This is a genomic window from Micromonospora sp. WMMD961, from assembly GCF_029626145.1.
Lineage (GTDB): Bacteria > Actinomycetota > Actinomycetes > Mycobacteriales > Micromonosporaceae > Micromonospora.
Genome location: NZ_JARUBJ010000002.1, coordinates 92501 through 323186 on the forward strand (window position 1 = coordinate 92501; position 230686 = coordinate 323186).

At 70.5% G+C, this 230686-nt stretch carries 213 protein-coding genes, 5 tRNA genes and 1 pseudogene (2 of these 219 cut by a window edge); 126 read left to right on the forward strand and 93 right to left on the reverse strand.

From position 1 onward, the window contains the following. The 6 genes from O7614_RS00515 to O7614_RS00540 form a co-directional block, all read left to right on the forward strand. Positions 1–169, forward strand: partial view of a PRC-barrel domain containing protein gene (locus O7614_RS00515; protein WP_278136538.1) — the 3' end only. Its footprint begins 302 nt before the window's first position; only the last 169 of its 471 coding nucleotides appear in the window; the start codon falls outside the window, past its left edge; its stop codon occupies positions 167–169. A 270-nt stretch (positions 170–439) separates the two neighbouring features. Then, positions 440–1501 carry a tryptophan--tRNA ligase gene (gene trpS, locus O7614_RS00520; RefSeq protein WP_278136539.1) on the forward strand — a complete coding sequence of 354 codons (1062 nt, stop codon included), beginning with the start codon at positions 440–442 and terminating at the stop codon, positions 1499–1501. A gap of 532 nt (positions 1502–2033) precedes the next feature. Beyond that, positions 2034–3245: a low temperature requirement protein A gene (locus O7614_RS00525; RefSeq protein WP_278136540.1), complete on the forward strand. Its 1212-nt coding sequence runs from the start codon at positions 2034–2036 to the stop codon at positions 3243–3245. Between the two features lie 103 nt (positions 3246–3348). Next, positions 3349–3696 carry a YciI family protein gene (locus O7614_RS00530; RefSeq protein ID WP_278142094.1) on the forward strand — a complete coding sequence of 116 codons (348 nt, stop codon included), beginning with the start codon at positions 3349–3351 and terminating at the stop codon, positions 3694–3696. A gap of 2 nt (positions 3697–3698) precedes the next feature. Next, entirely contained in the window at positions 3699–4955 is a 1257-nt protein-coding gene (locus O7614_RS00535) for a DUF6596 domain-containing protein (RefSeq protein ID WP_278136541.1), read from the forward strand. Positions 4956–4972: 17 nt separating this feature from the next. Then, on the forward strand, positions 4973–5563 hold the full coding sequence (locus O7614_RS00540; protein WP_278136542.1) for an HAD family phosphatase: 591 nt from the start codon (positions 4973–4975) through the stop codon (positions 5561–5563). 3 nt (positions 5564–5566) lie between these two features. On the opposite strand, the gene O7614_RS00545 is transcribed toward O7614_RS00540, so the two are convergent. Further along, entirely contained in the window at positions 5567–6538 is a 972-nt protein-coding gene (locus O7614_RS00545) for an NADP-dependent oxidoreductase (protein ID WP_278136543.1), read from the reverse strand. Between the two features lie 185 nt (positions 6539–6723). Between O7614_RS00545 and O7614_RS00550 the strand changes: the two genes are divergently transcribed. Further along, positions 6724–7425, forward strand: a complete 702-nt coding sequence (locus O7614_RS00550) for a YoaK family protein (protein ID WP_278136544.1) — start codon at positions 6724–6726, stop codon at positions 7423–7425. Between the two features lie 16 nt (positions 7426–7441). Here O7614_RS00550 and O7614_RS00555 read toward each other — a convergent pair whose 3' ends face one another. The 3 genes from O7614_RS00555 to O7614_RS00565 form a co-directional block, all read right to left on the reverse strand. Beyond that, on the reverse strand, positions 7442–8509 hold the full coding sequence (locus tag O7614_RS00555) for a DUF916 domain-containing protein (RefSeq protein ID WP_278136545.1): 1068 nt from the start codon (positions 8507–8509) through the stop codon (positions 7442–7444). 91 nt (positions 8510–8600) lie between these two features. Beyond that, a complete protein-coding gene (locus tag O7614_RS00560; protein ID WP_278136546.1) occupies positions 8601–10574 on the reverse strand; it encodes a metallophosphoesterase family protein in 1974 nt (657 codons plus the stop codon). Between the two features lie 143 nt (positions 10575–10717). Further along, positions 10718–11935 (reverse strand): HupE/UreJ family protein, encoded by a 1218-nt coding sequence (locus tag O7614_RS00565; RefSeq protein WP_278136547.1) that lies wholly within the window; start codon positions 11933–11935, stop codon positions 10718–10720. 182 nt (positions 11936–12117) lie between these two features. Between O7614_RS00565 and O7614_RS00570 the strand changes: the two genes are divergently transcribed. Further along, the gene (locus tag O7614_RS00570; RefSeq protein ID WP_278136548.1) at positions 12118–12780 is read left to right on the forward strand and encodes a hypothetical protein; all 663 of its coding nucleotides are present in this window, start codon (positions 12118–12120) and stop codon (positions 12778–12780) included. Positions 12781–12850: 70 nt separating this feature from the next. Here O7614_RS00570 and O7614_RS00575 read toward each other — a convergent pair whose 3' ends face one another. Beyond that, positions 12851–14509 carry a cellulose binding domain-containing protein gene (locus O7614_RS00575; RefSeq protein WP_278136549.1) on the reverse strand — a complete coding sequence of 553 codons (1659 nt, stop codon included), beginning with the start codon at positions 14507–14509 and terminating at the stop codon, positions 12851–12853. A 446-nt stretch (positions 14510–14955) separates the two neighbouring features. Further along, entirely contained in the window at positions 14956–15687 is a 732-nt protein-coding gene (locus tag O7614_RS00580; protein WP_278136550.1) for an SDR family NAD(P)-dependent oxidoreductase, read from the reverse strand. 303 nt (positions 15688–15990) lie between these two features. Between O7614_RS00580 and O7614_RS00585 the strand changes: the two genes are divergently transcribed. The 7 genes from O7614_RS00585 (at position 15991) to O7614_RS00615 (ending at position 21213) form a co-directional block, all read left to right on the forward strand. Then, positions 15991–16617, forward strand: coding sequence for a class I SAM-dependent methyltransferase (locus O7614_RS00585; RefSeq protein WP_278136551.1), 627 nt, complete (start codon positions 15991–15993; stop codon positions 16615–16617). A 160-nt stretch (positions 16618–16777) separates the two neighbouring features. Then, positions 16778–17113 (forward strand): hypothetical protein, encoded by a 336-nt coding sequence (locus O7614_RS00590; RefSeq protein ID WP_278136552.1) that lies wholly within the window; start codon positions 16778–16780, stop codon positions 17111–17113. Positions 17114–17133: 20 nt separating this feature from the next. Then, positions 17134–17439: a pore-forming ESAT-6 family protein gene (locus O7614_RS00595; RefSeq protein WP_278136553.1), complete on the forward strand. Its 306-nt coding sequence runs from the start codon at positions 17134–17136 to the stop codon at positions 17437–17439. A gap of 37 nt (positions 17440–17476) precedes the next feature. Further along, positions 17477–17836 (forward strand): DUF6507 family protein, encoded by a 360-nt coding sequence (locus O7614_RS00600; protein WP_278136554.1) that lies wholly within the window; start codon positions 17477–17479, stop codon positions 17834–17836. After that, positions 17833–20064, forward strand: a complete 2232-nt coding sequence (locus O7614_RS00605) for a YwqJ-related putative deaminase (protein WP_278136555.1) — start codon at positions 17833–17835, stop codon at positions 20062–20064. Before O7614_RS00600 ends, O7614_RS00605 begins: the two co-directional genes overlap by 4 nt. A gap of 5 nt (positions 20065–20069) precedes the next feature. Beyond that, entirely contained in the window at positions 20070–20420 is a 351-nt protein-coding gene (locus tag O7614_RS00610) for a hypothetical protein (RefSeq protein WP_278136556.1), read from the forward strand. A 97-nt stretch (positions 20421–20517) separates the two neighbouring features. After that, on the forward strand, positions 20518–21213 hold the full coding sequence (locus O7614_RS00615; RefSeq protein ID WP_278136557.1) for a hypothetical protein: 696 nt from the start codon (positions 20518–20520) through the stop codon (positions 21211–21213). A gap of 6 nt (positions 21214–21219) precedes the next feature. Here the strand turns inward: O7614_RS00615 and O7614_RS00620 are convergent, their stop codons facing one another. From O7614_RS00620 to O7614_RS00660, 9 genes are all read right to left on the reverse strand, one after another. Beyond that, positions 21220–22197 carry a DUF6177 family protein gene (locus O7614_RS00620; RefSeq protein WP_278136558.1) on the reverse strand — a complete coding sequence of 326 codons (978 nt, stop codon included), beginning with the start codon at positions 22195–22197 and terminating at the stop codon, positions 21220–21222. After that, positions 22182–22541: a hypothetical protein gene (locus tag O7614_RS00625; protein ID WP_278136559.1), complete on the reverse strand. Its 360-nt coding sequence runs from the start codon at positions 22539–22541 to the stop codon at positions 22182–22184. Before O7614_RS00625 ends, O7614_RS00620 begins: the two co-directional genes overlap by 16 nt. Then, on the reverse strand, positions 22541–26500 hold the full coding sequence (gene eccCa, locus O7614_RS00630; RefSeq protein ID WP_278136560.1) for a type VII secretion protein EccCa: 3960 nt from the start codon (positions 26498–26500) through the stop codon (positions 22541–22543). The genes O7614_RS00625 and eccCa overlap by 1 nt, the downstream gene beginning before the upstream one ends. A gap of 15 nt (positions 26501–26515) precedes the next feature. Further along, positions 26516–27379 (reverse strand): hypothetical protein, encoded by an 864-nt coding sequence (locus tag O7614_RS00635; RefSeq protein ID WP_278136561.1) that lies wholly within the window; start codon positions 27377–27379, stop codon positions 26516–26518. Between the two features lie 208 nt (positions 27380–27587). Continuing rightward, positions 27588–28916 (reverse strand): type VII secretion integral membrane protein EccD, encoded by a 1329-nt coding sequence (gene eccD, locus O7614_RS00640; RefSeq protein WP_278136562.1) that lies wholly within the window; start codon positions 28914–28916, stop codon positions 27588–27590. Further along, complete coding sequence (locus O7614_RS00645; RefSeq protein ID WP_278136563.1) at positions 28913–29167, reverse strand: hypothetical protein; 255 nt, start codon at positions 29165–29167, stop codon at positions 28913–28915. The genes eccD and O7614_RS00645 overlap by 4 nt, the downstream gene beginning before the upstream one ends. Positions 29168–29323: 156 nt before the next feature. Next, complete coding sequence (locus O7614_RS00650; RefSeq protein ID WP_278136564.1) at positions 29324–30853, reverse strand: non-reducing end alpha-L-arabinofuranosidase family hydrolase; 1530 nt, start codon at positions 30851–30853, stop codon at positions 29324–29326. 368 nt (positions 30854–31221) lie between these two features. Then, a complete protein-coding gene (locus O7614_RS00655; RefSeq protein WP_278136565.1) occupies positions 31222–31761 on the reverse strand; it encodes a GNAT family protein in 540 nt (179 codons plus the stop codon). 55 nt (positions 31762–31816) lie between these two features. Further along, positions 31817–33067, reverse strand: a complete 1251-nt coding sequence (locus tag O7614_RS00660) for an MFS transporter (RefSeq protein ID WP_278136566.1) — start codon at positions 33065–33067, stop codon at positions 31817–31819. A gap of 68 nt (positions 33068–33135) precedes the next feature. On the opposite strand from O7614_RS00660, the gene O7614_RS00665 reads away from it, so the two are divergent. From O7614_RS00665 to O7614_RS00680, 4 genes are all read left to right on the forward strand, one after another. Further along, positions 33136–34173: a DUF5937 family protein gene (locus O7614_RS00665; protein ID WP_278136568.1), complete on the forward strand. Its 1038-nt coding sequence runs from the start codon at positions 33136–33138 to the stop codon at positions 34171–34173. A 1024-nt stretch (positions 34174–35197) separates the two neighbouring features. After that, complete coding sequence (locus O7614_RS00670; RefSeq protein WP_278136569.1) at positions 35198–36649, forward strand: tyrosine-type recombinase/integrase; 1452 nt, start codon at positions 35198–35200, stop codon at positions 36647–36649. Between the two features lie 501 nt (positions 36650–37150). Then, entirely contained in the window at positions 37151–37699 is a 549-nt protein-coding gene (locus tag O7614_RS00675; protein ID WP_278136570.1) for a sigma-70 family RNA polymerase sigma factor, read from the forward strand. Between the two features lies 1 nt (position 37700). Next, positions 37701–38738 (forward strand): CU044_5270 family protein, encoded by a 1038-nt coding sequence (locus O7614_RS00680; RefSeq protein ID WP_278136571.1) that lies wholly within the window; start codon positions 37701–37703, stop codon positions 38736–38738. A gap of 67 nt (positions 38739–38805) precedes the next feature. Here O7614_RS00680 and O7614_RS00685 read toward each other — a convergent pair whose 3' ends face one another. The 4 genes from O7614_RS00685 to O7614_RS00700 form a co-directional block, all read right to left on the reverse strand. Further along, a complete protein-coding gene (locus O7614_RS00685) occupies positions 38806–39369 on the reverse strand; it encodes a peptidase inhibitor family I36 protein (RefSeq protein ID WP_278136572.1) in 564 nt (187 codons plus the stop codon). A gap of 876 nt (positions 39370–40245) precedes the next feature. Then, positions 40246–41352 (reverse strand): site-specific integrase, encoded by a 1107-nt coding sequence (locus O7614_RS00690; RefSeq protein WP_278136573.1) that lies wholly within the window; start codon positions 41350–41352, stop codon positions 40246–40248. A gap of 508 nt (positions 41353–41860) precedes the next feature. Then, positions 41861–41936, reverse strand: a tRNA-Arg gene (locus O7614_RS00695). A gap of 35 nt (positions 41937–41971) precedes the next feature. Continuing rightward, a tRNA-Ser gene (locus tag O7614_RS00700) sits at positions 41972–42062 on the reverse strand. A 341-nt stretch (positions 42063–42403) separates the two neighbouring features. Between O7614_RS00700 and O7614_RS00705 the strand changes: the two genes are divergently transcribed. Next, positions 42404–43684 carry a hypothetical protein gene (locus O7614_RS00705; RefSeq protein WP_278136574.1) on the forward strand — a complete coding sequence of 427 codons (1281 nt, stop codon included), beginning with the start codon at positions 42404–42406 and terminating at the stop codon, positions 43682–43684. 22 nt (positions 43685–43706) lie between these two features. On the opposite strand, the gene O7614_RS00710 is transcribed toward O7614_RS00705, so the two are convergent. Next, complete coding sequence (locus O7614_RS00710; protein WP_278136575.1) at positions 43707–44477, reverse strand: CPBP family intramembrane glutamic endopeptidase; 771 nt, start codon at positions 44475–44477, stop codon at positions 43707–43709. A gap of 145 nt (positions 44478–44622) precedes the next feature. Between O7614_RS00710 and O7614_RS00715 the strand changes: the two genes are divergently transcribed. Then, complete coding sequence (locus O7614_RS00715; RefSeq protein WP_278136576.1) at positions 44623–45738, forward strand: globin domain-containing protein; 1116 nt, start codon at positions 44623–44625, stop codon at positions 45736–45738. Between the two features lie 65 nt (positions 45739–45803). Here the strand turns inward: O7614_RS00715 and O7614_RS00720 are convergent, their stop codons facing one another. Then, a complete protein-coding gene (locus tag O7614_RS00720; protein WP_278136577.1) occupies positions 45804–47333 on the reverse strand; it encodes a peptide deformylase in 1530 nt (509 codons plus the stop codon). Positions 47334–47663: 330 nt separating this feature from the next. On the opposite strand from O7614_RS00720, the gene O7614_RS00725 reads away from it, so the two are divergent. Beyond that, on the forward strand, positions 47664–48440 hold the full coding sequence (locus tag O7614_RS00725) for a hypothetical protein (protein WP_278142095.1): 777 nt from the start codon (positions 47664–47666) through the stop codon (positions 48438–48440). 9 nt (positions 48441–48449) lie between these two features. Here the strand turns inward: O7614_RS00725 and O7614_RS00730 are convergent, their stop codons facing one another. After that, the gene (locus tag O7614_RS00730) at positions 48450–50282 is read right to left on the reverse strand and encodes a hypothetical protein (RefSeq protein WP_278136578.1); all 1833 of its coding nucleotides are present in this window, start codon (positions 50280–50282) and stop codon (positions 48450–48452) included. 213 nt (positions 50283–50495) lie between these two features. Here O7614_RS00730 and O7614_RS00735 point away from each other — a divergent pair, with 213 nt between their 5' ends. Further along, positions 50496–51206, forward strand: coding sequence for a class I SAM-dependent methyltransferase (locus O7614_RS00735; protein ID WP_278136579.1), 711 nt, complete (start codon positions 50496–50498; stop codon positions 51204–51206). Positions 51207–51313: 107 nt separating this feature from the next. Here O7614_RS00735 and O7614_RS00740 read toward each other — a convergent pair whose 3' ends face one another. After that, on the reverse strand, positions 51314–51856 hold the full coding sequence (locus O7614_RS00740) for a YbhB/YbcL family Raf kinase inhibitor-like protein (RefSeq protein WP_278136580.1): 543 nt from the start codon (positions 51854–51856) through the stop codon (positions 51314–51316). Between the two features lie 128 nt (positions 51857–51984). Here O7614_RS00740 and O7614_RS00745 point away from each other — a divergent pair, with 128 nt between their 5' ends. The 4 genes from O7614_RS00745 to O7614_RS00760 all read left to right on the forward strand — a co-directional run bounded on the left by O7614_RS00745 (position 51985) and on the right by O7614_RS00760 (position 54090). Further along, positions 51985–52140, forward strand: a complete 156-nt coding sequence (locus O7614_RS00745) for a hypothetical protein (protein ID WP_278136581.1) — start codon at positions 51985–51987, stop codon at positions 52138–52140. Between the two features lie 51 nt (positions 52141–52191). Continuing rightward, positions 52192–53040: a low temperature requirement protein A gene (locus O7614_RS00750; RefSeq protein WP_278136582.1), complete on the forward strand. Its 849-nt coding sequence runs from the start codon at positions 52192–52194 to the stop codon at positions 53038–53040. A gap of 224 nt (positions 53041–53264) precedes the next feature. Continuing rightward, positions 53265–53708, forward strand: coding sequence for a hypothetical protein (locus tag O7614_RS00755; protein WP_278136583.1), 444 nt, complete (start codon positions 53265–53267; stop codon positions 53706–53708). 118 nt (positions 53709–53826) lie between these two features. Next, positions 53827–54090 (forward strand): hypothetical protein, encoded by a 264-nt coding sequence (locus O7614_RS00760; protein ID WP_278136584.1) that lies wholly within the window; start codon positions 53827–53829, stop codon positions 54088–54090. 121 nt (positions 54091–54211) lie between these two features. Here O7614_RS00760 and O7614_RS00765 read toward each other — a convergent pair. Then, positions 54212–54298: transfer RNA gene (locus tag O7614_RS00765), tRNA-Ser, on the reverse strand. A gap of 163 nt (positions 54299–54461) precedes the next feature. Between O7614_RS00765 and O7614_RS00770 the strand changes: the two genes are divergently transcribed. Further along, positions 54462–55436, forward strand: coding sequence for an NAD(P)H-quinone oxidoreductase (locus O7614_RS00770; RefSeq protein ID WP_278136585.1), 975 nt, complete (start codon positions 54462–54464; stop codon positions 55434–55436). Here the strand turns inward: O7614_RS00770 and soxR are convergent. Together soxR and O7614_RS00780 are read right to left on the reverse strand one after the other, a co-directional pair. After that, the gene (gene soxR / locus O7614_RS00775) at positions 55423–55893 is read right to left on the reverse strand and encodes a redox-sensitive transcriptional activator SoxR (RefSeq protein WP_278136586.1); all 471 of its coding nucleotides are present in this window, start codon (positions 55891–55893) and stop codon (positions 55423–55425) included. The genes O7614_RS00770 and soxR overlap by 14 nt on opposite strands. Positions 55894–55944: 51 nt before the next feature. Next, positions 55945–56649, reverse strand: coding sequence for a glycosyltransferase family 2 protein (locus tag O7614_RS00780; protein ID WP_278136587.1), 705 nt, complete (start codon positions 56647–56649; stop codon positions 55945–55947). A 124-nt stretch (positions 56650–56773) separates the two neighbouring features. On the opposite strand from O7614_RS00780, the gene O7614_RS00785 reads away from it, so the two are divergent. Both O7614_RS00785 and O7614_RS00790 read left to right on the forward strand, forming a co-directional pair. Then, complete coding sequence (locus O7614_RS00785; RefSeq protein ID WP_278136588.1) at positions 56774–58990, forward strand: hypothetical protein; 2217 nt, start codon at positions 56774–56776, stop codon at positions 58988–58990. A 142-nt stretch (positions 58991–59132) separates the two neighbouring features. Continuing rightward, positions 59133–60734, forward strand: coding sequence for a ricin-type beta-trefoil lectin domain protein (locus O7614_RS00790; protein ID WP_278136589.1), 1602 nt, complete (start codon positions 59133–59135; stop codon positions 60732–60734). Positions 60735–60786: 52 nt separating this feature from the next. Here the strand turns inward: O7614_RS00790 and O7614_RS00795 are convergent, their stop codons facing one another. The 6 genes from O7614_RS00795 to O7614_RS00820 all read right to left on the reverse strand — a co-directional run bounded on the left by O7614_RS00795 (position 60787) and on the right by O7614_RS00820 (position 66542). Further along, on the reverse strand, positions 60787–61386 hold the full coding sequence (locus O7614_RS00795; RefSeq protein WP_278136590.1) for a hypothetical protein: 600 nt from the start codon (positions 61384–61386) through the stop codon (positions 60787–60789). A 57-nt stretch (positions 61387–61443) separates the two neighbouring features. Continuing rightward, positions 61444–62910: a HAMP domain-containing sensor histidine kinase gene (locus O7614_RS00800; RefSeq protein WP_278136591.1), complete on the reverse strand. Its 1467-nt coding sequence runs from the start codon at positions 62908–62910 to the stop codon at positions 61444–61446. Continuing rightward, positions 62903–63595, reverse strand: coding sequence for a response regulator transcription factor (locus O7614_RS00805; protein WP_278136592.1), 693 nt, complete (start codon positions 63593–63595; stop codon positions 62903–62905). The genes O7614_RS00800 and O7614_RS00805 overlap by 8 nt, the downstream gene beginning before the upstream one ends. An 89-nt stretch (positions 63596–63684) precedes the next feature. Beyond that, positions 63685–64191 (reverse strand): hypothetical protein, encoded by a 507-nt coding sequence (locus tag O7614_RS00810; protein WP_278136594.1) that lies wholly within the window; start codon positions 64189–64191, stop codon positions 63685–63687. A gap of 111 nt (positions 64192–64302) precedes the next feature. Further along, a complete protein-coding gene (locus O7614_RS00815; RefSeq protein ID WP_278136595.1) occupies positions 64303–65316 on the reverse strand; it encodes a phosphotransferase in 1014 nt (337 codons plus the stop codon). A gap of 53 nt (positions 65317–65369) precedes the next feature. Then, positions 65370–66542, reverse strand: coding sequence for an acetyl-CoA C-acyltransferase (locus O7614_RS00820; RefSeq protein WP_278136596.1), 1173 nt, complete (start codon positions 66540–66542; stop codon positions 65370–65372). A 197-nt stretch (positions 66543–66739) separates the two neighbouring features. Between O7614_RS00820 and O7614_RS00825 the strand changes: the two genes are divergently transcribed. After that, on the forward strand, positions 66740–67165 hold the full coding sequence (locus O7614_RS00825) for a PH domain-containing protein (protein WP_278136597.1): 426 nt from the start codon (positions 66740–66742) through the stop codon (positions 67163–67165). A 69-nt stretch (positions 67166–67234) separates the two neighbouring features. Here the strand turns inward: O7614_RS00825 and O7614_RS00830 are convergent, their stop codons facing one another. Next, positions 67235–68146, reverse strand: coding sequence for a rhomboid family intramembrane serine protease (locus O7614_RS00830; RefSeq protein ID WP_278136598.1), 912 nt, complete (start codon positions 68144–68146; stop codon positions 67235–67237). Positions 68147–68246: 100 nt separating this feature from the next. After that, the gene (locus O7614_RS00835; protein WP_278136599.1) at positions 68247–68777 is read right to left on the reverse strand and encodes a peptidylprolyl isomerase; all 531 of its coding nucleotides are present in this window, start codon (positions 68775–68777) and stop codon (positions 68247–68249) included. A gap of 84 nt (positions 68778–68861) precedes the next feature. On the opposite strand from O7614_RS00835, the gene O7614_RS00840 reads away from it, so the two are divergent. Then, positions 68862–69629 (forward strand): hypothetical protein, encoded by a 768-nt coding sequence (locus tag O7614_RS00840; protein WP_278136600.1) that lies wholly within the window; start codon positions 68862–68864, stop codon positions 69627–69629. A 91-nt stretch (positions 69630–69720) separates the two neighbouring features. Here O7614_RS00840 and corA read toward each other — a convergent pair whose 3' ends face one another. The 4 genes from corA to O7614_RS00860 form a co-directional block, all read right to left on the reverse strand. Next, on the reverse strand, positions 69721–70869 hold the full coding sequence (gene corA / locus O7614_RS00845) for a magnesium/cobalt transporter CorA (protein WP_278136601.1): 1149 nt from the start codon (positions 70867–70869) through the stop codon (positions 69721–69723). 444 nt (positions 70870–71313) lie between these two features. Beyond that, complete coding sequence (locus O7614_RS00850; RefSeq protein WP_278136602.1) at positions 71314–72408, reverse strand: PLP-dependent aminotransferase family protein; 1095 nt, start codon at positions 72406–72408, stop codon at positions 71314–71316. 106 nt (positions 72409–72514) lie between these two features. Further along, positions 72515–72973 carry an ester cyclase gene (locus O7614_RS00855; protein WP_278136603.1) on the reverse strand — a complete coding sequence of 153 codons (459 nt, stop codon included), beginning with the start codon at positions 72971–72973 and terminating at the stop codon, positions 72515–72517. 103 nt (positions 72974–73076) lie between these two features. Then, entirely contained in the window at positions 73077–73469 is a 393-nt protein-coding gene (locus O7614_RS00860) for a CBS domain-containing protein (protein ID WP_278142096.1), read from the reverse strand. 109 nt (positions 73470–73578) lie between these two features. Here O7614_RS00860 and O7614_RS00865 point away from each other — a divergent pair, with 109 nt between their 5' ends. The 5 genes from O7614_RS00865 (at position 73579) to O7614_RS00885 (ending at position 77439) form a co-directional block, all read left to right on the forward strand. Continuing rightward, the gene (locus O7614_RS00865; RefSeq protein ID WP_278136604.1) at positions 73579–74031 is read left to right on the forward strand and encodes an NUDIX domain-containing protein; all 453 of its coding nucleotides are present in this window, start codon (positions 73579–73581) and stop codon (positions 74029–74031) included. Beyond that, complete coding sequence (locus O7614_RS00870) at positions 74028–74795, forward strand: hypothetical protein (protein WP_278136605.1); 768 nt, start codon at positions 74028–74030, stop codon at positions 74793–74795. The genes O7614_RS00865 and O7614_RS00870 overlap by 4 nt, the downstream gene beginning before the upstream one ends. Before the next feature lie 160 nt (positions 74796–74955). Then, complete coding sequence (locus tag O7614_RS00875) at positions 74956–75687, forward strand: phosphocholine cytidylyltransferase family protein (RefSeq protein WP_278142097.1); 732 nt, start codon at positions 74956–74958, stop codon at positions 75685–75687. Continuing rightward, the gene (locus O7614_RS00880) at positions 75675–76742 is read left to right on the forward strand and encodes an iron-containing alcohol dehydrogenase family protein (RefSeq protein ID WP_278136606.1); all 1068 of its coding nucleotides are present in this window, start codon (positions 75675–75677) and stop codon (positions 76740–76742) included. Before O7614_RS00875 ends, O7614_RS00880 begins: the two co-directional genes overlap by 13 nt. Further along, positions 76717–77439, forward strand: coding sequence for a CDP-alcohol phosphatidyltransferase family protein (locus O7614_RS00885; RefSeq protein WP_278136607.1), 723 nt, complete (start codon positions 76717–76719; stop codon positions 77437–77439). Before O7614_RS00880 ends, O7614_RS00885 begins: the two co-directional genes overlap by 26 nt. Positions 77440–77928: 489 nt before the next feature. On the opposite strand, the gene O7614_RS00890 is transcribed toward O7614_RS00885, so the two are convergent. Further along, complete coding sequence (locus O7614_RS00890; RefSeq protein WP_278136608.1) at positions 77929–79197, reverse strand: glycosyltransferase; 1269 nt, start codon at positions 79195–79197, stop codon at positions 77929–77931. Between the two features lie 24 nt (positions 79198–79221). Here O7614_RS00890 and O7614_RS00895 point away from each other — a divergent pair, with 24 nt between their 5' ends. The 8 genes from O7614_RS00895 (at position 79222) to O7614_RS00930 (ending at position 88848) form a co-directional block, all read left to right on the forward strand. After that, entirely contained in the window at positions 79222–80082 is an 861-nt protein-coding gene (locus tag O7614_RS00895) for a DNA-formamidopyrimidine glycosylase family protein (protein ID WP_278136609.1), read from the forward strand. A 264-nt stretch (positions 80083–80346) separates the two neighbouring features. Continuing rightward, complete coding sequence (locus O7614_RS00900) at positions 80347–81918, forward strand: sugar transferase (protein ID WP_278142098.1); 1572 nt, start codon at positions 80347–80349, stop codon at positions 81916–81918. A gap of 39 nt (positions 81919–81957) precedes the next feature. Further along, on the forward strand, positions 81958–83184 hold the full coding sequence (locus tag O7614_RS00905; protein WP_278136610.1) for a histidine kinase: 1227 nt from the start codon (positions 81958–81960) through the stop codon (positions 83182–83184). A gap of 23 nt (positions 83185–83207) precedes the next feature. Further along, positions 83208–83969, forward strand: coding sequence for a LytTR family DNA-binding domain-containing protein (locus tag O7614_RS00910; protein WP_278142099.1), 762 nt, complete (start codon positions 83208–83210; stop codon positions 83967–83969). 65 nt (positions 83970–84034) lie between these two features. Next, entirely contained in the window at positions 84035–84697 is a 663-nt protein-coding gene (locus tag O7614_RS00915) for a DUF5701 family protein (protein WP_278136611.1), read from the forward strand. Positions 84698–84860: 163 nt separating this feature from the next. Then, positions 84861–86933 carry a carboxypeptidase-like regulatory domain-containing protein gene (locus O7614_RS00920; protein ID WP_278136612.1) on the forward strand — a complete coding sequence of 691 codons (2073 nt, stop codon included), beginning with the start codon at positions 84861–84863 and terminating at the stop codon, positions 86931–86933. Between the two features lie 167 nt (positions 86934–87100). Continuing rightward, positions 87101–87778, forward strand: coding sequence for a response regulator transcription factor (locus O7614_RS00925; protein WP_278136613.1), 678 nt, complete (start codon positions 87101–87103; stop codon positions 87776–87778). Positions 87779–87846: 68 nt separating this feature from the next. Beyond that, positions 87847–88848: a HAMP domain-containing sensor histidine kinase gene (locus O7614_RS00930; protein ID WP_278142100.1), complete on the forward strand. Its 1002-nt coding sequence runs from the start codon at positions 87847–87849 to the stop codon at positions 88846–88848. Between the two features lie 103 nt (positions 88849–88951). On the opposite strand, the gene O7614_RS00935 is transcribed toward O7614_RS00930, so the two are convergent. Continuing rightward, the gene (locus O7614_RS00935; protein ID WP_278136614.1) at positions 88952–89380 is read right to left on the reverse strand and encodes a hypothetical protein; all 429 of its coding nucleotides are present in this window, start codon (positions 89378–89380) and stop codon (positions 88952–88954) included. 16 nt (positions 89381–89396) lie between these two features. Here O7614_RS00935 and O7614_RS00940 point away from each other — a divergent pair, with 16 nt between their 5' ends. From O7614_RS00940 to O7614_RS00985, 10 genes are all read left to right on the forward strand, one after another. Beyond that, positions 89397–90662 carry a DUF4173 domain-containing protein gene (locus O7614_RS00940; RefSeq protein WP_278136615.1) on the forward strand — a complete coding sequence of 422 codons (1266 nt, stop codon included), beginning with the start codon at positions 89397–89399 and terminating at the stop codon, positions 90660–90662. 44 nt (positions 90663–90706) lie between these two features. Beyond that, positions 90707–91120 (forward strand): hypothetical protein, encoded by a 414-nt coding sequence (locus tag O7614_RS00945; protein WP_278136616.1) that lies wholly within the window; start codon positions 90707–90709, stop codon positions 91118–91120. 1 nt (position 91121) lies between these two features. Continuing rightward, positions 91122–92765: a cation acetate symporter gene (locus O7614_RS00950; RefSeq protein ID WP_278136617.1), complete on the forward strand. Its 1644-nt coding sequence runs from the start codon at positions 91122–91124 to the stop codon at positions 92763–92765. A gap of 61 nt (positions 92766–92826) precedes the next feature. Next, a complete protein-coding gene (locus tag O7614_RS00955) occupies positions 92827–93240 on the forward strand; it encodes a YbaB/EbfC family nucleoid-associated protein (protein ID WP_278136618.1) in 414 nt (137 codons plus the stop codon). Between the two features lies 1 nt (position 93241). Continuing rightward, positions 93242–93562 (forward strand): hypothetical protein, encoded by a 321-nt coding sequence (locus tag O7614_RS00960; RefSeq protein ID WP_278136619.1) that lies wholly within the window; start codon positions 93242–93244, stop codon positions 93560–93562. Positions 93563–93568: 6 nt separating this feature from the next. Next, positions 93569–94063 (forward strand): hypothetical protein, encoded by a 495-nt coding sequence (locus O7614_RS00965; RefSeq protein ID WP_278136620.1) that lies wholly within the window; start codon positions 93569–93571, stop codon positions 94061–94063. 88 nt (positions 94064–94151) lie between these two features. Further along, positions 94152–94565: an EndoU domain-containing protein gene (locus O7614_RS00970; protein WP_278136621.1), complete on the forward strand. Its 414-nt coding sequence runs from the start codon at positions 94152–94154 to the stop codon at positions 94563–94565. 101 nt (positions 94566–94666) lie between these two features. Further along, positions 94667–94957: a hypothetical protein gene (locus tag O7614_RS00975; RefSeq protein ID WP_278136622.1), complete on the forward strand. Its 291-nt coding sequence runs from the start codon at positions 94667–94669 to the stop codon at positions 94955–94957. Positions 94958–95077: 120 nt separating this feature from the next. Next, positions 95078–95842, forward strand: coding sequence for an ABC transporter ATP-binding protein (locus O7614_RS00980; protein WP_278136623.1), 765 nt, complete (start codon positions 95078–95080; stop codon positions 95840–95842). Beyond that, a complete protein-coding gene (locus O7614_RS00985) occupies positions 95827–97530 on the forward strand; it encodes an ABC transporter permease (protein ID WP_278136624.1) in 1704 nt (567 codons plus the stop codon). Before O7614_RS00980 ends, O7614_RS00985 begins: the two co-directional genes overlap by 16 nt. On the opposite strand, the gene O7614_RS00990 is transcribed toward O7614_RS00985, so the two are convergent. The 3 genes from O7614_RS00990 to O7614_RS01000 form a co-directional block, all read right to left on the reverse strand. Beyond that, positions 97527–97730, reverse strand: a complete 204-nt coding sequence (locus O7614_RS00990; RefSeq protein WP_278136625.1) for a DUF397 domain-containing protein — start codon at positions 97728–97730, stop codon at positions 97527–97529. The two genes, O7614_RS00985 and O7614_RS00990, sit on opposite strands and share 4 nt — an antisense overlap. A gap of 175 nt (positions 97731–97905) precedes the next feature. Further along, a complete protein-coding gene (locus O7614_RS00995) occupies positions 97906–98112 on the reverse strand; it encodes a DUF397 domain-containing protein (RefSeq protein ID WP_278136626.1) in 207 nt (68 codons plus the stop codon). Further along, entirely contained in the window at positions 98109–98894 is a 786-nt protein-coding gene (locus O7614_RS01000; RefSeq protein ID WP_278136627.1) for a helix-turn-helix transcriptional regulator, read from the reverse strand. Before O7614_RS01000 ends, O7614_RS00995 begins: the two co-directional genes overlap by 4 nt. A gap of 586 nt (positions 98895–99480) precedes the next feature. On the opposite strand from O7614_RS01000, the gene O7614_RS01005 reads away from it, so the two are divergent. The 12 genes from O7614_RS01005 (at position 99481) to O7614_RS01060 (ending at position 111549) form a co-directional block, all read left to right on the forward strand. Beyond that, the gene (locus O7614_RS01005; RefSeq protein ID WP_278142101.1) at positions 99481–100233 is read left to right on the forward strand and encodes a flavin reductase family protein; all 753 of its coding nucleotides are present in this window, start codon (positions 99481–99483) and stop codon (positions 100231–100233) included. A 174-nt stretch (positions 100234–100407) separates the two neighbouring features. After that, complete coding sequence (locus tag O7614_RS01010; RefSeq protein ID WP_278136628.1) at positions 100408–100773, forward strand: DUF485 domain-containing protein; 366 nt, start codon at positions 100408–100410, stop codon at positions 100771–100773. Beyond that, complete coding sequence (locus O7614_RS01015) at positions 100751–102442, forward strand: cation acetate symporter (protein WP_278136629.1); 1692 nt, start codon at positions 100751–100753, stop codon at positions 102440–102442. Before O7614_RS01010 ends, O7614_RS01015 begins: the two co-directional genes overlap by 23 nt. 80 nt (positions 102443–102522) lie before the next feature. Next, positions 102523–103500, forward strand: coding sequence for an NAD-dependent epimerase/dehydratase family protein (locus tag O7614_RS01020; protein ID WP_278136630.1), 978 nt, complete (start codon positions 102523–102525; stop codon positions 103498–103500). Between the two features lie 76 nt (positions 103501–103576). Further along, the gene (locus O7614_RS01025; protein ID WP_278136631.1) at positions 103577–104803 is read left to right on the forward strand and encodes an LCP family protein; all 1227 of its coding nucleotides are present in this window, start codon (positions 103577–103579) and stop codon (positions 104801–104803) included. A gap of 172 nt (positions 104804–104975) precedes the next feature. Continuing rightward, positions 104976–106238 (forward strand): LCP family protein, encoded by a 1263-nt coding sequence (locus tag O7614_RS01030; RefSeq protein ID WP_278136632.1) that lies wholly within the window; start codon positions 104976–104978, stop codon positions 106236–106238. Between the two features lie 175 nt (positions 106239–106413). Continuing rightward, positions 106414–107376, forward strand: a complete 963-nt coding sequence (locus tag O7614_RS01035; RefSeq protein ID WP_278136633.1) for an LCP family protein — start codon at positions 106414–106416, stop codon at positions 107374–107376. Between the two features lie 58 nt (positions 107377–107434). Further along, a complete protein-coding gene (locus O7614_RS01040) occupies positions 107435–107770 on the forward strand; it encodes a rhodanese-like domain-containing protein (protein WP_278136634.1) in 336 nt (111 codons plus the stop codon). A 9-nt stretch (positions 107771–107779) separates the two neighbouring features. Continuing rightward, on the forward strand, positions 107780–108568 hold the full coding sequence (locus O7614_RS01045; RefSeq protein WP_278136635.1) for a glycerophosphodiester phosphodiesterase family protein: 789 nt from the start codon (positions 107780–107782) through the stop codon (positions 108566–108568). Positions 108569–108614: 46 nt separating this feature from the next. Continuing rightward, a complete protein-coding gene (locus O7614_RS01050; protein ID WP_278136636.1) occupies positions 108615–110069 on the forward strand; it encodes a PAS domain-containing sensor histidine kinase in 1455 nt (484 codons plus the stop codon). Positions 110070–110129: 60 nt separating this feature from the next. Further along, on the forward strand, positions 110130–110657 hold the full coding sequence (locus O7614_RS01055; RefSeq protein ID WP_278142102.1) for an ATP-binding protein: 528 nt from the start codon (positions 110130–110132) through the stop codon (positions 110655–110657). Positions 110658–110661: 4 nt separating this feature from the next. Next, a complete protein-coding gene (locus O7614_RS01060) occupies positions 110662–111549 on the forward strand; it encodes a DUF5926 family protein (RefSeq protein WP_278136637.1) in 888 nt (295 codons plus the stop codon). A gap of 18 nt (positions 111550–111567) precedes the next feature. On the opposite strand, the gene O7614_RS01065 is transcribed toward O7614_RS01060, so the two are convergent. After that, a complete protein-coding gene (locus O7614_RS01065; protein ID WP_278136638.1) occupies positions 111568–112794 on the reverse strand; it encodes an arginine deiminase in 1227 nt (408 codons plus the stop codon). A gap of 164 nt (positions 112795–112958) precedes the next feature. Here O7614_RS01065 and O7614_RS01070 point away from each other — a divergent pair, with 164 nt between their 5' ends. The 5 genes from O7614_RS01070 to pheA all read left to right on the forward strand — a co-directional run bounded on the left by O7614_RS01070 (position 112959) and on the right by pheA (position 116455). Then, positions 112959–113696 carry a hypothetical protein gene (locus O7614_RS01070; protein WP_088987108.1) on the forward strand — a complete coding sequence of 246 codons (738 nt, stop codon included), beginning with the start codon at positions 112959–112961 and terminating at the stop codon, positions 113694–113696. 169 nt (positions 113697–113865) lie between these two features. Then, the gene (locus O7614_RS01075; protein WP_278136639.1) at positions 113866–114324 is read left to right on the forward strand and encodes a hypothetical protein; all 459 of its coding nucleotides are present in this window, start codon (positions 113866–113868) and stop codon (positions 114322–114324) included. A 75-nt stretch (positions 114325–114399) separates the two neighbouring features. After that, complete coding sequence (locus O7614_RS01080; protein ID WP_278136640.1) at positions 114400–114789, forward strand: ACT domain-containing protein; 390 nt, start codon at positions 114400–114402, stop codon at positions 114787–114789. 189 nt (positions 114790–114978) lie between these two features. Further along, entirely contained in the window at positions 114979–115488 is a 510-nt protein-coding gene (locus O7614_RS01085) for a hypothetical protein (RefSeq protein ID WP_278142104.1), read from the forward strand. 10 nt (positions 115489–115498) lie between these two features. Continuing rightward, entirely contained in the window at positions 115499–116455 is a 957-nt protein-coding gene (gene pheA / locus O7614_RS01090) for a prephenate dehydratase (protein ID WP_278136641.1), read from the forward strand. Positions 116456–116500: 45 nt separating this feature from the next. Here pheA and O7614_RS01095 read toward each other — a convergent pair whose 3' ends face one another. The 3 genes from O7614_RS01095 to O7614_RS01105 form a co-directional block, all read right to left on the reverse strand. Next, positions 116501–117223: an AIM24 family protein gene (locus O7614_RS01095; protein WP_269681844.1), complete on the reverse strand. Its 723-nt coding sequence runs from the start codon at positions 117221–117223 to the stop codon at positions 116501–116503. Between the two features lie 165 nt (positions 117224–117388). Further along, positions 117389–117736, reverse strand: a complete 348-nt coding sequence (locus tag O7614_RS01100; protein WP_278142105.1) for a metallopeptidase family protein — start codon at positions 117734–117736, stop codon at positions 117389–117391. A gap of 146 nt (positions 117737–117882) precedes the next feature. Next, positions 117883–118314, reverse strand: coding sequence for an OsmC family protein (locus O7614_RS01105; RefSeq protein WP_278136642.1), 432 nt, complete (start codon positions 118312–118314; stop codon positions 117883–117885). Between the two features lie 131 nt (positions 118315–118445). On the opposite strand from O7614_RS01105, the gene O7614_RS01110 reads away from it, so the two are divergent. The 3 genes from O7614_RS01110 (at position 118446) to O7614_RS01120 (ending at position 121019) form a co-directional block, all read left to right on the forward strand. Next, positions 118446–119192, forward strand: coding sequence for a hypothetical protein (locus tag O7614_RS01110; protein ID WP_278136643.1), 747 nt, complete (start codon positions 118446–118448; stop codon positions 119190–119192). A 193-nt stretch (positions 119193–119385) separates the two neighbouring features. Further along, a complete protein-coding gene (locus O7614_RS01115) occupies positions 119386–120207 on the forward strand; it encodes an HAD family hydrolase (RefSeq protein WP_278136644.1) in 822 nt (273 codons plus the stop codon). Continuing rightward, complete coding sequence (locus O7614_RS01120; RefSeq protein ID WP_278136645.1) at positions 120207–121019, forward strand: HAD family hydrolase; 813 nt, start codon at positions 120207–120209, stop codon at positions 121017–121019. The genes O7614_RS01115 and O7614_RS01120 overlap by 1 nt, the downstream gene beginning before the upstream one ends. A 6-nt stretch (positions 121020–121025) precedes the next feature. On the opposite strand, the gene O7614_RS01125 is transcribed toward O7614_RS01120, so the two are convergent. Next, on the reverse strand, positions 121026–121628 hold the full coding sequence (locus O7614_RS01125; RefSeq protein ID WP_278136646.1) for a bacterial proteasome activator family protein: 603 nt from the start codon (positions 121626–121628) through the stop codon (positions 121026–121028). 84 nt (positions 121629–121712) lie between these two features. Here O7614_RS01125 and O7614_RS01130 point away from each other — a divergent pair, with 84 nt between their 5' ends. Next, complete coding sequence (locus tag O7614_RS01130) at positions 121713–122510, forward strand: alpha/beta hydrolase (RefSeq protein ID WP_278136647.1); 798 nt, start codon at positions 121713–121715, stop codon at positions 122508–122510. 80 nt (positions 122511–122590) lie between these two features. Continuing rightward, a complete protein-coding gene (locus O7614_RS01135) occupies positions 122591–123778 on the forward strand; it encodes an ABC transporter substrate-binding protein (protein WP_278136648.1) in 1188 nt (395 codons plus the stop codon). Between the two features lie 77 nt (positions 123779–123855). Here the strand turns inward: O7614_RS01135 and ddaH are convergent, their stop codons facing one another. Beyond that, complete coding sequence (gene ddaH / locus O7614_RS01140; RefSeq protein ID WP_347404327.1) at positions 123856–124689, reverse strand: dimethylargininase; 834 nt, start codon at positions 124687–124689, stop codon at positions 123856–123858. A gap of 59 nt (positions 124690–124748) precedes the next feature. On the opposite strand from ddaH, the gene O7614_RS01145 reads away from it, so the two are divergent. Next, positions 124749–125204 carry an Lrp/AsnC family transcriptional regulator gene (locus O7614_RS01145; protein ID WP_278136650.1) on the forward strand — a complete coding sequence of 152 codons (456 nt, stop codon included), beginning with the start codon at positions 124749–124751 and terminating at the stop codon, positions 125202–125204. A gap of 82 nt (positions 125205–125286) precedes the next feature. Here O7614_RS01145 and O7614_RS01150 read toward each other — a convergent pair whose 3' ends face one another. From O7614_RS01150 to O7614_RS01160, 3 genes are all read right to left on the reverse strand, one after another. Then, positions 125287–126384, reverse strand: coding sequence for a hypothetical protein (locus O7614_RS01150; RefSeq protein WP_278136651.1), 1098 nt, complete (start codon positions 126382–126384; stop codon positions 125287–125289). A gap of 81 nt (positions 126385–126465) precedes the next feature. Further along, positions 126466–126732, reverse strand: coding sequence for a DUF6457 domain-containing protein (locus O7614_RS01155; protein WP_145778383.1), 267 nt, complete (start codon positions 126730–126732; stop codon positions 126466–126468). Continuing rightward, complete coding sequence (locus O7614_RS01160) at positions 126729–127334, reverse strand: NTP transferase domain-containing protein (RefSeq protein WP_278136652.1); 606 nt, start codon at positions 127332–127334, stop codon at positions 126729–126731. Before O7614_RS01160 ends, O7614_RS01155 begins: the two co-directional genes overlap by 4 nt. A 73-nt stretch (positions 127335–127407) precedes the next feature. Here O7614_RS01160 and fdhD point away from each other — a divergent pair, with 73 nt between their 5' ends. Continuing rightward, the gene (fdhD, locus tag O7614_RS01165) at positions 127408–128274 is read left to right on the forward strand and encodes a formate dehydrogenase accessory sulfurtransferase FdhD (RefSeq protein ID WP_278136653.1); all 867 of its coding nucleotides are present in this window, start codon (positions 127408–127410) and stop codon (positions 128272–128274) included. Positions 128275–128277: 3 nt separating this feature from the next. Here the strand turns inward: fdhD and O7614_RS01170 are convergent, their stop codons facing one another. The 4 genes from O7614_RS01170 to O7614_RS01185 form a co-directional block, all read right to left on the reverse strand. Beyond that, a complete protein-coding gene (locus tag O7614_RS01170; protein ID WP_278136654.1) occupies positions 128278–128985 on the reverse strand; it encodes a GAP family protein in 708 nt (235 codons plus the stop codon). A 307-nt stretch (positions 128986–129292) separates the two neighbouring features. After that, positions 129293–129610 carry a helix-turn-helix transcriptional regulator gene (locus tag O7614_RS01175; protein WP_278136655.1) on the reverse strand — a complete coding sequence of 106 codons (318 nt, stop codon included), beginning with the start codon at positions 129608–129610 and terminating at the stop codon, positions 129293–129295. Then, entirely contained in the window at positions 129610–130026 is a 417-nt protein-coding gene (locus O7614_RS01180) for a type II toxin-antitoxin system RelE/ParE family toxin (RefSeq protein WP_278136656.1), read from the reverse strand. The genes O7614_RS01175 and O7614_RS01180 overlap by 1 nt, the downstream gene beginning before the upstream one ends. After that, entirely contained in the window at positions 130013–131059 is a 1047-nt protein-coding gene (locus tag O7614_RS01185; RefSeq protein ID WP_278136657.1) for a DUF4192 domain-containing protein, read from the reverse strand. Before O7614_RS01185 ends, O7614_RS01180 begins: the two co-directional genes overlap by 14 nt. A 174-nt stretch (positions 131060–131233) precedes the next feature. Here O7614_RS01185 and O7614_RS01190 point away from each other — a divergent pair, with 174 nt between their 5' ends. The 5 genes from O7614_RS01190 (at position 131234) to O7614_RS01210 (ending at position 137933) form a co-directional block, all read left to right on the forward strand. After that, positions 131234–132148, forward strand: coding sequence for a fructosamine kinase family protein (locus O7614_RS01190; RefSeq protein WP_278136658.1), 915 nt, complete (start codon positions 131234–131236; stop codon positions 132146–132148). Further along, positions 132145–133158: a GTP 3',8-cyclase MoaA gene (gene moaA / locus O7614_RS01195; RefSeq protein ID WP_278136659.1), complete on the forward strand. Its 1014-nt coding sequence runs from the start codon at positions 132145–132147 to the stop codon at positions 133156–133158. Before O7614_RS01190 ends, moaA begins: the two co-directional genes overlap by 4 nt. 3 nt (positions 133159–133161) lie before the next feature. Beyond that, positions 133162–133416 (forward strand): MoaD/ThiS family protein, encoded by a 255-nt coding sequence (locus O7614_RS01200; protein WP_278136660.1) that lies wholly within the window; start codon positions 133162–133164, stop codon positions 133414–133416. Positions 133417–133429: 13 nt separating this feature from the next. Then, positions 133430–134677 (forward strand): metallophosphoesterase, encoded by a 1248-nt coding sequence (locus O7614_RS01205; RefSeq protein ID WP_278136661.1) that lies wholly within the window; start codon positions 133430–133432, stop codon positions 134675–134677. Between the two features lie 61 nt (positions 134678–134738). Next, positions 134739–137933 carry a UvrD-helicase domain-containing protein gene (locus tag O7614_RS01210; protein WP_278136662.1) on the forward strand — a complete coding sequence of 1065 codons (3195 nt, stop codon included), beginning with the start codon at positions 134739–134741 and terminating at the stop codon, positions 137931–137933. A gap of 50 nt (positions 137934–137983) precedes the next feature. On the opposite strand, the gene O7614_RS01215 is transcribed toward O7614_RS01210, so the two are convergent. Together O7614_RS01215 and O7614_RS01220 are read right to left on the reverse strand one after the other, a co-directional pair. Continuing rightward, the gene (locus tag O7614_RS01215) at positions 137984–138658 is read right to left on the reverse strand and encodes a prepilin peptidase (protein ID WP_278136663.1); all 675 of its coding nucleotides are present in this window, start codon (positions 138656–138658) and stop codon (positions 137984–137986) included. 10 nt (positions 138659–138668) lie between these two features. Continuing rightward, positions 138669–139673, reverse strand: a complete 1005-nt coding sequence (locus O7614_RS01220) for an EamA family transporter (RefSeq protein WP_278136664.1) — start codon at positions 139671–139673, stop codon at positions 138669–138671. Between the two features lie 465 nt (positions 139674–140138). On the opposite strand from O7614_RS01220, the gene O7614_RS01225 reads away from it, so the two are divergent. From O7614_RS01225 to O7614_RS01235, 3 genes are all read left to right on the forward strand, one after another. Then, positions 140139–140561 (forward strand): hypothetical protein, encoded by a 423-nt coding sequence (locus O7614_RS01225; RefSeq protein WP_278136665.1) that lies wholly within the window; start codon positions 140139–140141, stop codon positions 140559–140561. Positions 140562–140990: 429 nt separating this feature from the next. Further along, positions 140991–141446 carry a hypothetical protein gene (locus O7614_RS32210; RefSeq protein ID WP_347404391.1) on the forward strand — a complete coding sequence of 152 codons (456 nt, stop codon included), beginning with the start codon at positions 140991–140993 and terminating at the stop codon, positions 141444–141446. A 137-nt stretch (positions 141447–141583) separates the two neighbouring features. After that, complete coding sequence (locus O7614_RS01235; protein WP_278136667.1) at positions 141584–142825, forward strand: ATP-binding protein; 1242 nt, start codon at positions 141584–141586, stop codon at positions 142823–142825. A gap of 24 nt (positions 142826–142849) precedes the next feature. Here O7614_RS01235 and O7614_RS01240 read toward each other — a convergent pair whose 3' ends face one another. Then, on the reverse strand, positions 142850–143398 hold the full coding sequence (locus O7614_RS01240) for an N-acetyltransferase (RefSeq protein ID WP_278136668.1): 549 nt from the start codon (positions 143396–143398) through the stop codon (positions 142850–142852). Positions 143399–143531: 133 nt separating this feature from the next. Between O7614_RS01240 and O7614_RS01245 the strand changes: the two genes are divergently transcribed. Together O7614_RS01245 and O7614_RS01250 are read left to right on the forward strand one after the other, a co-directional pair. Further along, the gene (locus O7614_RS01245; protein ID WP_278136669.1) at positions 143532–144077 is read left to right on the forward strand and encodes a DoxX family protein; all 546 of its coding nucleotides are present in this window, start codon (positions 143532–143534) and stop codon (positions 144075–144077) included. Between the two features lie 215 nt (positions 144078–144292). Next, the gene (locus O7614_RS01250; protein WP_278136670.1) at positions 144293–145738 is read left to right on the forward strand and encodes a glycosyltransferase 87 family protein; all 1446 of its coding nucleotides are present in this window, start codon (positions 144293–144295) and stop codon (positions 145736–145738) included. 6 nt (positions 145739–145744) lie between these two features. Here O7614_RS01250 and O7614_RS01255 read toward each other — a convergent pair whose 3' ends face one another. From O7614_RS01255 to O7614_RS01275, 5 genes are all read right to left on the reverse strand, one after another. Next, entirely contained in the window at positions 145745–146173 is a 429-nt protein-coding gene (locus tag O7614_RS01255) for a molybdenum cofactor biosynthesis protein MoaE (RefSeq protein ID WP_278136671.1), read from the reverse strand. Then, positions 146170–147426, reverse strand: coding sequence for a molybdopterin molybdotransferase MoeA (locus O7614_RS01260; RefSeq protein ID WP_278136672.1), 1257 nt, complete (start codon positions 147424–147426; stop codon positions 146170–146172). The genes O7614_RS01255 and O7614_RS01260 overlap by 4 nt, the downstream gene beginning before the upstream one ends. Before the next feature lie 96 nt (positions 147427–147522). Continuing rightward, a complete protein-coding gene (locus O7614_RS01265; RefSeq protein WP_278136673.1) occupies positions 147523–148014 on the reverse strand; it encodes a MogA/MoaB family molybdenum cofactor biosynthesis protein in 492 nt (163 codons plus the stop codon). Continuing rightward, positions 148011–148502, reverse strand: coding sequence for a cyclic pyranopterin monophosphate synthase MoaC (gene moaC / locus O7614_RS01270; RefSeq protein WP_269681813.1), 492 nt, complete (start codon positions 148500–148502; stop codon positions 148011–148013). Before moaC ends, O7614_RS01265 begins: the two co-directional genes overlap by 4 nt. A gap of 261 nt (positions 148503–148763) precedes the next feature. After that, complete coding sequence (locus O7614_RS01275) at positions 148764–151883, reverse strand: BTAD domain-containing putative transcriptional regulator (RefSeq protein WP_278136674.1); 3120 nt, start codon at positions 151881–151883, stop codon at positions 148764–148766. Between the two features lie 600 nt (positions 151884–152483). Between O7614_RS01275 and O7614_RS01280 the strand changes: the two genes are divergently transcribed. From O7614_RS01280 to O7614_RS01300, 5 genes are all read left to right on the forward strand, one after another. Further along, the gene (locus O7614_RS01280; protein ID WP_278136675.1) at positions 152484–155012 is read left to right on the forward strand and encodes a bifunctional diguanylate cyclase/phosphodiesterase; all 2529 of its coding nucleotides are present in this window, start codon (positions 152484–152486) and stop codon (positions 155010–155012) included. 49 nt (positions 155013–155061) lie between these two features. After that, positions 155062–156405 carry a glycosyltransferase 87 family protein gene (locus O7614_RS01285; RefSeq protein ID WP_278136676.1) on the forward strand — a complete coding sequence of 448 codons (1344 nt, stop codon included), beginning with the start codon at positions 155062–155064 and terminating at the stop codon, positions 156403–156405. 41 nt (positions 156406–156446) lie between these two features. Further along, entirely contained in the window at positions 156447–157079 is a 633-nt protein-coding gene (locus O7614_RS01290) for a phosphoribosyltransferase (protein WP_278136677.1), read from the forward strand. Between the two features lie 22 nt (positions 157080–157101). Next, positions 157102–157482, forward strand: a complete 381-nt coding sequence (locus tag O7614_RS01295; RefSeq protein ID WP_278136678.1) for a zf-TFIIB domain-containing protein — start codon at positions 157102–157104, stop codon at positions 157480–157482. A gap of 106 nt (positions 157483–157588) precedes the next feature. Then, positions 157589–158266, forward strand: coding sequence for a maleylpyruvate isomerase N-terminal domain-containing protein (locus O7614_RS01300; protein ID WP_278136679.1), 678 nt, complete (start codon positions 157589–157591; stop codon positions 158264–158266). Between the two features lie 3 nt (positions 158267–158269). Here the strand turns inward: O7614_RS01300 and O7614_RS01305 are convergent, their stop codons facing one another. The 4 genes from O7614_RS01305 to dnaB form a co-directional block, all read right to left on the reverse strand. After that, a complete protein-coding gene (locus O7614_RS01305) occupies positions 158270–158914 on the reverse strand; it encodes a response regulator transcription factor (RefSeq protein WP_278136680.1) in 645 nt (214 codons plus the stop codon). A 47-nt stretch (positions 158915–158961) separates the two neighbouring features. Beyond that, complete coding sequence (locus O7614_RS01310) at positions 158962–160302, reverse strand: histidine kinase (protein WP_278136681.1); 1341 nt, start codon at positions 160300–160302, stop codon at positions 158962–158964. A 59-nt stretch (positions 160303–160361) separates the two neighbouring features. Then, positions 160362–162434: a serine hydrolase domain-containing protein gene (locus O7614_RS01315; RefSeq protein ID WP_278136682.1), complete on the reverse strand. Its 2073-nt coding sequence runs from the start codon at positions 162432–162434 to the stop codon at positions 160362–160364. Between the two features lie 246 nt (positions 162435–162680). Further along, positions 162681–165518 carry a replicative DNA helicase gene (gene dnaB, locus O7614_RS01320; protein ID WP_347404328.1) on the reverse strand — a complete coding sequence of 946 codons (2838 nt, stop codon included), beginning with the start codon at positions 165516–165518 and terminating at the stop codon, positions 162681–162683. Positions 165519–165900: 382 nt separating this feature from the next. On the opposite strand from dnaB, the gene O7614_RS01325 reads away from it, so the two are divergent. Then, on the forward strand, positions 165901–167433 hold the full coding sequence (locus O7614_RS01325) for a hypothetical protein (protein WP_278136684.1): 1533 nt from the start codon (positions 165901–165903) through the stop codon (positions 167431–167433). 128 nt (positions 167434–167561) lie between these two features. Here O7614_RS01325 and rplI read toward each other — a convergent pair whose 3' ends face one another. From rplI to rpsF, 4 genes are all read right to left on the reverse strand, one after another. Then, positions 167562–168008, reverse strand: coding sequence for a 50S ribosomal protein L9 (gene rplI / locus O7614_RS01330; RefSeq protein ID WP_030331806.1), 447 nt, complete (start codon positions 168006–168008; stop codon positions 167562–167564). Between the two features lie 14 nt (positions 168009–168022). Further along, positions 168023–168262 carry a 30S ribosomal protein S18 gene (gene rpsR, locus O7614_RS01335; RefSeq protein ID WP_013289355.1) on the reverse strand — a complete coding sequence of 80 codons (240 nt, stop codon included), beginning with the start codon at positions 168260–168262 and terminating at the stop codon, positions 168023–168025. Between the two features lie 41 nt (positions 168263–168303). Next, positions 168304–168837, reverse strand: a complete 534-nt coding sequence (locus O7614_RS01340) for a single-stranded DNA-binding protein (RefSeq protein ID WP_278136685.1) — start codon at positions 168835–168837, stop codon at positions 168304–168306. A 78-nt stretch (positions 168838–168915) separates the two neighbouring features. Further along, positions 168916–169206 (reverse strand): 30S ribosomal protein S6, encoded by a 291-nt coding sequence (rpsF, locus tag O7614_RS01345; RefSeq protein WP_007073791.1) that lies wholly within the window; start codon positions 169204–169206, stop codon positions 168916–168918. Positions 169207–169844: 638 nt separating this feature from the next. Here rpsF and O7614_RS01350 point away from each other — a divergent pair. Together O7614_RS01350 and O7614_RS01355 are read left to right on the forward strand one after the other, a co-directional pair. Further along, positions 169845–170636: a deoxyribonuclease IV gene (locus O7614_RS01350; protein ID WP_278136686.1), complete on the forward strand. Its 792-nt coding sequence runs from the start codon at positions 169845–169847 to the stop codon at positions 170634–170636. 365 nt (positions 170637–171001) lie between these two features. Then, positions 171002–173110 (forward strand): hypothetical protein, encoded by a 2109-nt coding sequence (locus tag O7614_RS01355; protein WP_278142107.1) that lies wholly within the window; start codon positions 171002–171004, stop codon positions 173108–173110. 118 nt (positions 173111–173228) lie between these two features. Here the strand turns inward: O7614_RS01355 and O7614_RS01360 are convergent, their stop codons facing one another. The 3 genes from O7614_RS01360 to O7614_RS01370 all read right to left on the reverse strand — a co-directional run bounded on the left by O7614_RS01360 (position 173229) and on the right by O7614_RS01370 (position 178338). Continuing rightward, the gene (locus tag O7614_RS01360; protein ID WP_278136687.1) at positions 173229–174731 is read right to left on the reverse strand and encodes a glycosyltransferase 87 family protein; all 1503 of its coding nucleotides are present in this window, start codon (positions 174729–174731) and stop codon (positions 173229–173231) included. Between the two features lie 128 nt (positions 174732–174859). Further along, entirely contained in the window at positions 174860–177694 is a 2835-nt protein-coding gene (locus O7614_RS01365) for a transglycosylase domain-containing protein (RefSeq protein WP_278136688.1), read from the reverse strand. Between the two features lie 197 nt (positions 177695–177891). Beyond that, on the reverse strand, positions 177892–178338 hold the full coding sequence (locus O7614_RS01370) for a DUF5318 domain-containing protein (RefSeq protein ID WP_278136689.1): 447 nt from the start codon (positions 178336–178338) through the stop codon (positions 177892–177894). A gap of 175 nt (positions 178339–178513) precedes the next feature. Between O7614_RS01370 and O7614_RS01375 the strand changes: the two genes are divergently transcribed. Further along, positions 178514–179152 (forward strand): PadR family transcriptional regulator, encoded by a 639-nt coding sequence (locus O7614_RS01375; protein WP_030331823.1) that lies wholly within the window; start codon positions 178514–178516, stop codon positions 179150–179152. Positions 179153–179175: 23 nt separating this feature from the next. Then, a complete protein-coding gene (locus O7614_RS01380; protein WP_278136690.1) occupies positions 179176–180255 on the forward strand; it encodes an inositol-3-phosphate synthase in 1080 nt (359 codons plus the stop codon). A gap of 231 nt (positions 180256–180486) precedes the next feature. Here the strand turns inward: O7614_RS01380 and O7614_RS01385 are convergent, their stop codons facing one another. Next, complete coding sequence (locus tag O7614_RS01385; protein ID WP_278136691.1) at positions 180487–180966, reverse strand: methylated-DNA--[protein]-cysteine S-methyltransferase; 480 nt, start codon at positions 180964–180966, stop codon at positions 180487–180489. A gap of 74 nt (positions 180967–181040) precedes the next feature. On the opposite strand from O7614_RS01385, the gene O7614_RS01390 reads away from it, so the two are divergent. Together O7614_RS01390 and O7614_RS01395 are read left to right on the forward strand one after the other, a co-directional pair. Further along, positions 181041–181583, forward strand: a complete 543-nt coding sequence (locus O7614_RS01390; RefSeq protein ID WP_278136692.1) for an NfeD family protein — start codon at positions 181041–181043, stop codon at positions 181581–181583. A gap of 28 nt (positions 181584–181611) precedes the next feature. After that, positions 181612–183129, forward strand: a complete 1518-nt coding sequence (locus O7614_RS01395; RefSeq protein WP_278136693.1) for a flotillin family protein — start codon at positions 181612–181614, stop codon at positions 183127–183129. Between the two features lie 160 nt (positions 183130–183289). On the opposite strand, the gene O7614_RS01400 is transcribed toward O7614_RS01395, so the two are convergent. After that, entirely contained in the window at positions 183290–184750 is a 1461-nt protein-coding gene (locus tag O7614_RS01400; RefSeq protein WP_278136694.1) for a CCA tRNA nucleotidyltransferase, read from the reverse strand. Between the two features lie 126 nt (positions 184751–184876). Between O7614_RS01400 and murJ the strand changes: the two genes are divergently transcribed. The 7 genes from murJ to O7614_RS01435 all read left to right on the forward strand — a co-directional run bounded on the left by murJ (position 184877) and on the right by O7614_RS01435 (position 193252). Then, entirely contained in the window at positions 184877–186628 is a 1752-nt protein-coding gene (gene murJ / locus O7614_RS01405; protein WP_278136695.1) for a murein biosynthesis integral membrane protein MurJ, read from the forward strand. A gap of 445 nt (positions 186629–187073) precedes the next feature. After that, positions 187074–188684, forward strand: coding sequence for a protein kinase family protein (locus O7614_RS01410; RefSeq protein ID WP_278136696.1), 1611 nt, complete (start codon positions 187074–187076; stop codon positions 188682–188684). A 43-nt stretch (positions 188685–188727) separates the two neighbouring features. Continuing rightward, complete coding sequence (gene sigM, locus O7614_RS01415) at positions 188728–189444, forward strand: RNA polymerase sigma factor SigM (protein ID WP_278136697.1); 717 nt, start codon at positions 188728–188730, stop codon at positions 189442–189444. Next, positions 189441–190442 (forward strand): hypothetical protein, encoded by a 1002-nt coding sequence (locus O7614_RS01420; protein WP_278136698.1) that lies wholly within the window; start codon positions 189441–189443, stop codon positions 190440–190442. The genes sigM and O7614_RS01420 overlap by 4 nt, the downstream gene beginning before the upstream one ends. 183 nt (positions 190443–190625) lie before the next feature. Beyond that, positions 190626–191576, forward strand: a complete 951-nt coding sequence (gene trxB / locus O7614_RS01425; protein ID WP_278136699.1) for a thioredoxin-disulfide reductase — start codon at positions 190626–190628, stop codon at positions 191574–191576. 32 nt (positions 191577–191608) lie between these two features. After that, positions 191609–191932, forward strand: coding sequence for a thioredoxin (gene trxA / locus O7614_RS01430; RefSeq protein WP_088987049.1), 324 nt, complete (start codon positions 191609–191611; stop codon positions 191930–191932). Positions 191933–192088: 156 nt separating this feature from the next. Further along, entirely contained in the window at positions 192089–193252 is a 1164-nt protein-coding gene (locus O7614_RS01435; protein ID WP_278136700.1) for an N-acetylmuramoyl-L-alanine amidase, read from the forward strand. A gap of 25 nt (positions 193253–193277) precedes the next feature. Here O7614_RS01435 and O7614_RS01440 read toward each other — a convergent pair whose 3' ends face one another. Continuing rightward, complete coding sequence (locus O7614_RS01440) at positions 193278–193943, reverse strand: GNAT family N-acetyltransferase (RefSeq protein ID WP_088987047.1); 666 nt, start codon at positions 193941–193943, stop codon at positions 193278–193280. A gap of 294 nt (positions 193944–194237) precedes the next feature. Between O7614_RS01440 and O7614_RS01445 the strand changes: the two genes are divergently transcribed. Then, positions 194238–195551, forward strand: a complete 1314-nt coding sequence (locus tag O7614_RS01445) for a PLP-dependent aminotransferase family protein (RefSeq protein ID WP_278136701.1) — start codon at positions 194238–194240, stop codon at positions 195549–195551. Between the two features lie 7 nt (positions 195552–195558). After that, the gene (locus O7614_RS01450; protein WP_278136702.1) at positions 195559–196563 is read left to right on the forward strand and encodes a D-alanine--D-alanine ligase; all 1005 of its coding nucleotides are present in this window, start codon (positions 195559–195561) and stop codon (positions 196561–196563) included. 352 nt (positions 196564–196915) lie between these two features. On the opposite strand, the gene O7614_RS01455 is transcribed toward O7614_RS01450, so the two are convergent. From O7614_RS01455 to rpmH, 9 genes are all read right to left on the reverse strand, one after another. Then, positions 196916–198028, reverse strand: a complete 1113-nt coding sequence (locus tag O7614_RS01455; RefSeq protein WP_347404329.1) for a hypothetical protein — start codon at positions 198026–198028, stop codon at positions 196916–196918. 1304 nt (positions 198029–199332) lie between these two features. Further along, the gene (locus O7614_RS01460; protein WP_278136703.1) at positions 199333–200346 is read right to left on the reverse strand and encodes a ParB/RepB/Spo0J family partition protein; all 1014 of its coding nucleotides are present in this window, start codon (positions 200344–200346) and stop codon (positions 199333–199335) included. Positions 200347–200373: 27 nt separating this feature from the next. Continuing rightward, on the reverse strand, positions 200374–201687 hold the full coding sequence (locus tag O7614_RS01465) for an AAA family ATPase (RefSeq protein WP_278136704.1): 1314 nt from the start codon (positions 201685–201687) through the stop codon (positions 200374–200376). 255 nt (positions 201688–201942) lie between these two features. After that, on the reverse strand, positions 201943–202650 hold the full coding sequence (gene rsmG / locus O7614_RS01470; RefSeq protein WP_278142109.1) for a 16S rRNA (guanine(527)-N(7))-methyltransferase RsmG: 708 nt from the start codon (positions 202648–202650) through the stop codon (positions 201943–201945). A 151-nt stretch (positions 202651–202801) separates the two neighbouring features. Further along, positions 202802–203422, reverse strand: coding sequence for a R3H domain-containing nucleic acid-binding protein (locus O7614_RS01475; protein ID WP_278136705.1), 621 nt, complete (start codon positions 203420–203422; stop codon positions 202802–202804). A gap of 213 nt (positions 203423–203635) precedes the next feature. Further along, the gene (gene yidC, locus O7614_RS01480) at positions 203636–204625 is read right to left on the reverse strand and encodes a membrane protein insertase YidC (protein ID WP_278136706.1); all 990 of its coding nucleotides are present in this window, start codon (positions 204623–204625) and stop codon (positions 203636–203638) included. Then, the gene (yidD, locus tag O7614_RS01485; RefSeq protein ID WP_278136707.1) at positions 204622–204918 is read right to left on the reverse strand and encodes a membrane protein insertion efficiency factor YidD; all 297 of its coding nucleotides are present in this window, start codon (positions 204916–204918) and stop codon (positions 204622–204624) included. Before yidD ends, yidC begins: the two co-directional genes overlap by 4 nt. Continuing rightward, a complete protein-coding gene (gene rnpA / locus O7614_RS01490) occupies positions 204915–205331 on the reverse strand; it encodes a ribonuclease P protein component (protein WP_278136708.1) in 417 nt (138 codons plus the stop codon). Before rnpA ends, yidD begins: the two co-directional genes overlap by 4 nt. A gap of 34 nt (positions 205332–205365) precedes the next feature. Beyond that, a complete protein-coding gene (gene rpmH, locus O7614_RS01495; protein ID WP_007453904.1) occupies positions 205366–205503 on the reverse strand; it encodes a 50S ribosomal protein L34 in 138 nt (45 codons plus the stop codon). A gap of 625 nt (positions 205504–206128) precedes the next feature. Between rpmH and dnaA the strand changes: the two genes are divergently transcribed. From dnaA to O7614_RS01520, 5 genes are all read left to right on the forward strand, one after another. Then, positions 206129–207958 carry a chromosomal replication initiator protein DnaA gene (dnaA, locus tag O7614_RS01500; RefSeq protein ID WP_278136709.1) on the forward strand — a complete coding sequence of 610 codons (1830 nt, stop codon included), beginning with the start codon at positions 206129–206131 and terminating at the stop codon, positions 207956–207958. Between the two features lie 775 nt (positions 207959–208733). After that, entirely contained in the window at positions 208734–209867 is a 1134-nt protein-coding gene (gene dnaN, locus O7614_RS01505) for a DNA polymerase III subunit beta (protein ID WP_278136710.1), read from the forward strand. A gap of 39 nt (positions 209868–209906) precedes the next feature. Then, positions 209907–210779, forward strand: coding sequence for a phosphogluconate dehydrogenase (NAD(+)-dependent, decarboxylating) (gene gnd / locus O7614_RS01510; RefSeq protein WP_278136711.1), 873 nt, complete (start codon positions 209907–209909; stop codon positions 210777–210779). A gap of 16 nt (positions 210780–210795) precedes the next feature. Further along, complete coding sequence (gene recF, locus O7614_RS01515) at positions 210796–211929, forward strand: DNA replication/repair protein RecF (protein ID WP_278136712.1); 1134 nt, start codon at positions 210796–210798, stop codon at positions 211927–211929. Continuing rightward, positions 211919–212533, forward strand: a complete 615-nt coding sequence (locus tag O7614_RS01520) for a DciA family protein (protein ID WP_278136713.1) — start codon at positions 211919–211921, stop codon at positions 212531–212533. The genes recF and O7614_RS01520 overlap by 11 nt, the downstream gene beginning before the upstream one ends. A gap of 6 nt (positions 212534–212539) precedes the next feature. On the opposite strand, the gene O7614_RS01525 is transcribed toward O7614_RS01520, so the two are convergent. Further along, positions 212540–212767, reverse strand: a complete 228-nt coding sequence (locus tag O7614_RS01525) for a hypothetical protein (RefSeq protein WP_278136714.1) — start codon at positions 212765–212767, stop codon at positions 212540–212542. Between the two features lie 108 nt (positions 212768–212875). On the opposite strand from O7614_RS01525, the gene O7614_RS01530 reads away from it, so the two are divergent. After that, positions 212876–213376 (forward strand): MarR family transcriptional regulator, encoded by a 501-nt coding sequence (locus O7614_RS01530; protein ID WP_278136715.1) that lies wholly within the window; start codon positions 212876–212878, stop codon positions 213374–213376. Here O7614_RS01530 and O7614_RS01535 read toward each other — a convergent pair. Then, positions 213361–213915: a hypothetical protein gene (locus O7614_RS01535; RefSeq protein WP_278136716.1), complete on the reverse strand. Its 555-nt coding sequence runs from the start codon at positions 213913–213915 to the stop codon at positions 213361–213363. The two genes, O7614_RS01530 and O7614_RS01535, sit on opposite strands and share 16 nt — an antisense overlap. A 519-nt stretch (positions 213916–214434) precedes the next feature. On the opposite strand from O7614_RS01535, the gene gyrB reads away from it, so the two are divergent. The 6 genes from gyrB (at position 214435) to O7614_RS01565 (ending at position 221725) form a co-directional block, all read left to right on the forward strand. Next, the gene (gyrB, locus tag O7614_RS01540) at positions 214435–216381 is read left to right on the forward strand and encodes a DNA topoisomerase (ATP-hydrolyzing) subunit B (protein WP_278136717.1); all 1947 of its coding nucleotides are present in this window, start codon (positions 214435–214437) and stop codon (positions 216379–216381) included. A 130-nt stretch (positions 216382–216511) separates the two neighbouring features. Beyond that, entirely contained in the window at positions 216512–220291 is a 3780-nt protein-coding gene (gyrA, locus tag O7614_RS01545) for an intein-containing DNA gyrase subunit A (RefSeq protein ID WP_278136718.1), read from the forward strand. Between the two features lie 4 nt (positions 220292–220295). Continuing rightward, positions 220296–221213, forward strand: a complete 918-nt coding sequence (locus O7614_RS01550) for a DUF3566 domain-containing protein (protein ID WP_278136719.1) — start codon at positions 220296–220298, stop codon at positions 221211–221213. Between the two features lie 152 nt (positions 221214–221365). Beyond that, a tRNA-Ile gene (locus O7614_RS01555) sits at positions 221366–221439 on the forward strand. A 44-nt stretch (positions 221440–221483) separates the two neighbouring features. After that, entirely contained in the window at positions 221484–221612 is a 129-nt protein-coding gene (locus tag O7614_RS01560) for a DLW-39 family protein (protein WP_209444550.1), read from the forward strand. A gap of 37 nt (positions 221613–221649) precedes the next feature. Further along, a tRNA-Ala gene (locus O7614_RS01565) sits at positions 221650–221725 on the forward strand. Here O7614_RS01565 and O7614_RS01570 read toward each other — a convergent pair. Further along, a complete protein-coding gene (locus O7614_RS01570) occupies positions 221696–222031 on the reverse strand; it encodes a hypothetical protein (protein ID WP_278136720.1) in 336 nt (111 codons plus the stop codon). The genes O7614_RS01565 and O7614_RS01570 overlap by 30 nt on opposite strands. 204 nt (positions 222032–222235) lie before the next feature. Here O7614_RS01570 and O7614_RS01575 point away from each other — a divergent pair, with 204 nt between their 5' ends. Both O7614_RS01575 and O7614_RS01580 read left to right on the forward strand, forming a co-directional pair. Continuing rightward, positions 222236–222544, forward strand: coding sequence for a hypothetical protein (locus tag O7614_RS01575; protein ID WP_278136721.1), 309 nt, complete (start codon positions 222236–222238; stop codon positions 222542–222544). Positions 222545–222650: 106 nt separating this feature from the next. Next, positions 222651–223241: a dihydrofolate reductase family protein gene (locus O7614_RS01580; RefSeq protein ID WP_278136722.1), complete on the forward strand. Its 591-nt coding sequence runs from the start codon at positions 222651–222653 to the stop codon at positions 223239–223241. A 52-nt stretch (positions 223242–223293) separates the two neighbouring features. Here the strand turns inward: O7614_RS01580 and O7614_RS01585 are convergent, their stop codons facing one another. From O7614_RS01585 to O7614_RS01595, 3 genes are all read right to left on the reverse strand, one after another. Continuing rightward, complete coding sequence (locus O7614_RS01585; RefSeq protein ID WP_278142110.1) at positions 223294–224010, reverse strand: LPXTG cell wall anchor domain-containing protein; 717 nt, start codon at positions 224008–224010, stop codon at positions 223294–223296. A 106-nt stretch (positions 224011–224116) separates the two neighbouring features. Continuing rightward, positions 224117–224854, reverse strand: coding sequence for a VOC family protein (locus O7614_RS01590; protein WP_278136723.1), 738 nt, complete (start codon positions 224852–224854; stop codon positions 224117–224119). Between the two features lie 275 nt (positions 224855–225129). Continuing rightward, positions 225130–229590, reverse strand: coding sequence for a cation-translocating P-type ATPase (locus O7614_RS01595; protein WP_278136724.1), 4461 nt, complete (start codon positions 229588–229590; stop codon positions 225130–225132). A gap of 160 nt (positions 229591–229750) precedes the next feature. On the opposite strand from O7614_RS01595, the pseudogene O7614_RS01600 reads away from it, so the two are divergent. Continuing rightward, positions 229751–230067: pseudogene (locus O7614_RS01600) on the forward strand (hypothetical protein). A gap of 58 nt (positions 230068–230125) precedes the next feature. Continuing rightward, positions 230126–230686 carry the beginning of an MFS transporter gene (locus O7614_RS01605; RefSeq protein ID WP_278136726.1) on the forward strand. The gene runs 828 nt beyond the window's last position, so the window shows 561 of its 1389 coding nt (coding positions 1–561); the start codon lies at positions 230126–230128; its stop codon lies beyond the right edge, outside the window.

Sequence of the window (230686 nt, forward strand, 5' to 3'; positions counted from 1 at the left end):
GGTGGATCACCAGGAACGCGTCGTGCACGTCGATCGGACCCGACAGCAGATCAAGGACGCGCCACCGTTCGACCCGGATTCGGCCGACCCGGACTACCGGGAACGCGTCGGCACCTACTACGCCGACAGCTACCTGCCCCCGCCCGGGGCCATACCGCGGATATTCTGACTGGGTGGTCCGGCTGGGCAACCGCGCGTCGGAGGCGGTCGACACTGTCGACGGCCTCCCACTCGGTGCGCAGCCCGCGATCGCGATCAGCCCCGGCGATGGCCGGGAGCAACTTCTGAACGTCCTCCGTGCCGGTGGTCTGCGGTTCCGCGCCGGCGCGCGATGGCGGTCGACTCGCTGAGTCGATCCCGCTGACCGAGCAGAGCTGAGCCAGCTCTGCTCGCGCGCGCCCACGCGTCACCCATCCTCCGGACAACGAGAGGCACCACCATGTCCGTCGCACGAATGCTCACCGGCGACCGGCCCACCGGCCGCCTTCACCTCGGCCACTACGTCGGCAGCATCGCCAACCGGGTGCGGCTGCACCGACGCTACGAAAGCTTCTTCATCATCGCCGACCTGCACATGCTGACCACTCGCAACCGCCGCGAGGACATCGAACAGGTCTCCGGCAACGCCCGGGAGATGGTGACCGACGTCCTCGCCGCCGGCGTCGACCCGGAGCGGGCCACCTTCTACCTCCAGTCCGCGATCCCGGAGGTAGGTGACCTCAACACACTTCTCCAGAACCTGGTGACCGTGCCCCGGCTGGAACGGGTCCCGTCGCTCAAGGACATGGCTCGCGACGCGGGCAAGGAGGAGATGCCGTACGGGCTGCTGGGTTACCCGGTGCTCCAGGCCGCGGACATCCTCTGCGTCAGGGGCGAGGTGGTCCCGGTCGGCCGGGACAACGCCGCGCACGTCGAGGTGACCCGGGAGATCGCGCGGCGATTCAACCACCTGTACGGCCCGGTCTTCCCGGTGCCCGAGCTGATCCAGGCGGACACGCCGAGCCTGGTGGGCACCGACGGCGCGGCCAAGATGAGCAAGAGCCGCGGCAACACGATCGCCCTCTCCGACGACGCTCCCACCGTGCGTCGGAAGGTGCTCGGCATGTACACAGACCCGAATCGGGTACGGGCCGACGTGCCGGGCACGGTGGAGGGCAACCCGGTGTTCGCGTACCACGAGGTTTTCAACCCGGACCGGGACGAGGTGGCGGACCTGGCGGCCCGCTACCGGGCCGGGCAGGTCGGTGACGTGGAGGTCAAGGAACGGCTGGTCGTCGCGCTGGAGACGTTCCTGGCACCGATCCGCCAGCGTCGGGCCGAGATCGAGGCCGACCGGGGGTTGGTCGACCGGTTGATCGTCGAGGGCACCGAACGGACCCGTCAGGAAGTCCGGGAAACCCTGGTCGAGGTACGCCGGGCGATGGGGTTGACCGGCGCGTACCAGAAGTTGCGGCGGCGGGCGGAGCGGAGCCGCCGGCGGCCGACGGACGCCCCGGCCTGACGCCCGGAACGTCCGTTCGCCGACGCGCGCCGGGTCCACCGCCACAGCGCCGCGGGACTCTCACCGGATGTGGACGTCCGCCAGATCGAGCGTGATCGGCGTCCAGGTGAGGTCGGGGGTTCGGTCCTCGTGCCGGAGGTGGATCCGGCGTCGCGTGGGTACGACCAGACCCTCGACCTCGGTGGCCCCGCCGATGTAGTGGGCGGTCGGCGAAAAGCCGTTGGCCCGGGCTGATAGTCGATGCGTCGCAGCAGCCCGCTGTCGTCGAAGTAGTACAGCTGGGTGTCGTTGTGGGTGTCCAGCCCGTGCGGGAACGTGACGCGCAGCCCACGCCACTTCTCGCCGCTCTCCGTCCACGGCTCGACCTCGTGCGCCTCCTTTCCGGGGTGTAGCCGGCGAAGGTCGATCGGGGGTCCGTCAGTTCCTCGAGCAGGCTCGCGTCAGCGGCGGTTAGGGTGACCTGGCCGGTTTCCCGGTCGTACTCTGAGCCGTCGGCCTGCGTTCTCCTGGATCAGGCACGCAGAATGCGAGGATGAGGGGGATTTTCGATGTTCGTCCGGTACCCGCCGGTGACCGGCACCGGACGACGATGTTCGAGATCTTCTTCGACCTCGTCTTCGTGTTCGCGCTCACCCGGGTCATCACCTTCATGGCGCAGCCGCCGACCGCGCTCACCCTGGCCCAGGGGCTCATCCTCCTCCTGTTGCTGATCTACTCCTGGGGTCCGTACCTCTGGTTGGGCAACCTGGTCCGCGCGGACGTCGGCCCGGCCCGCGCGGGCACCCTGCTGGCCATGGCCTCGATATTCGTGGCCGCGCTGGTGCTGCCGGACGCCTGGCGGCAGGGCCCAGAACTCTTCGACGCGCCCCTCACGCTCGCCCTGGCCTACGTTGTCACCCGGGCGGTGCAGCTCGTCGTGCTGCTCTGGGCGAGCACCGAGGACGCGCCGCTGCGCTCGACCCTGCGGTTCTTCACCGTGCCGGTGGTGGCGGCCTGGCTCCCGCTCATAGTTGGCGCGTTGCTCGGTGGCGTCGCCCAGACCGTGCTCTGGACGGTCGCGTTCCTGGTGGACATCGGCGGTTCCCGCGTCGCCTCCGTCTACCGCCCGTGGCCGCTGCGCAGCCTGGACCATTTCACCGAACGGTTCGGACTGGTGCTCATCATCGCGCTCGGCGAGGCGCTGATCGCCGCCGGCACCGGGCCGCGGACGATGGCGCCGAACGGGGCCGGCCTGCTCGCGGCGTTACTCGGTCTGGTCACCACGATCTGCCTGTGGTGGCTCTACTTCGACCGGTTGGCACCCGCCGCCCGGCGTTCGGTCATGTTGGTGCCGGACGAGCGGCGCTCTCTCGTGGCCAGCGACGCGTACGGGCTCGCCCACGCCCCCCTGATCATCGGCGCGATCTTCATCGCGCTCGGTATCGAGCAGGTGCTCGGCCAGCTCGCCGAGGAGCCGTCGCATTCCGCACGGTTGAGCTGGCCGGCGGCCAGCGCCCTCTACGGCGGCGCCACCCTCTACCTGCTCGCGCGGTTGGTTTTTCGCCGGCTGACCCTGCGCACCGTGCGTCCGGGGCAGATCGTCGTCGCGCTGCTGCCGCTGGTCCTGCTGCCGATCGCGCGGTCCCTGCCCGCGCTGGCCGAGCTGGCCCTGCTGACCCTCCTCCTGATCGCGGTCACCTGGCACGAGCGGCGGATCGACCGGCGCGACCCGCAGATTTCACCGGCGCGACCGGTCCGCCCCTGAGGCCACGGAGGAATCCGGACGTCGTGTCGATATCCCGGGCCGTCGTTCGTCGTCATGCTGTACGGCGACCCGCCGCACCGAGAGGAGCCGAAACGTGAAGTACATGCTGCTGTTCATGAGCCCCGTGATCAACGGGGAGGCCGTCGACAACGGGTGCAGCTTCGAGGACTGGATCCGCTACGACCGGGAGATGAAGGACGCCGGGGTCTGGGTCTCCGGGCATCCGCTACAGGACCTGACCACCTGCACGACAGTGCAGGTCGGGCCCGGCGGCGAGCGCACGATCACCGACGGGCCGTTCGCCGAGACCCGGGAGTTGCTCGGCGGGTACGACGTCATCGACGTGCCGGACCTCGACGCCGCGCTGGACTGGGCGGCCCGCAGTCCCGGGGCCATCGGCACCGGATCGGTCCAGGTCCGCCCGATCTTCGAGTTCGACATGCAGGCCTGACCGTGCCGGACGACGAGGCGGCAGTCGGGTCGTCGGTGGAGGCGGTGTTCCGGGAGGAACGCGGTCGCCTGCTCGCCTCGCTCGTGCACCGGTTCGGGGATCTCGACCTGGCCGAGGAGGTCGCCTCCGAGGCCATCGAGGCGGCGCTGGTGCACTGGCCGACCGACGGTGTCCCGAGCCGACCTGGCGCCTGGCTGCTCACCACCGCCCGGCGTCGAGCGGTGGACCGGCTGCGACGGGACAAGGCGCTGGCGACGCGACTCGCCGTACTCCGGGCCGAGGCCGAGCGGGCCGACCCCGCCCCGCCCGCCGACGCGGACCGCGACCTGCCCGACGACCGGTTGGCGCTCTTCTTCACCTGCGCGCACCCGGCCCTGGCCGCGCCGGATCGTGCAGCACTCACCCTGCGCTTCCTCGCCGGTCTCAGCACGGTAGAGGTGGCGCGGGCCTTCCTGGTGCCACCGGCGACCATGGCCCAGCGGCTGGTCCGGGCCAAGCGGAAGATCCGCGACGCCCGCATCCCGTTCCGGGTGCCCGGCCCCGACGAGCTGCCCGGTCGGCTGCCCACGGTGCTCCAGGCCGTCTACTCCGTCTTCACCGAGGGGTACGCAGCCAGCTCCGGCCCGGATCTCCAACGGGTCGACCTGGCCGAGGAGGCCATCCGGCTGGGCCGGATCCTGCGTCGGCTGCTACCCGCCGAGCGGGAGGTCGCCGGGCTGCTCGGCCTGATGCTGCTGGTCCATGCGCGACGTGACGCGCGTACCGGTCCGGACGGCGCGATGATCCTTCTGGACGACCAGGATCGCGGACGCTGGGACCGCCCGATGATCGAGGAGGGGCGCGGGCTGGTCGTGGTCGCGTTGACCGGCCCCGCCCCGGGCCCGTACGGGGTGCAGGCTGCCGTCGCCGCCCTGCACGACGAGGCCGCGGACGTGGCCAGCACCGACTGGCCGCAGGTGGTGGCGCTCTACGACGTGCTGCTCAACCTGGTGCCGTCGCCGATCGTCGCGCTGAACAGGGCTGCCGCGGTGGCCATGCGGGACGGGCCGGAGGCAGGTCTTGCCCTGCTCGACGAGTTGGCCGACGATCCGCGGCTGCGTGGCCACCATCCCTACCCGGCGGCGCGGGCCGACCTGCTGCGCCGGCTCGGCCGGTACGACGAGGCGGCCGAGGCGTACCGCAGCGCGTTGGCGCTGGTCGGCACCGAGCCGGAGCGGGCGTACCTGCTCGGCCGGCTCAGAGCCGTCACGACCGAGTGAGCGGTAACCTTGCCCGGGTGAGTCTGCCTCTGCCTCCCGGTGAGTTCGCCGCGTACCTGTTCGACTGCGACGGCACGATTGTCGACTCGATGCCGCTGCACTACGTGGCCTGGCAGCGGGCCCTGGACGAGTGGGGCTGCGAGTTCCCGGAGGAACTGTTCTACGCCTGGGGTGGGCGGCCGACCGCCGACATCATCGTGACCCTGAACGAGCAGCAGGGTCTGGCGATGCCGGTGGCGACCGTCGTCGAGAACCGTGAGCGCATCTACCAGGAGCTGTTGCCGCAGCTCGCCGCCGTGCCCGACGTGCTGGCGCACATCCACGACGCACACCGGCGGGTCCCGTTCGCGGTCGTCTCCGGCAGCACCCGCGCCTCGGTCACCGCCTCCCTCGACGCGCTCGGCCTGCTGGACCGGTTCGACGTGCTGGTCTGCGCCGACGACTACACGCGGGCCAAGCCCGACCCGGAGGCGTTCCTGCTCGCGGCGGAGCACCTCGGCGTACCCCCGGAGTCCTGCCTGGTCTTCGAGGACACCGACCTGGGCATCCAGGCCGCGACGGCAGCCGGCATGGCATCGGTACGCGTGCCGCTGCAGCGCACCCGCTGAGGTTCAGGCCACCGTCAGCAGGAGCTTCCCCGCGTAGGAGGTCTCTAGGCGCTGGTGTGCCTCCCGCACCTTGCCCAGCGGGAACGTCTCCGCGACGTGCACCACGAACGGTCCCGCCTCGATGAGTTCGTTGAGGCGCTGCAACTGCCGGGGGTTCGACTCGCCGTCGTACGCCCGGACCACGACACCGGGACGTTCGGTCGGCTCCGGCCGCACCCCGTGGGCGTACGCGACCACGCCGCCGTCGACAAGCGCCTCGGTGAGACGGTCCACCGCCGCACCGCCGGCCATCGCGAGGATGGCGTCCACTCCCGCCGGTGCCGCGTCCCGGATCCGAGCGAGCACGTCGTCCAGGTCGCCGTGGCCGTCGAGGGAGATGTCGGCACCGAGCCGGGTCACCAGTGCGACGCCGTCCGACCCGGAGGCCACGGCGATGACGTTCAACCCCTGGCGCTTGGCCAACTGCACCGCCAGGTGACCCTGACCGCCGCTCGCCCCGAAGATCAGCAACCACGAGCCGGCCGACAGGCTGAGCGTGTCGAGCCCGGCCAACGCGGTCAGCGCGTCGGTGGGCATGGCGCCGGCGTGCTCGGCCGGCACTCCGTCGGGCACCTTCGCCGCGTACTCCGCCTTGACGGCCGCGTACTCGGCGTAGCAACCGCCCTTCGGCCGGGTCGCGGCGGAGACGTAGACCAGCTCTCCGACCACGACGTTGGACACCTTCCTGCCGGCCGCGATCACGGTTCCGGCGCCGTCGGAGCCGGGCACGATCGGGAGGGAGGAGCCCTCCGGCACGAGGAGGCCCTGCCGCTCGTACGCGTCCCACACCCCCACGCCGGCGCTCAAGACCTTGATCAGTACCTCGTCGTCGGCGATCTCGGGGATCGGCAGCTTCCGCAGCGTGATCACCTCCGGCCCACCGAACTCGTCCAAGGCCGCGGCCTGCATCCGCTCTGGCACATCCCCGTCAACCATGTGGATTCCCTCTCCGTGCCGGCGCTCCCGTCGCAGCATGCCGCCTCGGGGACAGCCGTGACCGGGTGCCGAACGCCGTTCACCCACAAGGACGACCGGGCCGGACTGACACCGCGATGGGGCGTAGCCGGGGCGGACACGGGAAAGGCGGGTGGGCGGACCGCGACGACGGAGGGAGCACAGCCGTGCAGGCTCCGTCGGCACGGGCGACGGCCTGGCTGCTGGTGGCGTTGGCCGCGGCCTCCGGCTGCGTCGACGTGATCTGCCTGATCAGGCTCGGCGGGTACTTCGCCAGCGTGATCACCGGCAACCTGGTGCACTTCGGCCACGCGCTCGCCACGGCGGACACCCGTGCGCTCGCCGGTGCCGTGGTGGCGGTGGGTGGTTACGCAGCGGGTGTCGCCGCCGCCACGCTGCCGTTGCGCCACACACCGCCCGGTTGGAATCGCCGTACCGCCGTGGTGACGGCGGCCGAGGCGGTGCTGCTGCTCGGCTTCACCGTCGGCTGGATGGCCTGCTCGGCGCGTCCCGGGTACGGCTTCGGGCTCGTACTGCTGGGGACGGCGGCCGTGGCGAGCGGCATCCAGAGCGTGATCAGCGTCGGCGCCGGCGTACGCGGGGCGTCGACCACCTACCTGACCGGCTCGCTCACCGAGCTGGTCCGGCGTCGCGTCGTCGATCCGCACCGCTTCGCCGATCTGGGTGGTGTGGGGCGGCTGGCGGGGTTGGTGGCCGGCGCCGTACTCGGCACCGTGGTGCTTCGCACGGCTCCCGCTTGGGCGTCGGTGCCGGCGGCGGTGCTGGTGCTCGCCGTGATCGCCGTCGCCGTCGGCCTGACCCGCCGTCGGGCGGTCGCCGCCGCCGACCACGGCCGGCGGCGGCGGTGACGGTGACGAGCCAAGATCAGGACGTCTGCGGCTTGGGGCCGCGCAGCGCCTGCTCGACGGCGTCGCGGACGCGGGCGTCCTCGCGTGCCTTGCGCTGCGCCCGGTTGCGGCGCCGGTAGAGGTGCGCGCCGACGAGCAGTGCGATCAGGACGACGAACACCAGCACCGCAATCCACGGCAGCGCCCAGCCGTGCGCGGTGACCTGTACCGGCTTGAGCGAGGTGGTGGAGCCCGACGCGTCGGTGAGCAGCGGGGTGAGGGTCGTGGTCGCGGCCAACGAGATGGTGGGAGCCACCCCGTGCACCGGCACCGTCACCTTCCAGCTCTCGCCGGGCAGCAGCTCCGGCGGCGCGGCGATGTCGCCGGCGCGTACCCGCAGCAGGCCAAACGGGCCCGAGACCGTCACCTTCTGCTGCCCGGACAGGGCGGCGTTGCCCACGTTGTGGACCGTGTAGGTGATGGTGGCGTCGCCCTTGGCGAACGGGTTCGACGGGCCGGCGTACGCGACGTGGAGGTCCTCGATCGCGAGGTTCGGCTTCAGCTCGCCCCCGACGCGCAACTTGATCCGGATGCCGAGGCGTCGGTCGACGTTGATGCCCTCGGCCTGGTCGGCCTGGGTCAGCGCGGTGAGGATGCCGCCGACGTAGTCACCGGGGGTGGCGTTCTCCGGGACGCTGATCTTGAAGGGAACCTGCGCGGTCTTCCCGGGCTGGATCACGACGCTGTCGGCGGTCGCCTTCGCCCAGGCACCGATCGCGACGGACTTCTTGTCCCTGGTGAGCAGGTCGAGCTGGCCCGCGTCGGTGGTGAAGCCGTCGGCCGCGTAAACGGACAGGGTCAGCGGCGCCGGGCCGCGGTTGGCCACGACCATGGCGTCCTCAACGGCACCACCGGGATTGACGTTGTAGCTGTAGCTGGACCGAGCCTCGCCATAGCCGTTGGAGGCCGTCCGGACCGTCCAGGCGACGTTGCCCTCCGCCGCCAAGGCGGGGACGGCACCGACACCGACGGCCGCGGCGGCCGCGAGCAGGGACAGTGCGGTCGTACGGAGGAGTGTCTTCCAGCGGGGTGCGGACGGGTACATGTCGGTTCCTTGAGGTGATCTTGGGAGGAGTGCACATGGGTGGCGGGGTAGGCCCCCGAAGGTGCCTACCCCGCCGCATGGAGCAGTCCGGTCAGCTGCTCAGCGCAGTGATCGTGAGGGTGGTGCGGTAGCTACCCTTCGCGATGCTGTCCGGGATCTTCAGGTCCAGGTCGGCGCCGAGCTTGGCACCGCCCCGGGGGTGGCCCTGCACGGCCGCCGCGAGGCCGCTGGAGACCGAGAGGCCCTTGCCCTGGTCGTCGAAGGACGACAGGACCGGAGCGCCGGCCTCGGCACCCGCGCCGCCGTCGAGCACGTACGGGTTCCAGCCCAGGTAGGAGCCGGAGAACGTCTTGTCGGCGTCCTGGAAGTCGCCGACGTTGGCCGAGATCGACCACGGGGCGAGCGAGCGGCGGCTGTCCGACACGAGGATCGGGTTGATCTTGCCGTTCGCCTGGAAGTAGGTGCCGTCGCGCTCCTGAGCGGTGCCCAGGTCGACCAGCCCGTTGTAGCCGTCGATCGTCCAGCCGAACTCACCCGGAGCCGGGTTCGGCACGTTCACCTGGATGGCCTGGCCGTCGCCGTTGTACGGGTGGATCGTGGTGTTGTCGACGATCGAGCCGACCGGCTGGCCCTCCGGGGTGTTGACGCAGGAGACGCCCTTCTCGACCGCCGCGTTCGGTGCCGCGCAGGTGCCGCTACGGATGTTCTGCAGGACCAGCTTGTCAGCCTTGACCTGCACCTTGACGTAGCTGCGCACGTGCTCCTGGTTCTGCGCCGAGTTGAACCAGTAGTTGCTCGGGTTCAACGGGTCCGGGCCCAGGCCCTCGACACCGGTGCCGGAGCCGTCCGGCTTCTTGATGTCGTAGTACTTCGAGCCGGAGGCCGAGTTCGCGGTCACGTAGATGACGCCGCCCGGACCGGGGAACACGTCGGCAGCACCCGGCTGCTCGGCCGGGTTCTCCTTCTGACCGTTCTTGATCGAGTAGCTGCGGGTGTAGACGTGGTCGTGCCCCTGCAGCACCATGTCGATGCCGAGGTCGGAGAACGCGGTCGTGAAGTCCTTCCGGCGGTTCTTGTTGTCCGTGTCGGTGGAGTGGCTCGCCGCCGAGTAGATGGCGTGGTGATAGACCAGCACCTTCCACTTCGCCTCGGATCCGTGCTTCTTGACCACGTCGGAGACGTACGCGACGTGCGCCGCGTCGCCGCCGAGCGACCCGTCGGCCGGGTTGACGTAGCTGTTGCTGTTGATGTCGATGAACAGCACGTCCTTGTAGATGTACCAGTAGTCGCCGCCGGAGCGGGTCGACTGGTCCCCGTTGTAGTACTGGGCCGAGCGGTCCGTGTTCGGGGTGAAGTGGTGCTGCTCCCAGGACTTACCGCCGACATCGTGGTTGCCGATGGTGGCGGCCGTCGGGTACTGCCGCAGCTGGTCCGGGGCGAGGTACGCGTCCCACTGAGCCTCGTTGTTCGCGGACTCGACGTGGTCGCCGCCGGAGACGAGCAGTTCGGCGTTCGGGTTCGCCGCGGTGGAGACCTTCAAGGTCTCCGCCCACCCGGCCTGGTCCTTCGCGACATCACCGGAGGCGCCGATCTGCGGGTCGCCGAAGAACAGGAAGTCGAAGTCACCCTCGAAGTCCCGCGTCTTGAAGCTGTAGGTCGGGGACCAGCTGCCCTCGGCACCGACTCGGTACGAGTACGCCGTGTTCTCGCGCAGGTTGCTGATCGTGGCGTGCCGGTTGAACCCGGTGGTGGAGGTGTTTGCCGCGCCGACGGCGTCGAAGCCCACGGCACCGGCCGGGAACTCGCCGTTGACGATCTCGGCGGTCGGGGCGAGCTGGATCTTCTGCGCGGTGTCGGCAGAGGAGTACCAGGTCACGATGCGCTGGGTCTCGTCGGCGCCGACGCCGAGGACCACACCGGTGATCATGGTGGACTCGGCCGCGCTGGCGGTGGCCGTCAGGCCACTGCCGAGGGCCGCTCCCATTCCCAGGAAGCCGGCGACGACCCCGGCGACCAGGCGCCGCCGCACGAGCCCGGAGGCCCGTGTCGAGGTGCTCAATGTCATCGACATTGTTCCCTTTTCAAATAGAGAAATGGATGTGTCTTCACCCGACACTGGGGAAGCAAATCCACGCTTTCGTTGCCCGATGAACCGACCGTGAACATGATCTTGCGAAAGACTGCACTTCGCGAACTACTTAGCCTTACTCAGGACCCGGAAATGCGCTGCACAAACCAGACGAGCCCCATGATGGACACCACCCCCGAAACAGCACCGGTCGCCCACAGACCGGCTTTCGGCGCACGGCGACGCAACACGAGCAACAGCGGGAAGACGATCGCGATAATGGTCAACTGCACGACTTCGATACCGACGTTGAACACCAGCAACGACCACAGCAGGGTCCACGACCACGCCTCGTCGATGCCCAGCGCGCCAGCGAAGCCCAGACCGTGCACGAGCCCGAAGCAGAACACCACGCCGAGGCGGATCCAGCCGGCCCGGTCCAGACTGAAGTGCCCGTGCCCGGGCGTCTCCAGATCGGCCGCGTGGGTGCCCCGCCGCCAGATCCCCCACAGGTGCCAGCCCGCGACGACGGCGATCGACAACGCGATCACCGGCTCCACGACCGTCGCCGGCACCTCCACCAGGCCGAGGGCGGCGAGCATGAACGTCACCGAGTGCGCCAGGGTGAAGCTGGTGGCCGCGAGCACGATCTCGCGAAGCCTCCGCGACCCGGCGATGAGCGCCAGCAGGAACAGGATGTGGTCGATCCCGGACAGCAGATGCTCGGCGCCCAGCAGGAAGAACTCCCCGAACCGGTCGTACCACGCCTGCCCGGTCGAAAAGGAGGGATGGGCCGCGTCGAGTGCCGCGCTGCCCGTACGGCCGTCGATCTCATAGGTGACGATCGTCTTGGTGCCCTTGACGTAGCCCTCGCCGTCCGGGAAGAGGTCGCTGCGTACCTCGTGCTCATCGCCCCGCTGGGCGCAGGTCCAGTCCAGCAGCAGATCCGCGTACGGCACACCCTCGCGCTGGCCGGTCGTCGCGTCGCCCACCTGGGTCGGCCGGCAGGCAGCACCCCCGGCCGAGACCGAGAAACGATCGGACACGTACCCGAGCACCGTCGACGCATGGCTCTTCAGGGCTGCGGCCTGGGCGCCGGAGTCACCCGCCTCGAATGCCGCGGTTCCCGCCTGGAAGAGCGGATCGTCGCCGCCGAAATCGGCGGCGGACACGACGAGAAGGTCGTATTCGAGTTCGAGCGTCGTGCGAATGTGACCCTCGTCTCCCGACGTGATTTTCGTGTACACAGTCGACGAGAATCCGTGCGCGGACGCCGCTTGAGCGCCCAGAAGCGGGATCACCGCTGCGGCAATCCCGACAGCGGTGACGATAACGGTACGGCGGACGCGGCCCAACATTCGACTCCCTCGGTTGGCCAGTGCACGTTGCATGCCGTGGGTGAACACCAACCCGCACGCCGACGAACCGCCGGAAAACAAAATCCCGAACGGCCACCCGTAGATTGCCGGCGACCGGAATTGCGATAGGAATACGAGAAAGCACGCGCACTTCCCCGCCCACCACCCGGAGGACGATCACCTTGCGCCCCCCGCTTCGGGCCGTTGCCATGCTGGCCGCGATCGCCGCGTTGGTCACCGCCTGCAGTTCCAGCGACGACTGGTCCCAGCCGCGTCCGACACCCAGCGCCGTCGGCACTCTCGGCCCGGGGTTCGTCACCCCCTCCACGAAGCCCGCTCCGGAAGCGACCATCACTCCGCAGCCGGGCTCCTGGGCCGGCATCCATCCACCGAAGGACTACCGGGTGGTGCTCCTGACCGCCGGCGACGACACCCCGACCAAGTCCCTCGTGACGGCCGTCAAGGCGTGGGCGGACGACGAGCACGTCGACCTCCGGACGATCGCCGTCGGTAACGCGCACGACGCCGTTCCCAGCATCGCCAAGGCCATGGAGATGGGCCCGGACCTCATCGTCAGCGCGGGCAACGATCTCGTCGACCCCCTCGCACTTGTCACCCCGAGCCACCTGGACGAAAAGTTCCTGGTGGTGGGCGCGGAACTGGCCGAACCCACGCACAATGTCACCGCCGTCGACTGGGACGGCGCGTCCTTCCGTGGCGAAGGGCTCGGGGCGTCCTCGACGTACGACCCGGCCTCGTTCACCGGCGAACGGTGCGCCGCCGCCATCCGGGCGGGCGTGGCCGCCGTCCTCAGCGACCTGACCGGGATCGTGGTCTGGCTCTGACGATCGGGGCCGCCCCTTGGCCGACAGGGACCGGTACGGAGGCTGGTGACCTCCGTACCGGGCCTGAGCGTTACGCCGCCGAGCAGGTGGGCGTCATACCCGTACCGGTGCCGGTGCCCTGGTAACCGAACTCGGTCGACTGCCCCGGCGCGATAGCGCCGTTGTAGCCGACGTTCGTGAACGAGACCGTGCCGGTGTTGCCGCTCCGGTTCGCGCTCCAGACGTTGGTGATGCTGGCACCCGAGGGCAGGGTCATGGTGACCGTCCAGCCGTTGACGGGTGTGGCGGCGGCGGTCACCCGCACCGTGGCGACGAAACCGCCCGTCCACTGGTTGACCGACATCGTCGCCGCACAGCCACCAGCGGTCGGAGGCGGCGTCGTCGGAGGCGGCGTCGTCGTCGGAGGCGGCGTCGTCGGAGGCGGCGTCGTCGGAGGCGGGGTCGTCGGAGGCGGCGTCGTCGGGCCGTCAGCCAGGACTGGCGTCTGCCAGTCCCGCCAGTCGGCCAACCGACCGAGCGCCCTGCTGGAAATCCGGATCACGCCCGGCTCGTTCCCCGTCCTCAGCAGGAACTTCCGGATGTTGTTCTGCAGCGGGGTACGCCACTCGGGGCGGTTGGCACAGTGGCTGCCGTCCTGGACGTCGGACCAGTAGGTGATGTTGTCGCCCGCTCCGAGCGCCCGGTAGACCTCCGCGCCACCCAGGGCAGCGACACTCGCCGACCGGGGACCGAGGTTGGCAATGTGCGGGTTGTCCATGATGAACAGGCCGCGCGGCGCCACCATCGCGACCATCTCGTGCGTGTCCACCGGTAACCGGTTCGGGCTGCCGGTGAAGGAGCCGAACGCGTCACCAAGCCACGGCTGCTCCCCGTACGCGCTGCTCAGACTCTGCGCACCCTCACCGGGGATGCCCCGGAAGATGGGAACACCCGCGCTGCCCGATTCGATCGGCATGGTCAGCGCGATGCGTTGGTCGAACGCGCCGATCGCGAAGGCCCCCTTGCCGTAGCGGGAACAGCCCGTGACACCCATCGCGTCGGCCTTGAGGATGCCGGTGCCGGACTGCTCGATGACGTCGATGATCCGGCTCACGCCCCAACCCCAGGCCGCGAGCAGACCAGTGCTGCTCGACGAGCCATAGATGCTGTAGAACGCGCCCTGCTTGTTGTTCCGGGGCGTGCCCTCACGGCCGACGGCCAGCGGGTCGTAGCTGATGACGGCTGCGCCGGTGGCCTTGATGGTGGCCGTGTCCGCACCGAATCCACCGACTACCACGACGGCGGGGAACGGGCCGGTGCCGCTCGGCAGTTCGACCCGTGCCGAGAAGCTGGAGCTCCTGCCGTTGTGCGAAACGTTCACGGCGATACCGGTGTTCGAGACCGTCCCCGTGACGGTCGCCGGCTTGGCTGGCTTCTCGCCGAAGACGAACTTCTCCGCCAACTCCTTTATCTCCGCCCGGCGGCAGCGCCAGTCGGAGCGTGCGGTGATGGTCTGGCCGTTGAGCTTCTTGAACGGGTCGGGAAGCTTGGCGTTGGTGGGCAGCGAACCGAGGTCCGGCAGAGCGGGCACCGCGCAGTCCGCGCCCTCGTCCTCCACCGCTGCGGCGGCCATGACGCTGGCGGCGGCCTGCACGGTCGTCCGTGCGACCACTGTTACCGATCCCGCGACCGTGAGGGCTGCTGTCGCCAGCACGACGACCGCCGAACGAAGCTCCGAACGAATGATCACCAGGCTCTCCTTCCAAGCATGGTGGGTGAAGGGAAGGAACGAGACGTGATCGATGATCACGAATGCCAGCCGCACTAAGCCTGGGCCCGTTCATCGCAGCCTGTCAATCTATTTCCGAAAGTTTCGACGCCCTGACCTGCGTCGCGCCCGTCATCGAGGGCCACGACCCCCCGCAACCAAGCCAGACGACGCGGCAATCCCGGGTTCAGCCCGAGCAGAGATCCGTCGGAAACATTTCGACAACCGGCGACCGAACGCCGGCCGGGATCGCCCGGCTCGGTCACGGTGAACCCGGCACTCGCGGGCGGCAGGTACCGAGGTCTGGCGCCGGGGGCGAGGGCAAGCCGAAGCCGGCCCACGCCGACGACGCCCTCGCCGTCGCCGCTGTCGACGCCGACGACCAGCGGGCCTACTCGGGCCGCCGCCCCGGACCGGCCTCCGGGACCTCAGGCGGTGAGGGCACCGTCGATCGCGATGGACGCGCCGCTGATGAAGGTGGCCTCATCGCTGAGCAGGAACGTGGTCAACGCGGCGACTTCGTCGGAGGTGCCGGCGCGCCCGGTCGGCTGTTCCGACAGGTAGCGCTCCGCGGTCTCCGGCGCCTGGCTGACCACGCCCTGCCAGAGCGGAGTGTCGATCAGGCCGGTGATCAGGGCGTTGACCCGCACACCGGAGCGCGCCACATCCAGCGCCGCCGAGCGGGTCAGACCGACGACGCCGTGCTTCGACGCGTTGTAGGCGGCCTGCGTCGCGTCACCCTGCACGCCGGAGACGGAGGCGTTGTTGACGATCGCGCCACCGCCGGAGGCGATGATCGCCGGAAGTTCGTACTTGAGGCCGTAGAACACGCTCGTCAGGTTGAGGGCGAGCGACCGGTGCCAGTTGTCGCTGCTGGTCTCGCGGACGCTGGCCATCGGGCCGCCACCGGCGTTGTTGAACGCGCCGTCCAATCGCCCGAACTCCGACACCGCGCTGTCGACGAGCCGCGCCATCTCTTCCTCGACCGTCACATCGGTTGGCACGAACAGGACGCTGCCACCTGCGCTCCTGATCCGGGCGGCCGCCTCCTCGCCCCGGTCCTTGTCGCGGGCGCCAATCACGACGTGTGCCCCCTCGGTGGCCGCCCGCTGCGCGAACGCCAGGCCCATGCCCTGCGTACCGCCGGTCACGACCAGCACTTTCGAATCCAACCGTCCGGACATCTCGTCTCGCCTCCACTCGACTGGTTGAGCCCTGCAGTCCGCAGGGCTACGCGGGGAAACGCTAACCGTTTCTGGAACGTTCGACAAAGTAATGCCACTCACATTACCGGCTGGTGAATCGCATAAGGTAGTCGATATCGCCAGGAAATATCGCCTGCGGACCCCTCCCCCCACGGCAACTGCGGGGAAATACTTTGCCGTACGTTACATAACGCCGATGCATCAGCGGTGACCGAGGACACGGTGCGCGGAGCCCTCCGGCAGGGTGGAATCAGATGCGTGAGCAGAGCACACACCACGAGTGACGGTGAGATGCGTGCTCTGCCGGATCGTCGCCCGGCCGCCACCGGCGATGACGACGCTCCCCCGTCGGACGAGCCGGTGCGGGCGACAGCGCACCGGCAGCACTGGGCGGTGCAGACGATGGCCATCGCGCCCGACGACCAGGTCTTGGAGATCGGCTGCGGACGAGGGGCAGCGGTCTCCCTGGTCGCCGACCAGCTCAGGACCGGCCGGATCATCGCCGTCGACCGCTCGGCGACGATGGTGCGACTCGCCATCGAACGGAACGCCAGCCACATCGCCGCCGGCAGGGCCGAGATCCGATGCGCCGGATTCGAGTCGGCCGACCTCGCCGCTCACCGCTTCAGCAAGATTTTCGCGGTGAACGTCAGCCTGTTCTGGTTGGGCGACGCGACGCAGCAGATCGACCGGGTACGAAGCCTGCTGGCACCTGGCGGGCAGCTCTACGTCTTCGGTGAGCGGCCCACCGCCGCACACGCCACGGCGAATCTCACCGCGACCGAACTGCTGCTGCAAACTCACGCCTTCACGACAACCAGGACGAGCGCCGTCCGCGGTAAGGGCCAGGTGCTCACCTGCGTCATCGGCACACCGACCGAGTAGGGCAGGGCCCCTCGGGCCTTGTCGTTCTCTGGGACCTGCCGGGGCCAGGACTGGCAACCGGCAATTGATCTATCGGTCCCGGTGCATGTCCATCCGGGTTGCGGAGATGTCGTAGCATTGACCGCGAACGTTGTTCATCCCGGTGTGGGGAGGGATCGGCATGAAGTTCGACATGGGGGCGCAGACTCTCGGGAGCCTCACGAAGCAGACCCAGGGGTCGTCTGATGACCTCGGGAGTTTGATCAAGCAGTTGATCGTTGCGGCCGAGCCGCTGCAGGGCAATTTCAACGGTGCGGGTCGGGCGGCTTTCGACTCGTTCAAGGCGAATGCTGATTCGATCACTGCTGCGCTAAATTCGGCGTTGGGTGCGATTCTCGGCGGCCAGGGCGGGATGGATTCGGCGTTCGGTCAGGGTGACACGGAGATGGCCGACAACGCGTCGTCGGCTGCGGGTACGGCCAATTTCGACGCGGCCAGGTTCTCGAGTAGCCGCTGATCCGGGGGAGTGGGCAGGTCATGAGCACAGACCGACGCAGCTTTGACGTGGGAACTTCGCAGCAGGTCCAGGGTGACCTCGCCGGGATCATCGCCCGGCTGGAGGCGGTGATCTCCCAACGCAGCGCGGATGTTTCGGCGGCGATGGCGGACTTCCAGGCCGACGGTGTTTCCGAGGAATACCGGACGGTCGAGGATCGGTGGAACCGCGCCGCGGGTGAGGTACGCACGATCATCGATCTGGTGAAGACCACGATGGTGAAGAACGACGAGACGGCGACGACCACACTGGCCAAGGCGCGCACGGCGGTCCAGTCGATCGGCTGATCGGGTGTTCTTCGAGTGTTGACGAGGGAGCACAAGCGTGAGCGCCTGGGATATCTCCCCCGGTGGAGTGCGTGATGTCCTGAATCGCACGCATGCCGCAGCCGCCCCGTTCGAGGGGCAGATGAAGAATTTCAACTCGGCGTTGGAGGGTTCTGCCGTCCAGTCGAGTTCGGAGATCGTCGGGCAGGCACTTCAGGGCTTCGTTGAGTCGATCCGCGCGGATCTTGAGTTCGTGTTCACTCGCACGGGGGCGTGCATGAATGCGGCGGCACAGGCGACGAACGCATATGTCCAGGGTGATCTGGACATGGCCGCGAACGCGCAGCGCAGCGCCTCGGCGGCACCCGACCCGTCGGCCACCATGCCGGGTCCGGGCCGTCAGGCGGTGCCACAATGATCAATCCGGGGGAGATCCCGCAGATCCCGGGAAACATGGAACTGCTGGCCACCCACGCACAGACGATCAAGACCACCGGTGTCGACTTCGCCAATACCGGTCAGGCGGTCGACACCACCTGGCAGGGGTTGGCCGCGGTATACGAGGCACCGGAGGCGGCGCAGTTGTTCGCCGCGTCCGGCCCGATCCGCACCGTGTCAGCGTCGGTCGGCGAGGACGTCCAGGCCGTCGGCACCGCCCTGGCCACCTATGCCACAGAGGTCAAGGAGATCAAGGCCCAACTCGTGGCGCTCAAGGGCCAAGCCGAACAGTTCGTCGCGTCCACCAGGGACGACGACGACTGGCGTGAGGACGAAGGCAAGGTCAACCAGCACAACGGGTTGATCTCCGCGGTGAACACGCAGGTCGCCGCGTTCTTCGAAGCGCAACGCAAGTGCGCCAACACGATCAACGCCCTCTACGGTGGCCGCCAGTACCGGGCCGACAACGCCGACGGCCAGGCCGACGACGGCGAGTACGGGTTTGACGCCAACACCCTCAACGCGGCAGCCGGTGAGGACGGGGCTCTGCCCTGGGGCAGCACCGAGGAACACGACCGCGGCTTCCTCGGTGACGTCGGGGCGTTCTTCGGCGGCGTCGGTGAAGGCTTCGTCACCATGCTCGGAGACCTCGGTGCGCTGATCGGACGCGACCCCACCACCGGCGAATGGAGTTGGGACACCGCCGGGCAGTCCTGGCTGGGTCTGGGCAAGTTCGTCTGGGCGGTCTCGATCTACATCAACCCGGTCACCATCGTGATCGACCAGACCGTCGGCATGCCGTTCATGGAGAAGGGCGAAGCCGGCAACCTTCTCCTCAACGCGGGCAAGAGCATCATCGCCTACGACATGTGGAGCGAGGACAAGTCGAGGGCTGGGGGCCTCGCCGCGTTCAACATCGTCTCCGCCGTCGTCGGCACCAAGGGCGCCGCCTCCGGTCTACGCGGCGCCGGCGCAGCCGTCAACAGCATCCGGGGCAGCGCGACCGCCGCCCGCATCAGCGCCGGACTGGTCCGCGCCGGCAACTGGCTCGACAACCTGCCCACCGTGGGCGAGGTCGCCATCAACTTCGCCAAGAAGTTCGACATCCAGATTCCGCAGCTCGGGCTGGTGCCCGCGATCGCGGACGACGTGCCGACCACACGCGGCTTCGACGTCGAGATGCCGAGCGACCGCAGTCCCAACACCATGAACATGGACGGCGGCAACAATCCCGGCGGCAACACACCCGGCGGGCGCACCCCGGGCGAGTCCACGACAGGCAATCTCCCCGATGACAACCCGCCGGTGAGAAACCTGCCCGAAGACACCCCGCCCGTCCGGAACCCTCCGGACGACACCCCGCCCGTCAGAGAGGTGCCGGACGACAACACGCCCTCCGGCAACGTCCCCGACGACAACACCCCCGGCAACGTCCCCGACGACAACACCCCCGGCAACCTGCCCGACGACAACACCCCCGGCAACCTGCCCGACGACAACACCCCCGGCAACCTGCCCGACGACAACACGAGGCTGCCCGACGGGACGCAACGCATACCGGAGGACCGCACCGCTCCCCAGGAACTCGGGCGGGTGGAAGGTGACGTCACCCGCGACGCCGACGGTCTCATCACTCACGTCGACGGCAAGCCGCTGGACGAATACTTGCGCGACACGGCCACCCAACGCACCGACGAAATCCGGAACATGCGCGACACGGGCGTGATCTCGGCGAAGGAGACCGGCCCGGTCAACTCGGTCGCTGTCGACCTGCGTACCGGCGAGGTCTTCGAGGGTGTCAACGGGCGCCCGAGGGACGTCATCCCCGACGAGAACCTGCACCCGGTACTGCGGGAACGCCTCGAACAGATGCGCGCCGACGGTCCGTACCCGCAGTACAACCGCGACGGCACCCCGATGATGCGCGACGGCGAGCAGGTCACGACCCCGTACCCGCACGGCGACAACCCGCTGCGACACGCCGAGGTCAAGGCCGTCAACGAGATGTTGTGGCGGCGCGGCCCGGACGTCGACGCGAGTGTCATGTCCGAGTTCCGCGTCGACAACCGTTTCCCGTTCCGATCCGATGGGCAAGTGGCCGCCCCGTGCTGCGCGAACTGCCATAGGCTGCTGGCGGGCACGCCCAGCAACGCCGGGCGTCTCACCTATGACAGCGGCCATCCCGATAGCCAGTTCATCCCGGAGTAAGGGCTATGCGAGTCGATTACGACGACGTCGAGACCGAAGACGACCTGCGGGTGACTTACCAGGGCGAACCGTTCACCGGCGAGGTGGTCGAACGTTCGCCGCAGGGTCAGGTCATCGCTCTCACCACGTACTTCCAGGGCATGGAGGACGGCCCTTCCGCCGAGTGGTACCCGACCGGCGAGCGTAAGGCTGAGGGCAACGTGCGTTACGGCACGGCTGTCGGCGTACACGAGGAGTGGCACCGCAACGGCAACCCCGCCGCCCGTGTCGAGTTCGACGACCAGGGCAAAGTGCTCAGCCGGCAGCGCTGGGCCGAGGACGGCACGCCGATCGAAAGCTACGTCGCGCAGGGCTGAGCACGTGCTGCCGGGCGAGGGGGTAGGTGAAGCGCCTACTCCCCCGCAGCGGCCGACCTGACGATGCCTCCCTCCCGGCCCATGGAGTTGATCGCCTGTGACAGGCCGCTGGGTTGCCCCCGAATTGCTGGCCGCCCTGCCCGTTCCGTGGCGGCTGGCGGATCCCGTCGAGCGTGGCAAGGCGACGCGAGAGCTGCCGCCCGACCCGAAGCAGCAGGCTGAGGCCGTACGGGCGTTGGAGATGTGTCTCGCCTACCTGGTGGGCGTCAGGGACACCTACGGCGACGAGACCGACTGGGGGCTCCCCCGAGCGTTCTTTGACGACTACTGGTTCATCCTGTACGCGAGGCTCAAGCAGTCGATGCCAACCCTCGCCGATGTCACCCCCGAAAGGGTGCGTGACTGGGCCGAGACGTACCTGGACGCGGAGGACGTTTTCGGCGCGACCTGGACGACGCCACCGGACGACGTCGTCGACCGCATCGGCCGGTCCTGGGTCTTCTTCATCGTGCAAGGGGCGACGGAGAGCCTGATCCGGTGGTTCCGCCAGGTCGGGCCCGATCACCTGGACGATGCGGAACGAGCCCGAGTGGTGGACCTCCTCAAGGAGGCCACCCCTCGCTTGCAGTGGCGGCTGACGATCATCACCATCCCGACGATTCCTCAACTCGGCGGACCAGCCGAGAAGAGCTACTTCGATCGTCTGGCCAACGAACCGGACCTGCCCGAGAAGACACGCGCCGAGGCGGAGAGCGTCAGTTCGTTCATCGACCGCGCCCACGAACCGATCTAGTCGATCTCAGCCGTTGCCCTGGCCGGCGGTGCTCAGGCCGTACCTGCGCAACACCGCGGTGAGGTTCTCGTACGGGGCGCCCGGCCCCCTGTCCACCCTGTACCACCACGCGCGGCGCGCGCCCCGGCCGAGCGCCCGACCCGGGACCGTCTCCGGCTCGGAGTCGAGCGCCTGTTCCTGACGGCCGACCAGGATGCCCAGCGGCAGCGCGGGGAGGCTCGGCGTGCTGGACCGTAGCCCGCGCGATCGGCCCGGGTGCACGGTCACGATCATGCTGCGCACTGTCGTCGCCAACTTCTCCGCGAGCGCCTCGACCGTCTCCTCGTCGACCTCCGACAGCGGAGGGCCGGCGATTCGGAGCTGTTCGCGGACGCCGACGTCGACCCGCTCGACCGTCAGGACCCCGAGCAGCGCCGAACGTTGCTCTCCGCCGACGATCGCCACGCTGGATGGTGCCGGTGCCCGCGTACGGCAGAACGACGTGAGCTCGCGGCGCGACCACCGCTCGGTCACCGGCTCGGCGACGCCCCAACCGACCGGGTCGTTGCCGGTGAGGGCGCGCACGGCGGCCTCGGTGCTGCCGCCGAGTTCCAGGGCCTCGGTGGCCGGGTGCAGCGTGACGATCTGGATCTCCAAGCCGCCGGACCAGGGTACGGCGGTCGGCAGCGGACCACCGGTAGGCGACCCGTTGGACGCCGAGAAGCATCGGCCGTCCCAGTGCAGAGGCAACCCGGTGAGCCCGTCGCGGTACTGGTCGCCGGCGCGCACCACCCACTGACCCTGGGCCTGCGCCAGCATCACTTCGAGCGGGTACGTGATGGAGCCGTCGGCCGGTGTGACGAGTTGGAGCAGCAACCCGTTGCGGACCGCGTCGACCGCCGCTTCGGCGAGCCAGGGTGAGAGGCCCACGACGACGCGGTGCTGGTGCAGGACGACGGCCCGGTCGGTGATCGTGTCGGTCGCGCCGGTCATCGGTTCGCCCATGTCAGTCCTCCCGTTATCGCTACCAGCGCGTCGGCGAAGCGGCGGGTGACCTCGGCGGCCCGCGGGTCGCCGTCGGGTGCCCGGCTCTCCACCCACCAGACCTGGCCTCCGAAGGAGTCGTCCAGCGTGACGCCGAGCAACCGTTCCGCCTCGCCCGGCACCTGTACCAGCCGCGCGGTCTCGACGGTCAGCAACAATCGACCGTCCGCCGGGTCGAACAACTGCACCAACCCGGCCGAATCCACAGTGTCCATCTTCAAGTCGGAACCGACCGCGACCAGGGCACCGAGCATCGTGGCAGCGTCGGGCTCCGAGCGGCACAGGGCCACCGCGTCGTACGTCATCAGTGCTCCTTGGTTTCGCCGAGGTACGCGGTCTGCGTCATGCGCGGGGCGTTACCTGGGCGGATGAGCTGCCCGCGCCCCACCGGTAGGACCGTTGGCCGCACCCCTGTGAACAGTTGGCCCTCGGTGCGGTCACCGGACATGAGCAGACTCAGACAACCGGCCTCGCGCACGGCCAGCGGGAACGGCTCGAACAGGCCGCGCGACGCACCGGCCACCCGGCGCGTCATCACCACGTGCAGCCCGGTATCACGCGCGGCCGCCACATACGGGACGAACGCGCCCAGCGGTTGGCTGGCCGACGCGGCGAGGATGTCGTAGTCGTCGATGAGCAGCACGATCCGTGGCCGTGCCAGGTCGGACGGCTGCCTCGTGGCCAGTTCCTTGCACACCGCCGCCGACAACTGCTGGGCGAGCGTCGCGTTGGTGGCGTAACCACCGAGGTAGGACTCCGGCACCACGTCGGCGAGCCCTCGGCGCGGGTCGAACACGGCGAACACCAACTCGTCGGACGTGTACTGCCCCATCAACTCCTCGGCTACGAGCCGCAACAGGTTCGTCTTACCGGTCCGGGGGTCACCGAGGACGAGGAAGTGTTGGTCTCGACCGAAGAGGTCGAGCACAGCGGGGGTGAAGTCACTCTCGAACCGGCCGAAGGGCACCACCCCGTGCCCGGCCGGGGCGGTGGCGAGATCGGTCAGCGGCAGCACCGCGGGGAGCACCCGCACGGGTGGCGGCAGCGGGCCCGACCACGATCCGCGTACCGACTCGGCCGCCGCGACCAGCCCGGCGGTCGCCGGATCCGGTTGGCCGTCGAGGCGCGGCAGGGCGACCTGGGCGAACAGCTTCCCGCTGGTCAGCGCCCGGCCGGCCTGGTCCGACGAGATGCCCCGGGCCAGCCTGCCGTCGATGCTGGACTCGGCGGGCTCGGTGAGCCGCAGCTCGATGCGGTTGGCGAAGGCGACCTGCTGCGCGGCGCGAACCTCGTTCCACCGCCGGGCGGTGCCGATCACGTGGATGCCGTACCGGCCGCCCCTGGCAAGCAGGTCGTGCACCTTGGGTTCGAGGCTCTCGAACTCGGCGTTGAGCTGGCCGTACCCGTCGATCAGCAGCACCACGTCGACACAGCCCACCTCCGCGCGTACGTGTTCGCCAGCGGCGCGCAGGTCGTCGATGGTGTCGAACTGGTGCTGGGTGTAGATCCGCTGGCGCTGCGCGAGCATGGCGTGCACCTCGTCGACGGTGCGGCGGATGCGCTCCCGGTCCTCGCGACTGGCGACGCCGCCGACGTGGGGCAACCCGACCAGGCCCGACAGCCCGTTGCCGAGCAGGTCGATGCCGTAGATGCCGACGTCGGTAGGGCGGTAGGTGGTGGCCAGTCCCAGCGCCAGGGTGCGCAGCGCGGTCGTCTTGCCGGTGCCGGGCCCACCGAGCACGAGTGCGTTGCCGCCACTGCTGGCCAGGTCGACCAGCCAGGGGCCCTGCCACTGACGGGCCGGATCGTCGAGGCGGCCGAGCGGCACCGGGAGCCCGTTGCCGGCCGACCCGGCGATCTCCAAGCGGAGCCCCTCCGGGGTGCTGCGGATCCCACCGGCCGCCTGGTCGAGGGTGAGGGCGGGCGGCAACGGCGGCAGCCAGATCGCCTGAACGCGCTGGTCACTCGTGGCCATCTGCTCGACCACTGTCGAGAGCAGCGTCGGGCCCGTGGTGCGCCTGGTCGCCTTCGGCTCCTCGGGTACGCCGTCGTCGGTGTCCCGGCGGACGGTGCCGATCACCGGCATCGGCTTCGCCATCGGGCCGACGATCGGGGCGAGTTCGGCGTCGGCTCCGTCGGTGAGCGGGCCGGAGACGTAGGCGGCCTTGAACCGCTGGTAGATCGAGACGTCGACCTTCAGATACCCGTTGCCGGGCAACGGAGGCAGTTGGAACGCGTCGACCGTGTCGAGGACGGTGCGCGACTCCATCTCGGTGAGCGTGCGCAGCCCGAGGCGGTAGGCCAGGTAGTTCTCCAGGCCGCGCATCTTGCCCTGCTCGACCCGTTGGCTGGACAGCAGCAGGTGCACACCGATCGACCGGCCGATCCGGCCGATCCGGAGGAACAGGTCGATGAACTCCGACTTGGCCGCGAGCAGCTCGCCGAACTCGTCGATGAGCACGAGCAGGTGCGGCAGCGGAGGCAGGGTGCTGCGCTCGCCCTGCACCGCGCGCAGCAGGTGGTACTCGACGATGTCGGTGACCTTTCCCGCGTCGGCGAGCAACTGCTGGCGCCGCTGCACCTCACCGTCGAGGCTGGTGTACATCCGTTCCACCAGCGCGGCGTCGGCGACCAGGTTGGTGATCAGCCCGGAGACGTGCGGCATCTCGGCGAACGGTGCGAACGTCGCACCACCCTTGTAGTCGACGAGCACCATCGCCAGCCGTTCGGGCGGGTGGCTCGCCGCCAGGGCGAGGACGAGCGTCCTCAGCAGCTCGCTCTTGCCCGACCCGGTGGCGCCGACACACAGCCCGTGCGGGCCCATGCCGAGCTGCGCGGATTCCTTCAGGTCGAGTAGCACCGGGCGGCCCACCGGGTCCACACCGATCGGTACGCGCAGGAAGTCCCGCTCGCCCCGGGGCCGCCACAGCGTGGCCAGGTCCAGGTTCGTGGGATCGGACAACCCCAGCAGGTCCTGGAAGTCGGCCGGCGGGGTGCCCGTGCCGTCGTCGTACGAGTCGGCCGACAGCCGCAGCGGTGCGATGGCACGGGCGAGGCCCTCCACCAATGGCACCGGCACCTCGTCGACAGTGCCGACCACGGTCATCGGCGGCGACGCGGTGAGATCCTCCAGCGCGAGCGCACCCCGGTCGATGGTGATCCGCCGGGAGATGTCGCCAGGCTCCTGCAGCCGGTCGGCGAGCAGGTGGACCACTGTGACACCGAGGCTCCCGAGACCGACGAACTGGTCGGGGCTCGCCAACGCGCGGGCAACCTCGCCGTGGGCGTCGTCGATGACCAGCAGCCGCGACCGGGTGCGGGCCTCGGCACGTCCGGCGTTGTGGCGGAACGACTTGAGCGCGTTCGTGGCCCGCTCCTCCAGGTCCGCGGCGAGGAGTTCGGCGAGCGTCTCGGGGGTGGTGACCAGCAGCGGGGTGGGGCCGGTCGGGCCGATCGAGGTCCGGTCCAGCAGGTGCGGCAGCCAACGCGCCCACCGCCAGGTCGTCGCCCGCTCCGGCGTGGTGACGATCGCGAGCGTCACGTCGTCAGGGGCATGGAACGCGGCGACCTGGACGAGGATCGCGCTGGCAAGGGCGACCACCTCGTCGTAGTCCGGCGAGATCACGCTGACGTCGCCGGCGCAGTCCAGGTCGACCCGGACCGGCAGCCCCGGCGTCAGTTCGAAGCGGCGCATCAGCGACTGCGCCTCGTGGCGCATGAAGGGGTCGAGCGGGTTGGTCGGTGTGCTCTGCTCACGCAGTTGCATCGGCCGGACGGGTAGCGCACCCATGCCTACCCGTACCCGCAGGAAGTCGATGTCCGCGCGGCGGCGTTCCCAGAGTCGCGCCGGGCTGCGGATCACGTCGAGCAGCCGGCTGACCGGCGGGTCGAGCACTGTCGCCTGTTCCTGGAGGCGTTGCTCGTCCTCGCGTAGCTGCTCGCGTAGCTCTTCCAGGTAGTCCTGGTACCGCTCGCGCTGGACCCGGCGCTGCCGACCGGCCTTACCGAGCTGGGTGAGGTACATCGCCCCGGCCGCCGCCAGCGCGACGACCATGACCACCGCGCCCAGCGCCGCGAAGCCGGAGCCCCGCAGGAACATCATCATGCTCATCGCCACGCCCGCGCCAGCCATCGGCAGCAGCGCCTGGAGCCCCACCGCGGATCGCCCGTCGGGCAGCTGCGGTGGGGCGTCCAGCACAAGCGGTTCCATGGTGGACGCCGGGCGGGCGACCCGGGTGGGGCGGTGCACCATACGCGTCGACATCAGGGCGTCCTCCGGTCACATCCGCCGGGCCGTGGCCAGCGCCAGGCCGGCCGCACGGGTCGCCTCGACAAGCGTCGCCTCGCCGATCTGCGACGGCGTGATGAGCGCCCCGGCCGCCAGGTGACGGTCGTAGGGCAGCACCACCACCGGCACGCCGGTGTGTTCGATCAGCTCGCGGGCGGCGTCACCGAGGAGCGCGTCGCGGCCGTCGGGGTTGCTGGTGCTCAGGACGACCACCACCCGCGCCAGCCACGACCCGTACCCGCCGTCGATGATCCGGCGCAACGCCTGGTAGGTGGCCCGGACCCCGTCCGGCGTTCCCGCGGCGACGAGCACCACCGAATGCGCGTCGGCCATGGCCGCCGCGGCGGTGCGGGACTCCAGGCCGGGCGGGCAGTCGACGACGGCGACCGCGAAGAGCCGCGACAGCGCCCGGGTCACCTCGCTGCACAGCGTCGGGTTCGCGGTGCCACTCGGCAACACCCACAGGCCCGTTCCGGTACGCGGAAGCAGCGGCTCAAGCGCGCGGAGGTCGCCACCCCGGGCGGCGATCAGGTCGGGCGCCAGCCGTTCCAGGGGCGGTTCGCCCGGCGCGCCGAGTCGCCAGGTCAGTGAGCCCTCGTACGGGTCGGCGTCGGCGGCGAGCACCGGATCGGCCCGTCGCGCAGCGAAGACCGACGCCAGCACCGCTGCCACAGTGGTCTTTCCCGCCCCGCCGTGCACGGATGCCACCGCGATACGCCGACCGGTGTGGACCGGCACCTGCACCTCGGCCGCGAGGTCGGCGAGCTCCCTGGTCGCCCGGCCACTGCTGAACATTCGGCTGGCGCTGCGCCACAGTCGCCGCAGTGCCGGGTCGCCGGGGCGGATGCGCCGCACGAGCGCGAGGTCGTCCGGCTCCGACCTCGCAGGTTCGCCGGGCGCCCGTGGTGTCGGAGCCGGACGGGGTGGCGTCGACGCCGGCTGCCGGGGGGCCGCAGCCGGGGTGGCCGAGCCTCCCGGCACCCGCCGCTGCGGGGGGTGCGGTCCGTGCCCCCCGGAATGGGTCGGCCCGGGAACCGGTGGAGCACTCATGCCACCGCCTCAATCAGAACGTGTTGAGAAGTCGCGAGTAGAGCCCGAACACCCCGACCGCGACGGGGACCAGTGCCATCACGGTCAGCGCCTCGACGCGGTCGGCGTACTGCCGGGCTCGCGCCAGGGCGTGCGGCGGCGGCCGGTAGGCCAGGATCACGAGGGTCACCGCGCAGAACGCCAGCGCCACCAGCGCCGGGCCCCACCACACACCGGGAGCGTCCCGTGCCCAGCGCGCCAGCAGTCCGCCCGCGATCACCAACGCCCCAGCCACCAGCCCCGCCACCTCGACGGTCAGCGGGAACGCCCGCATCCGCAGCAGCAGGGCGGTGGCCACCAGGGCCGCCAGCACCAGCGCCCAGGGGCCTGCCGCAGCGGCCAGCACGAGGCCACCGAGCGACGCCGACGCCGTCGTCGCCAGCGTCGCCACCGCCAGTCCGCGGTGCGCGGAGTCGACCGCGGCCAACACCGCGACCCGGCTCACCGCCTCGTCGTTGCTCCGCCGGTCGTCGAGGCGGGTGAGCCCGGACGCGATCATCGCGAGCCGGGGTAGCAGCCCCAGCAGCCCCACCGACACGATCGACAGCACCGCCGCGACGCGCTCGGCGGGCACGGCGAATGCCAGGGGTACGCCCCAGCCGGCGACCAGGATCAGCAGCGTTCCGCCACCGAGGACGCCAGCCCGGCGGTTGCCCGTCACCGCACCCACGGCGAGCACGATGCAGCCGGCGCCGATGGCCCAGAGCGCCCAGCGCAGGGTGCTGCCGCTCGCCAACCCGGGCACCATGCTCATCGTCGTGGCGGCACCGCTGAGCAGGACGGCGATGCCGACAGCCCGCCTGCCCACCAGCCCGACGAGGAGGCCGGCGAGCGCGACCACACCCCCGATGACGCTGACCGCGACGGGACCCAGTCGCGGGGCGGCGAGGACCGCCGCCATCCCGGCGGCGACCAGGCACACAGCCGTGGCGGTCCACATCCGCGGAGTCGTGCCCCATCGCCCCTGCCTGCGGGCGAGATCGTCGCCGAGTTCGTCGGCGACGTCGTGCACGATCGCCGCCGGCGGCGCCTCGGAGATCGGGTCGACCCGCAGCATCGCGCCGTCACTGACGGCCGCCTGCCGCAGGCTCCCGGCCGGATCGAGCACCGTGCCGTCGAGGGTGCTGATCTGGTAGCCCCGGGAATCGTCCATCGGCTGGTGCCCGACCATGGCGACGATTTCGGGCAACATCAGACCGAGCGGCTCGTCGGCTGGCAGCACGAGGTCGATCTGACGGCCCGCCCCAGCCAGCGTCACCCGGCTGAGCTGACCTGCGGCGGTGGAAGGCTGCGTCTGGGTCATCTGAGCCCCTCCGACTGGGCCGGTGGCGGGTTGCGTGCCTTCTGCTGGTCGGCGATGACGCCCTGAAGGAAGGACCAGCCGACACAACCCGCGCAGGCCACGGCCGCCAACACGAGCCCGATCCGCAACCAGCGGAACCCGTCGCCGGTGGCACGGACGCGACGCTGCCTGCCCCACAGCAGCAGCTCACGCATTCGGGCGCGGCGGACCGCGACCGACTCGATGAGCTGGGTGTCGTATTCACGGGCCACGGCCCGATTCTATCCACGATCGCTAATCCAACGGGGGTGACGATCGGGTGGCGGCGCCGCGCCCAACTGGTCGTTTCTCGTGAACGGGCCCGCGACGGAGTCTCCGTCGCGGGCCCGTTTTCCACGGATCAGCGTCGCACTGTCACCAGGCCCGGCTCAGCGCTGCAGGGTCAACAGACCCGGCCGGTACGGCAGCAGACCGTAGTCACCGCCGGAACTGGGGGAACGACCCTGGTAGAGCAGTTGCAGATTGCAGGCGTTCACGGTCATCGTCTGGTCCGCGCTGGTGCGCAGCAGCTCACCGTGGCTGATGTCGTTGGTCCAGGTCGCACCACTGTTGGCCTTGCCCGCGAACGGGTTGCTCTCACTGGTCGCCTGCGGCGTCCACGACCCACCCAGGCTGCTCGCCGTGAACGACCGGAAGTACCGGCCCTGCGACCCGATCGCCTCCACGATCATCAGGTACTTGTTCAACCCCTGCAGCTTGTACACCTGCACCGCCTCGAACAGGTTGTTCGTGGTGTCGGTCATGATCGTCGTGTAGTTCGACCCGAAGCTGCCCGGGAAGTTCCCGATCGGCATGCTCGCCCGGTAGATCCGACCGTTGTCCCCGGCGAAGAACAGATACATGTTCTGGTCGTCACCGATCACCGCCTGATCGATCGGACCGGTACCCGAGTTGGAGATACTGCCACTGAACAACGTCTGCGGCGACGACCAACCATTCGGGTTCGTCGGATCAGTCGAGGTCCGGTACGAGAACGCCGGCCCACCCCACTGATACGCCAACACCCAGATGTTACGCGGCGCGAAATAGAACAACGACGGCGCGACAGTCCCCGAATTCATCGCGTTCTGACTCGCCGAAGCCATCTGCGAGTAGTTCGTGAACAGGCCGAAGTTCATCGAACCCCAGCTCGACCCGAAGTCGTGCGTGGTGGCGTACACGAGCTGCTGACCGTTGTACGGGGCGACGGTGAAGTCCTTCAACGACACCCAACCCGACCTCGGCTGCGCCAACGCACCAGTCGACGACCACCGGTACGACGAGGGAAGGTCACAGGTGCCGGTGGGCGGTGGCGTGGTGGTGGGGGGCGGGTTGCTCCCACCGTCGACGCGGACGAGCTGCCACTGCTGGTTGGCGCCGTTCCAGTCGTCGTACTGCACGATGTTGCCGCCGTCGGCGGTCGAGGCGCCCTGCACCTCCATCACCTTGTTGCTGTTCCGGCTGATCAACCGGACATAGCCGCTGTCCGAATCAGCCAACCGGAACTGCTGGTTGGTGCCGTTGTTGTCGGACCACTGCACGATCGCCGCACCGTTGGCGGTCGAGCGCTGGTAGACGTCCAGCACCTTGCCCGACAGCCGCGACTTCAACCGGTAATAGCCACCGCCGGAGTCCACGAACTGCCACTGCTGCTGGTTACCGTTGTTGCGCGCCCACTGGGTGATCCGCGCGCCGTCGTTCGTCGCCAGGTTGTACACGTCCAGGGCCTTGCCGCTGTTGCGGTTCACCAACACGTACCACGCGCTGGTGTCGACAGTCGCTGCGGCGGCGGGTGACGACACCACCGTCACGGCGACACCGCCGACCAGAACCGCAGCCGCACCGGCGGCGAGGATGCGGGGCAACCACCATCGCCGCCGCGGTGGCGCGATCGATGGAGACCTATCAAGGGCAGACATGATCCTCCTTCAGTGACCACAAGCCGAACGGTCTGCCCGAGATGGGCGTACCGCGACACGTGCCCGGGCGCATGCGTCGGAGGAGTTAGCGCTAACAAGCCGCCTACATGCCCTGGTGCACGCCTGATTCGAGGTCGACGAAGCAGGCTCGCCCGGTAAGCCGTGGTGTCGTCGCCCTTAGGCATCGACTGTGAGCGATAACATGCCGTTCGTCAAGACGTAACGTGCTGGGAACATCGACCGATGCCACGCCGCCGTCGGTAAACCGGCCCGTCGTCCACTACCAACGGCAGACCACCGCCCGACAGCACCCCTCGGGACCGCCTTCGTTGGCGCTAACATCGATGCTCGGCCATGGATCTGAGAGCTTACGCGGATGGTGCGACCGGCAACCGCATGCCGAGCCACTGCTCGGCGCCCCATGCCTCGAACCGCTCCACCTCGGAGAACCCCAACTTCGCCGCGAGCCGCATCGAGCCGGCGTTGGCGGTCTGGGTGGTGAGCACCACCGGCTCACCGGGCAGGACGCCGTCGAACCAGCCAAGTGCCGCCGCGCACGCCTCGGCGGCGTACCCGAAGCCCCACGCTTGCGGCACGAACAGGTAACCCAGATCGGCCTTCCCGACGGCGGCCGGCCGACGGTGCTCCATTGCTCTACGGAGCAGGATCTGACCGATCATCGCCCCGTCGAGATCAACGACGAAGCTCCCGGACCACCGCTCGGGCACCCCGGGTAGCTCGCGCTCAAGCTCGGCACGCGGCCGAGGACCGCCGAGGTAGGTATGCACCTCGGGCGACGCCAACAGGTCGATGAACGCCGTCCGGTCCCGGGCCTCGGACTCACGGAGCACAAGCCTCTCGGTCCGGATCGGCTTCGGCGGCCAAGCGACGGTTCCGAGGTCGATCATGTCGGCCAGCTAATCATCAGACTCCACCAGCGACCAAGACTCTGCGCGGGCTGCTTCACCGTGGCGCGGCAGCAACCGGTTGCGGTTCTGCTGGGCCGGTCGGCAGTACCACCATCGTGCGCAGCGGCGAGAGGAAAATCGGTATCCAGGCGACGGCCATGCCGACGGTGCCGCACCAGAGCGCAGCGCGCAGCGACACGTACTCCCCGACGAAACCGGCCAGCACCGAGCCGATCGGCAGCGCCCCGGAGAGCACGAAACGCATGGTGGCGTTCATCCGGCCCAGCATCCGGTCCGGGGTGATGGTCTGCCGGAAGCTGACCAGCAGGACGTTGTCGATCGACGCCTTCGCCATCATCAAAAGGTAGGCCACGGCGGCGACCCACAGCCAGACGCCCCGGTCGGCGAAGGGCAGCAGCAGGTAGACGGGTGCCACTGTCGTCGCGGCGACGATGAGGGTCCGCCCGTAGCCGAAACGCAGCGAGAGTCGCCGGGCGGCCATCGTGCCCAGGACCGCGCCCACGCCGCCCACGGCGAAGAAGACGCCGACCAGCCCTTCCGGCAACCGCAACTCCCGGACGATCAGCAGCGGAACGATGACGACGATGACAGTGGAGGCCAGGTTCACCAGCGCCCCCGATGCGGCGACGGCACGCAGGGCGGGCTGTCCGGCGACGTACCGCAGACCCTCACCGATCTCCCGCCGCAGATGCCGGGACCCGTCGGGTACGACAGGTGCCGGCTCCGGGCGGCGGATCAGGCACAGGCAGAGAAACGACCACAGGTACGTGACCGCGTCGACGGCGATGGCCACCGGCGCGGTCAGTGCCTGGACGAGCGCGCCGCCGGCCCCTCGGCCGACGATCCGGGAGACCGCCTCGGTGCCGGCGAGGCGGGCGTTACCGATCACCAGGTGCTCGCGTCCCACGACCGCCGGCAGATAGCTCTGCGCCGCCACGTCCGAGAAGACCCTGCCCGCGCCCACCAGGAAGGCGACGACGAAGAGTTGGGTCATCGTGAGGATCCCCCACCACCACGCCAGCGGCACCCAGGCCAGCAGCAGGAACCGGACGAGATCGGCGGCGAGCAGGACGGGACGCCGACGCATCCGGTCGACCCAGACACCGGCGGGCAGGCCGATCAACAGGAACGCCGCAGTGGTGGCGGCGTTCAGCAAGCCCACCTGCTCCGGGCCGGCCTGCAGCGCCACGACCGCCGCCAGAGGGAAGGCGATGTAGCTGATCTCGCTGCCGAGCCGACTCACCGCCGTACTCGCGAAGAGCAGCTCGAAGTCCCTATTCGCCATGCCGAGAGGATGCTGCGACACGACCTTCAGCTCGATAGATTTAGACCAGGCTAAATCCCAGGAGGGCGATGCTCACCATCGGGTTCTCGGCGTACGACCTCGCGGTGATGCGGTTCGCGTTCTCACCGATGCAGGAGATCGTCGCCAGCGTCCGCGTGCTCAAGGATCCAGCGGCGCACGCCCTGCACGTGCCGTGGGTCAAACAGGTGGCACCCCGGGTGGCCGCGGCAGCGGGTGCCTTCGACCTGCTGTTCGCCCTGGTTCCGGTGCCGAGCTGGTACATCCCCGACTTCGTCACTCCACCCCCGACGACGCCGGTGCCCGACCTGCAGACCGAGCTGGCGGATCTCCGCCGCATCGCACCGCAGCGGGTGCGCACGGACCTGGATCGGTTGGCGACAATGCGGGACCCGGCGCCGCGGAGCCGACCCGCCGCGCGGGACAACGCCCAGGCGCACAGGGAGGATGCCGAGCTGCACGCCCTGTGGACCGACCCCGCCGAAGGGCTGGATCGCCTCGCCCGGCAGATGAACGACTACTGGCAACTGGCTGTCAGCAAGTACTGGCCGCGGTTGCGTAGCCTGCTGGAGGCCGACGTCGTGCACCGCGCCCGCCGCCTGGCCGACGGCGGCCCCACGAGCCTCTTCGCCGACCTGGCGTCATCCGTGAGCTGGCAGGACGACCAGCTCACGATCGTCCATCCACGCTTCGTCGGTCACCGCCAACTGGACGGCGAGGGACTGCTGCTCGTCCCGTCGGCATTCGTCTGGCCGACCGTCTTCACCAGCACGATGCCACAGTGGCAACCGACCCTGACCTACCCCGCCCGCGGCGTGGCGACACTGTGGGAGAAGCAGACCACCGCGGCCACCCCAGCGCTGGAACGGGTGATCGGACGGTCTCGCGCCCGACTGCTGCTGGAGCTGGACGCACCGGCCTCCACCACGGAACTGGCCTACCGCACCGGACTGACGCCCGGAGCCGTCTCGCAACACCTGAGCCTGCTGAGGTCGGCCGGCCTGGTGGGCGCGTCGCGCAGCGGACGGCTGGTGCTGTATTTCAGAACCGACGTGAGCGACAAGCTACTGACCGAGATTCGCGACTGACACCACCAACAACAAATCACTCTCAGTGATCGACTGTGTCCAGCACGACCCGTCCAACGATCCTCGTACGACGGGAACTGCCGATTCGGGATCGCAAGTACCGCATCGTGGCGGACGTCGGTGCGGCCGCCGGATCCCTGGTCGCCTACCGGAAACGGACACCCGATTCGGGACGAGAACAGGGGCCAGCGCGCCGCCGGCCGTAGGTCGAAGCGGTGGAGGCGCCATCACGTCAACCTCGATCACCCGGGGTTGGACGATACGGGCCTGAACAGGCGAGCAGCACCGAACAACCGGGCGCCCTCCACCAGACGGGAAAGTGGGCGCGAAAATGGCAAAGAAAAGGCCGCGACCTGTCCTTGCAGGTCACGGCCTTTCCGTCTGTGCGCCCGAAGGGACTCGAACCCCTAACCTTCTGATCCGTAGTCAGAATGTCGAAGCGCAGTCTTCTACAACTAGCACTCTACACAAAAGTCGTCCGACCGCAAGCCTTTCAGTCCGTTCGCATCCGGTTACGTCCGCCCAGGTCCACGCCCTGCACGGGAGACTCATCCGCAGCCGTCGATAGTCAGGTGGGCACCGCGCTTCCTGGCGGGTCCGGCTCCGCAGCGGTGCGTCCGCGTCAGTTCCCCGACGTCCGAGCAGCCACCGAGCAGCCACGATCGCACGCGTACGCAACCGTCGCCGGCACGCACCTCGTCCTGCGCAGGCAGGAGATGAACACTGCGGCCGGCATCGTCACATCGAGAGCTTGCACTCACGCCTCGAACGCATCCCCGCCCAGCTGCCAATGCCGCCGATAGCCATTGCTCCCATCAGCTTGCGTCCCGCGTCGCGCCGCACTCGCTCCGACTCGACTGCCTCGACCTGTATGGACCTATGATCCCGGACCCTCACTGCGCTCCGGCCCGGATTTACCCCATTCCATCCACACTCGGCGAATGCCGAGCATTTCGCAGGGAAACGGCCCTTCACCGCCTGCTGCTTCCCGACGATGAGCCCACACCACACCAAGGGAGAGACCATGAATAGTCAGGGCGTCATCGGGAAGCGGTGCGGGTGCGTCGACACGGCGACGGGCCGCCGCCGGGGTAGTTCCTGCCCGCGGTTGCCGGAGCGTGAGCACGGCAGTTGGTACTTCCACTGCTCCACACGTAACCTGATCGGCCAGGCCGAACGGATACGCCGAGGCGGATTTTCGTCGCAGGCGGCGGCCCGCCGGGCGCGGGATGAGTTGCTGGCGCTCTCACGGGAGGGGCAGGCAGGCCGGTCGTGGACGGTCACCCGCTGGTTGCGGTACTGGTTGTCGACCAGGACCCGGATCCGGCCGACCACACGGATGCACTACACCCGCGACATCGAGCAGTTCCTCATCCCGCACCTCGGGCAGCTGATCCTCGGGGACGTGACCTCGCGGCAGCTCAACGCCGCCTTCGCCGCGATCGCGGCCACCCGCACCCGTGCCGGGCAGCTGCGGTCCGCCTGCACTCTGCAGCACCTGCACACCACGCTACGGGCGGCGCTGACCGGCGCGGTCCGCGAAGGGCTGATCCGAGACAACCCGGCCCGGCGCGTCGAGTTACCCGCGCGCCCTCGCCCGCAGGCGCAGGTGTGGACCGAGGCTCGCGTCGCCCAGTGGCAGGCCAGCGGCGAGCGTCCCACGATCGCCGTGTGGACGCCGACGCAGCTGGCCAGCTTCCTCGACTACGTCCGCGACGACAGCCTGTTCGCTTTCTGGTGGCTGGTCGCCCTGCGGGGGCTGCGCCGCGGTGAGGCCGCCGGGCTGCGCTGGACCGAGGTCGACCTGCGCACCGGCCAACTGTCGGTGGTACGGCAGCGCACGACCGCCGGCTACGACGTCCACGAAGGGCCACCCAAGTCACAGGCCAGCCGCCGCACCGTGGCGCTGGACCAGCACACCGTGCGGGTGCTGCGCCAGCACCGCGAGCGGCAGCGCCAGCGACGCGCCGCGCGAATCGACGTTGGGAAGATGGGCCACGACAGTGGCTACGTGTTCACGGGTCCCGACGGGCTACCGATTCGTCCCGGCTACCTCACCCAACGCCTGCGGCTGCTGGTCGGCCGGGCCGGGCTGCCTCCGATCAGGCTGCACGACCTGCGGCACGGAGCCGCGACCCTCGCCCACGCCGCCGGCGCCGACCTCAAGACGGTTCAGGACCAGCTCGGGCACGCCACCATCCACCTGACCGCCGACACCTACACCAGCGTCCTACCCGACACCCAACGCCAAGCGGCCGAGGCCACCGTTCGCCTCGTCCTCGACGCCGCCACACCCGGCGACGAGATCCGCCGCCAAATCGAGCACAACAGGACACCACCGCAGGACCCGACCGCGGAAGAGCAGGCACCCTCAGCGCGTGGGTGCTGGCCGCGGTGGAAGCCGTCACGACCTACCGGGGAATCCGGGAGACGGACCTCGAAGCGGCGCCTCGGTCGCGTCCGCAAGCCACTCTGACGGTTCGGGGCGTGAGGGCCAAGCGCAAGAAGGCCACGATGTTGGCGGCCGGTTCCTCGAACAAGGCTGAGGGCCAGGGCAAGAGCGCCCAGGGAGCCAGTGATCGTCTTCTCCAGTGGAGACGCTGGTCGCTCGACTCACGCCTGAGAGGCACCCTCCAGCGACATACGGGTCTTCGCGTGCGACAGCAGCAACGCGGCGCTGGCTCGCACCGCCTCTTGTCCATCTTCCTGAACACGTAGATGTACGTCTCGGCATTGGTGACCGGGCTAGCGTGGCCGAGGTCGCGCTGGATCATCTTCAGGTCGACCCCGCCGCCGGCGCCACCCCCTCGGCCGGGTGCCGCAGGTCGTGCGACCGCACCGGCGGCAGCCCCAACCTGCATGGATCGGGCTCTGCCAGAAGCACGGATGACTGGCGAGGCGGCGCTATCGGGTGATTCGTTCATCGCTGAGTGTGACGCTGTGGCTGGTGCCGGACATAAACACGGTAGGAGGTGCCATGGACGTCGCGGAGAAGCAGTTCACCGAGTTGTACGAGCGTCATCACGGGGATGTGTGGCGGTACGTCGCTCGGCGGGTCGGCAGGTCGGACGTCGGTGATGTTGTTGCCGAGGTCTTTCTGGTGGCGTGGCGACGTCTGAGTGATGTTCCGGCGGGGTCGGCGTTGCCGTGGTTGTACGGGGTGGCTCGTCTGGTGCTGTCGAACGAGGCCAGGGGCCAGCGGCGGTGGCAGGAACTGGCGCTGCGTGTTGCGGCGGAGCCGGACCGGTCGATAAGTGTGGATCATGCGGACGAGGTGGTCAGCCAACGTGACGTCGCGGTGGCGTTCGGCCGGCTGTCCGCCGCGGATCAAGAGGTCTTGCGGCTGGTGGCTTGGGAGCGGCTGAGTGTCGCTGAGGCCGCAGTCGCTCTCGGCCAGTCCCGAGCGACGTGTGCGATGCGGCTGATGCGGGCTCGCCGCCGGCTTCGCATGCAACTGGGCGTGATGGGTGACGGGGCGCAGCGGGCAACGCGGGCGACGCCGTCGATGTCGAATTGGGGTGCATGAGATGAATGCCGTCAATGAGGTCCGCCAGTTGCTGGGCGGCCTGGATCCGGCACGAGACGTCCATCCGGCCGACGAGAATCGGCGCGTGCGGGACCTGGAGCGCATCCTTGCCTCTGACCGCGCTGTGGGCAGCGTCAGGTCACGTCTTCCGCGGCGCCGTCTCGTGGTGGCGGCAGCTGGCGCGGCGGTCCTGGCAGTGGCTGCTGGCGGGGTGGCGCTGGAGACGTTTCGGCAGCCGCAGCCAGCGTTCGCGGCGACACCCGCGATCCTCAACTACGGTCCACCCGCAACCGCGGAGCCGGCCAGCGCCAGGTTGCAGAGGCTGGCTGCGCTCGCGGCGGCGCAGCCGGTGCCGCAGCGCCCGGCGGGGACGGTGGAGTACCTGGAATCGGCGAACTGGTTCCTGAACTCGTCGATCTCCGGTGGCCGGACGACGTCCGCTGTGGTGCCGCAGCAGTGGCAGTCCTGGCGAACCGACGAAGACGCCGGGCGGATGGTCAAGAAGGACCTGCCGCCGACGTTCCGGACAGACGCCGACCGGCGAGAGTGGCAGCGGCAAGGTGGCCGCATCGGCTCCTCCGAGGAGGTGCGCGACTCCGCCACCGGCGGCTTCTACAGCCGCTTCCAAGGCCCGGTGCCAACGGACGCCGGGGTACTGCGGCAGTGGCTGACGGCCGGTGCCTCGGCGCATGAAGCGCCGGTGCAGTATCTGGAGGACGTCGCCGAGCTTGCCGGTGTGCGGTTGTTGAACCCGGCGCAGCGGGCTGCGGTGCTCCAGCTACTCGCCGACCTTCCGGGCGTCACGGTGACCGGGACCGTCACGGACCGGGCTGGGCGTCCCGGGGAGGCGTTCTCGATCGTGTCAGACGCTCATGGCCTGCCTGCCCAGTACACAGTGATTGTCGATCCCGGTACCGGCGCGCTGCTGGGGTATGAGGAGATGTTGACCACGACGGCGGGGAAGCTGAACGTGACGGTTCCTGCCGTGATCAGTTACCGGTCCTATCTAGTCGCCGAGTACGCCGCAATGCCGCGTTGACAGCGCTCGGGTGGGTGGCGTCTTCGACGCCACCCACCCGACGGTCGCTGCCGTTCAGCTCAGGGCGTCAGCCGTAGATGTCCTCGGCCCTGTCGTTGTAGCTGCCCAGGTTTCCCGAGGCGGAGCAGGCACCCATGTTGCGGTTGTCGCCGGCCCCATCGCCGAGGGTGCCGCTGTCGCTGCCCGAGCAACCGGTCCAGCCGCCGTCCTGGTTGTTGACCCACGAGGAGGTCTTGTCCTTGAACCCCCACTCGTCCAGGTCGTGCCAATACTCGTCGCTGAACTGGAGCTTGCGGCCGGCGAAGTTTGCGTGCTCGAAGATGCACAGCCAGTCGTTGTCGCAGCCGTAGTAGGCGAAAGTGCCGATGGGGCCGTCGGCGCCGAGCGACGCGCGAGGAGCCAGATCGGCGCTCGCCTCCGCGTCGGTGGCGTAGCAGCGCACCTCGGTGCGGGACAGGACGGCGCAGACCTGGGCGCCTTGCCAGCTCTTGGACAGGTCGATGGTGCGCCCCTGGAACGAGGCGGGCGATGGATCGCGCAGCGACGGGTTCGCGGTCGCCGGGCTCGCCAGTGCGGTCACGCCGAGAACGGCGACCGCCGTGCTGGCGAGTAGTCTGGTTCGTGTCCTCATGGAACCTCCTCTGGATAGGAATGAGGGCGATTGCGGCCGGGGTGTTGGCGCACCGCGGCTGCGAACTGTCCGTCTCTCCGACGGCTGGTTCCGTCGGAGAGGCGGACAACCTGCTGCCGAAGCTAGACCTCGCCAGTTGCTGGCGCGACCCCGTAACGCGGGTAGGCGAGGTTTGCTCCGAAGGTCGCAAATCGCACGTTGTGTGTTCGCTTCATCACCTTAATGTGATGGTGATTCGTGTCCAGCCCGGTGCAATCGCTCGCTGCTGAGCACTGCGGTCCCGTTGCCGTGACGCCGCCTAACCGCTCCCGAACCAGGTCCTAGCGATGCCGTGGAGCCCGCTCTGTCCGATGCGACAGAGCGGGCTCCATCCACACACACGGCTTATGTGGTCGCGACCCGCCGCAGCGACGACATGATCACCCTGATGATGGGCATCGCCCGCGCGGACGACCTGATCGCCGGTCTGCCGGCTGGGGCGTGGTGCCGGCTGTCGGCCGGCGCTGGCGCCCACGGTCCCGGGAGTACTGGGGGCGCGGGTGTCGGTGGGTATCGGCGGGCACGCTAGCCGAGGGCGCTGCCTGCTCGCGCGGCATACCACGGGAAAAATCGTCCGCCACGTCTGCTTTGGACCCCACCGCCCTTGCCTAGGCTAGGGGTGCTGGCCGAGGGCGTGCAGGCCATGTCCACCGCTTAACTCGATCTTGAGCTTGCGATCAACCATGCCTTGCCCACTCACACGGTCATGCACGAGTTCCGCTTCCTGAGGCTCCGGCGAGCCGGCTCCCGACATACGAGCGTCGAGCGGACGCCCGCGACAGCGGCAAGTCATTGCGGCCGCGGTCGGCGTTTGACAGCTAGTACTACCCGCTCGATTCACGCCTGGGAGGCACCCTGCAGGGACATCCGGATCTTCGCGTGCGACAGCAGCAGCGCGGCGCTGGCTCGCACCGCCTCCTTGGCCATCTTCTTGAACACGTAGATGTAGGTCTCCGCGGTGGTGACCGGGCTGGCGTGACCCATGTCGTGCTGGATCATCTTCAGGTCCACCCCGGCCGCCGAGGCCAGCCCGGCGGCTGCGTGCCGCAGATCGTGCAACCGCACCGGCGGCAGGCCCAACTGCTTGACCAGCTTCGCGAACCGGCGGGTCAGCCAGTCGGGCTGCACCGGCCGCCCATTGGCGTGGACGAACACCCGACCCGTCGGGCCAGCGCCGCCGTGACGGCGCCGCTGCTCGCGCCACAGCTCCCATAGCAACGCGACAGTGGCCTCGTCGAGGGCCAAGGTCCGCACCCCGGCTGCTGACTTGGGCGGGCCTATGTGCTCCCGCCCGCCGATGACGATGACCTGCTCCCGGATCGTCAACTCGCCCGCGGCGAGGTTGATGTCCTCCCAGCGCAGCCCCGCCATTTCTCCTCGGCGCGGGCCGCGCAGCGCCACCAGCCACCACAGCACGAACAGCGGATCGTCGCGCACCGCCTCCAGGAACCGCGCCAAGTTGTCCAAATCCCACACCGCGACCCGGGGACGCACGCCGGTCTCACGCCACACCGTCGCATGCTCGTCATCCCAGACGACAGCATGGGGACGCGCCCCGTTCGGCAGCCGTAGATCCCGGGCGGGATTGTGGCCGACGATGCCCTGCCGCCGCGCCTCCGACAGCGCGCTGCGCAGCACCGCGCGGACCCGGCTGACGCTTCCCGCCGAGATCAGCCGCCCGCCCCGCACGACCTGACGGCAGATCGCGTCCATGGCCCGCTGAACGGTCTTCACCCGCAGCTTGCTCAACCGATACATGCCCAGCTGCGGGATCAGGTACTTCTCCACGATGCTGCGGTAGTTGAGCACCGTCGTGGGCCTCAACCGGCCCTCCATCTCGGACAGCCAGAAGCGCAGCCAGCGTCGCACCGTCCACGTCCGCGCCACCGCCTCCGGGCCCGGCAACCGGGCCAACTCCCAGCAGGCCCGCTCCGCCTCAGCCAAGGTCGCGAAGCCACCCCTTCGCACCCGATCACGGCCACCGTCTGCTCCGGTCACCTGCAAGGAGAAGTACCACCGACCATGGCTGAGATCTGCCAGCCGAAAGCAGCCGGCACCGAACTGCTTACCCGTCACCTCGTCACGGCAGCCGCACCGTCGATACACCCGACCAGGCCCCTCCGAGCAGCGCATCAGCACCAGCCCCAAGCGGTCTGGACCAGCAGGGTCACCAGCCGCGCCGAGCATGCCCCCGCAGCAAACCCCGAACACACGAATTTCTCGAACCACAAGCTCACCGTCGATCAACTTTCTAAGAGATCGACTACGAACCAGGCGGGTTAGGGACTCGAACCCCTTCGCACGCGCACCTTCTCGATCCGCTGCGCGCTGGCACCATCGACCAGTTCAGCGACGCCATGCGGAGTCCTGAGCGTGTGTCACAGACGTGACTCACACCTGACTCACATCGACGCAGGGGAGATAGCCAGTTGGCTATCTCCCCTGATCAAGATGGTGCGCCCGAAGGGACTCGAACCCCTAACCTTCTGATCCGTAGTCAGATGCTCTATCCATTGAGCTACGGGCGCTCGTGCTCAGCCAGTGTACACACCCGGCTTTCGCGCGGAGACTCCGGGATTCGAACCCGGGAGGGGCTTTAAGACCCCAACCGCATTAGCAGTGCGGCGCCATAGACCAGACTAGGCGAAGTCTCCCTGGTGGCCCTGCAGACCACCGCGCCCGAGGATACAGGTCGCCACCCACCGGGAGCAAAACGACTTCCGGGGTACGCCCGCCGGTGCCACCCGCCCCCGTGTTTCCCCGCTGTGCGACGGGGTGATCAGGACTACGCTCCATCGATATGCAGGAGCAGCCGCCCAGCGAGCCGACCCGTCGAGAGCCTGCTGAGAGAGCGCGTCGACGCTCCCCACGGGCCACCTTCACGCCGCCGGTCGCCGCCGAGCAGCCGGCGACTCCCGGCGAGGATCCTGCGGCGGCGACACCACCTGCAGCGGCGGCGGGCCAGCGTCCCCGACGGGCCAAGGCTGCCCCACCGGTGCTCTTTCAGCCCCCGGAGCCGGACCGCGCCCTGCCCCCGAGGCCGAGGCGTGCACCGGGCGCCCCGACCAACGAGGCGGGCGCCACGACGAGCGACCCGAACGCGGAGCAGCCGACACCGCCGGCCGCCGGAGCGAACGCGGAGCGGGCAACACGGTCGAGCGCCGCCGCGAACGGCAACGAACCAGCGCCACCGACCGCCGAGGCGGTTCCCGCAAGGCCAAGCCCGGCGTCCGTCGAGCAGCCGCAGCCGACAACCACGACGCCCAAGAACGCGACAGCCGAGGCCACGACGCCCGACACCACGACGCCCGCGACCGCGACAGCCAAGGCCGCGAGGCGCAAGGCCGGTCCACCGAAAGTCCGGACGCCGCAGACCCAGGCGCCGCAGACCCAGGCACCGCAGGCCCAGGCGCCGGAGGACCGCACTCCGCCGGCCCGGACCACTCCTGCCGGTAAGACCACCGCCAGGAAGGCGACGGACACGGCTACCGAGGTGACGCCGAGCACACCGGCAGCGGCCAAGAGCCACGCCAAACGAGAGGCGACCCCCCGGAAGAGCACCACGCCGAAGAAGGCCATCCCGGCACCCGTGGTCGAGCAGCAACCGCCGGCTTCGGGGCGTACTCCGGAATCGGAGCTGCGGGCGGTGGCCGCGCGTGTGGTCGACCACCCGGGGTTCGCGCCGGAGCTGTTGGCTCTTGCCGCAGTGCGGGCGCTCGGGCCCGGCGCGGCCGAGTGGGCGGCACAGCTGCGGAACCGGTATCCGGACGCGTCGGCGGACGGCCTGGCCCGGTTGGCCAGCCGGCGGTTCGTCCGCTCGGCGGGCGCGGGTGGGGCGACGGCCGCGCTGGCCGGGTTCTTCGCGCCGCTGGCCGAGCTGACGTCGGTGCTGTGGACGCACGCGAACCTGGTGCTGCACCTGGCCGCCGCGTACGGCAAGGATCCGGCGCACCCCGATCGGGCCGTCGAGCTGCTGGTGCTCACCCAGGTCCACCCGGACGCCGCGAGCGCCGAGGCGGCACTGGCCGCGGCGCAGGCGGCGGGCGAGCCGGTCGAGGAGGGCTGGCCTCGGGCGGCGGAGGCCGCCTGGCGGCTGGCCGCTCCGCTCACCGCACAGGCCGGCGGCTGGGTCGCGTTGCGGCTGGCGGCCCGGCTGCTGCCGGGTGCGGCGATGCTCGCGGCGGCGCTGGGCGACGCGGCGGCAGCCGACCGGCTCGCGGCCCGGACGGTGGCCGCCTACCGGCCCGCGCGGCGCGGACCGGTCGCACCCGGCTGACAGGTCAGAGCCGGCTGACGGGTCAGAGCCAGTCGAACCACTCCCGGGGCAGCAGCGCGTAGCCGACGAAGGCGGCCACGTCGAGCAGCGTGTGCGCGATGACCAGCGGCATCACCCGTCGGGTGCGCAGGTAGAAGAGGCTGAACACGACGCCCATCACCGCGTTGCCGACGAAGGCGCCGAAGCCCTGGTAGAGGTGGTACGAGCCGCGCAGCAGCGCGCTGGCCGCGATGATCGCCGCCAGCCGCCAGTGGAGCTGGCGTAGCCGGGTGACCAGGTAACCGACCACGATCACCTCCTCCAGCACGGCGTTCTGCACGGCGGCGAGGATCAGCACCGGCACCGTCCACCAGAGGTCCGGTAGCGCGGCCGGCACCAGCGTGGCGTTGAGCCCCAGCTGGGCGGCCACCCAGAACAGGGCCAGCCCGGGCAGGCCGATCAGCGCCGCCAGGCCGGCCCCACGGGCGAAGTCCTGGCCGGGCCGCCGGGCGTCCAGGCCGAGGGTCCGCGCCGGGTCGCCGGGGTCCCGGCTGAGCAGGTGTACGGCGAGCAGCACCGGCAGCAGCGCGAACACGATGCCGAGCAGTTGGTACGTGAGGTCCAGCCACGGTCGGGGCGACGCCGAGGTGTTCAGCGAGGCGGTCTGCCTGGAGAGCGGACCGTCGGCGGTCAACTTCGCGATGATCGAGACCAGCGCGTAGATCGCGGACTGGCCCAGGGAGAGGCCGAGGACCAGCAACGTCTCGGTGCCGAGCAGTCGGCGGGACACCGGGCGGGTCAGCTCAACGGTCACCGCACCACTCTGCCCGACGGGTGGCACCGGTGACATGGCCGACCGGCCAGCATGAGCCGATCGCACATTCTGTGCGACCGGTCGACACTCTCCGTGGAGATTCTATGGGCGCCCGATCCGCTGCCGTCTGGAGAAGGAGCGCCCTGTGGACAACCTCGCGCGGTTGCTGAAGGAGAGCTGGACCCTGGTCGAGGACGACCGGGCGCGGTTGAGCGGGCACTTCTACGCCCGACTGTTCCTGCTCGACCCCGCCCTGCGGCAGCTCTTCCCGGTGCAGATGACCGGCCAGGGCGACCGCCTACTGGAAGCGATCATCACGGCGATCCACACGGTCGACGACCCGGAGAGTTTCGACGAGTTCCTCCGGGCGCTGGGCCGCGACCACCGCAAGTACCACGTCGACGACTCGCACTACGCGACGATGGGAGTCGCCTTGCTGGACGCGCTTCGTAGCACCGCCGGCGACGGCTGGAACCTGGAGTACGACCAGGCGTGGCGGGAGGCGTACGCGGCGATCACCGACCGGATGGTGGCCGGTGCGGAGGCCGACGACGGCCCGCCGTTCTGGCACGCCGAGGTGCTGACCCACCAGCGGTACGGCCCGGACACCGCCGTGCTGACCTGTCGGGCGCTCCAGCATCCGTTGCGTTGGCAGGCCGGGCAGTACGTGAGCCTGGAGGTACCGCGCCACCACCCCCGGGTGTGGCGGAACTACTCGATCGCGAACGCACCGAACGACGACAACCTGCTGGAGTTCCACGTGCGGTCGCCGGAGGCGGGCTGGGTCTCCGGCGCGCTGGTGCGTCGGGTGCGGCCAGGTGAGCTGCTCCGCTTGGCGGCACCGATGGGGTCGATGACCCTGGACCGCAGCTCGGAACGGGACGTCCTGTGCGTGGCCGGCGGGGTCGGCCTGGCGCCGATCAAGGCACTTGTCGAGGAGTTGGCCACGTTCAACCGGACCCGGTGGGTGCACGTCTTCTACGGTGCCCGGCAGGCGGCGGACCTGTACGGCCTGGCCGGGTTGCAGGAGTTGGTGGCGGTACACCCGTGGTTGTCGGTCACCGCCGCGTGCAGCGAGGAGCCGGACTTCGACGGGGAGCAGGGCGACATCCCGGACGTCGTGGCCCGGTACGGCCCGTGGACCACGCACGACTGCTACGTCTCCGGCTCGGCCCGGATGGTCCGGTCCACGTTGCGGGTGCTCGCCGCTGACGAGGTGCCGCCGCCGCACATCCGCTACGACACCTTCGGTGACCTCTAGACGTTCCTCCCCCCACACCGGGGCGCGTGCCCCTGCCCCCTGGGGCACGCGCCCCGGCCCCACGGTCAGTAGCGCCAGGGGTGCCCGGTCTCGCGGTATTCCTCGACCGGCACCAGCGGCACACCGGGCGCCATCCGGTCGACGTAGAGCCGGCCCTCAAGGTGGTCGATCTCGTGGGCGACCAGCCGGGCCATCCCGAACTCGAACGACGTGATGATCCGGCTGCCGTCCCACTGGGCGTGCTCCACGTCCAGCCGGAGGGGTCGGGGCACCAGACCACGGTGGTCGAAGAAGGAGAGGCAGCCCTCGTACTGCTCGTCGGTGTCCGGGCCGGCATCGACCACCCGGGGGTTGAGCAGCACGACCGGCTCCGCCGAGCGGTCCGGGGGCCGGACCACCGCCACCGCCCGGCCGACGCCGAGCTGCGGAGCGGCGACCCCCACGCCCTTGCTGAACGGGTGCAGTTCGTCGAGCCGGGCCAGGGCCGTGGTGAGCCGGTCGACCAGTTCCCGGGCGACGGGCTCCTCGACGGGCAGGTCGAACGGCCGGACGTGTTGGCGGAGCAGATCGTCCCCGCGTTGCACGATGCCGAGACCGCGCATCCGGTCGCTGGGCCGTACCCGGACACCGCCGGGGCCGCTGTCGGGTTCCCCATCCGGTCGGGCCCGGAAGCGCCACTGCATCCGGTAGCGGGCGTTCAGCGGCGGGTCGTCGGTCTGCCAGTCGTAGATGGCCCGGTCGCCCTCGTCGTGCCGTTGCGGAGCTGTCCGCAGCGGGCCCTCCTCCGCGGAGAGGGAGGTCTCCACGCCCCAGACCTGCGGGTCGAGTGGCGCGGGCAGGTCGAGGCGTACGGCGAGTTGCCGGGTGGGCAGCCGGACCGCCCGCTGGAACCAGGGGCCCCACTTGTCGTGGCCGACGCTGTACGCGTACTCGATGGTGGCCCGGTCACCCGGGTAGAGCGGGAACCGCCGTTCCCCGTTCTCGAAGAGCAGCCAGATCTCCTTGAACGCGTCCCGGTCGTGTTTGGCACGCCAGTGCATCGGCTCCGGATCGCCGCCACCGTCGTCGCGGCGGGCCTGTAGTTGCAGCTCGGCGAAGGTGAGCGGGTGCTCCCGGTGGTGCCGGTTGGAGCGGCCGGGGTCGTTCGGGTAGCGGTCCACGGCGACCCGGACCAGGTAGCGGGTGACCGGCTCGGTGCCGGCGTTGTACAGCTCGCGGTGGATCACACACCGGTAGCCGTCGTCGGTGTGGGTGAGGGTGGCGAGTTCCCGTTCCACGACGAGGCCAGTGCCCGGTGGCAGCCACTGCCCGGGCGGGTACTGCTCGCGGGGCGGGTGACCCGTGCGGGTGTGACGGAGGTCGTCGTACTCCCGGAAACGCTGCCAGATCGCGCCGCTGGCCTCCAGGACGGCCTCGGCGCGGCGGGCGAAGTCCTCGGTCGGCCGGTGCCGGCGGCCCTCGACGTGACTCACGTAGGAGGGGTCGAACCCCATCAGAACAGCTAGTTGTTTCTTGGACAGCCCTCGCCCGGTCCGCTGTCGGGCGAGTTCGGCCGCGAAGGAGTCGGCAGCCCGTTCGAGGGGTGAGGTCGTCATCGGCTTCCTCGTGGCCGGGGCTACAAGTTTCACGTTCCGTGGCCGAGCACACACGTATTTGGCATCTTGTCGACACTCTGATTGACAATTTACCGATAGACATCGATCCTGCGGCGGCGTTTTTCTGCAGAACCGCCGGGTATTGGCCGAGGCAGGAGGCGCTTCTCCCGCCGGCAACCGGCGTGACCTGGGCCTCCCGATCCAACCAAGGCGAGGCTTCCCTTACACCCGAGGCCGTGGTTAGGCTAGCCTTAGCTCAGGACGGCAGTGGTCGTCCGCCGGGGCACACTCCTCGGTCACGCGGACGGGGGATCTCAGGTGACAGCGGTGCTGCCGGGGCGGGACGTCGCCGCCACGCCACTCGCCCCCGTCACCGCGGCGCTCCGCGCCATGTTCGGCACCGACGATCTTCCGGGGCTCGCCCCGGGTCTCCTCGTGGACGACGAGTTCGGCTGGTCAGCCGCCACCACCCTGATCGACGGCAGCCGGATGCCGGAGCTGCTGAACGGCGCCGCCGCCCGTTGGGGTGGCACCCCGCACGCCTGCGCCGCCTTGGCCTGGAAGTCGTACAGCTACTGGACCGCGCTGCCGGTCGTGCTCGGTTGGGCCTCGGCCCGCCGGGTGCCGCTGTTCGATCCGGCCGACGTGTTGATCCACTTCGAGGACCATCGGCAGCTGCTCACCATGGGCCTGCGCCGTGGGATCACCGTGGCGGTGCTACCGAACGATCCGCTGGCGCTCGCCGGCCTGCCGGAGGTGCGGGTCGTCGCCGACGAGGCGGAGCTGCTGACCGCACTGCGGGTCTCCCTGCTCGACTCCCACCTGGCACCGCTCATCACGGCGATCCAGTCGGAGGTCCGGGTGGGCACCCGGACGCTGCTCGGCTCGGTCGCATCCGGCATCGCACACGGCATCCTGCGGGCTGCGGACGCCCTGCCCGGGTCCACCGTGCAGAGCATCGACACCCTGCTCGGCGCCCTCGGCCTGACCGACCTGATCGAGCTGGTGCCCGGCCCGACCGGTGAACCGACCGTGCAGCGGCGCACCTGCTGCCTCGCCTTCACCCTGCCCCGGCCGAAGGTCTGCCAAGGCTGCTGCGTCCGCTGAGAGTCCGCCTCAGTCGGTCAACGGACGGACGTCCCACACCCATACACCGCCGGTGAAGACCGGCTGGATGCCGGTCAGCTCGGTCATGCCCCGACGCAACGCGTCCTCGTGCTCGTGTGGGCCGAGGATGACCACCCCGGCCCGCCAGAACCGCAGGTCGTCGACCGCCCGGACCCGGCTCTGCGGAGTGATCGGCGGCACCGCCCCGGTGCGTCGGATGGTGGCGAAGAAGCTGCTGGTGGGGCGCGGTGTGGCTCCGAACAGCGCGACCTTGGGAGGCTCGGCGCTGGGCCGGGTGTCCGGGCCGAGGAAGTAGCCGCGGGCCAGCGGCATGTCCAGCCGGGTCGCCGCGGACCAGCGCAACGGCTCCGCGTAGGTGGTGTCCGGCAACGGCAGGGCGACCACACTGCGCCCACCGGCCACGTACGGACGCCACGCCCCACTGGTCACGAAGGTGGGGATCGGGTCGAGATGGGCCACGGGCAGGGGGGTCGGCACGATCGGGAGCAGGGCCATCACGACCACCGTGGCCGTGACGAAGTGGATCTGCCCCCGGGCCGACGGGTGCGAGTTGGCCAGTTCGCGGGCGCGTTCGGCGCCGTAGGCGAGCAGCAGCCCGATGATCGGGGTGATCGCCAGCGCCCACCGCGTCGGCACCACGGAGTGCAGGATGGGCAGGTTCTCCAGCGCCGCCCAGGGGCCGGGCACACCCGTCCCTTTGTTGTCGAAGCGGACCTCACGGCCCAGCGAGAGCACCGCGAAGAGCAGCCCGAGCCCGGCCAGCGCGAGCACGACGACCGAGCGGCGCAACCACCAGACCAGGGCGATCACCAAGACCACCAGCGCCCAGCCGAAGAAGCTGTTCTCCTCGGTCGGGTTCTTGGCCAGGCCCGCGGCGGTGCGCGCGTTGCCGGCGAGTGACTCCCGGGAGTACGCGACGAACGAGGCGAGGTCGCTGGAGTAGCCACGGATCAGGCGGGACAGCCCGGAGTACGCGTCCGGGCCGAAGAACTGCACGTACAGGGGGTACGCCAGCAGCAGCCCGGCGACCCCGGCCGCGACGGCAAGACCGGCGAGGAACGGCCGGGTCCGTGCTCGGATGTCGGGGCGGCCGAGGGCGAGCACGCCGATGACCACGCCGAGCCCGATCGCGGTCATCAGCAGGATCTCCAGGTTGAGGAAGGCCTGCCAGACGATCACGAGCGCGAGGAGGACGCCGTTGCGCAGCCAGCGGCCCGGGTCGCCGAGTCGCAGCGTGCGCCAGATGATCAGGGGGACGACGAACTGCGACACGATGTTCGGGTGTCCGTTGGCGTGCGACACCATCGCGGGCGCGAACGCGCAGAAGCCCGCACCCACCCATGCCGGCCCGCGACTGCCGATCAGGACCCGGGAGAGCAGGAAGTACCAGGCGGCGGCGGTGGCGATCATGCCGGCGGTGAGAAAGACCAGGAATGCCGCCCGCGGCCCGAACAGCAGGGTGATGGGAGTAAATGGCAACGAAATGGATAACACGGACGTATTCGCCATCAGATTGACGCCGTCCGGGACGTTCATCTGATTCGAATGGAACGGGTACGCGAAATGCGTGACGACCCGCGCACCGTGCGCCATCATCCATTCGAACTGCGACTGATCGGACTTGTTGTCCCGCACCGCACTGCCGGGGTCGAGCCAGAGCCGACCGGTGACCCAGAAGCCGAGCAGCACGAAGCTCAGCACGGCGGCCAGGTCGACCAACTTCCCCCGACGGCGCCGCCGAGCATCGGCGGAGACCCCCTCCACCGACGCGGCGGCCGGGCCGCCGACGCCACTGGGCGGGTCCGATTCGGGAGTAGTCATGACAATTCGTAGGGTAGTCACGGGCTGACGCTGCCGTGACATGTTTCGGGGTATTGCCGTACTATGTGCCTGGTTCGCCGACCGCCGATCACGAACCCACCCCCCGACCACAATTCGGCCACCCCCGATGCCCCGATTCTTCTGCCCTCCCAGCGGATGATTCACTCTGTCGGTCCAGGCACGGGTCGAGTTCATATCGTGAGGAATCGACGCATGGCAGAAATCACTGGGGATCAGCGCGTGCAGTCCGAGGTGCTGGAGGGCCTGGCGACCGCTGTCAACCACCGTCGCTGGTTCATCGAGCTCGCGGTGCCGTACCTCGGCGACGACCCGATCGAGATCGGCAGCGGCCTCGGTGACTACGCCCTCGAGTGGTCGGAGCTGCTGCCCCGGTTCACCGCCACCGAGGCCGACCCGGACCGGCTGGTGCAGCTCAAGGAGCGCCTCGCCGCGCGGCCGAACATCGACGTCCGGCAGATGTTGCTGCCGCACAACGACCGGGGCGATTACAGCGCTGCGGTCTCGTACAACGTCCTGGAACACATCGAGGATCATGTGGGCGCGCTCAGCAGCATGCGCGACCTGGTCCGACCCGGCGGGGCCGTGATCATCATCGTGCCGGCGTTCCAGTTCGCGATGAGCCCGGCCGACATCGCCACCGGGCACGTCCGCCGCTACACGAAGAAGACCCTCCAGGCGGCGATGACGGAGGCCGGCCTGACCGTCGAGAAGATCCACTACGCCAACGCGCTGGGGTTGATCGGCTACTTCATGGCGACGAAGGTCTTCCGGCTGATGCCGAAGGAGGGCCCGATGGTCAAGGTGTACGACACCGTCGTCCTGCCCGCCACCAAGGCCGCCGAGCAGCTCGTCCGCCCCCCGTTCGGCCAGTCCGTCTTCGCGGTGGCCCGCGTCCCCTCCTGACCCACCCGGGCCGCCCAGCCCGGTCGATCATGGAGTTGTGGTGCCAGGTTTATTACCTGCCGGGTGTTTTGCACCCACCACAACTCCATGATCGACGAGACGGGGCGTTACTCCTTGATCTGGTACGTGGGGCGGATCACCGCTCTCGCCAGGGTGTGGAACGTGAGGTTGAAGCCGACGTAGGCCGGGCTGGCGTCCGGGGTCAGGTCCAGGCGCTCGACGTCCACCGCGTGCACCGCGAAGACGTACCGGTGCGGGCGGTCACCGGGCGGCGGAGCCGCACCGCCGTACCCCTGCTCGCCGTAGTCGTTGCGGACCGAGAACGCGCCACCGAGGTCGGTGCCCGCCGCGCCACCGGCCCCGGTGGGCAACTGGGTGACGGTGACCGGCACGTTCACCAGCACCCAGTGCCAGAAGCCGCTGCCGGTCGGTGCGTCCGGGTCGTAGCAGGTCACCGCGAAGCTCTTCGTCTCGGCGGGGAAATCCGACCAGGTCAGCTGCGGCGAGACGTTCTCGCCCCCGGTGCTGCCGTGCGCGTGCCGGGCGTCCATCGGCTCACCGTTATGCACGTCGTCGCTCGTCAGCGTGAACGAGGGCAGCGTCGGCAGCAACTCGTACGGGTCCGGGGCAATCGGTCGTTCCAGGGTCATCGGGACGAATCCTTCCGGTGTGCGGAGATACCAGCCCCTTCTTACCCCGCTGCGTCCCGTCCGACGACCGGCACTGTGGTTTTCCGGAGCTACGGTGGAGTCCGGGCAACGTTCCTCAGGGGGACATCGTGGCCGGGATCTGGCGGGACTTCGCGGTAGCTGTCCTCACCGCGTTCCGCCGCCGGGACGAACGGGCCGCCGCGGACGAGCGCCGACGGGCAGTCGAGCGACTGGCCGAGGAGACGATCCGCCGGGAGCGGCGGAGCGCGGACCCGCCGGAGTGACCGGAACACGGGACGCCGCAACCCTCCGGGACGACCAGTCAAGATGATCTGATGTGGCGGATCGTCCGATCCCGGCCGGTGGCCACCGCAGAGACGCACCGACCGACGCTGTTCGAGGTCTTCTTCGACCTCGTGCTCGTCTTCGGGCTCATCCGGGTCACCACGTTCATGAGCGAGCGACCCACGTCGGTGACGCTGGTACAGGGCCTGCTCGTCCTCATGCTGCTGTGGAACTCCTGGCTGGTCTATGCCTGGCTGGGCAACTACGTCCGGCTCGACGTCGGGTTGATCCGGGCGGGCGTCCCCGTGGCGATGGCAGCCGTCTTCCTCATCGCGTTGGTCCTCCGCGAAGCCTGGGAAACCGGCAGGGGTACGAGGACACCCCGGCTGATCCTGGTGCTGGCGTACGTCGTGGTGCGGTCGACCCAGTTCGCTCTCTTCTACTGGGCGTCGGTGGACGATCCCCGGCGACTCAGAACCGTTCGGCTCTACGCCCTCACCACAGCGCTGTCCTCGATCCCACTCGTCCTCGGAGCCGTCGCCCACCTCCCGCTGCTCGCCGGAACGATCTACGTGGCGCTGGGAGTCGAGGAGGTGATCGCCGACCTGGCGCACGGCAAGAGCCAGCACACCCTGCACTGGATCCCGGCTGTCGCGCTGTTCGGCGGGACCACCCTGTACCTCGCCGGCCGGGCGACGTTCTTGGCCCTCAGCGTCAGGTGCGTACGACCCGAGCAGTTTCTCGCGCCCGCCGTGGCGCTGCTCCTACTCCCCGTCGGGCGTTACCTGCCTGGCCTGGCCGCCCTCAGCCTGCTCACCGCGTTCCTGGCCGTGCTGCTCAGCTACGAGGCGTGGACCAGAGGCCGGTCCGGTGCGTCAGTCGACCCGGCCGAATCGTGATCCACTCGCCTTCCGGGAAGTCGCGGAACCCAAGACGTCTCGATACACCAACGTCGGCGAAACCGAGTCGATCACGGTTGCGGAGGGTGTGGGATTCGAAGCCACGAAGACATCGCCCTTAACATTGACCACGATCGGCGGCTCACTCCACGCGTGGCAACAGCCAGATTGGTGGGCGTGGCGGGCCAGGTGCTCTCCATACGAGCCGTCAGGGAGGTCGAGCCATGACGAGGAGCGTTGCCCTCTCCGCTGCCGTCGTCGGAGCTGTGGGAAGCCTGCTCTCCGCCATCACACTTCCGTGGGCCCATTACGGCGACATCACCGTGCCACTCACCAGATTCCCCGGCTGGGGTGGGTATGTGGGCAGTGTTCTGGCGCTGCATGCCTGCGTCGCCTGGGCCGTACTCAGTCGGGCCGCCCGACCGACGCTCACCCTGGCAGCCACCGCCGCGCTGAGTCTGGTCGCCGTCGGATCGACGCTCCTCCTCGCGCTCACCTACGACGAAGCGTCAGCCCTGTTCGATGGAGCGGTACCTGCGGTCATGCCTCGTCCAGGGCTCGGTGGCATCGTCGCCGTCGTGGCGATCCTCATCAGCACCGGTGCGGCAGCGGTCAGCGGCGCAGACCACCGCGCGATGGCGGCGGCACCGGCCAACGCTGTCCCGTAGCGCAGCCGTTCAGCCGAAGCCTCGGTTCAGGTGGCGTGTTCGGCCTATGGTGACGACGAGTGGGGGCCTTCTGACCACCGGTCAGGTTGCCAAGCTGCTCGGTTCGTCGCGTCAGCAGGTGGTCAACCTGCGCGAGCGCGAGTTTCTGGTGGAGTCTCAGAGCACCCGACCGGGGCGTGGCTACACGCTCGAACCGCACGACTGCGTCGTGTCCAAGCTGACAGCTGGCAGGGAGAAGCACCACGCATTCGCCGACGCGCTGATCCGGGCCGGGCTCACCGAACCAGCAGTGGTCGCCGAGCGGATCGAGATGGTCGACGTCCATCCTCTGGTGCTGAAACGGCTGAGGGACTGGATCGCCATCTACCTGCCGGCAACCTGACGGCTGCAGATCGGCGGTCGCACCACTCTGCAGACTTGCCTAGCCCCCCACCAGCCCTCCAGCAGCAAACAGCCCCGACCGGAGTCGGGGGTGAGCTGCGTAAACACCCCACCAGGGGAAGCGGAGGGTGTGGGATTCGAACCCACGAAGACATCGCTGCCTTACCGGTTTTCAAGACCAGCGCCATCGGCCACTAGGCGAACCCTCCTGGGCCGCCACCCGCAGGCGTACGGCCACGCACAGTCTGCCACGGCTCCCGTCGGACGGCCCGGCGTCCCTCCCCGAATGCGCCGGCCAGGCGGTCCACCGCGTCCACAATGGGCTGGAGGGTGCGCCTGCGGCATCGGGTGCGATCGGGTAAGACTGACTCCATGAAAGCGATCACCATCCCGCAACCCGGTGGACCCGAAGCGCTGGTCTGGGCCGAGGTGCCCGACCCGGAGCCGGGCCCGGACGAGGTGATCGTGGATGTGCGGGCCAGCGGGGTCAACCGCGCTGACCTGCTACAACGGCAGGGGCACTACCCGCCGCCGCCGGGCGCGCCCGCGTACCCCGGGTTGGAATGCTCTGGGGTGATCACCGTGGTCGGCGCGGAGGTTGCCGGATGGGCGGTCGGGCAGCAGGTCTGCGCGCTGCTGGCCGGCGGCGGGTACGCCGAGCGGGTGGCGGTGCCCGCCGGGCAGTTGCTGCCGGTGCCGGCCTGCGACCCGGTCGACGCCGGAGGGTTGCCCGAGGTGGCCTGCACGGTCTGGTCGAACCTGGTCCAGGTGGGGCGGCTCGGCGCGGGTGACACTCTGCTCGTGCACGGTGGCGGCAGTGGGATCGGCACCTTCGCGATCCAGCTCGGGGCCGCACTGGGCGCCACCGTGCTGACCACCGCCCGCGCGGAGAAGCACTCTCGGCTGCGTGAGCTGGGGGCGTCGCACACGATCGACTACCGGGAGCAGGACTTCGTGGAGGAGGTCCGGCAGGCCACCGACGGTCGCGGCGTCGACGTCGTCCTGGACATCATGGGCGCGTCCTACCTGGGGCGGAACGTCTCGGCGCTGGCCACCGGCGGACGGCTGGTGGTGATCGGCATGCAGGGTGGGCGCAGGGCCGAGTTGGATCTCGGTGCGTTGCTGACCAAGCGGGCGAGCGTCGCCGCGACGTCGCTGCGCTCCCGGCCCCTCGCCGAGAAGGCGGAGATCGTCCAGGGCGTACGGGACGAGGTGTGGCCGTTGATCGAGGCGGGCACGGTCCGACCGATCGTCGACCGGCGGCTGCCGATGACCGAGGCGGCGGAGGCGCACCGGCTCGTCGAGTCGAACGATCACTTCGGCAAGGTGCTGCTCACCCTGGGGTGACGTCGGGAGGGGCGTCCGCTGGTCGTGGCAGCATCAGGCGTGCGCCGGGCCCTTCGCCGGCCAGTGCGTCCCCCGGGTTGTAGAGCACGCAGCGTTGCAGGGAGAGGCACCCACAGCCGATGCAGCCGTCCAGGTTGTCGCGGAGCTCGGCCAGCAGCCTGATCTTCTCGTCCAACCGGCTCCGCCAGCTCGCGGAGAGCTGCGCCCAGTCCTGTGGGCTGGGGGTGCGGCCTTCGGGGAGCGAGTCGAGTGCCGCCCGGATCTCGTCGAGCGAGACGCCGACCTGCTGGGAGATCCGGATGAAGGCCACCCGCCGCAACTCGGCGCGGGCGTAGCGGCGCTGGTTGCCGCCGGTCCGGTCGGCGCGAATCAGCCCGAGTCGTTCGTAGTAGCGCAATGCCGAAGGAGCCACGCCGGAGCGAACGGACAACTCGCCAATCGTCAACGAATCCGGCATCACAGGTCCTCTAGTTGAAGTGCACTTCAACTAGAGATTAACGGGTGCCTGTCAGCGGGGCGCGGGGGCGGGGCGGCGGCGGGCGCGCTCGCGGCCGAGGATCCAGATCGCCTCGACCCCGTCCTTCCAGGTGATCTTCTTGCCCTCTTCCCGGCCACGCGCCCGGTAGCTGATCGGCACCTCGTACGGGCGGATCCGGCGGCGCAGCAGCTTGCCGGTCACCTCGGCCTCCATGCCGAAGCCGCGCGAGCGCACCTCCAGCGACCGGTAGAGCGCGACCGGCATCAGCTTGAAGCAGGTCTCCAGGTCACCGATGTACGAGTTGAACAGCACGTTGGCGGCCATCGTGACGCCCTTGTTGCCCATCACATACCAGAAGCTGTAGGCACTGTGGCTGCCGAACGTGCGATTGCCGTAGACCACCGTGGCCCGCCCGTCGAGCACCGGGTCGAGCAGCTTGGGGATGTCCTGCGGGTCGTACTCAAGGTCGGCGTCGAGGATGACCATGTAGTCACCCTCCGCGCTGTCGACCGCCGTCTTGATGGCGGCACCCTTGCCGGCGTTGCGCTGGTGGGTGATGACCCGCAGGCGTGCGTCGTCGGCGCGGCCGAGGACCTCGCCGGTGCCGTCCCGGCTGCCGTCGTCGACCACGACCAGCTCGATCTCGCAGGGATAGTCAACCGCCAACGCCTGCTTGAGGGCATCCGCGATGCGTTCTTCCTCGTTGTAGACCGGCATGAGGATCGAGAGCTTCACGGGAATCTCCACGGTGGCGACAACACGTCGGGCATAGCCTAGCCTGGCTGGTTAACCCGGCGCCCGCCGCCACCGTCGGGCAGTCGGCGTGGCGAGCGCAGGCGGATGGTGTTTACTTCCGGCCATGTCGGCTGCCGGCTCCCTGCTCGCGGCGGTTCCCGCCGCCTCGGTGCTCCTACTCACCGTCGCGCTGAGGTCGCGCGCGGTCGATGCGGTCGCACCACTGCGACTCGCCGTGGTGCGCTCCGCACTGCTGACCGGGGTGTACGCGGTACTCGTCGTCGAGCTTCTCGGCGCGGTGCACGCACTGACCCGGCCGGCCTTCCTCGGCGCCTGGCTGCTCTTCCTGGTCGCTGCTGCGACAGCCGTCGTCCTGCGGCGACGCTCGAACCGTCCCGTACCGCCTCCCGCCGCCACACCACGACCGGTGCCGGTCGGCGCGGTGGTGTCCGGCGGCAGCCCCGACCCGTCCGTCGAGCCCCCCGCGACCAGGACCGACGCCGCGCCGACACAGACCCCACGGGCGCCCTCCGGCCGACTCGCCGTGGCGGTCGACGCCTGGCGTACGGCTGGGCGGGGCGAGCGGCTGCTCGTCGGCACGATCGCCGGGCTGGTCCTGGTGGAGCTGCTGGTCGCGCTGCTGGCCGAGCCGAACAACTTCGACTCGCAGACGTACCACCTGCCGAAGGTGGAGCACTGGGTGGCCCAGGGCGACCTGGACTTCTGGCCCACCGCCATCCACCGGCAGGTGACCATCCCGCCCGGAGCCGAGTACCTGCTGCTGCACCTTCGCCTCCTCACCGGCGGGGACCAACTGCACAACCTGGTGCAGTGGGCGGCCGGAGTGGTCTGCCTGCTGGTGGCCGCACGGGTCACCGCGCAGCTCGGCGGCGGCCGGAGGGCTCAACTATTCACGGCGTTCGTGCTGGCGACCACGCCGATGGTGGTGCTCCAGGCGACCAGTACGCAGACCGACCTGGTCTGCGCGGCGTGGGTGACCTGTGCGGCGACCCTGGTGCTGGACGGGCTGCGGCGGCGTACCGGCTGGGGCACGCTGCTCGGGCTGGGGGCGGCCACCGGCCTGACCGCGGTGACCAAGACCAGCGGCCTGATCGCGGTCGGCCCGCTGCTGGTGCTCTGGGGATTGGCGCAGCTCCGACTCGCCCTGGCCGGGAACGCGGCGACCTCCAGCCTCGCCGCGGGCACGGCGACGCCCGGCCCGGCCGCGAGCACGGCGAGCAGCGCGGTTCGGCGACCCCGGCCGGTCGGTGGGGTGGCCCGCACGGTCACCGGTTCGGTACTGATCCTGCTCGTCGCGGCCGTGGTGGTCGGCCCGTTCCTGGCCCGGGTGACGGCCGAGTTCGGGCACCCGCTGGGGCCACCCCGGCTGCGCGAGTCGATCCCGATGGAACGGCACGACCCGCAGTCGATCCTGATCAACGCCCTACGGATCGGGCACACCGCGTTCGACACGCCGTTGGCGCCACTGCGCCGAGCCGGGGCCGAGGTGATCATCGAGGGCGCGGACGTGATCGGCGTCGACCCGCAGGATCGCGCGATCACCTTCGGGCGGGAGATCTTCCCGGAGCCGGCCTGGTACCCCGACGAGGACCGGGTGGCCTTCCCGCTGACCGGGGCGCTGGCGCTGATCGGTGCTGTCGTCGCGGTCGCCCGTCCACGCCGGATCGACAGCGAACAGGCCGGGCCGCTGCGCGCGTACGCGGTGGTGGTGCTGGCCGCCGTCCTGCTGCACACCTCGATGATCAAGTGGCAGCCGTGGGGCAACCGGCTGATCCTCTACGCGGTGGTGCTGGCGGTGCCGCTGGCCGGACTCTGGGTCGACGCGCTCCTGCGCCGCCGCCGCGCGAACCCGGTACGCCGGTCGGTGGCCACCCTCGCGGCGGTCGCCGTGCTGGCCACCTCAGCGCTGGCCGGAGTGCTCGCGCTGTCGTACGGCTTCCCGCGCCGGCTGGTCGGCTCCGGTTCGGTGTTCACCACCTCGGACTGGGACACCCGGTTCCTGCGCCGTCCGCAGTGGGCCGACGAGTTCCGCTGGGCGGCGACGGAGGTCCGCGCCAGCGGCGCCCGGCGGATCGGCCTGGTGCAGCAGAACGACAACTGGGAGTACCCGTGGTGGCTGCTGCTCCGGCAGCCGGACGGGAGTTCGCCGGAGCTGGTGGCACTGCAGTCGGTGCTGCCGGAACGACCGCCGGCCGACCCCTCCTCGGTCGACGCGATCGTCTGCACCGGCAGCCAGCCGGCCTGCACCAAGCTGGTCCCAGCCGGCTGGCGGTTCGCGTTCCGCGGCTACGTCGGCTACGCCCTGCCGCCGGGGCACTGAACGGGGATGTCCGGATCGTCCGATCCGGGCGGTTCGGCAGCCGGCGCGCAAGGATCCGAGGCACATTCACATCTATTGATCCGCACGTTACCGTCTGGTAACTCAGTCGACGTCCCGCGACTGAGCCGAAAGGAGTGCGTCGATGCCTGCTATCCCCGCCAGGCGCGAACGCGTGACCCGACGACGGGCCATCACCGTCGCCGTCGCCGTCGCCGCTCTCGTCCTACCGATGCTCGCCGGACCGGCCACCCCCGCCAGCGCCGCCGACCGCCCGACCGTCCAACCACTCCCCGCCAACCTCGAGGCAATCCGGGCCGCCGAGGCCACCGCCCTCTACGGCAGCCCGGCGATCCGCCCGATCGACCAACGCCGCACCGCACTGGTCACCATGGGCGACAGCGAGATCTCCGGCGAAGGGGTCGGCAACTACGTCCCCGGCACCCACCAGGACGGCAACTGGTGTGACCGCTCGTACGACCAGGCGGTGTTCCGCACCGGCATCACATCGGACGCGCAATACAACATCGCCTGCTCCGGTGCCACCCCGTGGAACCTCATCGCCGGCGGCCCGACCCAGCACAACGAACTGAACCAGGGCGACTACCTGGGCATCAAGGCGCGCAACACGCACGTGAAGCTGATCTGGGTGGTGGTCGGCGCCAACGGTGACGGCACCATCCAGTTCGGGCCGGTCGCCACCGACTGCGCCGTCCGCCGGGTCTTCTTCCAGGGGCCCTGCTACCCCACCTACACCGACCAGTGGACGATCCGCACCGACGGCAGCCGGCAGGCCGTGGAGTCGGCGCTCACCGACATCCGGCAGACCATGACGAAGGCCGGATACCTGCGATCGGACTACGAGCTGGTGCTGATGTCGTACCCGAGCCCGGGCAGCCCCGACGTGGAGGACAACCCGAACTTCCCAGGCTGGTACTCCGGTGGCTGTCTGCTCTACCTCGCCGACGCGGCATTCGCCCGGAACAAGGCGGTGCCGCTGTTCGAGTCGGCGCTGCGCTCGGCCGCCGCGAACACCGGCACCCGTTACCTGGACGCCAGCCGGCTCTTCCACGGGCACGAGGTGTGCACCGACAACACCTCGGTACGCGGCCTCTACATCGAGGTCGGCATCTGGAACGAGAACGCCGCCCGCCAGTCGTTCCACCCCAACGCCCGTGGGCACGGCATGTTCGCCCAGTGCATCACCCAGTTCTGGAACTCCGGTCAGGACCGGGCCAGTTGCGTCGACCCGGCCAGCACCGGCAGCGGTGTGCTCTACCCGGGCCTGTTGGACTTCAGGCAACTGCGCAACCTGGCCACCGGCACCTGCGTCGACGGCAAGGGGTACGACTCCCGCAACGGCACCGTGCAGCAGCCGTACTCCTGTCACGGTGGTCGTAACCAGGGTTTCTGGTACGACTCGACCCGGCGGTCGCTGCACTCGGAGCTGTCCCACGATCGCTGCCTGGACGTCTCCAACAGCTCGATGACCCCCGGTACTGCGGTGAACATCTACGACTGCAACGGCACCGGGGCCCAACAGTTCGTCTTCTCCGGCAACCAGATCAAGCCGGCCGCCGCGAGCAACCTCTGCGTGGCGTTCGACAACCCGTTGCTGGGCAGCTCCCGCCTTCGGTTGGCGAACTGCGGAAGCAGCACCCGGCAGCAGTGGTCGTTCGAGGCCCGTACCGCCGCCAGCCCGGTCGGCTACGGTCACGACGACTTCATCGGGTCGCGCGTGTACTGATGAAAGGAAGGGCCCCTTTCTAACGCTCCGCGTTAGAAAGGGGCCCTTCCTTTCACTTGGCGCGGGGGATGAGCACGAGGCGTGCCACGCCCTTGTCGCCGTCCTTCGCGCCGGCGACCCCGAGCGTCGCGCCGACCTTCACCTCGCTGGGCTGCACGGTGGCGCGCCGCTCGACGACCCGCAGGTCCTCGGCGAAGGTCCAGGTCATGGTGAAGCCGTCGGTGGACTTGACGGTCATCGACGAACCGTCGACAGCGGTCACCTCACCGCGCTGCACGGCCACGGTCTGCGTATCGCCGTCCTTGGTCTTCACCACCGCCTCGCCGTGCAGGGTGTTCTTCCGCAGCAGCACCCGCGCCTGCCGGCGCTTGCGCCACTCCTCGCCGCGCTTCTCCCGGGCCTTCTCCTGGGCCGTCGGGGAGGCGCCGGGCGTCGGGGTGGCCGGCGCGGCGACGGTCTGCACGTCCAGCTCGTCGGCGTCGAAGCCCATCGCGGTCAGCGCCTGACCCTCCACGCCCATCGCGGCGGCGACCTCGACGGCCGCCTCCCGGGCGGGCTGGCTGGCCACCTCGGCGGCCCCACAGCCGCCGGCACCCAACGCGAGCGCCGCGAGCAGTGCCGTGGCACCGGTGGCGAATCCCCAACGTGACATGACGTTCCCTCTCGTCCGATGGAGCCCTCAGCCTGCCCGGGAACGGCGAGCGGAGCGTCAGGACGATGTTCGGGTCAGGTAAGGATCACCGGGCAGCCGGACCGTGAAGGCGGCGCCGCCCTCCGGCGCGTGCCCGGCGGCGATCTCCCCGCCCAGCCGGCGGACCAGGCCGGCGGCCAACGCCAACCCCAACCCGCTGCCCACCTTGCGCACCCCCCGGTACCGCTCGTGCAGCGCCCCGCGTTCGAACGCCACCGCCAGGTCGTCGTCGGTGAAGCCGGGCCCGCCGTCGCGGACCTCCAGCACACCGCCGGCGGCCGGGCCCGCGCCCGCCGGCCGGACCGCGAGCACCACCGGCGACCCCGGGGGTACGACCCGCAGCGCGTTCTCCAGCAACCCGTCCAGTACCTGCCGGATCCGGCCCGGATCGGTGTACGCGGGCACCGGTCGATCGGGCGTCTCCAACCGGAACGGCACCCCCACCGCCGCACACCGGCCGGACCAGGTCGGCTCCGCGTCCACGGCCAACCGGGTCAGGTCCACCGGCACCGGTTCGAGGGGAAAGTCGGCCGCCTCCAGCCGGGCCAGCGCCAGCAGATCCCCGATCAGCCGGTCCAGGTGTTGGGCCTCGACCAGCATGGTCCGACCGGTGTCGACGGTGTCGTCCGCGCCGAGCACCCCGTCGGCGAGCGCCTCGGCGTACCCCCGGATCGCGGTCAGCGGGGTGCGCAGCTCGTGCGAGACGGACAGCAGGAACTCCCGCTGTCGCCCCTCGCTGGTGGCCAGCGCGCCGGCCAGACCGTTCAACGCCTCGGCCAGGTCGGCGACCTCGTCCGGTGGCTCGACCGGCACCCGGATGGCCCGGTCCCCGGCGCGCAGCCGCGCGGCGGCGGTGGCCGCGACGCGGATCGGTCGGGCCAGCCGGCGGGCCAGCAGCAGACCGGCCACCACACCGGCGGCCAGCCCGGCCAGGAGTGGCAACCAGAGGCCGCGTAGCACCTGCGCCCACAGCCCGTCGGCCGAGGGACGGGACAGCACCACGCCGTTGCCGTTGGGCAGCGCCCGGCCCTCGACCATGGCGCGTTTCCCGTTGACGACGCGCCGGACCGACACGTTGCGGCCCTGCTCGATCCGCTGCACCACCCGGGGTGGCAGGCCTGGGCGGTCGACCATCCCGCGTCGGATCAGGTACGCGTCGATGCCCTGGTTGCGCAGTTGCTGGATGAGCCGCTCCTCGTCGGTGCTGCGCCCCCGGTCCAGGCGGGTCCGCAGCACCTCGGCGGCGAGCCGGGCCTGGGCGGAGAGCGCGTCCTGGTCTCGCTGCTCGGCTCCGCGGATCGCCAACGGCACCGCCACGATCGCGGTGACCAGCACCGACACCAGCGCCACCGCGCACGTGACGAGCACCGCCCGGGCGGTCAGCGTACGGCCGAAGCGGACCCGCCGAGGTGCGGTGGGCGGGTGGGCGCCGACCACCGGCAGGGCCATGGTCGGCGACTCCACGCGCCCGGAATGGTCAGGCATCGACCGCGTACCCGACGCCGCGGTGGGTGCGGATCACGCTGGCCGGGCCGAGCTTCGCCCGGACCTGGGCGACGTGCACGTCGACGGTGCGGGTGCCGGCGTGCGCGGCGTACCCCCAGACCCCGGCCAGCAGCTCCTCCCGGGTGAAGACCCGACCCGGCCGGGCCATCAGGTGGGCCAGCAGGTCGAACTCGGTGGAGGTGAGTTGGACCGGCGCGCCCGCCACGCTGACCGTTCGGCGGGCCGGGTCGAGCGTCACCGGACCGACGACGCGCGGCCGCTCCGCGCCCTCCGGGCCACCGGCGGAACGGCGCAGCACCGCCCGCACCCGGGCGACCAACTCCCGTGGGCTGAACGGCTTGGTCACGTAGTCGTCGGCACCCAACTCCAGGCCGACGATCCGATCCACCTCGTCGTCGCGGGCGGTGAGGAAGATGACAGGTGTCCAGTCACCAGCCTCGCGCAGCTGACGACAGATCTCGGTGCCGGGCAGGCCCGGCAACGCGATGTCCAGCACGCAGGCCACCGGGCGTAGCCGGCGGGCGGCGCTCAGGCCGGCCGCACCGTCCCGTTCGAGGTGGACGCCGAACCCGTCCCGGGTGAGATAGAGCCGGACCAGGTCGGCGATGGCCGGCTCGTCCTCGACCACGAGGACGAGCCCGCAGTGCGGCGGTTCGACGGTCACCGGACCATGATTCCCGACTGCGAGGGTCGGCGCGATCGGGGCGTGTTCGGGTTCGGTAAAGGCGGGACGACACCCGGTGCGGGGTCAGCTCACCAGGACGGAGCGAACACGTCGGGCCGTGCCACAGCCGGTGCGTCACCGATGCTGGCGACGACCCGCGCGCCGGGTGGCCGCAGGCGGGTCCGGAACGCCTGGTTGAGCAACGCGTCGAGCTGCCACACCTGCTTCGGGTGGCTGGTCCGGATCAGGAACCGTTCGCGGATCCCGTCGATCGCGGTGGCCGCCATCTCGACGGACTGCAGCCGTGGGTCCGGGCTCCAGGTCACGTTGCTCAGCTCCCGCAACTCGGTGTTGAGGTGCAGGCGCAGTCGGTGCAGGAGTCGGGTCTGTTGGGTCACCACCAGGCGACGGTGGGTGAGCAGCAGCAGGTAGTCGCCGGTGACCGGACGGTCGGGGCGGCTGCAACGGGTGACCAGGATGGTGGCGTCACCGGAGCCGACGCAGCGCCGGAAGACCGGCATGTGCCGGCTCACGGTCTGCACGGCCAGGCCAGCCTCGGCGGCGGCCGGAAGGAACGTTCGGGAGAAGACGTCCATGACCTGCCCAACGACGTCCCCGACGGGGTGACGTGGGTCACGCAGGATTTTTGGAAGTTCCACGCCACGGGTCGCACTGGCTGTCCGACTTCCGACTCGGACGGATCATGGTCAGGAGTCGGGCTGGAGCGGATCGGCAGCGAACAACTCCGCCAGCCAGCCGGGCACCGCGTCGGCGTACTCGGCACGCGACTCGTCCGGCGTGTCCAGAGCCCGCTGCCAGGAGAGCGACCGACTCACCGGACCCAGGTCGATCGCGAGGTCGGCGGCCTCGACGAGGGTACGGCGGTCGTACCGGTCGGTCCACGCCTCCAGGTACGCGTCGCGCAACCGAGCCAGCTGGCTGTCGTCGGCTACCGGATTCTTGGCGTACCGGATGGCACGCAGGGTCACCAGCAGCGTGCCGAACGGGTGCGCCACCGACGCGTCGCCCCAGTCGAAGTAGCGGTATCCGTCCGGGCCCGCGAAGACGTTGCCGTCGTGCAGGTCGTCGTGTTGCACGGTGGCCGGAATCCCGATGTCGGCGAGCCGGCGGCACCGCTCGGCGTACGACGGCAGCTCCGCCCGCAGCCGCTCGTACATGTCCTGGCTGAGCCCACCCTCGGCACCGATCAACAGCGACCCGTGATCGTCGAGCAGTTCGACCAGCAGCCCGGGCAGCACGTCCGGGCGGTGGTCCGGCACGCCCAGGGTGACCAGTTCGTCGGCGCGCGGCGCGGTGGCGAGTTGCAGCGCGGCGTACCCGGGCAGCGCCCGCTCCCAGTACGAGAGGTCGGGGTCGCGGCCCAGCACGTCGCGCAACGACTCACCACCGTCGGGCAGCAACGACCAGCCCTGCTCCCGGTCCACCGCGATCGGGGTCAGCACCCGTTCGGGCGTCAGCTCGGCGAGCGTCGCGACCAGGACAGCCTCGTGCACCGTGCCCGGATTGTTGGCCTTGAACCACACCGGTCCGTCGTCGGTGGGCACCCGCCAGACCAGCGACCACGGACGCACCCGAGGCTCCACCAACCCGGTCACCCGTCGACCGGCGCGGCTCAGTTGCGCGTCCACCCAGGACCGGGCCCGCACCTGCCACTGCTCGCTGGACCAGTCGGGGGCGCGCTCACCGGCGATCGTCGTCACGCTGGGAACCTTAGGTCGCCTCCCGGACGGGGGCGAGACGTTTTCCCAACCGGTCAGATCAGCTCGACGATCGTGGCGTTGGCCATGCCGCCGCCCTCGCACATCGTCTGCAGGCCGTAGCGGATCCCGTTGTCCCGCATGTGCTGGAGCATGGTGGTCATGATCCGGGCACCGGAGCCGCCGAGCGGGTGGCCGAGGGCGATCGCCCCACCACGGGGGTTCAGCCGCTCCGGGTCCGCCTCGGTCTCCGCCAACCACGCCAACGGCACCGGGGCGAACGCCTCGTTCACCTCGTACACGCCGATCTCCTCGATGCCCAGCCCCGCGCGGCGCAGCGCCTTGGCGGTGGCCGGGATGGGGGCGGTGAGCATGGTTACCGGGTCGTCGGCGGCGACCACGGCGGTGTGGATCCGGGCCAGGGGCCGCAGGCCGTGCCGGCTGGCCCAGTCGGAGGTGGTCACCGCGAGGGCCGCGGCGCCGTCGGAGATCTGGGACGCGGACCCGGCGGTCACCACGCCGTCGGCTCGGAACGGGGTGGCGAGGTCGCCGAGTTTGTCCAACGTCGTGTCCCGGCGGATGCCCTCGTCGGCGGCGAACTTGCCACCGTCACCGAGCGGCACCGGGGTCAACTCCGGGTCGAACGCTCCGGCGTCCTGCGCGGCGGCCGCCTTCTCGTGGCTGGCCAGCGCGAACTCGTCGAGCTGGGCACGCGACAGGCGCCACCGCTGTGCGATCAGCTCGGCCCCGACGCCCTGGTTGAACGGCAGCGGCGCGTCGTCGGCGAAGCCCTCGACACCCCGGTACCGGTCCCGGAGCTGGTCGCTGAACGGCATGCCGCCGGCCACACTGGAGCCCATCGGCACCCGGGTCATCGACTCCACCCCACCGGCGACCACCAGGTCCGCCTGGCCGGAGAGCACCGTCGCGGCCGCGAAGTGCAGCGCCTGCTGGCTGGACCCGCACTGCCGGTCCACTGTCGTGCCGGGCACCGTCTCGGGCCAGCCGGCGGCGAGCACGCCGTTGCGGGCGATGTTCCACGACTGCTCCCCGACCTGGGACACGCAGCCCCAGAAGACGTCGTCGACCTGCGTCGGGTCGAGCCCGGTGCGCTCGGCGAGGGCACGCAGCACGTGCGCCGAGAGATCGACCGGGTGGACGCCGGCGAGGCTGCCCTTACGCCGCCCGACCGGGGTACGTACCGCGCCGACGATGACCGCGTCACTCATGTTTACTCCCCGGTAACTTGGGCTGCCCCGATCCTACGTCGTCCATCGACCGGCCGTCCGCCCCAGACCCTCCGGTGCCGATCATGGAGTCGTGGTGGGCAGAAGTTCCCACTTCGCACCATATATGGGGCACCACAACTCCATGATCGACGTGAGCGGGGGGCGGTGATCCGGCGGACCGCTGGCATGCTGGGCGGGTGGATGACATCACCGGACCCCGGCAGTGGCGGGTGCCGTCGAGTCTGCCTGCGGCGAAGCTGGCCGGCGCGGTCCTGCTGGTCGCGCTCGGGCTGCTCTTCGCCGACGGCGACCCGGTGCGGTTGGTGCTGGCCGTCCTGGCCGCCGCCGCGCTGGCCGGTTGGGCGGTACGCGACGTGATCGCGCCGGTCCGGTTGGCGGTGGATCCGGCCGGACTCACCGTCATCCGCGGGTTCGCTGGTCGCCGGCTGCTGCCCTGGTCGGAGATCGAGGCGATCACCGTGGACCGGCGACCGCGACTGGGACTCACGTCCGAGGTGTTGGAGATCGACACGGGCGAGTCACTGCACCTCTTCGGCCGATTCGACCTGGGCACCGCCCCAGAAGAGGTGGCCACCGAGCTGCGCGCCACCCGCCGCTCCTGACACCCGAGAGATCTTGGAAGGAAACCGCCCCTCCGGGGGCACCTTCCCTCCAAGATCTCCATTGAGCGGTCAGCCGAGCAGCTGTGCCGTGCGGACGAGGACCAGGCCGACCAGGACCAGCAGGATGATCGCGCCGCCGACGACCTGCACCAGCGTGCGCCGACCACGCGGCGCGTACGCGAGCACCAACGCCATCAGCGCGCCGACCACCAGACCGCCCAGGTGCCCGGGGATGGAGATCCCCGGCACGGTCAACGTGAACACCAGATTGATCACCAGGATCGGGATCACCTGGGAGATGTCCCGGCCCATCTTCCGCTCGATGATGATCAGCGCGGCGAAGAGGCCGAAGACGGCGGTGGACGCCCCGGCGGTGGCCGAGTTCTGGGCGCTGAACAGGTACGCGGCCACGTTTCCACCGAGGCCGCCGACCAGGTAGAGCGCACCGAAGCGCAGCGGGCCGAGGTTTGCCTCCAGCGACCGGCCGAGAACCCACAGCGCCCACATGTTGAGCAGCAGGTGGATCACGCCGTAGTGCAGGAACATCGCGGTGACCAGGCGGTACCACTGACCGTCCGCGATCCCACCGAGCGTGCCGTCGGGGAAGACCGCCAGCCCGAGCACCGACCCCCAGTTGGTCAGCGGGGTGCTGCCGCCCATCAGGCCGCCGAAGCCGGAACCGCCCACCGCCGCGTCCCCACCCCGGTCGGAGGCGATGGAGAGCAGCATGAGCAGCACGTTCACGGCGATCAGCGCCTTGGTGACATAGCCGTGCCGGCCGGCCGCACCGCCACCGAAGGCGGTACGCGCCGGCCGGACACTGCGACGCCCCTCGTTGACGCACTCCGGGCACTGGTGCCCGACCGACGCATCCCGCATGCACTCCGGGCAGATCGGCCGGTCGCAGCGGGTGCACCGGACGTAGGTCTCCCGACCGGGGTGCCGGTAGCAGACCGGTGTGGTCGGCGGTGACTCGCTCACCGGGCCGACCCGCCGTCCACCGCCGCGCGAACCACCGGCGCCGGCCGGTGCGGTGCTCCGGAGCGCTCAATCATGCGAGCAAAGGTACCTCGCCGGTCGGTCAGGCAGCAGACCGCTCGATCTCGACCCGCTCGATGACGACGTCCTGCAGCGGACGGTCGCTCGGGCCGGTCGGGGTGTTCGCGATCGAGTCGACGACCTTCACCGACTGCTCGTCGGCGACCTGCCCGAAGATGGTGTGCCGGTTGTTCAGGTGCGGCGTCGGGGACACGGTGATGAAGAACTGCGAACCGTTGGTGCCCGGTCCGGCGTTCGCCATCGCCAGCAGGTACGGACGGTCGAACCGCAGCTCCGGGTGGAACTCGTCGGCGAACTTGTAGCCCGGCCCGCCCCGGCCGGTGCCGGTCGGGTCTCCCATCTGAACCATGAAACCGCTGATCACCCGGTGCGAGATGGTGCCGTCGTAGTACGGACCACTGCCCGGCTGACCGGTGCGCGGGTCGGTGTACTCACGGTTGCCCTCGGCCAGGTCGACGAAGTTGCGGACGGTCTTCGGCGCGTGGTTGGGGAAGAGCTCCAGCCGGATCGGGCCAGCGTTGGTGTGCAGGGTGGCGTAGACAGCCTCGGCCACGGGTACTCCTCACTCGTTGGTCAGTTCCATGCGGATCCTCCCATGTGCCCGATCTGGCATCGCGGAGGCATCCGAAGGTGGAGGATGACGAAGGAACAACTCCCAGGAGGTAGGACCGTGTTTGGAATCGGGCGGCGGCAGTCCCAGGGGCAGCAGGCCTTGGCCGAGCTGAACCAGAGCATCAGCCACCTGATGCTGGCAGCCAACCACGCCGCGAAGGGTGCCGGCGCGACCGTCGGCCCGCGGGTCCAGGTGGCCCGGGGCTACGTCGGGCCGACCGCGGCGAAGGTACGCGACCGCGCGTCGACCGGTTGGGGGACGACTCTCACCACGCTGGCACCGCTGGCGGCGGCGGCCCGTGACGGCGCCGCGCAGGCAGGGCCGATGACCAGGAAGGCCAAGTCGAAGACCATGCGGATCACCGGTAAGAAGAAGCAGCCGCGCCGTCGCGGCTCGATGATGACCGGCCTGTTGGCGGCGGGTGCCATCGCCGGCCTGGCCGGGGCGGTCGCGCTGCGTCGCCGTCGGGAGCAGCAGGAGTGGGCCGAGTACGACCCGACCCGCAGCACCCTGGAGCCGATGCGCGACGACGTCGACTCGATCGAGGTGCGCACGCCGTCCGCCACCAAGGGGAGCGACGGGTCCGCCATGACCGGCGCGGCGGGGATGACCGGCGCGGGCAGCTCGGCGGTCGCCGGCGGCACCACCGGCACGGCCAAGCAGACCGGCGGCCGCCCGACCGACAAGGTCCCGTCCGTCGCCGAGGGTGCCACGGACGTCTCCGGTCGGCCGACCGACGACCTCACCAAGGCCCTGGGCAAGGACACCGCCCGCACCAACGGGCGTCGCTGACCCCAGCGATCACGCGTCGAGCGCCGGCGAGGCGGGGGCAACCCGCTCGCCGGCGTTTGCGCGTACCGGCGCGGCGCGCTCCCGCTGCGGGTCAGAGCCAGCCGTTGCGGCGGAACCAGCGGTAGAGAGCCAGCGACACGCCGAGCATCAGGGCCAGGGCCACCGGATAGCCGTACGTCATCTTCAGCTCGGGCATGTTGTCGAAGTTCATCCCCTCGACCCCGGCGATGGAGGTCCAGACGGCGGCGATGGCCGCCCATGCGGCGATCTTGCGCATGTCGTTGTTCTGGTCGACGGTGACCTGCGCCAATCGCGCCTGGAGGATCGAGTTCAGCAGGTCGTCGTAGGAGTTCACCTGCTCCACGGTGCGGCTCAGGTGGTCCTGCACGTCCCGGAAGTAGCGCCGGATCTCCTTCGGCACGTCCCGGTTGACCTGCGAGGTCAACGTCATCAGCGGCCGCTGCAACGGCACCACCGCCCGCTTGAACTCCACCAGCTCCCGCTTCATCTGGTAGATCCGCTGGATCCGCCCGTGGCCGTGCCGGTCGAAGACCTCGGCCTCCAGCACGTCCAGGTCGTCCTCGATCTGCTCGGCCACCTCCAGGTAGAGGTCCACCACCCGGTCGGTCACCCCGTACGCCACCGCCCAGGGGCCGTGCAGCAGCAGATCCTGCTTGGTCTCCAGGTCGGCTCGAATCGGGGCGAGCCGGCAGGCGTCCCCGTGCCGGACGCTGATCACGAAGTTCGGGCCGATGAAGAGCATCACCTGACCGGTCTCCACCACCTCGGAGTTCTCGGTCAGCTCGGTGTGCTCGCAGTACCTGGCGGTTCGCAGCACCAGGAAGACGACGTCGCCGAACCGCTCCAGCTTGGGGCGCTGCTCGGCCTTGACGGCGTCCTCGACGGCGAGCTCGTGCAGGCCGTAGGTCTCCGCGATGGCGGTCATCTCGGCCAACTCCGGCTGGTGCAGACCGATCCAGACGAACCCGTGCTCCTCGCGGCGGGCCGCGGTCAGCGCCTCCGCGTACGTCCAGTCGCCGGGTTGCCGCTTGCCGTCGACGTAGAGCGCACAGTCGACCACCGAACTGCGGCCGGGGTCGGCGGGGATCGACACCGGCGGCGAGCCTTCGGTGTGCAGGATCCGCGTCATCGCCCGCACCGGGGAGGGCCACGCCCGGGGACGCAACACCCGACCGGTGGTCGACGGTGCCGTCCGGTCCCGCTCTGTCCGATCCGTCATCGCGTCACCTCCCGCGCTCGGCTGCGGCTTGCAGGCTACGCCGACTGCGGTCGAGTGAGCGTGTGACGGCGGTCGCGTGGGCCTCGGGGTGGTGCCGGGCGGGCCGGGCCGCATCGGGGGGTGTGCGGGGACGACACGGCCCACCCGGCACCCGTGGGGGCGGGAGGTTGTGCTGCCGCGTCACCCGGGTCGCGGCCAGCCCGGGGGAGGGTCGGGCGGTGATCTCCGCGACGTAACACGAATGACGCTCGCAGCATTGTGGGCCGCCGGCCGCCCGGACGGGAGTCCCGGGACGGCCGGCATCGTCGTTCTGTCAGGAAGCCGACAGTTGGGCTCGGCTGCGCACGGCCCCTGCCTCAGCTGCGGACAGCCCCTGCCTCAGCCGCGCACGGCCCCTGCCTCAGCCGTGCACGGCCCCTGCCTCAGCCGTGCACGGCCCCTGCCTCAGCCGCGCACGGCCTCGACGGCGTCCGCGAGGCGACGGACACCCTCGTCGATCCGATCGGCGGTCACCGCCGAGAAGGCCAGTCGAAGGGCGTGCCGCCCACCGTCCAGCACGAAGTCGCTGCCCTTGACCACGGCGACCCCACGCTCGGCGGCGGCCGGGGCCAACCGGTCGACAAGCACGTCCTCCGGGAACTCCACCCAGAGGAAGTAGCCGCCGTCGGGCTCCACGAACCGCGCCTGCGGCAGGTGCCGGCGCAACGACTCGGCGAGCACCTCGGCCCGCTCGCCCAACGCCGCCCGTACCGTCTCGATCGAGCGGTCGATGTCGCCGGAGACGCAGAACTGGTGCACGATCGCCTGCGACACCATCCCCGGGGAGATGTAGAGGCTTGTCGCGTTCTTGGCGATGTCGGCGATGAGGTCCGCCGGGCCGACCAGATATCCGACCCGGACACCCGGGCAGACCGTCTTGGTGAAGCTCGACGCGTGCACCACCACGTTGCGGGTGTCCAGCGAGAGCATCGACGGCAGCGCCTCGCCACGGAAGCGGATGTCCGCGTACGGGTCGTCCTCGAAGATGGTGAACTCGTACTCGGCGGCCAGGTCGAGCAGCTCCCGACGCTTCTCCAGGGAGAGCGTCATGCCGGCCGGGTTCTGGTAGTTCGGGATCACGTGCGCGAGCCGGGGCCGGACCCCGGACTCCAGCAACTTGCGCAGCTCGGCGGTGTCGAGGCCGTCCGGCTGGACGGAGATGCCGTGCAGCTCACTGCCCATCCGCTGGAGGTTGAGCAGCGTCCGGTCGTACGTCGGGCGTTCCACCACCACCGCGTCGCCGGGGCGGACGAGGTGGTCGAAGAGGAACGCGTCGGCCTGGAGCGACCCGTTGGTGACCAACACCTGGTTGGCCTCGACCCCGTGCTTCTCGGCGATCCACTTTCGCAGCGGAAGGTAACCGACGGAGGTGCCGTACGCCGTCACCCCCGCAGGGTCGGCGTCGAAGGCGCGGACGGCGGCGGCCTTGAGCCCCTCGACATCGACGATGTCCAGCGAGGGAGCCCCACGGGCAAAGGAGATCAACTGCTCGGCGGTCATGGATGTTGAGCGTACGGGCGGCGGCGGGGGGCGCGCGGACGGCACGGCGATGTCCGCATCCTGAGCCACCGGGACGGGTGACCCGGCTCCTCCGGTCGGCGACAACTCAGACCGGAAGGGCGAGCGCGTCGTGGTGCGCCGCCCGGGAAAGCCCGTCAAACTGCACGCCGACCGCGTCGAGGAGCTGACTCCAGTCGAAGTAGGAACGCCAGGCGGTGATCCGGCCCTTGCGGGCCCGGACCACGTCGGCCACTTCCCAGCTCACCGTCCGACCGGTCGGCGCTACGGTGCCGTACGGCGAGTGCAGCGTGCCGGTGTGGGTGCCGGTCAGGCGCAGCTCGACCGCGGCGCCGCCGCCGGTGCGGACCGCGCCCAGCGCGTCGACCCGCAGGTCCGGGAAGGCGCCCGTCCAGGTGCGCAGGAGTGCGGGCAGCTCGATCGGTCGGACCGTCACGCCCGGCATGGCGTAGAACGCCTCCGGGGCGTAGAGATCCGGCAGGCGGGCCACATCCCGACGCAGGAGCATGGCGTACTGCTGCTCGACCAGGCGCTCCGCGTCACGCATCGGGCCCTCCCCTGCGGGCGACGGCCCCTCCGCGCCCGCACGGGATGCTTACCCATCGATCCGGCAGGGCAACCCTCACCCGGTCAGGTCGTGTCTCACCCGGTCAGGTCGTGGCGGCCGCCTGGCTCTCCGCCCACACCCGCATGATGTCCCGGACCGAGATCACCCCGGCCACCTCCCGACCGTCCAGCACCACCAGGTGCCGGAAGCCGCCCCGGGCCATCGCCGCGGCCGCCTCGGCCACCGTCCACTCCGGCCCGGCGTAGACCACGTCCCAGGTCAGGTGGGCACCTGTGCGTTCCACGTCACAGTCCAGGCCCGCCCCGACGGCCTTCAACACATCGCGTTCGGTCATGATCCCGACCCCCTCGGAGTCCGGGTCGATCACGACCGCCGACCCGACGCCGCGGGCCGACATCATCCGGGCCGCCTGTCGGAGCGTGTGCTCCGGACCGACGACGAGGATCTGGCTGGACATTGCATCCCGTACCTGCATCACGCATCACTCCCTTGGGACGGTGGCATCCGGTAGGGACATGGTCGTCGGTGGATGTTTCCGGGACAAGGCCGCGCCTTGGCACAACACGAACGCTCGCTACTGTCGGATGGTGTCCACCGAGCCCCTGCGCTGCGCCGGCGCGCTGATCGTCGACCACGACGGCCGCATCTTCTTCCAGCGACGCTCACCCCACCGACGCCTCTTCCCCAACTGTTGGGACATCGTCGGCGGCCACGTGGAACCCGGCGAGGACATCGACGCGGCGCTTCGCCGGGAGATCACCGAGGAGACCGGCTGGTTCCTCTCGCACGTCCTGGACCAGGTGGGCGAATACACCTACGTGGGCGACGACGGCCTCACCCGGATCGAGTACGACTTCCTGGTCCGCGTCGACGGCGACCTCGACCACCCGAGGCTGGAGCCCGGCAAGCACACCGAGTACCGCTGGCTCGCCGAGCACGAGGTGACCATGCTGGACGAGCACCGCGACGTCAACGACGGGCTGATCCGACGCATCGCCGACGAGGGCTTCGCCGCCCTCCGGTCGATCGGTCGGTGAACAGCGTCGAGCTGGCCCCACACCGGCTCGCCGGGCTGCTCGCCCCGGCCGTGGACCGGGTCTTCCGGGCCGGCATGCTGGCCGGTCGCGACGGTGGCGGCGCGGTGCTGGCGCAGCGGTACGGCGGAGTGGCCGCGACCGGATTCCTGGTCGACCTGCGCACCCGGCTGGCCGCACCCGGTGGCAGCGTCGACGGCCCGAGCTTCGCGGCGGTCACCCGGTACCAGGACCCGGTCTCCTGCCGCCGGGCACTGGACAAACAGGTGGCGTACGGGATGCTCCACCGCAGCGCGGACGGCACGCTCTCCGCCAGCGAGCGCGGGGCGGCCTTCCTGAACGAGCTGTACCAGGTGCACGCCGACGTCACCGAGGAACTGTGGGCCGGGCAGGACGAGCGGGTGACCCGGATGGTGACGGCGCTCGGGCGGCTGCTGTCGTACGCCCTGGTGCTGGCCGACGAGGAGGGAGACCAGGCGGGTTCCGCCTTCACCGCGATGGCGCCCCCGTACGAGCCGGACGGCACCCCGTCGGGCGTGCTGCTGCTCAACCGGCTCGGCACGCTGCGCTACCACCGGGCCGACGCGCACGCCGCCGCCTGGGCCGCCGCCGGGCACACCGCAACCAGCGTCGCCGCACTGCCGGCCGGTCCGGAGCGGACGGCCATCGAGCTGGAGACCGACCGACGGGCGGCCGGCCCGTACGCCGCCCTCGGCGCGGAGGAGCGACTCACCCTGCTGGCCGACCTGGCGGCGTTACCCGGCTGACCCTGCCCGCCGGCCCGGGCCTGCCCGCCGGCCCAGTCGCCGGCTGACCCTGCCCGCCGGCCCGGCCGCGTCACCCGGCTGCCCGGTTGACCAGAGCTGGCCGACCGGCCGGCGCTATCCTCCACCGATGACGGGCAGCAGGACGAGGGAGGATGTCGCGATGATCGGAATGGTGCTCGCGGCCGGAGCTGGACGCCGGCTGCGTCCGTACACCGACACCCTGCCCAAGGCATTGGTGCCGGTGGACGGCGAGACCACGATCCTGGACATCGCACTGGGCAACCTCGCCGAGGTCGGGCTCACCGACATCGTGATCGTGGTCGGCTACGCGGCGGACGCGGTCCGCGAGCGGCAGGCCGACCTGGAGAAGAAGTACGGGGTCACGATCACCCTGGTGCACAACGACAAGGCCGAGGAGTGGAACAACGCGTACTCGCTCTGGCTGGCCCGGGAGTACTTCGCACGCGGCGTTCTGCTGGTCAACGGGGACACTGTGCACCCGGTGAGCGTGGAGAAGACCCTGCTCGCCGAGCGCGGTCCGGGCATCCTGCTCGCGGTGGACACCCTCAAGCCGCTGGCCGAGGAGGAGATGAAGACCACCTTCGACGCCGCCGGCCAGCTCACCCGGATCACCAAGATCATGGACCCGGGCGAGGCGTACGGGGAGTACATCGGCGCCACGCTGATCGAGCCGCAGGTCGCCGACGCCCTCGCCGACGCGCTGGAGGCGACCTGGCGACGGGACCCGAACCTCTACTACGAGGACGGCTACCAGGAGTTCTCCGACCGGGGCGGGGAGGTGCGGGCCGCGCCGATCGGTGACGTCCCGTGGGTCGAGGTCGACAACCACGCCGACCTGGCCCGCGCGCGGGAGATCGCGTGCCGCTACTAGCACGGAGCATCCTCACGCCGCTGCACATCGACGTGCGGCGTGGGGCGGTCGCCGACCTGGCCGCGATCCTCGCCGACGGGCGGATCTCCTCGGGCGGTGACGTCGCGGTGGTGGTCGGCCCCGGCCAGGGTGCCCAGATCGCGGAGCTGATCCGACCGTCCCTGCGGACCGCTGACGTGTTCACCGTCGCCGGGGGCACGCTGGACGCCGCCGACGATCTCGGTGGCAAGCTCCGCGCCCGGTCGTACGACGCGGTCGTGGGCATCGGCGGCGGCAAGACCATCGACGTCGCCAAGTACGCGGCCACCCGCCGAGGGCTGCCGATGGTGTCGGTGGCGACCAGCCTCGCCAACGACGGAATCGGCTCCCCGGTGGCCAGCCTGATCACCGACGGAATCAAGGGCTCCTACGGCGTGCACATCCCGATCGCGGTGATCGTCGACCTGGATTTCGTGGAGAGCGGCCCGGACCGGCACAACCGGGCCGGCATCGGTGACGTGATCAGCAACATCAGCGCGCTGGCCGACTGGGAGCTGTCCCGCCAGGTACGCGGCGAGCCGGTCGACGGACTGGCCGCCTCGCTCTCGCGAGCGGGCGCCGAGGCGGTGCTCAACCACCCGGGCGACATGGCCGACGACGCGTTCGTCACCGTGCTGGCCGAGGCGTTGATCTCCAGCGGTCTGGCCATGGCCGTCGACGGCACCAGCCGCCCGTGCAGCGGCGGCTGCCACGAGATCATGCACGCGGTCGACTCGCTCTTCCCCGGCACCGCCTCACACGGCGAACTGGCCGGGCTGGGCGCGCTGTTCTGCACCTGGCTACGCGGGGATCTGCGCCGCTTCGGGGAGATGGCTGCCTGCCTCGCCCGGCACGGTCTGCCCCGGCTCCCCGCCGAGGTGGCGCTCACCGACGACCAGTTCGTCGAGGCGGTGCAGTTCGCACCGCGTACCCGGCCGGACCGGTACACCATCCTCGAACACCTGGCACTGTCGCCTACCGAGACGCGGGAGCGGCTGGCAGACTACGCCGGTGCAATCCGCGACCAGCTTGGCTGACCCCCGTCCCACCGTCGCCGACTTCCACCGGGTGAACCGGGGCGGCGGCCTGTTCAGCGAGTCCATCAGCCAGTGGCTCGGTGCCGTCTTCGCCCTGGTCGCCCAGCGGCTCGGGCTGCGCCCGACAGCGCTGACCCTCGCCAACCTGGTGCTCGGGCTGGCCACGTCGATCACGGTGGTGGCGCTCGCCGGCCCGGTCGCCGCCGGTGACGTACCGGCCTGGGTGGTCGGCCTGCTCGCCCTGGTCGGCTGGCAGGTGGCGTACTCCCTGGACTGCGCCGACGGGCAACTCGCCCGGGTGACCGACCAGCGCAGCGCGGCGGGCGCCCGGATCGACATCCTCTGCGACGTGGCCGCGCAGATCGCCCTGGTGGCCGCACTGGCCGCCACCGCGGTGGCGCAGGAGCCGTCCACCCCGACCTGGCTGGTGGCGACCTTCGCCGGCACCTGGATGGTCAACCTGGTCACGTCGGTGATGCAGTCCGGCCCGAACGCGGCCAGCATGGTCACCTCGACCTCCCTGCCGGTCCGCCTGGTGAAGCTGGTCCGCGACTACGGCGCGGTGATCTTCGTGGCCGCCCTGGTGCTGGCCGTGGCACCCGCTCTGGTCCTCTGGGTGATGGTCGCGTTCACCATCGTCAACGGCGGCTTCCTGCTGGCGAGCATCGCCTTCTCGGCCCGCGCCTCCCTGCGCTGACCCGCCGCGCGCGCCACGCCCCGCGCGCGCCACGCCCCGCGCGCGCCACGCCCCGCGCGCGCCACGCCCCGCGCGCGCCACGCCCCGCGCCGCGCCGCGCCGGCAAGATCCGCACAACATCCCCGAAGTTGCTGCCTCCAACGCCTGGGAGACCCCAACTTCCCTGATGTCGTGTTGATCTTGCCGGGTAGGTCGCTGCGTCATCCGCTCTGCCGTCCTACAAGGCGACCCCCAGGCCCAAGGTCGCGCTTGATCCAGGAAGTAGGGGCATCCCCACCCTGCCGCGAGACCACTAGATCCTGGATCGAGCGCGATGTTGACCAGATTCGGCCGCGCGGCGCGATCGGCCGCACGGCGCAAGGCAACGCCGCGCTGGGCACGGCGCGAGGCAACGCCACGCTGCGGCACGGCGCAAGGCAACGCCACGCTGCGGCACGGCGCAAGGCAACGCCGCGCTGGGGCACGGCGCGAGGCAGCGCCGGGACGGGGTCAGGTGCGGGTGGGTGTGCGGGTCATGCCCGCGTAGATGTCGATGAGCTGCTTGGTGACCACGTCGGGGTGGAAGGTGCGCTCGTACCGGGCCCGGGCGGCCGTGGCCAGCCCGGACGCGCCGGCCCGGGCCACCGGCAGGGCGGCGGCGAGCGCGGCCGGCTCCGGGGCGACCACCCAGCCGGCGTCGCCGAGGCCGATCCCGGCCGGCATGGCCGGCCCGCCGCCTCCCGCGACGGCGGAGGCGTTCTCGGCCGGGCCGGTGCCGGCGGGCTCGTGCGGGGCGTCGGCGCCGAGCAGGTACGGAATTCCCCCGAGCGCCGTGCCGAGCACCGGCCGACCGCTGGCCAACGCCTCGATGATCACGGTTGGCAGCACGTCGTGCCACATGGAGGCGGCGATCACCACCGCGCTCGCCTCGACCGCGGCGCGCACCCCGGCACGGTCGAGCTGACCGAGGTAGACCACGTCGGGTCGCTCGGCGGCGGCGGACTCCACCAGCGGGCGCAGCTCGCCGTCCCCGGCGATACGCAGCGTGCCCAGCGCGCCCACCGGGTGCCGCCGCCAGGCGTCCAGCAGCAGGTCGACGCCCTTCTCCGGGCTGAGCCGGGCCATGTAGAGGAACCCGTCACCCAGCGGCGTCGGTTGACCCGGGTCGGGCACCGAGTTCGGCTTCACCACGATGCGTTCGTCCGGAATGCCGTAGTCGCGGAGGTGGTCGGCGATCGCCGAGGTGAGCGCGACGTACCGGTCCACCGAACGCCAGGTGCCCCGGTGCACCGCCAGGGTGGTCGCCATCAGGGCACTCTGGGCCGCCGAATCGCGGTAGCAGCGGTGCCTGATCGCCGGCACCCCCAGCGCCCGACCCTTGCAGTCCTGGCAGATCACCCCGTCGCGGAAGTAGATCCCCGAGGAGCAGACCTGCCGGTAGTTGTGCACCGTCTGCACGACCGGCACGCCGTGGCGGTGCGCGGTCCGCACCACCCACGGCGACAGCAGGGGGTACGGGTTGTGCAGGTGCAGAACGTCCGGTCGGTGCTCGGTGAGCAGTCGGCTGAGGTCGTGCTGGGCGCGCGGTGCCCAGATCGGCGAGATCGGCAGCAGCGCCTTCGCCGCCTTCGACATCGACGGGATCTCGTCCGAGCTGCGGATGAACGGCAGCACCTCGACGCCGGCGGCGGTGAGCTGGGCGATCTCCGAGTCGACGATGGTGTTCTCGCCGGAGGGTTGGGCTTCCCGGTACCGGTTGTGTGCCACCACGATTCTCACGGGAAAGAAGGCTACCGTTGGCTGGTGCCCGAACTACCGGAGGTTGAGGCGCTCGCGGGTTACCTGCGGCAGCGCGCCGTGGGGCGGCGTGTCGAACGGCTGGAGATCGCCGCTATCAGCGCCCTGAAGACGTACGAACCGGCACCGACCGCCGTCGCCGGTCGGGCGGTGGTCGATGCCAGCCGGCACGGCAAGTTCCTCGACGTGCTCTTCGACGGTGACCTGCACCTCGTGGTGCACCTGGCCCGGGCGGGTTGGCTGCACTACCGGGAGGCGTTCCCGACCACCACTCCGCTGCGTCCCGGCAAGGGCCCGATCGCGGTGCGGGTACGCCTGGACGACGGCTCCGGCTTCGACCTGACCGAGGCCGGCACCCAGAAGAAGCTGGCCGCGTACCTGGTCACCGACGTGTCGACGGTGCCCGGGGTGGCCAAGTTGGGCCCGGACGCGCTCGCCGCGGACCTACCCACGTTCGCCGAGCGGCTGCGTAGCCGGCGGGGGCAGGTCAAGGGGGTGCTGACCGACCAGTCGGTGCTGTCCGGGGTGGGCAACGCCTACTCCGACGAGATCCTGCACGCCGCGAAGCTGTCCCCGTTCGCGATCACCGACCGGCTCACCGACGCCCAGGTCGCCACCCTGCACGCGGCCACCCGGCAGGTGCTCGGAGACGCGGTCGAGCGGTCCCTGGGCCAGCGGGCGGCGGAGTTGAAGGGCGAGAAGCGCTCCGGGCTGAAGGTGCACGCCCGCACCGGGCTGCCCTGCCCGGTGTGCGGGGACACCGTGCGGGAGGTGTCGTTCGCCGATTCGAGCCTGCAGTACTGCCCGACCTGTCAGACCGGCGGCAAACCTCTCGCTGACCGACGGTTGTCCCGTCTCGTACGGTGAGTAATTCCACTCGGCGACTACGGAGCGGAATCGGCCTTCCTGAGCGGAAGCTCCGGTCCGCCGTTCTCGCCATGCGCGCATCCATCGGTATAGTGGCCCGGTCCCCGGCTTCTGAAATGGTGCGGAGCCGGCCAGATCCCGCCGGCACCATCGGTCGCCAATCTCCTTCGGGGCAGCGACCGGTCGGAGCTCGCGTGGGAGACTGGGACGGTGGGCGACCCGGGCCCTCACGCCGAGTGAGCGGCCCGTGTCATGCGGGAGGACATGGGTGAGGTGACGGCAAGCCTCCAGCGCCCGGTAACCAACGAAGGCCGGAGCAGACTCGTGCGGCACGTCGACAGCTTCGAGATCCAGCCGCCGACGCCGCCGTCCCACAACGGCGTCCCTCGGTCGGCATGGACCAGGGCGCGACGCCGTGTCTCCCGTTGGCACCGCCCCTACATCGCGATCCTGCTGCTCCTCGACTTCGGCGCGGCGGCGTTCGCCAGCTGGATCGCGATCCAACTGTTCGACCAGGCCGCCTCCGGGTTCACCGACCTCAAGCAGGATCCGACCTGGTTCCACACCGTCTCGTACCTGCTGCTTCCGCTCGGCTGGGTGGTGATCCTCTGGAGCAACCGGGCGTACGACCGGCGCTACCTGGGGCTCGGCCCGGACGAGTTCAAGCGGGTGATCCGGGCCGCAGTGACGGTGGCCGCGAGTGTCTCGTTCCTCGCCTTCGCCACGAAGACCGCGTTGTCCCGTTGGACCGTCGGCACGGCCCTGCTCGGCGCCCTGCTGTTGATCCTGTGGGGCCGGTTCGTGGCCCGCTGGGCGCTGCACTACATCCGGCGGCGGGCCGGTCAGGCCGCGCACCGGATGGTGCTGGTCGGCACGCTGCCGGAGTGCCTGGAGGTCTACGCGGCGGTCACCCGCAGCCCGGCCGCCGGGCTGGTGCCCGTCGCCATCCACATCACCGACGGGTACGCGGCGGCGCGTGGCATGCCGACCCCCGTCCCCGTGTACGCCGGACGCGACGTCCTGGCTCTGGTCCGTGAGGTCGGTGGCGACACCATCGCCGTCTGCGGGTCGGCCAGCGCCGAGCCGGGCGAGCTGCGCCGGCTGGCCTGGCAGTTGGAGGGCTCGGGCGTCGACCTGGTCGTCGCACCACAGCTGACCGACATCGCCGGGCCCCGGGTGCACATCCGGCCGATCGAGGGTCTGCCGCTGCTGCACGTCGAGGAGCCGACCCTCTCCGGTCCTGCGCTGCTGGCCAAGAACCTGATGGACCGGGTCGCCGCCGGCCTCGGTCTGCTGCTGCTGATCCCACTCTTCGTGGTGATCGCCGTGGCGATCAAGATCTCCGACCGGGGGCCGGTGTTCTTCCGCCAGCCTCGGGTGGGGCACGAGGGCCGCACGTTCCGGGTGTGGAAGTTCCGGACCATGTACGTCGACGCCGAGGATCGGCTGGCCAGCCTCGTAGACCGCAACGAGACCGACGGCATGTTGTTCAAGATGAAGCAGGACCCCCGGGTCTTCCCGGTCGGCGGCTTCCTGCGGGCCTCGTCGCTGGACGAGCTGCCGCAGCTGATCAACGTGCTCTGGGGTGAGATGTCGCTGGTCGGGCCCCGCCCGCTGCCGGCCGACGACGGCGACTTCCTGGGCGACGTACGCCGCCGGCTGCTGGTCCGCCCCGGCATGACCGGCCTGTGGCAGGTCTCCGGCCGCTCCGACCTGTCCTGGGACGAGTCGGTCCGACTGGACCTCTACTACGTCGACAACTGGTCGTTGGCGTACGACCTGAGCATCCTGTGGCGCACCGTCGGGGTGGTGCTGGCCCGCAAGGGCGCGTACTAGAGGGTTGGCGCGCCGGCGCGCAGGGGCGAGGATCGCTGCGTGGCTGCCAACCTCTCCGCCGTGGTCGGCGTCGTCTCCCTCGTCACCGCGCTGACCGCGGCGCTGCTGGCGGTGCTGCGGCTGCGGGCCCGCCGGGGCATCGCCACCGCCACCCAGCGGGCCACCTACGAGGTCCTGCACACCGCCGGCCTGGCCGCGGAGCCGCTGCGGGCGGGGCTGAGCGAGGCGGGCGCGACGAAGGCCGTACGCCATCTGCGGGCGCTGGTGGGCGCGGTCGGGCTGGCGCTCACCGACGCCGACCGGCTGCTGGCCCTCGACGGTCGCGGCACGCACCACGGCGAGCAGTTGCTCGCGGCGGCCCAGCGGACGGTGGACTCCGGCCGATCGACCGTACTCGGTGAGCAGGAGCTGCACTGCGACCGGGTGGACTGCCCGATCCGCGGGGCGGTGGTCGCGCCGTTGCAGGGGGCCGATGGGCGGGTGGTTGGCGCGCTGGTGGCCGTGGCCGACAGCCCACCGCCTCCGGGGTTGGTGCAGGCCACCCTGGAGACGGCGCACTGGGCCGGTAACCAGCTCGCCCTGGCCGAGCTGGACTCGTCGCGGGAGCGGCTGGCGCGCGCCGAGATCCGCGCGTTGCGGGCGCAGATCAGCCCGCACTTCATCTACAACGCGCTGACCGCGATCGGCTCGTTCGTCCGCACCGACCCGGAGCGGGCCCGGGAGCTGATCCTGGAGTTCGCGGAGTTCACCAGGTACTCGTTCCGGGCGCACGGTGAGTTCACCACCCTCGCCGAGGAGTTGCGCTCCATCGACCGTTACCTGACCATCGAGCGGGCCCGGTTCGGCGACCGGTTGCAGGTGCGGTTGCAGATCGCCCCGGAGGTGCTGCCGGTGACCCTGCCGTTCCTCTGCCTCCAGCCGCTGGTGGAGAACGCGGTCCGCCACGGGTTGTCCCGCAAGCCGGGCACGGGCATGGTGAGCATCGAGGCCCGGGACGCGGGCGCCGAATGCCACATCACGGTGGAGGACGACGGAGTGGGAATGGATCCGACCACGCTGACCGCCGGCATCGCCGAGCTGGCCCGCGGCACCGGTGACCCGGGTGACGACACGGGCCAGCACGTCGGCCTCTCCAACGTCGACGAGCGGCTGCGGTCGGTCTTCGGAGACCGGTTCGGCCTGGTCGTGGAGACCGGGCTGGGCTCGGGCACGAAGGTGAGCATGCGGGTGCCGAAGTTCCACCCGGGCGTACGGGCAGGGTCGTGACCGAGCGCACCGGGACGGCCGCGGTGAGCGCGTCCGGTTTCCTCCGGGTGCTGGCGGTGGACGACGAGCCGCCCGCGCTCGACGAGCTGGCGTACCACCTTCGGGCCGACCCCCGGGTAGCGCGGCTGCACACCGCCGGCGACGCGACCGAGGCGCTGCGGCTGCTCCGCGACGGTGACGTGGACGTGGTCTTCCTGGACATCCGGATGCCCGGGTTGGACGGGATGGAGTTGGCCCGCGTGTTGCGCCGGTTCGCCCGGCCGCCGGCGATCGTGTTCGTCACCGCGTACGACGACGGCGCGGTGGACGCCTTCGACCTGGGTGCCACCGACTACGTCCGCAAACCGGTGCGCGCCGACCGGTTGGCCGAGTCCCTTCGTCGGGTGATCGGGTCGCGGGTGGTGCCGTCGCACCCGGCGGCTATGGCCCGCGCCGAGGAGGACCCGACCATCCCCATCGAGTTGGCCGGCACGACGCGGATGCTGCCCCGTTCGGCGGTGCGGTGGGTGGAGGCGCAGGGGGACTACGCCCGGTTGCACACCGCGGAGGGGTCGCACCTGGTGCGGGTCTCGCTCGCCACGTTGGCGGAGCGCTGGGCCGATGCCGGTTTCGTCCGCGTACACCGGTCGTATCTGGTGCAGTTGAAGTTGATCGCGGAGTTGCGGTTGGTCAACTCCGGCTATGTCGTGGTGATCGACGGCACCGAGCTGCCGGTGAGCCGGCGGCACACCCGGGAGCTGAAGGACAAGCTGGTCAGGGCCGCGAAGCAGGACTGGAATCGCTGAGCCGGGAATGGAACGGCACCTACCGTACGTTGTACGCTAGTCCGTACGACTTCCGGGAGGCTGCCGTGACCGTGACCCCGTTCGACGCCGAGACCGAGTTCGACCGCCAGGTCGACCGCCTGGTGCACCTGGGCTACCCGGCCCTGGCCGGGCTGTCCGAGACCGCCTTCCGGGACCTGGTCGCGCCACTGCGTGCCAGGGCGGTCGACGGCACCGCCGGGCTGCCCGCCCCCACCGACGCGCGGGTGCCGTTCCTACTGGTGATCACCCGGGACCTGGTCGGGGTGCCGGAACGGCTGGGCCTCACCACGCTTGCCGGCAAGCGCAAGCCCGGCGTCCTCGACCGCAACTACGCCGAGGACGACCTGCCGCGCTTCGACCCAATCAAGGAGTTGGAGGTGCCGGCCGGGCCCGCGTACCTGCTCTTCGACGTCGACCGGGGCGAGGAGTTCCGCAACCTGGCCCCGGCCACGGCCATGGAGGGGATCACCGCCCAAGGTCGACTGCCGCTCACCATCGACGAAGGGCTGGCCTTCGTCACGCTGCACCCGGCCGCGCTGGCGAGCAACAGGTGCTTCTCGCTCGTCGGATCCCGGTGCGGCGACAAGCGGGTGCCGGCGCTCTGGATCAGTCAGGGCGCACCGAAGTTGGGCTGGTGCTGGTACGGCAACCCGCACACCTGGCTCGGCTCCGCCTCGGCCCGGCCGGAGCGCGTCGGCCTGGACTGAGCATCTACGAGGGGAAATGCCCGGTCGTGCGGATCCGACCGACCGGGCACCCCGCAGTCATCACCCGTGACCTATTCTCCTGACACCGATTCGCGTACGGGGCGCCGGCTCGGGGCAGGCGGAGTCTGCTCGATCGCCCCACCACCATCACGTTGGGACATCGATGCAGCTAATCCCAGGCCGCCGCGGCCTGCTGGCCGGTGCCGTCGTGGCGGCACTCGTGCTGCCCGGGGCCACTCCGGCCCAGGCCGCGCCGACAGGCGTCGTCAGTGGACGAGTCACCACCAACACCGGCACCCCCGCCGCCGAGGTCCAGGTGCAGCTCTACCGGAGCGACAGCTACGCGTACGTCAGCTCCACCAACACGGACTCCGACGGCAACTACAGCCTCGGCGGGCTGCGGGCCGGCTCGTACCTGGTCGGCTACTTCGCCATGGATCGGCCCGAGCAGTACCACCACCAGAAGGTCAGTCCCTTCGACGCCGATCCGATCACGGTCACCGAGGGCGGCACCACCCGGGTCGACGAGCAGCTCTTCGAGATCGGCACCATCGCGGGCCGTCTCGTCGACACCGCCGGCGACCCGGTTGTGGATCTCAGTGTGGACGCCCGGGAGTCCGACACCGGTGCCCTGGCCTGGGGCCGCACCGACGACCAGGGCCGGTTCACGATCGCCGTGAAACCGGGTGGCTACGTCGTGAGCATGCGCCCGATCGAGGGCTCCTACCAGGAGCAGTACGTGCCCGGGAAGCTCGACGCGGAGAGCGCGGACGTCTTCCAGGTGAAGGCGGACGAGACGACAGTGGTCAACGACACCGTGTTGCCGACGGGCGTGCTGGCCGGACGGTTCACCACCGCCGCCGGCGCTCCGCTCGTTGATGCGTCGGTCGACGTCAGCGCCGCCAACTCCTACGGCGGAGCGTGGACGCAGACCGACGCGAACGGTGAGTTCTCCGTCCAGGTCCTTCAGGGCGCGTACAAGGTCGGTCTGAGCGCCGGCGATCGGCAGCAGTACTACCGCGGCACGTTGACCCGCGAGGAGGCCGACGTCGTCGAGGTCCGGGGCGGGCAGACGACGTCCATCAAGGACAGCCTGCTCGGCACCGGCACGGTCACCGTGTCCGCCGTCGACTCGGTCACCGGCGCCCCGATCGCTGACTTCTGCGCCCAGTCGGTCTGCAGCAACGGCACCGGCACGGCGACCGTCACCGACCTGCCGCAGGGCCGCCACACCATCTACCTGGACGCACCGGATGAGCTTCACTTCAACCGCGAGGTGACCGGGGTGCGGGTCAAGGCGAACAGCGACACCAAGCTGACAGTGAAGCTGAAGCCCGCCGCGGTCATCAGCGCCACCATCGTCGACCGGCAGAGCGGGTCGCCCGTGCCGAACATCTGCCTGGACGCGTTCCTGCCCAAGCAGGTTTCGCTCCGCGACGGCTACGGCGACTGCAGCGACAGCAACGGCCGGATCCGGGTCGGGCCGCTCACCGCCGGCAGCTACAAGCTCCTCGCGGTGCCCCGCAACGACACCTACGGCCGCCAGTGGGTGGGTGCCGACGGTGGCAGTGGCGACGAGCGGGAGGCCGCAGTGGTCACGGCGACCGCTGGTCAGGTCGCCACCGCGCCGCAGGTGAAGTTGGACCGGGCCGGCACGATCACCGGCAGGATCACCGACCCGTCGGGGCAGCCGATGCCGAACGTCGGTGTGTCGATCCTGACCGCCCACCCCGGGGTCGGTGCCGAGGACGCCACCACCGACGAGAACGGCAATTACACCCTCAAGCGGCTGGGCCCGTACTCCTGGCCGTTGATGGTCGGCGGCTATCAGTACGCCAGCGAGTGGTCCGGCGACAAGACCAGCCGGTTCACCGCCACTCCGGTGACGGTGACCGCCGGGGCGGCCGCGACCTACGACGCCCAACTCGACCAGGGCACCGAGCTGAGCGGCACCATCCGTACGCCGGACGGCACTCCCTTCGACAGTGGGTTCGTCGTCGCGCGCAGCGTCGACACCGGCGACATCGCGGGCAGCGGCTGGATCAGCGAGGGGCAGTTCAGCATGCGCCTCAAGGGGCCGCAGCGGATCTTCTTCACCTACAACGTGTCGCTCGGCGACGCGTACTTCGACGGCCGCTACCTGGTCACCCAACCCGACGGCACCCGCAAGTTGGAGCGGTTCACCGTCCCGGCCAGCGGCAGCATGTCCGTGGCGCTGGTGGTACCGACCAGCTGACGGTCGACGTGGCGGGGCCGGTGGCACTGTGCCACCGGCCCCGCTTCGGTGTTTACGGACTTCAGCCGGCATGCTCGCCGGGTTATCCACAGGCGTGAGCCGTTCTCCACAGGTTATTCACAACGCCACCCACTGATCTCCACGGCCACTCCCTACAGTCAGGACCCATGACGCAACGTCGGGTACTGGTGGTCGAGGACGAACGGACCATCGCCGAATCCATCGCGGTTCGACTGAGGGCCGAAGGTTTCGCGGTGGAGATCGCCATGGACGGGCCGAGCGCCGTCGCGCAGTTCCACGCCGGGCATCCGGACCTCGTCGTCCTCGACGTGATGCTGCCCGGCTTCGACGGCCTGGAGGTGTGCCGCCGGATCCAGACCGACCGGCCGGTGCCGGTGCTGATGCTCACCGCCCGGGACGACGAGACCGACCTGCTGGTGGGGCTCGCGGTCGGCGCTGACGACTACCTCACGAAACCGTTCTCGATGCGGGAGCTGGCCGCACGGGTGCATGTCCTGCTGCGCCGGGTGGACCGGGCCGCCACTCCCGCGTCGCCCGCCATCCGGATCGGCGACATCGAGATCAACGAGGCCGAGCGGCGAGTCCGCCTGGACGGTGCCGACGTGCACCTCACCCCGACCGAGTTCGACCTGCTGGTTCACCTCGCCGGGCGCCCCCGCACGGTGCTGCCCCGAGAGCGGCTGCTCGCCGAGGTCTGGGGATGGGTCGACGGGAGCGGCACCCGCACGGTGGACAGTCACATCAAGGCGCTGCGCCGCAAGCTCGGTGCCGACCTGATCCGCACCGTGCACGGAGTCGGGTACGCCCTGGACCTTCCCGCGTGACCGGCCGGCTCGTGGACTGGCTGGATCAGGTACTGCCCCGTCCGCTGGATCCGGTCCGGTCGATCAAGATGAAGCTCGGCGTCCTGCTGGTCGCCTCCTGGGCCGTGGCCATCGGCTACTTCTGGTACGGCATCGGATGGCTTCCACCGGGCACCTCGATCACGGTCATCTCCATCGCGCTGGTCACCTCGCAGATACTCGCCCACGGGATGACGTCGCCGCTGCGCGAGATGACGGCCGCGGCCGGCGCGATGGCCCGGGGTGACTACACGCGACGGGTACGCGCCACCTCCCGGGACGAGGTCGGTGAACTGGCTCAGGCCTTCAACAAGATGGCCGAGGACCTGCACGCCTCGGACCAGCGCCGGCGTGAGTTGATCGCCAACGTCTCGCACGAACTCCGTACGCCGATCACGGCGTTGCAGGGCGTGTTGGAGAACATGGTGGACGGGGTGGCCGACCCCGAGCCCGCGGCGCTGCGTTCGGCGTTGGCCCAGACCGAACGACTCGGACACCTCGTCGCCGACCTGCTCGACCTGTCCCGCCTCGACGCCGGCGTGGTGCCGTTGCGGCGGGTGCGGATCGACGTGGGCGACTTCCTCGACGAGGCGGTGGAGCACGCCACCGCGAGCGCGTCCGGTGCCGGCCTGGACGTGCGGTTCGAGCTTCGTGACCTGCCGTCGCCGCTGTGGGTGAACGCGGACCCGTGGCGGCTGCACCAGGTCTTCGCGAACCTGCTCGACAACGCGGCGCGGCACAGCCCACCGGGCGGACTCGTCCGGGTCAGCGTCGAAGAACACGGTGACCACCTCCGCTTCGAGGTGAGCGACGAGGGCCAGGGCATCCCGCCGGGCGAGCGGTCCCGGGTCTTCGAGCGGTTCACCCGCGGCGACCGGTCGGCCGGCGGCGGAACGGGTCTCGGCCTGGCGATCGCCCGATGGGTCGTCGAGCTGCACGGCGGCCAGATCGCCGTCCTCGACCCCATCGGTCCACACCGGGACGACCGGCCCGGTTGCCGCATCCAGGTCAGCATCCCGAGCAACGGGTCCCATCGAGAAGAGGCCGCATGACCAGCCCTGGCAGCGTTCCCGTTCCGGCCCCCGGGCCGACCGGATCGCAGGTCCCCCCGACTGTCAGACCCGGCCCGGCCACCCCGCCGGCCACCGGTCAACTTCAGCCCTGGCCGCCCGCGCCGGTCCTGCCCCGGCCGCCGTCGTTCACCGAACGGCGCTGGCCGGGACCGTCCGGGGCGGCCCGGCCGCTGGTCCTGGCCGCACTGACGGCGGCGACCGTCGTCGGCGCGTCCGCGCTCACCGTCGTTCGCCCCGGTCTCGGCTGGCTGGTGGCGGCGCTGGCCGGCGTCGCCGCCCTCGCCACCGCCGCCGTCGGCACCACGACCACGCCCGGCACCGCCGCCGCGTCTTCGCCGACGACGCAGCCGACCAGCCCTTCCACGGCCGCGCCGACGCCGGAATCCGCCAACCCGCCAAAGGCCACGACGACACCGGGACCGACGAGCCCCGCGACACCGGAGCCGAGGAGCGTTTCGACCGCACCGGCCACCACGCCACCTGCGGCGACCGCCGCCCGTCCCGGTGCCACGGGGGCACCGGGGCGGGTGGCACAGGTCGTCTGGGTCGCCGCGACGATCGCGTTGGTAGCCGTCGGCACGGTCCGGGCGGCCGGTTGGCTCTTCGTCCTGTGCCTACTCGCGGCGGCGGTGACCGGCACGCTGGCGCTGACCGGCGGGCGGAGCCCACTCGGAATGCTCGTCGCCGCGACGCTGCCGCCGGCCGCGACGGTACGGGCGCTCCCCTGGGCGGTACGCGGGCTGCAGAGCAAGCGGTCGCCCGCCTCGGGTGTCCCGATCGGGCGCATCCTGACCAGCCTGGCCATCTCCGCCGCACTGCTGATGCTGTTCGGTCTGCTCTTCTCCTCCGCCGACGCGGTCTTCGCCGACCTGGTCACCGGCCTGCTGCCCGACGTCTCGTCGGCAGGTGTGTTCGACTGGCTGGCACGGCTGTTGCTGATCGGCGGGGGCCTGCTCGGGGGCGCGTTCCTGGTCAGTCGCCCACCCGACCTGGAGGGTCTACGCCCGAAACCACCCCGGACGGCGCACCGGCTGGAGTGGACCCTCCCGCTGGGGATGCTCGTCGCCCTGTTCGCCGTGTTCGTGCTGGTCCAGTTGACCGTGTTGTTCGGTGGCGCCGGGCACGTGCTGCGTACGGCCGGGCTCACCTACGCCCAGTACGCCCGCGGCGGGTTCTGGCAACTACTCGCCGTCACCGCGCTCACTCTTTTGGTGATCGCCGTCGCCGCCCGCCGCGCGCCGAAGGCCACCCGGGCGGACCGCCTGCTGGTGCGCGTACTGCTCGGTGCGCTCACCGGGCTCACCCTGGTGATCGTCGGCTCGGCGCTCTACCGGATGCAGGTCTACGCGGACGCGTACGGCGCCACCCGGCTACGGCTCGTCGTGGCGACCATCGAGCTGTGGCTCGGGCTGCTCTTCGTACTCGTCGGGGTGGCTGTGGTGCGGCTGCGGGCGGACTGGCTGCCCCGGTTGGTGATCGGCACGGCGGTGCTGGCGCTGCTCGGCCTGGCCCTGGTCAACCCGGACCGCTTGATCGCCGAGCGCAACGTCGACCGGTACCTGCAGACCGGCCGCCTGGACGTCGGTTACCTGTCCGGGCTGTCGGCGGACGCCGTACCGGCACTGGTCCGGTTGCCCGAGCCGGTACGCGTCTGCGCGCTGGGGCAGATCGCCGCCGAGTTGCCCCGGGACGGTCTGTGGGCGACGAACCTCGGCCGGGAACGGGCGCGGCGTGAACTCGGCTCGATCCGGGTGACCGCGCGGGTGGACTGCCCCGGCACCGGATACCGGTGACCGTCACGGCTTGACAATCGCGCACGGCGGGCGAGACTGCCGGGGTGGCCAAGCAACTCCCTGACGTCGGGTCGGGCGGTGCGGTACCGCCGCCCCGGCGGACCCGGATCGTGCTGGCCGACATCACCCGGCAGGACACCCGTGCCGAGCGGACCCGCGCCGAGTTGGCCCAGCAGACCCAGGTCGGTGAGGCGCTGGTCCGCGGCCTGGTCCGGGCCCAGCTCGCGTTGGCGCTGCGGCTCTCACTGGTGGTGGCCATCGGGTTGGGTGGGTTGCCGTGGTTGTTCGCCATCGCACCCTCACTCGGCCGGACCACGGTCGCGGGCGTCAACCTGCCGTGGCTGCTGCTCGGCGTGGCCTCCTTCCCGTTCCTGATCGGGGTGGGCTGGGCGTACGTGCGGCTGGCCGAACGCAACGAGCAGGACTTCACCGACCTGGTGCAGCGGCCGGAGCACTGAGGTGGGCAACGATTTCGTGGTGCCGGCCATCGTGGCGGTCACCCTGGTCACCGTCGGGATCGGCTTCTACGGGCTCCGGTTGGCCCGGACCACGTCCGACTTCCTGGTGGCGTCGCGGGCGGTCAGTCCGACCTGGAACGCCGCCGCCATCGGCGGGGAGTACCTGTCGGCGGCGAGCTTCCTCGGCATCGCCGGGCTGGTCCTCAAGTACGGCGTGGACGTGCTCTGGTACCCGGTCGGGTTCGCCGCCGGGTACCTGGCCCTGCTGCTCTTCGTGGCCGCGCCGCTGCGCCGGTCCGGCGCGTTCACGCTGCCCGACTTCTGCGAGCTACGGCTGGGGTCACGCCGGCTCCGTATCCTGGCCACCGCCTTCGTGATCTTCATCGGCTGGCTGTACCTGGTGCCGCAACTCCAGGGCGCCGGGCTGACCCTGGCCACGGTGGCCGGCTCCCCGTACCCACTCGGGGCCCTGCTGGTGGCGGCCGTCGTCACCGCGAACGTGGCGCTGGGCGGAATGCGGGCGATCACCTTCGTGCAGGCGTTCCAGTACTGGCTCAAGCTGACCGCGCTCGCCGTACCGGTGATCTTCCTGGCCCTGCAGTGGCAGGCCGACGGGCGCCCGGCGGTGACCCCGCCCGACGGGCCGACGTTCCGGGCCGCGACCACCGTCGTGGTCGAGCACCGCGCGACCCTCACCCTGCCCGACGGTGACATCCGGGAGGTACGCCCCGGCGACGAGTTGACCTTCGCGGCCGGTGACCCGGTGCCGGAGGTGTCCGGGGTGGCGACCGAGGCGAACGACTGGCTGCTGCCCAGCGCCGCGGGGGACGACGACCGAGGACTGTTCGCCACGTACTCGCTGATCCTCGCCACGTTCCTGGGCACCATGGGCCTGCCGCACGTGCTGGTCCGCTTCTACACGAACCCGGACGGCGCAGCGGCGCGCCGGACCACACTGGTCGTGCTGGCCCTGGTCGGTGCCTTCTACCTGTTGCCCACCCTGTACGGCGTGCTCGGCCGGATCTACACGCCGCAGTTGCTGGTCAGCGGGCAGACCGACGCGGTGGTGGTGTTGCTGCCCGGCGCGGCCCTCGGTGACGGCACGGTGGGCCGGCTGCTCGCCGCACTGGTCTCGGCGGGTGCGTTCGCGGCCTTCCTCTCCACCTCGTCCGGGCTGCTGACCAGCGTCGCCGGGGTGATCTCGACGGATGTTCTCGGCCGAGGCTCGGTACGCGGCTTCCGGCTGGCCACGGTGATCGCCGGAGCGGTGCCGACGGTGTTGGCCTTGCACGTCTCCGGGATGGACGTGTCGCAGGTGGTCGGGCTGGCGTTCGCGGTCGCCGCGTCGAGCTTCTGCCCGCTGCTGGTGCTCGGCATCTGGTGGCGGGGCCTGACCGACCTGGGCGCCGCCGCCGGGGTGCTGGTCGGCGGCGGGGCGGCGATCGGGGCGGTGCTGGTCACCGTGCTCGGCCCCCCGTTGTCCGGTTGGCCGGCCACGCTCACCACGCAGCCGGCCGCCTGGACGGTGCCGCTGGCCTTCACCGTGATGGTCGTGGTGTCGATGGCGACCCGTCGACGGGCACCGGCCGACGTCGCGGCCACCATGCTCCGCCTGCACACGCCCGAAGCCCTCCGGATGCAGTGACCTGGTCCAGGTGCCCGTACAAGGGCTGAGGGCTCAGTGAGGGACTTACTACACTGCGTCCGTGACCTACCCCTTGAATTTGAATAGATCGATCTACGAACTGCTGTCGACGCTCGGCCGCAGCGACGCGGGCAGCGCGGCGGAAACGGTGCCGGTCGTGCAGGGCACCGGGGAGGCGGCCGACGGCATGGTCCGGGTCGTGGCAATCCCGGGTGGACAGATCGAATCGGTCTGGATCGACCCCCGCATGATGCGAGAGCCCTCGGAGACCCTCGCCGAGCACATTCGTGAGGCCACCAACTCCGCGCTGACGGACCTCCGCTCGGCGCTGGCCGCCGTCGCTGCCGCGCCGGACACGGCGGCGTTGCTGGAGCAACTGCGCGAGGTGCAGCGCAGCGCGGTGCCGCAGTTGCAGGGGATCATCGACACTCTCGGCGACGTCCAGGAACGCCTTTCCTCCGGCAGGCGGCCCTGAGATGGCCCGGGTTGTGGACCCGGACGGGCTGCGCGACGCCGGCACCAACCTGCAGGACATCTCCGACCGTTTCCTCACTGAGCTGCGCACGTTCCTGGCGGACCTTCAAGGGTTCGGCGCTCCCTGGGGTGGCGACGACATCGGCAGCCTGATCGGTGCCGCCTGCGAGGAGGTGACCGCGTACGCCGCCGAGTGCTTCGAGTCCGCGATCGAGGAACTCGGCGTGGTCGGCGTCGACCTCAACCGGATGGCGCACCTGATCGACGAGGACGAGCGGGCAGTCGCGGAGCGCCTGGCCGGCCTCGGCCAGCAACTGGGGTGAGCTGACGTGGGACTGCAACTGCCGGGTGAGCTGGCCACCTTTCTCAGCATGATCGGTTACGACTGGCCGCAGGCGGACGAGACTGCCCTTGTCGAGATGGGGCAGCGCTGGCTTGCCTTCAGCGGCACCCTCCAGACCCTGACCGCGGAGGCGAGGCAGGCGGCCGAGCCGGTCACGGCCGGCAACACCGGGGCCGACATCGAGGCCTTCCAGCGATACTGGACCGAGCAGGACGGCCCGGCGCAGGTCCTACAGGACGGGGCGCTGGCGGCAACCCTCGCCGGCACCGGGCTCATGATCGTCGGAGCCATCGTCCTGGCGTTGAAGATCCAGGTCATCGTGCAACTGGTGATCCTCGGCGTCCAGATCGCGCAGGCGGTGGCGACCGCGGCCGCCACGTTCGGCGCCACCCTCGCAGAGATTCCGATCTTCCAGATGATCACCCGTGAGATCGTCGGCCTGCTGATCGACGAGGTGATCGGCGCACTCCTCGATGGGTAGGGGCCGGGGAGGAAAGCTCGTCCGCGCCGCTCTCGAACACATCCGTAAGCAACGTAGACGTTCCCGCACGGGAGAAGGAACCGGCGGTATGACGCCGGAACGGCTCCGGCACACGCTGCTGGGCGAGCGTGACGGCCGGGCCTCCGGTTGGCACCACCGCCCAGGCGGCATCGATCCACCCGGTGCCAAGTTGCTGAAAGTGACACGCCGCGACACGAGAACCGGTGTCTACAACGGTCGAGTCGCGTTCCAGAACCGTCGTACCGGCGCATGGCGGGAGAAGCGAGGAGGTAGCACGTTCTTCCCGGACGATTGGACACCGGCACAGGTGGACAACGCCGTGAACCGCGGTTTCAACTCCCCCGATGTGGTCAAGGACCCGGAGACGGGGCGGTGGTCCAGCATCTTCCGCAACGTCGAACTGGAAGGGTTCTACGATCCGGACACTGACACACTCAGACACGGTTACCCCGTTCTGCGGCACCCTGGAGGTACTCCCTGAGCACCATCGACTTCTACTGGACCGAGCGAGGTCGGGCTGAGTACCGTACGACCGATCCACGGCTTCAGTGCATCGGAATGTGGCTTACCGGGGACATCCAAGTGGTGCACGAGCTCTGCCTCGACCTGCTGGCCGACCTGGAGGACATCGCGGCAGGGCGGAAGCAGAGCGAAAGCTGGGAGGGCAACGCGTGGGCTGCGGAACTCAGCGCCGGTGGCGTTGACCTGCAGAATCTCTGGCGGGATGTGCTCAAAGCCCACTATCCCCTCCCGGAAGCCCGCCGCGTGGTGGCTCAGTACTGGCGGTTGCTCGCGGAGGACCCGGACCGTACGCGTGCCGTGATGGAGTGGGAGCGCGAGAACGGTCGCCAGCACCCGTACCAAGGACTCTGATCGCATGATCCACTCCAGATCGGCCATCTGGAACTGATCAAGCGTCCTACGACTTCAGGATGATCCCGGTCCGCCCGCCGCCGGACGGCGGAACTGGCGGTCGCCGGATAGCGTCGACGCATGACTGTTGAGCATCCCGCGCTCGCACTGCGTGGCCTGGCCAAGCGGTTCGACGGCACGATCGCGGTGGCCGGCGTCGACCTGGACGTCCCCGCCGGCTCCTTCTACGGCCTGCTCGGCCCGAACGGCGCCGGCAAGACCACCACCCTGTCGATGGCGGTCGGGCTGCTGCGGCCGGACGCCGGCTCGGCCCGGGTGCTCGGGCAGGACGTCTGGCAGGACCCGGTCGCCGCGAAGCAACTGCTGGGCGTGATGCCCGACGGGGTCCGCCTGTTCGACCGGCTGACCGGGGCGGAGCTGCTCGCGTACAACGGGTTGTTGCGGGGAATGGACCCGGCGGTGGTCGACCAGCGGGCTGCGGAGCTGCTGGACGTGCTGGCGCTGGCCGACGCCGGTCGGACGCTGGTGGTGGACTACTCGGCCGGCATGAAGAAGAAGATCGGCCTGGCCTGCGCACTGCTGCACGGTCCTCGGGTGCTGGTGCTGGACGAGCCGTTCGAGGCGGTCGACCCGGTCTCCGCCGCGCTGATCCGGGACATCCTCACCCGGTACGCGGCCGGCGGCGGCACGGTGATCTTCTCCAGTCACGTGATGGAGGTCGTCGAGCGGCTCTGCTCGCACGTGGCGATCCTGGCCGGCGGCACCATCAAGCGGGTCGGGACGATCGACGAGGTCCGCGGTGACCGCTCGCTGGAGCAGGTGTTCGTCGAGGTGGTCGGCGGGCGCACTGCGACGGGCGAGGAGCTGTCGTGGCTGTCGCGGTGAGCACTGAAGCCGGGCCCACGGCACCCGTACGCACGGTCTCCGCTCGGCACTTCGTGCGGCTCAAGCTGCGGGTGATGGGCAACAACTTTCGGGGTCAGGGTTGGCGGATCGCACTGTTCATCGGCGGCGCGATGCTCGGGCTCTGGTTCGCCGCCAGCGGTTTCCTCCTCTTCGCACTGCCCGGCCTGACCGGCGAGGGCCAGTACGCGGTGCTGGTCGCGGCTGCGGGCGGCGGCCTGCTGGTGCTCGGCTGGCTACTGCTGCCACTGGTCTTCTTCGGGGTGGACGAGACGCTGGACCCAGCCCGGTTCGCGCTGCTGCCGTTGCCCCGCCGCACGTTGGTGACCGGGCTGTTCGCGGCGGCTCTGATCAGCGTGCCGGTGGTGGCGGTGCTGATCGCGACGCTCGGGCTGGTGCTGACCTCCTGGTCGCTGGGCGGTTGGTCGGCGGGGTTGGTGGCCGTGGTCGGTGTGGTCGCGGGGTTGCTGCTCTGCGTGGCGGCCAGCCGGGCGGTGACCAGCGCCTTTGCCACCATGCTGCGGTCCCGCCGGGTACGGGACCTGGCGGCCGTGCTGCTGGCGGTGGTCGCCGCACTTCTCGGCCCGTTGCAGATCTTCGGCCTCGCCGCGCTGCGGGAGGCGGACTGGACCGGGCTGACCGGCGCGGCGACGGTGATCGGCTGGACGCCGCTCGGCGCACCGTGGACGGCCGGCATCGACGTGGCCCAGGGGCGGGTGTGGGCGGCACCGGTCAAGTTGCTGATCACGGTGGTGGCGCTCGGCGCCCTGCTGGCCTGGTGGTCGCGCTCGATCGAGTCGGCCATGGTGGGTGCGGCGAGCGGTGGTAAGGCCCCGGTGCGGCGCGGAGTCGCCGGTGGCGCGGTCGCGCAACTGTTTCCCCGGGTCGCCGGCTGGGCCCGCCGGGACCGGTTCGGTGCCCTGGTGGCCCGGGAGGCCCGGTACTGGTGGCGGGACGCTCGCCGCCGGGCCAACCTGATCACGATCGCGGTGGTCGGCATCTTCGTGCCGGTGATGATCAACGTTACGGGCGGGGACTTCGCCGCCATGAACGACGAGGGGTTTACCGCGGCAGCCGGTGACAGCTCACCGGTCGTGGTCACCATCTCGATGGTCTTCGTGGGCGTGCTGGCCGCCGTCACCCTGGCCAACCAGTTCGGCTTCGACGGCAGCGCGTACGCCGCGAACGTGGTGGCCGGGGTGCCCGGCCGGGTCGAGCTACGGGCACGGATGACGGCCTTCTCGCTGTACGTGCTGCCGATGCTGGCGGTCGTGGCGGTGGTGCTGTCGGTGCTGCTCGGGCGACCGGGCTGGATCGGGCTCACGACCGGCAGTCTGGTCGCCACCTACGGCGCCGGGCTGGCGGTGAACAGCCTGGTCTCCGTGCTCGGGGCGTACTCGCTGCCGGAGACGAGCAACCCGTTCGCCATGAACAGCGGCGCGGGCCTGACGAAGGGGTTGCTCACCCTGCTGGCCATGCTCACCTCGGCGGTCGCCGCGGTGCCGATGGTGGTGGCCGCCGCGCTGCTCGGTGACGCCTGGCTCTGGCTGGCCCTGCCGGTCGGAGCGGCTTACGGGCTGGGCGCGGCGCTGCTGGGCGCGTACCTGGCCGGCGACGTGCTGGACCGTCGGCTGCCCGAATTGCTGGCCACGGTCACACCGCGGCGCTAACCGGGGCGGCGACCTGAGGTCTGGGCAGCATCGGCGACGAAGCCACGCCAGGCGGCCGGAGCGAAGGTGAGGACCGGGCCGGAGCGATCCTTGCTGTCCCGGACCAGCACGACACCGGGCACGTTGTCCGCCACCTCGACGCAGGCACCGCCCGTGTCGCCGGACCGGGTCGACGTACGCCAGCGTGGTTCAGCAGTCATGGTGTCACCTTCAGCTTCCGGATCAGATCCAGCGTGGCACCCGTGGACAGCGCCTCGCCGAGCAGATGGTCGGTGCAGCGTACGGGCTGGGCGCGGCGCTGCTGGGCGCGTACCTGGCCGGCGACGTGCTGGACCGTCGGCTGCCCGAACTGCTGGCCACGGTCACGCCACGACGCTAAACAGCGTGGGGGGACGGGGCCTGAGCAGCGCTGGCGACGAAGCCGCGCCAGGCGGCCGGAGCGAAGGTGAGGACCGGGCCGGAGCGATCCTTGCTGTCCCGGACCAGGACGACACCGGGCACGTTGTCCGCCACCTCGACGCAGTTGCCACCAGTGTCTGTCGAGCGGGTGGACGTGCGCCAGTGAGGCTCAGTGATCGTCATGGTGTCACCTTCAGCTTCCGGATCAGGTCCATCGAGGCACTTGTCGAGAGTGCTTCGCCGAGCAGGGTATCCCACTTGCGATCAATATGGTGGAGAATCTCCGGGTCGTCCATTACGTGTCCGCGTGCGGCGTTCTCCAGGTAGAGCACCCTGTCCCCGTCTGGCAGATCGGCGAACACGAAGCCACCCCCGAAGCCGGCATGCTCCCCGACGCTCAGGGGGATGACGTGCAATCGGGCGAACGGCAGGTCTGCCACTTCGAGCAGTCGGCCGAGTTGGGCGTTGAGCACGGCGTGACCGCCCACCGGGCGGTGAAGGCCCATCTCGTCCACCAGGAAGACGCATGTTGGCGGGGCATCCCGGGACATCAGCAGTTGGCGTTCCAGACGAACCGCGACAAGCTCGTCAACCGTGGCCGGTGAATTCAGTCCGCCCGCCGAGATAACAGCGCGGGCGTACTCCTCGGTCTGAAGGAGACCGGGCACAAGGCATGCCTCGAAGGCACGTAGGCGCGTCGCCTGCTGCTCGTATCCACGCCAGGGGACAAACCAGGATGGGCCATATTCCTGGTCCGCGGCCCTGAGGAGTTCGGCGAGGAGGCCGCCGGTGGCTAGTGCCTCGTCGGCGGCGACCGCGAACTCCATGGTCGGCCGGCGTCGGCCGGTCTCGATGGCCGCCACCGTGGAGGGACTCCACCTGGTGGCCGTCGCCAACACCTCCTGGGACACCTCGGCACCGGCTCGGGCGGCCTTCAGCGCCCGCACCCACATTTCGACGTTCATCCTTACCTCTCCGGTAAGTACGCGATCGCACTGTGTAGTAAGCCCTGGCATCCTCCCCTGTCCGCGCTCTTCCGTCCAGGGTGGAGAGCACGCGGCCCGGCCGGTGGAGGCGACGTCCCGGCGACTGGGTCCTGCGTTCGGGCCGCCCCGGTCATCCCCCAGCCGGGGCGGCCCTCGTCGACCGGGAGGAGATCAGCCATGTTCGGGTTCATCCGGGGTAGGAACGGGGCGCGGTGGTCGTACCGGAGAAGGAAGCTGGCGGCACCGGCGACGGTGCCGGGCGCGGAGAGATCGGCGGGCGTGGCGGCTCGGCCGCCTGCGTGGGCGGACGGGCCGACGGTGGCCGTGCCGCGACCGGGCCGGGCGGGCTGGCTGACCCCGGCGCAGACCTGGCGCGCGAACGGCGGTCGCTGGTGACGTGCGCCGGTCGGGAGACCCGCGCGACCGCCCGCGTCGAGTGCTTAGCGCCAAGGTCCGCGCAGCATCAGGGATGTTGGTGCCTGCCAGGTGTCGGAGGCAGCAACGTCCGGGAAGTTGCGCGGATCGTGGCGTGGGGCGTGGGTCGGTGAGCCGGACGCACCTGCCGATGCGGCCGTTGTGGCGGTGCCGGGGTTGCGGGGCTGCCTGGCCGTGTCAGCCGGCGCGGCTGGCGTTGCTCGCCGAATATCGGAACGACCGGGTGGGGCTGCTGGTCTACCTGGGCACGATGATGGCGGAGGCGGGTGATCAACTGGCCCGCCTCAGCGGGCGACCCACCGATCTGCACGAGCGCTTCCTGGGTTGGGCGCGCGGCCGGGACGGCACAATGTTTCACGTGAATCATGAGCCGGGCGCCGAGATCCACCACACCGACCCGTTCGCGGTGCCGACCGGGCAGCGGTCGCCGGTACGCCGACTGCGCGGCCGACTCGCCGCACCGGTGACCCTCTGGACGGCACCCGGCCCGGCCGGGCTGACGGTGTCGTCCACGCTGGTCGCCGAGGGGGAGCCGGACCGACTGGTCGGGTTGATCGACCCGGAGTCCGATTTCTGGGCGGCGGCGGAGGAGGCGGGACGGTTCGCGGTCACCCCGCTCGGCCCACCGCACCGGCAGCTCGCCGACCGGTTCGCCGGACTGTTCCCCGCCCCGGGCGGGCTCTTCGCCGCCGACACCTGGATCGAGACGCCGTACGGGCCGGTCCCCGCGGATGCCGGCGGGTGGGCCGGGTGCCGGCTGGACACCGCCCGGGAGTACGGCTGGGGCCTGCTGGTGGAGGCCACCATCGAGGCGGTCGACCTGAGCGAGGCGGCCTCTCCGCTGCTGCACTATCGCGGTCGGTACCACGAGCTACCGGGCTGAACGGGCGACCGTCCGGACCGACCGGTCACCGGAGTGACCTGGGTCACTCGGCGCAGCCAGGCAACCGCTCGGCGCAGTCGACTGCCGGCGTCGATCTCGGCCTTCCCCGTCGGGGAGCGCGCTCTCTACCGTGCGCGAAACTCCTCTGACGCCTGTGAAGGTGGTGATCCACAGATGTCCACGGACACACCCGCTCCGGCCGCTCCCCAGTCGGACAAGTACCTGACCGTACAACGGTCGGACGAGTTCGCCGGGCTGCGGCGTGCGCTGCGCGGCTTCGTCTTCCCGATGACCGTCGCGTTCTTCCTGTGGTATGCGCTCTACGTCATTCTCTCCGCGTACGCCCGGGACTTCATGGGCACGAAGCTGTTCGGCAGCAACATCAACGTCGCGCTGGTCTTCGGCCTGCTCCAGTTCGTCTCCACGTTCCTGATCGCCTGGCTCTACTCCCGGTACGCGGACCGGAAGATCGACCCCATCGCGGACCGGATCCGCGCCGAGATCGGGGAGGTGACCCATGAGCACGGTCCACGCGGTTGAGACGTTCCTGGCGGCCGAGGCGGGCGACCACACCGCCCGCAACCTGACCATCACACTCTTCCTGGTCTTCGTGGCGGTGACCCTGGGCATCACCATCTGGGCCAGCCGGCAGACCAAGACGGCTACCGACTTCTACGCGGGCGGCCGGTCCTTCTCCGGCTTCCAGAACGGCATGGCGATCGGCGGCGACTACATGTCGGCCGCCTCGTTCCTCGGCATCGCCGGCATCATCGCGCTCTACGGCTACGACGGCTTCCTCTACTCCATCGGCTTCCTGGTCGCGTGGCTGGTGGCCCTGCTGCTGGTCGCCGAGCTGCTGCGCAACTCGGGCCGGTACACGATGGCGGACGTGCTGGCCTTCCGGATGCGTCAGCGTCCGGTGCGTACGGCGGCGGCGGTCTCCACCATCACGGTGTCGATCTTCTACCTGCTGGCGCAGATGGTGGGCGCCGGCGCGCTGGTCGCGCTGCTGCTCGGCATCCGGCCGGGGACGACCTTCCTCGGCATGGACGCGGACACCGCGAAGGTGGCCACCATCATCATGGTCGGCGCCCTGATGATCATCTACGTCACCGTGGGTGGCATGAAGGGCACCACCTACGTGCAGATCGTCAAGGCGTTCCTGCTCATGGGCGGCGCGCTGCTGATGACCGTCCTGGTGCTGGCGAAGTTCAACTTCAACCTGTCGGCGCTGCTCGGCCAGGCCGCCGAGGCATCCGGCAAGGGCAGCGCGTTCCTCGAACCCGGGCTGCGGTACGGCGTGGAGGTCGCCGGCAACTCGACACAGACGTTCTACAACAAGGTGGACCTGCTGTCCCTGGGCATCGCCCTGGTGCTCGGCACCGCCGGTCTGCCGCACATCCTGATCCGCTTCTACACGGTGCCGACCGCCAAGGCCGCCCGCAAGAGCGTGCTCTGGGCGATCGGCATCATCGGCACCTTCTACCTGCTCACCCTGGCCCTCGGCTTCGGTGCGGCGGCGCTGGTCGGCGGCCAGGCGATCACCGCGCAGGACAAGGCCGGCAACACCGCCGCGCCACAGTTGGCCGAAGCGCTCGGCATCGACTTCTTCGGTGGTGAACTCGGTGGGGCGGCCCTGCTGGCGATCATCGCGGCGGTCGCCTTCGCCACCATCCTCGCGGTGGTCGCCGGGCTGACGCTGGCCTCGTCGTCCAGCCTGGCCCACGACTTCTACGCCAACGTGCTGAAGAAGGGTGAGGCGTCGGAGCGGCAGGAGGTGCGGGTCGCCCGGATCTCCGCCCTGGCGATCGGGGCGGTGTCGATCGCCCTGTCGATCTTCGCGCAGAACCTCAACGTCGCGTTCCTGGTGGCACTTGCCTTCGCGGTCGCCGCCTCGGGCAACCTGCCGGCGATCCTCTACAGCCTCTTCTGGCGGCGGTTCAACACCTCCGGCGCGGTGTGGGCGATCTACGGCGGTCTCCTCTCGGCCGTACTGCTGGTGTTCTTCTCGCCGGTGGTCTCCGGCGCGGCGACCTCGATGTTCCCGGACCACGACTGGCAGTGGTTCCCGCTGTCCAACCCGGGCATCCTCTCCATCCCGTTCGGTTTCCTGTGCGGGTGGATCGGCACCGTCATCTCCAAGGAGCACGACGAGGACAAGTACGCGGAGCTGGAGGTACGCGCCCTGACCGGCGCGGGCGCCCACTGACGCTCTCCGACGGGCTCCCGCCGACGCCTGGCGTCAGCGGGAGCCCGTCGCCGTATCTGCGGGTCGGTAGGCTGAGCGGTATGAAGGTTGTTGAGCGCTTCGGGCCCGGTCACCGCATCCTCGTCACCGGTGGAGCTGGCTTCGTCCCATCGCATCTGGTGGACGTCCTGGTCGCCCGCGGCTGCACGGTGGTGGCGCTGGACAACTTCGTGACCGGCTCCAAGGAGAACGTGGCCCACCTGCTGGACCGGCCCACCTTCACGCTCGTCGAGGCGGACATCTCCGACGGCCTGCCGACCCACCACCCGGCGATGGCCGAACGGTTCGACGCGATCCTGCACATGGCCTCGCCGGCCAGCCCCACCGACTTCGCCCAACTGCCGGTGGAGATCCTCCGGGTCGGCTCGGTGGGCACCCTGCACCTGCTGGAGCGCGCGGTCGCCGACGGCGCCCGGTTCCTGATGGCCTCCACCTCCGAGGCGTACGGGGACCCGAAGGAGCACCCGCAGCGGGAGACCTACTGGGGCAACGTCAACCCGATCGGGGTTCGCAGCGTCTACGACGAGGCGAAGCGCTTCTCCGAGGCCGCGACGATGGCGTACCACCGCTACCGCGGGCTGGACGCGGCGATCGTCCGGATCTTCAACACCTACGGCCCGCGGATGCGCCCGGACGACGGCCGTGCCATCCCCACCTTCATCTCGCAGGCACTGCGCGGCGAGCCGATCACCGTGCACGGCACCGGCAACCAGACCCGGTCCATCTGTTTCGTCGAGGATCTGGTGCGGGGCATCCTGCTGCTGCTCGACTCGACCGAGACGGGCCCGGTCAACTGCGGGACCGAGCACGAGCTGACGATGCGGCAACTCGCCGAGTTGATCGTGTCGCTCTCCGGCAGCAGCTCCGAGGTGACCTACGTCACGCGCAGCTCGGACGACCCGGAGATGCGTCGCCCGGATCTCACGCTCGCTCGCGAACTGCTGGGATACGAGCCGACGGTGGCGCCCGAAGACGGCCTACAACGCACGATCGAGCACTTCCGGGCACGGCTAGGGTAACCGGTTCGTTGCGTACCGCCTGCCGCTGAGTGTCGCCTGAAGGCGGTGGTGGCTCCCGCTACGTACCCTGAGTTACATGTCCGCGACCTCGTCTGCCGGCGTCCCGTATCCGTCCCTGCACCGCAGCGCCGGGCGCGCGTCGGTGCCCGGCCCCGATCGGGGCGCTTCCGGGCGTGCCCGTCCGACCGAGGCACGCTTCTACCCGTCCTACGACGAGGGGGAGCCCAGGCCCGGCGGCCCGGCCGGGCCGAGAGGGCCCGGCGGCCCGGGTGGCACCGGTGGGTCGGGGCGACGTGGTCCGCGCCCGCGCTGGGGCCGGATCGCCCTCGTGGCCGGGGTCGCCGTGCTGGTGCTGGCGTTGCTCGGCGGCGTGGGCGCCTGGCTCTACGCCCGCAACCTGAACAACGACCTGGCCCGCACCGACCCGTTCGCGGAGATCACCGGAGGCCGCCCGGTCAAGGCGGTCGACGGCGCGCTGAACATCCTGCTGGTCGGCAGCGACTCGCGGGACCCGGACGCCCCGGTCGACACCAAGAGTCAGTGGCGCGCCGACACCGTCATCGTGATGCACATCCCGGCCGACCACCAGGAGGCCTACCTGGTCTCCATCCCGCGCGACCTCTACGTGCCGATCCCGGAGAGCGCCGGCGCGGCCTGCGACTCCGGTAGTCGCGCGAAGATCAACGCGGCGTTCGCGTTCGGCGGGCTGCCGCTGGCGGTACGCACCGTGGAGTGCTTCACCGACGTTCGGATCGACCACGTGATGGCGATCGACTTCGGCGGGTTCAAGGAGGTCACCGACGCCCTCGGCGGGGTGGACCTGAAGGTGGAACGGACCATCACCTCGATCCACAAGCCGTACCGGACGTTCACCAAGGGCACCAACCACATGGACGGCGCGGAGGCCCTGGACTGGATCCGGCAGCGTAAGCAGTTCCCGGACGGGGACTTCGCCCGGATGCGGCACCAGCAGGAGTTCCTGCGGGCACTGATGGACAAGGCGGCGAGCAGCGGCACGCTGGCGAACCCGAAGAAGCTCAACGATTTCCTCCAGTCGGTGACCAAGGCCGTAACCGTGGACCAGGGTTTCTCGGTTACAGACATGGCGCTGCAGTTCCGCAACCTGCGCGGTGAGAACCTCACCTTCGTGACCAGCCCGAACTCGGGCAGCGACACGATAAACGGCGAGTCGGTGGTGGTTTCGGACCGGGAGAAGGCGCTCGCCATGTACCGGGCCATGTCGGCGGACACCATGGCGGACTGGGTCAAGGCCAACCCGCCGAAGAGCAACGACGGCGGCTGACGGGGCGGCGGGCCCCACGGCCGACAGCCATCCGCCGTTCGGCTCATCGAGTGGCGACGATCGACTGAGCCCGAGGAACTTGGCGTCCGGATTGACACGAGCTGAACTCGCAAAGTCGAATTGATGTCCGTACAGTGGTGCCGCCCCCTCCTGATCACGAGCTGGAGCACGCATGCCGGTTCAGGCCAGTCGTCGCCCTTCACCCCCCGGGTCCGCCGCGCCCAGCGGTCGTGTCGCCGCGGCCATACCCGTGCAGGCGCGCTCCTCGGGCGACGGACCGGGTGCCCGACCGCCCGGCTTCGGCGGTGACGGCCCTGCGGGTGGCGGCGGGTCGCCGAAGAAGAAGACCAGGCGCAAGGACCCCCTCTGGGCCCGGCTGACAGTGGTCTTCGGTGCCGTGCTGATGCTGAGCAGCGGGGTGGCCATCGTCGGCAGCAAGGTGCTGATCGGGCAGGCGACCGGCGACATCGCCAAGGGCAACCTGCTGGGTGAGGCCGGCAAGTCCGACGCCGAGGGCGGGGCGAGCCTGGACGGCCCGATCGACATGCTGCTGCTCGGCGTGGACGCCCGGGAGCGCTGGGCGGCCGACGACGTGCGCTCGGACAGCATCATCATCCTGCACATCCCCGCCACGCACGACCAGGCGTACCTGATCTCGATCCCCCGGGACACCGAGGCGCAGATCCCCCCGTTCAAGAAGAGCGGCTACCCCGGCGGCACCGGGAAGATCAATGGCGCGTTCCAGGCCGGTGCCGCCAACGGTGGTGGTTGGGAGGGTGGCGCCCAGCTGATGGCGCAGACCATCAAGCGACTCACCGGCATCAGCTTCGACGGCGCGGCGATCATCAACTTCGGCGGTTTCAAGAACGTCATCGACGCCCTGGGGACCGTGCGCATCTGCGTCAGCCAGGAGGTCAAGTCGCTGCACATGTCGTACGTCGACGGCAAGCCGATGTGGAACGCGGACGCCAAGAAGACCGGCAAGCCGAGGACCCCGGTGGTGCACAAGAAGGGCTGCCAGGAGATGGAGGGGTGGGCCGCGCTCGACTACTCCCGGCAGCGCAAGACCCTCAAGAACGGCGACTACGACCGGCAGGCCAACCAGCAGCAACTGATCAAGGCGATGGCCAAGAAGGCCACCGACGGCGGGATGTTGACCAACCCGGCCAAGATGAACAACCTGATCAAGGCGGCCGGTAAGGCGTTCGTGCTGGACACCGGCGGTGTGGCGATCGAGAACTTCATCTTCACCATGCGCGGGGTCACCGCCAACGAACTGACCATGCTCAAGACCAACGGCGGCACCTTCCACGCCAACGGCAACAACACCGAGGGCTTGAGCGAAGAGACGATGGCCATGTTCCAGGCGGTCAAGCAGGACAAACTCGCCGAGTTCGTCTTCACCCACCCCGAGGTGATCTCCACCCGCAAGTGACGACCGGAAGTCGCGGAAAGCCAGCGACGGCATCGTCACCGCCCGTAGCCTGACGTGAGCAGGTTTCACGTGCGGCGTCGGGGAGGCGGTCACGTCCAGGTGGGGGCGGAACACGGGGGACGGTGCCGCAACGGTCCCGTCGGCCCGAGCACGCCGCGCCCGTGGGTCACGGATCATGCTCGGCATCGGCCTGGCCCTCGTCCTGCTGGCCGGGCTCGCCATGATCGGGCTCAAGACGCTCGGCAACCGGTACGACCGGACGGTGACCAAGGAGCAGTTGCTCGACGCCGACGCCCGCACCGACCACACCGACCTGGACGGGCCCCTCAACTACCTCCTGGTCGGCTCCGATCGCCGCCCCGGTGACAGTGGGCCGGCCCAACGCTCGGACACCATCCTCATCGTGCACGTCCCCGCCGGGCAACGGGAGGCGTACCTGGTCTCCGTCCCACGCGACCTGCTGGTCGCCATCCCGCCCGGGAACGGCTTCGGCGGCGGTCAGGACAAGATCAACGCGGCGTACGAGCACGGCGGCGGTGGACAGGCCGGAGCCCAACTCCTCTCCGCCACCCTGCACCGGCTCACCGGCATCCGGTTCGACGGTGCCGCGCTGATCGACTTCTCCGGCTTCCGCAAGGTCATCGACCTGCTGGGCGGAGTGGAGATGTGCGTGGACACCGAGGTCCGCTCGATCCACACCAACCGGGTCTTCCCCACCGGCTGTCAGCGGATGGACGGGGCGCAGGCACTGGACTACGTACGGCAGCGCTACGACCTGCCCGGCGGCGACTACGACCGGCAGCACCACCAGCAACAGCTGCTCCGGGCGATGCTGGACAGCGCCGGCAGAGCGGACCTGCGCAGCAACCCGCTCAAGTTCGACCAGGTGCTGCGGGCGGTCGGCGGGTCGTTGACCGTCGACACCAACGGCGTACCCCTGGAGGATCTGCTCCTCGCGCTGCGCGCGCTGCCGCCCGACGGGATGCGCGGCGTCCAGGTGCCGTCGTCGCCGCAGACCATCGACGAGGTCTCGTACGTGGTGCTGGACAACGGAGGCAACGGGCTCTTCGAGGCGGTTCGCGCCACTCGGGTGCCGGCCTGGGCGCAGGCCAACCCGCGCTGGGTGACCCGGTTGTGACGGTGGCGACGGCCCTGTCGGTGCCGAACCGGCCGGCGAGGATCTAGTGTTGCTTCCTGTGTTCGGACCCCAGGTTCCCACCGTGCCCGTGACCGAGATCGCCGACGACACCTACCTGCTGGACGTGCGGGAGGCTGACGAGTGGGCCGCCGGCCACGCTCCCACCGCCCACCACCTGCCGATGATGGAGCTGCCGGCCCGGTTGGCCGAGGTGCCCACCGACCGGGACGTGGCGGTCATCTGCCGCTCCGGCGGGCGCTCGGCCCAGGTCGTCGCCTACCTGATCAACAACGGTTGGGAGCACGTGCGCAACGCCGATGGTGGGATGCGCCAGTGGGCTGCGGTCGGCCGACCGGTGGTCGACGCGAACGAGCAGCCCGGCCAGGTCATCTGAGGCGCGCGGATGGGCGGGCCACTGGTCTTCGCGCACCGCGGGGCCTCGTACGACCTCCCCGAGCACACCCTGGCCGCGTACCTGCGCGCCCTCGACGAAGGCGCCGACGGCCTGGAGTGCGACGTCCGGTTGACCCGGGACGGGCACCTGGTCTGCGTACACGACCGTCGACTCGACCGCACCAGCAACGGTCGCGGTCTGGTCAGCGCGCGTACGCTCGCCGAGCTGGACGCGCTGGACTTCGGCTCGTGGCACCCGGGCAGCACACCGGGCGGCGACCTTCCGCCGGACGAGTCGCACACCCGGTTGCTGACCCTGGCCCGGCTGCTGGACGCCGTGGTCGACGCCGGGCGACCGGTCCGGCTGCTGGTGGAGACGAAGCACCCGTCCCGCTACGGCTCGGCCGTGGAACGGCGCCTGGTCGCCATGCTTCGCCGGTACGGGCTGGCCGACCCGGCGCCGGACGACCCGGTGCAGGTCACCGTCATGTCGTTCTCCCCGCTGGCGGTCCGCCGGGTCCGCGAGCTGGCTCCGACGTTGCCCACCGTGCTGTTGCTGGAGGTGTTGCCGCCCTGGCTGCGGTTGGGTCGGCTGCCGTTCGGCACCCGGATCGCCGGGCCGGGCATCGGTCTGGTCCGGGGACGTCCGCAGTTACTGCCCGCACTGCGCGCCGCCGGCAACCAGGTGTACGTCTGGACGGTAAACGAGCCGACCGACCTGGAGCTGGTGCTGTCCGCCGGGGTGGACGGGATCATCACCGATCGGCCGGCGTACGCCCTCTCCCGGCTGGGCCGCTGACCCGCCGGGGGTGCCCAAATCCAGGTCTGGGGGGCAGACTCGGCGCATGCCGGAGCGTATCGACTTTCCTGCTCTCCTCGGCGGCCACACCGTCGTGATCGAGATGATCAACTCTGGGGACGCCGGCCTGCCGGTCCTCACCCAGCTTCTCCGGGTGGCGCAGCCGGCACTCGGTGCGACAGGTATGGCCTTCGTGGAGTTCGGTCCGACCGGCGGTCGGGTGATCTCCGCGACCGGTGCGGCGGAGTGGGCTCTCGGCCGACCGCTGGCAGTGGACGACCCGGACACCGTCTGCCTGCTCGCCGGGCCGCGGGCCCGCCAGGTGCGGGTGGGTCACCTCAACGGCAAACTGGCCGCCGAGCTGACCGGCAGCGATCTGCGCTGGATGGTGGTCTCCCGGGCGGAGATCGGCGGCCACACCGTCGGCAGCCTGCACGCGCTCTACCCGGGCGATGACGAACCGGGCGCCGAGCAGCAGGGAGTGGTCGCCTACCTCGCGTCCTGCGTCGCGCACATGTACGGCGACCAGAGCGGCCTGCCCGTGCACGGTGACGGCCCGGTCGTGGCGGCCCTCGCCGACGGGCTGGCCGTGGTGGACCGGGACGGGTACGTCCGGCTCTGGAACCCGGCCGCCGCCCAGGTCACCGGCCGGTCGGCCGAGCAGGCGCTGAGCCGCCCCCTGCCGTTCCCACTGCCGCCCTCCGGTCAGGTGCGGGATCACCGGATGCCGGACGGCCGCTGGCTGCGGATCACCTCCGGTGAGCTGCCCGGCCCCGGGACGCTCCGGGTGGTCACCTTCCGCGACATCACCGACCAGCAACAACGCGACCACGACCGGGATCTGTTCGTCGCCGTGACCAGCCACGAGCTACGGACGCCGGTCACCGTGATCAAGGGGTACGCGGACACGCTCACCGACCACTGGGAGTCACTGACCGAGGTGGACCGGCGGCAGGCCGCCCGGGTGATCGGGCAGCGCGCCAACGAGTTGGCCCGGTTGGTCGACCGTCTTCTCTCCTCGGCCGCCGAGGCGGGGCCCGGGGACGAACCGGCGACGCCGTTCGACCTCGGCGAGGCGTTGCGCTCCGCCGTCGTCGACCTGCCGGCGGAGTTGCGCCGCCGGCTGGTGCTCCTCCTCCCGAACGACCTGCCCAAGGCCCTCGGTCACCGGCCCAGCCTGGCCACTGTGTTGACCGAGTTGACGACCAATGCCGGCAAGTACTCGGCACCGGACTCTCCGATCGAGGTCACCGCCTCGGTCGACGGTCAACTGGTGGCGTTCCGGGTCAGCGACCAGGGCATCGGCATCCGACCGGAGCACGTGGAGCGCGCGTTCGACAGGTTCTGGCAGGGCGAGTCCGGCGACCGACGCGGCTATCCGGGGGCAGGACTCGGCCTCTATCTCGTCCGCCGGATCGTTGAACAACAGAATGGATGGGTATCCCTACGTCCGAGGGCCGGCGGCGGTACGGTCGCAGAGGTGCGGCTACCCCGCTGTTGACCGAGGTGGCGCGACGTGGAGGCGACGGTGGCAGCGGCAGTGACGGATCGGGCGTGGTGCGTGGTGGTTCCTCACCATCCGGCCGGGGCACGGTTGGCCCGGCACAGGCTCGCTGACGAGTTGGCGGACGTCGTACCCCCGACGCTCCTCGCGGATCTGATCGCGGTGCTCGCGGAGCTGGTGGGCAACGCGGTGCGGCATGCCCGGCCGCTGCCCGGTGGAGTCATCCGGGTTGCCTGGCGGCTACGGCCCTCGGCCGGGGGCGCGCTGATCCAGTTGCGGGTCACCGACGGCGGTGCGAGCACCGGGCCGCGGATCCGGACGCCCAGCCTCGACGCCGCGGACGGGCGCGGGCTGCACATCGTGGCCGGCCTGGCCACCCGTTGGGGGGTCGAGCGGGACGGCATGGGCCAGCGCGTCTGGGCGGAGTTCGACCCGGCGCCGGCACCGCGACCCGACCTGGTGGCGGCGGGCTGCCCCCTGCGGTCTGCGGTCGCCGCCGCCCGGGTGGTGGCAACTTCGGTGATCGACGGGCGGAGGTCGGGTGGGTCCGGCCCACGGCGAGCCGGTCGGGCCTCTAGGCTGTGACGCCGTGAGCAAGCGTCGAAAGAGCCAGCGCACCACCGCCGACACCGCCCCCCGCCGGGACAAGGTGCGGGACATCTTCGTGCCGCGTCCGTTCGACGGGTTGGTCGACGAGCCCGAGTGGATCGCCCTGCGCGAGTTGGTGCCGGCGGCCTCCGCGCCGCTGCGACTGGCACCCGCCCTGGTCGAGGAGTTCGGCGACCGGTCCGCGACGCTCGCCACGGTGCTGCCGATGGCCGCGCCGGCGATCACCAAGCCGGACGGTCGGGTGCTCATCGGTCTCCAGCGCCACCAGCAGTCCGGTGACGTCTCCCGGGACCTGGCCGAGGCGCTGCTCTGCGCACTGCGGACCGAGCCGGGTGGCCAGGTGTCAGTGCCGCCGCTACCCGGCCCCGGGCCGCGCCTGCAGGACATCCTGGTGGACGGCCCACTGGACATCAGCATGCACGAGGGTTTCGAGTTCTGGCTCGACCCCGGAGCCGCCGACGACCCGACCGTCCAGGCGTCCCTGGAGCGGGCGAACGCCGCCATCTATCCGACGGTGCGGCTGAGCGCGGCGAAGGCCGCCTACTGGTGCCAGGTCCCGGAGAAGGCACACGTGCGCTGGGTGTTGCCGGACGACGAGGACGCCGCCCTGGACGCGCTGGCCCGGCTCGGCGCGGCCGGCTCGCTGACGCTCGGCGAGCAGACCAAGTTCGCCGGCATGTTCCGCGCGCACGGCCGGCTGGTCCCGGTCTGGGACCTGCCGGAGGAGACTCCGGCGACGGACTGGGAGGACCCGGTGGCGCAGTTCGCCAAGCGGTACGCCGAGGCGCTGGCCGCCGGCGACCCGCTGGACGCCGCCGGCCGACGCGCCCGCCAGGGTCTGCTCGGTCGCCAGCTCACCCTCCGCTGAGCCGCGGGAGGGCGCCGCTCACGGCGAACGCGCCCCTCCCCGCAACGGGTCGCGGGTGATCGGGCAGGACATGCAGCGTGGGCCGCCCCGGCCGGAGCCCAACTCGGAGCCGGCGATCGGGATCACCTCGATGCCGGCCCGCTCCAACTGGGCGTTGGTCTCGGTGTTGCGCTCGTAGCCGACGCAGAGCCGGGGCGCCAGGGCGAGCGTGTTGTTGCCGTCGTCCCACTGCTCGCGTTCCGCGGTGACCGGATCCAGCCCGGTGTCGATGACCCGGAGCACGTCGAGGTCCATCGCGTCGGCGGCGGCCCGCAGGAAGGGCGCCGGCCCGTCCACCCGCGGGTCCGCGCCGTCCGCCCCGGCGATCACGGTGTACGCGGACAGCGTGCTCGCGATGTTCGGATACATCAGTACGGCGTCCACGTCGACCATCGTGCAGACGGTGTCGAGGTGCATGGTGGCGCGTTTCTGCGCGATCGGCACCACCAGGATGGTGTGGGCCAGCCCGGCGGCGAAGACCTGTCGGCCGAGGCGTTCGGCACCGGCCGGTGTGGTTCGCTCGCCCACCCCCACCGCCAGCACCCCGGGTGCGAGCAGCAGCACGTCCCCGCCCTCCAGGTGTTCGAGGTTCGGGCGGTAGACGAACTCGGTGCCGGCGAAGCGTGGGTGGTGCCGGTAGATGGCGTCGGTCAGCGTGGTCTCGCGGCGGCGGGCGGGCATGGCCAGACTGGTGACGCCGACCCGGTCGCCGATCCAGAGCGACGAGTCGCGGGTGAACAACAGGTTGGGCAACGGGTCGATGACGAAGTCATGTCTGTTCATCAGGGTGTAGACAAGCCCGCCCGGCCGTTCCGAGCTGATCCGCAGCTCCTCGTGGGCCAGCCCGGCGGTGAGCACGTCGGCCAGAGCCGCCGGGTCCAGGTAGGAGAGGTGGTCGGCGACGCGGGCCCGCAGGGTGTCGCCGAGGCGTCGGGACCGCAGCACCTGTTCGGTGAGTTCGGTACGGGCGTCCGCCACGGCGAGCGTCTCGGCCAGCAGGGTGGCCAGGTAGAGCACCTCCACCCCGCGCTCGCGCAGGGCGGCGGCGAACGCGTCGTGCTCCTCCTGGGCGCGGCCGACCCAGGGGATCGCGTCGAACAGGAGCGAGTCGTTGTTGCGCGGGGTGAGCCGGGCCAGTTCGGGGCCGGGCCGGTGCAGCAGTACGGTGCCGAGCCGGCCGACTTCACTGTCGACGTAGTGGGTCACTCCCGCAGCGTAGGGCAGGGTTTGGCGGCATCCGACAAAAGAACTGTGGATGAATATGGCATTCATCCACAGTCATTCCGGCGCTCCGGCTTGCCGAACACCGGGAGTGACAACGTAGGGTAGTGAGGACATAACTTCGAGGGACCTTTTGCCGGAGGTCGACGATGACTGTCTTTCCCGCACGACGAGCCGTACCGTCCGCTCGGGCACTGCCGCCCGTCGCGGTGCCGCACCCCCGCGTCGAGTCACCGGGGGTTCTCGAACCAGTCCGTCCGACACCCCTCGAATGGGCCCGCCGTCGTCGGGCCGAGCGGGGCGCACGCCGCCTGGAGGCGGCCGGGGCACGGGCACTGGGCCAACTCGACCACCTCGGGCCCGCCTGGCACGTCATCGAGTGGCCGCGCACGGACGTGACAGACGTCCTCGACCGCGGTCAGGACGACCGCGCCGGGTTCCTCGCCATCGGGCCGAGCGGCCTGTTCGCCGTGACCATCGCCGACCACGGTCGGGCCAGGGTGCTCGTCGCCGGCGACGTCGTTCAGATCAACGGCAAGCGGCCCCCGTACGTGGCGGAGTCCCGCCGGGACGCCAAGCGGGCCAGCAAGGCCCTCTCCGACGCGGTGGGGCTACCCGTTCCGGTGACGCCGGTGCTGACCTTCGTCGGCTCCGGCGTGATCAGTGTCTACGGCCTTCCGAAGGACTGTCTGATGGCCACCCACCGGGAGTTGGACCGGCTTCTCGTCGCTGGTGGCAGCCGGATCAGTCCTGCCACGGCCGAGAAGCTCTCCCGGGTCGCACAGCACCCCAGCACCTGGTTGAACGGCACGTACCGTCCAACGGCCGACTACCGGTGGTACGACGAGGGCCGAACGGCCGCTGACAAGCCGGCCCACCGCCGGTAACGTCACCGGCGACGCCACGCGGCTCCGGTCCCCCCGTCCACCTCGCCGGTTCCCGCGCCGTCATCGGCCGCGTCGGCTCAGGCCGCGCAGCCCGGTGACCCGGTGCGCTCGGTGATTCCGTCGGCGACCCGCTAGCGTGGACAGTCGATCGGTGCACATAGGAGGCGCGGTGGCCCACGTCGAACTTTCGCTCTCGGAAGCGTTCGTGCCGGCGGCACTAGCCTCGACAGAGCCGGAGTCCGACAATGTCGGCCAATGGTCCTCGACAGTGTCGCGGGCCGATGAGCCATGTCTCCTGATCGACGCCGACACGAGGGTGGTGGCGATCTCCACGGCCGGCTGCGAGCTGCTCTGTCTGGGCGAGCCGGACGTTCTGATCGGGCGGCCGCTGCTCGACGGAGGGCTGCGCCTGCTCGACTTCACCGCCAACCGGGGCGTGCTGACCGAGGCCGAGATCGACAAGATCCCGCCGCTGCTGGCGCTCTCGTCCGGCCGGCTCGCTCGTGGGTTACTCCGAGTGCAGGCCACCTCGGGAAGCAGCTCTGACGCGACCGTCGACGCGATCTCCACCCCGGTGCTCACCGACGGGGCCGTCGCCGGCTCGCTCACCTTCTTCTCCGAGGTCTGACCTGCGGCGGAGTGTGTCGTTCGCCGCACGCGGCGTTCCTCGGGGGATCCCTCGCACAGGCCGTAAGGTGCCCTCATGCTCGATATCGCGCTGCTGCCCGGGGAATACGCTGTGTGCCGGCTGGCGGCCGGCACCACCCTGCCGGATGCGATCTCGAACGGCCTTCGCGACACCGAGGTCGTCACGGTGAGCTGGACCTCAGACGGGATCTCCGTGATCTGCCCAACCGATCGGGCCCCGGCGCAGACCGTGCTGGAGACCGCGTGGCGCTGTCTACGGGTCACCGCGCCGGTGGAGTTGGCCGGCACCGGCAGTCTGGCCGCGCTCGTCGACCCGCTGGCCGAGTCGCGGGTCAGCGTGGTCACCTTCTCCACCTTCGACACCGACTACCTGTTGGTGCCGGCCGTCCGGCTGACCGAGGGCACGGCCGCGCTACGGCGCGCCGGGCACCGCGTCACCGGCTGAGCTTCACCCCGAGGGCCGCTCACCCTACGATGGGCTCGGCCACCCCGGCCGCGAAGAATTCTCCGATGTCCCGAGGATCGGCCCGTGCCGTTCACCCAGCCCCGCCCCGCAACTCCCCCGTCGCGGGCGACGATTCACGTCCCGCCGGCGACCCGCGGCCGGACGACCGGCAATGCCCCCGTACGGACCCTGGCGGTCGCGCTCGCGGTGTTCGCCGTCGCGGCGCTGTCCGGCTGTGGCGCCCCTCCCGGGGTGCGGACGCCGACCGTCGTGCCCACCGGCAGCGCGGCTCCGCCGACACCCGGCCCGAGCCTCGCACCTACCACCCCGCCGGTGACCGCGCCGCCGTCCGTCGCGGTCACGCCCTCTGCCGACGCCGGGTCCGTCGCGACGGCCTGCCGGAACGGACCGACCGGGCAGCGGGTGGTGCAACTGCTCCGTGGCCGGGCGGGCGTGCTCCCGGCCAACGTCCGGGTCCAGGTCCGCACCGGCCCACTCTGCGCCGCCGACTGGCAGTTCACGGTGCTGGAGGTGACCGGGCACGAGGAACTCCAGGTGGTCACCCGAGGCCAGGCGAGCGCACCGACGCTGGTCACCGCCGGCACCGACGTCTGCACCATCGAGGTACGCGCCGCCGGGCCGGCCGGAATCCGCGCCCTGGCCTGTGAGGCCGGTCCGGCCACCCGGCCGGGTGCGTAGGCTGATCGGCATGCCGGGAACACCGCCGACACGCTTCGTCTACCTCGGGCCGGAGGGCACCTTCGCCGAGCAGGCCCTGCGCTCCATCCCCGCCGCCGAGCGCGGCACCCGCACGCCCGCCCGTAGCGTCGGGGAGGCACTGGACAGTGTCCGTGCCGGGGATGCCGACGCCGCGCTGGTGCCGTTGGAAAACTCGATCGGCGGCGCGGTCGGCGTCACGCTGGACGAGATGGCCGAGGGTGAGCCGCTGGTGATCACGCGGGAGGTGATCCTGCCGGTGGAGTTCGTGCTCGGTGCCCGACCCGGCACCTCACTGACCTCGATCCGCACCGTGGCGGCCCACCCGCAGGCTTCCACCCAGTGCCGGGGCTGGCTGCGTGACCATCTGCCGGACGCCGTAGTGGTCGACGTGCTCTCCAACGGCGCGGCGGCCGCCGGTGCCGGTGCCGGCGAGTACGACGCGGCGATCTGCGCACCGATCGGGGCGACTCGGCACCGGCTCGCGATACTCGCCGACAAGATCGCGGACCACCCGGACGCGGTGACCCGGTTCGCGCTGGTGTCCCGCCCGGGGCCGCCCCCGCCGCCGACCGGCGACGACCTCACCTCGCTCGCGGTCTACATCGCCCACGACCGGGTCGGCGCCCTGCTGTCCGTCCTCATGGAGCTGGCCGTGCGCGGGGTCAACCTGACCCGGATCGAGTCCCGCCCCACCGGTGAGGCCCTGGGCCGGTACGTCTTCTTCCTGGACTGCACCGGGCACGTGGCCGACGTACGCCTGGGCGAGGCGTTGCAGGGGCTGCGTCGGGTCTGCGCCGACGTCCGTTTCCTGGGCTCGTACCCCCGGCACCGGTGGACCGAGGCGGCGCGGGAACGGCCGGTGCCCGCGCCGGCGGGCCTCTCCGACGTCGACTACGCCGATGCGGCAGCCTGGCTGGCTCGACTGCGCACCGGCGAGTTGGCCTGACCGGGCCGGACGCCCCCGAGTTGCGGGAGCGCCCCGCCGCGCCGGTCAGCTCAGCAGACCGCCGAGCAGACCACCCTCCTGCTGCTGTTGACCGCTGCCCATCACCGGCGGCTCCTCGGACGGCTGCACCACCACGAAGCCCTGGCCGGCGAAGCTCATCGTGAACGACTCACCGGTGCGTCGTCCCAGCAGTGTGCCGAGGCCCAACTGCTCGGCCCGGTGGTAGCCGGTCTGGAGGTTGGCCGACCAGCAGACCGCGGCCTGCGGGTCGACGTACGTCGGGGCGTCCACGTTCAGCACGACCGGGGTGCCCTTGGTGGTGATGGCGATCCGTCCGTAGCCGCTGAACACGCAGTTGAACAGGCCGGACGAGGAGGCCATCCCGGCGCCGCCGACCATCCTGATGTCGTACTGGAGGGTCGAGTCGAAGGCGAGCACGCTGGAGCCGTTGATGGAGAGGGCGTCACCCGGCTCCAGGTCGATGATGTGCACGTCCTTGGCCAACTCGGCGAGGAAGACGTCACCCTGGCCGGACACCTTCATCAGCGGGACACCCTCGCCGGTGAGCTTCTGCTTGAGGAACTTGCCGAGCCCGCCCGAGCCCAGCGCCTGGAACTGCACATTCCCCTGGTAGGCGACCATCGAGCCGACCCGGGCCATCGCCTCGCCGTTGAGCTCGATCTTCAACATCTTGGAGTTCTGCAGCCGCATGCCGGGCTGTGCGGACTCCTTTTCCAGGTTCTCCGAGGAGAACAGCTCGCTGCGCATGAAAGGTGCCTCCTGACAGGATCTGCGGTCGCTGCACCGACGGTAGGCGACCAGGGCAACCACGACCAACGGTCGCGCGGGGGGCGGCGATCGGTCGCCCGGCGGCAGTGGGCGGCGCGGTCATCGGCCCGCACGGCTGTCGGCGGCACGGCGAGGGGGTGGAGCTCAGCCCCAGCCCAGCGCGTGCAGCCGCTCGTCGTCGATGCCGAAGTGGTGGGCGATCTCGTGCACCACCGTCACCGCCACCTCGTCGACGACGTCGTCGTCGTTGTCGCAGATCCGCAGGATCGGGTGTCGGTAGATGAAGATCCGGTCCGGCAGCACGCCGGAGTAGTCCCAGCCACGGCTGGTGAGGGCGTGGCCCTCGTAGAGGCCGAGCAGGTCGGCTTCGCCGGGTGGCGGGTCGTCCTCGACCAGGATCACCACGTTGTTCATCAGGCCGAGCAGCTCTTCGGGCACCTCGTCGAGGGCTTCGCCGACCAACTCCTCGAAGCGCTCGCGGGTCATCTCCACCGGCACCTCACCCATTCTGCCCGATGCGGGGTCTGCCGCGTCGGGTCAGCAGTGCGGTCGGCCGGCTCCGCAGGGCACGGAGAGAGTGCCCGCCCGAAGGTGGGCAGGGACTCTCTCCGTGGTCGAGCGTCTGTGTGTCGACCGGCTCAGGAAGCCAGGCGGGCGCTGAGGGTGATCTCGGCGCCGGGCGAGAGCAGGCGGGAGATCGGGCAGTTGGCCTTGGCAGTCTCGGCGAGCTTCTGGAACTCCGCGTCGTCGATGCCCGGGACCTGGCCGACGGTCTCCAGGTCGATGCGGGTCACGCTCATCCCAGCGTCGGTCTTGTCCAGGTGGACCTTTGCGGTGGTCTCGACCGAGGTGGGCGTCGAGCCGGCTTCGGCGAGGGCCTTCGAGAACGCCATCGAGAAGCAGCCCGCGTGCGCTGCGGCGATCAGCTCCTCCGGGTTGGTGCCCTCGCCCTCCTCGAAGCGCGACTTGAAGGAGTAGTTGCCCGACAGGCCACCCTTACCGGTGCGGACGGTGCCGGCACCCTCGGTGAGATTGCCCTGCCATTGTGCTGAAGCGGTACGGATAGGCATGGAGAGAACGCTAGCGGAAAGGTGACCGCCGAGCGACCGACCGGCACGGACGCACGCCCTGCGATCCCCGTCACGCGGCGCTGGCTGTGCCATGATTCGACCCAGGTCCGTGACCGGCGGAAGGATGGCCGATGCCCGAGGAGCTACCGATCCCACGGCAGGGCGACCGCTCCGACGGTCCGGCCGTCATCGAGTGGGGTGCCGACGACGACCCAACCCCGCGCCGCCGGTTCGGATGGTCCCCGACCGAGTTCCTGCGGGATCCTCGGCTGCCCCTGCTGCTCGCCGGTCTGGGCGCGGTGGCCGGGGTCGCCTCGATGGTCGGCGAGTGGCTGGTGATGACGCTCCCGACCGGCGGACCGGAGGGGGACGCCACGATCGAGGTGCCCGCCGGGGTGTCCGAGATCGGCGGCTTCGGTGTCGGCTACCTGGTCGGGCTCCTCGTCCTGGTCTGCACCGTGGCACTCGCGCTGCGGGGCACGGCAACCGTACGGCCGAACGCCCGGTTGGCCGGTCTGACCCTGAGCGGCGCCCTGCTGGCGTTGCTGGTCGCCGCGACGGCCACCCTCAACGATTCCGGTCAGCGAACCTTCTTCTACTCGACGCAGGACGGCTTCCGGGCCGAGTACGGTCGTGGTCTGGTAATGGCGTTCGCCGCCTGCGTGCTGCTCGGCGCGGCGCTGCGGCTGCTCCCGGCCACGCCGTCCGGCGAACCGGCCGGGTCTGCGCCGGACGACCAGCCCAGGGACGTGCCAGCGGCTCGCGCCTGGCGTCGCCGTCGGGACCGCGATGCGGTCCAGGAGGACGGTCTGCCCGCTCCGGCCGACCTGACGGTCGGCCCGGCGGCGCCGTTCGCCCGCCCCGACACCCCGTCCTGAGCTACACGGGTCCGGACGGCGGCACACAACGCTCGATGGACACCGGGGATGCGCCGTTCGTTGACGCCCGATTCGCCTGGAAGCCATGGATGCGACCCGTTCCGCGAGGTACGGTTGCTGCCCGCCGTCACGCCGGGCCTCGGCTTTCCCGACCGCACGGCAGGCTGCGACGGCGGCGGGCGAAGGAGGAACGATGACCCGCCCGGGACTGCCCAAGCTGATCGCGACCGACCTCGACGGGACACTGGTCCGCAGCGACGACACCGTCTCCGCGTACACCCACGGGGTGCTCGACCGGGTGCGGGCCGCCGGGATTCCGGTGGTCGGCGCGACCGGCCGGGGCCCTCGGCTGACCGAGTTGACCCGAAACGACATCCGCGCCGCCGACTTCCTGGTGATGGCTGGCGGCGGACGGGTGGTGGACCAGAGCGACCCGTCGGGTCCGTTGGTGCTCCGCGACGAGCGGCTGCCCGCCGAGGTGTTGGCCCGGCTGCTCGCCGACCTGGAGGCCGAGGTCGGCCCGCTGACGGTGATGGTCGAGGCATCCGACGAGCACGACGCGCCGCTCTGGGGTGACTACCACGAGAGCTGGCCGTACCAGGACCGGTTCGAGGCGCGGAGTCGCGCGGAGTGCCTCTCCTGCGACGTGATCAAGGCATTCGCCCGGACCGCCGACCACCACGTGGACGAGTTGCTGGCGGCGGCCCGCCGGATCATCCCGCCCCAGGTCGCCACGCTCACCCAGGCCGGGCTGGGCTTCATCGAGATCTGCCCACCGGGCGTGGACAAGGCGAGCGGGCTGACCGTGGTGGCGCAGACCCTCGGGGTCGACCCGGCCGACGTGCTGGTCTTCGGGGACATGCCGAACGACCTGCCCATGTTCGAGTGGGCCGGCTGGGCGCGGGTGGCGGTGGCCAACGCGCACCCCGACGTCCGTGCCGCCGCCGACGAGGTGACCTTGCGCAACGACGACGACGGAGTGGCGGTATACCTGGACCGGCTACTGTCCCGGTGATGGGAGAGACACCCCGCCTGATCGCCACCGACATCGACGGCACGCTGATCCGCGACGACCACACCGTCAGCCCGCGCACCGCCGACCTGCTCGCGCGGATCTCCGCGCGAGGCACGCCGGTCATCCTGGTCACCGGCCGCCCGGTCCGCTGGCTCAAGATGGTGTACGACCAACTCGCCGAGCCACTACCGGCGGTCTGCGCCAACGGAGCCGTGGTCTACGACCCGGTCAACGACGAGGTGCTGCGGGCCGACCCCCTCGCGCCGCAGCACCTCGCCGAGGTGGCCGAGCGGCTACGTGCCGAGGTGCCCGGCATCAGCTTCGCCGTGGAGATCCTCAACAGCCGGGAGATGCGACACGAGGCGCACTACCCGCTGCGCTGGGACGTCGACCCCGAGGGGATCCGACCGATCGAGACGCCGGAGGAGTTGCTCTCGCTGCCGGCCGTGAAGCTGCTCGCTCGGGCCGGTGAACAGGACCCGGATGCCTTCGCCGAACTGATCGCCACCGCCGTGGCGGGGCTGGCCGAGGCCACGCACTCGTCGTCCTCCGGCCTGGTGGAGATCTCTGCGGCCGGAGTGACCAAGGCGGCCGGCCTGGCCTGGTACTGCGACCGGATCGGGGTGAGCGCGGCCGACGTGGTGGCCTTCGGCGACATGCCCAACGACGTACCGATGCTGACCTGGGCCGGCCGAGGTGTGGCTGTGGCCAACGCGCACCGCGCCGTCCTGGCGGTCGCCGACGAGGTGACGTCGACGAACTCCGAGGACGGCGTGGCGGCGTACCTGGAAAAGATCTTCGGGGTGGGCTGAGCCGGGTTACAGGTACTGGCCGGTGTTGTGGCCCTCACCGCCGCCCGGCTGGCCGATGCCCGGCATCCCCGGCACCATGCCGCCGGGGCCGCTGGGCAGCGCCTGACGGCCGCCGCGCATCTGCTCCAACTGGACCCGGGCGGCCATCTGCTGGGCCACCAGAGCCGCCTGGATGCCGTGGAACAGGCCCTCCAGCCAACCGACGAGCTGGGCGTGCGCGATCCGCAACTCGCCCTCGCTGGGGGCCTTGTCCTCGGCGAAGGGCAGCGAGATGCGCTCCAGCTCGTCGCGAAGCTCGGGGGCGAGGCCCTCCTTGAGCTCGACGATCGACCGCTCGTGGATCTCCCGCATCCGGCTGCGGCTGGCGTCGTCGAGAGGTGCGGCCTTCACCTCCTCGAGCAACTGCTTGATCATGCTGCCGATCCGCATCACCTTGGCCGGCTGTTCGACCAGGCGGGTCGGGTCCTCGCCCTGTCCCTCGTCGGTCTGCATCGTGCCGATCGGCCGGCCGTCCGGGCCGACCACCACAACGGTGCCGGAGTGGCCGGAGTCGTCGGGGCCGGGCTCGTCGTCTTGTCCAGCGGAGCGCGCGTCGGTCATGGGGTCCATCTTTACCCAGCGATTGCGAACCATGCCGCCCGGGACCTACTCCCGGGGCGGAACCACCCGGGTGGGGCGCGCTACCGTCGCGCCATGCCTGTCGACCCGCGTGCCGTGCTGACCCGGCCCGCGCCGAAACCGGACCGGACCGTCGCGTACGGCGACCACCCGGATCAGGTGGCCGACCTGCGCGCACCGGCGGGGACCGCCCCGGCGCGGCCGCTGGTCGTCGTGGTGCACGGCGGTTTCTGGCGGGCCGAGTACGACCGACGGCACACCGGCCCGCTGGCGACGGCACTCGCTGCCTGCGGTTATCCGGTGGCGCAGTTGGAGTACCGGCGGACCGGGCAGCCGGGGGGCGGCTGGCCCGGCACGTTGACCGACGTGCTGACCGGGGTGGCCGAGTTGCCCGCGCTGGCCGCCGAGGCGCTGCCCGGCCGGGTGACCCGGGCCGCGCCGGTCCTGCTCGGGCACTCCGCCGGCGGCCACCTGGCGATGTACGTGGCGGCCACCACCCCGGCGACGGTGGCGGGGGTGCTCGCCCTGGCCCCGGTGGCCGACCTGGGCGAGGCGTACCGGCGGGACCTGGACGCAGGCGCGGTGGCCGCGTTGCTCGGTGGTGGCCCGGCCGAAGTTCCGGACCGGTACGCGGCAGCCGATCCACGGATGTTGGTACCCATTCAGACACGCACAGTAGTGATGCACGGTTCGGAGGATCAACAGGTTCCGGTGGAGATGAGCCGGGATTTCGTCACACGAGCCCGCGCCGCGGGATCCGATATCTCCCTTGTTGAACTACCCGGATGCGAGCATTTCGGGCTGATCGATCCGGCGTCGCCCGCGTGGCCTCAGGTCCTCGTTATGTTGCGGTCCCTGCACGATGATCACTAGCCATTGACGCAGCGTCGCGGACCAGGTAGAACGCCGGAGGGGCGGTGTTCGGCCCTGCAATGTTTCCTGGAAGGAACTCGGTGTCGCAGATGAATCGCAGGCGAGCGCTCCAACTGTTGGCCGCGCTCGGTACCACCGGGTTCGTCGCCGGATGTGGCTCCGACACCGACGCTGAGCCGACCGCTAACCGCAGCCCGGTCAAGATCGGTCTGATCACGCCGCAGGGCGGCGGGTTCAAGAGCATCGGCGACGACATCACCAACGGCTTCCAGCTCTTCCTGGATCTGCACGACCAGCGGTTGGGTGGCCACCCGGTCGAGCTGCTGACCGCCGACGAGGGTGACACCGCGAAAACGGGCAAGGAGGCCGTCGACGGCCTGCTCAAGCAGGGCGTGCTGGCGCTCACCGGCGTGGTCAACTCGGCGGTGATGGTCGGCATCCGGGACACCGTCGAGGAGGCGCGCGTCCCTCTGATCGGCTCGAACGCCTCACCGAGCAGCCTGCAGAGCGTCTTCTACATCTGGCGGACGTCGTACGTGCTGGACGAGGCCGGCCGCGCGCTGGGCCGCTACCTGCGCGACCAGTTGCCGGCGAACGGCCGCATCGCGATCATCATGCCGGAGAACGTCGGCAGCCCGGACGTGGTGCGCGGCTTCAAGCAGGAGTTCGGCGCGACCGACCCGCGGATCAGCGATCCGGTGACCTACACGAACGCCACCTCCAACCCGGGCAAGACCACGTACGCCTCGGACATCAGCAAGGCGCTCGCGAAGAAGCCCACGGCCGTCTTCTGTTTCTTCGCCGGGGCGGCCGCCGTGGAGTTCATCAAGCAGCTGCGGGAGAAGTTCGCCGGGCCCATCTACGCACCCGGCTTCCTCACCGAGGGCAACGTGCTGGAGAACCTGAAGGAGAACGCGCTGGGCATCCAGACCGCGCTGAACTACTCGGCCGACCTGAACAACACCTCCAACCGGGTCTTCGCCTCGGCCTACCGCAAGAAGCACCAGGTCACGCCCACCACGTACGCGATGGCGTCGTACGACGCGGCGCAGGTGCTCGACCAGGCCATCCAGCTAGCAGGCGGTAATCCCACGCCGCAGCAGGTCAACCTGGCCCTCGGCAAGATCGGCCAAATTGACAGCCCGCGCGGCATCTGGCAGTTCAACCAGCCGCGTACCCCGCAGCAGAAGTGGTATCTGCGGGAGGTGCAGCGCGACGGTCAGGTCATGTCGAACGTGCTGATCAACGAGCTGGCCACGCTGGGCTGAGCAACCCCCACAACGACGTCAGGGGCCGGTCTCCCGCTCGGGAGGCCGGCCCCTGGCGTACGCGGTGGACGTGCGGCTCAGTGCCGCAGTTCGGCGATGCAGCACTTCACGCTGCCGCCGCCCTTCTTCAGCTCGGCCAGCTCGACCGGGACCGGGGTGTAGCCGGCGGCCTTGAGCTTGCCGGCGAGGCGGGTGGCCTCGCTGTTGAGCACCACGTTGGCGCCGTCGCTGACCAGGTTGAGCCCGAAGGCCATCGCGTCCTCGTCGTCGGCGATCACCGCGTCCGGGAAGAGCTGGGTGAGCACCCGCTGGCTGGCCGCGGAGAACGCACCCGGGAAGTAGACGACGTTCGAGTCGTCGATGGCCGCGAGCGCCACGTCGAGGTGGTAGAAGCGCGGGTCGATCAGACGCAGCGACACCACCGGCCGACCCAACGCCTCCTGCGCCTCGGCGTGCGCCGGGATCTCGGTGCGGAAGCCGTGCCCGGCCAGGATGAGCCCGCCGTGCGCCTCCGGCACGTACGCGAAGTCGCCCTCGCCCTCGTTGGTCTCGCTCGGCGCGACGAACCGCCAGCCCTGCGACTCGTAGAAGGTGTGGTGCGCGGCGGCCTCGGCGGCCCGCTGCTCGTGCTTGAACCGTGCGCCGTACACGCTGCCGTCCACGGTGAACGCGCCGTTGGCGGCGTAGACCATGTCGGGCAGGCCGTGCTCGGGCGTGAGCAGATGCACCTCGTGGCCGAGGCCGAGCAGCGTCTCGCGCAGCCGGTCCCACTGTTTGACGGCCAGGTCCCGGTCGACCGGGGTGGTCACGTCCATCCACGGGTTGATCGCGTACTCGACCGCGAAATGCTCCGGCGAGCACATGAGATATGTCCGCTTTCGCGGGAATCGCTGCTGGTTCACGGTCACCAAGAGTAGGTACCGTAGAACTTTGGTAACAGCCACAACCATTGCTTTTCAGAGGCGGAACGTTGCAGATAGACGCGGTCGACCAGCGGATCATTGCATTACTCGTCGCGGACGCCCGTGCGTCGTACGCCGACATCGGCACCCGGGTCTCACTCTCCGCTCCAGCCGTCAAGCGTCGCGTCGACCGGCTGCGGGCCACCGGCGTGATCAGGGGATTCACGGCCGTGGTGGATCCGGCCGCCGTCGGATGGACCACGGAGGCATTCGTCGAGCTGTTCTGCGCCGGCCGGACGACCCCCGCGCAGATCGGAGTGGCCGCTCGCCGGCACCCGGAGGTGGTCGGCGCCTACACGGTCTCCGGCGAGGCGGACGCACTCGTCCACCTGCGTGCCGCCGACATCGCCCACCTGGAGGCGGCGCTGGAACGGCTGCGGGCCGAGTCCTTCGTGACGTCCACCCGCAGCACCATCGTGCTCTCCAGGCTGGTCGAGTCACCGGGCGTGGGCCCCTCCGCCTGACCCGGCTCAGCGGGCTCAGCCGGCTTCCGGATCTGCTTCCTCCCGGGTCGAAGCGGCGTCGGCCCAGAGGCACATGCCGGCGTTAGAGATACATCCCGGTGCGGTGCTCCGAGTCGTCGCGCCGGACCGGCTTGTCACCCTCGCCGAAGAACCGCTTGCCGCCGAACTCGCCGTGCAGACGATCGTCCAACTCGTCGGCGAGACCGGTCATCACCTGCACCGCGAGCATCAGGTGGGTGGCCTGGAAATTGCGGCCGAAGACCGGGATGGACGCCCAGACCGTGTCGTCGGCGCAGTAGAGACGGCCGATCGGCATCCGGTTGGTCAACTCGGAGAGCTTCACGTAGAGCCGCTCGGTCGGCTCGACCTCGGTGAGGATCGGGGAGAAGACGTCCACCAGGGGCGGGTTGTCCCGTACCCGCACGAAGACCATCGCCGAACCGGCCCGGATGTTGATGTCGCCGTCCGAGTCGACCTGCAACCGGTCGGTGTCCGACTTCAACAGCGTGGAGACCACGGTACGGACCCGATCCGCCAGGTCGAGCACGTCGTCCCGCTCGGCCTGCGCGGCTGCGGCCTCGGCCAGCGCCTCCTCCAGGTCGGCCTCGACATCGGCATCCGGGCCGAACTCGCTGCGCGCGGTGCCCAAGGGGTCCACCGCCAACGGCTCCCCCTCGGCGTCGTGCACCAGGTAGACGAGGAAGGCCGGGTGCGGGGCACCGTAGACGTCCCGCAGCGTGCGGGAGAGCAGCGCGGCGACCCGGGTCGACTCGGCCGTCGTGGCGTCCAGCCCGAAGGCGCCGCCGGAGCCGGCGACCACCCCGGGCGGCGACCAGCCGAGCGCGATCATGTCCGCCACCGCGCCCCGGTCCAGCCGGTAGCCCGCCGGCAGGGTGGCGTTCCCGACCGCGCGCGCCGACAGTGCGCCCTCACCGTCCACGTCGACGCTGATCGAGTAGACGGCGTCTCCGGTGCCGGAGGCGGTGGGGTCCAGCGTCACGTCGAGGTGCGCGCCCACCGGAAGGTCCCGCAGTCGTACGGCGAGCGCTCGGGCGAACTCCCGCCACGCCTCGGTCACCTTCGCCCGCAGGTCGGTGGTGCTGGGCTCGTCGAGCAGGATCGACTCCGCCGCTCCAGCGGGCAGCTCACCGTCCGAGGCCGAGGGGTGGTCAGCCGTCATGATCGCCTCCGTCCGTCACGATCACCCTACCCACGCCGCCCGTGCGTCGAATCAGCCCGGACCGGGATCGGACAACGGCGGTCAGGGGGCCGTCGGGTCCGCCGGGTCGGCGCCCAACTCGACCGGCCAGGTGCCGGCCAGCGCGCTGAGCCGGGCCGCGGCGTCCGCCGGGTCGGCGCCACGCCCAACTGCCACCCCGAGCAGGTACGCGGTGACCGGCGCACCCGGCCGCAGCACCTGGTGGGCGACGTCGCGGGCCAGGTCCAGCACCGCCGGCACGGGCACCCCGGAAGGGTCCAGCTCCAACTCGGCGCACGCCGCCGTGACCCAGTCGTCCATCACCGTCATCGCGCCCACTCCTCCGCCCGGCGTACGTCCTCGTCAGTGTCGCAGTCGAACCAGGGCGGCGGGCCGTCGCCGGACCAGGGCACCTCCCGCACCTCGAGCCCGGCCAGCAGCGCCCGGACCGGGGCTCCGGACAGGCCGCCACCCCGCTCGACAGTCAACCGGTCCAGCCCGGCCCGCAACGCGGCGACCCGCCACACACCGCAGAGCGACTGCCGCCGCCCGTCGCCGTCGACGAAGCAAGCTCCGTCGGGCTGGGGCTCGACCCGGGTGAGCTGATCCAGCAACTCGCCGACCGCGGAGCGGGTCAGCAGCGGCAGGTCCGCAGCGAGCAACGCGACCAGCGTCGAATCCGGGTCGAGCACTGCCAACCCGGCCGCCGCCGCGGCGACCGGACCACCACCGGGTGGGTCCTCCCGAGCGACGCGCACCCCGTTCGGCACGGCACCGACCGGACCGACCAGCACCCGGGGTGTGGCATCGGAAACAGCAGCCAGCACCCGGTCACGCATCGGGCGGCCCCCGACCGGGAGCGCCGGCTTGTCCACCCCGCCCATCCGGCGAGCCGCCCCACCGGCGAGCACCACCGCGGCGTACGTCCCCATCCGGCCACGGTAGCCGGGTGTTCGGTGCCCGGTGGCCGTGCGCGTCTGGCGGCGCGAGGTGGAGGATGGCGGGATGGGACGGGCAACTGATCGGCGGGGCGTACTCCGAATCGACCTGGACGCGGTGACCGCTGGGCGTGGGTCCGTCCGTCGTCCGGACACGCTCGCGGTGGAGGAGCCGCTGGAGATCCGCGTCGGCGCGGCCGGTCCCGGCCGCCGACGGCCGCTCGCCGTCACCATGCGCACCCCCGGTGACGACCTGGACCTGGCCATCGGGTTCCTGCTGACCGAAGGGCTGATCCGGTCGACCGACGACGTGTCGACCGCTCAGCTCTGCGCGGGCGCGGAGACGCCGAACACGTACAACGTGGTGGACGTGGTGCTCGCCCCCGGCGTGCCGGAACCGACCACCGACCCGTCCCGGAACTTCTACACGACCAGTTCCTGCGGGGTCTGCGGCAAGGCGAGCATCGACGCGGTACGCACCCGGTCGCTGTTTCCGGTCTCGGCGGATCCGCTCAGTGTGCCGGCCACGCTCCTCAGCGAGCTGCCCGACCGGCTCCGCGCCGCCCAGCGCGGCTTCGACCGGACCGGTGGACTCCACGCGGCAGGGCTGTTCACCCCCGACGGTGAGCTGGTGGTGCTCCGGGAGGACGTCGGCCGGCACAACGCCGTGGACAAGGTGATCGGCTGGGCGGTCCGGGAACGACGGCTACCGCTCGCCGGGCACCTGCTGCTGGTCTCCGGGCGGGCCAGCTTCGAGCTGACCCAGAAGGCCTGGATGGCGGGGCTGCCGCTGCTGGCCGCGGTGTCCGCCCCGAGCACCCTCGCGGTCGAACTGGCCGACGAGGCAGGGATGACACTTGTCGGTTTCCTGCGCGGCCGGACGATGAACGTCTACGCCGGGCCGCACCGGATCACTGTGGAGCGGCCGGCCTGACGCTCAGCGATCGAGCAGGTCGAACAGGCCGAGCCGGACGGCGGCGTCGCGGGCGATCAGGAAGCCGGCGATGCCGAGGATCCAGCCCAACGCGCTGCCCGCCTTGTTCACGATCCAGTTGTTGAGTCGGGCGAGCACCGGCTCGACCAGTGCCGGGCGGGCCACCCTGGCACCCAGCAGGAGCATCGCCGGCAACACCATGACCAGGCAGTATCCGGCCAGCAACGCCACCACGGTCGCCGAACCAACCCCGGAGGTGGCCAACAGACCCACCGCCCCGAGGTACGGAAGCATGGTCGCCACCTCGGCGAGCGCGGCGAGCAACGCGAGCCCGACCAGCCATCGGACCGAGGAGTCGCCGGCGGTCGCCCGGTCCCGCCACCGCAGCACACCACCGGTACGCGGACGCCGTTTGCCGTCGTAGCGGAAGCTGAGCGCCAGCATGCCGACGCCCAGGACGAGTTGCGCCCAGAGCACGGCCCGGTTGTCCAGCGCACCGCCCAGCGCGTCCGCGAGCGTGCTGCCACCGAAGACCAGCAGCAGCCCCACCGCCAGGTAGAACCCCGCGATCGTGGCGAGGTAGCCCAGGATCCGTCGGGCGTTGACCGGCCCGGGGGCGAGCAGCAGCCAGACCGGGATGAACAGGGTGCCGATGCTGGTGCTGTCGATCAGCGCCAGGCCGGCCAGCGACAGCAGCAATGCGGGGGTCACGAGATCATTCTCCGAGGCCGGAGGTGCCGCCGCGTCGATCGTGAAAGGGAGAAGCGCCTACATCGTTCGACGGATGCGCTGGTCGAGGGGCCCGCCCCGGACGATCGACCCCGGGGGACGAGGGATCAGCGCCGGGGCGGGAGTAGGTGGGCTATGCGCCAACCCTTGGTCCACTCGGGTTCGTTGATATCGGGGCATCCTGACGACCGGGACACCCCGTTATTAAGGAACCGAGCCGATCAACCCCAGTCGCGCCACCGACACCGGCTGGTTGCCGTCTGGGCCGTCCTACGCCGGGCGCGGTCCGCTAGGCGGCCACGATCTCGACGGCACCGCGGGAGATCTTGACGTCGAACACCATGCCGGTGCCGTTGGAGAGCCTGGCGAGCGTGGCGATCGACGGCGGCTGGTCGCCGGACTCCAGGCGCGCGATGACCGACTGGGTCATCCCCACCCTGCGGGCGAGCGCGGTCTGGGTCAGTTCGTTGTCGGCGCGGTACCGCACGATACGGAGTGCGACCTCGCGCGCGAAGGCTGTCCGATCCCACTCCGCGCGAAAGGCCGGGTCCTGCCGGCTGGCGTCGTCGATGACCTGCTGCGAGGTCTTGAGTTCGGAACGCTTCATCACTCCGCCTCCACGTCCTTGATCCTTCGCTCTGCGGCTGCGACGGCCCGGGTGAAGTTCCGCTGGCTGACGCTGGCCTCCGGGCCGATGGCGCCGACCACGAAAGCCTCGCCAACCTGTGCGTAGAAGACGCGCCATCGGCTGCGCCCTCCGCGTGGGCGCAGCTCACGAAGCTTGTCGGCAATTCTGATCTTGCTGGAGTGCGGGTAGCCGAGGTTGGAGCCAAGGCTTTCCAGCTTTTCGACCGCGTGCCCGATGGCCGCCTGTTCGAGCGCGGGTATGGCTTGCAGCTCGGTCGCGGCCTCTGGGTGAAAGAGGACCGACCAGCGCCGACTATAGCAAAATTGCGATACAGCTGCCGGGAGTTGTCCTGGGTCGGCGCGGCAACCGGCGACCGGCTCCTCAGCGGCGACCACGTCGACTCCTCCGGCGGGGGCGGATCACTCCCGGCATGCCGACCGACGGCCAGCCGTCCAACTCCGACGGGGGCACGCCGCGCCGAAGAAGGTCGTCCAACAACACGGCGAGTGAGTAGTCCGGGTGCAGGCTCAGCGTGCGTTCGAGCGCGACCGCCGCCAGCGCTCCCTGCCCCGCGCGCCAGGCCGCGAACGCCAGCAGCGCCCCGGGCGCGGCAACCAACTCCGGCTCGACCCGGCGCAGTATGTCGGTCCAGAGGGCGATGTCCCGGTCCCGACCGTCGGTGCGTTCCCAGGCGTGATCGCGGACCGGAAGGTGGGTCATCAGCAGGCCCAACCACGCCACCTCGTCGTCGTCGAGCCGCTCGCCGCGCCGCTGCCGACGCTGGGCCTCGCGAACCGCCGCCACCCCGGCGGAGCGCAGAGCCCGCCCGCCGAGCAGGTCACTCTCGGGCGCCCGCTCGATCAACTCGGTCATTCGTAACCCGGCGCGGGCGGTGGCCGCTCGTGCCGCGTCCCGGGCCGAATCGTCAACCGGTGCCACCTGCGCCACGAGCGCGGCCCGATCAGGCAGGGCGACCTGGCCCGCGAAGACCGCCGAGGCGGTCACCGGGTTGGCGCTCGGGTCGTAGCGCCGACCCTCGGGCGGGCAGCAGTCGGGCTCCGAGCAGAGGTAGGACCACCACCGACCCTCGGTCACCCGCAGCGCGTCGAGCACCTCGATCCCACCGGCAGTCAGCGCGACACGCACCGCGTCCACCGCCGGGGTGACGCGGTCGGGTGGCCCGTAACCGACCACGGTGGCGGACTCCGCGCCCTGCCTGCGGATCACGCCGGCCAGATGCCGTGCCCGCTCGACCAGATCGGTCGACGGGTCGGGCAGATCCGCGCGGGCGGCGAAGATGATCTGCCGGCCGAGCAACGCCACGGCGACCACGCTGTCGGTGGGATGGAACCCGAGCAGGTACGGCACTGCGGCGATCAGGTCGGCGGGCGAGCGGACGGTGAGTCGAGGGCGTTCGGTCGAGGTCATGCCGGTAGCGTGCGGCGCTCCGGTCGACCGTCGCCGCCCCTGTGGACGACACGCGACTTATCCACAGTTACTCACCGTGTTTTTCCTGCTCGGGCCGCATCTACGGGTGCCGCGGGAGGGTCGATGTCCCTCGGGCGCGGCCACGGTGTCGTGGGGAGCGGTTACCGTGCGCTGATGGACCTCGCGTACCTACGCGCGCACCCGGCACACCTGCCGACCTTCCGGACCCACCAGCGCATCCGGGAGACGCCGGTCGCCGGTGGAAACATCTGCGCCGCCGCCCGGCTCACCCTGGACGACGGCCACTCCGTCTTCGCCAAGTCCTGGCCCGAGAAGGCCGACCGGACGGCACCGGAGGGCTTCTTCGCCGCCGAGGCCGCCGGGTTGCGGTGGCTGCGGGAGGCGGGCGCGGTCGCCGTACCCGAGGTGATCGTGGCATTACCGGACCTGCTGGCGCTCGACTGGGTGGAGCCCGGCGAACCGACGCCGGAGGCCGCGGAGCGCTTCGGCCGGGAGTTGGCCGACCTGCATCGGGCGGGGTCGGCCAGCTTCGGTGCGCCCTGGCCCGGCTTCATCGGGTCGCTTCCACAGGACAACACCCCCACCGACGGGCCCTGGTCGACATGGTTCGCCGAGCGACGACTCCTCCCCTACCTGCGACGCTCGGTCGACCGCGGTGCGCTGACCGACGCCGACGCCACGTTGGTCGAGCAGGTGGTCGACCGGGCCGGTGGGCTCGGCGGCGACGAGCCGCCCGCGCGCATCCACGGCGACCTGTGGCCGGGCAACGTGCTGTGGGGGGCAGACGACCGTGCCTGGCTCGTCGACCCGGCAGCGCACGGCGGGCACCGGGAGACAGACCTCGCCCAACTCGCACTCTTCGGCGGCATCCCGCACCTGGATCGGGTGCTGGCCGCCTACCAGGAGAGCTGGCCGTTGCCGGACGGTTGGCGGGCCCGGCTGCCACTGCACCAACTGCATCTACTGCTCGTGCACACCGCGCTGTTCGGCGGCAGCTACCGAGATGCGGTGGTCGAGACCGCCCGTGCCGCCCTGAGCCGGGCCGAGCGCGCTACGGTCGACAGGTGAGCGTCGCCCCGGGGACCGACGGGGTCCTCGTCGACCGGTACGGCCGCGTCGCCCGGGACCTGCGCGTGTCCCTCACCGACAAGTGCAACCTGCGCTGCACCTACTGCATGCCGGCCGAAGGTCTGCCCTGGCTGGCCGGCCCCGAGTTGCTGACCGACGAGGAGATCGTCCGGCTGGTCCGGGTGGCCGTCGAGCGCCTCGGCGTGACCGAGGTGCGGTTCACCGGCGGTGAGCCGCTGATCCGACAGGGGCTGGTCGGCATCGTGACCGCGGTCGCCGCGTTGCAGCCCCGCCCCCGGGTCTCGCTGACCACCAACGGCATCGGTCTGGACCGGCTGGCCCCGGCGCTGAGCGCGGCCGGCCTGGACCGGGTGAACGTCTCACTGGACACCCTGGACCCGGGCCGGTTCGACCGGCTCACCCGCCGACCCCGCCTCGACGCGGTGTTGGCCGGGCTCGCCGGGGCGAAGGCCGCCGGGCTCAACCCCGTGAAAATCAACTCCGTGCTGATGCGCGGGGTCAACGAGGACGAGGCACCGGCCCTGCTGCGCTTCGCTCTCGACCACGACTACCAGCTGCGGATCATCGAGCAGATGCCGTTGGATGCCCAGCACGGCTGGGACCGCCGCACGATGGTGACGGCGGAAGAGATCCTGACCTCCCTGCGTACCGTCTTCGATCTCAGTCCCGACCCGGCCGAGCGCGGCGCGGCACCGGCGGAGACCTGGTTGGTCGACGGCGGCCCCGCCCGGGTCGGTGTGATCGCCAGCGTCACCCGCCCCTTCTGCGGGGACTGCGACCGCACCCGGCTGACCGCGGACGGCCAGGTCCGGGCCTGCCTCTTCGCGACCGAGGAGTCCGACCTGCGTGCCGCGCTGCGCAGCGGCGCGGACGACGACGAGTTGGCCCGGCGCTGGCGCACCGCGATGTGGGGCAAGCGCGCCGGGCACGGCATCGACGATCCCACCTTCCTGCAGCCGACCCGGCCGATGTCCGCGATCGGGGGTTGAGGCGTGGACCTGACGCCGCTGACCGTCCGCTACTTCGCGGGTGCCCGCGCCGCCGCCGGGCGGACCGAGGAGGTAGTGCCCGCCGGCCGGTCACTCGACGACCTCAGCGCCGAGTTGACCCAGCGACACGGCGACCGGCTCGCCGCCGTGCTGAAAGTGGCGAGTTTCCTGGTGGACGGCGTCACCTGTCATGATCGTCAGGCACCCCTGCCAGCCGGGGCCACGATCGACGTCCTGCCCCCGTTCGCGGGCGGCTGAGGGAGGCGCACGCATGTTGGCGGTTCTGGGGTTCGTGGCCGTCCTGGCTCTGATCACCGGCTTGATCCACTTCTACCTGTGGAAGCGGCTCGTCAGGGACACCACCGCCCCGGGCCGCTGGCGACGGATCGGCGGGATCGCCGCCCTGGTGCTGGCCCTGCTCGTGCCGGTCACCCTCGCCGGGACGCAGGCCGGGCTCTACTGGCTCGCCTGGCCGGGCTACCTGTGGCTCGCGCTGATGTTCTACCTGCTCGTGGTGCTGGTCGTGCTCGAGGTACCGATGCTGGTCACCCGGCTGGTGCTGCGCCGCCGGGTGATCGCCACGGAGCCGACCGCCGCGGCACCCGAGCCGGTGCTGGTCGGTGCCGCCGGGCCGACCGACCCGCCGGCCACCGGCGCCGTCGCGGCACCGGACCACGACCCGACCCGCCGGCTGCTGCTGGCCCGTGGGGCGGCCATCTTCGCCGGCCTCACCGCCACCGCCACCGTCGGGTACGGCGTCCGCACCGCCCTCGGCCCACCACGCCTCGACCGGGTGCAGATCCCGCTGGCCAAACTCCCCCGCAGCATGGACGGCCTGCGTATCGCCACCGTCTCCGACATCCACCTCGGCCCCCTGCGCGGCCGGGCACACACCGAACGGATCGTCGCCGCGATCAACCGGCTCGACGCCGACCTGGTAGCGGTCGTCGGAGACCTCGTCGACGGCTCGGTCGCCGAACTCGGCTCGGCCGCCGCGCCGCTGCGCGACCTGCGCTCCCGGTACGGCAACTTCTTCGTCACCGGCAACCACGAGTACTACTCCGGCGTGGAGGAGTGGGTCCAGGAGGTCGACCGGCTCGGCCTGCGGGTCCTGCAGAACAGCCGCCAGGAGATTCAGGCTCGCGGCGGCGTGCTCGACGTGGCCGGCGTGAACGACCTGGACGCGACGGGCGACAGCGGCCTCGCGGCCGGGCCGGACTTCGCCGCCGCCCTCGGTGACCGCGACCCGAGCCGCCCCGTGGTGCTGCTCGCCCACCAGCCGTTGGCAGCCGTGGAAGCGGCCCGGTACGGCGTCGACCTGCAACTGTCCGGGCACACCCACGGTGGCCAGATGGTGCCGTTCAACCTGGCCGTCCGACTGGAACAGCCGGTGGTCAGCGGCCTCGGCGAGGTCGACGGCACCAAGGTGTACGTGACCAACGGCGCCGGCTTCTGGGGGCCGCCGGTCCGGGTCGGGGCCGAGCCGCAGATCAGTCTGGTCGAGTTGCGCTCGGCATAGCGGACGTCACGTCCGCGCGTGGCGGCAGGCGGCCGGCGCGGCGGGCGTGACAGGATGCGGCGTGCCTCCGTTCAGCGCCGTACCCCCCGGTGGCCTACCGCCATTCGTCGCGGACCTGCACATCCATTCGAAATACTCGCGCGCGTGCAGCCGCGACCTCACCACGCCGAACCTCGCGTGGTGGGCCCGGCGTAAGGGCATCGGTCTGCTCGGCACCGGCGACTTCACCCATCCCGCCTGGTACGACCACCTGCGGGACACCCTTCGCCCGGCCGAGCCGGGGCTGTACCGGCTCGATGCCGACGCGGAGCGGGACGTCGCCCGCCGGCTGCCTCCCCGACTGGCGAGCGCCGCGGAGGCGGACCCGGTCCGGTTCATGCTGAGCGTGGAGATCTCCACCATCTACAAGCGGGACGACCGGACCCGCAAGGTGCACCACCTGATCTACCTGCCCGACCTGGACGCGGTAGCGCGGTTCAACACGGCGCTCGGCCGGATCGGCAACCTCGGCTCGGACGGCCGGCCGATCCTCGGCCTGGACTCCCGCGACCTGCTGGAGATCACCCTGGAGGCCAGCCCGGACGGCTTCCTGGTGCCGGCACACATCTGGACGCCGTGGTTCTCCGCGCTGGGCTCGAAGTCGGGCTTCGACGCGATCGCGGACTGCTACGCCGACCTGGCCGAGCACATCTTCGCCGTGGAGACCGGCCTCTCCTCCGACCCGGCGATGAACTGGCGGGTCGGCAGCCTGGACGGCTACCAACTGGTGTCCAACTCGGACGCCCACTCCCCGCCGGCCCTGGGCCGGGAGGCGACCGTGCTGGCCACCGAACGGAACTACTTCGCCGTCCGGGAGGCGCTGCGAACCGGTAACGGCCTGGCCGGGACGATCGAGTTCTTCCCGGAGGAAGGCAAGTACCACGCGGACGGGCACCGGCTGTGCGGCGTCAACTGGTCGCCGGAGCGCACCCGCGCGGCCGGCGGGCGCTGCCCCGAGTGCGGCAAACCCCTCACGGTGGGCGTCCTCAGCCGGATCGAGGAGCTGGCCGACCGCCCGGCGGGGCACCGGCCGGCGGGCGCCCGGGACGTCACCCACCTGGTGCCGCTCGCCGAGATCCTCGGTGAGATCAACAAGGTGGGCCCCCGGTCGAAGAAGGTCGAGGGGCGACTCAACGAGTTGGTGGCGGCGCTCGGCCCCGAGCTGGAGATCCTGACCACCACGCCGCTCACCGACGTCGCGCAGACCGGCGGGGAACTCCTCGCGGAGGGCATCGGGCGGTTGCGGCGGGGCGAGGTACGTCGGGTGCCGGGCTACGACGGCGAGTACGGGGTGATCACGCTCTTCGACCCGGCGGAGCTGGGCAGCCACGGGGGTACGGCACAGGAGACGCTGTTCGACGTACCCGTGCCGGCGCAGCGACGTCCCGCGGAGCCGCCGGCCCGCGCGACGGCCAAGCGCCCGGCGGCGGCCAAGGCCGAGCCGAAGCGCAAGCCGACTCCGCCGCCCGCGCCACCGATCGCGCCGCCGCCGTCACCGCACGAGCCGTTCGAGCCGATGCTGTCCGGCATGGAGGAGGTCGGCACCGGTCTGCTGGACCGTCTGGACGCGATGCAGCGGGTGGCCGCCTCCGCACCCGGCGGTCCGCTGCTGATCGTCGCCGGCCCGGGCACCGGCAAGACCCGGACGCTCACACACCGGATCGCGTACCTCTGCGCGGAGCTGAACGTCTTTCCCGAGCACTGTCTGGCGATCACGTTCACCCGTCGGGCCGCCGAGGAGCTGCGGCACCGCCTCGACGGTCTGCTCGGCCCGGTCGCCGAGGACGTCACCGTCGGCACGTTCCACGCGCTGGGGTTGACCATTCTTCGGGAGAACGCCGAAGCCGTGGGCCTACCGACCGGCTTCCGGATCGCCGACGACGCCGAGCGGTCGGCGGCACGGGCGGAGGCCGGCGACGACAACGCCAGCTACACGGCGTTGCTGCGCAAGCAGGACCTGGTCGACCTGGACGAGTTGGTGACCCTGCCGGTGGAGTTGTTGCGGGCCGATCGTGGGCTGGTGGAACGCTACCGGGACCGCTGGCGGTGGATCTTCGTCGACGAGTACCAGGACGTCGACGCGACGCAGTACGAGCTGCTGCGGCTGCTCAGCCCGGCGGACGGCAACCTCTGCGCGATCGGCGACCCGGACCAGGCGATCTACTCGTTCCGGGGTGCCGACGTCGGCTACTTCCTGCGCTTCTCCGAGGACTTCACCGACGCCCGGTTGGTTCGACTCAACCGCAACTACCGATCGTCGGCGCCGATCCTGGCCGCCGCCGTGCAGGCCATCGCGCCGTCCTCGCTGGTGCGGGGCCGACGACTGGATCCGGCCCGACTGGACCCGGAGGCCCCGCTGGTCGGCCGTTACCCGGCGGCCTCCGTCGCCGACGAGACCGACTTCGTGGTCCGTACCGTCGACGAACTGGTAGGCGGACTGTCCCACCGCTCACTGGACTCGGGCCGGATCGACGGCCGGTCCACGACGCTGTCGTTCTCCGACATCGCCGTGCTGTACCGCACCGACGCACAGGCAGCACCGATCGTGGACGCCCTGACCCGGGCCAACATCCCGGTGCAGAAGCGTTCCCACGACCGGCTGCGGGACCGGCCCGGAGTGGCGGCCATCGCGCGCGAACTGCGGCACGCCGACGGGCTGGGCGGCCCGCTGGCCGCCCGGGTGCGGCTCGCTGGTCAGGTCGTGGCGGAGCGGTTCGCCGTTCCCACCCTGGACGGCGCCGGCGGCACGGTCCGTCCCGAGGACGTCCGCTCGGCCGTGGACCTGCTGACCCCGTTGGCCCGGCGCTGCGGCGACGACCTGGAGGCGTTCCTGTCGCAGTTGGCAACCGGCGCGGAGGTGGACGCGCTCGACCCACGCGCGGAGGCGGTCACGCTGCTCACCCTGCACGCCGCGAAGGGCCTGGAGTTCCCGGTGGTCTTCCTGATCGGCGTGGAGGACGGGCTGCTGCCGCTGCGCTGGCCGGGCTCGACACCGGACGAGGACGCGGTCGCCGAGGAGCGCCGGCTCTTCTTCGTCGGCCTCACCCGCGCCCAGGACCGGCTGTACGTCAGCCACGCCAGCCGGCGTACCCGTCACGGGGTGGAGCGTGACTGCGCTCCGTCGCCGTTCCTCGGTGTCATCGACCCCGGCCTGTTCGAGCGGTTCGGCGAGACCGAGCCCCGTCGCCCCAAGGACCGTCAGCTCCGGTTGATCTGAGGTCCGGGGGCCTCGGGCGTGGCCGGCTCGTCGATGGGGCCGCCGGCTGTTCAGCCCAGGAGGATGGCGAACCACGCACCCGCGAGCAGGGCCGGCCCGAGCGGCAGCAGGGTGTCCCGGCGGACCCGCCGCGCGACGAGCAGGCCGACCACCAACCCACCGTGCAGCAGGTGCGGCAGGAGCAGCCCGATGAACAGGGCGTCCCGGCCCAGCCAGCCGAGCGGCAGGCCGAGGGCGGCGGCGAGTTTCACGTCGCCGAACCCGAGTCGCGAGCCGGGCAGCACGGCCAGCAGCACGTGCGCCGCGCCGGCGACCGTCGCGCCGGTCAGCGCGCCGAGCAGTCGGGCCGGCTCGCCGGACAGCAGCGCCACGCCGGTCAGGCCGGCGAGGGCCAGCAGGCCGGCGGCGAGCACCAGGGGGTCGGGCAGGCGCAGACAGGCCAGGTCGACCCGGGCCAGCACCAACCCCACCGCCGCCACCAGGAGGAAGACCGGCAACGCGGGATCGTCACACCGAGCGACGGCAAGCCCGCCGAACACCGCGGCCGACACCGGCGGACCGCGCCAGACCCAGGCGCCACGTCGAGGCCGGTGGCTCGGCGCGGCAGCCGAGCGCGGCCTCCGCGGCCGGGCCGGCGAATGGGTAAAGCGCCGGGCCAGCGGGGGTACGGCGACACCGAACAGCCCGCCGAGCAACGCCACCCCGACAGCAGCAGCGGCCGACATGGCCCGGAGGTTACCGGCGCTCGCTCACCGGCGAAGTCCCTGATCGTGATCCCGCGCTCGCCCGGCGGGGCCGTTCCGTGCTCACCACCAGTGCGACACCGGCGACGATGACCGCGCCGCCGAGCAGCACCTGCGGGGTGATCGGTTCGGCGACCAGCAGCGCACCGAGCGCCACCGCGACCGCAGGGTTGACGTAGGCGTACGTCGACACCAACGAGATGGGCGCGTTGTGCAGCAGCCAGACGTACGCGGTGAAGGCCACCAGCGAGCCGGCCACCATGAGGTAGCCCAGCGCCAGCCAGGAGCGGGTGCTGACCGTCGCCGGGTGGAAGTCGCCCAGCTCGCCCCGGCCGGCGGAGACGACGGTCAGCACCAGGGCGCCGGCGAGCATCTCGTACACCGTTGCCACGAAGGGGTCGATGGGCATCCGGAGGCGTCCGGAAAGGAACGACCCGACCGACCACGAGGTGGCCGCCGCCACCACGGTCAGGGCCCCCACCAGTGGAACCGCCTCCGAGTTACCGGCGGGCAGCACCAGCAGGACCAGACCGGCGAACCCCACTGTGACCCCGGCGAACGTCCAGAGCGGGGGCCGGTCGCCGGTGGCGGAACGCAACAGCACCACCAGCAGCGGAACTGTCGCCACCAGCAGCGCGGCGATGCCGGAGGGCACCGCCACTCCGGGTGGCCCGGACTCGGCGAGCACCACCAGGCCGTTACCGCCGGCGAGCAGGAGCACGCCGACCAGCGCGGCGGAGCCGAGTTGCCGCCGGTCCACCCGCAGTGCGCCGGGACCCCGGCGCAGCCGCAGCAGCACCGCCAGGATCAGACCGGCCACGGCGAACCGCAGTGCGGCCGACAACAGCGGCGGCAGCGTCTCCACCGTGATCCGGATGGCCAGATAGGTGGAACCCCAGAGCAGGTAGACCACGATCAACGCGGTCCAGATCAGGGCCGGTGTGGCGCCTGCGCGGCGGCCGGCGAGGGCTGCGGCGCTCGGTGGACGTGAGCTCATCAGTGGACCACGCTACGGTGACGTCGGAGTCGGCGTCGCACATTGGTGGCCGGCCTCTCACCACTCGTGCAGGAGGGCGGCATGACGAACTACGGACCACCGGGCGGGGGCGACCCGGGACCGTGGCGTGGACAACGACCCGACGAGACGCCCGGACGGCCGGTGCAGCAGCCTTACCCACCGGCGAACGAGCCCTACCCGCCGACGGTTCCGTCGTACCCGCGCGCACCCCAAGGGCGTCCCGGGCCGTACGACGGACCAGGTCACCCGCCCTACGGAGGCCCCGGTCCCTACGGAGGCGGTTCCGAGGGGTCTTACGGGCACGAGCACGGGCCACCACCCTATGGCGGCGCGTACGGGGCGAACCCGGCGTACGGGGGGCAGCAGTACCGGCCGGCCGAGGAACCGTACGGCGGCGATCCTGCTCCGGCACCGGGCGGGCGCGGTCGGGGGCCGCTGATCGCGATGCTGGCGGTCGTACTGCTGGTGGTGGCCGCTGGCGGTGCGTTCTGGCTGCTACGCGGGCAGGACGATCCGGCCCCGTTGGCCGCGCCGAGCGGGTCGCCCGCGGCCGGTGAGCCGAGCCCGGACGCGGACGTGGCCGAGCCCGCGCCGAGCGGCGCCGCACCGGAGTCGTCGGCCGACCCCCGGTTCGCCAAGGTCGGCCAGTGTGTCCGCAACGACGGCGCTGCGGGCGGCAAACCCAAGCTGGTGATCAGCGGTTGCGTCGCGAAGTCGTACGAGGTGCTCAGCCGGATCGACGGCGCGACCAGCGGCGAGCGCGACGCCGAGGCCAAGTGCGGCAAGGTCGAGGGTTACACCAACTGGTACTTCTTCGACAGCGAGCTGGACACTCTCGACTTCGTCCTCTGCCTCAAACAACGCTGAGACCACCCACCCCGGGGATTTGACATGACGACCTACGGACCACCGGGCTCCGACCAGCCGGACGACCCGCACCAGCGCCCTCCCACCGGAGCCGACGGCTCGCCTGCGGTCGATCCGACCCTGCCCCAGTGGGGCTCGCCAGCGCCGGCCGAGGACCCGACCCGGCAGCAGTGGGGACCGCCGCCGAGCGGCGCGGAACCGCCGACCGCGCCGATGTGGGCACCCCCGCCCACCAACCCGGAGCCGCCAACCGAACCGGTGTGGGCACCCCCGCCCACCTCGGGCCCCGGCTACCCGCCCACCTCGGGCCCCGGCTACCCGCCCAGCTCGGGCCCCGGCTATCCGCCGCCTGGGCCGTTTCCGCCGGCCGGGCCGGTGCCGGGTCAGCCGTCCGCGCCGTGGGGCCAACCGCCTCCGGGTGGGTTCGGTATGCCGCCCGGCGCGCCGGTGAAGAGCAACGGTCGCAAGATCGCTCTCATCGTCGCGCTGGTGGTGCTGCTCCTGCTCTGCCCATGCCTCGGCCTGGCCGGGTGGGCTATCTGGAGGGTCGCGGACGCCAGCAACGACGTCGACCCCATGCCGTCGGTGAGCGTGCCGGTGCTTCCGCCCGTCCTGCCCAGCGCCGCACCGACGCCGGACCTGCCGGACCCGGGAGAGGACGAGGAGTTCGCCCGGGGCGACTGCGTGGTGAACGAGGGCACCGAGGACGACGCGGAGTTGCGCAAGGTGCCGTGTGGCCCGAACACGTACCAGGTGCTGTTGCGGATTCCGGCCACCACCGACGGGGACCGCTGCGAGACGCTCGCGCCGCAGGCGACCGCGAACTACGTGCACGACAACTCGATCGACCTGTTCGACTACGTCCTCTGCCTGAAGGAACGCTAACCCTCGCTTGGCAAAACTAGGGCTGTCTAGCGTCCAAGCTAGACAGCCCTAGTTTTGTCTCGACGATCTCGACACGCCGGTAGCCCCATCTATCCATGTCTAGCCCCGAGGCTAGATGGCCCGATACTCTCCAATGCGTGGATCCGGTCCGCAACCCGTACGCGCCGGGCGCCGGTCAGCGTCCGCCCGAGCTCGCCGGGCGGGGGCGGGAGCTGGACGTCTTCGACATCGTGCTGGAACGCATCGCCCGGGGTCGCCCCGAACGCAGTCTGATGCTCACCGGGCTGCGGGGCGTCGGCAAGACGGTGCTGCTCAACACCCTCCGGTCCCAGGCGATCAACCATCTCTGGGGCAGCGGCAAGATCGAGGCGCGGCCGGACCAGTCGTTGCGTCGCCCGGTCGCCGCCGCCCTGCACATGGCAGTCCGGGAGCTCGCCCCGCGACACCGCGCTCCCGATCGGATCGACAGCTTCCTCGGCGTCCTCAAGGCGTTCGCCCAACGCTCCGCCCCGACCGGGCGGGCCGGCGCCGCCCCGAAACTGCGCGACCGGTGGCAACCCGGCATCGACGTGCCGGCGGCCAGCGGCCGGGCCGACTCCGGTGACATCGAGATCGACCTGGTCGAGCTGCTCAGTGACGCCGCGGCGGTGGCCAGTGACGTGTGCACCGGCATCGCCATCTTCATCGACGAGATGCAGGATCTCGGCCCGGAGGACGTGTCGGCGCTCTGCGCCGCCTGCCACGAGCTGTCCCAACTCGGCGCGCCCCTGATCGTGGTCGGCGCCGGCCTACCGCACCTGCCGGCGGTGCTCAGCGCCGCCAAGTCGTACTCCGAACGGTTGTTCCGCTACCAACGCATCGACCGGCTCGACCGGATCGCCGCCGACCAGGCGCTCTGCGCGCCAGCGGAACGCGAGCAGGTCGAGTACGAACAGAAGGCGCTCGACCTGCTCTACGAGAAGTCCGGCGGCTACCCCTACTTCGTCCAGGCGTACGGCAAGGCGACCTGGGACCACGCGCCGCGCTCGCCGATCACCGCCGCCGACGTGCGGGTCGCCGCGCCGGAGGCGGAGGCGGAGCTGGCGGTCGGATTCTTCGGATCCCGATTCGAACGGGCCACCCCCGCCGAGCGCGAGTACATGCGGGCGATGGCCATGATGTCGGCCGTCGAGGGCGACACGTCGGCTGTGGTCCGCGACGACATGGACGCCGCGGTGCCCACCGCCGAGATCGCCCGGGCTCTCGGCCGCAAGCCCGCCAGCCTCTCCCCGGCCCGGGATGCGCTGATCAAGAAGGGGCTGATCTACTCCGGCGAGCGCGGCACAGTCGCCTTCACGGTGCCGCACTTCGGCCGGTACCTGCGCACCCAACCGGCCTGACCGCCGCCGACCGCGCCCACCCGGTCAGACCTTGGACCAGGGCGCCGGAAAGAGCACCTCACCGCGCGGCGGGGGGCCCTCCTCACTGGTGGACGGTGGCAGCACCATCGCCTGCCAGGGCTCACCGAGACCAGCCCACGGGCCGGTCAGGCCCAGCTCCGTCGCCGGGCCGAAGCCGAACCGGCGGTAGAACGCCGGGTCACCGAGGACCACGACGAGCCGCTCGCCCAACTCTGTGGAGGCGTCCAACGCGGCCTGCACGACCGCCGTGCCGTGCCCGACGCGCTGCCGGTGCGGCGCGACCGCCACCGGGCCGAGCGCCAGGATGGGCACGTCGGAGCCCCGCTCCGGCCGCACCCGCACCCGGGTCAGCAGCGCGTAACCGACCACCTCACCGCCGTACTCCGCGACCATGGCCAGCTCCGGCAACCAGGCGGCGGTGCCGCGCAGCTCGTCGACCAGGCTCACCTCGGGCGGCGTCACCACGTCCGGGCGGGCGAAGGCGGCTGCCAGCACGCGGCGTACCGAGCCGGCGTCAGCCGTGTCCTCGGGCCGTAGCCGCAGCGTGGTCACCCGCGCGACGTTACCCGCAGCAGCCGGTCCATCCGTGACTGTCGCTCGAATCGGCGTGGCGCACGTGCACGGGCACCGATCCGATCCGGCCGTTGCCGGGGTAGCAAACGCCGCGACGGGGTATGACTGATCCATGACGCCCGTACGCTCTCTCGCCCGAGCCATGCTGAGCGGCATCTTCGTGGTCCAGGGTTACCGGAACTTCCGTGACCCGGGCCGGCTCGCGGTGGCCGCCCAGCCGGTGACCGAGAAGGTCGCGCCGCTTCTGAAGAAGGCACACCCGAACTTCCCCACCGAGACCGAGACGTTGATCCGACTCAACGCGGCGGTGCAGGTCAGCGCCGGGCTGATGCTGGCCACCGGGCGGCTCCGTCGACCTGCCGCACTGGTCCTCGCCGGCACGCTGGTGCCGGTGACCGTCGCCGGGCATCCCTTCTGGAAGAACGACGATCCGACCACCAGGAACAACAACCAGATCCACGCCATGAAGAACCTCGGCATCCTCGGCGGCCTGCTGCTGGCCGCCGCCGACACCGGTGGCAAGCCCGGCCTGCGGTGGCGGACCGGTCATCGCATCGGCCACTCTCGACGTTCCATGCAACGTGCCGTCCGTACCGCCCGGCGCGAGGCTCGGATCGCCGTCCGATCCGCGTCCACCGCACGGCGACTTCCCGGCTGAACTGCGTCGATCCGTCTCCGAGCCACCCCCACCCCCCGCTAAGGCCACGAATTACCTGAACCACCCGGTAGGCGTTAACGCGGTGGAAATGTCAAAAACATGTGTGGGATCGGACACGGTCGCATAACGCGGGAGGCACTGACGTGAGGCGCCGTTCTAGGCTCCGTGCAGGACCTGGACGGATCGGACGACCTTGGTACGGGGGTGGCCACGCCATGCCGACGGCTGTCGGTAGACGGGCGGACCGCCTCGCCCCAATCCAACGCGTGACGCGTGGGATCGATCGCAGGAACGTCGTACGGGGTGCCATCGTGGCCGCCGTCGCCTACGCCGCATGGCTCGCCATCGGCACCTTCGGGCGGCCGTACAACTTCTTCGATATGAAGATCTATCACGGTGCCGTGGTGTGGTGGGCGAGCGGTCACGAGCTCTATGAGTTCATCGCGCCCGGGACCACGCTGGGCTTCACCTACCCGCCGTTCGCCGGCCTGGTCATGTTGCCCATGGCGCAGCTCCCGATCGGCCTGGCCGGCATGGTCAACGCTGCCGCGAGCATCGCCGCGTTGGCGTTGGTCCTGGCCGGGCTCCTCCGCCCCATCGTGGACCGGCTGGGGTGGCCACTGTGGTTCACCGTGGCCCTGGCGGTGCCGCTCGCGGTCGCCATCGAACCGACCCGGGAAACCCTCGGCTACGGCCAGGTCAACATCCTGCTCTTCGCGTTGATCATGGCGGATCTGATCGGCCTCCGCTGGCGCTCTCGACGGGGCACCCACTACGCCGCGACCGACGGCCCCCTGCTGCGCTTCGTCTACGGCGGCGCCTGGGCCGGTGCCGGCATCGGCCTGGCCACCGCGGTCAAGCTCACCCCGGCACTGTTCATCGCGTACCTGCTGATCACCCGCCAGTGGCGGGTGGCGGCGACCGCCATCGGCACCACGATCGGCGTGACGGTGGCGAGCTTCGCGATCGTCGGCGACGAGTCACGGACGTACTTCGGCAGCGTGCTCTGGCAGACCGAACGGGTCGGCGCGGCGGACATGACGCCCAACCAGTCCCTCGCCGGCCTGCTCGCCCGGCTGTACGACTCGATCGAGACCCCCGGGCTGCTCTGGTTCGCCTTCTCCGTGCTGGTCCTGGCGTTGGGCCTGTCCCGGGCGGCCAGTTCCCGCGCCGACGGTGACGAGCTGACCGCGTTCACGCTCGTCGGCCTGACCGCGAACGTGATCAGCCCGATCTCCTGGACGCACCACCTGGTCTGGGTGATCCCGGCGATCATCGTGCTGGCCGATGCCGCCGTGCGTCGCCGGGAGGCGAGCCGCACGGTGCCCCAGCGCACCGGTCAGGGGCCCGTGTTCGGCGGAATGCCCGGGGTCAACGGGCTCCGCCCGCCGATCTGGTATCCCACCCTGACCGGGCTCCGCCACGGCGTCGCCGCGATCGGGCTCTACCTGCTCTTCCTGATCTCACCGATCTGGCCGTACGAGCACCAACTGCCGGAGATGTCGCACTACCAGGACGGTCTCTTCGGTGCCCTGATGGAGAACTCACTCGCGGTCGCGTTGATCGTGCTGGTCGCCGCGCTGCCCTGGCGGCCCGGTGCCGAGCCTGCGTTCTACGGTGACCGGCTCACCAGGGCGGCGGCGCTCAGCAGCCGCCGCTGAGCCCGGTCAGGGGCAGTTGACCCACTCCTCGGTGCCATCGGTGAAGACCTGCCGTTTCCAGATCGGCAGGCGCGCCTTGACCTCGTCGACCAACCGGGCGCAGGCGGCGAAGGCCGCCGCCCGGTGTGCGGTGCTCACCGCGGCGACCAGCGCCACGTCACCGATCGCCAGAGGGCCGACCCGGTGCGAGACGGCCACCGCGTACACGTCGGGTTCTGCGGCGATCTCGGCGGCCACCTCGCGCAGCACCTGAGCGGCGCTCGGGTGCCCCTCGTACTCCAGGCTCGTGACCTGACGCCCATGGTCGTGGTCGCGGACCACGCCCTGGAAGGACACCACCGCGCCGGCGCGCCGGTCGGCGACCGCCGCCTCGTGCCTGGCGAGGTCGAGCGGCTGGTCGGTGACCTCGCCGAAGGTGATCGCCGGCGCGGTCATGACGCACGCTCCCCGGGCAGCAACGGCAGCGGCACGATCGGCACCCGGTCACCCGGCTCGCCCCTGGTGCCGGGCCGGATGACGGCGAACCCGTCCGCACCGGCCAGGCCACGCAGCATCGCCGACCCGACGTGTCGCACGGGGGACGCGGTGCCGGCGGCCCGGTCCAGTCGCACCAGCGCCAGGTGGGTGTGGTCACCGCGACCGGGCACCGCCTCGGCCAACGTGGCCTGCGGCAGCACCGGCATCGAGCGGCCCTGCAGGCCGGCGAGCAGCGGGGCGACCAGCGACACCAGCGCGACGATGGCGGACTGTGGGTTGCCCGGCAGCCCGGCCACGAACCGGATCCGCCCGTCGGGGTCGGCCAACCGGGCCAGCAGCATCGGGAAGCCCGGCCGGACCGCGACCGTGTTGACCACGTAGTCGGCGCCCAGCGCCTCCAGGGTCGGATGCAGGTGGTCGACCGGGCCGTTCATCGTGCCGCCGGTGGTGCACACCAGGTCGGCACTGGCCAACGCCGCGCGCAGAGCCGCCACGTGCGCGGGCAGCGTGTCGGCAACCGGGCCCACCACGTCCGACGGGCGGACCTGGCAGCCGTAACGCCGTAGCCACGCGGGCACCGCCGGACCCAGCGCGTCGCGCACACGACCGGCCGCGGGCGCCCCCGCCGTCAACAGCTCGTCGCCGAAGACCAGCAGAGCGGCGCGCGGTGCCCGCCGGACCCGCAGCGTGTCATGCCCACAGGAGGCCGCCAGGCCGATCACCGCCGGGTCCACCGGCGTGCCGGCCGGCAACAGCTCCTCATCGGCGTACGCCTCCTCGCCGGGCTGCCGCCACTCCGGTGTCTCCCGGGGCGTGCCGCGCACCAGGCCGTCGACGGTCGTGGACTCCTCGACGCGCAGAACCGCGGTGGCACCCTCGGGCACCATGGCTCCGGTCGCGATCTCGACTGTCGTGTCGGCCTCGGTGAGCGGTGCCGGGGTGCTGCCCGCCAGCACACGACCGACGACCCGCCACGGGCCGGCGCCGCGCACCGCCCAGCCGTCGACGCTGGAAGTCGGGAAGGCCGGAAGGTCGGTGCGGGTGGTCAACGGCTCGGCCAGGGTGAACCCGTCGGTGTCGGCCAGTGGTCGGGCGACGGCGGGTAGTGCGGCGGCCAGACCGACCGCGTAGACCCGCGACCGCGCTTCCTCCCAGCCGGCTGGCGGGGGTGCGGCGATCCGATCCGCGGTGGGTGCGGTTTCCGTGCTCACCGACCGAGCCTATCGGCACGGACCGACACTCGTCCGCGCCCGGCGTGGACCGGTCGGCGGGCACCGCCACCAATCCGGGTGCCCTCCGCAACGAACTCAGCGGTGCCCGACTCGAACTCGGTGGTCTCCGCCGCGTAGCTGATCGACGGTGTGCCCGAGGATCGGCCCGAGCACGGCCAGGCCGTCCCGGGCGCCGCCGGTCGAGCCGGGCAGGTTGACCACCAGCATCCGGCCGGCCACCCCGGCCAGGCCCCGGGACAGCACCGACGTCGGCACCCGGTCACGGCTGTGCGCGCGGATCGCCTCCGCGATGCCGGGGATCTCGTAATCCAGCAGATCCCGGGTCACGTCCGGCGTCCGATCCGACGGGGTCACCCCGGTGCCACCGCTGGTCAGCACCACGTCGACACCGTCGGCGCGGGCGGCCCGCAGGGCGGCGCCGACCGGCTCCCCGTCGGGCACCACCACCGGATCGTCGACCTGGCACCCCAGCTCGCGCAGACCCGCGACGAGAAGCGGACCGCTGGTGTCGGCGTAGACGCCGGCCGCGGCTCGGTTGGACGCCACGATCACCCGGGCCCGGATCACGGCCGCCCCTCCGGCCGAACCCACTCGCCGGTCTTGCCGCCCTCCTTGCGCAGCACCCGCACCGCCTCCACCGAGGCGGCCGGGTCGACCGCCTTGACCATGTCGACCAGAGCGAGACCGGCGACGGCGACCGCCGTCAGTGCCTCCATCTCCACCCCCGTGCGATCCGCGGTGCGGGCGGTGGCCGTGATCTCCACGGTGTCGGCAGTCAACCGCAGGTCGACAGTGACGCCGTGCAACGCGATCGGGTGACACAGCGGGATCAGATCGGGCGTGCGCTTCGCCCCCATGATGCCGGCCAGCCGACCGACCGCCAGCGCGTCACCCTTGGGCAACCCGTCGCGATGCAGCAGGTCGATGACCTCGGGCGTGGTCCGCAGACGGCCGGCCGCGACGGCCAACCGGCCCGTCACCGCCTTGGCGGAGACGTCGACCATGCGGGCCGCGCCGGCGCGGTCGACGTGGCTGAGCTGCGCGGGTTCGGTCACGGTCGTGAGCCTATCGGTGCGGTACGACGGCGCTCGGAAGGAGCGGCGTCGCGTCGACCGCCACACCGGGTGCTGACGGCGCGCCGGTCCGACGCCGCTCCTCCCTCACCGACCCGCCGCCGAGGCCGCTGGGGTGACCTGTCGGCGGGTGCGTGTCGACGGACCGGCTCTGCCCGCGGGCAGAGCCTCCCCCGTTCGCCGATACGGCCGACAAGTTACCGGGCCCGTCGATAAGAAATCGATAAGCGCCGTTCGGCCAGGTCAGCGCTTCGCGGCGTCGCTCGCGGGGGTGTGGTCGTCGGCTTCGGCGCCCGCCAACCCGGCGAGGCGCCGCTCGGCATCGAAGCGCTCCGGCACGCCCATGCGTCGGAAGATCGCCAGGGCCCGCTCCCAGTACCTCCGGGCCTCCGCGGGGTCGAACCCGGCACAGTGTTCGGCGAGGCCGGCCAGGGCGCGGCCCTGCTCGTACGGGTGCGCGATCCTGGTCGCCAGCCGCAACGCCTCCTCGTGCATCTCGGCCGCCTCGGCGCCCCGTCCCTGCGCCAGCAGAGTCCGTCCCAGTTCGTTCAGCGCAGCCGCCTCGACGTGTCGCTCCCCGGAACCGATCGACAACTTCCGGGCTGTCTCGTGTTCCTGCTGAGCCTCCACCAGACGGCCCAGCCCTCGGTAGGCGATCCCGAGGTCGTTGCGCGCCTCGGCCTCGGCGTACCGGTGGCCGGTGCGTTCCCGCAGGGCCAGCGAGGCCAGCAGGATCCGGATCGCCTGCGGGAGGTCACCCATCCGGACACGCACTGCGCCGACGTGGCTGAGCGCGTTGAGCGTGTGGAAGTCGTAGGAGTGCGTCCGAGCCCAGGCCAGGTGCAGACGGTGGATGCGCAGAGCCTCCTCGTAGCGGCCAAGCGAGGTCAGCGCGATGCCGAGATTCGGCAGCACCATCGGCACCCGCACGTTGCCGTACCCCTTGTAGTCGCGGAGACACTCGAAACCAACTGCCACCGCCTCGGTCAGGTTCCCGCTCCACCAGTAGACAGCCGCGAGATTGGCGCTGTACCGAGCGGCGCTCAGCACGTCCCGCGATTGTCTGCTGATGGTCACCGCCCGGGTCAAGTGGTCGAGCGCCTCACGATTTTCGCCGGTCCGGACATAGGCAGAGGCGAGGTAGTTGTTCATCATTGCCATTGCACCGGCATCCCGGGATGCTTCCGCCGCAGCCAGCGCGTGACGGTGAGTCACGATGATGTCCTCGAAGTATCCGCGGATGTAGCAGAATCTCCAGAGCGCACGGGCCAGGCGCCAGGAGTACTCATGAAAGCCTGCGTCGAGCGCTGTCAACACCATCGTCACCAGGTCTGCGCGCTCGGTCTCCAACCAGTCGGTGGTGGGTTCCCCCAACTCCTCGATCAACTCGGGTCGCCGGAACGGCGGGCGCGTGAGGGCGAGCCCCATGGCGTCGTCGGGCTCCAACGTCCTGGCCACCCTCAGCGCCATCTCCACGACGAAGTCGAACAGGTGACCCAGCCCGGTCCGCCGATCGCCCGCCGAGTCGGTACGCGAGCACAGCTCGATGGAGTACTGACGCAGGAGATCGTGCAGTCGATACCGCGTCGAGTCCAGGTCCTCCACCAGGTTCCGGTCGACGAGGTCGTCGAGCGCCGCGCGAGCTTCGGCCACGGTCAGACCGGTCAGCGCGGCGACGGCCGGCGGGCCGAAGCGACTCCCGGGATACAGGCCCAGGAACCGGAAGACCCTCCTGGTCGATTCGGGGAGTGGCTCGTAGGACGCGGCGAAGGCGCCGGTGACCGTGCTCTCCTCGTCCGCGAGATGTCGTAGCACGATTGTGGCTTCGGCCATCTGTTCGGCAAGGTCCGCCAACCGCCACCCTCGCCGATGTGCCAGTCGGGCACCGGCAAGCCGGATCGCCAGTGGAAGGTGACCGCATCGACGAACCACCTCGGCAGCCGCCGCCGGCTCGGCCTCGACTCGGTTCCGACCGACGCTGAGCGCGAGGAGGTCCACGCCCTCCTGGCTCGTCAGATTGGGCAGTGTCTCCGATGGCCCTACGTCTGGATGGGTGAGTCGTCGACGGGACGTCACCAGCACCACGGTGCTCGGCTCGCTCGGCAGGAGGGGGAGGATCTGCTCGCTGCTCGCGGCGTTGTCGAGGACGAGCACGCATTTCCGGTGGGCCAACTCTCGTCGCCACAGTTCCGCACGCTCGGAGATCTCGACAGGAACCTGTTCGGCCGGCACGCCAAGCTGCCGGAGCAGGGTGACCAGGGCGCCCGCGGGCTCCACCCGGTTCTTCTCGCCGTGCCCGCACAGATCGATGAACAACGCGGCGTCCGGGTATCGATCGGACAGCAGGCGGGCCAGGTGCACGGCGAGAGTCGTCTTACCGCTGCCGGCCATCCCGTCGATGATGTGCACGGCGGGCACCCGCTGCTCGACTCTCCGGGTCTCCGCCAGCAGGCGGGACACCACCTCTTCCCGCCCGACGAAGTCGGTGACCGCCCGAGGAAGGTGATCCACCGGACTGGTCCGACCCGCGCCTGAGGGTGCCGCACCGGCGGCGACCGCTACCGAGCGCCGCGGGCCGATCCCGCCGGCGGAGGCGACGCCACGCTCCGGGCCCGGATACGACACCGACGCGACGATCGAGCGGCGCAGTTCCTGGAGGTCGCTCCCGGGACCCACCCCCAGCTCGGCGATGAGCCTTGCTCGGATCTCGTCGTACGCCGCCAGCGCCTCGGCGTTGTCGCCCCGCTCGAACAGAGCCCGCATGAGGAGCAAGTAGGCCGGCTCACGGAGAGGGTGACGAGCCACCACGTCCCGCAGCAGCGGAATCGCCAGGTCATCCCGGGCCGAGCGCAGCTGGACGTCGGCGAGGAGCTCCACGGTCAACAGCCGCTCCTCCTCGACTGCGATGGTTCGGGAGGTGAGGACGGGCCCGAGCGGGATGCCAGCGAGCATCGGACCCCGCCACCGAGCCACGGCGCGCTCAAGCAGCTGCCGCGCGCTGTCCAGTTCGCCAGCCGCCAGGGCTTGCCGACCCGCGTTCCGCTCCAACTCGAAGCGGAAGACGTCGACTTGGTCCGGGTCCACGAGGAGTCGATAGCCGTTGCGTTGGCGCTCGATGACACCGCGTCCGGCCGGGGAAGCCTCGAAAGTACGGCGCAGATTGGCGGCATAGGTCCGCACATTAGCTATGGCCGACCGCGGTGGGCGATCGGCCCATAACTCATCCACCAGTTCATCCACTGTCACCAGTCGTCCGGCCTGAACGGTGAGCAGCGCGAACACTACCTGTTGTTTTGGCGTACCCAGCTGCAAAGTGCCAGCGGGCAGTTGCACAGAGAGGCCGCCAAGAACTCGAATCTGCACCCGCCCTCCGACCTCAACGGGAGTCACGTATCCAGACGATCACGTAACGAAGCTTACGGACCGGAGCCGACCGTGCCGACGTCGCCAGCTTGACCGTCAACTGGAATGATCTGCTCAGACACCTACTCAGGAACGATCCGATTCGCCTCCACGGGGGCACGAAGCGCGGAGGACCGCCAGCGGGTCCGCATCACTTAATACGCCCCCCAGGCCCGCCACGAATGGTCGATTCGTCCCGACCGACCAGGCCAGGGGTTAAGCGCTCCGCTCAGGCGCGCGGACAGAAAGTGACATATGCGCTTCAGCTTGGCTAATGTTGCGCATACCGACATTAATCGTTCCTTCCTGCCCATGAGTTCTCCTACTCTCAGCCCTACGAACGAATCGCGTCCGAGATGGCGCTCCGGTAGTGGCGAGGGGGTCGAACGATGCGCAACAGCACCGAGTGGGACTAGCCCACCGTCAGCCGATTGCAAATCCTCGACGCTGAAGGGGTGTCAGATGCGTAGCACCGAATGGGACTGAATCCTTATCACCACACCGCCACAGCGGTACGCTGCCCGTCAGCAGACACCGACAGTGGGTTACGGGTGAGGTTGAGTGAGCTGGACGACGCGTCGCCCCAGCGGATCCCACCGGCGGCTGCTGAGCCTTGTCGGACTGCTGGTGACACTGGCGATCATCGTGGCGGTGGCGGCGGCGACCGCGACGAGCCGCAACATGCCGGACAGCGCAGGAGATGTCTCGACGATCTCGGCGCTCGTTCTCATGATCGCATTGGGAGCGGTCGTCAAGGCGCGCCTCCGGATCAGGTCGACGACGTTCTCGTTCGCCTGGGTGGAGACGGCCATCGTCCTCGGGCTTGCCCTGGCCCCACAGCCCTGGGTGATCCTGTCGACGGGTGTCGGCATCGCCTGCGTGTCACTCGTCAACCGGCTGCCCGCGATCAAGGCAGCGTTCGGCATCGCCAAGCACACCCTCGTGGCCGGCGGCGCGACCCTAGTGATCATGTTCCTCGGCCAACGCTGGCCTCCAGACGGACTGTGGAACCACCTCGTCCTACTCGGGGTGGTCTACCTCGCCGCCGCATTGCTCGACGACCTGTTGGCCATCCCGGTAATCGCCCTGGCGTCGGGAACCCGGATCGTCCGACAGTTCCGAACCCACCTCGACCTCCGGCTGGCCGGATTCGCCGTCCGGTTCGTCGTGGCCGCGCTAACCCTGATCATCCTCAAGGCGGACCAACGTCTACTTCTCGCGGTTCCACCCCTGGTCCTGAGTCTCCACCTGGCCTACGCCGCGCGCATTCGGGGCCGCACCGAACAGCAGGCGTGGCAACGGCTCGCTCGCACCACCGACGCACTCAACGTGGTCGACCTGGACACCGTCCTCACCACCGCCGTCACCCAGGCCGCCGAGCTGTTCTCCGCCGACGAGGTCGAGATCGAGCTGCGCGACGGCGGCCGCACCGTACGCGGCGGCACCGGCGGCATCACCTTCGACGGTCCGACCGGCACGCCCACCGACGTCGACGGCACGATCGTCCCCGCGCCGTTGGAAGGACACGACCGGGCCGTCGACGTGGGCATGCTCCGCCTGCGCTTCCGCGGCCCGGTACAACTCTCCGAGCGTGAGCAGTACACCCTGCGCACCTTCGCCTCCGCGCTCTGCACGGCCGTGCGCAACGCCCAGGCGTACGCCGAACTCGCCCGGGTGGCCGACGAGCACGCCTACGCCGCCGCACACGACGCGCTGACCGACCTGGCCAACCGCCGGCAACTACTCGACGAGGGCACCGAGCAGTTGAGCGCCCGCCACGCCGACGGGGTGACCGCGCTGGTGTTGATCGACCTCAACCACTTCAAGGAGGTCAACGACACTCTCGGGCACGCCGCCGGCGACCAGGTGCTGGTGCAGGTCGCCGACCGGTTGCGGAGCGCGGCCCAGCCGACTGACCTGGTGGCCCGCCTCGGCGGTGACGAGTTCGCCGTACTCCTGCGCGGGCTGCCGGCCCCGGCGGTGGCCGCGCACCGGGCCGAGACGCTGCTCGCCGCGCTGCACGAGCCCTTCGAGCTGGACGGCATGCGGATCAGCGTGGAGGCCAGCGGCGGGATCTCCGTCGCCCCGTCCAGCGGTGGCATGGCCGAACTGTTGCGCCGCGCCGACGTGGCCATGTACCAGGCCAAGCGGGCCGGGCAGCGGATCGCCACGTACGCCCCCACGCGGGACACCGCCGACCTGGGCCGCCTCACCCTCGGTGGTGACCTGCCACGTGCGGTCGCCGACCACGAGTTCGTCGTCAACTTCCAACCGATCGTCGACCTGGGCACCGGCGAGGTGACCAGCGCGGAGGCGCTGGCCCGCTGGCACCACCCCGTCCACGGCATGATCGACCCACTGCGCTTCCTGGAGGCCGTGGAGCGTTCCGGCCTGCTGCCGGCCTTCGCCGAGGCGATCCTCGACCAGGCGCTGATCGCCGCAGCCAGTTGGCGGGACTGCGGGTTCGACGTACCGGTGGCGGTGAACGTGTCACCGCGAAGCCTGCTCGACGCGCGGTTCCCCGGCTCGGTGCTGGCCCGCCTGCGCGCCCACGACCTCCCACCGGACCGGCTGGTGCTGGAACTGACCGAGACGCTGACGCTCAGCCAGCTCGACGTGGTCGACCGGGTGCTCAGCCGGCTCCGCGACGAGGGTGTCCGGCTGGCATTGGACGACTTCGGGACCGGCTACTCGTCCCTCTCCCTGCTCTCCCGGATCCCGGTGCACGAGCTGAAGATCGACCGGAGCTTCGTGACGACGATGGACAGCTCGGCGGAGGCCGCCGCCGTCATTCGCTCCACCCTCGACCTCGGCCGCAGCCTCGAACTCGACGTGGTAGCCGAAGGGGTGGAGAGCGAGCCGCAGCGGCGGGCCCTCTGGGAGTTGGGCTGCGTCGCCGGCCAGGGGCACCTCTTCGCCCGACCGATGCCGGCCGGCACCCTGCTCGCGGCGATGCAGCGCGGCTCCGGCGGCCGACCCGGCACCCTGGCCGCACCCCTGCACGACGCCGGCGCGGTGATCCGGCTGAACCAGAATCGCCGCCAGACCGGCCGTTCCCGCACCGACCGCCTCCCGCACCTGCCCGCCTGAGCAGGCATCGGCCCGGTGCCGAAGCGGACCGGTCTGCCAGACTTGCGCCGTGATCGCCGACGACCCGACCGCGCGCCGCCGTCGCTGGCACTGGCGGACGCTCGCCGCCGCCGGCGGCGGACTCGCCCTCGACCTCGGCCTCTACGCCGCCTCGACCATTTTCGCCGCGATCACCGCGGTCACGTCGACCCTGCTGCCGCACCGGGCCTGGGGCACTGTCGCCGCAGCCGGCTACCTGGTCGCGACGCTGGTGGTGACCGCCCAACTGCTGCTGCGCCGACGCTCCCCGACGTCACCGCTGGTCGGGCTGCCAGCCCGCTGGGTGGTCACCGCTCTCGCCTGGGCGGGCACCGCACTGCTGCCCCTGCTGTGGCAGAGCATCGAGCGGGCCGGCGGACGCACCGACCGGGCCCAGGAGGAAGTGCTGGTCGTGGAGCACGCCGGCGCGCGCCTCCTGGAACACGGCACCCCGTACCTCGGACCGGACGCGATCGCCGCCCTGCCGCCCGGCGAGCAACTGATGGGCTACACGCCGTACCAACCCGGCATGGCGATGTTCGGCCTACCCAGAGCGCTCGTCGACGCCTGGTGGACCGACTCCCGAGTCTGGTTCGCGGTGGGCACCGCACTGGCGCTCGCCCTGGCCGTGACCGCCCTGCGCAGCACACCGGCCGACACCGACCAGGCCAACACGGTTCACCGCAGGAACGCCGCCCTGCTGCGCGGCGTGCAGGCCGCCACCGTACTGCCGATCTGCGCCCTCACCCTCGCCACCGGCGGCGACGACCTGCCCGTACTCGCGCTCTGCCTGCTGGCTCTCACGCTCGCCGCCGCCGACCGACCCGGCCAGGCCGGCCTCGCGGTCGGCCTGGCCGGCGCGCTGAAGCTGTTCGCCTGGCCGGTCGCCCTGGTCCTGATCGTCTGGGGTCTGACCCGGCGCGCCGGCGCGTGGGTCGCCGCCGGCGCGATCGGCCTGCCGGTCGCCGCCCTCCTGCCCGCGATGCTGGTCGACCGCGACGCGCTGACCGAGAACGTGCTGCGCTTCCCCCTCGGCCACGGCCTGGTCACCAGCCCCGCACAGTCCCCGTTCCCCGGCTACCTGATCGCCACCGGGCTGCCCGCCGGCCGGCTGATCGCCGCCGCGCTGCTGGTCGCAGCGGGCGTGGCCATCGCCGTCCGACTCGCTCGCCGCCCGCCCCGCACCGCCGTCGCCACCGCCGTAATCTGCGGGTACGGGCTGCTCGTCGCCATCGCCCTGATGCCCTCCGCCCGCTTCGGCTACCTGCTGTACCCGATCGCTTTGCTCACCTGGGCACCTGCCCTGCATCGTCCCGCCGACACGCCACCGACCCCGGCTACCGGCCACCTGACCGGTCGGGCCACTTCGGCGTAACTGCCCGGCGCGCGGTCGCGTCAGGGCGTAGACCTGAAGGCATGACGACCTACCGTGACCGGGCCGACGCCGGCCGAGTGCTCTCCGACCGGCTCACCGCACTCGTCGGCGAACCCGACGTCGTCGTCCTCGGCCTCGTCCGTGGCGGCGTACCGGTGGCCCGGGTCGTGGCCGAACGGCTCGGCGCACCACTGGACGTGCTGGTCGTCCGCAAGCTCGGCATGCCGTGGGCCCGGGAGGTCGCCTTCGGCGCGCTCGGACCGGGCGGCGTGCAGGTGCTCAACGACGTGCTGGCCAGCCGACTCAGCAGCGACGACATCGCTGAGGTCAACCATCGGGAGCAGGCCGAGCTGGAACGGCGGGAACGGCTCTACCGGGGCGGTCGGGCACCACTGGACCTCACCGGGCGGACCGCGGTGATCGTCGACGACGGCCTGGCCACCGGCGCCACCGCCCGCGCCGCCGTGGAGGTCGCCCGCCACCTCGGGGCCCACCGGGTCGTGGTCGCGGTCCCGGTCGGCGCGCAGGAGGCCTACGAACTCCTGGCCGCCGAGGCGGACCAGGTCATCTGCGCCCAACACCCACCGGATTTCGGGGCCGTGAGCGTCTACTACGACGACTTCCACGAAGTTTCCGACCAAGAAGTCACCGAGGCGCTCACAGCAACTGCATAGGTCCAGCAGGTACCGTCGGGCGATGAGTAGTCTCACCTGTCCCAAGTGTCGTGGAGAAATGCGCCAGTACGAGCGCAGCGGCGTCGTCATCGACCAGTGCGGGGAGTGCCGGGGCATCTTCCTCGACCGCGGCGAGCTGGAGAAGCTGTTCGAGGCGGAGGCCAACTGGAGCCGCCAACAGACCGGCGGCGCGCCGGGGCAGCCCGCGCAGCAGCCGGCCGGCTACCCACCCCCGCCGCCCCCGCCGCACCAGCCCGGTTACGGCGCCGTCCCGCCGCCGCCCCCGCCCGCCCACGGCTACCCGCCGCAGCCGGCGTACGGCCACCAGCAGCAGCACCACGGCTACCACGGCCACTACCGGCAGAAGAAGCGCAAGGGCTTCCTCGACGAGATGTTCGGCTGAGCACAGGCCCGACCTCGCGCCCGGGTCGATCCCCGTGTCGACCCGGGCACATCGCCCGCACCGTCGATGGTTGGTGGGTGCAACTCCCCGTGCCAGGCTGGTTCGCATGACCGCGATCCGACCCGACGAGGCGCTCGCCGAGGCGTACGCCAGCATCACCGCGGCGGTCGACGGCCTGGACGACTCCGGCCTGCAACGAACCACCCGCTGTCACGGCTGGCTCGTCGCGGACCTGCTGCTGCACGTGCTCGGCGACGCCCAGCGCGCGCTGGTCGCACTGGCCAGCCCCTCGGACGGCCCCGCCGACGTCGACGACGTGAGCTACTGGCGTGACTTCCCCGGCGGCGGCGACGAAGCCAGCCGGCACGCCTGGTGGGTTCGCCGTTCGGCCGCCGCCTTCGACCGTCCGACCGGCATCGTCCGGCTCTGGCGGGACACCGCCCCGGCGGCGGTCCGCGCCGCCACGGCAGCCGACCCCGAGGGGTACGTGACCACGCAGGGCCACGTGCTGCGCGTACCGGATTTCCTCGCGACCCTGACCACCGAGGCTGTCGTCCATTACCTGGACCTGACGCTGGAACTCCCCGACACGCCACCGCCCAACCCATTGGCGGTACGCGTCGCGGTAGCGACCATGGACGGCCTGCTCAGTGACGACACCGTTCGACCCACCGCGTGGGACGACCACGACTTCCTGCTGAAGGCCACCGGGCGCGTCCCGCTGACCGACCGGGACCGGCTGGAGCTGGGCGAGTCGGCGGGCTGGTTCCCACTGCTCGGCTGACAGTCAGCTCGCGGCCAACCCGTTCTGGTACGCCCACACCACAGTCTGCACCCGGTCCCGTACGCCGATCTTGGTCATCGCCCGCCCGAGGTGCGACTTGACCGTGCTGGTCTCGATGAAGAGTTCGTCGGCGATCTCGTTGTTGGACAAACCCTTGGCGAGCAACCGTACGATCTCGGCTTCGCGGGGGGTGAGCTGCTGCGCCGCTGCGGACTCGGGCGGTGCCGCCGGTCGCCGCCGGGCGAACTCCGAGATCACCCGGCGGGTCACGACCTGGTCGACGAGACCGTAGCCATTGGCCAGCCGACGGATCGCGTCGATCAGATCCTCGGGCTCGCAGTCTTTGAGGATGAACCCACTGGCCCCGGATTCGAGTGCGCCGAAGACGTACTCGTCGAGGTCGAACGTGGTCACCACCAGGATGGCTGGCGGCGACTCGGGCGCGTCGGCGAGGATCTCGCGGGTCGCGGTGAGTCCGTCACCGCCGGGCATCCGAACATCCATGCAGATGACGTCCGGACGCAGTCGAGCGGCCACCGCCACCGCAGACGATCCGCTGGACGCCTCCGCCACCACCTCGATGTCGTCCGCCTGCTCCAGGAGCACCCGGAAGCCGGCCCGCACCACCGCCTGGTCGTCGACCAGCATCACTCGAATCGTCCCAGCATCAGCCTCAGCCGCAGTCCCAGAACCGGTCACGACGAATCACTTCCCTTTGATGTCAGCGTCACTTTGACAGACCAGCCGGATTCGGTCGTCGGCCCGGCCGCGAAACGTGCGCCGATCAACTGCGCTCGTTCCCGCATGCCGATCAGCCCAACCCCGCTGCTGGTGCGCACCGCCGGCTCGGAACGCCGCGCTGGCGGGCCATTCACCACCGTCAGCGACACCTCGCGCGGCAGGTAGCGCAGCGTGATCAGCACCGGCGCTCCCGGCGCGTGCTGCCGCGCGTTCGACAGAGACTCCTGCACCATCCGGTAGAGAGCGACGTCGGCGATCGGCGGGACCGGACGTGGCGACCCAACGCCCACGAACTCGACCGGCGTGCCCAGGTCCCGAGCGGTCCGGACCAGGTCATCGAGCACGGCCAGCCCCGGCACCGGAACGCTCCCCTCACCATCGTGGCCGGGTGTGTCGCCGCTTCCGCTGCCGTCGGCCGGGGTCCCGCGCAGCACCCCGACCACCAGCCGCAGGTTGTTCAGGGTCTCCTTGCCCTGGGACCGGATCCAGGCCACGCCGGCCTTCGCCGCCTCCGGGTCCCGATCAATCAGCCGGTGGACCGCCGCCGCCTGTACCACCATTCCGGACAGGTGGTGAGCGGCGACGTCGTGCAGTTCCCGGGCCATCTGGGTGCGTTCCGCCTCGATCGCGGCCCGCACCTTCGCCTGCTGGGCCCGGACCGCCTCGGCGGCCTGCAGACGCAACAGCTGTGTGTAGCGTCGGCGGGTCGCCACGTAGTTGCCGACGACGACCGCGCCGAGATTGGACAGTGCGCTCGACCCGGCAGGGCCGAAAGCCGGCAGCAGAAGATCCGGATTCGTCACGGCGGCGGTGCCGAACGCCGCTGCCGCCTCCACCACCACCGCCGCGCCGACCAGCACGAACGCCGTCCGGGCCGGCAGCAGAACCCCGATGGTGTACGCGACGACGAAGGGCGCGAGTACCCGGATCGTCGCGTCTGGTGGGGACAGGGCGATCATGGCGACCTGAAGGCCGACGATGCCGGCGAGGCAGAGCAGCGGGCGGACCCGGCGCAGGCAGAGCAGCAGCGCCTGCCCGACCCCGAGGGCGACGAGCAGCCAGGCCCGCACCGGGTCGACCACGATTTCGCCCGGTGGCGTCACGACCCAGAACAGAGCCGCCATCACCGTGAACGTCACCCCGGCGACGCAGGCCGCGAGCAGACAGTCCCGGGCGAACGGCCCGGTCACCCCGAGGTTGGCGAGCAGTACGTCCAAGCGCTTCGTGAGCCGGGGCGGGTCCGCCGGCTCGATCGGCTCGGCGGTGACCGGGGCGCCCCCGATGTGATCGTTCACCGTGTCAGCATCCTCTGCTCATAGATCGAGACGGATCGGGAGGGGTGGGGACGGGACGGTCAGTAGGAGATATTCGGCGAGAGCAGCATGAACTCGACGGCGAACCATCCCGTACCGACGAGGGCCAGCAGGACCAGGGCGCTGCCGGTGATCCGCGACCAGCCGACCCGCCGACGGACGTCGTCCACCAGCCGGACCGCTGCCGGGACCACCCCGAGTAGGCCGATCAGCTGGGCCACCTGCACGGTGCGCAACGAGACGGTGGAGAGATCCTCCAGGCCGATGACGAGCACGAAACTTCCCACCCAGCCGCCGACCGCGAGCAGGGCGAAGCCGACGGCGACGCGGCTCAGGATGCGCGCGGTGCGTCCAGCCCGATCACGCGGTGCCCGCCGCCGCAGCCGGCGACCGATCGCCCCGATCGGCCAGGCCAGGACGGTGAGCAGGAGGATGACCACCGAGCCGACGATTACCGGGATGGCCAGGTAGGTGCTGCGGGCGGCCTCGACCGGCACCAGGGCGAACGCGGAGTCGAAACCGATAACTTCGACCCGGCCGTCTACCGCTCGCATCGCGATCGTTTCCTGCCCGCCCACCTCACGCCAGACCCAGGGCTCGCTCTCTTCGTAGACGGCGGCGGAATCGGCCATCGGACGCGGTTCGAGCAGCAGCCGGCCGTCCTCGCGGACGCTCACCGTGGTACGCCCGGACAGGCCGATCAGGGTCAGGAAGTTGCTCTTGATCATGCGGGAGCTTTCGTAGGTGCCGGCGGCCATCGCGGCCCGCTCGGCCGTGCCCGAGGCGTCGGTGATCGGGGCGGCCAGCTCGGTCTCCGACACCTTGTTCGCCGCCGCGCCGGGCACCGCCGGGAAGTAACGGTCGGCGAAGGCTTTCGTCAGCTTCTGTCGAAGCTGGTGGTTGGCCAGGCCCGACGTGCCGGTGCTGTTGAGCGAGATGAACAGGCCGGCGCCCTCGTCCGGGTAGATCTGCAGGTGGCTGTGGAAAAAGGGGGTGTCGCCGCCGTGGCCGAGGATCCGACGGCCGTTGCGGCTCTCGTCGAAGAACCCGAGCGCCATCCGGGGTGCACCGGCGAGGGTGCCGAGGGTGCTGGCGTCAAGCGCCGGCTGGTGCATCAGGTCAAGCGTCGGCTCGTCCAGTATCGGGGTGCCGCCGACCGGTTCGCCGAGGTGAGCGAGCATGAACCGGGCCATGTCCGGGGCCGTGGCGCTCATCGAGCCGGCGGGCGGGGTGCCGATGATCTCGAAGTACCCGGGTGGGGACGACGCGTTGTCGTACCCCTTCGAGACGCGGCCTGCAAGGTCGGCGGGGAGCGGCTGGTTGAAGGAGGACGACGTCATGCCGAGGCGGTCGAAGACGTTACGGTCGACGTACTCCTCGAAGGGGATACCGCTGACCCGTTCGACGATGTACCCGGCGAGTGAGTTGCCGTAGTTGGAGTAGGCCGGCACGGTGCCCGGCCGGTAGATCTGCTCCGGCGGGTCGGTGACCAGAGCCTCGCGCAGGTCGGCCCGAGTGCCTTCCTTGCCGATGAGGCCGGCGATCCGCTCCTCGAACCCGGCGGTGTGGGTCAGCAGGTGGCGCAGGGTGATCGGCTCGTCGAAGTTGCGGGGGATGGTGAAGTCGAGGTAGGCGGCGATGTCGGCGTCGAGGTCGACCCTGCCGTCCTGGACGAGTTGCATCGCGGCGGTGGCGGTGGCGAGCTTCGACACCGATCCGATCCGGAACAGGTGCCGCTCGGGGTCGACCGGCACCGGCTCGGTGCCCTCGCTGCCGGTGTCGACGTGGCCGTACCCCCGGGTGGTGACGGTCTCGCCGTCGTTGACGACAGCGACCGTCGCCCCGGCGATGTCATTGGCTTTCAGCGCGGCCGGGAGCATCTCGTCGAGCCAGGCGTTCACGTCGCTGGCGTTCAACACGCGCGGTTCGACGGCTGCTGCCGGGGCGTCGCTCGTCGGGGTCGGCTCCTGCGCGGCACCGGCACCGCAGCCGACGACGCCCGTCCCGACGACGACCGCGGTTGCCAGGGCGGCACCGAGACGCCGCAGGCGGAATGCCGGCCAGGACCGGTACGACCGGGAGGAAGTCTGCGCTGGTGCATCGTTCTGCTTCATACCCGAGAGCCTGTTGCAGCGGCGCAGCCGCGCCATCTGGCGCAGGACCACATTCGACTTACGACCAAAGTGGTAAGTCTCAGCCGACCAGCTGACGTGTCGAGGTGGCAGAAGTCGATGGCCAACCGGCCAACGTGTACCGTTCGGATCTCGGCCACGGGCGCTGACGTGCGACTCTGCCCGCCACGGGAGCGCAGTTGATCATCCGGTTGGCTCGTGCGATCTGCGCCGCTGGCAGACGAAACCTCATCCGATGGCCATGTCCACAAATCTCGATAGATGCAATTGGGCGGCGACGGTCACGGTGTCGGTGGGCCCATTCCGATGCTTGGCAACGATGAAATCCGCCTCCCCGGCCCGCGGCGACTCCTTGTCGTAGTAGTCGTCGCGGTGCAACAGGATGACAACGTCGGCATCTTGCTCAATTGATCCCGATTCACGCAAATCGGACAGCTGGGGTCGCTTGTCGGTACGCTGCTCCGGGCCACGGTTCAGCTGACTGACAGCGATGACCGGGCACTCGACCTCCTTGGCCAACAGCTTCAGGCCACGGGAGAGGTCCGCGACCTCCTGCTGACGACTCTCGGTGCGCTTCGGTGACGTCATCAGCTGGAGATAGTCGACCACGATCATCTTGAGGTCGTGCCGCTGCTTGAGCCGCCGCGCCTTGGCCCGGATCTCCATCAGGTTCATGCTCGGCGTGTCGTCCACGAAGAGCGGCGCTTCGCTGATCTCGCCCATGCAGCGGGCCAGCTTCGTCCAGTCGTCGTCGGAGAGCTGCCCACTGCGCAGTACGTGCAGCGGCACCCGCGCCTCGGCCGAGAGCAGTCGCATGACGATCTCGACCTTGCTCATTTCCAGCGAGAAGATGGCCGCCGCCTGGTTGGCCCGAATCGCGGCGTTTCGAGCGAAATCCATGCTGGCCGTGCTGTTGTGGGTAGGGATCATCGCGCGGCTGGCCAGGTACAGGTGTTCGTCGTTGTCGACAGTCACGCACCGCACCGGCACGCTGGGGACCGGCCGGACCTCGACGATGAACCGCGAGGTCGTTCGAACGTCGGAGGTGGTGCGGCGGCGTTCGACGTGTGCATCCTGCTTGCGCCTGAGGCGGAAGATGACATCCGGTGTAGAGAAGTTCACCGTGTACGCGATCGACGACTCGGGGGTGCGGCCGCGTACCGGCTTCGCGTTTACCGTGCAGCGGTAACCGAGGCTGACAATGAGTTCGCGTACGTCATCAGCCAGCCGCTTCGAGGTCGACGTGTACTGCAGGTTGCCGGAGGGTCCGACGGTCCCGTCGGTGTCCATCAGCCCGGCGAGCAACGCCCTGCGCTGAGCCTCCGAGGCGCGCAGATAGACGCGCGGGATGTGCTTGCTTCCCGCTACTCCCACCTGACGCAACAGCCCGAGAAAGGAACCGTTCCGGTGACGGGAGTCGGCACACTTCCTGGTCGCTGGATTCTCACGCAACGCCCTGGTGGAACCGCCACAGTCCACGCAGACACCGTTCGCCGGAGCAGCGGACGTGGGCTGCAGCAGAACGGTGTAGACCATCGGCCCGCTGGGCCGCACGACGAAGCCGTCCGCCTCGACGTGCGTGACCATCTCCGGATCCGCCGTGGTGAAGCGGCTGGCGTCGCTGTGCCCGTCACCGAGCCACGCTCCCAACGTGTAGGGAGGAATCAGCAGGTCCTGGTCCGGCAGTTGAAGGGGAGCGCTGTTTCGTACGGCATGGTTGAGCCGCCGCTGGGCGGTGTCAGTACGCAGCGTGGCTGCGATCTCGGCGGTGGTGACGACGCCGTCGTGTTCGGCCCGGCTGCCGGCATTGACCTCCCGCTCGGCTCGTTCGAGAAGCGCGCTCAGCAGCGGACCGGCCGGATAGCCGGGCGCAGTCCAGTTCCGTGGCTTGCCGCTGCGGACGATGGGGCGGCTGATCCGGCCAACCGACCCGACCTCACGGGCGACGGTGTGCAGGACATGCCGAAACTCCGGCCCTACCTGCTCAATCGTGTCGAAGAGCGTGATCGGCTGGTTGCGCAGGGAGCTCAGCCGCTCATGTGCGGCACGTACGTTGGCGAGCGACGATTCGGGCCGGTGTCGCCTTTGCCGAGCCGGCCCCTGCCGCCGACTGGCGCGGCTGGTTGTCTTCCACAGGTGCTCCGCGTCGGCCACGATGACCGTGCCGTCGGAGAACTCCACCTCGTAGCAGGGGCGGTCGTGCATGACGTCGAAGGCGTGCGTGACCGTGGTCGGAGAGCCGTCCGCCGCCAATAGTTGATCGCCCGCCTTGACCTCACCCATCGTGGTCCAGCCGTCCGGGGTCGGCAGTGGGGTGTCGAGCGCGAGCGCCTTACCGAGACCAGGTCGACCGGCGACGATGATCAATTGACCGGCGTGCAGGCCGTTGAGCAGCCGGTCCAGGTCGCTGAAGCCGGTCGGTACGCCGGTCATCACACCGCCCTGCGCCCCCACCGCCTCGATCTCGTCCAGCGTCGGCTGCAACATGTCGGCGAGGATCGCGAAGTCCTCGCTGACCCGGCGTTCGGTGACGTCGTAGACGGCCTGCTGGGCAAGGTCCACGATGTCGTCCACGTCGCGGCTGCCGCCGCTCGCGGTGCCGTAGCCCAGCTGGACGATCTTGGTGCCGGCCTCGACCAACCGGCGAAGCACCGCCCGTTCGCTGACGATCCGCGCGTAGTAGGCCGCGTTAGCGGCGGTGGGCACGCTGGCGATGAGGGTGTGCAGGTAGGGCGCGCCGCCGATGCGGGCCAGATCGCCCGAGTCGGTCAGCGCGGCGGCCACGGTGATCGGGTCGGCGGGCTCGCCCCGACCGTAGATGTCCAGGATGACGTCGAAGATGGTGGCGTGCACCGGCCGGTAGAAGTCGTTGGTCTTGAGGATCTCGACGACGTCGGCGATGGCGTCCTTGGAGAGCAGCATGCCGCCGAGGACGCACTGCTCGGCTGCCACGTCCTGCGGCGGGGTCTTGTCGAACTGGCCGTCCCGCTGCGCCGGTGGTTGGCCTCCGCCGGAGCGTGACTCTGCCCGCATGTCGTCAGTGACCGACACGGGTCCCCCCTCCACTGCACCGAACCCGGTCCCAGCTCTACCGCTGGGGTACGACGCTTCCGTCCGACCGGGCCGGTCGATCGGGGGCCATCGGGCCGGCGGTCGAGCGCCAACCATACGGACCCCGAGGTCAGAGACTCAACAACGCCGGTGGACGAGCCTCGGGACAACCTGTGGATGCCGGTGGACAGCATGTGCGCGGTGTGTGCACAGCCTGTGGACAACAGTTGGGGAATTCTTCGTCAAAGCCGTCTGACCTGCTGATACTTGCTCCCCAGCCTGTGGAGGAAGATATTTCGGTCGGCTCTGTGACACGATCGTCCCGTACTATCTCCAGCGAACGGCTACACCTGGACAGCGGATTCCGCTTTGGGTTCAGAAGGGTCACACTCCGGCCGTGAGTTACCGGGACTGGGGACGCGGGGATGGCAGCCCGCGCGAGCGCCAGCCGACCGCCTCGTGGAGTGAACGCGCGGCGTCCGTTCCGGTCGACCCGTACGACGAGGAGGGGCGCTACCGCACCTCCAGCCGACGGCGTGCGTTGGACCGTGGCCAGGACGAGCCCGTCGACGCCTACCTGCCCCGGTGGGCCCTCGAGTCGGGTGTCCGGCACGCCGACGGCGGCGGACGCCACGCGGCCCCGGACGAGGACGAGCGCGAGACGCCCGCTTCCGGTGTCGGCCGACGCTCGGCCGAGTCGCCGAGCGGCCGGCGGCGGGGCAGCGAGACCGGTTGGCGCGAGCAGGCGGCGATCGGTGCCGCAGCGGACTCGGACCACACTCGGGAGTGGACCCTCGACCGCCCGCAGGAGCAGGGGTACGCGGGACGTCGTCGCGCCGACGCCGGTGAGGACGAGCCGATTTCCGGTGCGATCCAGGACCGCCGTCCTCGCCGTGCGCCGACCGGCCGTCCGCAGGTGATCTGGTCGGGCGGGGATCTGGAGTCCGCTCCGACCGAGCCCACAGCCGAGCCGGAGGGGCGGCGCCCAACCCGGCGTAGCCGCCGTGCGGCGGAGGAGTCCTGGACCCGCCCGCCGGCCGACCCGTGGGTACGAGGGTCGGACCGGGTGGCCGAGCCCGAGCCGTCCTATCCGCCCGCGGTGGATCCGTGGGACGCCTCCGGGGTGCACGCGTGGCCGTCGGGGGCCGGTGCGGACGGCACGGACCTGAGTGAGCAGTGGTCGGCGGTGGAGAGCGTCGGTGGTTGGGAGCGGTCCGACCGCACCGGCCAGTGGGAGCGGTCCGCGATCGAGGACGACCAGTGGGACCGCACGCTGGCGCCGCGCTCGGACCGATCCTCGACCGCGGAGGGTTGGCCGGCAAGGGCCGAGGGATTCTGGCCTGGCACTCGACTGGCCGACGACGACCCCCGGTGGATGGATCCGACGACATCGGCGCCCCGGTCACCGGTCGTGGGCTACACCGCTCCGCGACCACGCAGCGCGCCTGTGCCGCCCGGTGGAGCGTCACGGCGTCGGGCGGACCGTCCTCCGGTAGGGGCGGCGTCGGTGCGTCGGCGGGTCGAGTCGGCGGCCGCCGGTGCGCTTTCTCGGCGTCTTGAGGACGATCTACTCGATCCGGATCCGGGCGGGTCGTTCCGGCCGTTGCTGTACACGGCGGCCTGTTATCTGGTGCCCGCGATGCTGATCTTCGTCTGGCTGTTGACGTTGGACGGGCAGGCGCCGGCCGGTTGTGTGACCGACATCAGCGGGGGTGGCTGTGACTCGGCCCGGTCGCGCGCCTTGGAGTCGCTACTCGCCGGCTCGCCGCGTTTCGGGTTGGCGTTGGTGAGCAGTCTGGTCGTGGCGGCTCTGCTGCGTCGGGTGGGCACGACGTGGCGCTCGGCGACCATCGCCGTCGCCGCCGCAGTGGTGGGCGGCGGCCTGTCCACGGTGCTGATCAGCGCGGTGACCGGCCAGCCGATCGGGTGACCGGCCTGCGGGTCGGGGCCGCCCGGCTCGGATGTCCGCATCGGATGCTGACGGGGTCAACTGACGACGTACGCACGAGGGCCCGCACCGAGCAATCGGTGCGGGCCCTCGTGGCGGTGTTGCGGACGTCAGCCCTGAACGACGTTCAGGTTGAACGACGCGGTCACCTCAGGGTGCAGCTTGATCTTCACCGGGTAGGTGCCGGTCGACTTGATGTGACCGGGCACCTCCAGCCGACGACGGTCGAGGACCGGGCCGCTGGCCGCCTTGACGGCGTCGACGATCTCGGCCGGGGTGACCGAGCCGAAGAGCCGTCCGCCGTCGCCGGCGCGGACCTTCAGGTTGACCTTGAGACCCTCGAGCTGAGCCTTGACCTCGTTGGCGTGGTCGAGGTCGCGGATCTCGCGGGCCGAACGGGCCCGCTTGATGACCGTGACCTGCTTTTCCGCGCCCTTGGTCCAGGCGATCGCGAAGCCCTGCGGCAGCAGGTAGTTACGGCCGTAGCCGTTCTTGACCTCGACGATGTCGCCCGGGGCACCGAGGCCGGACACTTCCTGAGTCAGGATGATCTTCATATCGGTGCCTCCTCTCAGCGGGTGGTGGCCGTGTACGGCAGGAGCGCCATCTCACGGGCGTTCTTGACCGCACGGGCGATCTGCCGCTGCTGCTGCGAGGTCACGCCGGTCACCCGCCGAGCGCGGATCTTGCCGCGGTCGGAGATGAACTTGCGCAGCAGCGCGGTGTCCTTGTAATCGATATAGGTGATCCCGTCCTTGTCGAGCGGGTTCACCTTCTTCTTCGGCTTGCGAAGTGCCGCAGCCTTGGCCATTGCACGTGCTCCTGGTTTGCGATCGCGGGCGCTCGGCGCCATTAGAACGGAGGCTCCTCGTCGAAGTTGCCGCCCGATCCAGCACGCGCGGGAGAGGGAGCAGCCGAAGCCCAGGGGTCGTCGAAGTTGCCTCCGCCGCCACCCTGGTTGCCACCGCCACCGCCACCGAAGCCACCGCCACCGCCACCGGAGCGGGACATCTTCTGCACCTTCGCCGTGGCGTAGCGCAGCGACGGGCCGATCTCGTCGACCTCGAGCTCGATGACGGTGCGCTTCTCACCCTCGCGGGTCTCGTACGACCGCTGGCGCAGCCGACCCGACACGATCACCCGGGCGCCACGCTGCAGCGACTCGGCGACGTGCTCGGCGGCCTGCCGCCACACGGTGCATGCGAGGAACAGCGGCTCGCCGTCCTTCCATTCGTTCGTCGCCTTGTCCATGAAACGCGGCGTCGAAGCGACTCGGAACTTGGCGACCGCTGCCCCGGAGGGGGTGAACCGCAACTCGGGGTCATCGGTCAGATTGCCGATGACCGTGATGGTGGTGTCTCCTGCCATGACCATCTCCTCGCGCACTCAGCGTCTCGTCGTACAGGCTCGCAGAGCCGTACGACAGAGTCGCGGAGGCTGATCCGGGCGAACCGGGTTGAATGGTTAGCGCATCTCCGGCCGGATGACCTTGGTGCGCAGCACGGACTCGTTGAGCCGGAGCTGACGGTCCAGCTCGGCCACGGCAGCAGGCGTAGCCTGCAGGTCGACGACGGCGTAGATGCCCTCGGCCTTTTTGTTGATCTCGTACGCGAGGCGCCGGCGGCCCCACACGTCCGTCTTCTCAACCGAGCCACCCGCGGTCCGAATCACGTTCAGGTACGTGTCGAGTGACGGTGCCACGGTGCGTTCCTCGAGGCTGGGGTCGAGGATCACCATGATCTCGTAATGACGCAAGACGTGCTCACCTCCTGTGGGCTAAGCGGCCACGGTCCTTCCGTGGCAGGAGGTCTTGTGTCGCTGCCCGCACGTGCCGAGGGAACTCGGCCGGACGCGGACAACCTGACCAGGATACCCGGTCCGAACGATCATGCCCCGGGTGGTGGGGTCAACGCCCGGGCAGGCCGACGGGGGCCCACCGTTCGACCGTCGTCCGGCCGATGGTGGACCCCCGTCTACGAGGCCGCGAGGCGTCTGGTCCGCATTCCTTGGGTGGGACCTGGGGAGGAACGACCACACCGATGAGGTTGGACCGAAGACGCCCCGCGGAGCTTTATCGTGTTGTTACCTGACGATACAACAGCACTCGTACCTTGTCGGGGGGAAAAGCACAAATTGCCGAGATTTTCAGCGCTGCGCGTTCGATGTGCGGGGGTCTCCTCCGCCGCGCCGGGCCGCACGGCGGAGGTGACCTCGCTGTCGGCCGTCGACCCTCCGGTCGCCAGCCGCGGCGCTCTCGCACCGCCGGAGGCACCGGATACTGGTCGCCGGTTCCATTCCATCAACGACCGTCGGTCCGCCCGGTGACGCGAGCGCACGCGACACCGCCCCGGCCGTCACCCCGCCGGTCAGGGTCGCGACGTAGGCTCGCTCGCATGCGTATCGGAGCCCACGTCGACTCGACCGACCCGCTGGCGGAGGCGGCCGCCCGGTCCGCCGACACCGTGCAGTTCTTCCTCGCCGACCCACAGGGATGGAAGGCACCCAAGCCCCGGGAAGACGCCGAGCGGCTGCGCACGGCCGAGGTCGACCTCTACGTGCACGCGCCCTACGTCATCAACGTCGCCACCCTCAACAACCGCATCCGGATCCCCAGCCGAAAGCTGCTGCTCGGGCACGCCAACGCGGCCACCGCCATCGGCGCCAAGGGCCTGATCGTCCACGGTGGGCACGTCAACGCCGGGGACGACCTGGCCGTCGGCTTCGACAACTGGCGCAAGACATTCGCGTACGCAGCCGACTCCGGCGGCTTCGGAGTGCCGGTCCTGATCGAGAACACCGCCGGCGGCGACAACGCGTGCGCCCGGCGACTGGACGCGCTCGCCCGGCTCTGGGACGCCATCGGCGACCACGAGGTCGGCTTCTGCCTGGACACCTGCCACGCGTACGCGGGCGGCGAGGAGTTGCTCGGCCTCGTCGACCGGGTCAAGGCGATCACCGGAAGGATCGACCTGGTGCACGCCAACAACTCCAAGGGCGCGTTCAACTCCGGCCAGGACCGCCACGACAACCTGGGCGGCGGCACCATCGACCCGGAGTTGGTCGTAGCGGTGATCCGGGCGGCCGGGGCTCCGGTGGTCGTCGAGACACCGGGCGGTGTGCAGGGCCAGGCGGCCGACATCGATTTCCTCCGTCAGCAGCTCGGGACGGCGAGCCCGGCAGCATGACGACCGGACAGCCCGGGACCGGGAAGGCCCGGCCCACCCCCGGCGGCGCGGACGCCGAGACCCGATCTGCCGCCGCATCCGCATCGGGCACCCCGACCCAACCGGCTCGCACCGCCGACGCCGTCTCCGGCGAGAGCCCCGGGGAGACCGTCGGGGGCCAAGCGCGATCGAGTGACGACGGGACGACCGGAGCCACCTCGACCAGCGATCCGAAGCCCTCGAAGAGCGGTGTCGTGAGGAAGGACGCTGGCACAGGCAACAGTGGCGAACGCACCGGCACCGCGGCCGGGGACGGCACCGAGAGTGCCGCCACCACCGGCGGCAGCACCGCCAGGACCAGCAGCCCGGCCGAGACCGACAGCACGATGGTCGGCCCGACCAAGGCCGACGCCCCGGCGAAGGCCGGCACGGCCGACGCCCCGGCGAAGACCGGCACGGCCGACGCCCCGGCCAAGGACGACGAGGCTGGCCGCACGGCGGACGATGTGGCCGGGGGCAATGGATCGTCGCCGTCGGCGCGGCCGAGGTGGTGGCGCTGGGCGGGTAAGGGCAAGAGGGCGGGCGAGACCGCCAGCCTGGTGAAGACCGACGGTGCCACCACGACCGACGGTGCCACCACGACCGACGGTGCCACCACGACCGACGGTGCCACCACGACCGACGGTGCCACGAAGACCGACGGTGACGCCGTGCCGGTTGAGCCGGACCGTTGGGAGGCGTTCGCCTCGGCACCGGAGCCGCGGCCCTCCATCGTCACCCGGTCGGGTCGAGCCGTCGGCCGTTTCCTGATCCACGAGTGGACCCTGGCCTCGCTCTGCTCGCTGGCGCTGGCCGTGTTGATGACCTGGCCGACCCTGCGCTATCCCCGCTACACGCTGCCGCAGGACTACTGGGACCCGAGCCTGCAGGCGTGGCAGATGGCCTGGTCCGGGCACATCCTGCTGGCCGACCCGGCGCGTCTGTGGCAGTCCAACACGTTCTTCCCCGAGCTGTGGAGCTTCGCGTTCTCCGACACCCTGCTCGGGTACGCCCCGGCCGGGATGTTCGGCAGCGGCCCCGAGGACGCGGTGCTGCGCTACAACATCATGTTCGTACTGGCGCACGCGCTCGCCACGCTCGGGGCGTACGCGCTGGCCCGTCAGCTCGGGGCCGGCCGGATCGGCGCCGCCGTCGCCGGTGTCAGCTACACGTACGCGCCGTGGCTGCTGGCCCAGGCCGGGCACCTGCACGTGCTCTCCAACGGCGGGATTCCGCTGGCTCTGGCGATGTTGGCGCGCGGGCACGGCTGGTCGCTACGGCACGGCTATCGGCCCGAGCGCCGACACGACGGATGGGTCTACGCCGGCTGGCTGGTGGCAGCCTGGCAGCTCAGCCTCGGCTTCGGCATCGGGCTGCCGTTCGCGTACTTCCTGGCCGGCGCGGTGCTGGTCGCGGTCGTCCTCTTCTACGCGCGGCGGCTGCGCACCCGCCAGGCCGTGCCGTTCGGTCGTCGGTTGTTCGTCGCCGACCTGCTCGGCGGGTTGTTCTTCGCCGGTGTGGGCCTGCTGATGGCGTACCCGTTCTTCCAGGTGACCAAGCTGCATCCGTACGCCGAGCGGACCATCGCCGACATCGGCATCTTCTCGCCTCCGGCGTCGGGTTTCGTGACGGCGCCCGCCGAGTCGCGGATCTGGGGTGGTCTGCACGAGGGCGCTCGCGCCGCGCTGCCGTGGCACCCGGAGATGACCCTGCTGCCGGGCTTCGTGCTGTACGCGCTGGCCCTGGGTGGGTTGTTCTTCTCGGTGTGGCGGCTGCGGCACCGACTGCTGCTGCTCGCCGGGGTGCTGGTGACCATGGCCTTCGCGATGGGCACCCGCTTCTTCGACGGCGCCGTCACCTACGTGCCGCTCTTCGAGCACGTGCCGGGCTGGAGCGCATTGCGTACCCCTGGTCGGTTGATGTTGTGGACCACGTTGTTGCTCGGCCTGCTCGCGGCCGGCGCGGTCACCGCGCTCACCGACCGGGTCCGCGAGCTGACCGCGCAGCGGATCCCGTCGTGGCCGGGGCCGTGGCTGCGGATGGCCACCCTGCTGCCGTTGCTGTTGGTGACCGTCGAGGGCCTGAACAGCACGCCGCACCCGGTGGTGCCGACCCAGCCGGCCGCGATGCGTTCGGCGCAGGGGCCGCTGCTGGTGCTGCCTAGCAACCAGAGTCTGGACCAGCACGTGATGCTCTGGTCGACCAGCGGTTTCCCCGACGTGGTGAACGGTGGCAGTGGCTTCACTCCGCGTCAGCTCGACGACGTTCGTCGGGTGAGTCAGTCGTTCCCCGACAAGACCAGCGTCGACTACCTGCGCTTGTTCGGCGTCCGCACGGTGGTACTGCTGCGCGGGCAGGTGCCGGGCACACCGTGGGAGATCACCATCGACACTCCCGTGGAATCGCTCGGCATCACCCGGGAGGATGTCGGTGATGCTGTCGTCTACCGGCTCTGACGCTTCAGGGCGGTTTTTCGGGAAGCCCGCCCGGCTCCGGGCGGTCAGGCTTGATCCCTGCGCCGGGCGGGCTTCCCGAAAAACCTGACGTGGTCCGGGCCGCCTCATACCTGGGGAATCAAGTGGTTGCTGGCTCTCGTGAGGGTTCACTGGGCGTGGGAAGGCGCCAGCGGTCCAGCCAGGGAGCGTCTGGTGCGCCGTCGAGCACGCCGCCGTCCGGGTCGTCTGAGTAGGTCGCCCGTACCGCGTCCCGCTCGGGGTGCAGGATCTCCTTGACGACCAGCACGCAGAGCACCACCACGGTGGTCAGCCGCAGCGTCGAGGCCAGCACGAACACCCCCTCCGGGAAGACCGGTCGGCTGGTCGCCGCGCCGAGCAGTTCTCCGTAGAAGGCGACGAAGTAGCAGACCTCGGCGATCTGCCAGGCCAGGAAGGCACCCCACTTCGGACGGGCGAGCACCACCAGCGGCAGCAGCCACAGCACGAACTGCTGGGACCAGACCTTGCTGAAGATGAGGAACGCCGCGACCACCAGGAAGGCGAGCTGCGCCAGCCGCGGCCGGCGCGGCGCGCGCAACGCCAGCACGGCGACACCGAGGCAGGCCAGCCCGAACAGCGCGTACGAGATGGTGTTGAGCGTGGGGATGTTGGCGTTCAGCCACTCGAACGGGCCGAGCTGAGCGGGGTCGTTGCCGACCTTGCCGTCCAGGTACCGCCCGATGTACCAGAGCGTGCCCCAGTCGATGGGCCGGGTGGTGTTCAGCTCGAAGAACCGGTCCCAGTTCTCCGGGTAGGCGCGCGCGGCCGGCAGGTTCACCAGCACCACGGCGGCGATCGCCGTGCCGGTGGCGACGAGCGCGGCGCGGATCCGGTCGGCGCGCAGCGCCAGGACGAGGATCGGCCCGAGCAGGAACAGCGGCCACAGTTTCGCCGCGCCGGCGAGCCCGAGCAGCACACCGGCCACCGCCGGTCGTTTCCGGGCCCAGGCCAGCAGGCCGAAAGCGGCCAACCCGATGGCGAGCAGGTCCCAGTTGACGGTGGCGGTGAGCACCAGCGCCGGGGCGAGCGCGAACAACGCGGCGTCCCAGGGTCGTCGGCGGCGCAGGGCCAGGAGCACCGCCACGGTCGCCACCGCGAGTGCGCCCAGCACCAGCGCGTTGAGGTTGTAGAACCACTGGCCCTGGTTGATGCTCGGGTCGCCGTCACCGACGGCGTGCACCGGCAGGCCCAGCGCTCCCATGAAGTAGCCGGTCAGCACCGGGTACTCGACGGGGTGGTCGCGGTAGGGGACCTTGCCCTCGTTGAGCCCTTCGGCGTAGTAGAGGGCGAGGACGTCGGTGTAGCAGAAGCGGGTGTACTGGACGTTGTTCTGCCAGGCACCGTCCTGACAGGGCGACTTCTGCACCCAGTGCAGCGCGAGCGTGAGGCACGCCAGCGCCAGCACGATCCGGACGGCGGTCCAGAAGCGACGTTCCTGGCCGGCCGGGCGGTCCAGCGCTGTCGCGTGGTCGCCCAGCGGTCCGCCGATCGCGCTGGACATGCCGCGGACGAACCCGTCGGAGCGGGACGGGTGGTCGGTGGTACCGGCGTCGTCGATGCCGGGCGTCGACTGGGTGCTCATGAAGAGGCATCCTGCCGTACGACGGGGGTGCCCGTCCCGTCCCGACGCGGAGATCCCAGGTACGAAAACGCCGCCGCCGGCCGGGACACAAGGTCATCCGGCCGGCGGCGGCGTGCAGAGGGTTCGGGTCAGTCCCGGTTGCGCGGCAAGTCGGGCAGCACTCCACCGCCACCGCCGCCGGGTCCGCCGGGATTACCACCGGGGTTGCCGCCCGGGTTGCCGCCGGGGTTGCCTCCTGGGAGACCGCCGCGCGGGCAGAACGGATCGGTGAGCGGGTCACACTGCGGCCCGCCCGGCTGGCCGCCCGGCGGCGGTGGTGGGGCCGCCGGCTCCTTGCCGTTGCCCTTCGTGACGTCGCCTTCGCCGGTGACGGTGGGCAGGGGGATCTCGTCCTGGCCCTTCAGTGCGGCGTTCATGAACTTCTTCCAGATCGGGCCGGGGAGCGTCGAGCCGCCGATGTCCTTGCCACCGGTGAGCCGGATCTCCGGCTTTCTCGGATCCCGACTGCCCACCCACACCGCTGTGGCGTTCTGCGGGGTGTAGCCGACCGTCCAGGCGTGCGAGTTGTCGTCCTTGTCGTACTCCCAGGTGCCGGTCTTGGCGGCGGCCTGGCGGCCGCTCTCCAACGACATGTTGTTAGACCCGGCCCCGGGGATCTGCTTGAGGACGGCGGTGACCTCGTCGGTGACCTTCTTGGAGATCCGCTGCTCGGGCTTGATGCGCTCGCTGCCGACCACCTTCCACTTACCGGTGTCCTTCTCCTGCTGCTCGACCTTGAGGACGAAGTGGGCCTTGATGTACTTGCCGTCGTTGGCGAAGGTGGCCATCGCGTTGGCGTGGTCGAACACGGTGATCGGGTACTTGCCGAAGGCGGTGTAGTTGTCGAACGGGTTGGGGCCCTTCTTCGACAGGTCGAAGGCCTGCGGCGGGTCGACGCCCCACATCGTGGTCACGCCGGCCTTGCGGGCCATGTCGACCACCTTGCCGGCGCCGATCGTGTCGGCGACCCAGTAGAACGGCACGTTGTACGACTGGATCGTCGACTCTTCGAGGGTGCACCACTTGCCGCACTTGAGGTTGGTGCGACCGGCGTTACCGATCGCGTCCTTGGAACCCTCAGGCTTGTACGGCGTGGGATCCCAGTGCGACTTGACCGAGATGCCGGCCTCGATCGCGGCGGCCAGGGTGTACACCTTCATCGACGAACCCGGCTGGTGGCCACCGGTCAGGTCACCGTTCTTGTCGGTGTTCTTGCCGGCGTAGTCGAAGTCGGCGCCGCTGTCACCGCCGTAGTAGGCGAGCACCCGACCCTTCTTCGGGTCGATCGACACCATCGCCGCCATCAGGTTCGGCGGCTGGTCGTTGAGCTCGGAGCCCTTCTTCGACTGCATCGCGATGTTCTCGGCGGCGGTCTGCAGCTTCGGGTCGATGGTCGTGGTGATCCGGTAGCCGCCGTCGCGCAGCGCGTCAACGCAGCTCGTCTTGCCCTCCGCCCCGCTGTCGGAGCACAGGCCCATCGCGTCCATCTCCTGCCGGACGTAGTTGATGACGTTGCCTCGCGGGCTGTCGACACCGAACCCGTTGCCGCCCTTCTTCGGCGGCAGCACCTTGGGGTACTCGGTGGGCGACGCGGGCCGGTTGGGGGCGTCCACCCAGCCTTCCTTCTTCATGCCGCCGATCACATAGTCCCACCGCGCCTTGGCGTCGGGCAGGTTGACCGCCGGGTCGAACCCCTTGTGAGTCTCGCTCGCCACCGGCTGTTTGATGACCGCCGCGAGGACCGCGCCCTCGCCCACGCTGAGGTCCTTCGCGGACTTGCCGAAGTAGGTCTGCGCCGCGGCTTCGATGCCGTAGGCACCGCGCCCGAAGTAGATCACGTTGAGGTAGTGCTGCATGATCTCCGGCTTGCTGTACGCGTCGTTGAGCTTGGAGGCCAGGATGGCCTCCTTCACCTTCCGGCCGTACGTGTCGTCCTGGAGGTTCTCGAACGCGTTGCGCGCGTACTGCTGGGTGATCGTCGAGGCACCCTGCTTGTCGCCACCGGAGATGTTGTTCCACCCCGCCCGGACGATGCCCTTGTAGTCGACGCCCGAGTGCCGGTAGAAGTTCCGGTCCTCGGCAGCGGCCACCGCGTCCTGCACGTGCTGCGGGATCTGGTTGATGGTGACGAAGGTGCGGTTCTCGCTGCCCAGCTTGGCCAACGCGGTCTTGCCGTCCTTGGCGTAGACGGTGGTGGACAGCGGCAACGGCAACTCGTCGGGCATGACGACGTTTGTCGAGTAGTAGGTGAAGCCGACCACGCCGATGCCGGCGAGCATGATGAAGGCCGCGAACGCGGCGATCATCAGGTTCATCCGCTTGCGCTTCTTCGACCGTGCCGCGGCACCCGAGCCACCCGCGCCACGGCCGCTCCGACCTGGACCGTTGGGTCCGCCGGGGCCGCCAGGGCCACCAGGGCCAGCGGAGACCGGTGACACGCTCGCCCGCGCGACCGCGGCACGACCACCCACCGACGCGGAGCCGACACTTGCCCGGCCCGCCGAGGCGGTGCCGACGGAGGCCGCACCGACGGCGGCGGCACCGACCACGGCCCGACCCGCTGGCGCGCCGGGTGCCGGGGACACGGGCACCGAGGCTCGGCCAGCACCAGCGCGTCCGGCGGCCGCACCCGGCGCCGGCGACACCGGCACCGAAGCTCGCCCGGAGCGACCCGGGGTCGCCGAACCCACCGGGGCGGATCCGGCCGCCGCAGCGCCACGCGGCGGCACCGAGGCCGATCCACCGACAGTGGCCCGCCCACCGGCGGCCCGCGGTGTCACCGAGGCACGACCCGGGGTCGCCGCGCCGCCCTCCGAGGCCGACCAGCCACCCCCACGGAGGTCACCGCCGGGTCCGGGGTCACCGTCCGGACCCGGGTACTGGGCCCGCCCGCGCGCAGAACTGGGATCGCCGTACGAGTTCATTCCTCACACCCTGCCGGTCGCGGTGGGGCGCGACTGCGCCGCCACCGGGTTGCCGTGAGTTGCTTCACCCGGAACACCGGCACGGGGGTGCCGTTTCACCGGGGCACTTGCAGTATCAATCGGGCCAATCGGACTAACGAGCGGTCGACCGTCCCGGGTTTCGTCTGTGGCTCCGGGGCCGGTCCAACCTGCTTCGATCACCGTTGCGCCTCTCGCCTCCGCCGACCCACACCTTCGGCTGCCACGTCCTGCTCGCCGGTGCCGTCGCTGTCGCCGGCCAGACCGTCCCGGCCGAGCAGGTACTGCTCGACGAGATGGTTCCAGTCACAACCGAGGCACACCTCCACCACGAAGACCTGGAACTCACGCAGCGTCATCGCCAGCACGGGCAACTCGGCAAGTGTCCGGGCCTGCCCGGCGGACTGCTTGAGTTCGTCGCCGTAAATGTAGTGGACGAGGGTCAGGTTCTCACTGCGGCAGATCGGGCAGCGCCGGTCGGTCGGCTCACCGTGGAAGCGGGCGGCGTTCTTCAGGTACGGCGATGCGTCGCAGACGTCGTACGTGCCGACCCGGCCGGCCAGGAGCTCACGCAGCACTGCTCGCTTCTGGAGCGAGTAGTCGACGACCTGGCGCTGCGTACGCATGCGGAGAAGGGTACGCGGTCCGGCCCGAGCAGGCGACCACGCTCACGATCCGTGACGAAGGCACCTCGGAGAGGGGGTTTGCCCTGGCTCGCACGACCCGCTAACGTGCGATGTATCGGTCCGATACATCGCGGCGGTTACCACTCCACGCCGGAGGGTAAAGAGAGGGTGGCCAGTGCTTGAGTTCGCCATCCTCGGCCTCCTGCAGGAGTCTCCGATGCACGGCTATGAGCTGCGCAAGGAGTTGACCGCCAAACTCGGCGCGATCCGGGCGGCGATCAGCTACGGCTCGCTCTACCCGACCCTGCGCAGGCTGCAGGCGGCGGGATGGATCACCGAAGCTGCCGAGACACCCGCCACTGCCGAGGAGGTTCCCGCGCTGACCAGCCGACGAGGTCGGGTGGTCTACAAAATCACCGCGGAAGGCAAGGAACGCTTCGCCCAGCTGATTGCGCAGGCCGGGCCCGAGACGTATGACGACACGGGCTTCGGGGTGCACTTCGCGTTCTTCGCCCGGACCGACCAGGCGACCCGCCTGCGCATTCTGGAGGGTCGCCGCCGCAAGATCGAGGAGCGTCGCGAAGGGCTTCGCGACGTGCTTGGCCGGGCGGCCGAGCGCCTCGACGCTTACACGCTGGAACTGCAGCGCCACGGCCTTGATGCCTGTGAGCGCGAGGTCCGCTGGCTGGAGGAGCTCATCGCCAACGAGCGCTCCGGCCGAGCCCCGACGGTCCCGAACATCGGGACAGCCGGCGGCCGACGAGAAGACAACAGCCCGCCTCCGCCTGGAGAGACCAGGAATGAGCGGCCGTGACAGAAAAGAAGGAGGCAGACGCTATGGGCTCCGTCCGCGTCGCCATCGTCGGTGTGGGTAACTGCGCCTCGTCCCTGGTTCAGGGCGTCGAGTACTACCGGAACGCCAACCCGAACGACCGCGTCCCGGGTCTCATGCACGTCGCCTTCGGCGACTACCACGTCAACTCCGTGGAGTTCGTCGCGGCGTTCGACGTGGACGCCAAGAAGGTGGGCATGGACCTCGCGGAGGCGATCGTCGCCAGCGAGAACAACACCATCAAGCTCTGCGACGTGCCGCCGACCGGCGTCAGCGTCCAGCGCGGCCCGACCTTCGACGGTCTCGGTCAGTACTACCGCGAGATCGTCGATGAGTCCGACGCCACCCCGGTCGACGTGGCGCAGGCGCTGCGCGACGCGCAGGTCGACGTCGTCGTCTGCTACCTCCCGGTCGGCTCCGAGCAGGCCGCCAAGTTCTACGCCCAGGCCGCGATCGACGCCGGTTGCGCGTTCGTCAACGCCCTGCCGGTCTTCATCGCCTCCGATCCGGAGTGGGCCCAGAAGTTCACCGACGCGGGCCTGCCGATCGTCGGCGACGACATCAAGAGCCAGGTCGGCGCGACCATCGTGCACCGCGCCCTGGCGAAGCTCTTCGAGGACCGCGGCGTCGAGCTGCTGCGCACGTACCAGCTCAACTTCGGCGGCAACATGGACTTCATGAACATGCTGGAGCGCAAGCGGCTGGTCTCGAAGAAGATCTCGAAGACCCAGTCGGTCACCTCGCAGATCCCGCACGAGATGAGCAAGAGCGACGTGCACATCGGCCCGTCGGACCACGTGCCGTGGCTGGACGACCGCAAGTGGGCGTACATCCGCCTGGAGGGTCGCTCGTTCGGCGACACCCCGCTGAACGCCGAGCTCAAGCTCGAGGTGTGGGACTCGCCGAACTCGGCCGGCGTCATCATCGACGCGGTCCGCGCCGCCAAGATCGCCCTGGATCGGAAGATCGGCGGCCCGATCCTGTCGGCGTCGTCGTACTTCATGAAGTCCCCGCCGGTGCAGTACGCCGACCACGACGCCCACCAGGCCGTCGAGGAGTTCATCGCCGGTGAGGTCGCGCGCTGACGCGCTGAACCACCAGCACTTTCGAAGGGCCGGGTCCGTCGGGACCCGGCCCTTCGACGTGGGTCGGCTCCGATACCGGGTACGACAACCGTCCCGGTGATCCTCGCCACCGCTCACGAAGCCACCGGAGACAACGACGCTGCCGCTACGTCGGCCAGCCCCACCCACCGATCCGGACGGACCACCCTGCGCCGGGTGAGCCCCCGCCCCCGGGGCGTCCGCAGAAACCGCTCAGGACCACGCCTGGCGCAGCGCGACCCCGGCCTCCAACTCCAGCAGTTTGACCTTGCGGGGCAAGCCGCCACCGAAGCCGACCAGCTTGCCGCCCGCGCCGACGATCCGGTGACACGGAACGATCACCGGGACGGGGTTGCGGTTGCATGCCACTCCCACCGCCCGCGCCGCCCCGGGGTCGCCGACCAGGCGCGCCACCTCGCCGTACGTCAGCGTCCCGCCGTACGGGATCCGCGTCATCTCCCGCCAGACAGCGCGCTCGAAGGCGGAGCCACGCGGCATCGCCACCGGGACGGTGAACGCGGTCAGCTCACCCGCGAAGTACGCCCGCAGCTCGGTCGCCACCTGCCGGGACAACGCGTCGCCGGGCTCCTCGGCCGCCCCCTCGACCCGGCCGAAGGCCGCGCCACAGACGTTCGTGCCGTCCGTGGCGACGGAGAATTCGCCGATCGGTGAGTCGAGCACGGTCCAGCGCATCGACCCATTCTCCCCGACCCGGGACGCCACTGCCCCTCCGGCTACCACGTCTCCGCGTCGAGCGCGACCGCCGGATGTTGCGCCACGTCGATACCGTGCAGGTCGTGGCAACGGGGACACTGATCTTTCTGATCATCGGCGCGGCGGGCATCGGGGTGCTCGCGCTCGCCCTGCTCGGCACCGAACTGTTCCAGTTCGGGCACCCCGACGTGGACGGCCCGATCTCGGTCGAGACGGTCGCCGGCTTCGCCGGAGCATTCGGGTTCGGCGGGGCCATCGTCAACGAACTGCTCGGCGCGCGTACACCGGGAATGGTCGTCGGGGCGGTGGTCGGCGGCGTGCTCGCGGCCGTGCCCACCGGCTGGCTGGCATCCCGGCTCAGCCGGGCGGCGCGGAACATGCGCACGGACGCCACCCCCACCCGCGACGACCTGGTCGGCGCGCTCGGCCTGGTCGTCACCCCGGTGCCGGTCGACGGGTACGGCGAGGTCCGGATCCGCCTCGCCGGCCAACCGGTCAAGCTCAGTGCCCGCGCGGACCAGCCGATACCGATCGGCGCCCAGGTCTTCGTCGTGCAGGCGCTCAGCGAGACAAGCGTGCAGGTCGAGACCTACTGATTCCCCCCTCGTAGACGGGACTCCTTATATGGCCCTGTTAATCGCCATCGGTGGCGCGGTCATCCTCGTGCTCATCCTGGTGCTCTTCGTGCTCTCTCGGATCAAGGTGGCCGGGCCGAACGAGGCGTTCATCGTCACCGGTCGCAAGGGTCGCACCACGCAGACCGCCGACGGTGGGCGGTCGACCGACAACTCCGGGCAGAAGGTCGTGCTCGGCGCGTCGGTGTTCGTGCTCCCGGTGGTACAGAAGCTCCAGTCGCTCGACCTGTCCAGCCGACGGATCGACGTCGGGATCCGGGGCGCGGTGAGCAAGCAGGGCATCCGCGCCGACCTGCACGGCGTGGCGATCGTGAAGGTCGGCGGTACCGAGGACGCGATCCGGGCCGCCGCCCAACGGTTCCTGCACCAGCAGGACGAGATCGACAATTTCACCCGGGAGGTGCTCGCCGGCGCGCTGCGCTCGATCGTCGGCCGGCTCACCGTCGAGGAGGTCATTCGGGACCGCGCGGCGTTCGCCAGCGCCGTGGCCGAGGAGGCCGAACACTCGATGACCAACCAGGGTCTGGTGCTGGACACGTTCCAGCTCCAGGACATCCTCGCCGAGGGCTCCTACCTGCAGGACCTGGGTCGGCCGGAGGCCGCCCGGGTGCTGAAGGACGCGGCGATCGCCGAGGCGCGGGCCCGGCAGCAGGCCGAGCAGGAGCGGCTGCTCGCCGAGGAGGCCATCGCGGAGGCGAATCGGAACCTGGCCCTCAAGCAGGCCGGCATCCAGGCCGAGATCGACGCGGCGAAGGCGAAGTCCGCCGCCGCCGGCCCGCTCGCGCAGGCGGAACGGGACCAGGCGATCCTCTCCGAGCAGCAGAAGGTCGCCGAGCGCAACGCCGAACTCAAGCAACGCCAACTGGACACCGAGGTACGCAAGCCGGCCGACGCGGCTCGGTACAAGGTGGAACAGGAGGCGGAGGCGTCCCGCGCCGCGGCGGTGCTGCACGCGGACGCGCAGCGGCAGTCGGTGATCGCCGCCGCGCAGGCCTCCGCCGAGCAGGCACGGCTCACCGGTGAGGGCGAGCGGGCCCGGCGAGCCGCCCTCGCCGAGGCGAACGCGATCGAGGGTGCCAAGGAGGGTGAGGCCGAGCAGCGTCGGCGGTCCGCCATCGCCGAGGCGGTCGAGCGGGAGGGCCAGGCCGAGGCGGCGGCCATCCTGGCCAGGGGTGAGGCCGAGGCCGACGCGATGGCGCGCAAGGCCGAGGCGTTCGCCGCGTACGGGGAGGCGGCGGTGCTGGACCTGCTGGTCAAGGTGCTGCCGCAGGTGGTGGAGGCGGCCAGCGCGCCGATCGGGGCGATCGACAAGATGACCGTCATCTCCACCGACGGTGCGTCCTCGCTGACGAAGTCGGTGGCCGGCAACGTAGCCCAAGGGCTTCAGCTCGGCAGCGACCTGACCGGGATCGACCTGGCTGGTCTGCTGGCCCGACTCGGCTCGGCGTCCAGCGCCGGCGGCAACGGCACCGCGTCCGTCGACGGGAAGGCCGTCGAGACCCGCTGACGGTGTACGCCGACGGGCGCCGCTCCCGGTTCGGGGGTGGCGCCCGTCGCTGTACCGGCTGTCTCGTCGCGGGCAAGCCGTAGAGATCTTGGAAGGAAAGCGCCCTTCCAGGGGCATCTTCCTTCCAAGATCTCCCGCAGGAGGCAAGAGGGCGGGCGGGCTACTCGATCAGGCCCTCGGCGCGGGCCCAGCGCAGCAGCTCCGCCTCGGCGGCATCGCGGTCCAGCGGCCCGTGTTCGAGGCGCAGTTCCTTGAGGTGCTTCCAGGCCCGGCCCACCACCGGCCCCGGCGGTACGCCGAGCAGCTCCATGATCGCGTTACCGTCCAGGTCGGGGCGGACGCGGGCCAGGTCCTCCTCGGCCGCGATCCGGGCGATCCGGTCCTCCAGCGCGTCGTAGTCGGCAGCGAGCTGCGCGGCCTTGCGCCGGTTGCGGGTCGTGCAGTCCGAGCGGGTCAACTTGTGCAGTCGGGGCAGCAGATCTCCGGCGTCGGCGACGTAGCGGCGTACCGCCGAGTCGGTCCACTCGCCCCGCCCGTACCCGTAGAAGCGCAGGTGCAGCGCGACCAGCGCGGTCACCTTCGCGGTGATCTCCTTCGGGTACCGCATGGCCTTCATCCGGGCCTTGGTCAGCCGCGCGCCGACCACCTCGTGGTGGTGGAAGCTGACCCGTCCGTCGGGCCCGACGGCCTTCGTGGCCGGCTTGCCCACGTCGTGCAGGAGGGCGGCCATCCGCAGGACGAAGTCGCAGCCATCGTCCTCGTGCGAGACGGCGTTCGCGACGACAGTCAGGGTGTGCTCGTAGACGTCCTTGTGCTGCGCGTGTTCGTCGATCTCCAGCTTCAACCCGGTCAGCTCCGGCAGGAACCGCTCGGCCAGCCCGGTGTCGACGAGCAGCCGCAGACCGGTGATCGGGTCGGCGCCGCAGAGCAGCTTGGTGAACTCGTCGCGGATCCGCTCGGCGGTGATCCGGTCCAGGTCCGCGGCCATCTCGCTCATCGCCCGGTGCACGTCCGGGTGCACGGCGAAGCGCAGCTGGGCGGCGAACCGGGCGGCCCGCAGCATCCGCAACGGGTCGTCGCCGAACGACTCACCGGGGGTGCTCGGGGTACGGATCACCTTGGCCGACAGGTCGTCCAACCCGCCGTGCGGGTCGGTGAACCGGTGTTCCGGCAGGCTCACCGCCATCGCGTTGATGGTGAAGTCGCGCCGCTTCAGGTCCTCGTCGAGGCTGGTGCCGTACACCACCACCGGGTTGCGGCTGACCTGGTCGTACGACTCCGCGCGGAACGTGGTGATCTCCAGCCGGAGACCGTCGCGCTGCGCGCCGATGGTGCCGAACTCCCGACCGGTCTCCCAGATCGACTCGGCCCAGCCCTTGAGGATCCGCAGCGTCTCGTCGGGATGCGCGTCGGTGCAGAAATCGAGGTCGTCCCCGAGTCGGCCGAGCAGCGCGTCACGCACCGAACCGCCCACCAGGTGCAACTCGTGACCGGCGCGGACGAAGCGGCGGCCCAACTCGTCGGCGACCGGGGAGACTCGGAGCAGTTCGGCGACGGCGTTGCGCTGCGCGGCGGTGAGTTCGCGGCGGTCGGCGGCGTGTGGAGCGGAAGCTTCGGACATGGGATCGCCAGCTTATCGGGCCGGGGTGTGATCCGATCCGCCGGGCGCGGGTAACGGGTGGGGGTTGACTATGGTCTGTGGCGTGCGGGTCGGTGTCCGGCTCGACGTACCCCTGGGAGGCTGGAGATGAGCGGCGGGCTCTACCGCAGCGCCAACGCCGCGAACGACGGCGGCCCTGGCATCCGTCCCGGGGACGGCGCCACGTTCATCTCCGCCGAACCGCTCAACCAGCCGGCCCTGGAGTCGACCGCACCGCCGCAGGAGCAGGTGGGCGAGGCGAGCGCGGCGGCCAACAGCGCGGTGATGGCGATCGGCAGCCTGGTCAGCCGCGGTACGGGCTTCCTGCGCAACCTCGTCATCGGCGCGGCGCTCGGCGGCGCGCTCGTCGGTGACGCGTACACCACCGCGCAGATCCTGCCCGGGATGGTCTACGAGTTCCTGCTCGGCGGCGTCCTCACCAGTGTGCTGATTCCGGTGCTGGTGCGTCGACGGAAGGCCGACGTCGACGGCGGCCAGGCGTACGCCCAGCGTCTGCTCACCCTCGCGGTGCTGGCGCTCGGCGCGGCGGCCGTTCTGGCGGTGGCCCTGGCCTGGCCGCTCACCTGGCTGTACGGCAGCAGTGAGTCGACCGAGGCGTACTCCGGCCTGGTCCGGCACCTGTCGTACCTGATGCTGCCGATGATCTTCTTCTCCGGGCTCTCCGCGTTGATCAGCGCGGTGCTCAACACCCGGGGGCACTTCGCCGCCCCGATGTGGGCGCCGATCCTCAACAACCTGGTGGTCATCGGCACCGCCGGCCTCTACATCGCCATCTTCGGCGCGAAGATCGTCCAGCCGGAGGACATGACGGCTGGCCGGATCATCCTGATCGGTGGGGGCACCCTGCTCGGCGTGGCCATCCAGGCGACCGGCCTGCTGCCAGCCCTGCGCAAGGTCGGCTTCCGCTGGAAGCTGCGCTTCGACTTCCGCGCCCTCGGGCTGCGCGAGCTGGGCCGGCTCGGCGCGTGGATGATCTGCTACGTCGCGGTCAGCCAGGTCGGCCTGATCGTGCTGTTCAACCTGCTGAACCGGGCCGGCAAGGAGAACGCCGCCGGTCCGCTGATCTACAACAACGTCTTCCTCCTGCTGATGACCGCGCACGGCATCATCGCCGTCTCGATCATCACGGCGCTGATGCCCCGGATGAGCGCGGCCGCCGCCGACGGCCGGTACGCCGACCTCGCCGCCGACCTGTCTCGGGGCACCCGCACGGTCACGGCGGTGCTCGCTCCGATCGCGGTCTGCTACGCCGTCCTCGCCACGCCTATCGCGTTCACGCTGTTCCGGGTCGGCGCCTTCACCGAGGACAACGCCACCGCCACCTCCGTCGTGCTGCTGGCCGCCGCGCTGGCGCTGGTCCCGTTCGCGGTGAGCCAGCTCTTCACCTTCGCGTTCTACGCGCTGCCGGACACCCGTACCCCTGCGCTGATCAACATTCCGGTGGTGGCCCTGCGGGTCGGCGTGCAGATCGTGCTCTTCGCAGCCTTCTCCGCGAGCTTCGCCGGCGCCGGGATGATGATCGGTAACGCGGTCTCCTACCTGGCGGCGGCCATCGGGTCGGCCTGGCTGCTCCGCCCGCGCGTCGGGCGTATCGGCCTCGGGGAGATCATGCGGACCGGCGGTCGGGTCCTGGTCGCGGCGCTCGGTGCCGCGTTGGTTGGCGTGATCGTGGTGAAGCTGCTTCCCGGCGACGCCACGCCGAGCCGACTCCAGGCGATCGTCCAGCTCGTGATCGGTGGTGCGGTGATCGGCGGGACCTATCTGGGTCTGGCCATGCTGCTGCGGATCGGTGAGATCACCGAGGTGGTCGGCATGGTCCGGCGTCGCCTCGGTCGCTGATCGCCAGCAACCGATCACAACAAGTTGGCACACATACGGACCGTCACTGCGGATCACCAGGCTGGGGACGCAGCTGTGGATAACTCCGCGATTCGCCGGTCAACCACCGCATCGTCCTGTGGATAACCAACCGTACGGCTGAGCGTGGCGGGCCGATCGGCGGGAACAGGTCAGGTGTTGGGAGCGTCCCACCAGTCCAGCCCCGGCGTCGGTCACTTGCGGTGAAGCCGTAGATTAGCTAGTACATGTGCCAGCAACGTGGCTGACAACGGTCGTAACCGGACGACTTCTCCGACTGCCGGGAACCCGCCAGGTGCGGCGGGAAGATGACATGTCGGTGAGGCGGGCAACCCGGGTAAGGTCGCTCTCGACGGGTACGGCAGGGGGCGACGCTGCGCGTCGAAACCGGTCGGCCGGTTCCTTCAACGGCAGAGCGGGAAGCCACATGCCCAGCAGTGCGGGTCCATCGATCGACACGATCACCGAGGGAGGACGGGTGACCCAGGTCGGCGAGGGTCAGGAGGCGGACGAGAGCGCTCCTCCGGTCATGACCTTCGGTGCTCCCACGGCCGGTGAAGTCCTCGCCGAGCGGTACGAGCTGGTTGAGCACATCAACAACGACAGCGCGGGTCGGCTGGTCTGGCGCGGGGTCGACGTCATCCTGCGCCGTCCCGTCGCAGTGGTGCTGCGCTACCCGGGCGGTGACTCCGCCACCGAGATGCTTCAGGCCGCCGTCGCGGCCAGCCGGGTCATCCACCCCAACCTGGTCGGCGTCTACGACGCGATCGACGAGGCCGACCGGGCGTACGTGGTACGCGAGTGGGTCGACGGGCAGTCTCTGCGGGACCTGACGGCCGACGGCCCCCTGGACCCGGCCCGGGCCACCGCGATCGGCAACGCCGTGGCGAGCGCCCTCGCCGCGGTGCACGCCACCGGAATGGTGCACGGCAACGTCCACCCCGGCACCGTCATGATCAGTGACGAGGGCCGCGTCGTCCTGGCGGACGCCCGCACCGACGGCGACGACAGCCAGGAGAACGACATCCGGGCGGTCGGCGGTGTCCTCTACTTCGCCCTGACCGGCTACTGGCCGCACGCCGAGGCACCGCTGCGTGGCGCCACCGCCGGCCACGGCCGTGCCGCCATCCCGGACGCCGTTCGGGACGCCGGGGGCCTCCTCGCGGCACCCCGCCAGGTCCGGGCGGGTGTGCCCGCGTACCTGGACGACCTGACCATGGATCTGCTCGACGCCCAGATCGCGCCGCCGTCCTCCGATGTGCTCGCCGCCGAGCTGGCCCGACTTGACGTGCCGGCCGAGGAGGAGCACTACCTCGACAACAGCGGGCCGCTGCGGTTCGCCGCCGAGACCGGCGAGGAGCCGTCGCCACTGGCCGCGGCCGGGGGTCGCAAGGTCGCCCTGGGCATCGCCGGTCTGCTGATGGTCGCCCTGGTGGGTCTGCTGATCGGCATCAGCACCCTGGGCGACGACGGCGACAAGGACCCGCAGGCCAACCAGCCTCCCGCTCCCACGTCCAGCGCACCGGCCGGCGATGCCACACCGGCCGCCAACGAGGTGCGCCCGCTGGCGGTGAAGAATGTCCGGATCATCGACCCGGACAGCAAGAACCGCAGCGAGGTCGGCGGGGCCGAGAAGGTCATCGACGGCGACGAGGACAAGGGCTGGGAGACCGAGACGTACCAGGGCCGGCCCAACTTCGGCAACCTCAAGAAGGGCATGGGGGTCTGGCTCGACCTCGGCGAACCGCACAGCGTCATGTCGGTGCAGGCCGTGCTCTCCGCGCCGGGCGCGTCCGCCCAGCTCATGTCCGGCACGACCAACCCGCCGTCGAGTTCGAGTGGCGACAAGCAGTTGGTCGCCAACTACACGGACCTCATCGGGCAGCCCTTCGAGGACCACGACGGCGCCACCATGGCGTTCAACGGGTTCGACGCCGACAAGAAATACCAGTACCTGCTGTTCTGGATCACCGAACTGCCCCCGTCCGAGGGTGGCTTCAAGCTGGGCGTGCAGGAGATCACGGTCCAGGGGTCGTGATCCGGACGGCTACCTCCTGGCACGGCTCCCACCGGACGTGGTGATGGACGGGCACGCCGCAGCTACCGATCTGGAGCTGCTGCGTGCCCACGTCGATGGTGATCCGCACGCCTTCGCCGAGCTGTTCCGCCGGCACCGCGACCGGCTCTGGGCCGTCGCCCTGCGTACCCTCGGGGACCGCGAGGAGGCAGCCGACGCTCTCCAGGACGCGCTGCTGTCCGCGCACCGGGCGGCGGCCCGGTTCCGTGGCGACTCCGCCGTCACGACCTGGATGCACCGCATCGTGGTGAACGCCTGCCTGGACCGGATCCGTCGCCGACAGGCGCACCCGACAGTGCCGCTGCCGGACGGCAACCGCGCCGAGGACGGTCCGGGCGTCGGCGGACCCGAGCCGGCCGCCCCGGCACCGGACCACGACACCGCGCTGGTGGTCCGCGAGGCGCTTGCCGCCCTGCCCCTCGAACAACGCGCCGCACTGGTGCTGGTGGACGTCCAGGGCTACCCGGTCGCCGAGGTCGCCCGCATCCTCGGCGTGGCCGAGGGCACCGTGAAGAGCCGGTGCGCCCGGGGCCGAGCCCGTCTGGCGGTGACGCTCGGCCACCTCCGCCCAGCGGTGGCCGCCACGCCCGCACCCCGATCGGATCCAGCCAGCCTGAACGGTGACGTGCCGGGCGTCACGCCGGGGAACCCGGGCCGGGCGGAGGGCGTCGGATCGAGGTCGAGCCGGTACCGGCGGGACGCCAACCAGGAGGACACGTGACGACCGAGGGGTTCCGGGAGGTCGACGGCGACCTCCTCGCCGACTACCTCGGCGGGGCGTTGGACGGCACCCCGCAGCAGGAGGAAGTCGCTCGACTGGTGTCCACGGACCCGGCCTGGGTCGAGGCGTACGCACAGCTGGCCACCGCGATGACCGAGGTCCGCGCGAGCCTGGCCCGGTGGGCCGAGCCGTCACCGGAGATGCCGCAGGCGATCGTCGACCGCCTCTCCGCCGCGCTGGCCGCCGCGGAGCCGACCTCCGGCGGCCTCTCGACCGAGCACCGGGTCGACGTGGGCGACGCCTCCTCGACGCCACCGGTCGTACCGGCCCAGGGTAGGCCCGGTCGCCGGCCCACCACCTCCACGACGGCGCGGCCGGTGCACCGGACCTCCACCGGCCCTGGCCGGCGCTGGCGTGAACGGGTCCGCCGCGGCGGCCCGGTGGCAGCCGTCACGGTCGCCGTCGTCGCGGTCGCGCTGGGCCTCACCCAACTGTCCGGGAGCGTCTCGCACGACACCGGTGTCACCGCCCTGAACCAACCGGCCAGCGCACCCGACGGCGTCGCTGGGGCCGGCACGGCCCGCACCACCGGGCCGGCACTACGCAGCGGTACGGATTACACCCCGCAAACCCTCGGCAACGAGCAGGGCAGCGTGCAGAGCGCGCCGAACCCCAGCCGGGCGGCCGGCAACACGCCCGGCGCCCAGCCGGAGGCGGATGCCGGGGGAAGTCGACGTCCGATGACCGACGGGCTGGACCAACTGGCCCGGTTGACCGACGAGACCGCGCTGACGACCTGCCTGAGCGCCGTGACGGCGGAGCACGGAAACGGTCCGTTGGTGATCGAGGTGATGGACTACGCCCGGTTCCAGGGCGAGCCTGCGCTGGTCATCCGCTTCACCGATGCGACCGGGGCCCGCTGGGCCTGGGTGAGCGGCGCGGAGTGCGGAGTGCCCGGGTCCGGCTCGGACAGCCGGTATTCGGCGCGGGTAGGGTGAATCCACGGTCGATGGCGCGATGACCGCCCACGTGACCTGACCCACCGGATGCCCGGCTAGGGAATCCCCGGTTCGTACGATGACGTTCTGGAAGTCAGCTGCCGGCCCCACCCAGGTGTCGGCAACTCGGATCGGCATCGGTGCTCACGCCGACGCCGAACACACACAACTCGGGAGACGGCAGTGGACGAGGTCCGCAACCTGATCATCATCGGCTCCGGGCCGGCTGGCTACACGGCGGCTGTCTACGCCGCGCGCGCCAACCTGAAGCCGCTGATCATTGAGGGCGTGCAGTCCGGTGGTGCGCTGATGACCACGACCGAGGTGGAAAACTTCCCCGGCTTCGCTGACGGCATCCTCGGTCCCGAGCTGATGGACAACATGCGCAAGCAGGCCGAGCGGTTCGGTGCCGAGTTCCTCACCGACGACGTGACCCGGGTCGAGCTGGTGGACACCGGCGACGTCGGCTCCGGCGCGGTGAGCACCGTCTGGGTCGGCGAGACCGCCTACCGGGCCCGATCCGTCATCCTCTCCACCGGTTCGGCCTGGCGTCCGCTGGGCGTGCCCGGTGAGCAGGAATATCTGGGTCACGGCGTCTCCGCGTGCGCCACCTGTGACGGCTTCTTCTTCCGCAACCAGCACATCGTGGTCGTCGGCGGCGGTGACTCGGCGATGGAGGAGGCCACCTTCCTCACCCGCTTCGCCGACACGGTGACCATCATCCACCGCCGCGACTCGTTCCGCGCCAGCAAGATCATGGCCGACCGGGCGCTGAGCAACGAGAAGATCAAGGTCGAGTGGAACAGCACCGTCGAGGAGATCCTCGGCGACGACGGCAAGGTCACCGGCGTACGGGTCCGCAACGTGCACACCGGCGAGACCAAGGTGATGGACGTGACCGGCGTCTTCGTGGCCATCGGTCACGACCCGCGCAGTGAGCTGTTCCGGGACCAGGTCGAGCTGGACGACGAGGGCTACGTCAAGGTCCACGCCCCCAGCACCCGCACCAACGTGCCCGGCGTCTTCGCGGCCGGCGACGTGGTCGACCACACCTACCGTCAGGCGATCACGGCGGCCGGCACCGGCTGTGCCGCCGCGCTCGACGCCGAACGGTTCATCGCGACGCTCAGCTGAAAAACAGGAACACATCCCGGAGGAGGGGCATAGTGGGAAATACCAAGGCGGTCACGGACAAGAGTTTCGTCGCCGACGTGCTGCAGGCCGACAAGCCGGTTCTGGTGGACTTCTGGGCCGAGTGGTGCGGCCCCTGCCGCAAGGTGTCGCCGCTGCTCGAGGAGATCGCCGGCGAGATGGGTGACCAGGTCACCATCGTCAAGCTCAACATCGACGAGAACCCGGAGACCGCGCGGGCCTACCGGGTGATGTCGGTGCCGACGCTCACCGTCTTCAAGAACGGCCAGCCGGTGCAGTCCATCGCCGGCGCCAAGCCGAAGGGCGAGCTGGTCCGGCTCATCCAGTCGGCTCTCTGATCAGCAGCAACACCTACCGAACCCCGTACCCGATCGCCGGGTGCGGGGTTCGGCGTTCCCGGCTGTTTTCCCTGGCCCGCCACCTCGCCGCGCCGGAGCGCATAGCCTCAAGCCGAGGCCGCCCGGCCAGCCAGCGTCGTGCAGAGGGGGTCGTGCGTGCGTCCGATCCGACCCGGTGACCGAGGACCCGCGGTCACGGAGATCCGTACCATCCTTCTCGGCCTCGAACTCCTCGCCGCGGCCGGGACGCATGCCGACGAGTTCGACCTCGACACCGAACGGGCGGTCCGCGCGTTCCAGCAGTCCCGCGGGCTCAGCGTGGACGGCCGGGTCGGCGCGGAAACCTGGCGCGCCCTGGACGCCGCACGCTGGCGGCTCGGCGCCCGCACCCTCTACCACGCCGTTCCCGAGCCGCTCAGCGGCGAAGACGTCCGGTCACTCCAGGAACGGCTGCTGGAGATGGGGTACGACGTGGGCAGGGCGGACTCCATCTACGGCATCCGGACGGCCCGCGCCGTGGCGCAGTTCCAGCGCGAGGTCGGGCTCACCCCCGACGGCTCCTGCGGCCCACACACGATGAACGCACTGCGCCGGATCGGCCGCAAGGTCGTCGGCGGCCGCCCGCAGTGGCTCCGGGAGTCCGACGCGATCCGGCAGTCCGGGCCGGCGCTGGTCGGCAAGACGGTGGTCATCGACCCCGGCCACGGGGGCACCGACCCCGGGATGGTGGTGCCCGACGGGCCGCTGCGCTGGACCGAGGCGGACCTGGTGCACGACCTGGCCAGCCGGCTGGAGGGGCGACTCGCCGCGTCCGGGGTGCGGGTGCAACTCACCAGAGGGCCGTCGCCCGACAGGTGCCTGCCGGACACCGACCGGGCCCTGCTGGCCAACTCGCTCGGTGCCGACGTGTTCATCTCACTGCACCTCGACGGCCACGCCAACCCGGACGCGGAGGGCGTCGCGACCTACCACTACGGCACCGACAACGGAGTGACCTCGGCGACCGGTGAACGCCTGGCCGGGCTCGTGCAGCGGGAGATCGTCGCGCGTACCGGGCTGCGGGACTGCCGTACCCACGCCAAGACCTGGGAGTTGCTGCGACTGACCCGGATGCCCGCCGTGCGGGTCGAGGTCGGCTACCTCACCTCGCCCACGGACCGCGCCCAACTGGTCGACCCCCGGTTCCGGGACCGTGTGGTGGAGGCGATCGTGGCCGCGGTGCAACGGATGTACTACCCGATCGAACGGGACGTCCCGACCGGCTCGCTGGACGTCAGTGAACTGCGGGCGGTCGTGACCGCCGGCACGGTGATCGACTGATCGTCGAGCACCGCCGCCTCGACCGTCATCCGTTGGTGGAACGCGTCGCCGGGGCGGGACGAACCGGCCGGAGCAGGGTTTCCGGGCTCATCGACCCGAGCAGCTTCTCCAGCGCGTACTCGACGTCGGACTTCCAGCTCAGCGCGGTGCGCAACTCGAGACGCAACCGGGGGAAACGCGGATGCGGGCGTACGGTCTTGAACCCCACCGAGAGGAAGAAGTCGACAGGCGCCACACAGCCACCGGAGGGATCGTCGGCGTCACCGAACTTGGCGTCCCCGAACGCCTCGATTGCCTTGATCCCCCGCTTGGTCAGGTCCCGGGCGACGCCCTGCACCAGCATCCGGCCCAGCCCGCCACCGGCGAACGCGGCGACCACGTTGGCGGTCATCAGCAGTGCCGCGTCGGCGGATACCGGTGAGGTAGGGAACGCCATCGAGCGGGGCACGTAGGCGGGCGGGGCGTACATCACGAAGCCCGCCGGCATGCCGTCGACGTACGCGAGCTTGCCGCAGGAGCCCCACTCCAACAGCGTCTGGGAGACCCACGCCTCCTTCTCAAGACCCGGATCACCAGCAGCGCAGGCCCGATCCGCGGAGACCGGGTCGAGCTCCCAGTAGACGCACTGCCGGCACGGGCTGGGAAGGTCTTCCAACGTGTCGAGGGTCAGGCTGACCAGACGTCGCGACATATGGCGCATCCCCACAATAGGCTCGGTGGTGAGACCGGCATGGAACGACAGCGCCGCCTTCCTGCCCCCGACGAGCGATCGTACGCCGCCGATCGGCGATGCGGGAGAGGACGCGCAGATGCCCACCCGGTGGGGGACGACGGGGGCGGTCCGCCATGTGGTCGATCTGTCTCGGCGCGGCCTCAGCACGACCCTGGCGGACTAGGATCGACAATCGGTGTGCCCGCGGCCATGGTCAGCGGCGTGTGGGGTACCCGGGGCGGGAGCCACCCGAGCAGCGATCGAGGTGAGGTCATGACCGGCACGACACTCGACGACTACACCGACCGGTATGCCCGGCGGGTACGCGGGATGACCGCCTCCGAGATCCGAGCACTGTTCGCGGTCGCCAGTCGTCCGGAGGTCGTCTCGCTCGCCGGTGGTGCTCCGTACATCGCCGCCCTTCCGCTGGACGCGGTCGGTGAGATGCTCGGCCGGCTCGGCTCCGAGCACGGCGTCACCACCCTCCAGTACGGCATCGGTCAGGGCACCCTCGAGCTGCGCGAGCGGATCTGCGAGGTGATGTCGCTCTCCGGGATCGACGCCGCTTGCGGCGCCTCTCCGGAGGACGTCGTGGTCACCGTGGGCGGGCAGCAGGCCCTGGACCTGGTGGCCCGGCTCTTCCTCGACCCCGGTGACGTGGTGCTGGCCGAGGGCCCGACCTACGTCGGTGCGCTCGGGGTCTTCCAGGCCGCCCAGGCGCAGGTCGTGCACGTGCCGATGGATGCGGACGGACTCGTCCCGGAGGCGCTGGAGGCGGCCATCGCCGACCTTGCCCGCGCCGGCCGCCGGGTGAAGTTCCTCTACACGATCCCCACCTACCAGAACCCGACCGGTGTGACGCTCAGCGAGGAACGCCGGGAACGGGTCCTCGACATCTGTGAGCGCGCCGGCCTGCTCGTCGTCGAGGACGACCCGTACGGCCAACTGGGTTTCGAGGGTGAGGCCCCCGCGCCCCTGCGGGCCCGCCGCCGGGACGGGGTCTTCTACCTCAGCACCTTTTCCAAGACCTTCGCGCCCGGGCTGCGGGTCGGTTGGATCCTGGCGCCGCACGCGGTCCGCGACAAGCTGGTCATCGCCAGCGAGGCCCAGATCCTCTGCCCCAGCGGTTACGCCCAGGCCGCCGTCTCCACCTACCTGGGCACGATGCCCTGGCGGCAGCAGCTCAAGGTCTATCGCGAGGTCTACCGGGAGCGCCGGGACGCCCTGCTCGACGCGATGACCGACCTGATGCCCGAGGGCACCAGCTGGACCACGCCGGCCGGCGGTCTCTTCGTGTGGGCCACCCTGCCCGACGGGCTCGACTCCAAGGCCATGATGCCGCGAGCGGTCGCCGCCCGGGTCGCCTACGTTCCCGGCACCGGTTTCTACGCCGACGGCACCGGCACCGGCGCGATGCGCCTCAACTTCAGCTTCCCGCCGCCGGAACGGATCCGCGAGGGTGTCCGCCGGCTGTCCGGCGTGATGGAGCAGGAGATCGCGATGCGACGGGTCTTCGGCCCCGTGGGTGGCGCCGCCGGCCGCCGCGGCCGGGCCGGCTCCGACGTGCCGGGTCCCGACTTGGCATGATGCCGGCATGGGTACGACCGCCGCTGAGCGCTTTCTCGTGACCGATTCCGCAGCCTCGCCCGACCTGCGCGTCGTGGTGCTCGCGGGCGGGCTCTCCTACGAGCGCGACGTGTCACTGCGCTCCGGCCGCCGGGTTCTCGACGCGCTCCGGGCCGTCGGGGTGGAAGCCGAGATGCGGGACGCCGACGTGGCACTGCTGCCTGCGCTCGCCGCGGACCCGCCGGACGCCGTGGTGATCGCACTGCACGGTGCCACCGGCGAGGACGGCTCGCTGCGGGGAGTCCTGGACCTCTGCGACATCCCCTACGTCGGCTGCGACGCCAGAGCATCCCGAGTCGCCTGGGACAAGCCCTCGGCCAAGGCGGTGCTCCGCGAAGCCGGCATCCCCACCCCGGACTGGGTGGCACTCCCACACGATCGCTTCTCCGAGCTCGGGGCGGTCGCCGTACTGGACCGGATCGTCGACCGGCTGGGCCTACCTCTCATGGTGAAGCCGGCACAGGGCGGGTCTGGGCTCGGTGGCGCGGTGGTCCGGGACGCCACGGCGCTGCCCGCCGCGATGGTCGGCTGCTTCGCGTACGACTCCACCGCCTTGGTGGAGCGGTACGTTCCCGGCATGGATGTCGCGGTCTCCGTCGTCGACCTCGGCGACGGCCCGCAGGCGCTGCCACCCGTGGAGATCGTGCCGCGCAACGGCGTGTACGACTATGCCGCCCGCTACACAGCAGGGCGGACCACCTGGCACGCCCCGGCCCGGCTGGACCCGGAGGTGGCCGCCACGGTCGCTGACGTGGCTCTCGCCGCACACACCGCACTCGGACTGCGGGATCTCTCCCGCGTCGACGTGATCGTGGACGCTTCTGGCCAGCCACACGTGCTGGAGGTCAACGTCTCACCGGGCATGACCGAGACCTCACTGCTACCGCTCGCGGTGCAGGCGGCCGGGCTGGACTTCGGTCGCCTCCTCGGCACCCTGGTCAGGCGCGCAGCGGCTCGCCTCGCCACGTCCTGATCTGCTCGGCGGCGCTTTCCGCGCCGAGCGGCACGACGCACGAGTCGGCCATGAGGCCGGCACGTGCGTCGCCTGCGGATGCGGTCGCCGTCCCATCGTCGGTCGGGCCCGTTTGGTCGAGTCGTCGAGGCGTCGGTGTTCGACGCCTCGACTGCTGTCACCGTGAGCGCCGGCGCTTGGGTTGGTTGCTGTCCTGGGTGCCGACGTCCTGGGTCCTGCTGCCGCCCCGGTGCTGTTGTCCTTGATGTTGCTGGCCGCTGTCCTGGGCGTCGTTGTCTGGCGTAGCCATATGGGCGGCGGCGGTGTCGGGCGGGGCCGATCGGCGGCCTCGTTTCCTGTGTGCGGTGGCCTCCTATTGGCGGCCGTCGGTGGCGTCCTCGGTGGCACCGACATCCGAGGCGTCATCCCGGTCGTTGAGGACCGAGCGTGCGTTGACAGGCGCCGTCACCGCGCCGGCGACCCCAGGCGCTGGCGTGCCGTGTCCTGGCATGCCGGGCGCTGGGATGGCGGAGGCCGGCGTGCCGGGCGTGGGCGTGCCGGGCGTGGGCGTGCCGGGCGTTGGCGTGCCGGGCGTTGGCGTGCCGGGCGTTGGCGTGCCGGCGGGTGCACCCCCGGACGCGTTGTCGGCCGCTGCCGGGTCATCGGATCCGCGCGTCGCATCGCTGATGAGTGCGGCGGCGCCTACCTCGGTGTCTCCGCCGTGCGCGACCGCGTCGGCCGAGGACGCCGCATCACCCAGGGCGTTATCGACGTCGGCGGTGGGGTCCGGTGCTGGCTCGGGGATCTCCTCTGCCGCCTCGATGACCGAGGCTGCCGCTGCCGCCGCGGCAGCATCTGCGGCAGCGGCATCTGCGGCGGCCGACTGGGCAAGCAGGCTGGAAGGGGCCTGCCACTGGATGCGGGGCGGCTCGGCGAGCGGGCGGCCACCAAACTCGGCGAGCCAGGCGGCGACGAGCGCCAGATTTTCCCGCCACTGGGCTTCGGAGATCGGCGGCAGGATCGAGTCCCACAGGGACAGGAAGGTGCCCCGCAGCTGAAGGCGGCCATACGGTCGGGCGAGGAACCACATGTGCAGGTGGGCTGAGCCGTCGCCCCACCGGTTGACGTGCACTCGCGCCACCCCGTCAAGGGACCGGATGGCTCGCTCCAGACGCACGGTCATCACGCCCAGCTCGGCAGCCAGCAGATTCGGCAGGTCACCGAGGTCGAGGTGAGTCCGCGATTCCAGGATGAGCACCATGGGCAGCCCCGTTGGCCGGTCCATGGCGCGTACCCGCCACCGCTCTCCGACCCAGATGTAGGCGTCGTCGGGCGCGTTGCAGGCGGTGCATTCCCGGAGACCCTCGCCCTTCCGGGGCGGTTCGACCGGGACCGGATCATCGAGTTGCTTCACGTGGAGGTCGCCCTCGAAGGGAAACGACGGCCACTGGGTGAAGTCCGGCACTGAGGGAGGGGTGTCGTGCACGACGCTGACCCTAACCGAGTCTGGCACCGCTGTCCCTACCTGAATGATCGGTCCCGACACAGCGGATCAGCGCCTGTCGTCGACCCGGCACGCCGGGTCACCTACCCTCTGGTCGAGCGGTATCCACAGGCTGCCGAGATCCTGAACACAGGCCGTCATCCACAGGCTCACACCCACTCCCACGCGCTGTTTCACGTGAAACAGGGGGTGCCTGTGGAAAACCGGTGTGGATAACTTTTCCACCTGCCGATCGTTGTCCGCAGACCACCGCAACGGACTGCGACGGCTCCTCGCCGGCAGCCCCCTGACAGGTGCTGTGCTGCGTGCTCCAGAGGTCGCCCGACGCTTGCGGCCACCCTCCAACGGTCACCGGCCGAACGGCCGACCCGGTATCTGGGGATCGTCCGGACACAGTCCTCGGCGCACGTTTTCCACAGGGCTGGGACACCTGCGGACGCGTCCGCCACGCTGACGCTGGTCCACGCGACTCGTCCCGAGATGGCTCAGTGAGCCGCTGCGCCTCTCGCAAGTTGCTCGCTGTTGCATAGAAGTGTGGCGACACTTGCGCGGCTGGCGCGAGCGGTGGACAGCCACCGAGTCTGGGAGCGCAGCCCGGCAACCCGGAGTGGAAGACCAGCGGCCGTGGCCGCGCCCGGTCAGCCGTCCGCCGACCGAGGCAGTCAAGGCCACCGCAAGGCATGCCGCGCCCACGCCCTCGATCAGTCACGTGTTCCAGGGGCGTCGAGCGCTACAGGCGTGCTGCCGACTCAGGGGCACTGAGAGGCTCACCGAGCAGTGGGGCCGACTCCAACTACCCCTGCCGACCTTCGAGACGGCAGCGGGCCACTCAGCGGCGCACAGGACGTGCCATGAACAACAGCCGGGATCCGCGCCGGCCTGGTAGCCCTGGGGACGGCCGAGGTTTCACGTGAAACAGCGCAGCAGGCGCTGCCGGCCATACCGGCAGAGTCCCACTCTGCACGATCGACCCTTCGGGTGAGCGGCCCAATGGGTCGGAGCAAGCACACGGGCTGGACTCCACCGAGCCACAGGCGAAACTCGGCGGTCCCCGCCGTGCCAGGGGAGCATGCTCGACTCCCGCTCTCCTGCTCTCCTGCTCTCCCGCCAGCCCGCCAGCCCGCCAGCCCGCCAGCCCGCCAGCCCGCCAGCCCGCCAGCCCGCCAGCCCGCCAGCCCGCCAGCCCGCAGGAGCATAAGAACAGCGGCCGTTTCACGTGAAACAACAAGCGGATACAGAACGGCCGCGCACCCGATGGGTAGCGCGGCCGTCGGCGAGAGGAGTGGTCAGCCCTCGCCCTCCTCCTGCTGCACTCCGATGATTCCGACGATCCGCTCCAGGTCGTCCACCGTCGCGAACTCGATCGTGATCTTGCCCTTGCTCCGACCGATGTCCACCTTCACCCGGGTGTCGAAGCGGTCCGAGAGCCGGTCGGCGAGATCGTTCAATGCCGGCGCGTGTGCCTTCGGTCGGCGCTTCGCGGCTTGGCTCTTTGCCGACCCGTCGTTGAGCGTCAGCGCCACGATCTCCTCGGTCGCCCGAACCGACAGGCCCTCGGCCACGATTCGCAACGCCAGCTGTTCCTGTGCCTCTGCCTCGTCCAGGCTCAGCAGTGCCCGGGCATGGCCGGCCGACAGAATCCCCGCCGCCACCCGACGCTGCACCTGAGCCGGCAGGTTCAACAGTCGGATCGTGTTGGAGATCTGCGGGCGACTCCGGCCGATCCGACGGGCCAGCTCCTCGTGGGTGGCGCCGAATTCCTCCAGCAGTTGCTGGTAGGCGGCGGCCTCTTCGAGAGGGTTCAGGTTGGCCCGGTGAATGTTCTCGAGCAGGGCGTCGCGGAGCATGGCGTCGTCCCGGGTGTCCCGGACGATCGCCGGTATGTTCTCCCGTCCGACCGCCTGGGCGGCACGCCAACGCCGCTCGCCCATGACGAGTTCGTACTTCTCGTCGTCGAGCTGACGGACGACGATGGGCTGGAGAAAGCCGACCTCCTGGATCGAGGTCTTGAGTTCCTCCAGTGCCTCCTCGTCGAAGACCTGACGGGGCTGCTTCGGGTTGGGCAGGATCGCGTCGACCGGGATCTCGGCGAAGCGTGCTCCGGGCACCGGGCTGAGAGTGGGCTCCGGTTGGTGGACCGGCACGCCGACGGCCGCCGCGGGGATGGCTGCGGCAGCAGCCTCCTCCTCGTGCTCGTTCTCCGGTTCAGCCGTCGCGGTGCCGGTGGCACCCGGCGCCGGCCCGGTCGGGATCAGCGCCCCGAGGCCCCTACCCAGACCGCCCCGAGGACGGTTCTTCATGCCACGCCTCCCAGCGACTCGTCCGCACTACGCATTCCGGCCCACCGGCTCCTTGACGCCTCGCTCGGCGATCTCCTGGGCGGCCTCGAAGTAGCTCGTTGCTCCCCGCGAACCGGGATCGTAGGTCATGACCGACTGGCCGTAGCTCGGTGCCTCGGAGACCCGGACGTTACGGGGGATGACCGCCTGGAGGACCTTGTCACCAAAGTGGTTCCGGACGTCCTGCTCGACGGCGTCGGCCAACCGCGTACGGCGGTCGTACATGGTCAGCAGGATCGTGGAGACATCGAGCTTCGGGTTGAGGTGCTGGCGTACCAGGTTGATGTTGTTGATCAGCTGGTTGAGCCCTTCCAGGGCGTAGTACTCGCACTGGATCGGAATCAGCACCTCCTGCGCGGCCACCAGGGCGTTGACCGTGAGCAGGCCGAGCGAGGGTGGGCAGTCGATGAAGACGTAGTCGAACTCACCGGGGTAGGCAGCGATTGCCCGGTCCAGGCGCGACTCGCGCGCCACCACCGAGACCAACTCGATTTCCGCGCCGGCCAGGTCGATGGTCGCGGGTACGCACCAGAGGTTGGGGATGCCCTCCACCGCCTGCGCCACCTCCGCCAGAGGCACACTGTTGATCAGGCAGTCGTAGACGTCTGGGATGCCGGTGTGGTGCGGGACGTTGAGCCCGGTCGAGGCGTTGCCCTGCGGGTCGAGGTCCACCACGAGAACTCGGTTGCCATGCAGGGCGAGCGCCACCGCAAGGTTGACGGTGGTCGTGGTCTTACCCACGCCGCCCTTCTGGTTGGCGACGCACATGACCCGGGTCCGGTCCGGTCGAGGCATGGTCACCTCGCCACTGGGATTCAGGATCTGCACGGCGCGCATCGCCTCCATAGCCAACGGTGGGTCATCCTCTTCGCGCGTCGGGGTTTCACGTGAAACGTACGTGGGGTCAGCGGCCACGGCGGCCAACGACTCGGTCGAAGCGACAGGCGCTTCGGCGAGCACGGGTGCGGCATCCCGAACAACCGCCGCGGTGGGTTGGTGTGGGACCGCCGGTTCGAAGCGAACCGCCGCCGCCGTGTTGCGGCGTCCCGAGCTCGACCGAACCTCGGCGGCGTTGACCGGTCGACTCAGGCCCTCCGGCGTCCGACGAGCACTCGCGGGCTCCGAGGCGGTCGAGCTCTCCGGCGGCTCGGACCCCGAACGGTCGTCACGTGCGGCCGGCGGACTGCCCTCTGCTGACCCGGTCATGCCGGGCGACCAGCTCGGGTAGTCGGTTTCACGTGAAACGGGATCGTTGCCTGCCCCGGTCACGCGTGGATCGTCGTACCTGCCGTCGTCATGCACCTGTCATCCCTGCCCGCTTCGGATGGTCGGTCCGCGCCCCGGTCAACTTGGCCACACCACGCTCGCAACCCGGAGCGTACGGCCCTCGGGAGCGGTCGGAGATCCTCGACGTCCACCGCCCGCTCCACACTATCGACGCGCGGTCAGCCTACGGCGGACGGGCGCGGCCGGTCCACGTCGGGTTCTCATCTCCTCGTCCATCCGTACCGGTACAACGAGGCAACCCACCGGCCGGAAGCCCGATGGCGCGACGTGTCAGCGTCGGCGGGAGCGACCGCCCCGGTTGCGCTTGCTCGCCGCCGGGCGAGGACCGACGACCCGCTCGCGGACGATCTCCACCACGGTGGTGGGGGGATCGATCACGTCGACGCCGCACAGGTGCACGGTCGGCTCGCCACCACCCAGCCGAGTCACGACCTCGGCGTGCTCCTCGATCTCCGCGGCGGCGGACGATCCCTTGAGGGCCAGCAGACGACCGCCTCGAACGGCCAGGGGGAGACTCCAGCCCGCCAGCCGATCCAGTGGGGCGACGGCGCGGGCGGTCACCACGTCTCCGCTGATCGGGTCCCGGCCGCTCGAACCGGTGGCCGCCTCGTCGGCCCTACCCCGGAACACCCGTACCGACTTCGCCAGGCCGAGTTGCTCGACGACCTCGATCAGGAACGAGGTACGTCGGGCGAGGGGCTCGATCAGCGTGACCGTGAGGTCGGGGCGGGCGATGGCCAGTACCAGACCCGGTAGACCGGCACCCGAGCCGACGTCGAGCACGGTCGCGCCGGACGGGATCCGCTCGGCGACCGCAGCGCAGTTGAGCAGGTGGCGATCCCAGATGCGGGGTGCCTCTCGGGGGCCGATCAGACCACGGACGACCCCGTCGGTGGCCAACAGCTCGGCGTACGCGGCGGCCAGGTCGAGACGGTCACCGAAGAGGGTCAGTGCGGCCGGCGCCAACTCGGGCGGCAGGGTCGCGTCGTCCGGCGAAGGGACCGTGTCGGAGTGGGCAGAGTTGGCGTCCGGCGCGTCCGGCGCGACCGGGCGGACAGCGGACGGCCCGGGCGGCGTACCGCCCGGGCCGGACACGGCGTCGGCCGTGCTGTCGTCGTGGGTCACCCGGTCAGTCCGCCGGCCGTACGACGATGCGCCGGTTCGGCTCCACACCCTCGGACTCGCTGGCCACGCCGGACATGGCGTTGACCACGTCGTGCACACACTTGCGCTCGAACGCGGACATCGCCTCCAGGCGGACCGGCTCGCCGTACTCCTTGACCTTCTCGACGGCGTTCTTGGCAACGGCGGCGAGTTCCTTACGGCGGTTGGCCCGGTAGCCGCCGACGTCGAGCAGCAGGCGGCTCGGGGTGCCGGTCTGCCGGAAGACGGCAAGGCGAGTCAGCTCCTGGAGTGCCTCCAGGGTCGCCCCGCGCTGACCGACCAGATTCTGCAGACGCTCGCCGACCACCTCGACCATGGGGCGGCCCGCGGCCACCAACTCGTCGATGTCACCGTCGTAGTCGAGGATGTCGAGCAGCCCTTCGACATAGTCGGCCGCAATTTCACTCTGCCGGAACAGGTCGCCCTCGCCGACGGCCTTCTTCGACCGGGCGCCGGACGCGGCGGTGTCGGTGTCGTCGTCCGCCTCGGTGTCGTCGTCCTCGGTGTCGTCACCGTCCACCGCGAGCGTCGCGGTCTCCTCCTCGTCCAGGGGCTGCTCGGTGCGGGGGATGCTGGTCTCGGTCACGGTCTCATCTCCGTACTCGCTCGGCCGGACCGTCGGGTCCGACTGGTTTCCCGGGGCCGGCGGGAGGTCGCCGGTGCCCACGGGCACGTCTGTACGGGCAGTGTCGCCCGTGGCCGCGCGACGCGCGGTCGGTTCCATCCGGCGCCGGCCGTTCGGCGGCTGCGCGGTGTGGAACGGGCCGCCGTCGGATCACCGGCGGCGGCCCCTCGCAGGTCAGCCCTGCCGCTTGGCGGGGCGACCCTTCTTCGGGTTGTTCACCGGCTTGGCACCCGGCTTCGGCCCGGCCACCTTGGGAGCGGCGGCCTTGACCGGCGCCGGCGGAGCCGTCTTGCCTCGACCGAACAGGCCACCGGACTTGGCGGGCTGCACCGGGTTGCGGCTGGCGGCGGGCGCGACGGCCTTCTTGGCGGTCACCGGCGGCGGGAACTTCCGCAGCACCCACTGCTGCTGGCCGAGGGTGAACAGGTTGTTGGTGACCCAGTAGATGATCACACCGATCGGGAAGATCGCGCCGGAGATCAGCAGCGACGCGGGGATGCCGTAGAGCATCAGTCGCTGGATCATCCGCTGCTGCGGGTCCTCGGCCCAGCCGGTCTTGAGGATCATCTGACGGCTGGTCAGGTAGGTGGTCGCGATCATGACCAGGACCAGGACACCGGCGATGACCTTGACGGTGGTGCCGTTGGCGCCGAGGCTGGCCAGTTCGTCGGCGGTGGAGCCGAACTTGCCGGCGATCGGGGCCGTGAAGAGCTTCGCCTGCGACGCGCTCTGGAACTGGTCGGCGGTCCAGCCGTACAGCGTCTTGTTCTGCTTGTCCGGGTCGAGCCGGCGCAGCACGTGGAAGAGGCCGAGGAAGACCGGGATCTGAAGGAACATCGGAAGGCAACCCATCAGCGGGTTGGCCTTCTCCTTCTTGTACAGCTCCATCATTTCTTTCTGGAGCGTCTCCCGGTCACCCTTGTGCTTCTCCTGCAGCTCCTTGACCTTGGGCTGAAGCGCCTGCATCGCCCGCTGGGACTTGATCTGCTTGACGAAGACGGGGAACAGGATCACCCGGACGGTGACCACCAGGAAGATGATCGCCAAGATCCAGGCGAAGTTGGTGCCGATCACCGCGCCGACGGGCACCCCGATGGCGTCCCAGGCAGAGTGCCAGGTCAGCAGGATCCACGAAATCGCGTAGTAGATCCAGTCGAGACTCAATTCGGGGCTCCAGTCACATCAGCGCGGCGGCGGCCGCCCGGCTCCGGTACCGGGTCATATCCACCAGGGTGAAAGGGGTGGCAGCGCAACAGCCGCCGGACCGCCAGCACGGCTCCCCGGAGCGCGCCGTGCCGCACGACCGCCTCCTGGGCGTACGCACTGCACGACGGGTAGAACCGACAGCGGGCCGGCAGTGCCGGACTTATCCACCGACGGTACGCGATGATGGGCGCGATCAGCACCTTGGCACCGGTTGTCGACGGGCGTGGGCTGGTCTGCCCGGTGTCGCTCATCGGGGCCGCCGCTCGCGGGGTGACCGGGCGACCGCGAGGGCGGCGTCCAGGTCGGTGGCGAGCCGGGGGTACGACGCCTGCGCCGCCGCGGGCAGTGCCCTGACGACCAGGGTGCTGCCGGACGGCAGGTCGACCAACCGTTCCCGGACCAGCGCGCGCAGTCGTCGCCGGACCCGGTTACGGGTCACCGCGTTTCCGACGGCCTTGGACACGACGAAGCCGGCACGGGACGGCACGGATAACTGCTCCGCACTGTTGTCCCGCACCGGCTCCGGCGAGGTCGGTGTGCTGGGGTCGGTGATCGCCGGCACGGTCAGGTGGACCACGACGGCGCCACGTCCGGCGCGTCGGCCACCACGAACCGCTGCGGCGAAGTCAGTGCTGCGCCGCAGTCGCTGCGCGGCGGCCAGCACGACTGCCCACGTCCCCTGGACCGGCCCGATCGGCTCAGGCCGACAGGGTGGTGCGACCCTTGGCGCGACGGCTCGAGAGGATGGCACGGCCGGCACGGGTGCGCATGCGCAGCCGGAAGCCGTGGGTCTTCGCGCGCCGGCGGTTGTTCGGCTGGTAGGTGCGCTTGCTCACGTCAGGCTCTCCGTTTTCGTACGCGCCCCGTACGACGGAATCGCCGGGGTCGTGTGGTGGTCCAGGCCACCTCGACGGTGGCCCACGATCGGTGCTGTCCGGCGGAGCGGAACCTCGGCGGTGCGGGGATGCGACCGTGGACAGCAAGCACCCATCACCCTAGCAGAGGGCGAGAAAGCAGCCGTTCCAGCCTACGCAGGGGGGCAATGACCGTCAAACACCCCGACCGGGTGAAGAACGGGACGCGCCCGAGGCCGAAGGGTGGTTTTCGCTGATGCCGAGAAGGCCCCCGCCGGGTCGCCGGTTGATGGCGCAGGGACAACGCTGTTACCGTGCCCGATTGCGGTGAGCGTCGGAAGCTCCGGTCGTCGCACAGGCAAGACCGGACAAGGTAGTGAATCGTTCGGCACGGTGAACCCGCTTCAGCGCCCGTTCAGGCAGGGGCAGGTCCCACCCGCGTCCGGCGGCGGCCACAATCGGTCGGTACACAGGCTGTGGATAACTTGTGGATGACCACCGGTCGACCGTCAGGTGGGTGTTGTTCCACCCGCGAACGCGGCGGGCCCGGGACGGCCGGCTGGCAGACAGCGGCGGCCGGGAGCAGAGGCGAGGGGGTGGCACGACGGTGGCCGGTACGACCGACCTTGCCGCAGTGTGGTTAGCGGCGACCGACGAGCTCGCCGACGAGATCATCTCAGCCCAGCAGCGTGCCTATCTCCGACTGACCCGGCTGCGGGCGATCGTCGAGGACACCGCCCTGCTCTCCGTCCCGGACGCGTTCACCCGTGACGTGATCGAGTCGCGGCTCCGCCCGGCGATCACCGAGGCGCTCACCCGCCGGCTGGGTCGGCCGATCCAGGTCGCGGTCACCGTCCGGGTCGCCGAGGACGCCACCGGCCGACCGGCCGGCACTGTCTATCGCAGTGTTCCGGACACCGGCCCGTTCGACGCCGAGGGTCCGGCCGCCGAACCCTTCGACGACGACCAGGGCGCTCGGTCGTCCGCAGACCCGATGATCCCCGAGCAGTCCCACCCGGGGCACACGCCCGAACCGTCCGCGCCACCCGCGCCCGCGGGTCCACCGCACGCGCCGGCCGTCGACGCGCACCGCCCAGGGCTGATCCCCGCCAGCAGGGACGGTCAGGAGGCGTTGTTCAGCACCGCCTTCGCGGAGCCGATGCGTGCCGCCCGGCCCGGCCAGGACCGGCGCGGCTACGACGAGCAGGCCGCCCGGCTGGACCCGCCGGGCCCGGACACCCGCCCCTACGAGCCCCACTACCGGGAAGAGTCGGCGTCGCCACGCGACCAGCACGTGATCCGCGCGCTCCCCCGGGACAGCGGCACGGACAGCGGCCCGGGCCGCAGCGGCGTGGACCACCGCACGGGTGGTCGCGACGACCGCCGACTGCCGGGTGCCGACACCGGCGGCAACCGGCTCAACCCGAAGTACATGTTCGAGACGTTCGTCATCGGCTCGTCCAACCGCTTCGCGCACGCGGCGAGCGTGGCGGTGGCGGAGTCGCCGGCGAAGGCGTACAACCCGCTCTTCATCTACGGGCACTCCGGTCTGGGCAAGACGCACCTGCTGCACGCCATCGGGCACTACGCGACGACCCTCGGCAACGCCCGCTCGGTCCGGTACGTCTCGACCGAGGAATTCACCAACGACTTCATCAACTCGCTCCGGGACGACAAGACCAGCGCGTTCCAGCGGCGCTACCGCGACGTCGACATCCTGCTGATCGACGACATCCAGTTCCTGGAGAACCGCGAGCGCACCCAGGAGGAGTTCTTCCACACCTTCAACACCCTGCACAACGCCAACAAGCAGATCGTGATCACCTCCGACCGGTCACCGCGCCAGCTCGCCACCCTGGAGGACCGGATGCGAACCCGGTTCGAGTGGGGGTTGCTGGCCGACATCCAGCCGCCGGACCTGGAGACCCGGATCGCGATCCTGCAGAAGAAGGCGGCACAGGAGCGGATGTACGCCCCGCCGGACGTGTTGGAGTTCATCGCCTCCCGGGTGTCGAACTCGATCCGGGAACTGGAGGGGGCGCTGATCCGGGTGACGGCGTTCGCCAGCCTGACCCGGTCGACCGTCGAGCTGTCCCTGGCCGAGGAGGTGCTCCGGGACTTCATGCCCGACGGCGCCGGGCCGGAGATCAACGCCGACCAGATCATGGCCTCGACGGCCGACTACTTCGGGGTGAGCCTGGAGGACCTCCGGGGCCAGTCCAGGTCCCGCGTGCTCGTCAACGCGCGGCAGGTGGCCATGTACCTGTGCCGCGAGTTGACCGAGCTGTCGCTGCCCCGGATCGGGCAGGCCTTCGGCGGTCGCGACCACACCACTGTGATGCACGCCGACCGGAAGATCCGGCAGCAGATGGCGGAGCGCCGCTCTCTCTACAACCAGATCGCCGAGCTGACCAACCGGATCAAGCAGAACAGTTGAGGCGTACGCCAGCCGTCGTGACGGCGTACAGCCCGGGACACGCCCGGCCGGAGATCCGGCCGGGCGTACTTTTTCCGGTCCCGACTGGACTCTCGACATGGTGTAGGCCACAGGATCGAGGCCGTGACCGCCTCGGCTCCCACTCGTTGTCCACAGCTCGTTGTCCACCGCCGGTGGATAACTACGATCCGTCCACCGCCGGTTACCCACAGGCTGTGGAGAAACCCTGTGTACGAGGCTGTGGACGCTTGGGGACAACCGCCACGTTTTCCACCGACGACCGTCGACCTGTGTACGAGCTGTTGAAGGTTCTGGGGACAACCGCAATGGTGATCTTCATCGTCGTCCACAGACTTGGGGAGAAAGTCGGTGGATTACCGGTGGACAACCGGTGGACGACGGTGGACAACCGGGCGCCAAGACCGGGCTGTGGACACGCGAGCGAGTTGTCCCCCCGGTTCTCCACAGCTAAATCACCGGTGGATATCCGCTCTGAGCTGCGCAGACCTGGCTTTTCCACAGTTTGCACAGGTGCGATGAAGACGATGAGTTATCTCTTCTAAGAGAACAAAAACCAATCATCACCGTTGGGCTTTCTGTGGATCGGGCCGAACGCTGCCGGATCAGCCGGTCAGCACCGACACGATCCATGGGGTCGGGCGCACAGCCGATACCCCCGCGCCCTAAGGTGCGATGGGTACCCGCACGGTCGGGCGGGACGGTAGGCAGCGGTCGGCATGAGAGAGTTGTCGCTGACGTCGACGCGGAGGCATTGATGAAGTTCCGAGTGGAGCGCGACGCGCTCGCCGAGGCCGTGGCGTGGACCGCGAAGAGCCTGCCCAACCGGCCGTCCGTACCGGTGCTCGCCGGGGTGATGCTCCGGGTCACGGACGGCAACCTGCGGGTTTCCGGCTTCGACTACGAGGTCTCCAGCCAGGTGACCGTCGAGGTGCAGGGGGACGCCGACGGCGCCGCCCTCGTCTCCGGCCGCCTGCTCGCCGAGATCACCAAGGCGTTGCCGGCCAAGCCGGTCGACATCGCCGCGGTCGGCGCCCACCTCGAGCTGGTCTGCGGCAGCGCCCGGTTCACCCTCCCCACCATGCCGGTGGAGGATTACCCAGCACTGCCCGAGATGCCGCAGAGCGCCGGCACGGTGGACGCTGCCGCGTTCGCCACAGCGGTCTCCCAGGTGGCCATCGCGGCCGGCCGGGACGAGACCCTTCCGATGATGACCGGCGTTCGCGTCGAGCTCTCCGGCAGCACGCTGTCGATGCTCGCCACCGACCGCTACCGGTTGGCCCTGCGCGAGATCCAGTGGCGCCCGGACGACCCCGACGTGAGCATCAACGCCCTGGTGCCGGCCCGCACCCTGAACGACACCGCCAAGGCTCTCGGCCCGCTGGGTGGCGAGGTCACGCTCGCCCTGGCCCAGGGTGCCGCAGGCGAGGGCATGGTCGGCCTGGCCGGTGGCACCCGACGCACCACCAGCCGCCTGCTCGACGGCGCCAACTACCCGCCCGTTCGCTCGCTCTTCCCGGCCACCCACAACGCCGAGGCCAGGGTTCCGGTCAGCACCCTGATCGAGGTGGTCAAGCGGGTCGCGCTGGTTGCCGAGCGGACCACACCGGTGTTGCTCAGTTTCAGCGCCGACGGCCTGGTGGTCGAGGCCGGCGGTTCCGAGGAGGCACGCGCCAGCGAGGCGATGGAGGCCACCTTCACCGGCGACGCGCTGACCATCGGGTTCAACCCGCAGTACCTCATCGACGGCCTGGCCAACCTGGGCTCCCAGACCGCCATCCTCTCGTTCGTCGACGCCTTCAAGCCCGCGGTGATCTCCCCCGCCGGCGAGGATGGCGAGGTCATTCCGGGGTACCGGTACCTCATCATGCCGATCCGCGTCTCTCGCTGATCGCGCCAAGCAACACCAGATCCACGGAGGTACACACACATGCAGCTCGGCCTTGTAGGACTCGGCCGTATGGGCGGCAACATGCGGGAGCGGTTGCGTGCTGCTGGTCACGAAGTCGTCGGTTTCGACCACAACGCGCAGATCAGCGACGTCGCATCCATCGCGGGCCTGGCAGAGAAGCTTGAGTCGCCGCGCGCGGTCTGGGTCATGGTGCCCGCCGGTGTCACCGACGCGACCATCGACGAGCTGGCCGCGGTGCTCGGCGAGGGCGACATCATCATCGACGGCGGCAACTCGCGGTTCAGCGACGACGCACCCCGGGCCGAGCGGCTCAACGAGCGGGGCATCGGCTACCTCGACGTCGGCGTCTCCGGCGGCGTCTGGGGCCGGCAGAACGGCTACGGGCTGATGGTGGGTGGGGCCCAGGAGCACGTCGACCGCCTGATGCCGATCTTCGACGCTCTCAAGCCGGAGGGTGAGTTCGGCTTCGTGCACGCCGGACCGGTCGGTGCCGGGCACTACTCGAAGATGGTGCACAACGGCATCGAGTACGGCCTGATGCACGCCTACGCCGAGGGCTACGAGCTGATGGCGGCCTCCGAGCTGGTGACCAACGTGCCGGGCGTCATTAAGTCCTGGCGGGAGGGCACGGTGGTCCGCTCCTGGCTGCTCGACCTGCTGGACCGGGCGCTCGACGAGGACCCGGAGCTGGCCGACCTGAGCGGCTACACCGAGGACACCGGCGAGGGCCGGTGGACCGTCGACGAGGCGGTCCGGCTGGCCGTCCCGTTGCACGTGATCACCGCTTCGCTGTTCGCCCGGTTCGCCTCGCGACAGGACGACTCGCCCGCCATGAAGGCCGTCTCCGCGCTGCGTCAGCAGTTCGGCGGCCACGCCGTCCACAAGCGCTGAGCGGCATCGACACCCGGTGTACGTCCAACGGTTGGAACTGGTCGACTTCCGCTCGTACGAGCGGGTGGCCGTCGACCTCCAACCGGGGGCGAACGTCCTGATCGGCGCCAACGGCGTCGGCAAGACGAATCTCGTCGAGGCGCTGGGCTACGTGGCGACCCTGGACTCGCACCGGGTCGCCACCGACGCACCGCTGGTCCGGATGGGTGCCGCGTCGGCGGTGATCCGCTGCTCGGTGGCGCACGACGGGCGGGAGCTCCTGGTCGAGTTGGAGATCGTGCCCGGCAAGGCCAATCGTGCCCGGCTGGGCCGTTCACCGGCGCGGCGGGCGCGGGACGTCCTCGGTGCCCTGCGACTCGTGCTGTTCGCCCCGGAAGACCTTGAGCTGGTCCGGGGTGACCCGGCCGAGCGCCGCCGCTACCTGGACGACCTGCTGGTCAACCGCCAACCCCGGTTCGCGGGTGTGCGGGCCGACTACGAGCGGGTGGTCAAGCAGCGCAACGCCCTGCTGCGCACCGCGTACCTGGCTCGCAAGACCGGTGGGTCGCGTGGCGGCGACCTGGGCACCCTCGCGGTCTGGGACACCCACCTGGCCCAGCACGGTGCGGAGTTGCTCGCCGGCCGGTTGGAGCTGGTCGCCGCGCTCACCCCGCACGTGGCGAAGGCGTACGACGCGGTGGCCGCCGGCCGGGGTGCCGCCAGCATCGCCTACCGGCCGTCGATCGACCTGGCCGAGCCGACCACCGACCGGGCCGCGTTGGCGGAGGCCCTGGCCGCGTCCCTGGCCGCGTCCCGCTCCGCCGAGATCGAACGGGGCACCACACTGGTCGGACCGCACCGCGACGAGCTGGCGCTGACCCTCGGGCCACTGCCCGCCAAGGGGTACGCCAGCCACGGTGAGTCCTGGTCGTTCGCGCTCGCGCTGCGGCTGGCCGGCTACGACCTGCTGCGGGCGGACGGCATCGAGCCGGTGCTGGTGCTCGACGACGTCTTCGCCGAGCTGGACACCGGCCGCCGGGAGCGGCTGGCGGAGCTGGTCGGCGGGGCGAGTCAGCTGCTGGTCACGTGCGCGGTGGACGACGACGTGCCGGCCGCTCTGCGCGGCACCCGCTACCGGGTCGGCGAAGGGACGGTACGCCGTGTCGAATGAGTCACGCACCAACCGCCCAGAAGCGGGCGGAGGCGACGCCGCGGGCGCGCGTACCCCTGGGGCGGAATCGACCGCCGGCGAGGCGGCGGCCGTCAGCGGGCCGGAACTGGCCCGGGCGGTGCTCGACGCGGCGTTGTCCAAGCGGCAGGCGGCGGCTCGCGCCCGGCGTACCCCTGGCGGCGCGGGAGCCGACGCTGCCGGCGGCTCGGGGCGGCGGTTGCGGGGCTACTCCGGCCCGGGCCCCGACCCCCGCGATCCGCAGCCGCTCGGTGCCGTGCTGAACCGGTTGGTGAAGGCGCGTGGCTGGCAGCAGCCGGCGGCCGAGGCCACCGTGTTCGGCGCTTGGGAGCGGGTCGTCGGCGCGGAGGTCGCCCAGAACAGCCGTCCGGTCAAGCTGGAGAACGGTGAGCTGACCGTGGAGGCGCGATCGACGGCCTGGGCCACCCAGCTTCGGCTGCTCGCCGGCTCGCTGCTCAAGCAGATCGCCAGCGAGGTCGGCCACAACGTGGTGCGCAAGCTGCACATCCACGGCCCGGCCGCACCGTCGTGGTCGAAGGGGCCGCGCCGGGTACGCGGGCGGGGCCCACGCGACACGTACGGCTGACGGACCTCAGCTTCGTCGGTCCGTCTCGCGGGCGGCCCGCTTGAGTTCGCGTTGCTCCCGGGTGTAGCGCTTGCGCTCGGCCAGGTCCCGCTTCCACGCCTCGCGGGCCTCGGCCGAGCCGCCCTGCACCGCGCCCTGGACGCCCTCGGCCGGGCCGGCGAAGTGCCGGAAGGCCCAGCTCAGGAGCCGACCTCCCTCGCCCGGAGCTCTGCCGACCGCACCGTCCTCGCTCATCTGCCCGCCCTTTCCCCGCGTCGTGCCGTCACGAACACCGATTGGTGTGCCAATGATTGGTGTACCAATGATTGGTAGGGTAGCCATCGTGCCTGGGGAGAGCAACCGATGAGCGAGAGACCGCAGGGCGTCGACCCGCTGGCGCTGGAGCAGCAGGTCTGCTTCGCCCTCTCGGTAGCCGCGCGCAGCGTGGTGGCGGTCTACCGGCCGCTGCTGGAACCGATGGGGCTGACCCATCCGCAGTACCTGGTCATGTTGGCGCTGTGGCAGCACGCACCGTTGTCCGGTCGCGACCTCAGCCGCCTGTTGCAGCTCGATCCGGGCACGCTGTCACCCCTGCTCAAGCGGCTCGAAGCGGCCGGATACCTACGGCGGGAACGCGACCCCAGCGACGAGCGCAGCCTCGCCGTCACCCTGACCGCCAGCGGTGCCGCACTCCGAAGCCAGGCCGAGCTGATCCCGGCGGCGATCGTGCAGCGCCTCGGGCTGCCGGTCGAGGACCTGCAACACCTGCACGCGGTGCTCACCCAGCTGATCGCCGCGGCCAGCCGACCGAGCGGCGACGGGCCGGCCGCGCAGGAGACCGGCGCGGGTCAGGCGTCGGCGTAGACGGCGAAGCCGCGTTCCGCGCAGCGCCGGTAGAACGCCGCCAGCACGCCCAGCTCGGCGCAGGTGAAGCTCCACTGCGGCGGGTCGCCGCGCTCGTCGCGCAGCGCGTCGAGCCGGCTCTCCAACCATCGCAACTGCTGCTCGGCCAGCCTGCCGTCGCCGAGCAGGGCACGCAGCACCGTGCTCACCGACTCGAAGGTGACCGCCTCGCCGTGCGCGCGGTGCCCCGCCACGAACCGCTCGATCCCGCTGGCGATCCAGGAGCAGCCGTCCGGGTCGATCACCGGGTCCTCGTCCTCGGCGGCGGCGTCTGTGGCGTACAACACACCTTCGAGGCCGAGGAGGAGATCCACCAACTCGGTGTACGCGGTAGCCCGGATGGTGCCGGTCTTCGCGATCAGCTCGGCCAGGGCAGCCGTCGGCGCGGAGATTCGCGGCAGGTCGACGATCTCGCCGAAGTCGACGAACTCGGCCGGCGCGACCGGATCGTAGAAGCGGCCGGTCCGCGGCCAGTGCACCGCGACGTTGTCCAGCCCCATCTGTCACCTCTTAAAGAGCACGTGTCGGGTCGATCGGGTCGATCGTCCCGGTTCCAGCCCTCAAAGATCAAGGCTGGTTCCTGGGCGCCGCAAACGTACGGCACGGACGCCGCGGCCGCGACCCCCGACCCGCCCGGGCGCGGGTCAACCCGTTCGGCGGCGGCGCGTGCGATCCGAGCCTGGCGTGTGGGGGGAGTCGCGGGCGACGGGGTTCTGCCGGCTATGGACTTCTCAGCCGCCTCTCCGAGGGTGCCGAGTGGTGGTTCTGTCCTCCGCGCACAGTAGGATTGACAGCGAGACGAAGACCCGGTGCGGGGGGACGGGGGCCGGTGGCCCCAGGTTCATTCTCCACGTCGGGTCGAGCCGATCGCGATCCGCGGGCAACCGCGGCGACCGGCGCGTTCGACCCGTGGTCCGGAGGTCTCCGGCACCGGTCCGCGCGCCGACGTCGCGTCCTGTCCGCCGAACCCGCGCCCGACGCGCCCTACCGGCGCGGCTGACGCGAGAAAGTGGCCGAGGGTGGCAGCGCAGGAAAAGCAGGAGTACGGCGCAGAGTCGATCACCGTTCTCGAAGGGCTGGAGGCGGTCCGCAAGCGGCCCGGTATGTACATCGGGTCCACCGGCGAGCGCGGTCTGCACCACCTCGTCTGGGAGGTCGTCGACAACGCGGTCGACGAGGCGCTCGCCGGATACTGCGACACCATCGACGTGGTGCTGCTGGCCGACGGTGGCGTCCGGGTCACCGACAACGGCCGTGGTTTCCCGGTCGACCTCCACCCGAAGCTCAAGAAGCCGGGTGTCGAGGTCGCGCTGACCGTGCTGCACGCGGGCGGCAAGTTCGACGGCAAGGCGTACGCGGTCTCCGGCGGTCTGCACGGCGTCGGCGTGTCGGTGGTGAACGCCCTCTCCACCCGGATGGCCGTGGAGATCCACAAGTCTGGCTTCGTCTGGCGGCAGCAGTACACCAACTCCAAGCCCGGCCCGCTGGAGAAGGGTGAGACCACCGACCGCAGCGGCTCGGCGGTCTCCTTCTGGCCCGACCCCGACGTGTTCGAGACCGTCGACTTCGACTTCCAGACCATCTACCGGCGACTGCAGGAGATGGCCTTCCTCAACCGCGCACTGCGCATCCACCTGCTCGACGAGCGGGTGGCCGAGGAGGAGGACGGCCGGCAGCGTGAGGTGACCTTCTTCTACGAGGGCGGCATCTCCGACTTCGTCCGGCACCTCAACGCCTCGAAGAACCCGATCCACAAGACGGTGGTCGAGTTCGGGGCCGAGGAAGAGGGCATGTCCGTCGAGATCGCCATGCAGTGGAACGAGTCGTACGGCGAATCGGTCTACACCTTCGCCAACACGATCAACACCCACGAGGGCGGCACCCACGAGGAGGGCTTCCGGTCCGCGCTGACCAGCGTGGTCAACCGGTACGGCACCGACAAGAAGCTGCTCAAGGGCGACGAGAAGCTCTCCGGCGAGGACATCCGCGAAGGGCTCGCGGCGATCATCTCGGTCAAGTTGGCCAACCCGCAGTTCGAGGGCCAGACGAAGACCAAGCTCGGCAACACCCCGGTGAAGAGCTTCGTTCAGCGGGTCTGCAACGAGTGGCTGGTCGACTGGTTCGACCGCAACCCGGCCGAGGCCAAGATGATCATCACGAAGGCCTCCCAGGCCGCTCGGGCCCGGATCGCCGCGCAGCAGGCACGCAAGCTGGCCCGGCGTAAGTCGCTGCTGGAGTCCGGCTCGATGCCGGGCAAGCTGGCCGACTGCCAGTCCACCGACCCTCGCGAGTCCGAGGTGTTCATCGTCGAGGGTGACTCGGCCGGTGGCTCGGCCAAGCAGGGCCGCGACCCGCGGACCCAGGCCATCCTGCCGATCCGCGGCAAGATCCTCAACGTGGAGAAGGCCCGGATCGACCGGGTCCTCAAGAACAACGAGGTCCAGGCGCTGATCACCGCGCTGGGCACCGGCATCCACGACGACTTCGACATGGAGAAGCTGCGGTACCACAAGGTGGTGCTGATGGCCGACGCGGACGTCGACGGCCAGCACATCCAGACGCTCCTGCTCACCCTGCTGTTCCGCTTCATGCGGCCGCTGGTCGAGCTGGGCCACGTCTACCTTGCCGCCCCGCCGCTCTACAAGATCAAGTGGAACAAGAAGGGCGACGACGCCCAGTACGCGTACTCCGACCGCGAGCGGGACGGTCTGATCCTGCTGCGCCAGCAGAAGAAGCCGAACGCCAAGCCGGACGACATCCAGCGGTTCAAGGGCCTCGGCGAGATGAACTATCCCGAGCTGTGGGAAACCACGATGAACCCGGCGACGCGTACATTGCGTCAGGTCACTCTCGACGACGCGGCGACGGCCGACGAGTTGTTCAGTGTGCTGATGGGTGAGGACGTCGAGGCGCGCCGGTCGTTCATCCAGCGCAACGCCAAGGACGTGCGGTTCCTGGACATCTGACGGACTGTGGTGGATCGGCCGGGTGCTGCCCGGCCGATCCACCGGTCCACAGAGTTATCCACAGCATGGCCGCTATCCACAGCGGTTATCCACAGCACGAAAACGACACTGAGTCTGATAAGGGTATACAGTGACCGATTCTCCCGAGTCCACACCGAACGTGCCCGACCCCGCCGAGGCCATCGCCGCGGTGGTTGCGCACGACCGGATCGAACCGGTCGGGCTCGAGGTGGAGATGCAGCGCTCCTACCTCGACTACGCGATGAGCGTCATCGTCGGGCGCGCACTGCCGGACGTCCGGGACGGGCTCAAGCCGGTCCACCGCAAAATCCTCTACGCCATGTTCGACTCCGGCTACCGGCCGGACCGCGGCTACGTGAAGTGCTCCCGCGTCGTCGGTGACGTGATGGGCCAGTTCCACCCGCACGGCGACTCGGCGATCTACGACGCGCTGGTCCGGATGGCGCAGCCCTGGTCGCTGCGCTACCCGCTGGTCGACGGCAACGGCAACTTCGGCTCGCCCGGTAATGATCCGGCTGCGGCCATGAGGTACTGCGTTACGGCAGATGTCCGTATTCGTACCGCAGGCGGCAGCGTCCGGGTCGGCGACATCGTGCCCGGCGCGGAGCCGTCCAGCGAGACCGACATCGACCTCAAGGTCCGCGACCGCAACGGCGACCTGGTTCGCGCCAGTAAGTTCTTCCACTCCGGCGAGCACCCGACGCTGCGGCTGCGCACCCGCGAGGGGTACGAGCTGACCGGCACCCACAACCACCCGGTGCTGTGCCTGGTGGACGTCGCCGGCGTGCCGACCCTGCTGTGGAAGCTGCTCGCCGAGATCTCCCCCGGCGACCGGGTGGTCCTCCAGCGCAGCGTGCCGGACGAGATCGGCTACCCGATGCTGGAGCACGTCGAGGCCGCCGTCCTCGCCGGTGCCTTCGTCAGCGAGGGCTGGGTGTCCGCCAACCGGGCCGGGTTCAACAACATTGACCGCGAGTTCTTCGTCCGCGTCCTCGCGGCCTACGACCTGGCCGTGGGCGGCCCGCGTTACATCAGCGAGCGGGTCATCGCCTCCGGGAGCACCCTGCACGAACTCGACGTGCAGGACCTCACCGCGCTCCGGTCGAGCCTCCTCGGTGAGCTGATGGGCGCACGGAGCGCCGCGAAGTTCGTTCCCGAGTTCGTCTGGCAGGGGCCGGCCGCCATCAAGCGGGCGTTCCTTCAGGCGCTGTTCGAGGGCGACGGCTCTTCCTCGCTACTGCCGCGCAACACCATGCAGATCTCGTACTCGACGCGCAGCGAGCGGTTGGCGGCCGAGGTCCAGCAGTTGCTGCTGGAGTTCGGTGTGATCAGCCGGCAGACCCGCTACGACAGCGGCGAGATCAAGGTCGTGGTCACCAACCGCCGCGACGCCCGGATCTTCGCCGCGCACGTCGGTTTCCTCGGCCGCAAGCAGGCCAAGCTGGAGGCCGAGCTGGCCCAGGTGCCGGCTAGCAGCACCGCGCTCTCCAGCGACCACGTGCCGCTGGTCGGCGACTTCATCCGTGAGCACGGCGCGACGCGCTGGACCGAGCGGGACTGGCTCCGTCGGCACAACGTGGACCGGGTGGAGCGCTGGGAACGGGACCGCGACGAGATCGCCGCCCGGATCACCAACTCCGAGGTGCTCGACGTGGTCGAGCCACTCGTTGACGGGCGCTTCTACTACGCCGAGGTGGCGCAGATCACCGATGCCGGCATCCAGCCGGTCTACAGCGTCCGGGTCGACACCGACGACCACTCGTTCGTCTCGGACGGGTTCGTCAGCCACAACACCGAGTGCAAGCTCGACCCGCTGGCGATGGAGATGCTGCGGGACATCGACGAGGACACCGTCGACCTGCAGGACAACTACGACGGCCGGGCCAAGGAGCCCACCATCCTGCCGTCGCGGATCCCCAACCTGCTGGTGAACGGCTCCGAGGGCATCGCGGTCGGCATGGCCACCAAGATCCCGCCACACAACCTGCGGGAGATCGGCGCGGCGGTGCAGTGGTGCCTGGAGCACCCGGAGGAGGACGAGGAGACCACCCTCGAAGCCCTCCTCGGCATCGTCAAGGGCCCGGACTTCCCGACCCACGGTCTGATCGTCGGCCAGACCGCGATCCAGGACGCGTACCGCACGGGTCGCGGCTCGATCCGGATGCGCGCCGTGGTGGAGGTCGAGGAGGACAAGCGGGGCCGCCCCTGCCTGGTCGTCAGCGAGCTGCCCTACCAGGTCAACCCGGACAACCTCGCCGAGCGGATCGCCGAGCTGATCAAGGAGGGCAAGCTCGCCGGGATCGCCGACATCCGCGACGAGTCCTCCGGTCGTACCGGCATGCGGATCGTGTTGGTGCTCAAGCGCGACGCAGTCGCGAAGGTCGTGTTGAACAACCTCTACAAGCACACCCAGCTTCAGGAGACGTTCGGCGCCAACATGCTGGCCCTGGTCGACGGGGTGCCGCGCACGCTCAACCTCGCGCAGTTCATCCGCTACTACGTCGAGCACCAGATCGACGTGATCCGCCGGCGGACCGCGTTCCGGCTGCGCAAGGCCGAGGAGCGGGCGCACATCCTGCGCGGTCTGGGCAAGGCGCTGGACGCGCTGGACGAGGTCATCGCGCTGATCCGGCGTTCTCCGACCGTGGACGACGCCCGGCAGGGCCTGATCCGGCTGCTGGACATCGACGAGATCCAGGCGACCGCGATCCTGGACATGCAGCTGCGCCGTCTCGCCGCGTTGGAGCGGCAGCGGATCGTGGACGACCTGGCCAAGCTCGAGCTGGAGATCGCCGACCTCAAGGACATCCTCGCGAAGCCGGAGCGGCAGCGGAAGATCGTCTCGGAGGAGCTCGGCGAGATCGTCGCCAAGTGGGGCGACGACCGGCGGACGCAGATCATCCCGTTCGACGGCGAGGTCTCGATGGAGGACCTCATCGCCCGCGAGGACGTCGTCGTCACGATCACCCGGACCGGGTACGCCAAGCGGACCAAGGTCGATCTCTACCGCTCGCAGCGGCGCGGCGGCAAGGGCGTCAGTGGCGCTACGCTGCGGCAGGACGACATCGTCAGCCACTTCTTCGTCTGCTCGACCCACGACTGGATCCTGTTCTTCACGAACAAGGGTCGTGTCTACCGGGCCAAGGCGTACGAGTTGCCGGAGGCCAGTAGGGTAGCCAGGGGCCAACACGTGGCCAACCTGCTCGCCTTCCAACCGGACGAGCAGATAGCGCAGATCATTGAGATCCCGAACTACCAGGTAGCCCCCTATCTGGTACTGGCCACGAAGAACGGCCTGGTGAAGAAGACGCGGCTCGAGGAGTTCGACTCCAACCGTTCCGGCGGCATCATCGCGATCAACCTGCGCGATGAGGACGAGCTGGTCGGTGCTGCGCTGGTTGCGCCGGAGAACGACCTGCTGCTGGTCTCGAAGAAGGCGCAGGCCATCCGGTTCAACGCCTCGGACGAGGCGTTGCGGCCGATGGGCCGGGCCACCTCGGGCGTGATCGGCATGCGCTTCACGGACGACGACGTCCTGCTCGCCATGGAGGTCGTGCGGGATGGTCTGGACGTTCTGGTGGCCACGAACGGGGGATATGCGAAGCGCACCCCGATCGAGGAATACCCGGTGCAGGGCCGGGGAGGTAAGGGCGTGTTGACTGCGAAGATCACCGAACGGCGCGGTGGTCTGGTCGGCGCGGTGGTGATCGATCCGGACGACGAGCTGTTCGCGATCACCAGCAACGGTGGTGTCATTCGGACTCCGGTGAAGCCTGTACGCCGTACGCGTGACCGGAACACAATGGGGGTCAAGCTGATGGACCTCCCGGACGGCGTGACTATCGTGGCGATTGCTCGCAATGCCGACGAGCCTGACGAACAGGACTAGTTGAATGACGGAGACACAGGCGAAGTCGGGGAACACGGGGACCTCGGCCAACCCGGTCGACGAGGAGGCCGCCAAGGGCGGCACACCAGCGACCGGCCGCGCGGCCGTGGGCCGGGCGACGGTCCCCGCCGACGCGCCTGCCCCGAAGTTCACAAGGGCTCCGGGCATGACACCCCCGCCGGAGCCGCAAGCTGAGGACGCTGGGTCGGCCGACAAGACCGATGCCGCCGGCACCGACGCGCCGACGTCGTCCACCGCCGCCACCCCCTCGGGTTCGGCGACGGCGTCTTCGGCCCGTCCGGCGACCACCCAGCCGATCAACGTGCGGCCCGGTCCGGCGGCGTCGACCGGGGCGACCGGCACCCAACCGCGGATCACACCGGGCATGACCCAGCCACAGCCCGAGACGGGGGGCCGCACCGCCGCTGCCGGTCGCCCGGCCAGCGGCGGTGGTCTGCCGCCGGGCATCGGCAACGCGTCCGCCGTCGGGGCCGCCCGCGTCGGTGACGCGGTACGCGCTGCGCGTACCTCGGTCAGCTCGGCCGCCTCCCGCGGACCGCGCCGGGCCAGGCTGAATCTGAAGCGGATCGACCCGTGGTCCGTGATGAAGTTCGCGTTCGCCGTCTCGGTGGTGCTCTTCATCGTCGTGGTGGTCGCCACGTCGGTGCTCTACCTGGCGTTGGACGCGATGGGCGTGTTCCAGAGCGTCAACGAGAGCCTGAGTGATCTGGTGAACGCCGGCGGTGGCCAGAGCACCAGCGGCTTCCAGATCACCGCCAAGGGCGTGATCCTCAGCTCGGCGCTGATCGGCCTGGTCAACGTGGTGTTGTTCACCGCGCTGGCCACGCTGGGAGCGTTCGTCTACAACGTCTGCGCCGACCTGGTCGGCGGCATCGAGCTGACCCTCGCCGAGCGGGACTGAGCGACCGGGACGCCGGGGCGCGCCGCGCAAAGCGGTCGCTCCGGCGTCCCGTACTCAGGTAGGTTTTGCAGGCGTCGACGGCCTGGCTCGTCCGGCTGGACCCCGATTTGGGGCTGGCTGAGTGGATGGGTTAATCTTGCTCGTCGCAACGCGGGGCTATAGCTCAGTCGGTTAGAGCGCAGAGCTGATAACTCTGAGGTCGATGGTTCGATTCCATCTAGCCCCACCGCACGGTTCGTCCGACGTTAGTCGAGCACGAGGGGTCGCCCCATGTTCAAGAAGCTGCTGATTCTGGCTGGCGTCGTCGGCGTGGCCGCCGTCGTGTTCAACAAGATCAAGGCCTCGAACGACGAGCGTGCCCTGTGGCACGAGGCGACCACCGCGCCCGACCTGCGCTGACGTCCGGCCGGGCGACGAGGGTTCGACGCCCGCGCACGGGGCCCTAGCTCAACTGGCAGAGCACTGCCTTTGCAAGGCAGGGGTTAGGGGTTCGAGTCCCCTGGGCTCCACCAGCACTTTCCTCGGTTGATCTCGGTCCCGAGTGCAGCCATTTCGTACAGCCAAGTGGTCTTCGCTGCCGCATTGGCGCCGAGCGACTTACCGATCAACAGTGGGCGACCGCCGATGGTGTCGACCAGTGGAGTGATCTCACCGCCGACCCAGCTCTCGATCTCCGGCTGGTCAAACTTCGGAAACTCCCGGGACCACGAGTGCCGATGTACCGTTGCGCCCCGCCGATGCGCCGCGTCGCCGGCATACATCAGCAGGGGAGCACCCGGTCCGAACCTACCGCCGGGAATCACGACAGCGTCAGTCACGCAGACGACCCTACCGAGACGCCGCGGGGACAAGATGTGTGTGATCTCGACAGCCGGGCGGGCGTCCGGCAGTCAACCGAGAGCCAGAGCGACAGCCCCTGAAGCCCAGGAGCAGGCCTTACCCGCGCCCGCCGGCCAACAGCAGTCATGATCTTTTGCAGGACGAGAGCACATAGGATCGGTGGCCTGCAGGAGGGAGGTCAGATGGAGACATGGCGTTTCGTGGCCGCTGCCACGATGATGGTGACCATTGGCCTTATTGGAGTCGCCCTGGCGACGAACTTTCGAGGCGTGACCGAGTGGCACATTCGCCGGTCGATGGCCACCGCGAGTGTGTTGCGGCGAGTTCCGCCGTGGCGCTGGCTTGCGGATGCCGAGTACGACGAGCGTCTGGCGCGGTTTGTTCTGCTGGAGCGGGCGATGGGCGTGATCTTCGCTGCGGCCAGCGTCATGTTCTTGATCGTTCTCGTTCACGGCGTCCTGTCCGGCGAGCCGATGCCGTCGAGCCGATGAGGAAGCTGCGAGCGTCCCTGGTGGATGGCTGGCCGCTTGACTCCCTTACCTGAGCGACAGCCCGCGAGACTCTAATCTCAGGGCATCCCCACGTAGAGGAGCGCCGATGGGCAAGGTAGTCATGTACGGCTCGGTGTCGGTGGACGGCTTCGTCGCGGACGAGAATGACCAGCCCGGACCGCTGTTCGACTGGTTGCTCGGTGGTGACGTGCCGTTGGACGACAGCGGCGCGTTGAAGGTGTCGCAGACGTCCTACGACTACACCCGGCCGTACTGGGACCAGATCGGGGCGACGGTCGCCGGCCGCCACGTCTTCGACATGACGGACGGCTGGGACGGGAAGCCTCCGGGCGGGGTCGACCACGTGGTCGTCGTGACGCACCGGCCGAAGCCCGAGGGTTGGGACCCTGAGGCGCCGTTTCACTTCGTCGACGGCGTCGAGGCGGCCGTGGCCAAGGCGCAGGAGCTTGCGGGTGACCGCATTGTCGAGGTCTCCGCTGGCGACGTCGGGGGTCAGGTGCTTGCCGCGGGCCTGGTCGACGAGGTGCGCATGGATGTCGTGCCCGTCGTGTTCGGGTCCGGCAAGCGCTACTTCGGGTCGGTCGACGCACAGCACCTGTTGGAGGATCCGGACGTGGTGATTCAGGGCAACCGGGTGCTTCACCTGCGCTATCCGGTGCGCCGTCGACCGATCTGAGTAAGAGAGCGCCCGGCTCGATGATGCATCGAGCCGGGCGCGTCGAGTCAAGCTATGCGACGAAGCGGGAACGGCGTCGGCGTCCGACCAGATAGCCGACGCCCCCGAGGAGCAGAAGTGCACCGCCAACGCTGGCCACGGTCGCGGTGTTGGCACCGGTCAGAGGCAGTCCACCGCCGTCGCCGCCGGAGGCGCCCAGGCTCGCGGAGGGAGTAGACGTCGGTACATCGGTTGGCGTCGCGCTGGGCGTGGCGCTGGGCGTGGCGCTGGGCGTCGGGGTGGGCTGAGACGCGCAGTCAAGCGCCCGTGCGGTGTACAGGCCGTCGTTCAGATAGGCGAGGTAGATGTCGATGGCCGCATCGGCGAGCACCTTCTGCGCGGCCGCTTCCACGTTGGGGCCAGCGCTCGTCAACGTCCGGACCACGGTGACCCGCAGAGCCACCGACCAGACTTTCTGCACGTCCGTCTTGAGGAATGCCCGGAGTTCGTCCGGGGTGCCCTTCAGCTGATCCTGTATTGCATCTGGTAGAACGGGCAACGAGTCGCCGGTTGCCGCAGCCAGGATCTGGGCGGTCAACACCCGAATCTCCTGGTCGGTGGCGGCGTCCAAATCAATGGTGACGAGCTTGCGGATGTCCTCGTACACCTCGCGCTCGACCGTTTGGCACGTCTCGTTCAGTCCAGGCGATTCGAGCTGAGCAGCTGCCGGTGTCGCCGGAACCAGGAAGGCCAGCGCTATCAGGGCGCCGGCCGGGATCTTCCATCGCATGTGGATATTGCTCCCCCGGTTGTAGATCAAAGCATGGAGATACTAGCCGTCGATGGGATGACCTATCGCCCCCGGCGTCTCAGCGCGGTACGAATGCAGCCTCTGGTCAGGCGGGGGTGAGGAGACAGAACTCGTTGCCTTCCGGGTCGGCGAGGACCTTCCACGGAATGTCGGCCTGGCCCAGGTCGATCACGGTGGCACCGAGAGCGCTCAGTCTGGTCGCCTCGGCTTCCAGGTCGTCGTCTGGGTAGGGGCGGACGTCGAGGTGGACGCGGTTCCATCCGGTCTTCGCGTCGGGTGTCCGGATGAACTCCAGGTATGGTCCGACGCCCTTGCCGGAGCGCAGCACCGCATAGCGGTCGGTCACGTCGTGCAGAGTCCAGTCGGTGGCCTGTCCCCAGAACTGCGCCATGGCACGCGGATCCGCGCAGTCGACCACGACTGCGGCGATCGGTCCGGTGTCCCGGTAGATCGCTCGGGGTTCCAACACGCAGAACTCGTTGCCCTCCGGGTCGGCCAGGACCGTCCACGGAACGTCGCCCTGGCCGACGTCGGCAGGGGTTGCGCCGAGATCCGTCAGGCGCGCGACCAGCTGCGCCTGATGGGAAGCCGAGGTGGTGGCGAGGTCGACGTGTACCCGGTTCTTCACCGTCTTGGGTTCCGCGGAGACGACGAGGTCGAGGCAGACAGCGACAGGGTCGGGGTAGACGAAGCCCTCGGGTTCGAGGTTGGTCACGCCGGGTTCCTCGCTGGAAACTCCCCAGCCGAGCGCCTCCGCCCAGAAACCGCCCAGTGCGGAGTCGTCCCGAGCCTTCATGTTGATCTGCACGAGCCTCGTTGGCATGCCGACGATGCTAGAGCGTGTTCCGCGTCGGCAGTACCGACTAACGCCCCCGTGGGGTGCATGCGTTTACTCGGCTGGAACGGGATGCGGGAGGCGGCTGCGGCATCAGTGTGCCTGGCCACCCGTTGGACGAAAGCCGGCTTCACCCTGAGCGCGTCGACCTCGCCGAGACGGCGATCAGGGGGGAAGTGCCCCTCCCCAGGCCGCTGCGGTAAAGACCTGTCGGACTTTGCGTGGCGCTTGTCATGATCCGCGGGCCGGTGGGGCAGCCTTGGTCAGTCCGTGTGCTCGACGTCGGGCGAGGGCTGGGCGGTGTCGGGTCGTGCCTCCGGCAGGTGTTCCATCAGCTTGGTGAGCGCGCCGTTGGCGAAGGTGGCGCCCAGCGCCGAGCCGGCCCCGATGGTCCAGCCGACCGGCCCGAGCGGCGTACAACCGAAGAACTGGCTCACCCCCGGCGTCTGTACTACCACGACCAGCACCCCCAGCGACGCCGCCGTGGACGCCAGCACGGTCGGGCTGGTGCCCCCGGCCAGGATGGTCTGCCCGAGCTGGGTGCCGACCAGGGACACCAGGGCGACGGTTCCGGCCCGCTGACGACGTCCGGTGTACCGGGCCAACGTCCAGCCCACGGTCGCGCCCAGCGTGGTGGCTGTCGCCCGCAGCCCGATCTCCCTGGTGAGGCTCTCCCCGAGCGCCGCGTCCGGGCCCTCCCGGAGCAGCCTGTCGGTGCGGTCCGACGCGGGTGGCCGGACCGCGATGGCCAGCGCCGGCGCCAGGTCGGTGAGCAGGTTGACCAGCAGCAGTTGTCGCCCGGTGAGCGCGGAACGACCGGTCGCCGCGGCGGTGAGCACGCTGAACGCGATCTCGCCCAGGTTGCCGCCGACCAGGATGCTGAGCGCGTGGCGCACCGACGACCACATCGCCCGCCCCTCCACCAGGGTCGCGATGATGGTCTCCAAGCGGTCGTCGGTGACCACCAGGTCGGCGGCGGCACGCGCCGCCGGGGTACCCCGTTGGCCGAGGGCGATGCCGACGTCGGCCAGCCGGATCGCCGGAGCGTCGTTGGCCCCGTCGCCGGTCATCGCGACGGTCCGCCCGCACTTCTGCAACGCCTGGATGATCCGCACCTTGTGGGCCGGCGTGCAGCGAGCCACCACGTCGGTGTTGGCCAGCCGGTCAGCGAGCGCGTCGTCCTCCAACTGGTCGAGTTCACCGGCGGTGACCACGCGCTGCTCGTCGTGATCGCTGATGGTGGCGGCGATCGCCTCGGCGGTGGCCGGATGATCGCCGGTGATCATGATGGTGTGCACGCCGGCCTGCCGGATCCGGCGCACCGCCGGGGCGGCGCTCTCCCGAACCCCGTCCGCGAGGGCCAGGAAGCCCACGAAGGTCAGCCCTCGCACGCCGGAGTCGGTCACCTTCGGGTCGTCCACCGCGCATTCCGCGACGGCCAGGATCCGATTTCCCGCCCCGGCCCGGTCGGCGAGCATCCGCTCCAGCTCCGCGCGCCCGGCGTCGTCCAGCGGCTGCTGGCTGCCGTCCATGCGCCGTGCCGAACAGCGCGGCAGCACCGTCTCCGGAGCACCCTTGACACTCAACAGCAGGTGGCCGTCGGTCTCGCCGATGCTCGCGTGGTAGCCGCGGGACGGCTCGAACGGAAGCCCGCCGGCGGCCCGCCAACCGGGAGCGCCGGTCTGCTCCACCACCCCGGCCTCCCCGGCACCCCGCCGGACCGCCCGGTCGGTCTGCAACGCCAGCTCCTCCGGGTTCGCCGCGGCGGGAGTGGCCCGCAGCGCCGCGGCCAGCGTCATCTGGAGTCGGTCGTCCAGCCGGTCCACCGGGGCGTACCGGTCGCCGGCGCTGTCACCGACACCGGCCAGCAGCAACTGCCCCTCGGTGAGGGTGCCGGTCTTGTCGAAGCAGAGCACGTCCACCCGGCCCAGCGCCTCGATGGTGCGCGGGTTGCGGACCAACGCGCCGTGCTCGGCGAGGCGTCGGGCGGCGGCCAGCTGCGCCGCACTCACCAGGAACGGCAGCCCTTCCGGCACCGACGCCACGGCGAGGTTCGCGGCGGTCGCCGCCGTCTCGGCCAGGGGTACGCCCCGAAGCAGCCCCGCGCCCGCCACCGCCACCGCGGAGCCGGCGGCCAACGGGATGGCCATGCTGGTCAGCGATCCGAGCCGGGCTTCCACTCCACTGGCCGGCGGTGCCTGCTTGACCAGGGCGAGGCTACGGCCGGATTCGGTGTCCGAGCCGGTCGCCACCACGACGGCAGTGCCGTGCCCGGCGGCGACTGTCGTTCCCTCGTAGAGCATCGAGTGTCGGTCCGCGATCGCGGCGGCCACCACCGGCCGGTTGGACTTCGCGACCGGCAACGACTCGCCGGTCAACGACGATTCGTCCGCCTCCAGGCCCACCGATTCGAGCACCCGGCAGTCGGCGGGAACCGAGTCGCCCGGTTCGAGGGCGATGACGTCTCCGAGGACCAGGTCTCCGGCCGCGACCACCTGCTCGGCCCCGTCGCGACGGACCCGTGCGGTCACCGCCGAACGGGACAGCAACTCCGCCAGCGACCGTTCCGTGTTCCGTTCGTGCACCGCGCCGATCAGCGCGGAGCCACCGACCACGCTGCCCACCAGCGCGGCGTCGACCAACGATCCGAACGACGCGGAGAGCACCGCCCCGGCCACCAGCACCGGGGTGAGCGGGTTGGACAACTCGTCCACGAAGGCCCGCAGCAGCCCACCGCTCCCCGGTCCGGCATCGCCGTTTCCGCCGGTGCCCTGGTGCCGGCGCTGCGCCTCCGCGCTGGCCAGTCCGTCCGGCGTGGTGCGCAGGTGGTCGAGCACTGTGCCGACGGGCATCAGGTGCCAGGCGGTCGTGACCGGTGCCGGGGTGTCCGACTGGTCGTGCAACCGGCGGGCCTGCCAGACCCCGTTCGCGAAGGCCAACCCGGCCGCGCCGTTCACCGCGACGAGCGACCGGCCGGGCAGTTCGGTCGGCGGGGCCGTGAACGCGCCCAGCGCTCCGAGACCGGTGCCGGCCATGGCGAGTCGGATGTTCTGCTGGGCCGTACGCCGAGCCACCCCGGTCGCCTCGATCACCAGGGTCACCACCCGCAGGTCGGCACCGACCAACAGGTGCGCGCCCCACGGCGGCAGGTCCTCCGGCGTGGCGAACCCGAGACCGCAGTCGGACGCGCCGAGCGCCCTGCGGTTCGCGGAAAGGAGCATCACCACCGCACCGTCGCGCTGCAACGCGCGTACCGACTCGGCCAGCCGGTCCCCACCGGGCAGCATCGCGTCGGCGAAGCCGTACCGCTCCTCGTCACCGCCCGCGACGACCAGTCGCAGGCCGGCCTGCCGCGCGGCGGCCGGCAGTCCGGCGACACCGGGTGCGGGTTCCGGCTCGACCCGCAACAGGGCGGCGAGTCGGTCACCGTGGGCGAGGCCGAGCAGTTGGCCGCCGGCCGAGCGCAGTCGATCGCCGTCCGGGACGTTGTCGGGATCGTGAGCTGGCATCTGGTCCAGCGGTCCGAGCTGCCAGCCGTCCGACCTCCGGAAGGCGGCCGGATCGTCGGGGTCGAACAGCGCGAAGGCCCGCTCCGCCACCTGGTCGACGTCCGCTCCGGTCGCCGGTGCCAGATCAGCCAGTACGCCCCGATCCGAGCCGAGCACCGCAGCGTCCAGCACGAGCGTGTCGATCCGGTCCAACTCCCGCAGCACACTGCGGTCCATCGCGATCACCCCGCGCCGGGCCAGCATCCTGCCGAGTTGGGCGGCGTACCCCTCGCGTCCGCTGCCGGGCGCCTTCGGTAGCGCGGACAGGCCCAGCGCGGCGGCCCGCTTGCGCCCGGCGACGGGCACCGCCGCCGCACCGGCCGCCGTGCCGGCGGCGAGCATCCGATTGATGTACCGCTCGACCGGGCCGTGCGGCTTCGGTCGGGGACGGTCGACTACCGGCCACCGGGCGACGGCGCGCTCGGGGTCGCCGGTCAACCGCGGTTCGGCGCTCTCCCAGGCGGAGAGCTGGGCCCGGTCCTCGCCCCACTGCACGAGACGTTGGGCGCCGTCGAGGACGATGCCGTTCCAGCGGCCGGTCAGGCCCTGCACCACCGCCTCGGCCAGGGGAAAGAGGACCTCCGCGCGCGGGTCGGAGCGCAACGTCTTGCCGAGGAGCGCGTGCAGCTTCGGTTGCAGGTCGACCGCCGACAGCGCGCCGGCCACCTCACCGGGTAACGGTGCGAACGGCAGGACCCGGGTGGCCGCCCAGAGGGTCAGACCCAGCGCGTCCGACGCGAGCGCGCCGAGGGTGCGCGGGTTGCGTGGGCCTTCCTCGGGCGGGTGTGGGGGTGGGATCTCGGGGTCGGGCTCGTGGTCGCAGGTCCGCTCGACCCGGCTGATCGTGGCGATGAGGTCACCCAGATCCGGTTCGGGGGCCTGCACGGCCACCACCACCCGCCCGGATGGGGCGTTCACCCTGGCCCAGGCCACCCCGGGCATCCGCTCCAGCGCGCCCTCCACCTGCCGGGCGAGCTGGTCGCCGCCATCCTGGCACACGCCGTGCACCTCGATGTGGTGCCGACCGGGTCGGGACCAGACCCGACGCCGGGCGAGCCCGACCGACCGGGCGAGTCGGGTCGCGGCCGACCCGACGGTCCGGGACGCCGCGCCGACAAGGTGTGGCACGCCGAAGGACGGCAGGATACGGCCGGCAGCGCGACCCGCCGCCGTCATCGAGGCGTACGGCTGGACGGGCGCCGGCCCGGCTTCCTGTTGTTGCTGGTGCTGACCTTGGCCATCTTGTCCTCCCACGCCGCACGTCCGGCGGCCTGGCTTCCCGACCTGACGTCCGTTATGCCCCCTGAGTGGCGGAACTTTGTGTCGAGGCCGGCGCATGGACGGGGTGGGGCGTGGAATCCGACGACCATCACCGGACACGGGGAGGCCGGAATGAGCACGCTGACGCGACACCTCAACGGCTCGCACGAGAACGTCCAGATGTACCAGCGACGAGTCGAGCTGCCGATGCTGGGTGAGGTGGCGGTGCCGCCACCGGACAAGGTCGTCTACTACGCCGGGCTCGGGGTGTTGGCTGCTCTCCAAGTCATCGAGTGGCCGATCGCTCTGGTGATCACCGCCGGTCACCTGCTGGCAGACCAGCATTTTTCCGGCCTGGTACGCGGGGTCGGGGAGGCGTTGCAGGACGCCTGACGAGAGCCAGGTCACCGGCGATTGACCTCAATCCGGGTTGAGGTCGCATGCTCGGTGCATGCCGAGCACAGTCGCCCCCGCCACACCCACCGCGGCCGGGCTGTTCGCGCCCCGGCTGCGAGCGATGACGGTGGGCAGCGTCGCGCTGATCTCGTTGCTCGCGTTCGAGGCGTTGGCAGTCGGTACGGCGATGCCGACCGTCGCCCGCAGCCTGGACGGGCTGGCGCTGTACGGGATCGCGTTCGGCGGGCCCTTCGCGACGGGTGTGCTGGCCATGGTCGTGTCCGGCATCTGGTGCGACGCCCGGGGGCCTCGGGGACCGATGTGGCACGGCGTCGCATGGTTCGTGGTGGGGTTGCTGATCGCCGGAACCGCGCCCGTGATGAGTGCGCTGGTCGTCGGGCGGGCAGTGCAGGGTTTCGGCTCCGGGCTGCTCTCGGTGGCGCTCTACGTGATCGTCGGGCAGGCGTACCCCCAGGAGCTGCACCGGAAGATCTTCGCGGCGTTCGCGGCGGCGTGGGTCGTACCGTCGCTGGTGGGGCCTGCGGTCGCCGGCCTGATCGTGCAGTACCTGGGCTGGCGGTGGGTTTTCCTGGCGGTCCCGGCGGTGGCCGTGCCG

Coding starts and splice junctions, on each gene's coding strand:
- trpS (WP_278136539.1), top strand. CDS start 440: ATGTCCGTCGCACGAATGCTCACCGGCGACCGGCCCACCGGCCGCCTT.
- O7614_RS00525 (WP_278136540.1), top strand. CDS start 2,034: ATGAGGGGGATTTTCGATGTTCGTCCGGTACCCGCCGGTGACCGGCAC.
- O7614_RS00530 (WP_278142094.1), top strand. CDS start 3,349: ATGCTGCTGTTCATGAGCCCCGTGATCAACGGGGAGGCCGTCGACAAC.
- O7614_RS00545 (WP_278136543.1), bottom strand. CDS start 6,538: ATGGTTGACGGGGATGTGCCAGAGCGGATGCAGGCCGCGGCCTTGGAC.
- O7614_RS00555 (WP_278136545.1), bottom strand. CDS start 8,509: ATGTACCCGTCCGCACCCCGCTGGAAGACACTCCTCCGTACGACCGCA.
- O7614_RS00560 (WP_278136546.1), bottom strand. CDS start 10,574: ATGACATTGAGCACCTCGACACGGGCCTCCGGGCTCGTGCGGCGGCGC.
- O7614_RS00565 (WP_278136547.1), bottom strand. CDS start 11,935: ATGTTGGGCCGCGTCCGCCGTACCGTTATCGTCACCGCTGTCGGGATT.
- O7614_RS00590 (WP_278136552.1), top strand. CDS start 16,778: ATGAAGTTCGACATGGGGGCGCAGACTCTCGGGAGCCTCACGAAGCAG.
- O7614_RS00595 (WP_278136553.1), top strand. CDS start 17,134: ATGAGCACAGACCGACGCAGCTTTGACGTGGGAACTTCGCAGCAGGTC.
- O7614_RS00605 (WP_278136555.1), top strand. CDS start 17,833: ATGATCAATCCGGGGGAGATCCCGCAGATCCCGGGAAACATGGAACTG.
- O7614_RS00610 (WP_278136556.1), top strand. CDS start 20,070: ATGCGAGTCGATTACGACGACGTCGAGACCGAAGACGACCTGCGGGTG.
- O7614_RS00620 (WP_278136558.1), bottom strand. CDS start 22,197: ATGGGCGAACCGATGACCGGCGCGACCGACACGATCACCGACCGGGCC.
- O7614_RS00625 (WP_278136559.1), bottom strand. CDS start 22,541: ATGACGTACGACGCGGTGGCCCTGTGCCGCTCGGAGCCCGACGCTGCC.
- eccCa (WP_278136560.1), bottom strand. CDS start 26,500: ATGTCGACGCGTATGGTGCACCGCCCCACCCGGGTCGCCCGCCCGGCG.
- eccD (WP_278136562.1), bottom strand. CDS start 28,916: ATGACCCAGACGCAGCCTTCCACCGCCGCAGGTCAGCTCAGCCGGGTG.
- O7614_RS00650 (WP_278136564.1), bottom strand. CDS start 30,853: ATGTCTGCCCTTGATAGGTCTCCATCGATCGCGCCACCGCGGCGGCGA.
- O7614_RS00655 (WP_278136565.1), bottom strand. CDS start 31,761: ATGATCGACCTCGGAACCGTCGCTTGGCCGCCGAAGCCGATCCGGACC.
- O7614_RS00660 (WP_278136566.1), bottom strand. CDS start 33,067: ATGGCGAATAGGGACTTCGAGCTGCTCTTCGCGAGTACGGCGGTGAGT.
- O7614_RS00665 (WP_278136568.1), top strand. CDS start 33,136: ATGCTCACCATCGGGTTCTCGGCGTACGACCTCGCGGTGATGCGGTTC.
- O7614_RS00670 (WP_278136569.1), top strand. CDS start 35,198: ATGAATAGTCAGGGCGTCATCGGGAAGCGGTGCGGGTGCGTCGACACG.
- O7614_RS00675 (WP_278136570.1), top strand. CDS start 37,151: ATGGACGTCGCGGAGAAGCAGTTCACCGAGTTGTACGAGCGTCATCAC.
- O7614_RS00680 (WP_278136571.1), top strand. CDS start 37,701: ATGAATGCCGTCAATGAGGTCCGCCAGTTGCTGGGCGGCCTGGATCCG.
- O7614_RS00685 (WP_278136572.1), bottom strand. CDS start 39,369: ATGAGGACACGAACCAGACTACTCGCCAGCACGGCGGTCGCCGTTCTC.
- O7614_RS00720 (WP_278136577.1), bottom strand. CDS start 47,333: ATGACGACCTCACCCCTCGAACGGGCTGCCGACTCCTTCGCGGCCGAA.
- O7614_RS00730 (WP_278136578.1), bottom strand. CDS start 50,282: ATGACTACTCCCGAATCGGACCCGCCCAGTGGCGTCGGCGGCCCGGCC.
- O7614_RS00735 (WP_278136579.1), top strand. CDS start 50,496: ATGGCAGAAATCACTGGGGATCAGCGCGTGCAGTCCGAGGTGCTGGAG.
- O7614_RS00740 (WP_278136580.1), bottom strand. CDS start 51,856: ATGACCCTGGAACGACCGATTGCCCCGGACCCGTACGAGTTGCTGCCG.
- O7614_RS00750 (WP_278136582.1), top strand. CDS start 52,192: ATGTGGCGGATCGTCCGATCCCGGCCGGTGGCCACCGCAGAGACGCAC.
- O7614_RS00755 (WP_278136583.1), top strand. CDS start 53,265: ATGACGAGGAGCGTTGCCCTCTCCGCTGCCGTCGTCGGAGCTGTGGGA.
- O7614_RS00770 (WP_278136585.1), top strand. CDS start 54,462: ATGAAAGCGATCACCATCCCGCAACCCGGTGGACCCGAAGCGCTGGTC.
- soxR (WP_278136586.1), bottom strand. CDS start 55,893: ATGCCGGATTCGTTGACGATTGGCGAGTTGTCCGTTCGCTCCGGCGTG.
- O7614_RS00785 (WP_278136588.1), top strand. CDS start 56,774: ATGTCGGCTGCCGGCTCCCTGCTCGCGGCGGTTCCCGCCGCCTCGGTG.
- O7614_RS00790 (WP_278136589.1), top strand. CDS start 59,133: ATGCCTGCTATCCCCGCCAGGCGCGAACGCGTGACCCGACGACGGGCC.
- O7614_RS00795 (WP_278136590.1), bottom strand. CDS start 61,386: ATGTCACGTTGGGGATTCGCCACCGGTGCCACGGCACTGCTCGCGGCG.
- O7614_RS00800 (WP_278136591.1), bottom strand. CDS start 62,910: ATGCCTGACCATTCCGGGCGCGTGGAGTCGCCGACCATGGCCCTGCCG.
- O7614_RS00810 (WP_278136594.1), bottom strand. CDS start 64,191: ATGGACGTCTTCTCCCGAACGTTCCTTCCGGCCGCCGCCGAGGCTGGC.
- O7614_RS00820 (WP_278136596.1), bottom strand. CDS start 66,542: ATGAGTGACGCGGTCATCGTCGGCGCGGTACGTACCCCGGTCGGGCGG.
- O7614_RS00840 (WP_278136600.1), top strand. CDS start 68,862: ATGACGAAGGAACAACTCCCAGGAGGTAGGACCGTGTTTGGAATCGGG.
- corA (WP_278136601.1), bottom strand. CDS start 70,869: ATGACGGATCGGACAGAGCGGGACCGGACGGCACCGTCGACCACCGGT.
- O7614_RS00850 (WP_278136602.1), bottom strand. CDS start 72,408: ATGACCGCCGAGCAGTTGATCTCCTTTGCCCGTGGGGCTCCCTCGCTG.
- O7614_RS00855 (WP_278136603.1), bottom strand. CDS start 72,973: ATGCGTGACGCGGAGCGCCTGGTCGAGCAGCAGTACGCCATGCTCCTG.
- O7614_RS00860 (WP_278142096.1), bottom strand. CDS start 73,469: ATGCAGGTACGGGATGCAATGTCCAGCCAGATCCTCGTCGTCGGTCCG.
- O7614_RS00865 (WP_278136604.1), top strand. CDS start 73,579: ATGGTGTCCACCGAGCCCCTGCGCTGCGCCGGCGCGCTGATCGTCGAC.
- O7614_RS00875 (WP_278142097.1), top strand. CDS start 74,956: ATGATCGGAATGGTGCTCGCGGCCGGAGCTGGACGCCGGCTGCGTCCG.
- O7614_RS00900 (WP_278142098.1), top strand. CDS start 80,347: ATGGGTGAGGTGACGGCAAGCCTCCAGCGCCCGGTAACCAACGAAGGC.
- O7614_RS00920 (WP_278136612.1), top strand. CDS start 84,861: ATGCAGCTAATCCCAGGCCGCCGCGGCCTGCTGGCCGGTGCCGTCGTG.
- O7614_RS00925 (WP_278136613.1), top strand. CDS start 87,101: ATGACGCAACGTCGGGTACTGGTGGTCGAGGACGAACGGACCATCGCC.
- O7614_RS00930 (WP_278142100.1), top strand. CDS start 87,847: ATGAAGCTCGGCGTCCTGCTGGTCGCCTCCTGGGCCGTGGCCATCGGC.
- O7614_RS00960 (WP_278136619.1), top strand. CDS start 93,242: ATGGCCCGGGTTGTGGACCCGGACGGGCTGCGCGACGCCGGCACCAAC.
- O7614_RS00970 (WP_278136621.1), top strand. CDS start 94,152: ATGACGCCGGAACGGCTCCGGCACACGCTGCTGGGCGAGCGTGACGGC.
- O7614_RS00980 (WP_278136623.1), top strand. CDS start 95,078: ATGACTGTTGAGCATCCCGCGCTCGCACTGCGTGGCCTGGCCAAGCGG.
- O7614_RS00990 (WP_278136625.1), bottom strand. CDS start 97,730: ATGACTGCTGAACCACGCTGGCGTACGTCGACCCGGTCCGGCGACACG.
- O7614_RS00995 (WP_278136626.1), bottom strand. CDS start 98,112: ATGACGATCACTGAGCCTCACTGGCGCACGTCCACCCGCTCGACAGAC.
- O7614_RS01000 (WP_278136627.1), bottom strand. CDS start 98,894: ATGAACGTCGAAATGTGGGTGCGGGCGCTGAAGGCCGCCCGAGCCGGT.
- O7614_RS01005 (WP_278142101.1), top strand. CDS start 99,481: ATGCGGCCGTTGTGGCGGTGCCGGGGTTGCGGGGCTGCCTGGCCGTGT.
- O7614_RS01010 (WP_278136628.1), top strand. CDS start 100,408: ATGTCCACGGACACACCCGCTCCGGCCGCTCCCCAGTCGGACAAGTAC.
- O7614_RS01015 (WP_278136629.1), top strand. CDS start 100,751: ATGAGCACGGTCCACGCGGTTGAGACGTTCCTGGCGGCCGAGGCGGGC.
- O7614_RS01020 (WP_278136630.1), top strand. CDS start 102,523: ATGAAGGTTGTTGAGCGCTTCGGGCCCGGTCACCGCATCCTCGTCACC.
- O7614_RS01025 (WP_278136631.1), top strand. CDS start 103,577: ATGTCCGCGACCTCGTCTGCCGGCGTCCCGTATCCGTCCCTGCACCGC.
- O7614_RS01030 (WP_278136632.1), top strand. CDS start 104,976: ATGCCGGTTCAGGCCAGTCGTCGCCCTTCACCCCCCGGGTCCGCCGCG.
- O7614_RS01035 (WP_278136633.1), top strand. CDS start 106,414: ATGCTCGGCATCGGCCTGGCCCTCGTCCTGCTGGCCGGGCTCGCCATG.
- O7614_RS01045 (WP_278136635.1), top strand. CDS start 107,780: ATGGGCGGGCCACTGGTCTTCGCGCACCGCGGGGCCTCGTACGACCTC.
- O7614_RS01050 (WP_278136636.1), top strand. CDS start 108,615: ATGCCGGAGCGTATCGACTTTCCTGCTCTCCTCGGCGGCCACACCGTC.
- O7614_RS01070 (WP_088987108.1), top strand. CDS start 112,959: ATGACTGTCTTTCCCGCACGACGAGCCGTACCGTCCGCTCGGGCACTG.
- O7614_RS01080 (WP_278136640.1), top strand. CDS start 114,400: ATGCTCGATATCGCGCTGCTGCCCGGGGAATACGCTGTGTGCCGGCTG.
- pheA (WP_278136641.1), top strand. CDS start 115,499: ATGCCGGGAACACCGCCGACACGCTTCGTCTACCTCGGGCCGGAGGGC.
- O7614_RS01095 (WP_269681844.1), bottom strand. CDS start 117,223: ATGCGCAGCGAGCTGTTCTCCTCGGAGAACCTGGAAAAGGAGTCCGCA.
- O7614_RS01105 (WP_278136642.1), bottom strand. CDS start 118,314: ATGCCTATCCGTACCGCTTCAGCACAATGGCAGGGCAATCTCACCGAG.
- O7614_RS01110 (WP_278136643.1), top strand. CDS start 118,446: ATGCCCGAGGAGCTACCGATCCCACGGCAGGGCGACCGCTCCGACGGT.
- O7614_RS01115 (WP_278136644.1), top strand. CDS start 119,386: ATGACCCGCCCGGGACTGCCCAAGCTGATCGCGACCGACCTCGACGGG.
- O7614_RS01120 (WP_278136645.1), top strand. CDS start 120,207: ATGGGAGAGACACCCCGCCTGATCGCCACCGACATCGACGGCACGCTG.
- O7614_RS01125 (WP_278136646.1), bottom strand. CDS start 121,628: ATGGACCCCATGACCGACGCGCGCTCCGCTGGACAAGACGACGAGCCC.
- O7614_RS01130 (WP_278136647.1), top strand. CDS start 121,713: ATGCCTGTCGACCCGCGTGCCGTGCTGACCCGGCCCGCGCCGAAACCG.
- O7614_RS01150 (WP_278136651.1), bottom strand. CDS start 126,384: ATGACGGCTGACCACCCCTCGGCCTCGGACGGTGAGCTGCCCGCTGGA.
- O7614_RS01155 (WP_145778383.1), bottom strand. CDS start 126,732: ATGACGGTGATGGACGACTGGGTCACGGCGGCGTGCGCCGAGTTGGAG.
- O7614_RS01160 (WP_278136652.1), bottom strand. CDS start 127,334: ATGGGGACGTACGCCGCGGTGGTGCTCGCCGGTGGGGCGGCTCGCCGG.
- fdhD (WP_278136653.1), top strand. CDS start 127,408: ATGGGACGGGCAACTGATCGGCGGGGCGTACTCCGAATCGACCTGGAC.
- O7614_RS01175 (WP_278136655.1), bottom strand. CDS start 129,610: ATGAAGCGTTCCGAACTCAAGACCTCGCAGCAGGTCATCGACGACGCC.
- O7614_RS01185 (WP_278136657.1), bottom strand. CDS start 131,059: ATGACCTCGACCGAACGCCCTCGACTCACCGTCCGCTCGCCCGCCGAC.
- O7614_RS01190 (WP_278136658.1), top strand. CDS start 131,234: ATGGACCTCGCGTACCTACGCGCGCACCCGGCACACCTGCCGACCTTC.
- O7614_RS01205 (WP_278136661.1), top strand. CDS start 133,430: ATGTTGGCGGTTCTGGGGTTCGTGGCCGTCCTGGCTCTGATCACCGGC.
- O7614_RS01215 (WP_278136663.1), bottom strand. CDS start 138,658: ATGTCGGCCGCTGCTGCTGTCGGGGTGGCGTTGCTCGGCGGGCTGTTC.
- O7614_RS01220 (WP_278136664.1), bottom strand. CDS start 139,673: ATGAGCTCACGTCCACCGAGCGCCGCAGCCCTCGCCGGCCGCCGCGCA.
- O7614_RS01225 (WP_278136665.1), top strand. CDS start 140,139: ATGCTGGCGGTCGTACTGCTGGTGGTGGCCGCTGGCGGTGCGTTCTGG.
- O7614_RS32210 (WP_347404391.1), top strand. CDS start 140,991: ATGCCGCCCGGCGCGCCGGTGAAGAGCAACGGTCGCAAGATCGCTCTC.
- O7614_RS01245 (WP_278136669.1), top strand. CDS start 143,532: ATGACGCCCGTACGCTCTCTCGCCCGAGCCATGCTGAGCGGCATCTTC.
- O7614_RS01250 (WP_278136670.1), top strand. CDS start 144,293: ATGCCGACGGCTGTCGGTAGACGGGCGGACCGCCTCGCCCCAATCCAA.
- O7614_RS01255 (WP_278136671.1), bottom strand. CDS start 146,173: ATGACCGCGCCGGCGATCACCTTCGGCGAGGTCACCGACCAGCCGCTC.
- O7614_RS01290 (WP_278136677.1), top strand. CDS start 156,447: ATGACGACCTACCGTGACCGGGCCGACGCCGGCCGAGTGCTCTCCGAC.
- O7614_RS01295 (WP_278136678.1), top strand. CDS start 157,102: ATGAGTAGTCTCACCTGTCCCAAGTGTCGTGGAGAAATGCGCCAGTAC.
- O7614_RS01300 (WP_278136679.1), top strand. CDS start 157,589: ATGACCGCGATCCGACCCGACGAGGCGCTCGCCGAGGCGTACGCCAGC.
- O7614_RS01305 (WP_278136680.1), bottom strand. CDS start 158,914: ATGCTGGTCGACGACCAGGCGGTGGTGCGGGCCGGCTTCCGGGTGCTC.
- O7614_RS01315 (WP_278136682.1), bottom strand. CDS start 162,434: ATGAAGCAGAACGATGCACCAGCGCAGACTTCCTCCCGGTCGTACCGG.
- rplI (WP_030331806.1), bottom strand. CDS start 168,008: ATGAAGATCATCCTGACTCAGGAAGTGTCCGGCCTCGGTGCCCCGGGC.
- rpsR (WP_013289355.1), bottom strand. CDS start 168,262: ATGGCCAAGGCTGCGGCACTTCGCAAGCCGAAGAAGAAGGTGAACCCG.
- O7614_RS01350 (WP_278136686.1), top strand. CDS start 169,845: ATGCGTATCGGAGCCCACGTCGACTCGACCGACCCGCTGGCGGAGGCG.
- O7614_RS01355 (WP_278142107.1), top strand. CDS start 171,002: ATGGTCGGCCCGACCAAGGCCGACGCCCCGGCGAAGGCCGGCACGGCC.
- O7614_RS01360 (WP_278136687.1), bottom strand. CDS start 174,731: ATGAGCACCCAGTCGACGCCCGGCATCGACGACGCCGGTACCACCGAC.
- O7614_RS01365 (WP_278136688.1), bottom strand. CDS start 177,694: ATGAACTCGTACGGCGATCCCAGTTCTGCGCGCGGGCGGGCCCAGTAC.
- O7614_RS01370 (WP_278136689.1), bottom strand. CDS start 178,338: ATGCGTACGCAGCGCCAGGTCGTCGACTACTCGCTCCAGAAGCGAGCA.
- O7614_RS01380 (WP_278136690.1), top strand. CDS start 179,176: ATGGGCTCCGTCCGCGTCGCCATCGTCGGTGTGGGTAACTGCGCCTCG.
- O7614_RS01385 (WP_278136691.1), bottom strand. CDS start 180,966: ATGCGCTGGACCGTGCTCGACTCACCGATCGGCGAATTCTCCGTCGCC.
- O7614_RS01390 (WP_278136692.1), top strand. CDS start 181,041: ATGTTGCGCCACGTCGATACCGTGCAGGTCGTGGCAACGGGGACACTG.
- O7614_RS01395 (WP_278136693.1), top strand. CDS start 181,612: ATGGCCCTGTTAATCGCCATCGGTGGCGCGGTCATCCTCGTGCTCATC.
- O7614_RS01400 (WP_278136694.1), bottom strand. CDS start 184,750: ATGTCCGAAGCTTCCGCTCCACACGCCGCCGACCGCCGCGAACTCACC.
- murJ (WP_278136695.1), top strand. CDS start 184,877: ATGAGCGGCGGGCTCTACCGCAGCGCCAACGCCGCGAACGACGGCGGC.
- O7614_RS01410 (WP_278136696.1), top strand. CDS start 187,074: ATGCCCAGCAGTGCGGGTCCATCGATCGACACGATCACCGAGGGAGGA.
- sigM (WP_278136697.1), top strand. CDS start 188,728: ATGGACGGGCACGCCGCAGCTACCGATCTGGAGCTGCTGCGTGCCCAC.
- O7614_RS01440 (WP_088987047.1), bottom strand. CDS start 193,943: ATGTCGCGACGTCTGGTCAGCCTGACCCTCGACACGTTGGAAGACCTT.
- O7614_RS01445 (WP_278136701.1), top strand. CDS start 194,238: ATGACCGGCACGACACTCGACGACTACACCGACCGGTATGCCCGGCGG.
- O7614_RS01450 (WP_278136702.1), top strand. CDS start 195,559: ATGGGTACGACCGCCGCTGAGCGCTTTCTCGTGACCGATTCCGCAGCC.
- O7614_RS01460 (WP_278136703.1), bottom strand. CDS start 200,346: ATGAAGAACCGTCCTCGGGGCGGTCTGGGTAGGGGCCTCGGGGCGCTG.
- yidD (WP_278136707.1), bottom strand. CDS start 204,918: ATGAGCGACACCGGGCAGACCAGCCCACGCCCGTCGACAACCGGTGCC.
- dnaN (WP_278136710.1), top strand. CDS start 208,734: ATGAAGTTCCGAGTGGAGCGCGACGCGCTCGCCGAGGCCGTGGCGTGG.
- gnd (WP_278136711.1), top strand. CDS start 209,907: ATGCAGCTCGGCCTTGTAGGACTCGGCCGTATGGGCGGCAACATGCGG.
- O7614_RS01525 (WP_278136714.1), bottom strand. CDS start 212,767: ATGAGCGAGGACGGTGCGGTCGGCAGAGCTCCGGGCGAGGGAGGTCGG.
- O7614_RS01530 (WP_278136715.1), top strand. CDS start 212,876: ATGAGCGAGAGACCGCAGGGCGTCGACCCGCTGGCGCTGGAGCAGCAG.
- O7614_RS01535 (WP_278136716.1), bottom strand. CDS start 213,915: ATGGGGCTGGACAACGTCGCGGTGCACTGGCCGCGGACCGGCCGCTTC.
- O7614_RS01550 (WP_278136719.1), top strand. CDS start 220,296: ATGACGGAGACACAGGCGAAGTCGGGGAACACGGGGACCTCGGCCAAC.
- O7614_RS01560 (WP_209444550.1), top strand. CDS start 221,484: ATGTTCAAGAAGCTGCTGATTCTGGCTGGCGTCGTCGGCGTGGCCGCC.
- O7614_RS01575 (WP_278136721.1), top strand. CDS start 222,236: ATGGAGACATGGCGTTTCGTGGCCGCTGCCACGATGATGGTGACCATT.
- O7614_RS01580 (WP_278136722.1), top strand. CDS start 222,651: ATGGGCAAGGTAGTCATGTACGGCTCGGTGTCGGTGGACGGCTTCGTC.
- O7614_RS01585 (WP_278142110.1), bottom strand. CDS start 224,010: ATGCGATGGAAGATCCCGGCCGGCGCCCTGATAGCGCTGGCCTTCCTG.
- O7614_RS01590 (WP_278136723.1), bottom strand. CDS start 224,854: ATGCCAACGAGGCTCGTGCAGATCAACATGAAGGCTCGGGACGACTCC.
- O7614_RS01595 (WP_278136724.1), bottom strand. CDS start 229,590: ATGACGGCGGCGGGTCGCGCTGCCGGCCGTATCCTGCCGTCCTTCGGC.